We start from the raw sequence: 230,686 nt of genomic DNA on the forward strand, positions 1-230,686 counted from the left end.
ATTGATCCGTTTTATCTCTTCATCTTTTGCCGTCAGCTGCTTATTGTATTCTTCCAGAAGTTCATTTTTATGCGCCAACTGCGAGGTTCGTTCCTTCACCTTGGACTCAAGCTCAAGGGTTACCTTTTCTTTAAGCGTGAAGTTAGTTTCCATTTGCCTAATCGCCCTTTTCATTGCCCGATCCCGATTATCCTTGAGAATGCGGATGCGGTCCCCAAGTGCAAAGGTCAGCAGCAGCATTTCCAACAGGAAGGCAAGGTGCAAACTATAATAGACTAATGTATAATGTGGAATCACCGAGGTGTTGGCAAGGACTTTTATCACCACCCCGAGGAAAAGCAAGCCATAGGCAATCACAAAGAATCGGGCTACCTTATAGCCTCGGGTCCAGATATAGATGCTTCCCGTAAAAATCAGAAAGAAGGGTAATACATCGTAATATTTGATTTCAAATAATTTATAATTCCCTAATAAACCTGCCGCAAATATCATTGATTTCAGGATCAGGGTGGTCAGTAAGGCGATGTGTATTTTTGGAGATCGATATTTGGTGTTAAGGAATTTTATGGAGAATAATACCGCCCATAGCACGATAAAATAACTGAATAGCCCATTCGCAATTTGATTCCAATCTGGATGGCTGGGCCATAAGTATTGGAAAGCAATGCCATCCACACACATGGCGTAAATCCCCACACTGAGTAAATAGAAGGTGTAATAGAGGTATTTGATTTCTCGGATTACCGTATAGACGAGGAGGTTGTATAAGCCGATGATGGCGATCATACCATAGAAGATGCCGTAAGCAAAGTACTCGTTCATGGCATAATTCACAAATCTATTTACTGATCGAATTGCTATTCTGATATCGGCCTTCTGGGATGATCTTACCTTGATATAATAGTTGTCAATACCCGCATTGGTATTGCCTAAGATCAATTCAAAATTTTTGTGGAGAAATTGCCTGGACCTGAAGGGAAGGGCATCCCCCATGGAGAGTTTAGTATATCTTCCCTCTTCATCCGGGATATATACCTCCAGGTAGTCAATGGTCTGATCGTAAAATTCCATCATCCATTTTTTAGCACTTTCAGGTGTTTTTTCCAGAGATATTTTTACCCAGTAAGTATGGTTAATATCAAATTTGTTCTTATTGGCTCCAGGATGGATTTTAAAATTATCCTGGAATTTTGGTGCGGCAATCTTATCAAAGCCTAGTAGGTTTGTACTATCTTCATAAAACTCGAGCTGAGAGATGCCAAAAATTCGCTCATCCAAATTATCGTCAATCTTTAGGGTGGAGGTTCCTGAGATCCTTTGCGCAAAACCCTGAGGGCTGTGCCAGAGCGCCAGCGAAAAGATTAGAAATAGATAAATGCGGATTTTCATTGATTGCTTTCAGGTTATTATATAGGCTCTTCCATGCATTGCTATTGCTATGAGCAAACAAGGTCATGAGGGTTGAAATCCTATTTTCTTAATAAATTCAAAATAGCCAATTGCCAGCTAAATTAACCGATCCAGGCCAATTATGTTCCTTTTTGTTCCATATAAAATAATGAGAGCCATAAGCATCTCAGGACTTGGAGGTGGCTTTTGGTTGGTGGGATCGCCAAACGGTGTTTTGCTACTGATTCAAAGTGCAGGTATCCATCCGATTTATGTGTCATTCGGATGGGTTAATTCTTTGTTTTTCTGAGGGATTTGGAACTTATAGTGCTTGTCTCATATCCATGTGGGGACTATCAGAAGAGATCCGCAGATGGGTTCTGTGAGGAATAGTGTAATTCAGCCTAATGGCCTGTACTTAATAGATCGGCTGGTCCGAAGGTGCTGTTTGGGAATCTATCAGTTTACCCGCATCGCATTTAAGGATTCGATAAGGGTATTTGTTCAATAATTCATAATTATGTGTGGCCATCATAATGGCTGTACCTTGCTTATTAATTTGTTGAAAAAGTTTAAAAATCCCATCGGCTACTTCAGGATCCAGGTTTCCTGTAGGTTCATCGGCGAGTAGGAGTGAAGGTTCGTTGAGCAGTGCCCGGGCGATGACCACACGCTGTTGCTCTCCACCAGAGAGTTGGTGTGGCATCTTAGTGGCAGAGCCGCCCAGCCCCACTCGCATAAGCACTTCCACCATTCTGGATTTCATTTTAGACTTGTCTTTCCAGCCGGTAGCTCTAAGGACAAAATAGAGGTTCTCGGCCACTGTTCTGTCAGTGAATAGCTGAAAATCCTGGAATACTATTCCTAATTTTCTACGCAGGTAAGGGACTTCTTTGGTTTTGATGGAAGTGAGATTGTACCCGGCGATATGCCCTTCGCCCATCTGTAGGGGAAGGTCTGCATATAAGGTTTTGAGTAAGGAACTCTTTCCACTGCCTGTACGGCCAATTAAAAATACAAATTCATCCTTATCAATAGTGAAACTTACATCCTGAAGAATAGCGGTGATCCCCTGAAAGATACAGGCTTTCTCTAAACGGACAACGGGCTCTGTGGAAAATACCATAGTTATGATTACAGTTCTAAACGCTGCAATTTACCAAAGGGAAGTTCCCGAATCAACTTTTCTATTTGTAACTCTTTCCCTTCTAGCCCAAATTTTTCAATATTCTTCAATGGACGGTCAGCACGGAAATAGGCGATCAACACAAAATTCTCATCTCTGATCTGAATATAATCAGGAATTTTAGCTTTGCCTTTTACTTTTATAATATACATATTCCTTAAGGAGTGGGTGATGAAGTGCGAAATTTATTATATAAAATGCTCAAATAAAAGTTTTTACGGTTTTATTCTGTCCTTTGCTGCGTTAAAGATAAAGAACTTTTTTGTAGCTGGAAATAAGAATAAATCGAAATCTAGTGCTAATGTCCTAATAGTAATTTGTCGTTCCGAAATATTTCTAAAATATAAGGAAATATTATTATTTCATGAGCAGGGAAATGTTAATGATGAAATAAAAAAAATGATGAAAATATAGTTAAATGAACTACAGATGAGTAGCAAAAAAAAACCACCAGCCTGTGGAGGTTCTCCGAAGAAAACCAAGGCTGGTGGAAAAATAATTTGAATAGTATTCTTATTTGCCAGATGCTTTGGCGTGATCTTCTAAGAATTTAGCAAGTCCGGATTCAGTCAATGGGTGGTTTAGCAACCCAGTGATTACTTTCAATGGACAAGTAACAACGTCAGCGCCAATTTCGGCACATTTGATAAGGTGCAATGTATGTCTTACCGATGCGGCCAATACTTGAGTATCGTAGCCATAGTTATGGTAAATATGTACAATCTGCTCGATAAGGTCTAAGCCATCTAAAGCGATATCGTCCAATCTTCCAATAAAAGGAGAGAGGTAAGTAGCGCCTGCTTTGGCTGCCAGGATGGCCTGACCTGCAGAGAATACTAAGGTACAATTAGTTCTGATGCCTTCGTTTGAGAAGTATTTGATCGCTTTTACGCCGTCCTTGATCATAGGGATTTTTACTACGATCTTATCGTCGATTTTAGCAAGTTCTTTTCCTTCGCGGATCATTCCGTCAAAGTCGGTAGAGATTACCTCAGCACTTACCTTATCATCAACAATGCCACAGATAGCCTTATAGTGGGCTCTTACATTTTCGTCACCCGTGATGCCTTCTTTAGCCATCAAGGAAGGGTTAGTGGTTACTCCATCCAATACACCTAGGTCATAGGCTTCTTTGATTTCATCCAGATTGGCTGTGTCAATAAAGAATTTCATTTTGTAAAACGGTTTTTTGGTTTTCTATGAATATGGTTTGTAAAGTTAGACCTTTATTTTGAAAGTAATATAAAAATAATAAATGTATTATTGACATTTATTTTAAAGGGTAAAAAATAAGCGGCATCGCACCGCTACAACCACCTACCCTTGCTTCCTTCCGGACCTGGGGGATTTGGCGGGAGCTGGTCGTGCCGCTTGAGTACAAAGGTAAGGTAAAATTTATTCCCTGCAAAACTGTGGGTACAAATTAATATTAAGGCTCCTTAAGAGCTTAATGGTCAATAACAAAAAATAAATAGTAGGTAATATTTGTTCCTCCTCCAATAAGCCTGAGGGTCCATGGACAAACTATCCAGGTGAAATACTAGCATAAAAAGCAGCCATGGTCCCTATATAAACGTTATAGAAAAGCCTAAACTATATACTACAGTAGCGAAGGTGCCTTATTGATAGATTCACATTGGCGCAAGCCAAAGCCATGGGGTTTTCTCCATCCACTGGTAAATATACTAAAGTGATAGGTGATAAAATCCAGGGGGAAATTCTGCGGATCTTCAACGATTTGATTCAGAATAACTTTGGCAATATTCTTGCATTTCGAAGGGTGATAAACGATTATATGAATATGAAAAAACTATTAATTATTCTCTCAATGGCCATTGCAATAGGCGCGATGAGCTCATGTACTGTTTTTAACAAAACGCCTACTTATAAAGTAGGGATGGACGAAAAGGATTTTCTGAAAATGAATCCAACAGCCGTTATCAGCAACCTTGAAGGTCCACAAAAAACGTATAGAGTGGTGCGTGATGACAAATTCTATTTGCTAGCCACCTTTGAAGATGAACAACTCATTAGATTGGAAGAAAAAGAACTTCCTGCCTATTGGAACCAAAACAATTTCCAGCAGCAGGAAGAGAAAAAGGACAAACCGATATATTAACCTAGGCCCTTGAGATAGAGGTTAAACTCTAAAGGGCTACAGTTTTCAAATTCATCAACTTTAAGATCATCATAGATTTCTTCATCGAACTCCATGGTGGTCTTTTCTATTTTTCCCGAAGGGTGAATAATCAATTCAATTCCCGTAAGGTCCTCAGGATTTACCTGAACCAATACCTTATAGTCATCGAAAACTCTTTTATAGTACTTTGCTAGCTTGCTCATAGGAATGCTTTTGTCTCTGGCAAATTTAACTTTATTTTGGTATTTAACGAGATAGGCTAGCGAATATAGTGCTTTAGAGTCTTCAGAATTTTTGTCACAGGATTTTTTATAAGAATAGTAAGATTACTTTTTACTAATTATTTTATAAAAGTAAAAGTGGGGCTTCTTATGCCCAGAATCTAACCATGGAACCTTATAGGCAGGGTTATAGGGCAAAGATAGAAGGATAGCGGAAGGCGATTATGATATCGTCAAATCTTGGTAGCGCTTGTTTATTAGCCCCTTACCTATCAGCTGGGACATAGATAAGTTATCTTTTTGGTAATTTTTATATTGAAAAGTTTTTGGCAGTAAAAATGGCTTTATATATTTGTCTGATATTAAAGCTATGAAAAAAATAAATACTCAATATTGGTGGTGGCATAATCTACTTCTTTCTGGAAAGAACAGCTGATTAGTGCCTAAACCTAAGAGTAAAGTATAATATTACCTTTAGAGGCTTGCTGGAATTCCCCGGTAAGCCTTTTTTATTTTATTCGAAATTAACCATGGACACGAAACAAAACTTCAAGATCAAAACTCGCTACAAGAAACTGCTGGCGGATACCATCACTCCGGTGAGTGTCTATTTGCAAATTCGGGACAAGTTTAAAAATCCCATTTTGCTCGAAAGTTCTGATTACCACGGCCAAGACAATAGTTACTCCTATATATGCTTCAACCCGATGGCCACCTTTTCCTTTGATGGGAAGACGATCACCGAAACCTTCCCGGAGGAGCAGAAGCAGGTCATTACCTTGACGGAGCAGGATAAGTTGGTGGACAAATTAAAGCAATTCTCTGCGCGCTTCGTGGAGGAGGAAAATGACTTTAAATTCATCACCAACGGCCTCTTTGGCTATATGCAGTACGATACGGTGGGGAGCTTTGAGGATATTAATCTTGAGAATACTCAGGAGTCAGAAATTCCACAAGCGTACTATGCCGTGTACAAAAATGTGATCGTAGTGGATCACTTTAAGAACGAGCTGCACCTGTTTGATTATCATATTAATGGGGAAGATGACCGGATCAAAGAGATCGTGACGCTTCTTTATAATAGAAATATCCCCACCTATAGCTTCAAGCTGGATGGTGAGGAGACCTCCAATTACACCGATACGCAGTTTTTGGATATCCTGAGACAGGGTCGCGAGCACTGCTTCAAAGGGGACGTTTTCCAGATTGTATTATCCAGGTCTTTTACCACGGGTTTTAAAGGGGACGAATTTAATGTGTACCGAGCCCTTCGTTCGGTAAACCCATCTCCCTACTTATTCTATTATGATTATGGTTCCTATAAGGTCTTTGGCAGTTCTCCAGAGGCGCAGATAGTGGTGAAGGGGCGCAAGGCTACGATATATCCTATTGCAGGGACTTTTAAGCGAACAGGAAATGATCAGGCCGATGCGGAGCTGGCGCGAAAGTTATATGATGATCCTAAGGAAAATTCGGAGCATGTGATGTTGGTGGATCTAGCTCGCAATGACCTAAGCAGGTCCTCTGTCAAAGTGGAGGTGGAAGTGTTTAAAGAGATTCAGTTTTATTCGCATGTGATCCACCTGGTGTCCAAGGTGACGGGGGTATTGCCAGATTCGGCCAATCCATTGCAGCTGGTGGCTGATACTTTCCCGGCAGGCACCCTGTCTGGCGCACCCAAATATCGAGCTATGGAGCTGATTGATGAACTAGAGAGTACCAGCAGGAAATTCTATGGGGGAGCCATCGGGTTCCTGGGCTTCAATGGGGACTTTAATCATGCGATTCTCATTCGATCATTCGTTTCTCAAAACAATAAGCTTAGGTTCCAAGCCGGAGCAGGGGTGGTGGCCAAGTCCAGTATCGAAAGTGAGCTTCAGGAAGTCGCCAATAAGCTGGAGGCGCTGCGGGTAGCACTTAAGGCAGCCGAGCAGGTATAAATAAAGGGAAGAAAAGCTTCCCTTTAGGATAGATAATGGATTCAGAAGCACGATTGCTAAGAATCTTTTGTTAGGTGTCCTGGAAGGGGAGCCACGAATAGGCTTAGAAAGTAAGCTTTGGTATTCCGTCTGTTGGGAGATTCCTTGAAGGGAATAGCTTCGAACTGACAGGTAAACTAGAAGGGTTTCTTATAGGAACTAGTCGGTTTATTAACGATCTCAAGAAATTTGAAAATGATAAAAAATTGAAAGGGTAGATTTCCATAATTTATATACTTCCGATTTTTCAATTATAAAAAAATGAAAATATTAGTACTCGATAATTACGATTCATTTACCTATAATCTGGTGTATATTGTCAGAGAGTTAGGCTATGGTGCTCAGATGGATATTTTCCGAAATGACAAAATTGCTTTGGAAGATGTAGCAAAATACGATAAGATCTTGCTGTCACCAGGGCCAGGCGTACCGGCTGATGCGGGTATTATGCCTGCTTTGATCCAGAAATATGCCCCCACCAAGGACATTCTAGGCGTGTGCCTGGGCCACCAGGCGATCGGTGAGGCCTTTGGTAGTGGACTAAATAACCTCACGGAAGTGGTCCATGGAGTGGCTTCGGTGGTGAAAGTGCTCGGAGAAGACCTTATTTTTGAAGGGATTCCCTCCTCCTTTAATATAGGCAGGTACCATAGCTGGGTGATCGATGAAGCTAGTCTGTCTGATGAGCTGCTCATCACGGCGAAGACGCCCGATGGACAGATCATGGCTGTCAAACATAAATCATATAAACTCAGAGGTGTGCAATTCCATCCGGAAAGTGTGCTTACAGAGAATGGTGCAAAGATGATCGCAAACTGGCTGGAATCCTAAGCGATCTTCTTACAGTATCCTAAAAAATAAACCACTACTCTATAAATAACCATGGGACCTAAACCCCCTATTCATCATGAAAGAAATCCTAAATCAGCTGATTGAACATAGAACTCTTGGTAAGGAGGAGGCCAGGAAAACACTGAAAAAAATCACCTCCGGGGAATATAACCAAAGTCAAATGGCGGCATTTATGACCGTCTATATGATGCGGAGTATCACTGTGGAGGAGCTGGAAGGCTTCAGGGAAGCCATGCTGGAGCAGTGTATCCCGGTAGAAATAGCCGAATACGATGCCATGGACCTTTGTGGTACTGGTGGTGATGGTAAGGACACCTTTAATATAAGCACCCTGTCCTCCTTTGTGGTGGCAGGAGCTGGTCAGAATGTGGCCAAGCATGGCAATAATGGCGTGTCTTCCATCTGCGGATCCTCCAATTTACTAGCTAATTTTGGCTATGAATTCACTAATAATGTGGATACTATCCGCAAGAACCTCGATGATGCAGGAATATGCTTTTTGCATGCCCCGCTATTCCATCCTGCAATGAAAAACGTGGGTCCTATCCGTAAAGATCTTGGCGTCAAGACCTTCTTCAATATGCTAGGTCCAATGGTGAATCCTAGCTTTCCTAAAAAGCAATTGGTAGGCGTTTTTAGCCTGGAATTGGCGAGGCTGTATGGCTATCTTTATCAGAATAGCGATGTGCAGTTTAGCATCCTTCATGCGCTGGATGGCTATGATGAGATATCTCTGACGGGGGATTTTAAGATGATCTCCAATGATGGCGAGAGGGTGATATCCCCAGCTTCCATCGGTCTTCCAAAGTTGTCCGCTGAAACCATCCAAGGGGGCAACACCATCGAAGAATCTGCCAAGATATTCATGAATATCCTGAAAGGAAAAGGCACTAAATCCCAACAGGCGGTGGTATTGGCAAATTCTGCTGCGGCATTAATCACTGCAGATCCATCCCTAAGTTTTGAGGCGGGGATTGCCAAGGCGGAGGAATCCCTGAATAGTGGCAAGGCATTGGCCACCTTTAATAAATTAGTAAATCCCAAAACGATAATAAGCTTAGCTAAATAATTCAATATGAGTAATATATTAGAAAAAATTATCGCACATAAAAAGGAAGAAGTAGCTGAACGCAAGAGCTTAGTTCCTGTGAAAATGCTGGAAAGAAGTGCTTTTTTTGAAGGAAAGGTCGTTTCTATCCGGAAGTATATCCAGGATCCAGAGAAGACGGGGATTATTGCGGAGTTTAAGCGAAAGTCTCCTTCCAAAGGAATTATAAATAATACGGCCAAGGTGGAGAAGACCAGTATTGGCTATATGCAGTCTGGCGCATCGGCCTTGTCCATCCTTACGGATAAGGAGTTTTTTGGCGGAGCCAATGAGGATTTGACTATTGCTAGAAGATTTAACTTTTGCCCGATTCTAAGAAAGGATTTTGTGATCGATGAGTATCAGATCGTCGAGGCCAAATCCATTGGGGCTGATTGTATCCTGCTTATTGCGGCGGCACTGGAGCCAAAGCGCTTGGAGGAACTCGCAAAGTTTGCTCATTCTTTGGGGCTGGAAGTCCTGATGGAGGTTCATGATCAGGAGGAGCTGGCTGCTTCGCTGAATGATCACTTGGACTTGGTAGGGGTGAATAACCGTAGCCTGAAGACCTTTGAGGTGTCATTGGATACTTCCTTTGACCTGGTGAATAGCATTCCTGATACCTTTGTGAAGATTTCTGAAAGTGGCATTTCCGATCCGAAGACCTTAGTGGAGTTGAAGCGTGCAGGTTTTGATGGGTTTTTGATTGGGGAAAACTTCATGAAGTCCATTCGTCCAAATCAGGCAGCCTTGAATTTCATGAATAAGTTTCGTGAACTGGAAGCCGCATCATTGACCAAATAATAGGGCTATGCTGATCAAAGTCTGTGGCATGCGAGAGGCAGAGAATATCTCTGCCTTGCAACAAGAAGTGAATCCCGACCTAATGGGCTTGATATTCTACCCCAAGTCATCGAGGTATGTGGAAACACCCCAGCCTATCATGTCAAAACTAACTATTCCCAAGGTGGGGGTATTTGTAAATGCCACCGAAGAGGAGCTGCTGGCTACGGCAGAGAAGTACCAACTGGCATACCTGCAGCTGCATGGGGATGAACCTGTGGAGCTGCTGCGAAGCCTGAAGGCTAGGTCCAGGGTGAAATTAATCAAAGTATTCAGGGTGTCAGGCGCAGTGGATTGGCGGGCTTTGGAGGCATATGAATCCTATGTGGATTATTTCTTGTTTGATACACAAACAAAGGCTTATGGTGGCTCAGGCCATCAATTTGATTGGTCAGTATTAGAGGATTACCCTCTCAAAAAGCCCTTTTTGCTCAGTGGGGGCATAGATACCGCAAGCATTCCTGATTTGGTGAGCTTTAGCAAAAAATCCCCAATGATGGCTGGAGTGGATATTAATTCGAAATTCGAAGATAATCCTGCGTTGAAAAACATTCCAGAGCTTAAGAGGTTTAAAGCGTCCTTGCTGGAAGCTTTAGGAGAGAGGGAATAAGCAGCAGTACCCTCCAGGAAGTAGGAGGAATATTTATACAGAAATTCACTTAACTAAATACCCTATACTTATGGGGAAGAATATGATAAAAGTTGATGAGAAGGGTTTTTATGGCAAGTTTGGCGGAGCGTATGTTCCCGAGATGCTATACCCAAATGTGGAAGAATTACGATTGAATTACGAGAAGATCACCGATTCTGAGGATTTTAAGAAGGAGTTTGATCATTTATTACGTGATTATGTTGGGCGGCCTACGCCATTATATTTAGCCGAAAGGCTATCCCAAAAATACGGAGTCAAAATATACCTAAAACGTGAGGACCTATGTCATACGGGCGCACATAAAGTAAATAATACCATTGGTCAGATCATCCTGGCCAAGAAACTAGGTAAGAAGCGCATCATCGCTGAGACCGGTGCAGGACAGCATGGAGTGGCCACGGCTACTGTATGTGCCTTGATGGGCATGGACTGTGTGGTCTATATGGGCGCGCTCGACATGGAGCGACAAAAGCCGAATGTCGAAAGAATGCGAATCCTAGGTGCTGAGGTGGTACCTGCCAATTCTGGTAGCAAAACCCTCAAGGATGCCACCAACGAGGCCATGCGACAATGGATCAATAACCCTGTGGATACTCACTATATCATAGGCTCGGTGGTGGGCCCACATCCTTATCCCGAAATGGTGGCCAGATTCCAATCGATCATCAGCAAGGAAATCAAGATCCAGTTGAAGGAAAAGGAAAACAAGGAAAATCCCGATATCGTCATTGCCTGCGTAGGTGGAGGAAGTAATGCGGCAGGAGCTTTTTATCATTATTATAATTCTCCAGAGGTAAGGCTGGTGGCCGTGGAAGCGGCAGGACTTGGCGTCACTTCCGGCAAGTCCGCAGCGACGACTGCACTGGGCTCTCCAGGTGTCCTGCATGGTAGCAAAACCCTTCTGATGCAGACTGAAGACGGTCAGGTGGTGGAGCCTCATTCTATTTCTGCAGGTTTGGATTATCCGGGCATAGGCCCCGTACATGCCCACTTGTTTGATTCGGGAAGAGGAGAATTCTACGCCGTCGAGGATGAAGATGCCATGAAAGCGGGAATTGAGCTAAGTAGGCTAGAGGGGATTATCCCTGCTATCGAGTCTGCTCATGCCCTAGCCGTGCTGAACCAACTGGAATATAAGGATACTGATGTGATCGTAATCAATCTTTCTGGTCGTGGAGACAAGGACCTTGATACGTATATCAAATGGGGAGGTTATTAATTACCCATTCAACCTGACCGAGCTGGAAGATAGGAAGTGGAGGTTAAGTAGGCGCTTGGTCGAACATGATTTAATTTTCTAGTTTTTAATTAAAGGAGATGAACCGAATAGATCAGTTATTTGAAAATAAAAAGGAGAACATCCTGTCCATTTATTTCACCGCGGGTTTTCCCTCATTGGAGGATACCTTGCCGATAATGCAGGCGATAGAAGAAGCCGGTGGGGATATTATCGAGGTGGGGATGCCTTATTCTGACCCTGTGGCAGATGGGCCGACCATTCAGGAAAGCAATAAAAAAGCCCTGGAGAATGGCATGAATATGAAAAAGCTATTTAGCCAGCTAGGGGATATGAGAGAAACCGTATCACTGCCGGTGGTATTGATGGGCTATTTGAATCCAATCATTCAATATGGTGTGGAGGAATTTTGCAGGAAATGCAAAGAGGTAGGAGTGGATGGACTGATTTTGCCAGACCTTCCGATCCAGGAATATCAAGATGAGTACAAGGAGACATTTGATAAATATGACCTGCGGAATACCTTCTTGATTTCTCCACAGACCAGCGAGCAACGTATTCGCACGATCGATGAGCAGTCAGATGGCTTTATATATATGGTAAGTTCGCATGGGGTTACCGGCGCAAAGTCGGGGATAAGCGAGGAGCAAGAGGCTTATTTCGAGAGAGTAAAAGCGATGAACTTGAAGAACCCACGGCTTATAGGCTTCGGTATTTCAGATCATAAGACATTTAGCACGGCCTCCTCTTATTGCAATGGAGCCATTATCGGAAGTGCTTTTATCAAAGTACTTCAGGATGCTGATGACCTTAGTACATCAGTTAAGAATTATATTCAGGGAGTAAAACAAGGATAAACATGATTATACAAACCAAACCTGACATTTCTCAGGCTCAGAAAGAAAGCTTGATCAAGGAAATCAATCGCTTAGGGTATAAAATTACTGAGGTGATCACTCAGGCGGGTACCTACCTGGTGGGAATCGGCAATGCTGAATTTGATATCCGGAAGTTTGGCCATCATGAAGGAATTCAGGATATCCATATTGTTTCTGACGCCTATAAGCTTGTGTCCAAGAAATGGAAGGTAAAGCCTACCTCGATAGACTTGGGAGATGATGTCTATATCAAAGAGGGAGATATGGCGATAATGGCTGGTCCTTGTTCCATCGAGAATGAGGAGCAGATCGTCAAGGTGATCGATCACCTAAAAGCCAATAATATTAAGATCATGCGCGGTGGGGTGTATAAGCCACGAAGCAGCCCGTATGCCTTCCGAGGTTTGGGGATCGAAGGACTGAAGTTATGGTATGACCTCGCCAGCAAGGCAGGTATCAAGATCGTGACTGAGGTGATGCAGGTTTCTCAGATAGAAGAAATGATGGACTATGTGGACATCTTTCAGGTGGGAGCAAGAAATACTCAGAACTTCAATTTGTTAGATGAGCTGGGGAAGGTCGATAAGCCTGTGATGATCAAGCGGGGGATTTCCGGTACCATAGAGGAGCTTCTTCAATCAGCGGAATATGTGTTCTCTGGGGGGAATGAAAAGCTCATTCTTTGTGAGCGAGGCATTCGTACGTATGAGAAAGCCACGAGAAATACCTTGGATCTAAATTCAGTGCCGGTGCTTAAGGACAAGTCGCATTTACCAGTGGTGGTGGATCCATCTCACGGAATTGGCATTCGGAAGTTTGTGCATCAGATGGCTTTGGCTGGCGTGATGGCTGGGGCTGATGGGATAATTTACGAGACACATGAGATCCCGGAAAAGGCCTATTCTGATGGTCAGCAGACCTTGGATTTTGCTCAAAGTGCGCAGCTTACAGATCAAATCCGAAAAACTTTCTCCATGAGAAAATCCTTTGATTTGTTATAAATAGTAGTGTTTATTTGTTTTTAAGGGTTTGAATTGGGGAATGTTAAAATTTAATTTCATTAATTAATTTGTGAAAAAAGATCAAAGCCCTATATTTGCCTTTGTCAAAATGAAAAATCAGATCGCACAATATCATAGCTATTATTACCATTATTTTCCTGTCAAGGATTAGGGGTAAAGCGGTGTGCCTTACGTGATAAACATATATTATCAAGCCTAATCCTTCGCGGGGTTAGGCTTTTTTTGTTTTGAACCTCTGGTAAAAATGACCGTAAATAAAACTATGCATTCAACCCAACTATAAAATGGAGATAAAAAATGCCAATTGGGTCTTTATGGACCCGAGATTAGAATCGATGTCTCAGGATTACAGTGCTTATACTGCCGAGGATTTTGAAGTGTGGAAGGTGCTCTATGAGCGTCAGATCGTAAACTTACCCAATGCAGCATCTCAAGCCTACCTTGATGGAATTAAGGAAATAGGATTTACCGCTGACCGTATCGCTAACTTTGAGGAGGCCACGGAAAATTTGGCACAATCCACCGGCTGGGCTATTCAGGTGGTGCCAGGATTGATAGACGATGACCTGTTCTTTGGCTTGCTGAAAAATAGACGCTTCCCCTCTTCCACCTGGCTGCGTAAGATGGAGCAATTAGACTACCTGGAAGAACCAGATATGTTTCATGATGCCTTCGCACATATGCCTCTTCTGACCAATCAGCCTTATGTTGATTTTCTGGAGAAATTGAGCGGTATTGCTTTAAAGCACATTGATAATCCTTGGGCGATTCATCTCTTGTCCCGAATCTATTGGTTTACGATAGAGTTTGGCCTGATCAGAGAGGATGGCAAGCTAAGGATATATGGAGCGGGTATCCTGAGCTCTGCAGGTGAGACTAAGTTTAGCCTATCCACTGAGCCCGAGCATCTGGAATATGATGTAAAGAAAATCATGAAAACGGCTTATTTCAAAAATAAATTTCAAGATAAATACTTCATCATTGAAGGGTATGAGCAGCTGTATAATTCTCTACCTGAGATCGAGTCCATACTGGAAGAAGAGCTTGCGGAAAAGGCCCGGGAGCAAGAATAAAAGAGGTGAATAAAAGCCTAGTTTCTGGCCATCTTGCCAAATAGAAGTGTGGATAGCTTCATAAATAGGGAATAATGTTTAATTTTGGACTGCTAATAAGATCCATTCCTTCGGGAAGACAGTCAGATCAAAAAAAGCATACAAACCAAAGTGATAGGCCTCAAAACTTCCTTTAGGAATTTGAGGTCTATTTGACTTTTAAGCGATGAAGATATAAATGGAAGTAGCCATTATAAAATATAATTCTGGTAATGTGCTTTCGGTGCTTTATGCACTGGAGCGTCTGGGAGTTCAGGCAAAATTGACCGATGATCCTGAGGAAATAAAAAAGGCCGATAAGGTGATCTTTCCCGGTCAGGGGGAGGCCAGCTCTGCTATGAAATACCTCCGGGAGAAAAAGCTGGATCTGCTGATCAAAGATTTGGATCAGCCGTTTTTTGGGATCTGTTTGGGTCAGCAACTGCTTTGCAGCCATAGCGAGGAGAATGATACCAGCTGCTTGGGGATTTTTCCTATTCAGGTAAAGAAATTCCCCCCTTTGGACAAGGTGCCTCATGTGGGCTGGAATAACCTTGAAAACATCAATAGTCCCTTGCTTGCTGAGGTGACCGAGGAGGATTATGTCTATTATGTCCATAGCTATTATGCAGAGCTTCACCCGGAATATACCATAGCGAGCACACATTATTTGGAGGATTTTAGCGCTTTATTGCACAAGGATAATTATTATGCGATGCAAGCGCACCCTGAAAAAAGCAGCCTAGCCGGACAGAAAATATTAACCAACTTCTTGAAACTTTAATTATGGAAATTATTCCAGCAATAGATATTATAGGTGGCAAATGCGTTCGCCTTACCCAAGGGGATTATGAGCAAAAAAAAGAGTATGCTGATAATCCACTTGAAGTAGCACAGAAATTTGAGTCCGCAGGAATCAGACGCTTGCATCTGGTGGATTTGGATGGAGCCAAAGCCAAGACTATCGTCAATAAAGCGGTGTTGGAATCCATTGCAAAAAACACCTCTCTGAAAGTAGATTTTGGTGGAGGAGTGCAGTCGGATGAGACCATTCAGATGGCTTTTGAGGCAGGGGCGGTACAGGTGACTGGCGGAAGTATAGCGGTGAAAAACCCTGATTTATTTGAGGGCTGGATCACAAAGCATGGAGCCGAGAAGATCATCCTGGGGGCTGATGCCAAAGACCGAAAAATTGCCATTAGCGGCTGGGAAGAGACCACCGAAGCCGATGTGATCGACTTTATCAAGAATTATGTGCAGAAGGGGATTTCCTATGTGATCTGTACTGATGTCGCCAAGGACGGACTCCTCCAAGGCCCTTCAGTGGACTTGTATAAGGAGATTTTGCAAGAAATCCCTGGTGTCAAGCTTATCGCTAGTGGGGGTGTATCGAAGATGGAAGACTTGGAAGACTTGCAGAAGATAGGCGTATATGGGACCATAGTAGGGAAGGCTTTTTATGAAGGTAGAATTACCTTGGAACAACTAGCTTCATTTGTGAAATAATAAAAACTATGCTGACGAAAAGAATAATACCCTGTCTGGACATCAAGGACGGTAGAACGGTAAAAGGGGTGAATTTTGTGGATCTGAGAGATGCGGGTGATCCTGTGGAACTTGCCAAGGTATATTCTGATGAAGGCGCCGATGAACTGGTTTTTTTGGATATTACGGCCACGGTCGATAAGCGAAAGACCCTTGCCGAATTGGTCACCAGAGTAGCAAAAGCCATTAATATTCCCTTTACTGTGGGCGGAGGAATCTCCACCGTGGAGGATGTGAAAGTCCTTCTCAATGCTGGCGCAGATAAGATTTCTATCAACTCTGCAGCCGTTAAAAGACCGGAAGTTATAAACGAAATGGCGGCGGAATTTGGAAGTCAATGCATTGTGGTGGCTATTGATACAAGGAATGTGGATGGGATTGATTTTGTCCATACTCATGGTGGTAGAAAAGCCACCTTGCTGAAAACCCAGGACTGGGCTAAGGAAGTAGCGGAGCGTGGAGCAGGGGAGATTTTGCTTACTAGTATGGACCACGATGGGACCAAAGCTGGTTTTGCCAATGACCTCACCAGTGAAATATCCGCCATGCTGAGCATTCCAGTGATTGCCTCCGGTGGGGCTGGGAACATGCCTCACTTTGAGGATGTCTTTACCGCTGGCAAAGCTGATGCTGCCCTTGCAGCAAGTATATTTCACTTTAAGGAAATTGGAATTCCTGAGCTGAAAAATTATCTGAATGATCACGGCGTCAATGCACGCCTCTAACTAATAAATGCGGTAACGCAAATAGATCTGAAATGGAAGAATTACAAATAGATTTTGATAAAGTAAACGGCTTAGTTCCCGCAGTAATACAGGATGCATTGAGCCAGAAAGTGCTGATGCTGGGGTATATGAATGAAGAAGCCCTAAAACAAACTCAAGAATCCGGCAAAGTAACCTTCTATAGCCGCACCAAACAGCGCCTATGGACCAAGGGAGAAACCTCAGGTAATTTCCTCTTCGTCAAAGAAATGGCCATTGATTGCGATAAAGATACTCTCCTTATCAAAGTCAGCCCAGTGGGTCCCGTTTGCCATACCGGTGCAGACACTTGTTTTGATGAGATAAACACCTCCAAAACTGGCTTCATTGATAAGCTAAGAGCCATCATTAAGGATCGTAAAAATAATCCTTCTGACCAATCCTATACCGCCTCTTTATTTGCCAAAGGCATAAATAAAGTGGCCCAAAAGGTAGGAGAGGAAGCCGTGGAGATCGTAATCGAAGCGAAGGATGATAATAAAGACTTATTTATGGGAGAAGCTGCCGACCTTATGTATCATTATTTGGTCCTTCTGGAAGCAAAAGGCTATGAATTGGATGAGGTAATGGAAGTGCTCATTGATCGCCATCAGAAGAAATAGATTTATCGATATTCTTTATAATCACTAAAGCCTGAAGATTCCTCCTCAGGCTTTTTTGTTGCTATCTCGGTTGATTTTTTGGACGTGCTATCCTTGCTTTGAAGAGCCGTATCCGAAAACCTATTGATTCTGAATAGGCTGAATTTCAGGGAATCGATTAGTCGGGTTTTGATGAGTCTAGGTTTCCGGCTTAAGTACCAGAAACAGGTGAAAGTAACATTCGAAAAACCTTTATAAGTTTAATAAACGGGGAATTCCTGCTGCAAACCGGTGAAATCATCGATCATCTCCCATTGGGGAGGACTTAGATCTTGCCGTGCATTGAAGGGGAAACTTCCTGTCCTGATATACTGAAGAGCGGCGTTTAGTCGGGGCTCCTCCGGATCTGCCCATGGAAAAGATACTCCATCTTGCGCAGCATAATCCACGGGTAAGCCTTCAAAATAATCAGCTTTTCCATTTGCATTGGCGGTGGAGAAGGTGATTGGCACGAGTTCAATTCCATTATTTTCCAGGAATTTATTGAAGCCAGATACAGGAAAAGCGCCTACAGGTTTTCCATATGTTTTTTGACCGATCAATTTTACCTCCATATAAGGACTGAGGCAGTTGATAGACAATTCACTGGCAGATGCTGAACTGCCAGATACGATGAAGAATATCCTACTGAGGTCCAGGCCGCCGGTTTTAGTAAATCGCACTTCACCATTCATCTCCTCCTTATTGCGATTATGAATATCGGTATACATGACCTGTCCCTTCGCAGAGATAGGAGCGAGATAATTCATCAGCTGCTCCGCAACGCGCACCGATCCGCCGCCATTATACCTCAGATCCACGATCATTTCATCCACCTGCTCCTTTTCGAAATAGTCAAAAGCCTCCTTTACTTCCTGGCTTTGAGTGGGGCTGAGGCCCGCGGTAGCCTTGAAACTATTATACGCCAGGTAGCCAATGCGCTTATTTTCCAGGGAAATTGTGGAGCGATTCAGGACGGAGTTGGCTTGATAGGCCGCTTTGCTAATGCTGCGATTGGTGAGCGATCCATCGGGAAGTTCAAAGGTGAAGGAATTGCTGATCCCCGCCTCTGCGGGTCCCAATTGGAAGTTATAGCCAGTGGAAGTCTTATAATCGGCAACTGGTCTCCCATTGACCTGAATGACTTTCCAGCCACGTTGCCAGCCATCTTTTCCCGCTGGCGACTCGCTATAGACAAAGGAAAGGTATAAATCTTGTTTTTGATCGATTGCCCAGCCGAAGCCATGGCCACTGTTCTGCCCAGTAAAGGCCTGATCAAAAGCCTGCGGAGTCGTCAAATAAGACCAGCGATCAAAGGGCTTATACTTAATCGCTTCCAATAAAGCCTCATAGGAATTGTACTGATCGTAATCTACTCTCTGTGGCAGCTGGTCATTCCAATAGTACCATTCCTGCATAGAGGCGGTGATGGCAGTCTTGATATAGGCATCCGCAAATCTTGGGTCTTCAGTATCCTCATTGCATGATGCAGATAGTGTCAGGATGAATAGCCAAAGGATGATTTTAGAATTTTTCATAGTGGAGAAACAGCCAGCTTTTGGCAAGGCCATGAGGATTGATACGAAGGATGATAGGCAAATGGTTTGTTTTTGATGGTTTAATGGTGGAAAGAAAGAGGAAAATGATCCCTCAGTGCTTAATTTCAAATTAGATTGTCAAAACGAAAACCATCATTGGCTTTTTGATGTTTATCATAAGGAAGCTAAGGATAGCCGAATATTTTATCTATCAATGGCTTATAACTAAGGTCTTGCCACAATTATATTCAATATTATGGAAAAAGTAGCACCAAAGAAAACCAGCAAAGTGGATAAACGAGCAAAAATCATCTCTTCCTTCAAAATGTATATTTTGGAAAATGGGAAAGCGCCTGTTTCCGTATTTAAATTTTGCAGGGATATAAAAATCAAAGAAGCAGAATTCTATGCTTACTTCCCTAATTTCAATGCCATAAAAGGGGCTGTTTGGCAGGAGATATTTTCCAATACCTTAAGCATCCTTCGGGCCGAACCTGTATATAATGAGTATTCCTCCCGGGAGAAATTACTGGCTTTTTTCTATACTTGGATCGAGGAATTGAAGCATAATCGGAGCTATTTATTGGCTATCTATGATACGGAGGGTTTACCGCCCAAGTCTCTCCCAGAAGAGCTGAGAGGTTTTAGGGAGGATTTTAAGGCTTACGCCAAGGAGGTGATTAAGGAAGGAGAGGAATCGGAAGAGATAGCGCAGCGGCCATATATCACCGACAAATACGATGAGGCAGTCTGGCTTCAGGTGATGTTCCTGTTCCGCTTTTGGATCAAGGATCAGTCTGCGGGATTTGAGAAAACCGACCAGGCCATTGAGAAATCCGTCAATTTTGCTTTTGACCTTATGGGCAAAAGTGCCTTGGATAGTTTTGTCGATTTTGCAAAATTTCTTTATCAGTCAAGATAAAATACAAGAATCGTGGAAAAGAAAGAGCAGGGAAGTATTCCGGTGGGCAAGGTTCAGCGTGCCGCCAAATTTATAAAGACTGGAGCGAAAGTAGGAGGGAACTATGTAAAGCACTATGCCCGCAAGATAGGCGACCCTTCGGTCTCCAGGGATCAGCTAGATGAGGAGAATGCCAATGATATCTATTCCTCCCTCAGTGAGCTGAAGGGCAGCGCACTTAAAGTGGCGCAGATGATGTCTATGGATAAGAATATGCTTCCCAAAGCCTATCAGGATCAATTTGCCATGGCCCAATACAGCGCTCCACCGCTTTCTTACCCTTTGGTGGTGAAGACCTTTATGAAGTATTTCGGTAAATCTCCCGATCAGATATTCGATACCTTCAGTCGCTCTGCTGTGAATGCTGCCTCCATTGGTCAGGTGCATCAGGCCACGCTGAAGGACCAAAAACTTGCTGTGAAAATCCAATATCCAGGTGTGGCTGATAGTGTTACCTCTGACTTGCGACTCGTAAGGCCCTTCGCCCTGAGGCTTCTAAATATGAGTGAGAAAGAGCTGAATCACTATATGGGAGAAGTGGAGGAGCGATTGCTCGAAGAAACTGACTACCTCCTGGAGGTAAGGCGATCGCTGGAGATTTCGCAGGAATGCGCCCACATCCCTCATCTGAGATTCCCGGATTATTATCCGGATCTGAGTAGCGAGCGCATTATCACCATGGATTGGCTGGAGGGTATGCATATTAAGGAATGGCTGCTGACTCAGCCTTCTCAGCAAGCGAGGAATCAATTTGGGCAAGCTTTATGGGATTTTTACCATCATCAGGTTCATGAGCTCAAGCAAGTGCATGCCGACCCACATCCGGGAAATTTCATCATGATGAATGACGGGAATCTGGGGATTATTGATTTCGGTTGTGTGAAGGTGATTCCGGAGGATTTTTATCAAGGCTATTTTAGCCTGATCAAAAAAGAGCTGGTGGCGGATAAAGCCGAGCTGGATAAGATATTTTATGATCTTGAATTCATTTCGGATTTGGACAGCCCTGAGGAGAAGAGGTTCTTCAAGGAGATCTTTAAGGAAATGATTTCCCTTATTGGAAGGCCTTTTCATCAGGATCGATTTGATTTTGCAGACGACTCCTATTTTGACCAGATCTATGCACTTAGTGATAGAGTGTCCAATGATAAGATGTTTAAAAAATCCCGCCAGGCTAGAGGGTCAAAGCATGGTTTATATGTAAATAGAACCTATTTTGGCTTATATAGTCTGCTTAATCAATTGAGGGCGGAGGTCATCACGACTAAGCCTCAGTGGCTGAAGTAGTCCCTCCTCATTTGCTCTATTTTGGTGGGGTTTCGCTGGAAACCCTAAGGTGCCTTAGGCTCAAAAGCGTTTAAAATACTTATAAGTATTACCATAGATAATTAATAGAAAGTAAAAGAGCTAAGTTGAATTAAATCAGCTTAGCTCTTTTTTTTGTCTCTTTGGATGATCATTTTATGGTGATCAGTAATTTGTATTTGCGCCACGGCGCAAAGTAGATAAACCCAACTGAGGGAGAAGGGTATTATTTCGAATAAGATATTCTATAAATACAATTTGCCATATCGTCAGAGACGAGTAAGCTTCCATCCGCTAATTCCTGGACATCTACCGGTCTGCCCCACACTTCCTGGCTTTCCTCATCCAGCCATCCAGAGGCAAAGGTGCTTTCTCCTTTAGTATCATTTCCATCCATCGCGATAGAAGTGACGACATACCCACTCTTTTTGCTTCTATTCCACGATCCATGTTTAGCGATGAATATGGATTTGGAGAAGCTGTCGGGGAACATACTTCCCTCATAGAACCTCATTCCCAGAGGGGCCACATGTGGTCCTAGGGTAGTTACGGGTGCGATATAGGCGGACTCGTCTTTGCCTTGGTCTCCAAATTCCGGATCTTTCACATTTCCCTGGTGCCAGTAAGGGTAGCCATAATGTAGGCCTTCTTCAGTGATGACGTTAAGCTCGCATTCGGGGGTGTCATCACCCATATTATCACGGCCATTATCCGTAAACCAAAGTTTCCCTGTGTTGGGATGCCAATCAAATCCAACGGTATTCCGTACGCCATGAGCCACGATTTCCGGACTTGGATTTTCTGCTGTCACATCTAATTTGGTGATGCTAGCGAAGATTTCCTCCTCCGATTCACAGATATTGCAGGGGGCTCCCACGGGGATATAGAGCTGTCCATCAGGACCAAAAGCTATGAATTTCCAGCCATGGTGGCCTTCTGTTGGGTATTGGTCATAGATTACCTCAAAGCTGGGGTCTGCAAGGTGATTTTTGATATCAGGGAATTTTAGGATGCGACTGACTTCTGCCACATAGAGGTCGCCATCTTTATAGGCCACGCCATTTGGCATATTGAGGTCCTCTGCGAGGGTATAGCGGTAATTTGCTTTGCCATCTCCGTCGCTATCGATCAGTGCATAGACATTTTTTTCTTGGCGATTGCCCACAAAGACGATCCCGTTGTCCGAGACGGCCATGGATCGGGCGTTTGGTACATTGGCGGCCCATACATCTATGGAAAAGTTTTCGGGAAGCTGGATAGTTTCGAGCTTTACCTCGGCAGTATCTTGGCTGATGTCCTTCCTATTGTTCCCTTCAGGGGCTTCAGGAAGACTTATAGAATCTTCTGTTTTAGAATCACATGCCCAAAGTAGCATGCCTGCTCCAATAGCACTCAAGATTGTTTTTTGATAGTTCATAAGATTTGGGGGTCTGTTTTCGGGGCTATAACAAGGATCATAGTATAGAAGTTGCCGGGTTGAGGGATTTTTTTAAAGCTGGTCAAAAATTGTTTTGTTAGGTTTCCTAGGGCTTTTGACTGGTAAAAACCTGTGAGGTTAGGCGCTGATATAAGTATAAAAATAAGGATTTCAGGTAAAAATATATGGTTAATGGCTTTATTTCCATGGGCTAGGGTATGATTTTGAGGGCGGAGGATAGTTTATTTTTGGGCCTGTAAGGCCCTAAATCAAAAGAAGGAGGCTAAGCCAATATTAAATTTGGTTTAATGAGGATAGAAACAGAACAGAATCCTTATTTTTGCAGCATGTTATCGATCAATAATTTATCATACTATATAGGGGGGCGTGCTTTGTACGAAAATGCATCCCTACATATCAAGCCAAAAGATAAGATAGGTTTGGTGGGGCTGAATGGAACAGGAAAGTCCACCTTGCTAAAAATCATCAATGGCGATTACCAGCCTTCCAATGGAGAGATCCAAAAGGCCAAGGATTGTACTATTGGCTTTTTGAACCAAGATTTACTGTCTTATCAGTCTGAGGACAGTATTTTGGATGTGGCATTGGAAGCATTTAAGGAAACACTCAATTTGCAGGAGGAGATAGAGGCCGTATTGAAGCAGATGGAGACTGATTATTCAGATGAAATCATAAACCGATTGGCCCAACTTCAAGATAGGTTTGAGGCCAACGAAGGATATACCATTAAGGCCAAAGCCGAGGAAGTGTTGGAGGGAATTGGTTTTTCTACGCCTGATCTTAAGCGTCCCTTGAAGACTTTTTCGGGAGGATGGAGAATGCGGGTGATGTTAGCCAAGCTGCTTTTGGAAAAGCCTTCCTTGCTGATGCTCGATGAACCTACCAACCACCTTGACCTTCCTTCCATCCAATGGGTGGAAAATTACCTCAAGACCTATGAAGGAGCTGTGGTCGTGGTGTCCCACGATCAGACCTTCCTGAACAACTGTATAGATACCACTGTGGAGGTAAGCAGGCAATCTCTGACTACCTATGCTGGTAATTATTCTTTCTATAAGTCTGAGAAGGCCGAAAGAGAGGAGATTCAGCAGAATGCCTTTGAGAATCAGCAGAAGATGATCAAAGATACGGAGCGTTTTATTGAGCGTTTCCGAGCTAAGGCCTCAAAGTCTAATCAGGTGCAGTCACGAGTGAAAGCTCTCGGCCGCATGGATCGGGTGGATGAAGTTATCAACGATAATATCTCTGTAAACTTCAAATTCAAGTTCTCCAAGCAATCTGGCAGAGATGTCATCACGCTAGAGGACGTCTCCAAAGCCTATGGAGACCTTACTATCCTGAAGAATACCACCGCCAGAATAGAGAGAGGAGACAAGATCGCCCTTATTGGAGCCAATGGTAAAGGTAAGTCAACGGTTCTTCGGATTATAGATGGCACTGAGCCGATTAAAGGAGAACGCAAAGAAGGCTATAACGTGATCAAGTCGTTTTTTGCGCAGCATCAGTTAGAAGCTTTGAATGTGAATAATGAGATCCTTCAGGAAATGGTCCAGGCAGGCAGTGATAAGACTGAGACGGAGTTGAGAAATGTTCTTGGCTGCTTCTTATTTACCAATGATGATGCCTTTAAGAAAATTAAGGTCTTGTCCGGAGGGGAAAAATCTAGGGTGGCTTTGGCTAAAACCCTGATCTCTGAGGCCAACTTCCTATTATTGGATGAACCTACCAATCACCTGGATATGCAGTCGGTGAATATTCTTATTCAGGCTTTGCAGCAGTATGAGGGTACCTTCCTGACCGTATCCCACGATAGGCATTTCATCAAAGGTGTGGCGAATAAAATATGGTATATCGAAAACCATGAGATCAAGGAATACCTAGGTACCTATGAGGAGTATGAAGCTTGGAGTGCGAAGCAAACTCCTCAGGCTGCCGTAAGTGCCAAAAAGGAAAAAGTGGCTAAGCCTAAAGTGCCGAAAACCGATACGGAATTCAGCCAGCTTTCCAAAGCCCTAAAGGGTAAGAAAAAGGAAGTATCCGATATGGAGCTGATCATCATGGAGCTAGAGGAGCAAAAAGGAAAAATTGAATCTCAACTGGCAGATCCTAAAGTGTTCGAAGATCAGGATAAATTGGCTTCCTTGAATGATAATTATCAAAAGCTGATCACCAAAGAAAAGAAATTCACGGCTGATTGGGAGAAGCTCTTAGAGGAAGTGGAAGAGCTAGAGATGGAGCTTTCAGAATAAACTTCTATTTAAAGCCGATTTAAAATGCCAGGATGTAAGGTTTACGTCCTGGCATTTTTATTGGTAGTCAGTTTATTATTATCTTGTTACAAATACACGATTTGATGAAGCAAGTACTATTTTTGATTATGATGATTATGCCTCTGGCTCTTCGGGCTCAGGCGGTTTTGGAGGATGAGGTGATGGAGGAAAATATCCAATCTGTCCAGATTTATTGGCAGGGAGCGACTATAAGTGCTCAGATGAATGCGCCCATTGCGCCACTTGGCAGTGCTGGATTGGTGTTGGAATTTGATGATTTGGCTTTTGAGCCGGATCGATACCGCTGTACCTTGATTCATTGCAATGCAGACTGGACCAGCTCTTCCTTGAAGTCTGCAGATTACCTGCGGCAATTTAATGAGTTCAATATCATAAATTACGATTACAGCATCAATACCCGTATTCCTTATGTTCATTATAGCTTTGATATTCCGCCAGTGGCCAAGTCCGGCAACTATATTATCAAGGTATATCGGGAAGGGGCCAAGGATGAAGTAATCCTGACGAGGCGGTTTATGGTATATGAAGAGCAACTAGGGGTAGCAGTGGATTTATTGCCACCTAATCAAAGCCAAAGTAGGAGATCTGGTCAGCAGATCGATGTTATGGTAAATTATGGTGGCCGTGAATTGAAGAATCCTTTGGAGACCGTCACTTTAGTCGTGAGGCAAAACCAACGCTGGGATAATGCTAAGGTGAGCACTAAGCCCTCATTTATCAGAGAAGGGCAAGGGCAATTGGAATATCAATTTTTTGATGGTTCCAATATCTTTGATGCTGGGAATGAGTTCAGGTTTGTGGACTTAAGGTATGTGCGGACCACCGGGCGAAATATCGCTGAGATCAGGATGGAAGAAGATGTGGTATATGCCACCGCAGCGATCAATGAGATAAGAGCGGAGGAGACTTATTTAGAATATTTGGACCTAAATGGCCAGTATATTGTGCAGAATCAGGAGCGTGGCAATCCTCATTTGGAAAGCGAGTATGTTTTGGTGACTTTTAATACCAAATGGCCCAAAGAAGCGGCGCTAAAGCCTTACCTTTTTGGGAAGATGACGAATTGGGGGAGAAGTCCGATGGCGAAGATGGAATGGTCCGAGGGACTTGGTTTGTACCAATCCACGCTTTTACTAAAGCAGGGCTGGTACGATTATCAAGTGGCTTTCCAGACGGAGCAAGGCTGGGACACGATGAGTTTTGAGGGGAGTCATTTTCAGACCGAAAATGAATATGATATTTTGGTTTACTATCGGGAGTTTGGTTCGCGCTATGACGAATTGATAGGATATAGTCGTGTAAACGCAAATAATAGGCGGTTTTAGGTCATAAAAAAAGCCCGGAATTAATTTCCGGGCTTTTTTTTTAATCTTCGCTTTCATCTTTTGAAGATTCAGACGAATTAGATTGCTGTTGTCTGGATCTGTAAGGGACGAAACCTTCGCGCTTAAACTTATAAGGTTCGGTACGTTGACTTGGGGAGTTATTGGCCAGGTCGAGCATACCAAAACCTTTATGAGTAAAGGCGCCTAAACCGCATTTGAAGACGAAGTCTTGCACTTCATGGGCTGCATATAAGGTAAATGGCAGGGTGTAGCCTCTTACTTCATACTTGACATCCATATCATATACGGAGTAGATTCTAGCAAATTTTTTCTGTTGCTCTTTGAGCTTATTTACGTAATTCATATCAGGTACCACCTGGAATTTGAAGAACGATTCCATTTGCTCCTGAGTGTACCATCCGGAGCGTTCCATTCTGGTAAGGGTAGATTCATAGAGCAGATCAGAGAATTCGTCTGTATCTGGGTTAATGAATCGTTTTCCAGAGTCGTCATCGAATGTAGGAGAAAGCAATACGAGCGGAGAGATACAAACGAACTTGTTTGAAGGTTCTAATTCCGGTTCGGATTCTTTTTCGGTGTACTCAGGGGAGATGATGAGGTTTCCTAACTCAATTTTTGGCGTTTTAAATACTTGCTCTAGCAAATAGTCAATAAAGTCTTCATTGGGTGATGAAAGCACTAGGGTAACCAAGCTGGAGTAATAATGAAGGCCACTTCGACTTACTTTGGTCTGACCTTTAAGGCCAGAGAAGTTGAAGTAATTGTAGTTGAAAAACTCTTCACGTCCACCTTTAACGATCAGACCTTTAAGGAATTGGGCCAAGATGTACTGGTGGTGAAAGGGTAAATAAGCGCCTTTGTTCTTTAACGAAAATATCAATCTAATTCTCACGGCATTAAAAATAAAATGTTAAACAATGATTAAATTTTATTATTCTCTGTTAATAGGTATAACGTTATAATAATTAAATCATTCGCAAAATTACAAGAAATTTCGAATATTTTATTATACGTTAAACCTAAAATGCATGATGTCGCCATCTTTCACGACATATTCCTTGCCTTCGATGGCGATTTTACCGTTTTCACGGCATGCACCTTCAGTTTTAAAAGCTTCATAATCGGGTAATTTGATCACTTCAGCTTTGATGAATCCCCGCTCAAAATCAGTGTGGATAACTCCTGCTGCTGCTGGAGCTTTCCAACCTTTGCGGATGGTCCATGCTCGCACTTCCTGCTTGCCGGCTGTAAAATAAGTAATAAGATCTAATAAGGAATAAGCACCGCGAATCAGTTTATAGAGGCCACTTTCCTCCAAACCGTACTCGCCCAAAAACATTTCTTTTTCCTCAGGATCATCAAATTCTGCAATTTGTGATTCGATAGCTGCGCACAGGACAATGACTTCCGCGTGCTCATCTTTCACATTTTCCCTTAATTTCTCTACAAGATCATTACCGGTAAGGATGCTCCCCTCATCGACATTGGCCACATAAAGCACCGGCTTGATGGTAAGCAAATGGATGTCGCGCACGGCCTCCAATTCCTCTTCTTCCACTTCTACCGCACGGGCATTTTTGCCTGCTTCTAAGCCCGCTTTGAATCTTTCTAGGATTTCAAGCTCTTTCCTTGCCTTGGCATCGCCAGACTTGGCTACTTTAAGCAGGCGGCTGATTTTCTTTTCTACCGACTCCAGGTCTTTCAGCTGAAGCTCGGTGTCAATAACTTCCTTATCGAAAAGTGGATCCACTGAGCCAGCAACATGGACCACATTATCATCTTCAAAACATCTGATAACGTGTACAATTGCATCCACCTCACGGATATTAGCTAGGAATTTATTACCTAAACCTTCCCCTTTGCTGGCACCTTTTACCAGTCCTGCAATATCTACAAATTCAATTACTGTAGGCATTACACGCTCTGGAACTACTAGTTTTTCCAAAATCTGAAGTCTGCTGTCAGGAACAGTCACCACTCCCACATTCGGTTCGATGGTACAAAATGGGAAGTTAGCTGCTTCAGCTTTTGCACTACTAAGTGCATTGAATAAGGTTGATTTACCGACGTTGGGAAGCCCAACTATACCACACTGTAAAGCCATTTATTTTACTGCTTATTTTATTTTAAAGATGCGGTACTCTTTATATCCTTTATAAAATTCCTGAATAGAAACTCTGAAAATCGTATAAACTGGAATGGCAAATATCATTCCGAGTACCCCGCCGACTTTGGCACCTGCAAAGATAATAACAAATATTTCAAGTGGATGGGCTTTTACTGATTTCGAGAAAATTAATGGTTGTAAAAATATATTATCAGCAAGCTGTACCACAGAGAATACCGACAATATCTTTAAAACAAATAGGGGCATTTCCTGCGCATCCATATAATCACCAGTAATCAAGCCTACCATTACTCCAAAAGTAGCACCCAATATGGGCCCAGCGTAAGGGATAAGATTGGCCACTGCCGCAAAAACCCCGATAGTGAGTGCATAATCCACTCCCACTATCGCCAAGCCAGTAGAGGCAATCGTGAAAATAGCTATCATCTGTATCAGTAAACCTACCAAATAATTGGAAAGTAGGCGTTCCACCTTATGAAAAGTGGCTACCGACAACTCAAAATATTCATTGGGTACTAAGTTAATAATGTTTCTTCGTAATAAACCATTCTCCAGCAAAAGAAAAAACGAAATAAATACCACCGCCAATACAGATATAAGTACTGTACTGGTCGCATTGATCAGGCCATTGATGAATCCTTGGAAGTTGATCTCGCTAATACTGGCCAAAATAGTACTTTTTACCTGCCCAAATAAATGGCCTGGGGAATTGCTGGTAAGATTTAACCGGATAAGGAATGCTTCAAAATGATCTACTGGCCTTTTTATTTGTTCGTATATAAATTCTATATCCACATTTTGAATGACTTCCACCTGTGCGATGATCAGAGGGATGAAAAGTAGTGTAATGGCGAAGAGCACTAAGCTGATCGTGGCGAAGGAAAACATAATGGCAAACCAACGTGGGATATTGTGACCAAAAATATGGACGCTGCTGATGCGGTTGGTCATAGGGCGTAAGGCCGCAGCAATGACTAAAGAGATAATCAGATAAAAAGCAATATTAGAAAAATACCAGCCCACCAATAATAGTACGACTAGAAATACCAATACCGAAATGATAAGTTTCTGCATGGTGTAAAAATAAAAAAAGATTGAACCCATCCCACTACTGACCAAAGTATTTTTGTGTTCAGATAGGCAGGTATTATAAAATACCTGAAAATAGGTTCAATCTCAGTAATTTTTTAAGATAAAGCAGGACTTAATCCCACTTCAGGTCGTCTCCGAAATTGTTCTCAGAGCTGGTTTCTGTTTCTGCTTCTGCTTCGTATTGAGAAAAGTCAAAATCAGCCATTAATTCATTTTTCACATGGTCAACGGTGTCCTGAAGGGCATCTACGAATTTAGCAAAATCTTCCTTATACAAGAAAATCTTATGCTTTTCATAAACGAAGTTATCATCGCGAATTTTACGTTTACTCTCAGTGATGGTCAGGTAATAGTCGTTAGACCGTGTAGCTTTTACGTCAAAAAAGTAAGTCCTTTTTCCAGCTTTCACTTTTTTAGAGAAAATTTCCTCTCTGTCGTTTCCTTTATGCTCTTCCACTTTCCAAAATTTTAAATTACTTGTTTCAAGGATTTTTTATACGAGTGACAAGTTAAACCAATTCATAATTTAAATTCAAGGTCTTGACAGGTTTTTTTTACTATACAGGTGATTTTTTTGGTCTGCCGCGCAAAAATCAATATAAATCTCTAAAAAATAGGCTAAAAAAAAAGAGTGGCTTGGCCACTCTTTCAATGTTATTCTGCATGTAAGAACTGCTTTTTCAAGAGTAGTTCCTCTTCTGATTCTGGATGGTCAGGATCATCCACACAACAATCGACCGGACAAACAGCCGCACACTGCGGTTCCTCGTGAAAACCGGTACATTCGGTACATTTTCCAGTAACTATATAATAAAACTCATCAGAAACAGCCTCTTGAGGCTCCTCAGCGTCAACTACGGTGCCGTCTTCAAGCTTAACTTCTTTAAGTTCTGTGCCTCCGCCCCAAGTCCACTCGATGCCACCTTCGTAGATCGCAGTGTTTGGACATTCAGGCTCGCATGCACCACAGTTGATGCATTCGTCAGTTATCATTATTGCCATTACAATCTCCTTTTATTATTTCCACTCCAAAATTAAGAAGCATATAACAATATACCAATATAAATGTTGATCCACTGAATAATTTATAATGAATCTATGCTGATCGCGAAATATACATAAGAGCACTTACTTACAAAACACCAGTATTAAGCCCTTAGTACGCCTATATTGTCATTGCTAATGGTGGTTGTTTCAATAATTCAATTCAGGCCAGTAATTACCAGTTAGAATGAATGAAATACCTGTCATACTAAAATACAGTACGGCCTTATGGCGGTAGTTGTTGTATTCATTTGTATCAGGATAATAAGGCTTATGATTTTCAAATTCACTTTTTCTAACTAAAATAAATATCTTTGTGTCTTCACAAAATGGGACATTATAAATGACGGCAAAACAGCGAATAGAGGCATTTATCGCTTTAGGGAATAAGATCGAGGCATGTTCTGACCAGGAGCTTGATGACCTTTTTAGACGGGCTGAAAATAATAATAGCTGGTTTACCCCCGAGCAGGTAAATATGGCGATCAAGGGAATTCGGGAATTACTATTGGAAAAACCACTTTTGCAATGGGCTAATAGGTATTCTTTACCTGATGGCTTTCGAGGTCTCAAAATCGGCGTATTGATGGCGGGAAATATACCAGGGGTAGGTTTCCATGACCTGATGATGGTGCTCCTTGCGGGATACCAAGCGCATGTGAAGCTGAGCTCCAATGACCAGGTGGTGATCAAATGGCTGGTAGCGCAGCTGCGAGAGCTCGCTCCAGAATTAGCGGACCGGGTGTTTTTTGAGGAAATGCTGAAAGCAAAAGATGCCTATATCGCCACTGGAAGTGATAATTCTGCGCGTTATTTTGAATATTATTTTGGGAAATACCCCAGCATCATTCGTAAAAACCGAACATCGGTGGCCGTGCTTAATGGTCAGGAAACCAGTGAGGATTATTTGGCGCTGGCTGGAGACGTATTCCAGTATTTTGGGCTGGGCTGCCGGAATGTCTCCAAGGTTTACCTGAAATCGGAGCAGCAGATCAAGGACTTTTATGATGCTATCGAAGCGTACCAACTCATCACTAGTCAGCATAAATACCTAAATAATTACGATTATAATAAATCAATCTATTTGGTAAATGGTGAGCCTCATCTGGATAATGGCTTCCTATTGACCAAAAATAGCAGCGATCTGGTATCGCCAGTGGCGGTGCTATATTATGAAATATATGAGGAGGCAGAGCAGCTAAAGGCCTTACTATCGGAGCAGGAATCAAAAATCCAGTGTGTGGTGAGCAAAGACGCTTGGTTTGAGGGGAGTTTAGCCTTTGGAGAAGCCCAATGTCCTGGGGTGGAGGACTATGCTGATCATGTAGATACGATGGCCTTTTTGCTGGGTTTGAAATAAAGCCTTGCTTATTCTTTTGTTTTTCAGTACTTTAAGCCTGAGGGTTTTGAGTGAAAATTTCTTAGAAGCCTAACTTTTGGAAGCATGAAGCTCACACATTCATGCTTTCTACATTGACTAAAATAAAGCCCGAGTAAGGGGGTTATTTTAAACCCGTATAAATAAGTAACATTACTTAGGTATTGCTTCCATTTTTCGCCTAAAAATGTATCTTTGCCAACGATTTAACAGAAATCAAGTTATCACTAAAAATAATTCATTTCAAATGGCATTTGATATAGAAATGATCAAGGCAGTGTATGCAAAGTACCCTGAGCGTATAGCTGCTGCCCGTAAGACAGTGGGTAAACCATTGACTTTAGCAGAAAAAATACTTTACGCTCATTTATGGGAAGGTAATGCTACTGAAACCTACGCAAGAGGGAAGTCCTATGTGGATTTTGCTCCTGATAGAGTTGCGATGCAGGATGCAACCGCGCAAATGGCGCTATTGCAATTTATGCAGGCAGGTAAGAAGAAAGTAGCTGTTCCCTCCACGGTGCATTGTGATCACCTGATCTTAGCGCAGAAAGGCGCAAAACAAGATTTGAGAGATTCACTTACTGCCAGTGGTGAGGTATTTAACTTTTTAGAATCTGTTTCTAACAAATACGGAATAGGTTTTTGGAAGCCAGGAGCTGGAATTATTCACCAAGTAGTAATTGAAAATTATGCCTTTCCAGGTGGAATGATGATCGGTACCGATTCTCACACCGTGAATGCAGGTGGACTAGGAATGGTCGCCATCGGTGTAGGTGGTGCAGATGCAGTGGATGTAATGGCCGGTATGGCTTGGGAATTGAAATTCCCTAAGTTGATCGGTGTGAAGCTTACTGGTAAAATGAACGGCTGGACTTCTGCTAAGGATGTCATCCTTAAGGTGGCAGGTATTCTTACCGTAAAAGGTGGTACAGGATGTATCGTTGAATATTTTGGCGAAGGTGCTAAGTCTCTTTCTGCTACTGGTAAAGGAACCATCTGTAATATGGGCGCAGAGATCGGCGCAACCACTTCTACTTTTGGTTATGATGACTCCATGGCCAGGTACTTGAAGTCCACCGGTAGAGAGGATGTAGCCTTGCTAGCTGATGGCATCAAGGAGCACCTGACAGGTGATGATGAAGTATATAGCAATCCTGAAAGCTATTTTGATCAAGTGATCGAAATCGACTTGAGCACTTTAGAGCCTCATATCAATGGTCCATTTACGCCAGATAGAGCTACACCAGTGTCGCAAATCAGAGCTGAAGCAGAGAAAAATGACTGGCCTACCAAAGTAGAATGGGGACTGATCGGTTCTTGTACCAACTCTTCTTATGAAGATTTGGCAAGAGCAAGCTCCATCGCGCAGCAGGCAATTGATAAAAAATTAAAAACCAAAGCAGATTTCGGGATCAACCCAGGGTCTGAGCAGGTGAGATTTACAGCAGATAGAGATGGTCTCTTGAGGATTTTTGAAAATCTTGACGCCACCATCTTTACCAATGCCTGTGGACCATGTATCGGTCAGTGGGCTAGAACTGGTGCTGATAAGCAGGAGAAAAATACCATCGTTCACTCTTTCAATAGAAACTTCTCTAAAAGAGCCGATGGTAATCCAAATACTCACGCATTTGTGACCTCTCCAGAAATGGTAGCCGCCATCGCGATTTCAGGTGATCTAGGCTTTAATCCACTTACGGATACCTTATTAAATGAAGATGGTGTAGAGGTGAAGCTTGACCCGCCAGTAGGTGATGAGCTTCCGGAAAAAGGATTTGCCGTAGAAGATAATGGTTACCAAGAGCCAGCATTGGATGGTTCCGGAGTAGAAGTTATCGTAAACGTGGATTCTAAGCGTCTTCAATTATTGGAGCCATTTGAGCCTTGGAATGGTCATAATATTACAGGAGCCAAATTGCTGATCAAAGCTTTTGGCAAGTGTACCACCGATCACATCTCCATGGCTGGCCCTTGGTTGAGGTTCCGTGGTCACCTTGATAATATCTCTGACAACTGCCTAATCGGCGCTGTGAATGCCTTCAATGAGCAAACCAATTCTGTAAAAAGCCAGCTAACTGGTGAGTATGGTCCTGTGCCAGCCACCGCCAGAGGGTATAAGGCTGCGGGCGTTCCTACGATCGTCGTTGGTGATCATAATTACGGAGAGGGTTCTTCTCGTGAGCATGCTGCCATGGAGCCTAGACACCTAGGTGTCAAAGCGGTTTTGGTGAAGTCTTTTGCACGAATTCATGAAACTAACCTTAAGAAGCAAGGTATGCTTGGTCTTACCTTCGCCAATGAGGCTGACTATGATAAAGTTAAGGAAGATGATACCATCAACTTCCTGGATTTAGATCAGTTCGCTCCTGAAAAACCACTCGCTATCGAATTCGTTCATAGCGATGGCTCTAAGGATGTAATCCTGGCTAATCATAGCTATAATGATGCTCAGATTGGTTGGTTCAAAGCAGGATCTGCATTGAACCTGATCAAGACAGAACAGAAGAAAAATGCTTAATTAAAGCATAGTTTACTTATTTTAAAGCCTGAAGGTATTCTTCAGGCTTTTTTGTTTTTATCGTAGACTATTGTTAATTAAGCGTTTCTGAATAATAGTAGGCTTAAAGATGTGATTAGACATTCTCCTGCTTTCCTCTATTTCGTTGTATTATTTGATGATAAAATCGCTGTCTAATTGAGAATAGCTGTGTTTATTGGTGAATCTTACTGAAAAATAGTATATATTCATAGAGCTAAAAAGAAGGTTGTACCTGTTGAGGAATTGATTTATATGAAAAGTAAACTACTGGTCTTGATAGGCCTAATGATTTATACACTGTCTGTGCAGGCTCAGGATACGATTCCTCAGAAGCAGGAATCAGAGATTAGTATATCTCAGGATGACTTTCCCCAAAATGCCATAACCTTGCTTCAGCATGTCTCTGAGGTTGATAAGATTAAGTTTTTCCAAAGGCAACCTTCGGATGGGGAGGAGATATATGAAGCCAAATTGAAACTCAAAGGTCATGAATACAATGCGTCTTTTGATTCGGTGGGGACGCTGCGGACCGTGGAAGTACAGATAGATTATAAGGAGATTTCTCCTGATAGTACCGCTGCTGCCGTAAAACAATATTTTGAGGATGATTTTCAAAAAATGAGGGTGCTGAGTACCACCAAAAAGTTCTTTCCCGCGGGACCAGGACTAGAGATTGACACTGTTATTGAGTCGATTCAGAAAGGAGAGGTGAATACTTTTCTTATCGTAAAATACCAGGTTCAGGTGTCTGGTCAGAGGAAATCTGCTCCTGCCACCATATATGATGTGACTTTCGATCATTTGGGAGTTTTTGAAAAAATGCAGCAAGTGGAGCTTCATAATATGGAAAATATTATTTTTTAGTAATGAAAAGATGGTTTCTATTAGTTTATATCTGTTTTCAAATAATCCATAATGGCTATGGCCAGGGAGGAAAATACCTTGGTGGAGAGCTTGAAACAGCCTATACCCAGGAACTAAAAAAGGGTTGGATGTTAAATGGGAAGTTGTACCTTAAGATGTTTTGGTTTAAGGATGAAAATGAAGTCAGTGAAGAGAGTGATGAAGTAGCTGATCTGAATAATCTCAGACTTTCATTTACCGTGGCAAGGCAGCATTCCCCGTTTTTTTCATATGGTTTTGGCTACCTTTATGGCGGTCAGCAAGCCTTTACAGGTGATTTTACACCAGAAAATAGACTTTTTCAGCAAGTAACCTTCTCGCAGTTGGTGAGAGGAAAAGCACGACTATCGGAGCAGATTAAGTTGGAAGAGCGATTTTTTGAATCCGGAAATAGAATGCGCTTGAGGGGAAAATTTGCCTATGAAATGCCCCTTCAGGGAAAAAATGTAGATCTAGGCGAATGGTATCTTTTGGGAGTATATGAGCCTCTCTTTGATCTGAGGCCTGAAGAGGAACGAAACGCGCTCTTATACGAGCATAGATTCCAAATTAACCTGGGGAAATATACTTTGAAACAAAAGAAGATAGAGTACGGCGTAGGCTATTACCTGTCCACGGTAAGCAAAGCCGGTGATAAACAGGAGTTTTGGTTGGTTAGATTAGGGATATTCTTAAATTAATTATGTATTTTGTACTATAATATGCTTTAGGCACGTTTTGTGTATCTATTTTACTGCAAATTGTATTAGTTTTTAATTTATCCTTCTGTAATAATATGGTGTTGACTTTTAGCAGTGGCTTGCAATCTATCCTAGACCATTCCTCTGACTTGATTTTTGCAGTGGAAAACCATCCGCCTTATAAGCTGGTATACGCCAACAGGGAGTTTAAGAAGGTTCTCACTGATGACGATGAGCCAAAGGAACTCAAAGATTTAGGGGTAAAGGGTGAGAATTTAGATGCTAGAGAAGAGTTTATAATTCGTTGGAACAATCATTATTATACTTTTTTAATGGAGGAATCTAAGGGCGAATCTGCGTACCTATTCCACAAGGGGAGGAAAATCTCCACAACCAATCCACAATATTTGGAGATTCAAAGAACCTCTGCTGCCAGTCCTGAATTATACTTTGAGCAATTGCTGGATCGCTTACCGGCGGCTGCATTTCAATTGTCTATGGATTCTACGGGTAAGTTGAGGTTTGAATATTTAAGTAAGAAGATAAGGGATTTATTCAACCTAGATTTTGTGGAGTCCGGCGATGCTGGGATAGAGTACCTGCTGAGCAAGGTCCACCCAATGGATGTCGGAAGGGTATTGAAATCTATCGTTCATAGCACGCGAGTGAGGGAGAATTGGGAATGTGAATTTCGGATTATGCCTTCAGATGAGGATATGGACCCTGTATGGGTTCTTGGAATGGCCTATTTGGATGATACTGAAACAGGGGTGAAGTGGTATGGTTCTGTTTTAGAAATAACTGCAATTAAAAACCGGGAACAAGAACTCTTGAAAGACAAGGAGCATGCTGAAATTTCCAGCAATGCAAAATCAGATTTTATATCCACCCTAATTCATGAAGTTAGGACCCCTCTGAATGCCATTTCTGGGTCCGTCTATTCCTTATTTGAGGAAACGCATATAGATAGCCAAAAGCCCCTATTTAATACCATAAACTTTGCGGTAGATAATCTTATTGTCATGGTAAATGACCTTCTGGAATTTCAAAAAGCCCAGGCTGGGAAGGTATTTATTGAGTCAAAACCTTTCGGCCTGAGAAGTCTCCTGGCACAGGTCGTGGATGGCTTTGCCTATCAGGCTCATGAAAGTAAGAATACGCTGAACTTAGTGGTTTCAGAGAGGCTGGATGTGGAAGTCTTAGGGGATAAAGTGAGACTGGCGCAGGCGCTAAATAACCTGATATCAAACGCCCTAAAATTCACCTCCGCTGGCAGGGTTGATGTGACCGCAACGGTCTCGCATGAATCTGCTCATGATTTGAAGGTTTATTTTGAGGTAAAGGATACGGGTAAAGGGATTTCTCCAGAGGATATTTCGAGGGTGTTTTCTGAATTTGATCAGGTAGGCTATAGTTTTGACGCCAAATATGGAGGCACCGGACTAGGAATGCCCATCACCAAGAAACTTCTTGAACTAATGGGAAGTGATATTAAGGTGGATTCAGAATTAGGAGTAGGCTCAAGTTTTCATTTTGAGCTAATATTCCCTAAAGTTGCAGAGCGCCAATCTTTGGATGCTGGGAATGATACCAGCACTAGAGAGATTTCTCCATCCACCAAGATATTGCTTGCTGAGGATAATGATGTCAATGCAATGGTGATCCTGAAAATGCTCAGACGTTGGGGATTACAATGTGACCGTGTGACTAATGGCTTGGAGGCCGTAGAAGCCTTCGCTCGTAAGCATTATGACATCGTGCTGATGGACATTCAGATGCCCAAATTGAATGGCTGCCAGGCTGCTCGTATGATCAAATCCAGCAGTGCTGTGCCTATTATTGCGCTGACTGCTTCCTCCCAAAATGAGTGCTATCTCTCTAATGACATTGGGGGAATTGACCGTTTTGTACATAAGCCAATCAATGCAAAAGAACTCAAAAATAATATGCTGGAATTGATTGGTTAGTTTATTCCATTCCTTTTAGCTCTTCCAGGTATTTCTCAGTTAAACGTAAGCTGCTGTTTTTGGCATATACCTCTTCCAGGTACTTTTTTGCTTGCGGATATTTTCCTGTCAAGAAATAGTAAATCCCCTTATTCCGTAATGCATATATATTTTTACCATCCTGCTTTAGGCTAAGATTGATATCCTCCAAACCCTGATCGTAATTGCCCATATATAAAGAGTATAAGCCTCGGTTATTGTAGAAATAAGCTTGGGTACTATTGAGCTCAAGGGCCTTGTTTACCAAGTCGTAGGCAAGGGTGTAGTCCTGATTTTCGAAAGCAATCAGTGATTGTAAATTATAAATATGAGCTTCCTTAGGGTTGATCGTAAGCGCCTTGTTTAGGTCTTCTTCGGCCTTATTATAGTCTAGCAGATAATAATAAATCGAGGCCCTATTTACATAGAGGTCAGCTATTTCTGGAGTCAGCTCCAGGGCTGTGGTAAATGATTCCAGGGCCATATCATATTTGCCCATAGCTTCATGGACTATTCCCATCACAAAATACCCGCGATAATCACTGGGCTGTACCTTCTGAAGGGTCATTGCATCTTCCTGTGCCTTATAGTTTGCCCCAAAATCAAATTGCGCTAAGGCCCTGTGGTAATATGCCTCACTGAAATCAGGATTGTGCTGTAAGGTGCTATTATAATCGGCGATGGCCTTAGGATATTCGCTGAGCTTCGCATAGGCCAAGCCTCTATTGAAATAAGCATCTGAAAATTCAGGGTCGATAGAAATAGCCTCTTCGTAATAATCAATAGCACCCTTAAAATCGTTCTCCTTCATTTTTTGGTTGCCCTTTAGCAGAAATCGACCCTTCTTATCCTCCGTAGAATCACATGCGACTAGGCTTGCGAATAGAAGTAAGGTGGCAAATAGATAAATGGAGGTAGGTTTTAGGAGTTTCATTAGAAGTGTATTAAAAGCGATGTACCTGGCTCAGGTCGCGGTCCGTTTATTGGTACGGGGATCATTTTCCTAGCCTGGGAAATGATCCTTTCGTTGCTTCCTGTCTTTGTTCCTGCAAAGGTAAATTGGAAATGTTCTATAGCCAATTATATTCCCTCTTATCGGCTATTATTTATTGGTAGGCCTGGCGGCAATGTGGACAATTCTAAAGGAGCAAGATTGTCCCTAGCGAGACTATCAGGCCTCACAATAGGTTTGTGAAGTAGATTTACCAATTATCTATTAAAGTATAGTCTATTTGCTAAAGATAGAGTGATTTTAAAAATAATTCGTAAATCGATTCTTTGTAATAAGTACTTGGACTCCTATAAAATACCAGTGTTTTAGGGGTTAGATAGGGCTTAGCCAAGGATATATTGCTATTGGCAGATTATTATTTGTTTTACTCTTGATATTTAAGCTTTGAGTACGAATTTAAGATTTTAAAATACAAGTGATATTGGCTAGTTTTGAATTGTAAAAGGTGTTTTTCACCTCTGATAAACCCATAACCTAGAATACCCAGACTGATTATTGATTTTATTTTTAAAGTTCAAACTACATTTTAACTATGGGAAAGGTAAAGATTTATCACAATCCACGATGTACCAAAAGCAGACAAACCCTTAAGCTCTTGGAAGAAAATGAAGATCAAAGCAATATTGAGGTAATTAAGTACCTGGAGACTCCACCATCAGAGGATGAGTTAAGGGATATTTTGGATAAATTGGGCCTGACTGCGGCGGAGTTGGTTAGGAAAGGAGAGCAAGTGTGGAAAGATGATTTTCGCGATCGCTCACTTTCAGAGGATGAATTGATAAAAATTATGGTAGAAAACCCTAAATTGATAGAGCGACCAGTGGTGGTGAAAGATGGGAAAGCGGTATTGGGAAGACCACCCGAGAATGTCATGTTGATATTATAATTATACAATAGCCAGAAAAAATAACCAATTGAAAAACCCAAGAAAGCACTGGATCCTTGCTTCATTCCTACTCAGTTTGGTCTTGCTGGTGATGAAGTTTTATGCCTATTACCTTACTCAGTCCACCGCCGTACTCACAGACGCCTTGGAGAGTATTGTGAATGTGGTCGCTTCTGGCTTTGCCTTTTATAGCATTTACCTTAGTAGCCTCCCTCGGGACCAAAATCATCCCTATGGGCATGGGAAGGTAGAGTTTTTTAGTGCGGGGATAGAAGGGGTTCTGATTATGCTTGCCGGTTTATTTATTATTTATAGAGCGATTGTCAGCTTTATATTTCCCGAGCCGCTGGGTGAGTTGCCATTAGGGATGGCACTTATTATCCTCTCTGCCCTAGCCAATGGCGCCTTGGGGTATATGCTTATTCGGAAAGGAAAGCAATATGAAAGCTTGACGCTGGAGGCTGATGGTAGGCATATTAGTACTGATGCTGTAAGCAGTTTTGTGCTGATTATTGGGGTGGGTATTATTTACCTGACCGATTGGGTATGGCTGGATGGTGGCTTTTCATTAGTGTTTGCGGTTTATATAATCTATAATGGTTACCGCCTCGTGCGGCGCTCTGTGGGCGGATTGATGGATGAGAGGCACCCCGCTTCGGTCACCACTGTGGTCAAAATACTGAATCGACATCGTCAGAATAACTGGATCGATATCCATAATATGCGCATCCAGCAATATGGTGCAGATAAGCATATCGACTTACACCTTACCATGCCCTATTATTTTGACCTTAAGGAAGTGCATGATGAGGTAGAAGTGGTGGAAGAAGTTTTGGAAAAGGGGATGAGTGGACATGTGGAGGTTTTTGTCCATGCGGATCCTTGTATCCCTGAGAAATGTTGCCATTACTGTCAGGTGAAAGACTGTCCGGTAAGGCTATACCCAAAGACCAAAAAAGTGCAATGGAATATGGTGAATATGTCCAAAAATCAAAAACACTATCACGATATTGTCGGAGAACTGGGAAAAGTAAAGCCACTAAAATAAAAGTGAGTTTCCTTGGTGGTGCTTATAATATATTGCTGGATAGTACGTTATAAATGGTTTCTTTCTTGCTTTTCCGGTCAAAGTTTTCTAAATTAATAGAAAATAACCTAAAAATGAAAAGCGAAAGCAATTTTAAAATGTTTCTGGCCGGGTCAGCAATCGCATGGCTGACGGTAGTGATGATGATAATCGTCATGTAGCCAGTGGTTGATATTATGTTCTGTTTGCCATACAGCAGTTTTAGTGATTTTTGAAAATGGTAACATTTTTCACCTGTGATTTAATTCTAAATAATGTCCATTATTTGATGGTGCAGGTTTTTTGAAAAGGCGGACCCGAGACAGGTTCCGCCTTTTTTTATGTCTAACAGCCTTCTCTTAATTTATTCTAGCCTATTCACTTCTACCTAATGGTGATTGATTTCCACTTTCCAGATCATATTCAATCCTTGAATTATTATTTTTTCTAAAAATCAATAAAATGATCAGGGATAAAGACAACTAAAGTGTCTTAATAAGGAACGGAAGTAAAAATGGCTTAAAAAGCCTTGGGCGACCACTAAAGCAGTACTTAGAATTTATTTATAAAACTCATTCGGGATGGAAACATGGTTTAGACTAAAAAGAATTTGTAATTTTGAACAGAAATTATGGAAAGGTTTTTCCTTTACCCATTACCTGTTCCAAGTAAGTCACAAGGAATCTTCTGGTATCGAGCGGTCGTTCACCCTAAAGGAAAATGTGATTGGTAGTGCATCAATTTCAAACTGTTAGTTTTTAAACATCTTTGTATTTAATGGGTTATAAATTTTTGAAGAAAATTCACCATAATGAAAAAGACAATTAAAATGATCCGATGCTGTCGGGTTATTCCTAAAATTTTGCTGATAGCTCTGTGTATATGCCTTAGTGCATCGGCTTTTGGGCAAGGCAAATTTACCATAAAAGGAACCGTTTCTGATGCCGGAACCGGTGAGACCCTGATTGGGGCCACGGTCTATATTCAGGAACTTAGCAATGGCGCCACGACGAATGTGTATGGCTTCTATTCCCTTACCGTGCCTTCTGGCGATTATATGCTGACCTTTAGCTATGTCGGATATGAATCCCAAAGCACCAAGGTCACTCTCGATCAGGCAAGAACTATCGATATAGAATTGGTGCCAGAGTCCACCGAACTTCAGGAGGTGGTCGTCAGTGCTGATCCTGAGGACGAAAACGTCCGTTCCACTCAAATGAGTGTCAATAAACTCGATATGCGTGAGGTGGAGGCTATTCCTGTGGTTTTTGGAGAGAAGGATATCATCAAGACCATCCAGTTATTGCCCGGTATCAAAGGGGATGAAGGAGGCGGAGGATTTTTCGTTCGCGGGGGAAGCGCCGACCAAAACCTGATTCTGCTGGATGAAGCACCAGTATATAATGCCTCCCACCTTTTGGGCTTTTTCTCGGTGTTTAATTCTGATGCGATTAAGGATCTTACGATCTATAAAGGGCATATTCCTGCTGAGTATGGCGGGCGGGCCTCTTCTGTCCTGGATATCAAGATGAAAGAGGGGAATACCAAGAAGTTTGCTGCCCAGGGAGGGATTGGCCTGATTTCCAGCCGGGCCACTGTCGAGGCACCTATTGTCAAGGACAAGGGTTCCTTTGTGCTGTCTGGAAGGCGAACTTATGTGGATTTGTTCCTTGGTCTTTCCAATAATAAAGATCTGAACAGTTCGACCCTTTATTTTTATGATCTGAATGCTAAGGCAAATTATAGGTTGGGTGACAAGGATAGAGTTTTTGTTTCCGGGTACTTTGGAAGGGATAATTTTGGATTTGCAGATGTCTTTGGATTTGATTGGGGCAATGCTACGGGTACCGTCCGATGGAATCACCTGTTTAATGACCGCCTTTTCCTGAATACCACTGCAGTATTTAGTGATTATAATTATGATGTAAATATCTATGGTGATGAAGATGATTCCGAAAATAATGGGTTTAAGGTCACCTCTGCCATCCGTGACTGGAGCATTAAGGAGGACTTTGAATATTATATAAATCCTCAAAACACCTTAAGGTTTGGGCTGAGCGTCATTCGTCATAATTTTGTTCCGGGCGAAATCATTCCCGTGGACGGCTCTTATATCAATGAGCAAAAGCTACAACGGAAATATGCATGGGAGACCGCAGCCTATATTTCTGAGGATATTGAATTTTCACCAAAACTAAACCTTAATGCAGGTTTAAGGTATTCCTGGTTTGCTCAAGTAGGACCTGGGGAAGTTTTTACCTATGATGAAGATGGTGACATCATTGATACTCAGGATTACAAAAGTGGGGAGATAGTCAAGGCTTACGGTGGACTAGAGCCTAGACTAGGACTGACCTATGTGATGAATGATGAAAGCTCGGTGAAGGCTTCCTATGGAAGAAATCGTCAGTACTTACATTTAGTGTCTAATTCCAATTCGGGGACTCCTATAGATTTGTGGATTCCATCGAGTAATAATGTAAGGCCGCAGATAGCCGATCAAATTGCCTTGGGCTACTTCCGGAACCTAGAGGACAATACCTATGAGGGATCCGTGGAGGTGTATTATAAGAATATGCAAAATCAGGTCGATTATCGGACAGGTGCGGAACTGGTGTTTAACGAAAACGTGGAGTCGCAATTGCTGTTTGGCAAAGGTTGGTCGTATGGAGCTGAATTTATCCTTCGGAAAAATACCGGAGATCTTACCGGCTGGGTGAGTTATACCTATTCCAAGACGGAGCGTAAATTTGACGGAGTGGATTATGGCCAGGTGTATCCTGCAAGTTGGGATCGACCACATGACCTGTCTGTGGTGGGGATATATAAATTAAACCCTAAATGGACCTTGTCAGCGTCTTTTGTGTACTATACGGGGAATGCCATTACTTTCCCGGTAGGGAAATATCAGATTGAGGATGAGGTGATCAATAGGTATGGAAAGCGAAATAATAATAGGCTGCCAGACTATAACCGCTTAGATCTGGGAGCTACACTCAAGCTAAGGAGTACGGCGAAGTTTGAGTCAGACCTTAACTTCTCCGTGTACAATGCCTATGCACGTAAGAATGCGTTCATTGTAAACTTTAGAGAGAATCCCAATGACGCCACCAAAACGGAGGCGGTTAAAGTATCGCTATTCAGCATCTTGCCTTCTGTGACTTATAATTTTAGATTTAAATAACCATGAGAACCTACTGGATATTAACAATCGTCAGTGCCTTATTGCTTTTTTCTTGTGAAGAAGTGATCGAATTGGATTTGGATAATGCAGATCCCGAAATTGTGATCGAAGGAACATTAACCGATCAGGCAGGGCCTTATACCGTAAAACTATCGGAGTCCGTTGGTTTTTATGATGATAATGTGTTTCCTGCAGTGTCAGGGGCTGTGGTGAGAATCTCTGATGATAATGGATATGCGAATCTGCTGGAAGAAGTGGAGCCGGGAATCTATCAGACAAGCGACCTTCAAGGCCAAAGAGGAAGTACTTACCGTCTGGAGGTCGAAGCAAATGGTGCGTTTTACACCGCTGTGAGTGAAATGCCAGAGCTAGCCGTTCCCATTGATAGCATTTCTTTCAGATATGAGGAAGAGTCGCTATTTTATAAAGAAGGCTATTATTTCAGGGCCTATTTTACCGATCCTGAGGGATTGGGTGATTATTACCGATTCACGGTTTTAGTCAATGGAGAAGTGTATGTTTTTGACTTTGATGGAGACCTGATCGAAGATGATAACTTATGGCTCGCAGATGATAAATACACCGATGGCAACTCCCAGGATTATGATTTTCCTCATACCTTGAAGCCGGGCGATGTAGTTTCTTTGCAGCTACATCATCTAAATGAAGATACCTTTGATTATTACCGAACCTTGGTGGATGTGATTGATGGAGGTGGCGTAGCCCCTTCTAATCCTCTTTCGAATTTCGGTGATACAGCTTTAGGATATTTCGGGGCTTTTTCGGTTACAGAAATGGAGAGGACCGTTGTTCCAACCAACTAGGCCTTTTGACTAATGACCCTTGTACTCTCAAATTATGGGGGAGTGATAATGGAATAGTATAATCAATAAAGGAGCCCCATAGGATAGGGCTCCTTCATTTTTATGGTATAAGATACTCAATTTGATTTTTTAGCTTTTTCCAAAGGAGTGTTTTAGCTACTGGAACTGGGGACAAGGCCGTTTTTTGGGGTTCAGAAGCGCTTGCTTCCTATTAGAAGTGCGTTGTGATGAATATCTAGTAAAATTGGATCTCAATAGATAAGAAAAGCAGTATTTTTCTCTCTAATTCTGCTCTTTTTAGAATGGAACATACCTATTCGGAAATCACTCAGCAAGCTAGGATAGCGTAAGCATTATTGTTCTTTTTTGATTGCTATGGCTTTGTCATATTCTATTTCTACCTGAACCGAAAAGCCTATAAGTTGCTTGGCAGTGTCAAGGTCAAACTTGCTCTCATCAATTTCAATTTCCCGCTTTCCGGCCCCTTTTTCCATTAAATCTAAGCGTGAAGGGTTCTCGTTTATTTTTGTCAAAAATCCTGATTTAGTCTCTTTCATAGTACGGTTTGATTAGCTATCGAAAGTGGAATTTAGGGATTTTATTTGGAAAATTACGGAGGGATTGGAAAGGAATAGGAGAGGGATTCTTTATAAGTGGGATTAATACCAGACAAAGGTTTATGGAGGAGAGTTAGCGGGGACCGATAAATTTTTTACAAAAAAAAAGCTATGAAACAAGATCTCATAGCTTTAGTCAATTAACAATAAACCCAAAATAACCTAGCTGTAAGGGGAGGACTCGAACCTCCAAGGGGTAGTTAGGCAAAACACGAGCTCCATGTTAGCTTTATCCACGACTCCCCACCCTCGAGACCGGAGGGCATGTTTGCCAAAATTCCATCACCTCACATTGTGTAACAAGACCTTTTGTCTTTGTTGATGATTCAAAATTACTATATGAACGTTCATTTTCAAAATATTTTAACAAAAAACATTAAAAATTACATTATTGGTAATTGGAATACGTTTTCTATGTTGAATTCGGAAATTTAAACCCTCGTTTAACTGTGATTTCTTGCCAAATTTTCAATGGGTATTTAAGACTTGACTGGGGGAATATTGGGTAATGGATGAAGGTGCTAAGTCGATGATAGCAAATTGAGCCTTCACTATCATCGACTGTAGATCCTTTTATTTTATTAAGCCCGCCCTTTTCAGTAGCGCATCAGGCTTAGGTTCTCTGCCACGGAATCTTTTATAAAGAATGGAAGGGTGCACCTTACCTCCTGCTGACAGAATATTATTTTTGAAGGACTCGGCAGTCTGGCTGTCAAAAATCCCTTTTTCCTGAAACAATTCAAAGGCATCTGCATCAAGGACTTCCGCCCACTTATAGCTGTAATAACCTGCTGAATATCCTCCCTGGAAAATATGGCTAAATGAAGTGGACATCAGGGTGCCTTCCACCTCCGGTAATAGGCTCGTAGGGGCCATTGCTTGTTTTTCAAAAGCAGGAATGGTGTCGATCGATGCAGGGTCGCTGGAGTAATAGGTCATGTCTAACAGCCCAAAGCTTACCTGCCTCATCGTTTGATAGCCCTGATGGAAATTGCTCGCCTTTTTGATCTTTTCAATCAATTCTTCAGGAATTTTTTCTCCTGTCTTATAGTGCTTGGCAAATAAATCCAGACACTCTTTTTCATAACACCAGTTTTCGAATATCTGGGAAGGCAATTCCACAAAGTCCCAATACACACTGGTGCCGGAAAGAGAGCTGTAAGTTCCATTGGCCAGCATGCCGTGTAAGGCATGGCCGAATTCGTGGAAAAGGGTCGTCACCTCATTAAAAGTAAGTAAGGAGGGGCTGCTCTTGGTGGGCTTAGTAAAGTTACACACGATAGAAATATGTGGTCGTTTCTCCTGGCCATCGATATTCGACTGGCTTTGATATACGGTCATCCAAGCTCCATTCCTCTTGCCCGCCCGCGGGAAAAAGTCAGCATAGAATACCGCAATATGCTTTCCTGTATTCTTGTCATTTACCTCGTAAGCGGTCACCTCCGGATGATAAACAGGGATTTCTGGGTTTTTGACAAACTCTAAATTATAAAGTTTTTCGGCTGTTTTGAAGACTCCGGTGATGGTATTCTCCAATTCAAAATAAGGCTTGGTCAATTCATCATCGACCTCGAATTTAGCTTTTTTAAGTTTTTCGGAATAGAAACCAAAATCCCATTTTTGGAGGGTCTCAGGACCGCCGATTTGCTTGGAGAAAGCAGTGAGTTCTTCTAATTCCTCCTTTGCTCGCGGACGTGCTTTTTCTAATAAGTCCTCCAGGAAAGATACCACCTGATCGGGGTTTTGAGCCATTCTTTCCTCTAGCACAAAATGGGCATAACTGGAATAGCCCAATAGTTTTGCACGGCGATTTTTAAGCTGTAATATTTCACGAATAATCTCCTGATTATCCAGCTCATCTCCTTTACAAGACTTCGTATTATAGGCCATAAATAGCTCCTTGCGAAGTTCACGATCCTCGGCATAGGTCATGAAAGGAATATAACTCGGGAAAGCCAGGGTAAAGACCCATTTTCCTTCCAAGCCTTTTTCTTCCGCTGTATGGGCTGCAGCTTCCACAATGCTATCAGGTAAGCCCGCCAGCTGCGATTTTTGATCTATTACTAGCTGGTATTTATTGGTTTCGGCAAGTACATTTTCTCCAAAGGCTAAGCTCTTCTGAGATAATTCAGCGTCTATTTCGCGCAACTCAATCTTCTGCTCTTCACTAAGGTTTGCTCCATTGCGAACAAACGACTTATATGTTTTTTCCAGAAGGGTAGCCTGCTCTTCATCAAGCTGCAAGGAATCTTTCTGATCGTGGATGGCTTTTACTCTGGCATATAACTCCGTATCCAGAAGTATATCGTTTGAGTGAGCGGTCAAAAGTGGCGATATTTCTCGTGCCAACTTTTGGATATCGTCGTTCGTTTCCGCAGCATTGAGGTTAAAGAATATGCCCGAAATGATGTTTAATCGCTCTCCAGCTTGGTCTAGCGCCACAATTATCGATTGGAAGTTAGGCTCAAGGCTGGTTTTGATGCTTTCTATTTCCTTTTTTGCCTCAGCGATAGCCTCTGTGATGGCCGGAAGAAAGTGCTCGGTTTTTATTTGGTCAAATGGAGCAGTATTAAATGGCGTTTTAAATTCTTCCAATAATGGATTCATATCGAATGGTTTATTTTGTCGTCCTAAAATCACTTACAAAAAGGGAGGATTCATTTCTCAATCCCCAATAAAGTAGTAAATAGCCGAAGGTCAGAGTCGCCCTCTAGAGGATGCTCTGACCTTCGTTCCCTTTGCAGATAATAACGTATCAACGTGCTGGGTTTGCTAAAGTTAATATTTTTTGATGGGATGACTAAATCAAGTCTGCAAAATCAACGTCTTTTACCGTGCTGGCGCAGGGAAGACAGGTAGGCTTTCGGTCATTCCTTCTCCCACAGCCTGCACCGCAAAAAAGTAGTTGTCCTTCGAATAAGGAAGCGTGTACGTGGTCTCGGTGGTATAGAATTTCTTTTCCCACATGGCCGCACTCGTTTCCCGCATCAGTATATAATATCCCTTTGCCTGACCATTTTTAGGGGCTTTCCATTGGAGTTTGCTGCTGTTGCTGAGCTCGCTAACGTCTATACCCACTTCCTGTGGTACGGATGGAGACATGGCGAGGCTGGCCAGGGTAGCCAGGTTGGCGGCGGTGTTTTTTCTTAAATATTCGTAATCGATATGCTCAGGCGTATCTCCATATATTACGCCCTCTTCGGTTCTGAGATCCTGATGTTGCTGATGGTAGTTTTCATTGAATTCACACATCCTGATAGCGGTAAATCCCTCTCTCGAAAAGGGAGTATGGTCTCCACCTCGCAGGAACCGGTCGTTTCTGTAAATCAATTTTATTTCTAGCTGGTCCACATACCGCTCTCCGACTTCCTTAATATATCGAGCCAATTGTCTCGATTTACTGTCATTTTCGCCATTGGTATATTGCCTGAGTTTTTTCATTTCCTCGGTTTCATTTAGAGGAACACCCTCGCTGAAAACCCGTACCCTAGTATTGTCGCGCAGGAGAGTTCCGCTGGAGGCACTATTTCCGATCATATCATTATTAAGCATGGCGATAAGGTTCCAGTTTTCTTCTTTCGCCCTTTGAGCGAGGTGAGCGGCGCCTTTGAGGCCTTGTTCCTCACCGGATACCGCAACGAATATCACTGTGGCAGATAGTGGGTTTTTGCTCATGATCCGTGCCATTTCTATTAAGGCTACCACGCCAGAGCCGTCATCATTGGCGCCGGGGGCGTCTTGCTCGGCATCCATTATTTCAGATACCCTGCTGTCCAGATGTCCACTGACTATGATGACACGGTTATCTTCTGGATCTGTTCCCTTTAGCGTAGCCATGACATTTCCCATGGTGACATCTTCGGGGATACGCCGGCCATCAGCCTCTATGGTGAAGTAATCGATTTTGGCGCTTAGCCTTCCTTCGGAGGCGGGGATGAAGGACTGGAATTGCTCCAATACATAGTGTCTGGCGGCTTCTATGCCTCTGCTTTCCTGGTCTTCGCTGAGCGAATGGCGGGTACCAAAACTTACTAATCCGTGAATGTTCTTCTCTAAATTATCTGTAGATATCTCCTGAACCATTTTCTCAATGGTCGGGTTACGATGTATGATTTGGGCTGAACTGTATTCTGTGAAGGCCAGTAAAAGGCTGAGGGTGATTAAAATTTTCTTCATTATGGCTTTTTTATGATATTGATTGGGCTAAATTTATAATCAAAATTGGGAAAGAAAAATACTTTTATATGAATGAGCGATTAGTGCCTAGCGAAGGTGAATATGGGGAGTTTTACGAAACCTATATCAGCAAAGTAAGAGGGAGAGATCTGGATGCGCTTATGCTATCCCAGGTGGAGGACCTTCGTCAGTATTTCGAGGGAATGAAGGAGGAGCAAGCTGCTCAAAGCTATGAGGAAGGAAAATGGAGCCTAAAGGAGCTTATAGGTCATATCAATGATACCGAAAAAGTCATGCTTTACCGAGCATTGTGCATCGCCAGAGGGGAGAAGCAATCCCTGCCAAGTATGGACCAGGAGGAATATGTGGCAAAGGGTAATTTCAATGACCAGCCACTGGCACTTTTGTTGGAGGACTTTGAGCTTACGAGATTTGTAATTCGCAATTTCTTCCGAAGCCTGTCCCCGGACGCCCTGACATACACGGGCTCGGCAAATGGCTATACTACTAGTGTAAGAGCACTCATGAATATCATTCCTGGGCACTTTTTACACCATATGCAGATCCTCAAAGAGCGGTATTAAATGAAGTGTTTTATATAAAAAAATATTTTTACCATGTTTGAATATAACCCTGAAAAACATTATTCCAAGGAGACTGAAAGTAGGTCATTGATTCGATTTCAAGATTGTGACCCCTTGCGCCATTTGAATAATGCCAAGTATTTTGACTATTATTTCAATGCCCGGGAAGACCAGGTGCCGAAGCTGTATGGAGTGGAGATGTTTGAGATGATCAAAAAATATCAAGCCGCTTGGGTAGTTTATAATCATAATATCTCCTATGTAAAACCCGCCATGGTTGGGGAGTGGGTTCGTATCCGCAGCCGTATATTATGGTATAATGACAATACCCTCATGGTGGAATATTATATGCTGGATGATTCTTTGGAAGAGCTCAAGAATGTAATGTGGACCACCCTGAAGTATGTTGGCCTAAACGATGGCAAGCTCCGTGAGCATAAAGGGGAAATCCTCGATTTTCTGAAAGCTACTTCCGTCAATGTGGACGTGACTGGCCAGTCGATTGTTGAGCGTATAAAACAACTAAAAATCAGACTGAAGGAAGATCAGGAATAGGACAACGCTATTGGTGCTGTTTTGCGCCTGGCCTATTATCCATGCGCCTTTAGTATTTATTATTATTTGCTGCGAGCAGCAAAAGTAATAGCTGATTTGACATACAATTAGCTTTAACAAAAAAGAGCCCCGATAGATCTATCGAGGCTCTTTTTATGAGTGGTAATTATGGGAGTTCCCAGTCCACCAATGGTACATACTATACTGAGGCCAGCTTAATCGACCTTATACATTTTGTTGGCCGAATTGATATATTCCAGCGGGTTGAAGGCTGTATCAAAGGCACTTTTTAGATTGTTTAGCTTGTTCTCAAGGTCATTCATCCGTAAGCCAACATGCTTAGCATTTTTGTATTTGGCGATTAGCCCATTGTATTTGCTGATATTCTCACTGATGCGGAAGGTGATGCCCCCAAAGCGGATTTTAAGAGATTGAATTTCCGCCATTTCATTATAGAAGGTGTTTTTCCAATTCTTAGGATTGGTCTCACGCTCTGTTTTTACCCTTCCAGCGATAAGGCTGGTAAGTTCATTGAGGTATTCGTAGCGCTTATTCGCATCATTTTCGTTGCTATATTTTCCTTCAAACTCTTTCTTGTCAATACCCAATATTTTTAAGTTTTTGTCAAGATTTTGGGCGTAAAGTTCTTTGAGTTCTTCTAGCTCAGTATCAATGGATTCCCATTCGGTTTCGATCAGGTTTTTATCATTGGTATATTGTCCCAGTTCGGCCACCAATTCAAACATTTCCTGACTTTGGTCTCTGAGTTTTCGGTCTTTTTTGCTGCTGCCAATATTTTCGATATAGTTGGACATGCCCATAAATAGCGCTTGGGAGAAGGTGCCGAAGATAGGCGTCCCCGCAGAGAGATCACCGGTTAGGCTTACCAGATTAGAAACCACAGAGAGCGTGGGACTTTCACTTTTATTTTCTTCTACATAAGTCTGAAACCCCTTGTACCAGTTAGTGAAACCCTGATATTGGGTGGGATTGCCTATGGAGTTGAGGGTCATAAAGAAGTCTCTGGCGGCATCAAAAAGGATCAGGGGCCTCAATTCTCTTTCCATGGACACCAGGTTGATGACTGCTGACTGGTAATTACCCTGGTATATATTGAGTTCGGCATCCTTTTCGGCCTGCTGGAAATCCTCGATCAATTTTACCCGTTCAATAAGCTTGTCGATTTTCTGGGCTTCACTACTATTTATATTTAGGGACTGATCCAGCATTTGGATACGTTGGTCTAGGTCCTGAAGACGAGTCCCCAACTGATCATCCAGGGAGTCCGTTTTGAGCTGAATGCTTTTTAGCAAATCCTGCTTTAGTGCCTGCTCTAGCGAAACTTTCATCGAGTCAGTTTGCGCAAGCACCATAGTGATAGGAGCTAGGAGGCAGAGGGTCAGTAAGTATAGTTTTGTTTTCATTGAGGATCGGTTTTCCAATTTAGCTAAAGGAGCTAACGAATTTTGTGCCATAAATGTACTCGCAATTATTCATTGATAAAATTCTTTGTTCTCCAAAAATACTCTTTATCATATATTTTTATACGAATATTATTGGGTAAAAATATTATTATGAAGGATTACCTCAATATAACTTCTTTGGAATAATTTTAGTATTGTTGTTATAACGATTGGTAGGGAGGATTGGAAGTGATAAATTTATAACTTGGTTTTGCAAAAGACCGTTTACTGATTACAAAATCTTTTTTTACAGTGAGATTTAATTTATATTATTATTGAAAGTGCAGGAATCATCTCTTTTACTATTTAGAATTGGAGACGAAAAGAACCTTTGCAAATGCGACCCTACTTCTATTGATTGCGGTGATCACCAAAGGGTGATCCATTTAAACCGCCAAACCCGAAATAAATAAATGATGAAAGACTTTCCATGGTTTAAACATTATCCCAAGTCAGTTCCTAAGGAAGTGGATGTGGAAGCTTACCCCAGTGTTGTGGGACTTTTTGAAGAGTGTGTCAGGAAATATGGAAATGCTATTGCTTATGAATGCATGGGCAAGACGCTTTCCTTTGTGGAGGTGGATGAATTGTCACGTGATTTTGCCGCTTACCTGCAGCAAAGCCTCAAACTCAAGCCTGGAGAGCGGATAGCCATTCAGATGCCAAACCTGCTGCAATATCCCGTGGTGATGTTTGGAGCCTTGCGTGCAGGCCTTATCGTGGTGAATACTAATCCTCTCTATACTTCCCCCGAGATGGAGCATCAGTTTAAGGATGCGGATATTTCTGCTTTGGTGATTGTTTCTAATTTTGCCCATAATCTGGAGAGCATTCTTCCCAAGCTCAAAGTAAAAAATATCATCATCACCGAAATTGGGGATATGTTAGGTGGACTGAAGGGGACCATTGTGAACCTGGTCGTAAAGCATATCAAAAAAATGGTGCCTAGCTATAGCATTCCCACCGCCATCAAGCTAAATGCAGCCTTAAAAACCGGGCGTTCGCTTACCTTAGATCCTGTGGAATCAAAACTCTCCGATACTGCCTTCCTGCAATATACCGGAGGTACCACTGGCGTGTCTAAGGGTGCGGAGTTGACCCATGGAAATATCATTGCCAATATGCAGCAGATCTCCGCTTGGATGCGGCCCAAATTGGTCGAAGGGCAGGAGATGGTCGTGACGGCCTTGCCTCTATATCATATTTTTGCCCTTACGGTAAACTGCCTTGCCATGTTGAAAATTGGCGCTCATAATCTTCTCATCACCAACCCTCGGGATATGAAGGCCTTCTGTAAGGACCTGAAAACGCATAAATTTAGCGTGATTACTGGTGTGAATACCCTATTTAACGGCCTGCTGAATCAGGAAAGCTTCAGAAGCCTTGACTTCAGCTCTCTCAAAGTGGCAGTAGGCGGAGGAATGGCGGTGCAGAAGTATGTGGCAGAGAAATGGAAAGAAGTTACCGGTGTACCCATTGCGGAGGGGTATGGACTTACCGAGACCTCCCCCGTGGCCTGTTGCAATCCAATAGATGACACCGAGCGATTAGGGACTATAGGTATGCCGCTGCCAAATACTGAGCTGATGGTGATCGATGATGATGGAAAAGAATTGCCTGTCGGCGAAAGAGGAGAAATCTGCATCCGGGGACCACAGGTAATGAAGGGATACTGGAGAAGACCAAAAGAAACGGCCGAGGTGATGCATGGCGATTGGCTGAAAACTGGCGATATTGGTGTGACCGATAAGGATGGCTATTCCAAGATTGTGGATCGTAAAAAGGAAATGATCCTGGTTTCTGGATTTAATGTATATCCCAATGAGGTGGAAGATGCTATCGCTGCCAATGAGAAAGTGCTGGAGGTAGGTGTCATCGGAATGCCTGATGAGCGCTCCACCGAAAGGGTCATCGCCTATGTGGTGCCTTCTGATAAATCCCTCACCGCCGAAGAAATCATCGGACAATGCCGGGAATGCCTCACCAATTATAAGGTGCCAAAAGAAGTGTATTTCGTAGATGAGCTTCCTAAGTCAAATGTCGGCAAAATCCTACGAAGAGTGATTAAGGAAAATCATATTAAGAAAATGGGCAAAAAAGCCTAAGGATGAATTTAGGTAAATCGCTAATTGACCACTAAGTAGAATGTGTTAAGGCGCATTGTTTATACCAAATAAAAAGGGTAAGGCTATCTATTTTAGCCTTACCCTTTTTGATTTTATATGCGCTATGAGCTTTAGTCCTTTCCTTACTATAGCAAAAGAATCCTCGTTAATTAACGAAATTTCCCTCTACGATACTTTACTCACTTTTGGTCAGGATCAGAATTCTTTAGATTCTAAATTTAGAAAAATAGCTCCTATATAGAAGGTTAAGATTTGTCTGATTTTTGACCAGAACTAATATCCTTATATAGCTCCATCCACTTCTGAGTGAAGGACAGCTCTCTAATCCACGTATATGCAGAGAGAGCGCTTATGCTTCGATTTCCTGACCCTTGAAGGCCTTGCGAGGTTTGAGGTTCAGGGTTTGGAATAGCTGCTTATCCATATCCACCTCGGGATTTGGGGTGGTGAGCAGCTTATCTCCGGCGAAGATGGAGTTTGCTCCAGCCATAAAACACAGGGCTTGCTCTTCGGTATTCATTCGTACTCTACCGGCAGAAAGTCTCACCATGGCTTTGGGCATAATGATCCTTGCGGTAGCGATCATCCTCACCATTTCCCAAACAGACACTCTTTCCTGGTCTTCCAGTGGCGTGCCTTCCACAGGCACAAGGGCGTTGACAGGAACGGACTCTGGATGGGAGGGTAGGGTGGCCAGGGTATGTAGCATGCCCACCCGATCATCAAGATTCTCACCAAGTCCGATAATGCCTCCTGAGCATACTGAAATATCAGCCTTGCGGACATTGTCCAGCGTGCCCAGTCGATCATCGTAATTTCGAGTGGTTATGATTTCGTTATAGTGTTCTTCGCTGGTGTCCAGGTTATGATTGTAGGCATATAGACCTGCATCCTTTAGTTTTTGGGCTTGTTCTTCACTAAGCATCCCGAGGGTACAGCACACTTCCATTCCCATATTATTGACGCCTTTTACCATGTCGAGCACCTTGTCGAAGTCCTTATTGTCTCTGACTTCTCTCCAGGCTGCTCCCATGCAGAATCGGGTGCTCCCTGCGGATTTCGCCTCGGCAGCTTTCTGGATTACTTCCTGTACAGGTAGTAACTTATGTACTTTTACCTCGGTATGATAGCGAGCTGCCTGCGGGCAATAAGCGCAGTCCTCAGGACAGCCCCCTGTTTTTACAGACAATAAAGTGCAGACCTGCACCTCAGTAGGGTCATTGTATTCTCTATGAACGGTCGCCGCCTTGTACATGAGCTCCATGATGGGCATATCAAAGATGGCCTTGATTTCTTCTCTGGTCCAGTTATTTCTAATCTCTGTCATCAAAAGTAGATTTGAGTGAAAGCTAAATGAGGGTTAAAATTATAATAAAATGTTAAGGATGTGTTATTTTTTTTGGTATTTATCCTGAGTCCAAATCCTTTGCCTCTTTGAGCCCAGGGGTTTAGGCTTATTCAACTAATTTGCTCCTTAGGGCCATGGCTTGCTGGAAATGCCTTTGCTCATGTTTCTCAAGAATGTGGAGGGCCGTTTGGAGCGGGTAAGCGATCAGCCTATTGGCGGGACTGTGGATCACCTGACCTCTATTTAGTGCTGGCAAGAGTAAGTCAGCCCAGTCGATGAGTAGAGCCTGCTGGGCAAGGAAATCCTCCCACAACTGCTCCTTGGTGAGGGAAGTGGTGGTTTTGGAAGGATCCCAGAGGGATACTGTCTTCACCTTTTTTGGATTGTCTGGCTGGACAGACTTCAAAATCGTATTGCCAAGGGCCTTAGTTAGAAAACTAATTTTGCCTATAAAGGGTTTATGATATTGTCCATCCAGAATTTCCTGAAAAATAGGAAAATAGCTTTTATTGATAAGGCTTATATGCTGGATGATCTCACCAATGCTCCATTGGTTAGGGGTTGTTTGCTGAAATAAGGCTTCTTCCTCCAAATCCATAAAGGCATCAGTAAAGTTTTTGGTGTTTTGTCGTATGGCTGACTGCCAGGCTTGAAGGTCTTGCATGGGGAGTATTGATTAATGAGGTAATCCTACTTTGACATGTCAACTAGTAATTTCTGTGACATTTATAGTCAAAATTCGTTATTATGATTGACAATTCATTAAAATTGAACTGTAAAATTAAAAGAGGGGAAAGTAAATGATATTTGCAATAGTCGATATAGAGACGACTGGGGGTTTTGGTCAGCGGCATAGAATCACCGAAGTGGCGGCGATAGCCCATGATGGGGAGCGAATTCTAGATAGCTATACCACGCTCATCAATCCCAATTGCCCTATTCCGGGTTTTATCACGGGACTTACTGGCATCGATCAGAATATGGTGGCAGATGCACCTTATTTTGAGGATATTGCGGCAGAATTTTATGAATTCTTAGAGGATAAGGTCTTTGTAGCGCATAATGTCAATTTTGATTACCAATTTATAAAGGCAGAATTTGCTCGGGTAGGAGTGGAATTTGATCGACCTAAATTATGTACGGTAAGGCTCAGCAGGAAGATATTTCCCGGCATGGGCTCATACAGTTTGGGGAGATTATGCGAGCAGCGAGGGATAGGAATCGAGGCGAGACACCGCGCTTATGGGGATGCGGCTGCCACGGCAGAGCTCTTCTCCCAGCTGATCCAATATGATGAGGAGAAGGTGATCTCGCAGATGATGAAGCGTAATTCCGGAGAAGCTTTTCTTCCTCCCAATATCAGCAAGGAGCAGTTTTTGGCTTTGCCTGAGGAACCAGGCGTGTATTTTTTTCATGATGAAAAGGGCAAGGTAATTTATGTGGGAAAAGCCACTAATATCCGAAGCCGCTTCAAAGGGCACTTTACGGGAGCGAGTAAAGGTAAGCAAGGCCTAAAAACCGCCATTTATGATATTAGTTATGAGCTCACCGGTAGTGAGTTTTTAGCGCTGTTGGTGGAGGCGCTGGAGATCAAAAAACACTGGCCAAAATATAACCGAGCCCAAAAAGTAAAAGAATCCACCTGGGGTATCTATAGGTATCAGGATGGTGCAGGCTTGGAGCGCTTTCAGGTGGGTAAAATCACGAGAAATGCCAGGCCAGAATTGAAGTTCCGTTCTCATCATGAAGCTTGGTCATTTCTGCTGGAGAAAATCGAGAAATATAGCCTTTGTCCTAAGCTATGTGGCGTTCAGAAAACCGCCGGAGCCTGCTATGACCATAAGGTGGGCAAGTGCCAGGGGGCCTGCTGCGGAGAAGAAGCCGCCGATACTTATAATGCGCGGGTTCAAAGTTGCTTTGAGGAAGCCGATAAGGATAGGTCCAAACTCCTGATTCGGGAGATGGGGAGAAAGCATGGAGAGCATGCCGCCATCTATTTTGAGGAAGGCGTGCTTTGCGCTTATGGATTTGTGGACGAATCAGAGGAAATTCACTCTGTCGAGACGGTGATCTCACTTATTCAGCCTGTAAAACCCGTGTCTGATACTGCACCCATTTTGGCACATTACCTGAAGACAAACCTGCACCAAAAAGTGCTTCATTTGGGAGAAGATACTACCAGTTCTCGTTTTCTATAAAGTGGACCTTTTATAAGCTATAGATTACTTTAAAGAGGTGATTCTATGCTATAAATCAACGGTTTGTATATTTTTTAAGGGGTTTTGTTTAGGTACCCTTAATAAAAGTGACTAAAAATTGCTATTTCAGAATATTTTTGGTGATTATTGATGGTTTTTGCAATTTTATCCAATTTTATTTTTTTCTTTTTTAATTATACAGAATAAATTATTATATTGATAGAGTTCCAAGAGTCGAAAACAATAAACCCAAAACACCCAGGATATGAAAAAGTTATTTTCCTTAATTTTAATTTTTATGAGTATCCATGGCCTCAGTCAAGCCCGTCAAATGGGGGATACTTACATGGTTATTGAATTTGTAAAGGTATCATCAAGTCAGATGGTGGATTATTCAGAGAACAGGGATTTTTTAGAGAAGATTTATCATGAGGCGGTGAAGGAAGGTGATATTGTGGGTTGGGATTTGTGGTCTTTACAGTCTGGGGATAATGAGGGGGATTTTCAGTACATCACGGTTACTTATTATAAGGATCCGGTGAAGATGATGAACGGGATGACTGACACTAATTTCCTTAATTATGCAAAGAAGGCTTACGGTGAGTCATTAACAGAATTGGAGATCGCTAATGTTGTTGATGGAATAATGTCCAATAGGGATCTAGCCCGAAGGGCATATATGGTTCAAGTCGCTTCTACCGATGATAGTTTTAAAATGCAGCCCGGTGTATTAGCCTCATTTGATTTGATGAGAGCTGCAGAGGGTAGATTTAGTGAATATGAGCATGTGGAGGAAGATTTATATCTTCCTTATCATCAGAAGAAAATTCAAGCTAATATGATGGGCAGATGGATGTTTTTGCGAACCGCATTGCCCATGGGTAGCGAAGCAGAATATACCCATATGACCTTGAATTTCTATAAAGATTATCTGCAGTTTTTTACCTCCATGGAATATACCGATATGGAGGCTAGTGAGGAGCAGCAAAAGGCAATGGAAGAGGGGTTAAGCTCTCGAGACCAGAAGTGGGTTTATATGGCCACCTTGGTGAGAGCAATTCGTTAAATTTTTTTATTTGGTTTTCTTTTAATTTTCCTGAAAAACCTGGTCGGTAATTCCCGACCGGGTTTTTTTATGCCTTTAAATTTTCAAGTATCCCGCCCTCTTTTCTTTATTGCTCTCAAGCATTGATTATATTTCATTGTGGATAGAGGATATCGGTCGTCCTGTCTGTGAAATCTCATAGGAGAAGTTATTGATGCCCATTTCCTCCTGAAGATAATTTAGGCTGTCTTAAAACCTTCTTCAATTGAAATTATAGGCTTTTTAGGGGCTTGGAATGGCCCGAATATTTCTCTGCGGGTTTTCTATTAAAGAAGGGCAGGTTCATAGAAAACTTAATAAAAACACAATCTGACAGAAGAGATTTATCAATAGCAATAGTAGTAGATTCAACCAAAATTTTAGATATGAAAAATTTAAATAAGCCTGGAAGACGTTCATTTTTGAAAAAGTCAGGATTGGCGAGCATAGGATTTATGGGATTGTATCATTTTGTGCAGCCAGCGTATGGGCTTGGAGCGGCGGATATAGAGGCAGGATATGGCCCTCTGATGCCCGACCCGGAGGGAATATTGAATTTGCCAAAAGGATTTAATTATAAGGTAATCAGCCGGCAAGGTGACTTGATGACGGATGGCTTGCTTACGCCGGGAAGCCCCGATGGGATGGGAACTTTTGCCGGCAAAGACGGAAGGGTGATCATTGTCCGAAACCATGAAATCAGCCCTGATGATATGGAAAAAGGAGCCTTTGGCAGGTCCAATGAGAAGCTTGCCTCCGGAGTGAAGGCCAAGCTATACGAAAATGATAAGTTGCCAGGCCTGGGTGGGACGACCACACTGGTGTATAATCCGGCCAGTCAGGAAGTGGAAAAAGACTTCCTTAGCTTAGGGGGGACGGTTAGAAACTGTGCTGGAGGAGTTAGTCCTTGGGGATCATGGTTGACCTGTGAGGAATCCACGGTGATGCCCGGAGACTACGATGGAAGGCTCGCGAAGCGCCATGGCTATGTATTCGAGGTGATGGCAGAGGACCAATCAAACTTGCAGCAGGCTAAACCTATTAAGGAAATGGGTAGGTTTAACCACGAAGCTGTGGCGGTGGACCCGAAGACAAGCATAGTGTACCTTACCGAGGATAGAGGCGATGGTTTGTTTTATAGATTCATCCCGAATGTTCCCGGCAAACTCGACCAGGGTGGGAAGCTTCAAGCCTTGGCAATAAAAGGGGAAAAGGGAAGAGATACACGTAACTGGAAAGATGGCGAAGGCCCAAAGTTCCCGATCAACCAAGGACTGAAGGTGGAGTGGGTAGATATGGATGAGGTTGATTCTCCCGAAGATGACCTTAGATATAGGGGTTTTGAGCAAGGAGCAGCGGTTTTTGCTCGAGGCGAGGGGATATGGTTTGGCGATGCTGAGCTTTATTTTGCGTGTACCAATGGTGGAGAGATCTCTGCCGGCCAGATATTCAAATATACTCCAGGAGGCAAGGAGGGTGAGCCCCAGGAAGAGGGTGGGCTTCTCGAGCTTTTTGCTGAGCCCAATGATAAGGAAATCCTGAAGAGCTGTGATAATGTGGCGATTGCTCCATGGGGCGATCTGATCTTATGCGAAGATGATAAGCATCCTTTTGTGGTGGGGATTACCCCGGAAGGTAAATACTATAAATTGGCCGAAAATACGGGCTATAAAACCGAGTTTGCTGGGGGTGTTTTTGCGCCTGATGGTAAAACTTATTTTGTAAATATTCAAGGTGCAGGTTTGACACTGGCCATCACAGGACCGTGGAATCGTTCCTGATCATATAAAAACTAATGGCTGTCCCAAACTGATCTTTCCTATTGATCCGTTTGGGACAGCCATTTTTTTTGAGCGTCAGCGCTTATCTTAAGCCTGAGCTATTTGATTATCTTAGTAGGCTTTTTGTGTTCGTCGATCGCCACAAGGGTAAATGTACCGCTAATGGCTTTTTCTCGTCCTTCAGCATACATCTGCTCAATATAAATATCCACCTGCACCTTCATACTTGTGGTGCCCAGATGTACAATATGAGCGACCAGCTCGACGATGGTACCCGCAGGAATTGGTACAGTGAAATCTATCTTGTCACTACTTACGGTCACCATGCGCTGCCGGCTAAATCGGGTGGCGGCAATAAAGGCTACCTCATCCATCATATGCATGGCTGTGCCACCAAATAAGGTGTCGTAATGATTTACTGTATTCGGAAATACAGCCTTAAATACTCTTGTTTCTGCTTTTTTGATCTTATCTTCTATCGTGGTCATAGTTCTTTTTCCAATGCTAAATGATGCGAGATTTCCCCGGATTGGTTTCTTAATGGGAATACTTCAATCTCACAAATATACGTAGATTGGTTTTTACGATAGTTTAATATCTTGGTAGTAAAGGGCATTTCTTTTTTTAGTAAAGCACTGAATCGCTTAAGTGCCTGAGGCGAGGTAAGTTGGCCTTGCAATATTTTCGGAGATCTGCCGATTACATTATGCGGAGTATATCCCGTCATTTTTTTGAAGCCTGCATTTACCCAGATGATCTTATTGTGCTGGTCGGTGAGGATAAGGGCCTCATATGTATGCTGACGCAAGGCGGGGAATCCTTGCCATTTGTGCTTGGCTCCCAAGTACCTCAGGATTCTCTCATCCCGGGATACCGGACAGTTCGGAGCGGTGGGAAGAAGGGTCTGCGCGTAAACATCCCAGCACCTCAAAGGGGCAATGTATTTTACTTCAGGGAGTTTCTTGATACTCATATGAAAACTTATAATTATAAATGGGGCCGCTTTTGGTGGATCATATTTCTAACTATACTCATGATTTGCTTTAGTTTTTGCCAGCCGTCCCCAAATTGGGTTTTAACCAAATGAAGAACGCTATGCCCGTACCAAACCAGTTGAAAGTTGACCCTAAAAGCCTTACTGTCATTCCTTTTGCAGCGTTTTATTGATGGCGCTGCACTAGTCGACTTCCCCAATTGACTATTTTCGGAAGAGTTGTCCTGCACCGTTTTAGGGGAAAGACTATCTTTTTGTGATCAAAATCAGCTAGGAAAAACCTAATCCGACCAGTAATGAAACTGGCCGGAAGGTAAAATGTTTAAAATTTTAGCAACTCAATAGAGTCACTTTTAGTATTTAGGTAACCTAGTTGCTCAGAGCAGCAGGGACCTTTTCTCTCAAACTTTTGGCAGCATTTACCATTTTGACTAGGGCTGCATTGGTTTCTTCCCATGCGCGAGTTTTTAACCCACAATCTGGATTGACCCATAATTGTTTTTCAGGAATTACCTTGCTGGCCTTATCCATCAAGGCCACCATTTCCTCTGTGGTCGGTACTCTAGGCGAGTGGATATCATAGACTCCGGGACCGATATCGTTAGGATAATTGAAATTGCCGAAGGCCTCTAATAGCTCCATCTGCGATCTCGAGCACTCGATGGTGATCACATCTGCATCCATGGCGGCGATATGTTTTATGATATCATTAAATTCTGAATAGCACATATGAGTGTGGATTTGAGTGCTGTCACTTACCCCGGAAGCGGAGATTCTGAAGGCTTCCACTGCCCAGTCAAGGTACTCCTTCCAGTTGGCAGTATGGAGCGGCAGGCCTTCCCTAAGAGCAGGTTCATCGATTTGGATGATCTTGATCCCTGCTTCCTCCAGCTCATTTACCTCTTCTCTGATGGCTAGTGCAATCTGCTGACAGGTGGTCTTTCGGGACTGGTCATTTCTCACAAATGACCATTGAAGGATGGTCACTGGGCCAGTAAGCATTCCTTTTACGGGCAGGCTGGTAAGCGACTGAGCGTATTTGGTCCAAAATAAGGTCATGGGAGCGGGTCTGGAGACATCGCCATAGATGATTGGAGGTTTTACACAGCGAGAACCGTAGCTTTGCACCCAGCCATTCTGAGTGAAGGCAAAGCCAGCGAGCTTCTCTCCAAAATATTCCACCATATCGTTTCTTTCAAATTCACCGTGTACCAAGACATCCAGGCCTATTTCTTCTTGCCACCGGATAGCCTCGCTCGATGCTTTTTCGATGTTTAGGTGGTATTGATTTTCAGTCATTCCCCCTTTTTTTAGCAACGAACGCCACTGTCGTACTTCCTTTGTCTGTGGAAATGATCCTATCGTCGTGGTCGGGAAATTGGGCAATCGTAATTCCTCCTGCTGCTTTTTCTTTCTGATTTCAAATGCCTGCTTTCTCTGGCTGTCTTCCGGCTGGAGTGCGGACACAGCCGCTTTCACCTTGGGATCATGGATGGAAGGAGCGCTCTTTTTACTCTGGATCGCTGCTTCATTTGCCTCCAGTATTGCCTTATTCCCTGCCTCGGTAGGTGCAGCGCAGAGGAGGGAGAGCTCATGGATCTCATTTATTTTTTGCTTCGCAAATGCAAGCCAATTTTTGACCTCCGCCCCAAGGATGTCTTCCTTCGTTTCGGAGTCTAGGTCGCAAGGGCTATGAAGTAATGAGCAAGAAGGAGCAATCATCAGACGGTCCTCGGTCTTAGCTTGCCTGGCAGTATGGATCAGTTCCAAAGACTGCTGATAGTCATTCTTCCAGATATTTCTTCCGTCCACCAGACCTAATGATAGCGTAAGATTGGCAGGGATAGCGTCCAACACCTTGGACAGCTGCTGTGGAGCTCTTACCAGATCAATGTGGAGTCCACATATTGGCAGATTGGAGAGGATGTCCAGATTCTGCTCAATGGTTTCAAAATACGTCGCCACCAAGGTCTTTAAGCTTGGACAGGCTTTTTTGATTTCCTTATAGGCTAATTCATAGGCTTTTTTTGCCTTCTCATCTAAATCCAAAGCTAGGAAAGGCTCATCTATTTGCACCCATCCAGCACCTAAGGCTTCCAGTTTTTTTAATAGGTCGATATAAACAGGAATTAATTGCTGAATCAGGTCTATTCGGTGGAAGCCACTTTCCTTTTCCTTGCCCAATAACAGGTAGGAAATTGGTCCCAGGATCACGGGCTTGGTGATGATCCCAAGGCGTTTTGCCTCTTTAAATTCATCCAGAATTTTGGTGCTGAAAAGTTTAAACTGCTGATTTTTATTAAACTCAGGAACGATATAATGATAATTGGTGTCAAACCATTTGGTCATCTCCATGGCGATGATGTCCAGCCCATTTTTTTGGTAGCCTCTGGCCATCGCAAAATAAAGATCCAACTCTGGCTTTTTTAACTCGGTAACGATCTGATGGTAGCGATCAGGAATAGCCCCAAGGGTCAGAGACATATCCAATACCTGATCATAATAGGAGAAATCATTGGAAGGGATGAGGTCTAGGTCTGCTTGTGCCTGCAGCTCCCAGTTTGCCTTCCTGATTTCGGCTCCCGTTTGGAGCAACTCATTGAGGGAGATTTTATCTGCCCAATACGCTTCACTAGCTTTTTTTAATTGTCTTTGGTTACCAATTCGCGGATAACCTAAATTGTGCGTTAGCATAGTTTTTCAACTTTTAACATGAATAATAATTGTTAAAAGCTCTTGGCTAAACATGAAAATGACTTAAGAATCGGGGATGAATATAGGCTGAAAAATAAACATACGGATCCCTTGGGCATAGCTGTCCCAGGAGAAGAAGGATCGTGTGAATACTTGACAGGGGCTTCAAACCGCGAAAGCATTGTCATTCTTGTCCGACACTTCGGACAAGTCCCTATAGGCAGGTCTCCTGGCTTGTGTCATTTTTGCCGTCCTTCCCATCCATAGATTTATGGACAGTGGACCTCGATGGGCAAAAACCTCAGCGACACTTACAGTTGCGCGACAGCCCGTGATTTTCACACGGTTCCCTATTATCCCTGACCTTCGTCAGAGACCTATACTGGTAATGGATAAATGATTTTAAAGAACTTTGGCTGCAAATATAGGGATTTGAACCGTAATGATGTTATAAATATTTCCTTTGACTTGTTTATTATAGGATTATATGCAGAAGGGAGCTGGGAAAATTCATTAAGGAAACAGTCTGTCTTAGAAATAAATTTTCAGCTTACAGTCTCATTTATAGAGTTTTGGCCAAAGTGATCCTGCTCGATAAGGAACCTGTTAATTAAAAGGAAACCTAAAATTTCTCACCTAAATAAAAAGACCATAAAGCCTCTGTTTTTCACCTTCCATTTTTTATAAGTATTGGGAAAAAATAAAGCTATCCTCAATAAACGATATTCGCTGAGGCCAGTAGAGCTATGTATATGAATCCAATATGGCTCTATTTAATTGGAGGATAAAAGGGGATAGCCGCTGAAATTTAGTAAATTAATAGCTGATCAAAGTCTTATAGAGGAAAGAACTCTTTAAGTAGCCTTGCAGATAATTTAATTTCAAAAAATGATTTATGGCAAGGGAGAAGGCCAAATAGATTAGGCCTTCATTAGACTGTTAATTTTTATACCCAGAGGGGATTTCCTGCATTAGAAAACAATAATAATTCAATATGAACCGGATAAAGTTATCAATTGAGAATAGTCAAGGAAGGGCCTTGCAAGCGTATTTGGAGCTTCCTCCCAACCAAAAAGCGAAGCGATTTGCCATTTTTGCGCATTGTTTTACCTGTAGCAGTGACCTGTCGGCTGTGAGGAATATCAGTAGGGCACTGACGGAATATGGCTTCGGCGTCTTACGATTTGATTTCACAGGCTTAGGGCGCAGCGAGGGTGAGTTTGCAGAGAGTCATTTTTCTGGTAATGTGGCCGACCTGATAGCGGTAAATGACTATTTGGCCAGCCATTATAAGGCTGCTGAACTGCTTGTGGGCCATTCTCTTGGCGGAGCGGCAGTTTTGGTGGCAGGCTCCAAGCTTCCTGAGGTGAAGGCTATCGCGACCTTGGGAGCCCCGGCCGCAGTCAGCCATGTAAAGCATCTTTTCTCCCATTCAATAGACGAAATACCTGAGCAGGGAGAAATCCAAGTGGATATTGGAGGAAGACCTTTTGTGATTAATAAGGACTTTGTGGAGGATTTTGATAAAACTAATTTGCCTGATTTGGTGAATAAACTGAGAAAACCACTGCTGATTATGCATTCCCCGGGAGACAAGACGGTGGGGATTGAGAATGCTCAGGAATTATATAAAAGTGCTTTTCATCCCAAGAGTTTTATTACCCTGGACGGAGCAGATCATTTGCTGAGCAATAAGGAAGATAGCCAATACGCCGGACAGATGATCGGAGCTTGGTCAAAGCGTTATTTTAAAGAGCAAGATGCCGCTATTTTGGATGTGGCGGGTGAGCAATTGGTGGCCCATTTGGACGTGGAAAATGATAATTTCACCACCCGAATTCAGACGGCGAAGCATTCGTTTATTGCAGATGAACCTGGTGGCGTGGGAGGAGATGATTTTGGCCCTAGCCCCTATGATTTCCTATCTTCCGCCCTAGCAGCCTGCACCGTCATGACCCTCAAGCTGTATGCAGAACGTAAAGGATGGCCATTGCAGGAAGTTTATGCCTATATTACCTATTCCAAAAAACACAGTGATGACCTTATGGTGGATGTAGAGAAACCGGGTAATTTGGATGTTTTGAGTAAGCGTCTGAAGCTTGTGGGGGATTTGGATGAAGAGCAGCGAAGAAGACTCAAAGAAATTGCTTCTAAATGCCCCGTTCACAAAACCCTTCTCAGTCAGACGGTTATTGAAACGGAGCTTATCGAGGAATAGAGGAGTCTAATAATCAGAACTATACATTATGATAAAATCAGTTATTGGTCTTGGTCTGGCCGCCTTGGGCAGACCGGAATATATAAATGTGGCCACGGAAGAGAATAGGGATAAATCGCCTGAGGCCTTTCGGGAAAATGCTTTCAGGATGCTAGATGCGGCCTATCAACGTGGGGTTCGGTATTTTGATACCGCACCTTCTTATGGGATGGGTGAGCAGTTTTTGATTGACTGGCATCAGCAGCGTAAGTATTCAGGGCTGAAGTTCGGGACCAAATGGGGGTATACCTATATGGCCAATTGGGAGCTAGGGTATGAGGGTAAGCATGAGGTGAAGGAGCATTCCTTGACCAAACTAAAGGAGCAGTGGGAGGTTTCTAAGCAGCTTCTTCCTGACTTATCATTTTATCAAATCCATTCCGCCACCTTTGATTCGGGAGTATTGGAAAATAAAGAGGTATTAGAGCATCTTCATTTTCTGAAAAATGAGCATAATATCCAGATGGGTTTGACGACTAGTGGGCCTCAGCAACCGGAATTATTACGCTTGGCTCAGACGATTGAATTTGACGGAGAGCCATTGTTTACAGTCTTTCAGGTGACCTTCAATGTGTATGAGCAGTCCGCCCTGGGTGAATTAAAGCAGCTGCACCTTCAGGGGAAAACCATTATAATTAAGGAAGCTATGGCTAATGGAAGGCTATTTCAGGCGGTTGATTCAGAGGGTGATAATTCTGTAAATGCAAGTTTACAGCGAATAGCGACTCGGTGTAATATAGGAATAGATGCGCTTGCTTTAAGGTATTGCATGCAGGCTGTGGAACCCGATTTTGTACTTAGTGGGGCTACGAATATTGCACATCTTGAAGGAAACCTTCAAGCCCAATCGATTGAGCTAAGCGAGGATGATATGGCTTTGATGGCTGCGATGGCCATTTCCTCTGATACGTACTGGGAGGAGAGGTCTCAGCTTTCTTGGCAATAGATTTTTGGAAGAATTTTTTTTGAAAACGAAAAAGAAATTCTTTTATTTGCGTCAACCAAATCGAGAAGCTCTCCGGAGCGTTGAGATAGGGTGTATTCGGAGTGTAGCGCAGCCCGGTAGCGTACTTGCATGGGGTGCAAGGGGTCGCTGGTTCGAGTCCAGTCACTCCGACATCTACAAAACCTTCCGGTTTTGGTATCCTGTAAATCATTAGGTTTACAGGATTTTTTTGTTTTGGAGAGTGGATATGGAAACATCTTAACTTAGTATTTCTATAGGGATAGTTTTTTTAGATATAGAATAGATTATTAAAAAGGCAGGAAACATATTAATAATGTCTTTAGATTTTTAGGAGCCTTAGCGGCCAATCCGGAGGTAGGCTGAAGGATATGGGTGACTTATATAGATTTTCTATGGAACAGGTTTTCTGAGATAGGTGTTAATTCAAATGTGTAGGTTAATTTTCATTAGCCTATGAAATTTTATATATTGTAAATGCTATGAGTAAGGAAAAACTTGAATATATCAGTACCCGTATGGTGAAGAGGAGATCAACTAAAGCCTTTAAAGATGGGGCTAAAAAGGCGATGGAAATCAATGGCTACGTAGTGATAGCCCAGGATGGATGGGTAGTTAAGAAATATAAGGATGGGCGGATTGAACAAATTAAAAAAATCCAACATGGTAGTAAAAATCAGGATTTGATTTTGGATTGATGACCAAGCGTATGCGGATATTTGCTGGGCCTAATGGTTCGGGGAAAAGCTCAGTAATCAAAGCCATAAGAGATACTGAAGTTGGTAAAGGTAAGAAATTGGACTTCGGTATTTATATTAATGCTGACGATTTAGCTGAAGAGCTTTATTCTAATGCAGTAGATTTTAGCAACTACAATGTTCTTTTTAACCAAAATGAGTTTGAGATTATTATTGGAGAATCAGGTTTAATTGGTAATCAATTTCCTATCACCAGATTGCTAAAGTGTATTGAAGTTTGCGACAACAGATTGAAAATATTAAAAATTATTGCTCAGGAAAAAGATGATGAGCCTTATGAAAGGATTGCACAAATCCTAGCAGATTATTTAAGAAAGAAACTACTGGAGGGAGGAGCGAAATTTTCTTTCGAAACAGTTTTTTCTCATTCTAGTAAATTAGAAATAATAAGGAAAGCTAAGGAGGAGGGGTATAAGGTATATCTATACTTCATTTCTACTGAGGATCCTGAAATAAATATTCACAGAGTGAAAAAGGTAAGGGTAATACAAAATGGTCATGACGTACCTAAAGAGAAAATTATTAGTAGGTATTATCGCTCCATGGATCTCATGTATGAAGCTGCACAGCTGTGTTACCAGGCCTATTTTTTCGATAACTCTCAGGAAGGAATCATACATAACTTATTTGGCCATTTTAAACTTAATGCTAGGGATCAAAAAGTGTGGAATATGAGTGAAGAGGCGGTCCCAGAATGGTTCAAGCATTATTATTCAGGGAAAATAGCTTGATTTTTCATTATGCCTATATTCTTTCCTTTTAGCATTTTGAGCAGGAAAATATTATAAGACCACTTAACTTAAAAAGTCAATTAATTAACCCCAATTTAATGCCAGTAGACTGTTTAAGTGCTAACTAACCTGCTCAAATCTCCATTCAGGCATAGTGATTTTTAGAAGTTGCTATGGAGGGATCTTATATCTTTCTGCCATGGAGTCATTTTTCGTGCTACTTCCCAGATTTACCATTTTTAGGGCGGGATTTACCTTTATTGCCTATCTTCCTTTACCTACTTTTGTACATGATTGGCGTGGCTAATACGGAGTTATGATTATTATTCTATTGGATTTCAAATCATCAAACCTTAGATAAGCAGAACCTGTAGTAGGAACTACGTCATGTTTCCAGGTATCATTTAAACCTCAAAAACTATGAGTGAAGTAGCAACTTGCCCCAAATGTGGAAGTAAATCTCGCATCAAAGAGATGGAAGGCGAAATTGTCTATCAGGCAGTTCAGGATGAAGAAGCCTTCAAAAAGATCAGTCAGATGAAAAAGGCATTAGAGAAATTTAAGGCGAAGGCGGAGCAACTGGAGAAAGAATTGGAGCAGCTCAGGTCCACCTGAGATACTCAATACTAGCCTTAGCTATTCGCCTAATTTATATTTCAATTAATAGAATTCATGCAGAACCTACAGCCATTGTCTGATCCTTCAGGTTTGGGAGTTGGAGGTTGTCTTAATCCGAATTCGAGCATAGTTCTATTGCATAAACAAATAATGAAAATGAAGAATTTAATATATATTATCACATTGGTTATAATGAACTTTTCGGTCCATGCCTATGGGCAGGAAACGAGAGCGACAGCTATTCTTAAGGAAAGAAATAGCGAATTTACCCCTGAGATCATCAAATTAAATGAGCAGGTATATGTAGCTGTTGGATATGATGGCTCCAATACCTCCATGGTAATAGGTCAGGATGGAGTAGTGATCATCGACGCACTCAGAGCCCTAGGGGCAGCCGAAAAGGTGGCTGAGAAGTTTAGGGAAATTTCTGATAAACCTGTCAAAGCCATTATATATACCCATGGTCATATGGATCATACTGGAGGTACTTCGGCTTTTGTGGGAGACCAGAAGGACGTGAAGATTATTGCTCGGGAAGGGTTTAAGGATGAGCTGCAAGAAAATTCACCCGTTGAGCCTATCCTTAAAGAAAGAAATGCTCGGCAGTTTGGACGAAATCTACCCCCATCGGATATCATAAACAGGGGAGTGGCTGCAGGAAGCACTTCCACAGATAGGCCGGGTGAAGGGTACCTCAAACCTAATCTGATTTTTCAAGATTCTTTAACCATCCAACTTGCTGGAATCGATTTTCAGCTTTATGCTGCCGATGGGGAAACTAATGATCAGCTTTTCGTGTGGTGTCCAGATTTAGAGACCTTATGGACAGGGGATAATTACTATAAATCATTTCCTAACCTCTATGCGATCCGAGGATCGCAATACAGAGATGTCAAATCATGGGGCGAATCCATCCGGAAGATGAGTGCTTTTCCAGCCACGCAGCTTGTACCGGGTCATACGCGGCCTGTCTCTGGAAAATCATCTGTTCACGAAAATTTGATAAACTATGCCACCGCAATACAGAGCGTATATCAGCAAACTATTGACGCTATGAATAAGGGATATACTCTTCAGCAAACCGTAGATGTGGTGAAGTTGGCAGATTCCTTAAAGAATCAACCTAACCTCCAGGAATTCTATGGCTCGGTATCCTGGGGTGTGCGTTCCATATTTCTACATTATGTAGGATGGTTTGACGGAAATCCTACAAATCTCAATCCCTTGCCGGAAGTAGAGGAGGCAAGAAATATGATACAACTCGCAGGAGGAGAAGAAAAGATGTTTGCACAGTTGTCCAAAGCATTGGAAAATGGCAGCTATCAGTGGGGTTTGCAGCTGTCAGATTACTTATTGCAGACTTCTGATCAGAGATTAAAGGTAATGGATCTTAAAGTCAAGCTTCTGCGCGCTTTGGCAGAGCAGCAGATAAATGCTCCAGCTAGAAATTATTATCTTTCCTATGCATATATTTTGGAAAACAGTAAATAGCAAAATGATTATTGATTTATAACCCTTTATAGGGTTTGACAGCGGTAATTATTAGAACTGGAGTATAAGGAAATGGAGGTTTTATCCTTCTTTTTGATCATAATGGTAATAGTCTGGTTGTTTAAAACCGATTTAATTATCGCATTCTAGCTCTCCATACCATCCATTTAAATTTTAAATTGACATTATATGAAAATCGCAGTGACATCAGCAAGTGGGCAACTGGGAGCAGCCATTGTCCTTCAACTCATCAAAGATATAGGGAAAGATCAGGTGATCGGGATTGCTCGAACTCCTGCCAAGGCCTCTGCACTGGGGGTGGAAATCCGCCCTGGGGACTATAATAATCGCCCACAACTGGACGAAGCCTTGAAAGGTGTGGATGCCGTGCTGCTGGTTTCTGGAATGGACGATCCTCAGAAGAGAATCCAACAGCATAGGAATGTCATAGACGCGGCAAAGCTAAATGGAGTGCAGAAAATTGTTTATACAAGCATCATAGGGGATGAAAATAAGACGGCTTTCAGCCCGGTGATTAAGAGTAATCGGAATACGGAAAAGGATATCCGAGATTCAGGAATGGCCTGGAGCATTGGGAGAAATGGTATTTATATCGAGCCCGATTTAGAGTATTTGGATAACTATATAGAGGCGGGAGAAATAACAAATTGTGCCGGTACCGGCAAATGCGCCTATACAAGTAGGGAGGAACTAGCTCGTGCCTATGCACAGATGCTGATAAATGATGTGCATAATAGTCAAACCTATAATCTTGTAGGAGAGCCTATCAGTCAGGATCAGTTGGCGGAGGTCATCAATGAAGTCTATCAGACGGAATTGACTTATCATCCCATTTCCGTGGAGGAGTATGAGGCGGAAAGAAAGCAGGAACTGGGAGATTTTTTGGGAACTATCATCGCTGGTATCTATGAGGGAATTAGAAACGGTGCTAATGAGGTGCCCTCTGACTTCTCGAAGGCCGCCGGGACTCCTCATCAGTCCCCAAAGGCTATGGTGGAATCTTTCAAAAAACAGCAAAATAAATAAAGACAAATTTGATTTGTCTAGGTGATAGAAAGTAAAATGGGGGCAAGATATACCATCTTAGCCCCCTTCCTTTTTGGCGCTTTGAGAGGAAGAACTATTTAATTCTTGAATTTGAATAATAACTGCTATGAATGCCATGAAATCGCCTTAGATAACAGGTGAATCAGCCAAAAAAGCAAACAGCCTACACTAAATACGGATGTAAAACCGCTTTTTATATGAATGGAGGGGCGAAATTATTTTATTTTGCCATCTTTAAGAATTGGCAATTATACTTTCTTGAAATTCATATGATGAGAAATTTTTCTAAATATTTTAAAGCTTGTATTCTGGTTTCTGCATTCCTGCTCAGCTTTCAGGGTTTTGGTCAGGCTACTGACTATATTACACCTCGCTATAAGGTCACCCTTCCAGAGGCGCATATTGGGGATTTGGATATTGACACCAGGCTGATGGATAGTTATGAGCCTGTTTCAGATAATATCAGGCAGTTTTATCTTGACTCAAGAGCTTTTTTTTCAGAGAATAGTGAGGCTGATTTCACTTCTGTAGAGATACTTCAAGCAGCACAAAAATATAATATTGGGCTAATGGCTGGCCCAATGTTGGGGGATTTGAGAGCGGATGGGCTCAGTCTGTGGCTGCGTCCGTCGGTACCAACTCCCTTGCTGATCAAGGTTATTCATCCGACAACTTCCGAAGAGAAGACCTTCCATAGCGGGACCATCGTGCCGGGTCAGGAGCAGCGGATCACTATAGATGGATTAAATTCCAATACCCAATATCAATATGAGGTATATGCTAAACAGAATAAGATAGCGGCAGGGAGTTTTACCACTTGTTCAGAAGGGGATGAGGAAGGGATAATAAGATTGGCATTCGGCTCTGGATTCCATAAGATAGGCTTACATAATCCCAATTTAATTGGTCAAATAGTACAAAGGAACCCACATGCCATGCTGTTGATGGGAGATATTGCGGTGGATGATAGAGACAACAAAATCAATATGCACCGCTCTGATTACCTTCTGCGTGATCTCTCAAAGCCTTGGCAGTACCTTGCCGCCAATGTCCCCATTTATGCTTCCTGGGATGATCATGATTATATGAATAACGACCTTAGCGGCATTCCGGAGGGTTTTTCTATAGCAGACCAGGAGGCTCTCAGAGAAATGTGGCACCAAAACTGGAATAACCCAGAAAACACAGAAGAGGGCATCTATTTCAATAGCCGTATTGGGTCGGTGGAAGTGATCATGTTGGATACCCGGTCATTCCGAAATAACGCCGCAAGGGGAGAATATGGTGCTTATCTAGGCACTGATCAGCTGGCATGGCTGAAGGAAACTTTGGAGAATTCTACCGCTACATTTAAAGTGATTTCAAGTGGAACCATGTGGAGTGATTATATCTCCAATGGGAAAGATTCATGGGGGACTTGGGACACGCTCGCCCGGGAGGAGATCTATCGATTTATCGAAAAAAAAGAGATACCAGGAGTAGTTTTGATCAGCGGGGATCGGCATGGTGCGCGAGCATTTTCCATCCCTCGGAAAGAGGGATTCAGCTTTTATGAGTTTGGTCCGGCATCGCTAGGAGGAGTGCCGGGACCTGAAGCTATTGCCAAAGATTCCAGCCATCAGCTATTTGGATACCTAGGCAAGGATTTTATCGCTTATGGAGAATTTACCTTTGACAGCACTGGAGAGGAGCCTAGTGTCGTCTTTCGCCTAATAGATGAAAAGGGTGATATTCTTGAAGAACATAAATTAAAGTATAGCCAGCTGACTCCATAAGTGGGTTTTTAATAAGGAATCCAGTGAATGGTATTGTCTCATTGACCTTTATTTACCCACAATACTGGCAGAAGAGGACTGTGTGCCATGGGGGAATTTTGGGATAAAAAAAATAAGTTTCAGGCTTTAGAAGTCTGAAACTTATTTCATCTTTTCGCATAATTCCCTATTAATGGATTGCGAAGCCCGGAAAGTTCGAATTTTTATCCCCATGAATGGATTAAAACTTCTTATTGGCTCCATTCAGATTTTCTTCATGAGCGATGGAGTCTGTTTCCAGGCTATCCCTAACCGATTCCGGCATTTCATGTCGATCTCTGAAGGTGCTGGATTCTTCACCATATTCTTTTTCGGTACCAATATTATTACGTCCATCCCCCGAGCCATTTCCACAGCTCCAAAGCATTCCTACCATGAGGATTCCAAATGTTATTTTTAGTGCTTTCATAGTTTTATAATTGTTGGTTTGGTAATTGAATAATCCAATATCATGCCCAAACTATATATTAAATGATAATTTTTTTGATTTTTATATAGTCCCTTCATTTTTGACGTGAGCATTCGACTCAATTCACAGCTAAATTAGTGGGTTTTTATAGAGCTTATAGTAAAGTGGTGTATTATAGGTTTTTACGCTTACTTTGTTCTTTCTTAGCAGCTGATCCGTATTTGGATTCTTAATCTAAGTAGTTCCTCGCAGTCATATTATCTCGCATTATGCATTAGAATAATTGAATGGAGGGCTTATGTTTTGAATTTGGGCAAATATTCCATCCATCCACGGCCTCTTTTTAGCAGGTAATGAGATTTTCAATACCTGCTTATTTGCATGATTTACCCTCCATGCTCTGAATGCAAAGCAATAGGATTTCAGTGTTTTTAAGGTGGCCCAATTATGATGATTCAGCGCAAAATAACGGAATAAACTCATTAGGTTATAAGCTACCATGATGAATCTGAACGAGGCTTCTGTTGTCGGCAGTGTAGCCGGGCCTTAGCCAGGCATTGGCTACCATTCGGGTCTGTCCCACAAAAAGCCATTAGTGGATGATGGGAAGTCCTACCCCGTGTATTGGGATTGTATCCTATGGCACTTCCTTCCTGTTTCCCGAAGCCGGTAATCACATTACTGTCAACATCAACAGTAAGATTGTCTACGCCAATCTGGTCAAAAAACCAGTTCTGAAGGACAGGGAAAACTTCGGTGTTTCTTTTTTGGGAAACTTACTGAAAAATCGGCTTTAGGTGCTCTGCGAAGACATCTGATCCAATCCGAAAATAGACTGCAATACCGTATCATAACGCAGCCAGTCACAATGAATATAACGGTTAGCCCCAGTCCAAATGCTTCGCCAAAATGAGGTCACAATACTGCCGGATCATAGCTTCTGTTAGATCCCGGCTGAGGTAAATCAAGGAAGCTGAGATACTCCTTGATTTCAGGCTGCTCCACAAAACGCTTCATCAGACTCATTCCACCATAGGGTGTGAATGGTTTGCCAGAATACTCAATTGGCAGATTAACCATTTTGGTGAGATTTAGTTCTATTAAAAATCGTGAATTTCTATTCCCTTTCGAAGATTTTGGACTATTCCTATTGTTCAATTGGGGATTATCCTAGAAAGGCTTGAAGCAATAGAATATCCTTTATCTAGTATGATACAGGGTAGTTTCCCTATTTATTTTCATTAACATTAAGTCTCCTGAGGTGTGGGAGGAAGAATGAAGAATGAAAAGATGAAACAGTTTTTAGTTATTATAGCAATTTTAGCCGCAGGCATTATAGCCTCACCTGCTAGGGGAATGTCATTAGAAGGAGCAGTGAAGATCCAGCATGCTGATTCATTGATTTTGGGATTTCAGACTCCCCCGGCTCAGGCGAAGGCCCGTACCTGGTGGCATTGGATCAATGGAAATGTAAGTAGAGAAGGAATCACCGCTGACCTAGAGGCGATGAAGGAAGTAGGGATTCAAGAAGCACAGCTGTTCAATGTCGGTCATAACTTTCCCGATGGCCCTATTAGCTATTTGTCTGAGGAATGGTTAGAGCTTTTTCATTTTGCTGCCCAGGAAGCTCAGCGACTTGGCTTGGAATTGGCCTTTCACAATAGTGCGGGATGGTCTTCTAGCGGTGGACCTTGGATGAAGCCTGAGCATGCGATGCAGACGATCGTCTATACGGAGGTAGATCATATTGGAGGTACGACTTATGATGGGCGACTGCCACAGCCCAAAATTGTGCTGAACTATTATCAGGATATTGCGGTATTGGCCTTTCCTAAGCCTACTGAGGAGGTGCGCGTGCCGGACTTGGATTATAAGAGCCTTTCGGGACGGGTGAGAAATCACCTTACTCCAGACACCACTGCCATTTCTGCGGCAGGCATCATTCGTCAGGAGGACATTATTGATTTAAGTAACCTGCTTTCGGCTGACGGTTCTCTGGAATGGGATGCACCGGAAGGAGAATGGGTGATCCTGAGGTTGGGGCATACTCCCACGGGTACAGAAAATCACCCGGCAGTACGGGGAGGGCAAGGTTTAGAATGCGATAAGATGAGTAAGGAAGCTGTGGATATATTCTGGCAAGGTGGACTCGCTCCCATTATAGATAAGCTAGACACTTTGATCGGGACGGTGGTGAATAATTGCCTTATTGACAGCTATGAGGTGGGTACCGCCAATTGGACTCCAGCCTTTGCCGGCGAGTTTGAGCAGTTACGGGGTTATGATATGAAGATATATATGCCTGCCTTGGCCGGATATTATATAGATAGTGGCGAGGTGACTGAGCGATTTTTGTGGGATTTTAGAAGGACCATTGGAGACCTAATGGCCAAAAACTACTATTCCCATTTCAGCAAACTATGCCATGAAAATGGCTTAAAATTCTCAGTTGAACCTTATTGGGGCCCCTTCGATAATATGCAAGTGGGAGCCACGGGAGATATCGTGATGTGTGAATTTTGGAGTGGAGGTTATCCATTTTTTGACTCCCCAAAATTTGTTTCCTCCATCGCTAATCTAAATGGAAATACCATTGTTGGCGCCGAGGCATTTACTGGCTTTGGCGGTTGGTTACAGCATCCTGCTATGCTGAAGTCCATTGGTGACCAGGCCTGGGCTCAGGGGATCAATAGATTTATATTCCATACCTATGTGCATCAGCCATGGAATATCGGGCCAGGTCTAACCCTCGGAGTTTGGGGAATTGACTTTAACCGACTCAACACCTGGTGGCAGCAAGGCAAAGCCTTCCTGGAGTATATCAGTCGATCGCAGTTTTTGCTTCAGCAGGGCAGAACGGTGGCTGATGTATTGGTATTTACTGGCGATTCCTCACCAAATAACGCCTTGCTAATGCCAGAACTAAAGGCTCTAGGGTATGACTATGACCTCATAGGAGCCAATAAATTGCCTGATCTGTCCGTAAAGGAGGGTGACATAATCACCAGCGTCGGAGGGCAATACAAGGTCCTATACCTGCCCAATACTTCCTGGATAAGACCAGAAACGCTAAAGATATTAGAGCAACTTGCCAAAAGCGGAGCTAAAATTATAGGGTCAAAACCTCTGAAATCCCCCAGTCTTACCAATTATCCCCATGCTGACGGGCAGATTCAGCACATGGCGGAAGGTTTATGGGGCACAGGGCTAATTACTGAGGAGTCGGTGGAGGAGTATATTAGTACAGCCCTTAGCCCGGATATTAGAGTGGAGCAAGGAAATGAGGAAGACCTTAGTTTTCTACATAAAAGAACAAAAGATACAGATATCTATTTTATTGCCAATGCTCAGAAAAACAGCCGACGGGAAAAATTCCGATTTAGGATGCATGGTAAGCAGCCTGAGCTGTGGAATGCAGAGAGTGGAAAGATAGAAAATATAGCCGAGTGGAGAGAGAATGAGGATGGAACCCTTAGTATTCCCATTCATTTGGAGTCCGAGGAGGCCGTATTTGTGGTTTTTCGAAAGGCTATAGAAGCAGCCTATATTAGCGAGAGCTCCAGTGAGCTAAAAGCTCCTCAGACCAGGCCTTCGGCAAATATGCAAATTGTGAAAGCAGAATATGGTTCATTTTTACAGGAAGGATTAGTGGATGTCACGAGTGTGTTGAAGCAAAAAGTCCAAGGAGGCAAAATAGAAATAAATGCCAATAGGTTGCTCTGCGATTGCGATCCTGCCCAAGGCTATAAGAAGGAGCTTCGGGTAAAGTATAAAATTGGGGATGAGTTGAAGGAGGTCTATCTCATGGAGAAAGAGACCATCATTATAGAAGCAGCCGAGGGGGATTTGGAAATTGTAAAAGGCGTATTTGGGAAATTTAAGCCAGAGACCAGGGGCATTCCTGAGGATTTTCCTACCATAGATATCTCCCATAAGGTACAGGAAATGATTGCTGCGGGTAAAATGGAAATCCATGTTTCTGATAAGTTGATTCCTGGCAAAATTGCTCTTGGGTCTTCAAAAACTCTAAATATCCACTATAAGGTAGATGGGGAAGAGCGTTTTATGTCTGTTCCCGACGGACAAGTGCTCAGTTTATCTCCTTATCGTCCTAATGATAGGCTTAAAGTTCAGCAGAAAAAGATATTCTGGGAAACTCCCTATCCCGGGGCCCTAAGCTTTACCAATTCTTCCGGAATTACCAAGACTGCAAAGGTAAAGTCTGTACCCCAGCCCATAGGGCTGGAGGGAGAATGGCAGGTTCGTTTTTCTGATGGGGCATCAGAGGGGAAATCAATAGCATTTGATTCCTTATATTCCTGGTCCAAATCCTCCGATGAATCGATCCGATATTTCTCCGGAACAGCTATTTATCATAAGCAATTTGAGTTGGAAGGGGACGATATAGACTCCGCCTCCTCCATGGAGTTGGATCTGGGAAATGTACTTGTGATTGCTGAGGTGAGCATAAATGGCCACAATTTAGGGCTGTTATGGAGAGCTCCCTATAAGGTCAATATAGAAGAATATGTTCTGGAGGGTACTAATACGATGGAGGTAAAAGTGACTAATCTTTGGCCCAATAAATTGGTGGGAGAGGAGCGATACGCCAAGGATATCGACCGCAAAGGGGCAGGCGTAAAAACACTGCCTGATTGGCTCGATGGAAAAACGGAGCGCAATAGCAAAAGATCCACCTTTGCAGCCTATAAGCACTGGCATGAGGATTCCGAATTACAGGTGTCAGGCTTGCTTGGCCCTGTCCTTATTCGCTCTTTCAAAGAAGTGGAAGTGATGGATTTGCAGGATTGATGATACGTGAAGTTTGGTTTCTGAAGATCTGAAGTAAAGGAATTCGGGAGATGAGTTGCTAGAGGAGGCATAGGAGACTTTATTATCTAAAATCTCCAAGGGCTGTTTTGGGAGGGCATACTACTGGTGTAAGTATCCCTGGCTGATAGTATAAATCGATTAATTAATCTTAATAATTAAATAGAATGAAACATGCCTTATTTGTTTTTATAGGAATTGTACTTTGCATGTCTTGCTCAGTAAGGGCCTTTGCGCAACCTTCTAAGCCTAATATTGTGTATATCCTTACCGATCAATGGCGGGCCTCTGCCTTAGGCTATGCAGGTGATCCGAATGTGATTACTCCCAATTTGGACCAGTTTGCTGAGGAATCTGTGAATTTTGCCAATGCGGTATCCGTGCTTCCTGTATGCACTCCCCATCGAGCTGCATTGATGACCGGGAGGTATCCCACCAGTACAGGGATGTTTTTGAATGACCTGTACCTGCCTGAAGAGGAGCTCTGTATGGCGGAAATATTCAAAGAAGAGGGTTATAATACGGCTTACTATGGAAAGTGGCATCTGGATGGTCATGGCCGTGAGAATAATGTAGAGGTCGCTAGAAGACAAGGTTTCGATTATTGGAAGGCTTTGGAATGCTCGCATGATTACAACCATATGCCTTATTATGAAAACGATGACCCTAGGAAGAAATACTGGGAGGAATACTCCCCCTTTGCCATTGCCAATGATGCAGGACACTATATAGACCATCAATCCCGGGAGGAAGAGCCCTTTTTACTGGTGTTATCCATAGCCACGCCACATTTCCCCCACCATAGCGCCCCTGAGGAATTTAAAAACATGTACCCTAGAGAGGAGATAATCCTTGCTCCGAATGTGCCTGAGGAGTTTAGGGAAAAAGCCTTGGATGAGCTACAAGGTTATTATGCACATTGTACGGCTACCGATAGAGCCATCGGGCAGGTGCTCGATAAGCTTAAAGCGGTGGGATTAATGGAAAATACAATAGTAGTCTTTTCGGCAGATCATGGAGAGCTGATGGGCGCACATGGCATTAGGCCATTTACAAAACAACTTGCCTGGGATGAATCCATCAATGTGCCCTTTTTAATTCACTATCCCTCTATCGGTCAGGCCAAAGGGGCAGTAGTTAATGCACCCATTAATACTCCGGATATTTTACCCTCCTTGCTCGGTCTTGCTGGCATACCCATACCAGAAAGTATAGAAGGTGAGGACATGTCTCAACTGATGAAATCACCTGATCCTGAGGTGGAAGGTGCCGCCTTGGTGATGAATTTATGCCCATTTACCAGGGAATATAAATTCCCTGAATACCGGGCTGTACGCACCAATCGCTATACTTATGTGAAGACTTTAGAGGGGCCGGCCATGCTTTTTGACAATGAAAATGATCCTTACCAAATGGATAATCTAGTGGATAAGGCCCATATAGCAGAGCTCCAAAAGGACCTTGATCAGGAGCTACATAGGTTATTGACCAAAATTAATGATGATTTTCATCCAAGAGAGTACTACCTGAAACGGTGGAACCTGGAACTGGATCCCTCTAAGTATGCGATCAACTATTGGCAGTTTGATAGCGGCGAAGGACGGGTTCAATCTCCTAAATTCCAATAATTTATCATTAACTTATGTCCCTTATGCAGTTTTCAGGTAGCAAGTAGAATAGTGTGGGCAATAGAGTTGATAATGGGAGTGGATAGAGGATTGTATTGGAAGTTAGAATTAATTAATGGTCGCTAAACAACGAGAATTAACCTAATAAATACAATAAACCAAAATTAACGATGAAGCTTAGAATTTATGTAGTGATGATTGCGGCCATGCTGATGTCCTGTACCAAGGCCCCAGAGATCAGCGGGGAACTAAAAGTGTGGCATAAGGTTACGCTGACCTTTACGGGGCCCGAATCGAGTGAAACAGCCAGTCCTAATCCCTTTGCAGATTACCGGCTGGACGTCACCTTCAGCCAAGGGGAAAAATCCTTCAAAGTACCCGGATACTTCGCTGCGGATGGCAATGCCGCCATTACCTCCGCCAGCGAGGGAGATAAATGGAGAGTGCATTTCTCCCCCGATGCCCCTGGAAACTGGGAATATCAGGTGTCATTTAAGAAAGGTAAAGACATCGCCGTAGTGGATGGCGAAGGTGAAAGCGCCGGGTTCATGGATGGGGAGAAGGGCTCTTTTGAAGTGGCAGAATCCGACAAGTCCGGGGCAGATCTTCGTGCCCACGGCCGACTAAAATATGTGGGAGAGCATTACCTGCAATTCAGTCAGTCAGGAAATTATTTTGTGAAATTCGGGGTGGATGCGCCGGAGAATTTGTTGGCTTATTATGAGCTAGATAATACTCCAAATGTAGGGGAAAGGCTTAAGAAATGGGAGGATCACGCTCAGGATTATCATGAAGATGCTAAGCCGTACCTATGGGGCGCTGACCAACAGAAGGGCAAAAATATCCTTGGAGCGATCAATTACCTGCATACCAAAGGCCTAAATGCTTTTTCATTTTTGACTTTCAACGTGGATGGGGATGACCGTAATGTTTTTCCTCATTTGCTGAAGGTTGATTTGGCCGAATATGAAAATTTTGCCAAGGAGAAAAAGAACCCTAAAGTGTGGGAAAACCAGGTCATCCATGATCGCTTTGATGTGTCTAAGATGGACCAGTGGGAGCAGATATTCTCTTACGGGGACATGAAAGGCATGTTTTTACATTTCAAAACTCAGGAAAACGAAAACGACCAAAAGATGGACGGTGGGTCCCTGGGCCGGGAGCGCAAATTATATTACCGTGAGCTGATAGCGCGGTATTCTCATCACTTAGCCCTCAACTGGAATTTGGGTGAGGAGGATACGAATACCTTGCAGGAGGTGAGGGATTTTGCGAGTTATTTTGCAGATAATGACCCCTATAAAAATATCGCTGTGGTACATACCTTCCCAAATGATCATGATAAATATTACCAGCCGCTGGTGGATCAAAAGACGGATGTGCTGGGGTTTTCGGTGCAAACCAATAAACCAGACTTTAGCCGGGTGCATGAAGTGACCAACAAATGGGTAAAAGCTTCCTCCGCTTCTGGCCGCAAATTAGTGGTGGCCGTCGATGAGCCTGGCGATGCAGTCCATTCATTGGTGCCTGATACAGATAATCCTGACCATGATAATGCTCGGATAAATGCACTGTGGGGCACTCTTATGGCTGGAGGCTATGGCGTAGAATGGTATTTTGGCTATAAACATGCCCATTCCGATCTTACCTGCGAGTCATGGAGGAGCAGAGAGCTGTTCTGGGATCAAGGTAAAGTGGCCATGGATTTCTTTAATAATAATGACCTTCCTCTGATTTACATGGAAAATATGGACGAGATGACCGCTGCTGAAAATGATTATGTTTTTGGCAAAACAGGTGAAATTTATCTGGTTTACCTGAAGGAAAAGGGAACTGTTCAGATCGATCTTCCCGATGTAGGCTATAGAAGTTTATGGCTCAATCCTAAAACGGGAGATCAAATCAATGGAGAGGGTGAAACAAGCATCGAGGAACTAGAAATGGATAGCCCCTTTGAGCAAGACGCATTATTGTATTTGTATAAATGATTTCTGTAGGGAAACCCCAATGCCCTATAAGCTTGCTCTTCTTCCAAGCAAGAAGAGCAAGCTTAAACCCTGTCTGGGAGAGGGCTTATTTGTCAACTAGTTCGGGGGAAAAACAAGTAAAATTTATTTAACCTTAGTCTGAAAAATCCTCGTTTACCACTCACGGACAAACTAAACCCAAGCCGCTATTTCAGCATCTTGGGTTTTTTATTTTTGGTTAAAAAATAGTAGCCATATCGCCCGATTTTTTTATAAAACCTAGTAAGATACAGGATGCTGATTATAATGTAAATGGGTAATATTGGTAGATGATCATTTGAAAAACAATAGTGTAGATATTGGAGAGGAAAGAGTATTCGCTCCTGTTTCTTCAAAATGGTAATGTCCTTGACCCTGATTTTCGGCAGGATATTTAATCGGTAATAAAGAAAAATAAAGCTACCTCCTGCGCGCCTTCGCAGATTATTTCTGCTGGGTTCCTGCGATCCATATTCTTGTGGGTTTCACATAGCTCCATTCCCTCTTTTTATTCTTTCGCTTGACAAATTGCCAGCTGATTTGAAAAGACTCCTTTCTCAAAATTGAGCTGGGAGAAGTCTGCACCATTGCTATTTGCAATTGCAAAAAGAGCTGGGCTCAAAAGCATAAGAGAGGAGGAGCTGGAAGTAAATGCCAATTGAAATAGGACTTGGAGGCCACAGCCTAGCCTAGATGAGTTTCACACAGTATTGACCAAAATGATGCAATCGCTGTTTTAGGGAACCCAGAGGGCAATGTTCGCCCACTGGGAGGGTTCCGGATAATAATAATAAACCTAATTAACCAAAATTAAAAATCATGAAATCAACATTGAATTTAAGTGCCTTAGTGTTTTCCACTTTACTTTTTAGTGCGACATGTGCCTGCGTACAGGAAGAAGTACCGATAGAGCAGGAGGGCGAAGTTAAATTATTGACGATGACAAGCCAGCAAAATGCCTCCTTTAAAGGATGGAATCCCACCTGGGCCAACCTGATCGGTAATGAGCCGAGAGCGATTACCAATGCTGAGCAAGCAGCCTTGAGAAATAAAGTGGCCAATGGGACGATCGATACCGATGGGACCTTGGTGGATGTGCCAAATTCTACGATTGAAACTACCGGTACGGGCAGTCGATCGGTAATGCCAGATAGCCAAATGAGATGGCATAATCCTCTCAACTCCCAGGTGACGGATCCTAATGAAAATAGCCGATGGTACCAAAAGGATGGCAATACCCAAGTATTTAGAGTATTCCCCGGAGATGAAAACTGGCAAAATTCACGGGTTGGTGCAGCGAGAAGTGAAGCATATGCCCCTGATCTTGGAATCCGAAGGGATGATGATCAGGTGATGACTTTCTCCGCTCGCTACCATATCGCTGCCAATAATGGCTCCAAAGATGTCAAAATCTTTCAGTCCAAAGCTACGGCCGCTGGCGGATTTGACCCCGCTTGGGGAGTGGCGCTGCATGTCACCGCAGCTGGAAGTATAGATATAATCAAACGTGGGCTCACCTGGAGCGAAAATGAACGAATAGTCACAGGCAAAACCGCTGGCCAGAGCTTCAACCTGCGGGTGACTGATGATGGATTTAATTATAAAGTATTTATTGACAATGTGGAAAAAGCCGCTGGCTCCTGGGATCGGGGAAACCTCAAATCCGTATGCCGCTGGGGCGCTTATGTCCAGGGAGGCAGTAGTGGCGTGCTCACCGGAAGTGTAAGCGATCCGCAGATCGTCTATATCAGTGGCGCCCAGGTGACCGTCACCCACTAACTAGTCCTTAAACCCTCACATTTTCCGGAAATTCCTTCGAACAATTTTAAACAAAAAACCATCCCCTTCTTGGGCGATGGTTTTTTAGTTTTAGCTCAAATTAAATTCTAACAGCCTCTTATTTACTTCTTATAATGGCAGAAATAATTGATCGAGTGAAAATCACATGGCCATTACCAATTTTTGTTTTAAACCTACAAGTGACTGAATACCCATCATCTTCTCATTAAATGATTTTATTGAACCAAAAAATAAATTTCAATTCAGGGTAGAAACCTGCTCAAAGGGAACTATTGGATCCTTAAAGGCCAATTATTCGGCACTTATTTGCCATAATTTATTGCCATTATCATCATTTACCAGCAATGAACCATCCGGCATCACTGTCACATCCACTGGACGTCCATATACCTCGGATTGGTCTTCGTCAGATATGAAACCTGAAAGAAAGTCCTGAGGCTGCCCGGATGGTTTTCCATTTTTGAAGGGAACAAATAATACCTTATAGCCACTCAGATCAGCCCGATTCCAGGAACCATGCTGGCCTACGAAGGCTCCTCCTTGATATTCCTCAGGAAAGGCTTCGTGGGTATAAAATGTCAAGCCGAGGGAGGCGGTATGACTTCCTACTGGCACATCTGGAACGATAGCTTTTTTTACCATTTCGGGCGCTTGATCAGCCATTCTTGGGTCAGGAATAGACCCGAAATAGGAATATGGCCACCCATAAAAACCACCCTTTTTCACGCTGGTGATATAATCCGGGACCAGGTCATTCCCGATTTTATCCCGCTCATTGATGGCGGCCCAGAGCTCGCCGGTAGCGGGGTTAAAGGACATGCCCACGGGGTTCCTAAGACCAGCAGCATATATGATCTCCTCTGTTCCGTCGGGGTTCACCTGCAAGATACAGGCTCGTCTTTCTTCTTCCTCCATGCCATGCTCGCCCACATTGCTGGCAGATCCTACCGAAATATAAATTTTGGTGCCATCTTCACTGGCGATCAGGTTTCTAGTCCAGTGATTATTATAGCCTCCAGCCGGCAGCTCCACGATTTTCTCGCCTTTTTCGGTCATCTTGGAAGCCCCTGCATTATAAGGATAGCGGTAGAGTCCATCCGTATTGGCCACATAGAAGTACTCATCCAGCACTAGTATGCCAAAAGGTTGGTTAAGGTCTTCCAGATAGATTCCTTGAAATTCATATTTCCCATCCTGATCTTTGTCCTGAAAGATGCTGATCTGATCCACACTATTTTTGGTGGCGCTTTCAGCAACAAAAATATCGCCATTTGGGGCTATATAGGTGTTCCGGGGATGCTTCAGATTATCCGCAAATACACTGACCTTAAAGCCTTCCGGCGCAGTAGGCATCTTCCCCTCAGGCCAGTCCACCATCTTACTTTCATTACTGACAGACTCGCTGGAGTAAGGCGGAGGCAATATTAATTCCCCAATTGCAGTCTGTACCGTGTCTGGCTGATCCTGAGCTAGCTCTTCTTTTTCTGCTTTGGAAACCTTGTCATTGCAGGACAGGCAGCATGCAATGCTTAGTGTTAGTATTCCTGTGCTTACTTTTAGCATAATACGTTGGTTTTAAAATGAATAATGGTTAAAAGGTTGTTTTGTGGTTTCGTATTGACTTGCTTAGGTATTTGGTTTTATTCTTAATCAGGGAATTTTTCCAGAGCCGATTCTATATCAATTCCCTTCCCTAATACTCCTTTAAATAGGTCTTTATGTTTTTTTATCCGATCATTTATAGTGTAGATCGTAAAGTCATTCTTATCCAGTTTGCTATTGATTTCTTTCCATAGCAGGGGAGTGGATACGGGGGCTCCTGGCTGAGGCCTTACACAGTAGGCGGCGGCGATGGTCTGTCCTGGTCTATTTTGGAGGTAATCGAGATAAATTCGGTCTCCCCGGGACTTGATTCGCCGCTCTAGTGTCGTCAGGCTAGGGAGATTTTGTTGCACCATGGTGCAGATCAATTTACAGAAATCTCTGGCTTCCTCATAGGTGTATTGTGCGTCCAGTGGCAGGTAAATATGAAGACCGCTGGAGCCGGATGTTTTACAATAACCCTCGATGCCAATGCTCTTTAGAAATTCATGAAAGCTCTGGGCTACTTCCACCACCTCCCCAAAGCTGTTTTTTGGCGATGGATCAATATCGATCACCATATAATCTGGACGGTCTAAGTTCCCCATTTTGGAATGCCAGGGGTTGATTTCTATACATCCTAGATTGGCCATATAGATTAGCGTTGCTTCATCCTGGCATAGCATATAGTCGATCTGCTTATCGCTGGATTCTGAATAAATCGCCGTGGTTTTTATCCATTTTGGGAAACTGTCTGGCGTGTCTTTTTGGTAAAACCCTTCCTTCTCAATTCCCTCTGGATGGCGATGCAGATTTTGTGGCCGGCCCTTAAGATAAGGAAGTAGGATATCCGCAATGGAAAGGTAATATTCGATCAGGTCATATTTCTGAATCCCTTCCTTCGGCCAATAGATTTTTTCAAGATTGCTGATCGGCACATTGATTCCGTCGAGCTGCAAGCTATTTTCCTCCCCGGGCGCACTGCCAGGCTGCTTATCAGATCTGTCAGAACTTTCGGACTGCGTATCAGAATGGATATGAAGCTCAAATGGGGTCTTGTCCTGCCTTAGAGCCTTGAATACAGGTTGTCTCAATCGGCCGCTATCCGTCCACTCCGCATAATGTACCTCGGCCATCAGTACAGGATTCATCCATATAGGCTGCTTACCCGCCAGATTTATCTTCCCCAAAAAAGGTGAGGAATCTATTCGTAATGCTTGGAATCGCTCCAGCAATTCCTTTTGTCTCTTATGAGAAAACCCTGTTCCACAATTTCCAATATATGTAAGAACGCCCTCATTTTGGAGGCCAAGAATCAGGGAGCCAAAGGGTCTGCTCTCGGATGCTGTATAGCCGCAGATTAGAGCTTCAAGACTCTCACGAGGCTTAAACTTCAGCCAGCTTTCTGTGCGGATGCCAGGATGATAGGCAGCATCTGCCTTTTTTGCAATCACCCCTTCTCCACCCTCTGCGAGCACCTCTTGGTACAGTCCCTTACCATTGGTAAAATGCTCACTGTACCGGATATGAGGCAGGTCCTCCACCAGCGAGCGCAGCAGTTCCTTGCGCTCCGTCAGAGGCATATGCGTCAGACTGTGACCATCTAAGTATAATAAATCAAACACCATATATACTAAATCCCCCTTGGGCTCCTCCCTATAGTGCTGCAACCACTGGAATTGTGGTAGGCCATTTTTGTTGAGGCTGACCACCTCTCCATCTATGATGGCACTGAAAGAAAGCTGGGAGAGCGAGTCGGTGATGGGAGTGAATAAATCGGTATAGGATATTCCATTTCTGGAATACAGGGAGGTGTTGCTGTCTTCATGATTACAGAGAATGCGATAGCCATCCCATTTAAATTCAAATAGCCAGCCTTTCTTTAGCGTACCGATATCAATCGCCTTATCGCGGCTCGCAAGCATGGGGGAAACCTGTCTTTTTGGAGATACCTCTAGTGGCGACTTTTTACCTGCTGAGGGAGCATTTTCGCCCAAATGAAGGTTGGCATCATAGTCCAGATCAATGGAATAATCATCCTCCTTTTTTATAAGGAGCCATTGGTTTTGCTTGTTTTGGTAGTGAGTTTTTACCAAGGCAAAATCTCCTCGAAGTTTAGTGCCATAAAAAGTAAGCTTAAGATCTCCCTTTTTATACAGATCCTGTATGCTTTTCTGCTGTCCTTGAGATAGGCTATAGCTGCCAGTATCCCAGATGGTCATCTCCCCGGCACCATAATTTCCCTTAGGGATGGTTCCTTGGAAGTGAAGGTACTTAAGTGGATGGTCCTCGGTATGCACTGCTAGGCGCTTATCACTGGGATTTAAAGAGGGGCCTTTGGGCACAGCCCAGCTTTTGAGCACACCATCCATCTCCAGTCGCAGGTCAAAGTGCAGCTTGCGGGCATCATGACGCTGCACCACGAATCGCCATTCGCCTGCATCGGGGGCCTCCTCCCCATAGGGCTCAGTGGTTTTGGAAAAATCCCGCTTTTTATTGTATTCCTGAAGGGCCATTAAGAGGCTTTTTTGCGTTTTTCTAAACTGGCTTTAAGCTTAGCCATGAGGTCCTTGGCAGGCGTATTCTCTGGCTCAAATTTCTTCACCGTGGCTTTCTTTCCTTTGGATTTTGATTGGATGATTTTCATCAACTGATCATTATAGACGTCTTTGTATTTCTTGAGGTCAAACTTCTCACTATAATTTTCAATAAGGGATTGGGCCATCTCCGCTTCTTTTTTGGTGACCTTCGAACTCGATATCTTCAGGTCCTTAGGATCCCGGATTTCATCCGAAAAGCGAATCACATGGAGCACTAAAACATCCTTATACACCCCCACCAAACTCAAATTCTCCTTCTGCCGCATCACAAACGTTGCAATACCCAATTTCTTAGATTTCTTGAGGGCATCTCTGAGCAGATTATAAGCCTTGCCACCGTCCTTCTGAGGCTCTAGAAAATAGGGCTTCTTGAATAATAAGTCCGCTACATCTGTTTCATTAACGAAAGCATCGATTTCTATGATTTTACTCTTTTTGGCATTTGCCTGCTCAAAATCATCATCTTCCAGGACGATATACTTATCATCCATTTTATAGCCCTTAACGATATCTTTCCATTCCACCTCTTTTCCCGTCTTCTCATTGATCCGCTGATAGCGTATCCGTGAGTGGTCATCACTATCCAGCATGTCCAGCTCTATTCGCCGATCTTCCGAGGCGGAGTACATCTTGATTGGAATATTTACTAATCCAAATCCTATGGTTCCATTCCAAATTGATCTCATAATTTTTTAAGTTCTAACGGTGAAAAATAGACGGAGGCTTATCCGGTAAATCGCTATTTAATAAAACGGAATTAGGACGGTAGCCCGTTGATTCCTTGTGCATTAGCGGCCGATTCTATACTAGTAGTAGTCAGAATACAATTAGCAATCATAATGCCGTATGTGCTCTATTACCCACTTGAATCAGCATTTTTATATGAATGGACGATTTACTTGAAAAGCCCCTTTATCTTGTCGGCGAGTTTTCCTAGCTGGTCCTCATCATCACTGTCTTGCGTATCTTCTTTTCCCAAGAAATAGCCAAGAGGACGTAATTCAGGAATCTGGTCCGCCACTATTTTGAGAATACCGAAAAACGGAATGGAGATTACCATTCCCACCACTCCCCAGAGGGAGCCACCGAGGATGACCACGATGATCGTTACCATTGGGTTTAGGTCCACCTTATCTCCGACGATAAATGGCTCAAGGATATAGGTTTCTATAAATTGCGCCAGTCCATACGTGATGGATACGCCAATAAACATGCTGGTCTGCCCCCCTGAAACAAGCGCCATCAGCATGGCTATAAAATAGCCGATGACCGTCCCCACATAAGGGATTAGAGAAAGAAGGGCGGCAATAAGACTAATAATTATCGGGCTGTCAATACCCGATACCGCCATACCCACACTGTAAATGATCCATAGGAAAAATATCAGTATAAGTCGTCCCACAAGGTAGTTCTGAGCAATGGCCAGGGAGCCTTTCAGGACTTTATTGGTTTTAATATTATCATGATTTGAAAAAATCTTAAGGATAGAAAGTCTGATTTTCTTTCGATAAAATAAAAAGAAGAAAATGTAGATAAAGGTGAGGATGGAATAAGTGAGGAAACTCAGAAATTCGGTAATGGCCGTTTTTACGTCAGGCCCTCCAGCTCCCTTACTGCTCTCGGATTCTTCCGCTTCAGTGGTACTTGTGCCATCATCTGTTTTCTCCGCACTAGCCTCGGATTGGTCATCACTGGGCAGTACAGATGGCGGAATATTCAAAATTTCCATTTGCTTCTCAGGACTTAGTCCAGCTATATTTTCTACGGATTGCTGCAGACTCTCTACTGTCGTCGCCAGATGCTCCATTATTTTGTCCTTGTTTTCATAAATGCTATTGGCCTGGAGCGAAAGAATAACAAATATGGAGAAGTATAAAATTAAGGCGATTAGAGAACTGAGAAGTGTGGATATGGATCGTTTTAAGCCTTTCCGTTCTAAAAAACGGGCGATGGGCAATAAAATCATCGTCAATAATGCCGCAATACTTATGGGCGCCAAAAAAGTATAAGCCTTCATTAATCCCAAAATGAGAAAATACAAAGCTATAATGTATAAGGGAAACAGTATGTACTTGGAGGATTTTTCCTGATGTGTATCCATATTCTAGTCTTAGTAGTGGTTTTTTCCCCTGCTCACCGCTTGATTTCTGCTGGGAAGTGAAAAATTAGTTTTAATTGGCATTGAGGGTCAAACAAAAGGCATACCATTTACTTGTAATAAATCCATGTATTATGCGATTTGAATAGGGTAAATAGGAATAATGACCTGTTTGCAAATTATTACTTACTAAAAAGCTTCCGGATATGCACTGTTTGAGAATTGAAAATAGGCCTTTAGACTTTGCCGAAAAATAGTGCTACTCTTAGATAAAAGTGATTACTCATTAGTTCTAAACAGGTCAAGGCTATAAAAGCACCTCAGACTTAGATCAAACCAATTTTTGTTAATCAGAAATACAATAGGGGATATACTGAAAAAAGGCAGAGTAAAACCCTGCCTTTTTTTAAGAGCCAAATAATCTGAAAATTAGATTAGTGGCTTTTCTGTTTCGAATCCATAATAGGTATGTACCTGATTGATGAATTCATACTGCGGGCCTGATGGCCAGTTGTCTTTGTCGAAGCCTGGAGAATTCTCCAGTTTATCCTTATCCACATCAAGGATGATCACCTCATCCTGATGGTTGTCCAGTGAAAGGGCCTGCCATGGAATTGCAAAGTACTTGCTGCCAAGGTTAAGGAATCCTGTATCTACCTCGAGCACTGCATAAGCAATCTTGCCTGTGCTGGTCTCGATCATTGTATCTTTGATATTACCGATTTTCTCATCTCTCGGTGTCTTTACTACCGTTCCATTGATTGAACTTCCTGATAGGATCAATTCATTTTTGCGATTTCTCATTGTTGTAATTGGTTTAGTGGAAAATTCATTGTTATAAGTTGAAAGATGCAATCCGTATGCCAAAATGATTATTTTGAATTATAAAAAGTAATTATTTATATATATAATAGGATGAGTAGAAGGTTGCATTATTATTTTATACCTATTTAAGGTTTCATTTTATTCTGTATAAAAGAGGGAATAGCGGAATTGCCCGATTACCTTAGTATAGGCATCGAGCTAAATCCACTATATTGTCCTTAGTCTTATATACTATTCCATCCCAGTCTCCGAAAGCTATCACTGGGATGGGAACGGTCTCTGCCGGCTCAATGAGTGCTGGAAGGTACATTACCTTCCAAATAGTCCTTGCAGGAAGCTGCGCAGGCTCTGCAAGCTTTGGCGCAAAGATCACAGTGAGAGTGTCCAGCGTGTCTTTCACATTCTTCAGCACATTTTTCACACAGCTCGATGCAATACGCAACTAAGGGCTTGATGTCGGAATATGAGGTGCTGAGGATTTTGGAAAGTGTTGAACATATTTCCCCGCACACCCGGCAGTTGCGGATGCAGTCAGCCATATGGCTGGAATTGGGTTCGTCTAAGCAGGCATCGGCGCAGTGAAAACAGGTCGATGAACATTCGTTGAGAATTCTGAAAGTTTGTCTATTGATCATGATAAAGTGGTTTAGGTAAATGTATGGTTGATTTATAATATGAACTTAAACTATGCGCTTGGGATCAAGGAAAAAGAAAGGATGGTAACCATTCCAAAGACGATATGAGATAGGATTAATGCCATTTGATAGTGAGGAAGTGAGAGCAATGGCGGGCGTTTATGAAGGTAAATATATGTCTTCCACACTATGATAGCCAATATACCACTGATAAGGCCAGTCCAGAATGAATCAGACCATTCCCTATCCAGCCAATCCCAATCTAACATCAGGTAATAGGAAAAAGAAAATAACATTCCCACCCCAATATGGGCAATACTTCCCGTGACCAAGCTTTTCGTGTCAGTGGAAATCTCAGGGCTCGAGGCAGTAAGCATATTTCCTAAAATATGCACCACCTTGGTGTTGATTCCAGTAATCATGCTATAAGCATACATCACAAGAGTCATGGCGGCGGTCCCTAATAGCCCTGAGATAATGATCCTATAAAAGTCCTGTAGGTCAATCATTTGTTTGCTGCTAATGGTTAAAAATCTATAAAATCTATCAACAAATTTTTTGCCGAAAATTTATTTTTCACCATAAACCAATATGAAAATCATCTAAAATTTCTATCCGATTTAGAGAGGTATTGGCCTTTATATAGGAGGAGGCCCTTATTTTAGAGTATGAATTTTTGGAGGGAAAAAAATTGAAGAAAAAACATCTCTTAGGATAAAAGTAGTATTAAATATAATATTTCTAATTGTTTTTTGTAAGGCTGAGGAGGGGTTTGCAGTACTTTGGAACATTTGTTGATGAATGCTTTATACCGATTTTGTAGAATATTCTCTACAATTATGTTCAAATAGTTCTGTAACTAAAAACGATAACTGATGGAAGATATTTTTTTTAAGAGTTGGGAGACTGTGCTTCAGATCGCCATTAAGACCAGTATGGCCTACTGTTTTATGATTATTATCTTGCGAGTGACGGGAAAGAGGACGCTTACCAAGATGAATGCCTTTGATGCGATAGTGACCTTTGCCTTAGGGTCGATCTTGGCGGCCATAGCTCTAAATCCACAGGTGCCCATTGTAGATGGATTAATTGCGATGTCCTTATTGGTCTTATTTCAATACCTGGTGACTTGGGCCAGTGTGAGGGTCAAGAAAGTAAGGAAATTAATTACCAGCAGTCCCCAACTATTAGTTTTTAGAGGGGAATATATGGAAAAGGCCTTATTGAATGAGCGCATCACCAAGGAAGAGCTAAATGTGGCCATGCGAAAAGAAGGCTTGGCCTCCGTATCAGAAGTAGAGGCTGCCATCATGGAGTCCAATGGAAATATCACGGTCTTTCCTCTCAGCTCCAAAGCCAAAATCCATACCCTGTCAGATGTGGAGGGCTAATATTTTACGGGAGGGCGGCATCCTATTTCCAAAGACAAAAAGAGGTCAATCCGTGAATTTTTCTTAATAAAAGGTTCAATCTGAGTTAACATAAGTATGCTCAAAAGTTTGTTGCTTGCGATGCATTCTTATGGATCAGCTACTTGTAAAAAATATCAGCAAAGGTTGCTTAAAAAGCTACAAAGTAATATTTGAGAAATATTATACGATGTTGTACGCCTATTCCAACCGCCTGATTCACGACCCTGAAAGCGCCAAAGAAATAGTCAATGATACTTTTTTGAAATTATGGGAACATCGCAAAACGCTAAATAGAGAAGTTGACAGCATCAAACCTTATCTATTCCAAATAGCCCATAATCAGTGTATTAATCATCTCAAACAAGCGAGTAATAAACTGAAATTGGAATACCTCGATGGCAATGTGGCAGCGGGCTATGAAATTACTGAACTTGAATACGAAGAATTACAAAATGCCATTAACCAGGCGATTGAGGCCCTACCGACCCAGCGTAAACAGATATTTCTTATGAGTAGAAATGAAGGCTTGAAGTATTCTGAAATCGCTCAACAATTGGGGATTTCCCCTCGAACTGTTGAAACACAAATCAGACGCTCCCTAAATTATCTGCGGGAGAAAATTAATAGGTTTACCTGATCGTTTTTTTCCATAATGGAGTAAATAATACTTAGCATTCTATATTTTTCGAACGGAGTTTATATCGCAAAATGGGCAGTCATCACTATTCTTTTTAAGACTTTGACTCATAATCTTCTTCTATCCAAATGCTAATTACCTATAAGACAGCAGAGTCCTTCGTCTGAAATTCATGAAGTAAAAAATGCTTGCAGCTTCGTGCAGATTGGATTGGCTGAAGTGTTTTGACAAGTCAGATAGGACGTGGCATTTAGCCTTAGGCGCATCTTTTTATCAAAAAGAATACTGAGGGGAGGGACTAATATGGACAAAACCTATTTTCTGGTTTGTGCGATGATTTTCCTAAATCAAAGTTAAGGATCAATAGATATTTAAGTGATGGAAAAAAAATAGTCTTAAATGGATAAAAAAAAATCAAGCAGCTGTCAGGGTAAGACTTCAAAATCTTGTATAGCTAAATAGAATGAGAAACGATATTGATGTGTATGCAAAATTATTGGCCTTTATCCAGAAAAAAACGGATGAAGAGGAGAATACTTTAATTCAACGTTGGTTGGAAGAAAGTGAGGAGAACGTCAATCTATTTCTTAGGCTCAAAAAAATATATGAGGAGGAAGATGAGAGCGCCTATATTCCTGAAAGTGAGCTGCAGGCTGAATGGCAAAGGGTAGAAGCGGAAATTCATCCAAAAGGCAGGAAATTAAATATAAAAACTTATAGGGGTATAGCTGCCACAGCGCTGTTTCTCTTGGGGATATGGGGTATTTGGGGCGTTTTTAAACATTCTACTCCTACTGATTCCAGCTTGGAGAAGATGTACCATACGAATGCGGGAGAGCGAAAATCTTTTACCCTTCCTGATGGGACTCTGGTATGGCTGAATGCCTCCAGCAGCCTATGGATCTCGGGCAATTATAATCAGGCAGATCGGAAAGTACGCTTAGCAGGGGAGGCTTGGTTTGACGTGGCTAAGAATCGTGAAAAACCTTTTTCCGTAAATGCCGAAGAGATCCTCATTACCGTATTGGGGACGCAGTTTAACCTTAGTGCTTACGAATGGGATCAGGGCATCGTTGCTAGCCTTGATGAAGGAGTGATCACTTATTCTGATGGGCAGGGGGCAGATTTGATTCTTCGTCCTGGGGATCAGGTGGAATATCTTAAAAAAGATAAAAGCTCCACACTTCAGCGATTTCCAGATAATAGGCATAATGCATGGAAGCATAATAAATTGATCCTAAAAGATTGCCCTTTATCCCTAAGCATTAAGAGAATTGAGGATTTTTATGGGATAGAGCTGAGTGCCAATAAGCCAATAGATGGGCAGGACCTCATCAGCATGACCATAGATGGGGATTCGCCGCAGGAAGTAATTGAATTACTAAACACTATAACCGATAATCATTTTACCATGAAAAACAATTCCCCATAAAGGGCCAGGCATGAAAAAAGGAAGTGCGGACACACTTCCTCTTAGTTATTTCTAAATCACCTTCAGATCATTTAAAAACATTCAAAACTATGAATAATAATGGTATTTTACAAAATACTATCAAGGGATTCCTATGGGGAATTTCTTTTAGAAAGAGCCTGTTGATGGCTGTGCTCTGCTTGGGCTTTCTCCCGGAAGTCCAGGCTCAACAGATCGAAGTGGACCAGGGGACTTATACCCTGCGCTCACTGATAGAGCAGTTAGAGTCGCAAATTGATCAGCGGTTTGTATATAATGCCTCATCGATTCCTTTGGAACAAAAGCTTACTGTGGACATTCACGAGGAGACCTTGGACCATGCGCTGGAAATGATTTTTTTGAATTCAGGAATTTCCTATAAACTCCAATCCGACCATATTGTATTAACCAAGCATGATACTGCTAAAGCGGAGGTCTCTGGTCAGGTAAAAGACGGAGAAACCGGCGAAAGCTTGATCGGTGTGACTATCCGACTCAAGGGAGGATCCGGAGGTACCACCACTAATGAGGAAGGGAGGTATAGGTTGAAAGTAGATGCTTCATCCACCTTGGTATTTACTTATATAGGCTACCAATCTCAGGAGATAGTGGTGGGAGGTAAGCAGTCTATTGATGTCCAAATGCAAATGGAAACCACTGGCCTCAATGAGTTTGTGGTGGTGGGCTATGGGAAGCAATTAAAGGAGCAGGTGACAGGCGCCATCTCCAAAATCGATGCAGAGGAGCTGGAGAGACGGCCGGTGGTTTCCACCACGGCAGCACTCCAAGGCCTCGCTCCTGGAGTAACGGTTACTCAGCAAACGGGCTCCCCCGGAGCAGATGGAGGACAGATACGGATCCGGGGAATCAACTCCTTTGGGGGGTCTGACAGTTCTCCCCTGATTCTAATAGACGGTGTAGCGGGAAACTTAGACATGATAGATGTCAATCAAATCGAATCGATATCCGTCCTAAAAGATGCCGCCTCAGCAGCAATATATGGTTCTCGCGCCGCCAATGGTGTAGTATTAGTTACCACCAAGCGGGCATCAGCGGACAGCTTTTCTCTTAATTATAAGGGTTATATAGGGAAGAGTGAGGCTATTTTTATTCCCGAGGTTACCGATGGCCTGACCTTCATGAAGGTTTTCAATGAAGCCAATAATAATGATTATGGCTATGACCTATATAGCGAGGCAGATATTTCAGCTTTCCAGGATCAATATGCGATCAACCCAGGTAATTATGATTGGCAAAACGCCATCCTAAATGGCTCTGGCTTGACTCAAAATCACTTTATATCCCTAATGGCCAATTCTGATAAGATCTATGTCATGCCATCGATCAGCTATGCAGACCAGCAGGGGATCATCGAAAATACGGGATTCAAAAGAATCATTATTCGCAATAATATGGACATCAAGCCCAATGATAAATTGGCAATAAAATTTGATATGTCCCTAAGCAATAGTGATAGGACACAGATCCCTCATGAGGGAGATGTCTGGAATTATCTGGGGCGTATGCCTACCAATATTCCTGTCAGGAGGAATGGTCTATGGTCAGAAGGTTGGGTAAATGTAAATCCCGTGGCACAAATAGCAGAAGGGGGGAATGACAAGACCAATACCATTGAGCTAATGGGGAACCTGGTGGTAGATGTGATGCCCACTGACTGGCTGACGCTGACAGGCAAAGTCGCTCCACGATACCGAACAAGAAACACCCATGAGTTTTCCAAAAGCATAATGACTTATAATGATGACGGTACTGAATCGGGGGCAGCTTATACCTTTACGGATTTGACCGAAACGGCCTATCGTTATTATTATGAAAATTACCAGTTCCTGACTCAGATCGATCAATCACGGGGGGAGCACAATTTCAAAATGCTATTAGGGACTTCCCGTGAGACCTATGATCAGAAATACCTTATGGGTTATAGAAGGAATTATACCTATGATACGTATGAGGTCCTAGCGGCTGGAGCGGATGATGCGACCAAAGACAATAATGGAAGCCATGCCCAGTGGCTTTTGGTATCGGCATTTGGAAGGTTAAACTATGATTTTAAAAGCCGCTACCTGTTTGAAGCAAATTTCAGGTACGATGGATCTTCGAGATTTAGTCCTGAGAATCGCTGGGCGGCATTTCCATCTTTTTCTGCGGGATGGATTCTCTCTGACGAGCCTTTCCTGCAAGGGGCCAGTGGCTTCCTGGATTTATTAAAACTTCGGGCTTCTTGGGGGAAGTTAGGCAATCAAAATATCGGAGATACGTATTATCCCTATATGGAGACTCTGGCGGTAGGAAGTATATCCATGGCTGAAAATATCCATCAGCTGGTGACCTTGAATACCATGTCTAATCCTGACCTTCGATGGGAGGAAACCATGGTGGCAGATATTGGAGTGGATATAAGTCTTTTTGAAAATCAGCTATCCCTAACCGCAGATTGGTATAAGAAGGTGACGGATGGCATACTGCTGACCTTATACACTTCTCAGCTTACGGGGCTGAATGCTCCCTATCAAAATGCTGCCAAAGTGACCAATACAGGTTGGGAATTAGGGGCTAATTATGAGAATACCATTGGTGATTTTGACTTGAATATAGGATTTAATGTTTCCGATGTAAGGAATGTGATCACAGATATGAAAGACCAAACCTCAGGAACATTATTGAGGCAGGAAAAAGGCCATTCTATCAATTCTATCTATGGCTATGTGGCCGATGGACTCTACCAATCCCAAGAGGAAATCGATGCTGGGCCTACTCAATTTGGAACCTTGCAGCCTGGAGATATTCGGTATAAGGATATTGCTGGGGCATTTGATGATAACAACCGTCCCATCCCGGATGGGAAAATCAATGATGATGACAAGATGATTATTGGTAATACCATCCCTCGATATACTTATGCTATGAATTTCAATCTTGGCTGGAAGGGGATTCAGCTATTTGCTTTCCTTCAAGGTGTGGGAAAAGTGGATGGTTACCTGAACTCTCACTATGTGATTCCGGCGATTAACTCTAGCGCAGTAAAAACGTGGCAGCTTGATTATTGGACGGAGGACAATCGGGATGCTGCCTTCCCTCGACTTTCCACAACCTCCACAAACAACACTCAAAATTCCACTTACTGGATGAAGAGTGCCTCTTATTTGCGCTTAAAAAACCTACAGATAGGCTATAATTTACCCCAAAAATGGATAGAAAAAGTCGGAGTAAAGAAGGTGTTTGTATATGCAAATGGCCAAAACCTATTCACAAAAACAGATTTCTGGGAAGGCTATGATCCTGAGATAAACTATAACGCCAGTTCTGCTTCGGGAGTATCCCTTGGAAGTGGAGGCTATTATCCTCAGGTGAAGATGTACTCTTTAGGTCTGGAAATTAAATTTTAATACTCATGAAAAAATCATCACTACTAATATTTGTACTCGCACTAAGCGTCTTTGCGAGTTGCGACTTGGACCGACTTCCGCTAAATGGCCCCACCACAGGCACCTTCCCTGCCACGGAAGAGGAGGCTACCATGGGTTTATTGGCCGCGTATAAGGGACTCACCCTTCTGGACGCCGCCAATACGCCTTTCTTGCATGTCGTGGATAATATTACCGATATCGGCTATGCCCGCCCCAGCAATAATTATACGTCATCAATCACCAGCTCCCTGACCACCGACAATGCCCTGGCCATAAAGCCCTGGGAATTGTACTATAAAAGTATCGCTCGCTGCCATACCGTCTTGGATAATTTGGAAAATATAAAAGCTAATATCCCCTTGGAACAATATAATCAGATCGATGCTGAGCTGAGAGTGATAAGGGCTTACTCTTATTCTAAATTGATAGAATTCTATGGGGATGTTCCCCTGGTACTTCATTCCCTGGGCCTAGATAATGCTGCTGTTGCAAGAACTCCCAAGGAAGAAATCCAGCAGTGGATAATTGATGAGATGAGCGCGGTGGCGGACTACCTTCCTGTGTCCCAGTCCACTTTTGGGAATGTGCGCGTGGGAAGTGTTGCAGCCTATATGCTTATGGCAAGAGTCGCCTTATATAGTGAGCAGTTTGAGCTTGCTGGTGAGGCTGCCGTAAAGGCAATCGAACTCTCGAATGGCGTTTATGAATTGACCCCTTTTGACCATTCCATGGATTATTCTAACCAGGGGCATGAAGCTGGAGAACCTGAATGTTCCAATATCTTTGGATATGAAGGGTATAGGAATAGCAAGGAGTGGATTTGGGTATTTGAATTCAATCAAAATATTGCAGGAAATACGCATAACCAAGGCTATTATATGGCTTCCCGCCTAGGGAAAGGCAGTAGTTATTGGGGCCCTACCCAAAATCTCATTGATTCCTTCCAATGTCTGGATGGCCTTCCTATTCATCAATCTCCCTTATACAATGATGAAAACCCTTTCCAGAATCGCGATCCTCGCCTGGATTTATATTGTGCGAGGCCTCACTCACGACTTATGGGATTCCAGTTTGAGACCAATACCGCCTTCGATCAGGTCAATAACTATTGGCCGATAATAAATGGTCTAAGCGCCGACCCTTCCATGGTTTCGAATAATGATGCTAAAAATGCCTATCGAACTTTTAGCGGTTATCTATGGCGAAAACATACCGATAATGCCGATTATCAAACCAATTCTTCCCGCGGGGTTTCGGATTTGAATATAGGGGTATTTCGATATGCTGAGCTATTGCTCATCTATGCTGAAGCCAGGATAGAAGCCAATAATATCGATGCATCAGTCTATGAGGCGATTGATCAAATTAGGTCTAGGGCGGGCATGCCAGCTTTGCCTCAGGGTCTTTCACAGGCTGAACTGAGGTCTGCTTTGCGCTATGAGCGCAAAATCGAATTGAGTAATGATGGCCTCCGTTGGTATGATATCAGAAGATGGGGCATCGCTCAGGAGCTGATGAATGGTGCTTTATACTTAAATAGGGAAGGGAATACCTGGACCAAAAAAGTGCTGATTGATATTGATGAAAACTACTCTCCTATATATGATCAAGGAGAAGCGAGCAAGTATTTCACCACCCAGGAGGTAATGTATCAGGCAATGAAAGATGAAGTATGGCCAATTCCACAGCAGGAAATAGATATAAACAGCAATCTCTCTCAAAACCCTGGTTATTAACGATATAAATATGAAAAATTTCCCAATAAATAAGACGAATAAACGAACGAATTTCATTTGTTCAGCCCCGTTTATGATAGGGTTCTTCTTGCTGGTGCTGCTTCAGAGTCGGGCAGGAATGGCTCAGCAGGACACCCTGTCCATACTCCACATCACCGATTTGCATGTGATTTTTAATCAAAATGCCTATATCCGGGAAATGATGGATTACCGTCAAAAGAAGGATTATCATCTGGGAGAGGCCAGGTTTCGTGAATTTCTGGAAACGGTGCCCCAGCAAACCCAAAGTGATATGATAGTGGCCACAGGTGATTTGATAGATTTCTTTGAATCCGAGGTGGAGGACGGATCTATGTTGGATATCCAGACTCGTCAATTTTCAAAACTGATAGATGAATATGAATTACCGCTACTGTTGACGATGGGTAATCATGAAACGTTTACTTTTGAGTGGAATGATACCTTGGAATATAAGCTTTTGCATAATCAGTTTTATACCGAGCGAGCGCGGGCATTGTGGATTAGGAATTTGGATTGTTTTAAGAATGGAACGTACTTTAGTCGGTCTGTGCAGGTAGGGAATACTGCCTATAAGCTTATTTTTCTGGACGATAGCTTTTATGAGTTTGATCCGGAGGATGATACCAGCATTCCTTATATCAGCAAGCCACAGGAGTATTGGCTGGCAAATGAACTGGAGGAATCAGATGAGGACATAGAAATTCTGTTTATGCATATTCCCTTCTCCACGGAGGTGGCAGAAAATAATTCCTTCTATAAGATTTTAGAGAAGTTCCCTTCGTGTAAGCTGGTGGTGGCGGGACACCATCATAAAAGCATCATTAAGAATTATCCGCAGGCTTCGGGCAATAACCTGGTCCAGGTACAGACAGCTGCCTTGGTAAACTCTACTAATCACTGGCGGATGATCCAGTTAACCGAGGATAATATAATAGTCAGCGAAACAGGTCAACTAAGTCCCGAATTAGTGATTGAGGCTAAATAACTTCGGATATGGCCCTATACTATTGGAGCCAGAGTAATAGAAAAAGAGGGGAGTCGTCAGTCGGCTTCCCTCTTTATTTTTGGGGATAAGATAGAAGGAGCTTTTTATGAAGTTAATTATGTAGAAGGAAGCGGCCATTTAGATCCTCGGTATGGGATAGAGGATAGGCCAGGATTCGAGGCCTCAGAGGCGGAAATAGGCAGGTAAATCTATAGGACTGGTTTGACGGTATGAAAAACTTTGGCGAAATTGAACGCTGAGCCCATTTTGGAGGGAGCAGGAAAATGACCGTTTTCGATAGAACCTTATGGTTCAAGGTATTGGTGAATATCCCTGCAAATGGAGCTTATAGAATGGGGAGGAAGCAGGATGCTTTTCTCAAAAATTTCACCTAATTGCATCTCTGGAGGATCGATTTATAACTATTGCGCCAGCTAAAAATAAAAAGTATATGGAAAATAAGAGTTTTATCAGGATTGCGCCTAATTCCCGCATTCCAAAATATAGGCAAATTGTTAATTCCATAACTGAGGATGTGAACCACGGGAAATTAGATATTGGTTTCCGGATCCCATCCATCAATGAGCTGAGCGAGCATTATTATGTATCGAGAGATACTGTGGAGAAGGCTTATAATATTCTCAAGAAAGAAGGCGTCATAGAGTCCAAAAAAGGCCGTGGCTATTTCATCGCTAACACCCTGAAAGTGGGCTATAAACGGATTCTTTTTCTTCTCAACAAGTTCAGCGATTATAAACTTAAGATCTATAAGGCCTTTTTGGGGGAATTTGGTCCCGAAGTGAAGGTGGATTTTTATGTCTATCATTGCGATCAGCAGCTCTTTATCAATAAGGTAAATGAGTCCCTGGGCCAATATGATTACTTCATCGTGATGCCGCACTTCAAGGATGATGAAAATTACCATCAAAACTGCAGTGACCGGGTATTGGAGACCATAAGGAAAATCCCTCTTAATAAACTGATTATTATGGACAATAAACTCGACCAATTGGGAGAGGACGTCGCCACCGTTTATCAGGATTTTAAAATGGATATCTACCATGCTTTGACAGAAGCGAAAGAAGGCTTGGTGAAGTACGAGAAACTGATTTTGATATTTCCTGATAACTCTCTGTATCCTCATCCCCAGGAAATTAAGTTTGGCTTCAGGAAATTTTGTGGGGAGTATAAGTTTGATTTTGAGATCATTGACAGCTCGGAGGAGGAATTTGAGATGCAGGCTGGAGATGCTTTTATTGTGGTCAAAGAAAATGACCTTGTGAATATCATCAGCCAGGTCAAGGCCAATGGGCTGAACTTAGGTGTTGATCTTGGGGTGATCTCCTATAATGATACCCCCCTGAAAAAATTCCTTGGTATCACCGTCATCACCACGGATTTTGAGGAAATGGGTAAGATCGCCCAAAAATTTATTTCCTCTAATAAAAGAGACCAAATCAAAAATAATTTTACACTTATCAATAGAGGTTCGATCTGATCGTAGGCCTTTAGACAAAAGAGAGGGTACGCTTTATTCCCTTATTAAATCCGCCTAAAAGGTCTATGAATTGCTTTTATAGCCCTTTTTATAAGGAGGCTACCTTCCTCGAAAATTGATTTTTTTGTCACAGCCTTCTAAATTTTGTGTGCTTGGATCTCCTTGCTTTTTGTAGGGCTTTGGATTATTTAATAGATTTAATTTGGCACACCTAGTAGGATACAGGTTACTTTCAGCCAAAACCTTTTTTATATTTACTTTATACCCAAGTAACAATAACCACAAGATGAATTTCATTTGTGTAGATATTCAGGAGGTATTCTGTATATCTATGGAGGAGGAAGATCGATCTATCAGGAAAGTGGGGAGAAATAATCGTTTAGGAAACCCTGTTTTTGGACTGTCAGGTAGAGGAGGTGAGAAGGCTACTTTGGGGACTGCTTAGTGCGGATTATTATAATTACCCAAAACCCTTATAGTCATGACGACTGAAACGCAATTATTCAAAAGTTATATAAATGAGCATTCTCGGGTACCAAAATACCGCCAGCTGGCCACCATATTTATAGAGGCAGTAGAGAGGGGAGATATTCAGGTGGGGGAGAAGCTGCCGTCTATCAGTGAGTTGCGTGAGGGGACTGGCTTGGCGAGGGATACCATTGTCAGGGCTTTCAACTATCTTCAGGAGAAGAAAATCGTCACTTCTGTGATGAGCAAGGGGTTTTATGTGACTCGAAATGTAAATCTGGCCAAGACTAAAGTACTGATAGTCCTAAATAAACTAAGCAGTTATAAGCTGAAATTATATCACTTATTTGTCGATGCTTTGGGTGCAAATTACCAAGTGGACCTTAGGGTTCATCATTGTAATGCGGCCTATCTGCAGGTCATTCTGGACGAGAATGTATTGGCCTATGAGCATATTGTGGTGATGCCACATTTCAGCGGTTTACCAGACAAGGTTCGGGAAGTCATCCAATATTTTAAACGGATGCCTTCAGAAAAATTACTATTAATGGACAAGTACCTGCCCGAGCTGGAGGACAGCGTGCCCTGCATATACCAGGATTTTGAAAGCGATATTTATTTCGCCCTTCAAGACGGCATCCACAAGCTCAAAAAGTACGAGAAGGTCACTTTGGTATTTCCTGAGAATCCAGTGTATCCCTACCCACAGGAGATCAAAAATGGATTTATCAGATTTTGCGAAGCGATCAATTGCCAGTATGAGGTCATCGATAGGATCTATGAGGATATGGAGTTTCGCCCTCAGGATGCCTATATCATTATTGATGAGGAGGACCTGATTAGCTTCCTGCAGCAGGCCAGGGATGGAGCGATAGATTTGGGGAATGGTCTGGGAGTGATCTCCTATAATGACACCCCTTTGAAGGAGGTCTTGGGAATATCCGTGATGACTACAGATTTTGAGGTGATGGCGGATTCTGCAGCTTATATGATCAAAAAGAAAAAATGTGAAGCGGTACAAAACTTCTTTAGCTTCATCGACAGAGGAAGCATTTAGGCGGTTTACCAGCTGTTATTGAGGGTTTTATTTTGCCCCTGGGGCAATGATAACTCTTCTTTATAATCAAAAAAAAATATAAGACATTTCATTTAATATAGGGGTTTATTGTTTACCAACGCAACCTTGATGTTTTGCACCAAGGTTGCTTCTTTTTTTACCCTTTTGGCTAGAGCCAATTGCTATACCCTCGGCAATACTCTTCAGAATAGGGAAAAGAAGGGCTTTGGAAGCCTTAAACCATAATTAAATTATTTATTTTAGGGATATAAACTCCCTTCCGCACGCTTTAGCTTATTATGAGGGAAGACTTACCAATTGGAGGAGAGACTGGTGAGGCACTATATTCATTTGCTGGTGTGATGATGCTATGATGGTTTGTTTTAGGATTAACTATTATACCCATTCAGCCCTAAATCTTTGCTCTTTTCCAAACCCATAAGGATACAGGATAGACCTTTTAATAATTTAGCGTAGTTTAGTATTTGCCCGTGAGCATGGTTTTTAAGACTCTGTGACAGCAATTGTGGAGTGGGGCATATCTGTTTAAGAATTAAAAAATAAAAATACCCAAAAGTTAATGCAAAAATTTATTGTATTATTCACCCTACTAGTAGCCCTCGGCGGCCAGAATGTAGTATTTTCCCAGCAAAATAATAACGGCACAGAGCGGCCTAATATTATCTTTATTTTGACGGATGACCAGCGCTATGATGCTTTGGGATATGCGGGGAATAAATATGTGAACACCCCCGAAATGGATAATCTGGCCAAATCAGGCAGCTATTTCGAAACCGCCGTGGTGACCACCCCGATTTGTGCGGCCAGTAGGGCCAGTATCCTTACCGGACTTCATGAAAGGGCTCATAATTATAATTTTCAAACCGGAAATATCCGGGAGGAATATATGAATGATGCCTACCCGACGCTGCTAAAAGACAATGGCTATTATACAGGTTTTTATGGTAAATTCGGGGTCCGCTATGACGATCTCGAAAAGCAATTTGATGTCTATGAATCCTATGATCGTAATAATCAATATAAGGATAAAAGAGGCTATTACTATAAAACAATAGATGGAGACACGGTCCACCTGACTCGCTATACAGGCCAGCAGGCGATTGACTTTATTGAGGAGGCTCCCCAGAATGAGCCTTTCTGCCTGTCGCTCAGCTTCAGCGCACCTCATGCCCATGATGGTGCGCCAGATCAGTATTTTTGGCAGTCCACCACCGACCAGCTCCTACAAAACACCAGCATCCCAGCCCCAGCGCTTGGAGATGACAAATACTTCGAAGCACAACCTCAGTTCGTCAGAGAAGGCTTCAACCGCCTACGGTGGACCTGGAGATATGATACGGAGGAAAAGTACCAGCACAGCCTTAAGGGATATTACCGTATGATCGCAGGTATTGACCTGGAGATAGCCAAGATCCGTGAGAAGCTGAAAGAAAAAGGCCTGGATAAAAATACAGTCATCATCGTGATGGGCGATAATGGCTACTTCCTAGGCGAACGTCAGCTTGCTGGAAAGTGGTTGATGTATGATAATTCCATCCGAGTGCCCCTCATTATTTATGATCCACGAGTGGACAAGCACCAGGATATCAAAGATATGGTGCTTAATATAGATGTGACCTCTACCATCGCCGATCTGGCGGGAGTGGCTCGTCCAGAGGCTTGGCAAGGTAAGAGCCTGATGCCCCTCGTCAATAAGCAGGAAAAGCATATCGACAGAGATACCATTCTTATTGAGCATATATGGGAATTCAGTGAGATCCCGCCTAGTGAAGGGGTGCGTACAGAAGAGTGGAAATATTTCCGCTATGTGAATGATAAATCAGCAGAAGAACTATATAATATCAAAAAGGATCCCCAGGAAATCAACAACCTGATCCATGATCCCCAATACCAGGAGGTGGCCCGGTCTTTACGTGCCAAATGCGATGAGCTTATCCGGAAAAACAGCAATGCTTTCCGGGCGGCACCTTCCGACCTGACCGTGGAGCTGATCCGTGAGCCCAGCAGAGGCGTGAAGGTCCTGGATATGAAGCCAGAGTTTGGCTGGCAGGTCCCGCAAGCAGCCAATTACCAGTCGGCTTATCAGATTCTCCTGGCTTCCAGCAAGGAATCTATCGATGCCAATAAGGGGGACGTGTGGAACAGTACTCAGGTGCGCTCCGATGCCTCCTCGAATGTGGAGTATCCCGGCGATCCGCTGAAAGCTGGACAGACCTATTATTGGAAAGTTCGCATTTGGGATGATGGTAATCGCCTGCTCGATTATTCCGAGCCACAGGAGTTTACCATAGGTGAAAGTAAGGACTATATGATCTCCACAGCCAATATCCAGGAGGCTAGCAGGATTAAAGCTCAGGTATTTGAGAAGCGTGGGGAGGTATATTTCATGGATTTTGGTAAGGATGCCTTTGCCACGATGGAATTTAATTATGAAACCACCAAGGCCGACACCTTGGTCTTTAGGGTCGGTGAGATGGTGGATGGCCAGTATGTAAACCGTACTCCACCTGCCAAAAGCAATATCCGCTATCAGGAAATCAAGGTGGCTGTGAGTCCGGATAAGACCAAATACCAGCTGCCAGTACACAAAAATATCAAGAATACTTTACCCAATAAAGCCCTTCCATTACCAGAAGGAACACCCGTATTGGTGCCTTTTAGGTATGCAGAAGTGGAGGGAGCCCAAGGCCCCATGAAGGCAGAGGATTTTACTCAGCTGGCTTACCATACTTATTTTGATGATCAGGCCAGTTCTTTTATGAGTTCGGATGATATCCTGAATCAAGTGTGGGAATTGTGTAAATACTCCATCAAAGCCACCACTTTCAATGGCTTATATGTGGATGGTGACCGGGAGCGTATCCCCTACGAAGCCGATGCTTACCTCAACCAGTTGAGCCATTATACCACGGATGCAGAATATGCGATGGCCAGAAGGACCATTGAGTATTTTATGGAGCATCCCACCTGGCCTACCGAGTGGCAGCAGCATGTGGCCTTGATGCTATATGCAGATTATATGTACACCGGCAATACCGAGCTGATCAAAAAATACTATGAGCCATTGAAGTATAAGACCTTATATGAGCTGGCCAATGAAGATGGACTGATCACTTCTACCAAGGTGGATCATGAATATATGCTGAAATTGGGCTTTAAGGAAGGCTATAGTAAGAAGCTATCCGATATCGTCGATTGGCCTCCTGCAGGTTTCAACGGAGACACTACCATGCTCGGGGAGCAAGATGGATTTGTCTTCAAACCTTATAATACCATGATCAATGCATTCTATTTTGAGAATATGAAGATCATGGCCGAGTTTGCTAAGATCATGGGCAGGACGCAGGAATCTATGGATTTTGAGCTGCGAGCAGCCAAGGTGAAGAAAGCGGTAAATGAGCAGATGTTTGATAAAGAACGAGGGGTATATATCGATGGCATAGGGACTGACCATGCTTCCTTGCATGCGAATATGACTCCATTGGCCTTTGGTTTGGTACCTGATGAGTATAAGGATTCCGTGTTGGAATTTGTAAAATCCCGAGGAATGGCTTGCAGCGTGTATGGTTCTCAATATTTGATGGATGCTTTATATGAAGCTGGGGAAGCCGATTATGCCTTGGAATTACTTACTGATACCGGCGAGAGAAGTTGGTATAATATGATACGCATTGGCTCCACCATTACCCTGGAAGCTTGGGACAATAAATTCAAAAGTAACTTGGACTGGAACCATGCCTGGGGCGCAGTACCTGCCAATATCATCCCAAGAGGACTATGGGGAATCAAACCAAAGACTCCGGGATTTGGCATCGCCACCATCCACCCGCAGATGAGCAGCCTGAAAAACAGTACAGTGGAAGTACCCACCGTCCGCGGCACCATCAAGGGAACCTATACCTACCAGGGGGCGAGGCTGCAAACTTATGAAATAGAAATCCCTGCCAATATGTTGGCTGAATTTTCACTCAGCGATATGCAAGGCAAGGATATCATCCATAATGGTGAAAAAGTGCCTTCTGCATTCAATATGGTCAGACTGAAACCAGGTAAGCATACCATTCAGTTGGTTATTAACTCCTTTTGATGGGGAGAGCATTATATTCCAAACTATAACTAAAACATAATGCGTAGCTTGGTTTTGGCCTTAGCCTGTATGATTTTGCTTGCTGAGGGTCAGGAGTCCATCGCTCAGGGTTCTGACAGACCCCTGATATGGGTGAATCAGTCTGATAAAGCGGAGATTCTACAGAAAATAGAAAATCAGCCCTGGGCAAAAGATTTTTATGAAGCCTATAAAAATCGCTTGGATAAGGAGCTGAACCAGTACATGGACTCTCCCAGCCAGTTTCTAAGACAGATGCCTTGGGACTGGTCAAAGCAGGTAAATGGAAATATTCCGCCGCTAAAAACTTTTCTGGATTTCAGCCAGGAAAATAGCGGGGCGAGGTCCATTCTCAATCAGTATCTGCAGATGGGAATAGACGCTGGCATTCTTTATTACCTTACCGGGGAGGAGGATTATGCACAGTTTGCCTTGGATATCCTACATACTTATGTGGAGGGAATCCACCAGCTGCAGCCCAGCTCAGCTACCGGAAATGGCGGCTGGGTATATCCTGATGATCACCTGCGTGAAGCGCGGGTGATAGGGGCACAGCTTCCTATCATCTATGATTTTATTGCTGGTTTTTTGGCGCAAAATCCTAAAGCCTACGACCTCGGGCAGGATCGAATGGTGGATTTTTCGATTGAAAAAGCACAAGCGCTCTTCCTGACTTATGCCCGACTAGCAGTAGAACATGGCCATACCGGATCCAATTGGTCGGTACTGGAGTCCTTTAGCCTCGTGCACAATGCACTAGCGTTGGAGGATTTGTCCTTGAGAAAGAAATACCTGGATTTTTATATCAAAGAAGGCACAAGCAAGCAGGATGCCCTTCCGGATATTGCCGCATCCTACCAGAATGAAGGCGATGTATATCCCGAAACTTCCCAATATTCCAATGGAGTAGCCGAATATTCCAGCCGCATGATATTACTCCTTGATCATTATGATTTTAGGCTTAAGCTTGGCAGAGAATACTATAAGATCCCCTTGTCCATAGACCGCTGGAACAGCCTGAGGTATCCCAATGGTGATATAGCCCGATTCGGTGATGGCCATCGGTATTTTGAGGAGCCTTATGAGGGCTATGATATGGCCTATCTTCTCGGACAGAAAGAAGACATTCCTAAACTCACCAGGAAATTTGGGCCTCTGCTTACCGAAGCCATCCGGAAAGGGAAATACGACAGAGCCAAACTTGGCCCGCGTACAAGTCCTGTGTCGGTGTACCTGCAGCCCACAAGATTGCTATGGATTGAGGAGACGAAAGACTTTCCCTTCGAGGAGTTAAGCCTTCCCAGGACGGACGACTTTCCGCATGCAGGACTGTATTTACAAAGAAATTTGAGTAGTACCGGCAATCCTCACTTTGGACTGATGTCCTTTGTGGGTGGAGCACAAATGGTGCATGGCCATGCCAGTGGGATGGATATGGAGCTCTATGGGCTAGGGGAAGTACTAGGTGTGGACCAAGGGAGAGGTGCTTACCGAACCGATCTGCACGAAAATTACTCCCGGCTATTTGCCGCCCATAATACCGTGGTGGTCAATGGCGCCAGCCAGGGGGAGGGCGATTGGGTAAATCTAGGGATCAATACCACCGAACTCATCGCTATGGAGCCCATGCCTAAGGAAAATGCTCGGTCCCCTTATCACTCTTTTAGCCGAACGGGCTTTGTGGATGATAGGGGAGATAAGGCCGAAGCGCAGCAGGAAAGGACCATGGCCCTGATCCGCACCTCGCCCACCACAGGCTATTATATGGATATCTTCCGATCAAAATCCTCCCTTGAGGAGGAATACCATGATTATCTGTACCATAATATTGGGGACCGCTTGGAGTTTCTGAATCAGGAACTCACCTTAAGGGCCGAGCCTAAGCGCTATAAAGAAAATGAGGAGGCTGATTATAAACCCAACCAGCACTACCGAAATCCAGGTTGGCATTTTTTTGAGGAGGTGATGAGCACTGGGATTTATGAGTCGGAGCTGACCGCAAGATTTGAGATCAATCAGCTGACTGGATACGATCGGTATATGAAGGTTTATATCCCTGGCAATGTGGACCGGGAATATACCAAAGTCATGGCACCGAGGACCTTCGAATCTCCCAAGCCCTATGACGAGCTGCCGACGCCTACCTTAGTCATACGCCAGCAGGGCGAGGCCTGGACCCAACCTTTTGCACTGATCTTTGAGCCTACCGAAAAAAATGGCCTGAGCTCAGGCATACAGTCTGTCGAAAAACTTGAAGCGGGGGGAGTGTTTAAGGGCTTTAAGGTGGTGAGCAAAATTGATAATAAGATACTTACCCAATATATCATTAGTCAGGGGAAGGAGGAGGAGTACGTGCATACGGGGATGAATTTCCGGTTTGAGGGGGCTTTTGCGGTTATCACCTATGGAGAGCGGAGGAGGCTGCAGCATGTTTATATCGGAGAAGGTAGGCTATTTGACTGTAAAGAGCTGAAGCTTAGTTCCTCGGATATGCAGCCGATGAGTGTTTTTGTAGAGTGGTCGGATACTGCCCTTCAGGTGAATGCCAGCAATAATGTCGTGATAGGCAAAAAGAGGAATGACTAATTCATAGAATACGCCATCTATTCAGGATGGATTTTGGATAGAAATAGGAAATCAAATTAATAATACAAGCTCAATTAAGTAACCCATAATAAGTAGAAAATGACAAAACCTTCTTACCTCAAAAAAAATATCGCCATGATGGCGATTTTCGGGATGACTCTCGGAGGAAATGCCTTTGCCCAAGGCAACTTGGATAAAGCAGAGATCAAAGCGGATATGGTAGCAGCCTTAGAATGGCAGGAAGCCCATCCGATTTTCGCTGCAGCCCCCACCGACTGGACCAATGGCGCCTACTATACCGGTGTGGCCCGTGCGCATCGTGCCACCAATGATATGATGTATATGGCGGCCCTGAAAACCGCTGGATATAATAATGACTGGAATACCTATGATAGGATATATCATGCCGATGATATCGCGATTTCTTATAGCTATCTGTACGTGGATATGACAGAAAAGCGCAAGGGTATGGTGGATCTTGCACCCACTACCAAGTTCATCAATGAGCACCTGTATGTCCCCAATCAATGGAGCAATCCAGCCAAAAAAGGCGGGGTGCAGGACATCCTTTGGTGGTGGTGTGATGCCTTATTTATGGCTCCTCCCGTGATCACCTTATATGCTAAGCATACCGGGGATAATAGCTACCTAGAGGCCATGCACAAATTCTATATGGAGTCGTACGATAAGCTTTACGATAAGGAAGAGCACCTTTTTGCTAGAGATGCCCGCTATGTATGGACCGGATCTGATAAGGATGAGAAGGAAGCCAATGGCAAAAAAATCTTCTGGTCCAGAGGAAATGGTTGGGTGCTAGCTGGTCTCGCCCTGATGCTGGAAGACCTGCCTTCTGATTACGAGCACCGCGATTTCTATGAAAAACTATACCAGGACATGGCCGCCCGCATCCTAGAATTACAGGATAAAGATGGTCTGTGGCGCACCAGTCTGTTGAGCCCCGAGTCTTTCGACCATGGTGAAGTGAGTGGCAGCGGATTCTATACCTTCGCTTTTGCTTGGGGAATCAACAATGGCCTATTGGAGCAATCCACCTACCTGCCTTCAGTAAAAAAAGCATGGACCGCTCTTGCCGAATGTCAGCATGAAGATGGAAGAGTCGGCTGGGTGCAGAATATCGGGGCCTCCCCGGAACCAGCCTCTCAGGATAGCTGGCAAAACTTCGGAACAGGAGCGTTTTTGATGGCTGGAAGTGAAGTGATCCAATTATTGGATAAATAATCATTATTGCAAGAAAGGACCCCCAAGCTGCCCATTACGGCTTGGTCTCCGTACCACTTGGATATTTAGGAGATAGCTCAGTCCTTGCTGCCTCCTTGCTGCATCGCATGGTTATGATTCCCTGAGCTTCACTGCTCAGCCCCATAGCCATGCCTTGTTTCCGTCTTTTTTGTTGGGAGGGTCGATGTTCCCTACCATATTATCATTGATAGCAGTCGATCATTACTAGTGTTTTGGGCAGCACCATAGTTCCTGCGGTTCCTTCAGGATTAGCTTAGGTCGCTTCGCTCAAAATAAATTATTCCAAGAGGGAAATGGCATTCTACCATACTGATTTCCTCTGATTTAATTGACGATCACAGCCCCGATTTACTTAATAGTACACCCAATGACCCTAATCAAATATGAAGTCCTATTTTTATTTATTTCTACTTATCGCAGCCACCCATTCTCTAGTAGGCTGCAAATCCCCCGAAAACATTCAGGCTACCACCTCCTCTGCGGCAGCGGATTCGGAAGGATTCGCAGCATTGAGCAGGGGCTTTTTGGCACCTGATAGATCTTATCATCCCGAAACCTGGTTTCATCTCAATGGAAACAATATTACCAAAGAGGGATTGACCCTAGATCTGGAAGCGATTAAAGCAGCCGGGCTTCAGGGGATACATCTATTTAATAAAAATGGCAGGCCTTATCCGGATGTGCCTCCTGTGGAGATCTTGTCTGATGAGTGGGAGGATATGATCAGGCATGCTGCCGATGAGTGTCAGCGTCTTGGACTGAAGTTTACCATGCAGAACTGCCCCGGCTGGTCGATGACCGGCGGGCCATGGGTGCCCGTGGAGGAGGCTCAGCGGGAACTGGTGGAGACCGTTTACCAGCTTGAGGGTGGGCAGCATTATGATGAGGTGTTGGCTTTGGATGAGCGCTATCCTACGGAGGATTTTGATTATCAAGAGGTCCGTGTATTGGCTTTCCCCAGGCCACAAGGCGATGAAAATGAGTATTATATTGCCAAAACTATTAGTAGTAATAATCCTGTGGTTCCCTGGGAAATGATTTTTGATCCCAGAAAAACCTTAGATTTTAATGCAAAAGATCTACCTGATTCTCTAAAAGCTTTTGCAGCAAAGGGGATCAGTGATATTGATGGGGAACACAGCTGGGTGAAGGTTGGGTTTGAGGAAGAAGTTAGCCTTAGATCCATCAAATTGTCCCCTATTCGTACCATGATTATGGATCGGCAATATCCAGTGGTGGAAAAAGAAGTCAAGGTGCAGGCCTTCATCGATGGAGAACTTCAGGAAGTCGCCACCCTAGCCATTCCCACAGCCAATTGGACCGATAGCCAGTATGATCTTACCCTTGCCGTTCCAGAGACCCGCGCTCGGGAATTTATATTGACTTTCCAAGGGCAGCATCCGATTTTGCCGAGCTCCATCCAGCTGACTGGCCAGTCACGAACCCATAATCATCAGGCTAAGGCTGCTAAAGCCCTGCGTGGGTTGGAGAAGGAAAGTAAAAACCATTATACTCAGGAGGCATATATTGACCCAAAAACCATTCTTGACCTCAGCGATAAGCTAGACGACTCTGGGCGCCTGACGTGGGAGGTTCCTGCTGGCAGCTGGACCCTTATCCGCTTTGGTCATATCAATATGCGACGGACCAATAAACCGGCCGTTCCGGAGGCCACAGGCTGGGAAGCGAGCAAAATGGACAAGACCGCCATTGAGAATCACCTCAGGAATGGGATGATCGGTGATCTGATCAAAGATGGAGGCCCTATCAGTGAGGGGAAACTTTATGGATTATTGATCGACAGCTGGGAAAGTTTTATTCCCACATGGACCATAGATGACGAAGGCATGCTGGAGGAGTTTAAGACAAGAAGAGGCTACGATATGAGCCCCTATTTGCCCGCCACCATGGGCTATATCATAGAAAGCCCAGAAGTTACCAGCAAGTTTTTACGTGACTTGAGGCAGACCACAGATGATGTTATTGTAGAGAATTTCTTTGAGCATTTTGCTACGATAGCGCATGAGATGGGCGCATTAGTTTATACAGAGGGAGCAGGCGGCGAGGTATTGCCGGTGGACCCAATGCGGTATTACGGAGTTAGCGATATACCCATGACCGAGTTTTGGTATCCCAAGGCACCATCCAATCAGAATGAATTTGCGAAACCTATTCTCTCCGCCGCCTCAGCCATGCACTTATATGATAAGCCTTTGTTGGCTGCGGAGGCCTGCACCCAGCTGGATGTTCAGTGGAATGAGCATCCTTTTGATGTCAAATACCTCATCGATTATAATTTCACCAAAGGCGTAAATCATTTGGTGTTTCACACCTTTTCGCATACTCCGCAGAAGGAAGTCTATCCAGGTTCTAGTTTTGGTGGGAATATTGGTTTTCCACTGGTCAGACAGCAGACCTGGTGGAAGTATATGGCGGATTGGGTGGACTACCTTAGCAGAAATCAATATGTATTGCAGCAAGGAGAATACGTGGCCGATGTATTATGGTACCTGGGAGACCATCTGGAGAGACCTCCTTTTGATCTGAATGACTTCCCGGAAGGCTACCGATATGATTACCTGAATGCTGAGATCCTGCAAAGCCGCCTATCGGTGGAGCAGGGGGCAATAAGCGTAAAGGGCGCAGGGAAATACCGAATAATTATGCTGAGAGATTCTGAAGAAATGACTCTTAAGACTCTCCAAAAGCTTCAGGAATTGGTGCTGGATGGGGCGGTGATCCTTGGAGATAAGCCGATGAGCTCTCCAAGTCTGATGGATGGCGAGGCGGATATAATGCTCCTTCAGGAAATCTCTGACCAGCTATGGGGGAAGACCAAGCGAGGCAGCCAAAACGTCGGCAAAGGAAAAGTGTATTGGGGCATGTCTGTGGATCAGGTGCTGCAAGCCGAGCAGGTTGAGCAGGACCTCATAGTGCCAGAAGGGCTGGATATCGACTGGATTCACCGTCAGACGGATGAGGCAGATATTTATTTTGTTTCCTCCAAAAGCCCAAATGCAATAGACGTCTCCCTGAGCTTCAGGACCCAAAAGGGCTATCCTCAGCTGTGGGATGCCTATACCGGCGCACAACATGACGCCTTGGTTTGGACTAAGGAGGGTAGCAGAACCCAGGTGGCCCTTTCTCTGGATGCCAGTGGAAGTCAGATTATCGTGTTTCCAAAAGGAGATAAGAAGCCATTCGCCACTAAAATCACCTCCGGCCAGCAGACGATCTTAAGCGCGGAAAGTGGCTGGTCTCAGCAGCATCCTGAAGGAGAAACTTCCACGCTTCGCCTCAAGGATGACGGGATTTATTTCACCAAAGCAGGGGAATACCAGGTTCAGTCCAGCACCGGAACGCGGAAGATTCAGGTGAGTGTGAAAGAGAGGTCATTACAGGAAAACTGGTCGGCTGCCTTTGAAGGAGATTGGGATACTGCTAGGGAGCTTCAAATGGATGAACTTATGAGTTTGACCGACCTAGAGGATGAGGCTATCCGCCACTATTCGGGTACGGTAACTTATACCAAAGAACTGTCCGTGGATAACCTGGGGGAAATGATGCAGCTGGACCTGGGAGCGGTGGCGAATATTGCCGAAGTATGGTGCAATGGCCAAAAAGTGGCCGTCCGCTGGGCTCCTCCCTATATCTTTGACCTCAGTCAACACCTGAAATCCGGAACTAATGATTTGACGATCAAGGTGACCAACACCTGGAGAAACCAATTGATCTATGACCATACCCGCAGCGCGGATAATAAAAAAACATGGACCACTAATCCACCCGCAGCGAGTGAAAAAACTTTGGACAAAGCAGGATTAATCGGGCCTGTTCGCTTATTAACTATCAATTGAGATGCCCATAAAAAGATGTTTATTCCCGAACCCTGTCGTCCATTGAATTGGGGAATAAGTAGTAATGGGCTACCGAAGCAAATAGCCTTAAGAAAAGAGAGGCTTTGTTTGGCTAAAACTTAGGGGCTTGGGAATGATATACCTTAAAATAAAATAAAAATGGCAAGGATTATAAAGCTGATAATGGTGATGCTAAGCGTTGGGGCGGGGTTTTCTAATCCACTTCAAGCACAGGAAACCGGCGGTGCTGCACCAATGCGGATAGATACACATATCCATTTGTATGACACAGAGCGGCCAGGAAGTAGCGTTTTTTTGGACCCTGTAAAGCATAAGAAGATCTATTACCCACATTTGGAGAAGGATTTCCTGGATATCGCCTCGCCCGCAGGGCTGGACTTTGCGGTGGTGGTGGAAGCGAGCAAGCGGCGTGAAGATAATTTCTGGCTTATGGATATTGTCAATCAGTCCAGCAGCTTATTGGCCTTCATCGCCAACCTGGATCCGAGAGACGAGCATTATATAGGGGATTTGGATCGGCTGTCCGCCAATAAGAAGTTTCGGGGAATACGGATTCGTCCCGACCAGCCGATTGATCTTGGGGATGATCTGGTACTGGAGAAGCTTGGGGAATTGGCAAAGAGAGGCTTAGTCCTGGAGTTACGAGAGAATGCAGGGCCCTTGGCGGCGATAGAAAATATCGCAAAGCACTATCCGGATATGCCCATTATCATCGATCATATGGGAGGCGGAAAAATCAGCCAAGGAAAAATTGTTCCCTCTACCTGGAATAATCGGCTGCAGAAACTCGCGGCAATACCCAATGTTTATATTAAGATATCCATGCTTTACACCCTCTCAGGCCAAAATCCGGCACCTACTCAGCCGAGTTTTTATAGGGAATTTATAGATCAGGTGGTCAAGGCCTTTGGTCCAAAACGAGTGCTCTATGGAAGTAATTGGACGCTTTCGGAAATGAGAGGCTCCTATGCAGATCTTGTTCATATCTATGATCGCTATCTTGAGGAGCAATCGGTATTGACTGCCTATGATTTATATTATGGCAACGCCATCCAAGCCTATGGACTTAGGGTAGAGTAGTGATTGGTTTCGAGGTTCAGGCTCTTTTGCTTGTAATGATATAGGATAAAAAGAAGTATTAAATAATAAGAAAATCAATTATGAAAGAACGTATTAAATTGACTCGGCAGATCCCGAGCTTACGATGGATCAATGCCCTGATGCTTCTGACCTTGCTGAGCAGCTGCGGTCAGGGGAAAGAAAGCACCGTAGTGGACACCGCCACCGCTGAAAGCCAGGAAATGGACCGACCAAATATCCTTTGGTTGGTGACGGAGGATATGGGGCCCTATATTGCGGCCTTTGGGGACTCCACGATCCAGACTCCTAACCTGAGCAGATTGGCGGCAGAAGGGGTGATCTACCCCAACTTATATTCCACTTCCGGGGTATGTGCTCCCAGCAGGGCGGCCATCGCCACAGGCATGTACCCTTCCAGCATTGGTGCAAATCATATGCGGGTCAGTTCCTATACCGATGTGACCGGACTGGATGCTTATGAAGCGGTGCCCGGGCCAGAGGTGAAGATGATCAGCGAGTGGCTGAGAATGGATGGCTATTATTGCACGAATAATTATAAAGAGGATTACCAATTTAAAGCCCCCGAAACTGCCTGGGATGAGAGCAGTACCTATGCCCATTGGCGAAATCGCGGCGCCGATCAGCCGTTTTTTGCCGTGTTTAACTTTACCAATACTCATGAATCCGGGCTCTTTGAGCCTTATGGATTTAGGAATATAGAAACTCGCCATTACCATAGCGGCGATAGGGATTACGTCTGGCCCAAAAAAGGTAATATGACCGAGGAGGAGACCCCCGTGCATCTCCCGAAGGATACCGAATTCCCCATCCCTCCCTACCTTCCCAATACCGAGGTGGTGCGCAGAGATATGTGGAAGATGTATAATAATATCGCAGAAATGGACAAGCAGGTGGGAGCAATATTGGACCAGCTGGAGGAAGATGGATTATTGGAAAATACCATCATTTTCTTTTATGGAGACCATGGCGGGCCCATGCCAAGACAGAAGCGTCTAATCTATGATTCGGGGCTGAATACCCCCTTGATCATTCGTTTTCCTAATGGACAGCATGCCGGTACGGAGGATGATCAACTGATTAGTTTTATCGATTTTGCCCCTACCTTATTATCCCTGGCAGATGAAGCGCCAAAGGATTATATGCAGGGAAAGGCCTTCTTGGGAGAATATAAAGCCAGCAAAGAAAGAAAATACATTCATGCCGCTGCGGATCGATTTGATGGATTTACGGATGTGATCCGTGCCGTTCGTGATAAGAAATTTAAGTACATACGGAATTATAGACCCGAACAGGGCTATTATTTGCCAATAGTTTATAGAGAAAAAATCCCTACGATGGAGGAAATGCTGCGGCTAAGAGATGCCGGCAAACTCAATAGCACGCAAGAGCATTGGTTTCTGCAAAATAAACCTGCTGAGGAGTTGTTTGATTGCTCCACGGATCCTCATGAGCTTCATAACCTCGCAGAGGATCCTGCGTACTCAGAGAAGCTGGATGAGTTGCGTGCAGAGATGGATCGATGGCTCCAGGAAATCGGAGATGATCCTACGGTGCCAGAGGAGGACCTGATCACCAAGCTGTGGAATGGCAAGGATACGCAGCCAAAAACTGCCAAGCCAGACGTTCAGGTGGAGGATCATAAGGTAAGCATCAGCAGCGCTACTCCCGGAGCTTCGATAGGCTATCGGATGGTGCAGGCCGAGGAGAAGATGCCTCAGCCCTGGACAGTGTACCAAGGGCCCTTTGACTTGCCGGAAGGGAAGGAGATAATGGTGGTGGCCCACCGAATAGGGTACAAATCCAGTCAAGTCGTAAAAGTAAAATAATCAGAAATCAGGGCAGTCCATTGACTGCCCTTTTTTTATGCCCTCTGTAAGCTTAGCTGTTTTTAAGGGCAAAAGTGGAATGAATAAATGCGAGGTCAATAAGGATTTTTTTTAACCGACAACTCTTTGACCCTATCCTGAACAGGAAATGTCACCTTAGAAATTATTATAGTAATTCTCTTTTATAGATTTATTATTTCCAAATAATCAAATGTGATTAGGCCAGAAATCCATATATAAAGTGATTTTGAAGCCTTAAAGGCAGTGAAATAGTAAGATACAGGATGGTATTTGCTTTAAAAGTTTTTAAACTTAATAATTGAAACTAGGGACTTCCTTCTAGGACGATATCCTCAGTGAAGTCATTTGATCTATACGGAGAGGCTGGGCCAGGAAGGCCAAGGCAAACAAATATCATCGATTGGCTAGCCGTACTCGGTGGGATTGCTATTTAAATTAGGTATTAATAGAAGATAATTATGAGTGAAATTGATTGGGTACTGAAATTATTAGGTCGCTTCCATCCCATGGTGGTTCATTTTCCGATTGGCTTATTGGTAATCGCTTTGTTTTTGGAGTTGTTTATCGTGCTACGCAAAAACCAAGGTCTGCGGCAGGGCGTAAACTGGATGGTGTATTGTGGTGGTTTTTTTGCGCTTTTATCCGCCGTCTTAGGGTATCTTTTACGGGTGAAGGACGAGTATTCCGGGGATTTGGTGATGGATCATCAGTACCTGGGTATTTCCACCGCCTTGCTTGCCGGTATTACTATTGTTCTTCTGAGGTATTCTCTCAGAGGGAAATTTAAGAACCTGCTGTACTACCGCATTTCTCTATTGCTGACCGTTGCCTTGGTTGGCTTTACGGGTCACCTGGGAGGGGCGCTGACGCATGGTGAGGATTATCTGACTAGTGTTTTGCCCGGAGGGCAAGAAAATAACCAGCAACGAAACAGCGGGGATTTACTGGCGGCATTAAGCCAAACGGATTCCCTGTCACTCCACCAAAAGGAGCAGCTAAGCGTGGAAGTTCGAGCGATATTTGCTAAAAACTGCTATCAATGCCATAGTGCTAATAAGAATAAAGGCGAACTTATCCTTAGCACCAAAGAGGGCTTTTTGGCGGGTGGTGAATCTGGAGAGGTGGTGACCAAGGGGCATCCAGCCAAAAGTGAGCTTTATAGAAGAGTGACATTGTCCCCAAATGATGAGGGGGTGATGCCCAAAAAAGGTAAGGTGCTTAAGAAAGAGGAGATAGCCTTGATCGAATTATGGATAGAGCAGGGCGCCCATTGGTCGGATCAGGAGGTGAAGCTGTTTCCTGAGGCTCCACTGGCGCTATCTAAGCCCGTCCTGCCTACTTCGTCGGATCAGCAGCACCCGATAGACCAGCTGATAGATGTTTATTTTGATAGAGAAGGGCTGGAATGGCCTGATGTGGTGGATGATAGGACTTTTATGAAACGGGCTTATATGGATGCGATCGGCTTATTGCCGGAACCTGCCGCCATTGAGCAGTTTGTCGCGGACACTAATCCCGAAAAGCGGAGCCTGCTAGTCGATGCCCTGCTGAGTGATACGCATAATTATACTCAAAACTGGCTAAGTTTCTGGAATGACCTACTACGGAATGACTATAGCGGAACGGGCTTTATCACCGGAGGGAGAAGGCAGATTACAGATTGGCTATATTCTTCCCTGCTCAGCAATAAACCATATGACCAAATGGTAAAGGAATTGGTCAATCCCACGAAGGATTCGGAGGGATTCATCAAGGGAATCGAGTGGCGCGGAGTGGTAAATTCCAGCCAGCGAACCGAGATGCAAGCCGCACAGAATATCGGTCAGTCACTGCTGGGGATTAATGTGAAATGTGCTTCCTGCCATGATAGTTTTGTAAGCAATCTGACCCTAGACCAAACCTATGGTTTTGCCTCCATCTTTGCTGACTCGGTGATGGAACTTAATCGCTGCGATAAACCCATAGGGAAGATGGCCAAGGTGAATTTTATCTACCCCGAACTTGGGGAGGTGGAAGCCGAAAGCCTAAAAGAACGACTGTCTAAATTGTCCACTGTCATGGTGAAAAAGGAAAATGGACGGTTATATAGGACCATTTCCAACAGGTTTTGGGACCGGCTGATGGGCCGCGGAATTGTGGTGCCGCTAGATGAGATGGATAATGCTCCCTGGGACGCGGACCTGCTGGACTGGTTGGCGGCGGACTTCATCGATTCTGGCTCGGACCTGAAGCATCTCATGCGCCAGGTCATGACCTCCAAAACCTACCAGCTGAAGAGTGTCTCGTATGCAAAACCAGAGCAGGTGAAAGATAATTATGTGTTTGAGGGGCCGCTGGTTCGGCGCCTTAGCGCGGAGCAATTTTCTGATGCCATCAGTCAAGTCGTCTCGCCGGTATTTCACGCGGTGGAATATAACCCAAGTGGGGAGCGGGTGATCGCTAAGCGAATATGGCATCAGGAAATAGAGTTTGACCGCACGGTACTTCCCAAGCCAGGCAAGCGGTATTTCCGAAGGACCTTTGAGCTTCCTCAGGGGGAGATAGCAGAGGCATTGGCGATGATCTCCGTCGATCATAGCTATATCCTCTACCTCAATGGTCAGCCGCTCATGAAAGGTCAGGACTGGAAGCAGGTGGATAAGATAGACCTTAAGAAGCACCTGCAGGCAGGGAAGAATATAATAGCCATCGAAGGAGAAAACGAAGGCAGTATCGCCAATCCCGCCGGGGTATTATTCTCCATGAAAATCCACTATGAATCAGGAGATCCGGTGGAAATTAATTCGGATACCTCATGGAAAACCACCGATAAGGTGGAAGGTGATACATGGCTCGCTACAGACTATGACGAAGAAGGCTGGAGGCCCGCGAAGGACTATGGAAATGCCAACTGGAGTACTTTGGTACGTTTTACCTTTGCGGATCAGGAAAACCAATTTGCACGCGCCAGTCTGGTGAAGCAGCATCCCTTCCTCAGCACCCTGGGGCGGCCGAGCCGGGAGATTGTCACCACTTCCCGTGAGGATCAGGCCACTTTATTGCAGGCTCTGGAACTTACAAACGGCCAGTTTTTCAATGGTGTACTGGAAGAGGGAGCCCAGGAATGGCTGGAGCGATATGGTGCAGATAGCGAGCGTATGGTGGATGACCTTTTCCTGAAATCCCTTGGTAGATCCCCTAGCAAGAAGGAAAAGGGCGTGTTGCTGGAGGCCCTTGGCAGCCATCCCGAGAAGGAGCAGCTGCAGGATGTATTCTGGACGATGATGATCTTGCCAGAATTCCAGTTCATCAATTAAGCCTCATTTGATTAAAAATACGATTCAAGATAACTGACAATAAGCAATACTATGGAACCAATAAATTCACGCAGGGACTTTATCAAAAAGATGACCGCTGCCAGCTTAGCGGCTTCAGCGACCAGTCTTCCATTAGCAAGTTTTCTGAGCTCCTGCACCGGACCCACAAGCGAGATTTCGTCCACTGCGGATACGGTGATCCTTTTATGGATGGCGGGAGGAATGGCACATACAGAGACCTTCGACCCAAAGGCGTATGTGCCTTATGAAAAGGGAGTGGAGAGCAAAAGGATTCTCAGCACCTTCCCCAAAATCCCCACAGCGGTGGATGGCCTGGAGTTTTCCGAAGGCTTGGAGTCCATTGGAAGTGTGATGGACAAGGGGGCGATTATCCGCTCGTATAAGGCGGCCGATTTGGGACATATCCTTCATACGCGTCATCAGTATCACTGGCATACCTGCTATGAGCCACCTCAGTCTGTGCAAGCACCGCATCTGGGGGCATGGATCGCCAAGGAGCTGGGACCTGCAAATCCCGTGATTCCACCATTTATTTCCATGGGGCAGCGATTTACAATGGGAGAAGCAGAGGAGTTAAAGGCCTTTCATACTGCGGGCTTCTTAGGTTCTGAGTTTGGTCCATTCCTCATTCCGGACCCTTCCACAGGGCTGGACAGTGTGAAACCTCCGCAGGGAATGTCCCTTAAGAGATTTGAAGCGAGGTATAAATTGTATAAGGAGCTGGTGGACAAGGGCGGCCATATGGAGCAGGGAAGTGACTACCAAAGAGAGTCGCTGATGCGCTCCATGGAGCAGTCGTATCGCTTATTGAACTCTCCCGAATCGAAGGTTTTTGACTTGTCGGAGGAGCCAAAAGAGGTATATGATACGTATAATACGGGTCGTTTTGGCCTAGGATGCCTGTTAGCAAAAAGGCTGGCTATGAATGGCGGAAGATTTATCAGTGTTTCTACTGAGTACGAGCCTTTTTTGGGCTGGGATACGCATGAAAATGGCCACCTCCGCGCCAGAAAAATGAAGGAGCTGATCGATCGGCCCATCGCTCAATTGATCAGAGATCTGGACGAAAGTGGCCACCTGGACAGGACATTGATCATCCTAGCCAGCGAGTTTAGCCGGGATGCCATCATGGAAGGCCGACCCGGTGAGCAGGTCAAAGATCAGGTGGATCAACCTGATGTGATTGAGGATGAGAAATTCTATGGAATGCACCGGCACTTTACCGATGGCAGCTCTATCCTAATGTGGGGTGGAGGCGTGGAAAAGGGCTTGGTATATGGCAAAACCGCCGATGAAAGACCTTGCTCTTCTATAGAGAATCCAGTGGTAATCGACCAGGTGCATCAGTCCATCTATCATGCCCTGGGCATAGCTCCTGAGACCCATTATACGATAGAAGGAAGGCCATTTTATACCACTCCCGACGGAAGCGGCCTGCCGATTCTGGACCTTTTTGGAAAACCCATTTCCAGCAAAACTTAATGCTTATTCGCATTTTGGTTATTGGTGAACTCAGGTATTATCTATGGCTCTCGCAGCAGCCCAGCCCTCCCGTGGTGCTTTGAGCCGGGATTTGCCCTGTGGATCACCAGGCTTTCCTACTTTCTTTTCTCTTCCCATTGGATATGACTCAGGAGTCAGCGATACCTCTTATCTCGGATTTTTTTAATGGTCGATTTTAGGATTATAGAATCTTAAGAAACTAAGCCATATGCGTCATAGTATGATACAGGATGCCATTTTGCAGGAACAGAGTTAATATTGTTTATGCCCTTTGAGGTGATGGAGGCTATATTCTGGAATAGCATAGGAGACTATCTTCCTCCGCCATCTGGTATGGCTTAAGGTCATTGGGCGTATCACAGTAATTGGATCTACGCCCCGGACCAAGGTATGCCCAAAAGGGCTAAGGAAGGCGTGGTGGGGACGTTGGAGAAGAGGATAAGGCCCATGATTGTGGAAGGGAACTCTCAATATTGCCGCAGGCAAAATAAGGAAGTAGATCCTCCAATAATAATGGAGGAGCATAGCGGATTTGGGTGTTGAGCGTCCTTCAGTCAACTGTTGGGCGCTTATTTTAAGTGATTACCTATTCGCCCATCGGAGGATTCATAGTGTCTTCCATCGCAAAAAATAAAATTAGAAGGTTTCAATTTATTTGATCCTAAAACACAACTATAATCTCTGCTAAACCAAGCCCAAGACAACCATGAAGCATATTAGTATTTTACTGATTTTATTTTTATTTGCCCTTCACCAACCGCTAATCGGTCAGTCGCTCGACTTTAAGGAGCTGAGCTGTAATTCCATGATCAATCCATTAGGGATAGAGACGGCCAATCCGCTTTTGTCCTGGCAGCTAACTGCCGATGGCTACAATCGGGAGCAGTCTGCGTACCATGTTTTGGTGGCTTCCAGCCCTGAAAAACTAAGTGCCGAAAAGGCAGATTTATGGGATTCCCAGCTCATTCATTCTTCCCAATCGGTCAATATAAATTACCGGGGAGCGCCTTTACAGGCAAAGAAAAGGTACTATTGGAAGGTAATGATCGTGGACGAAAAGGGCCAATCCAGCGACTGGTCCCCGGTACAGCACTTCGAAATGGCGCTGATGGAGCAGCGAAACTGGGGGGATTCTCAGTGGATCAGTCTCAGAGAAGATAGCCGAACTTCTGAGCATCGCTACAGGGACTATCAAACCTCCCAGATGCAGCAGCCGACTAAGGTGACCAGCCAGGCGGCGGGATACTTCAGAAAGCTGATCGATACCCCGACAGATGTCCAAAGTGCCCGCGCATATATCTGCGGACTGGGCTATTATGAATTGTATATCAATGGTCAGAAAACCGGGGATCATGTTCTCGATCCCGCCCCGTCCAATTATGATAAAGAAGCTTATTATGTGGCCTATGATGTGACAGATCAGTTGCAGGCAGGCAAAAATGCCCTAGGGATAATTTTAGGAAATGGTTTTTATGGACAGAATATTTCCTGGAAAAATGATCCGGAATCCGATAGAGATCTTTCTTATGGCATGCCTGCGGTAAAGCTGCTGCTAGAACTGACTTATGAGGATGGGACAGAGGAGGTGTTTTTTACCGATAGCAGTTGGAAGGAATCCACAGGACCGATCGTTTTTGACAATATCTATGGGGGAGATACCTATGATGCCCGCTATGAAATCAATGGCTGGAATGAAAGTGCTTATGATGATTCTCAGTGGAATAAGGTGAAAGTGGTATCTCCAGAAGTAAGAAATATCAGTGCGCAGCAGATCCCACCGATTCGAAAATTGCAGGAGTTGAGTGCAAAAAGAGTGTTCAAATCGACTTCGGGGAAGTGGATCGTGGATTTTGGGCAAAATATAGCTGGGTGGGTAAAGCTACAGGTGCAGGAAAAAGAGGGTGCTCTCATCCAGATCATCACCACAGAAGCCTTGACTCAGGATGGAAAAGACATCTTTCCCGGGGCCACCGGTGGTGGAGCCAATGGGATGAAGCAGCTCTATGAATACGTCTGCAAAGGCAGTGGCATGGAGACATGGGAACCGAAATTCAGTTATCATGGATTTCGCTATGCAGAGATTACCGGCATTTCCTCCAAGCCAGATGTGGAAACGCTGAAGGCTGTCTTGGTGGCGACAGCCATAGATGATAAGGGCCATTTTAGTAGCAATGATCCTCTGCTTAATAAGATGAATACGGTCAGTAAATGGACCATCGTGGACAATATCCATGGAATACCAGAGGACTGCCCCCACCGTGAAAAGTGCGGATGGCTCGGAGATTCCCATGCTTTTTGCGAGTATGCATTGTATAATTATGAAATGAATAATTTCTATAAAAAGTACATGGAAGACATCCGCACCCAGATGAGACCTGCTCCAGGGATAAATCAGCCTGAGCGAATCTTTCAGGTGCCCACCATGATCGCCCCTGGCAAAAGAACCTCCTCACTTGCTAAGCTGGACTGGGGAGTGGCCACTATGTATCTGCCTTGGTACAACTATCTTTATTATGGTGATACGGCCATCGTGAGGGAGTTTTACCCGGAGATGAAGGGGCTTACCGAATATTATTTGACTTTCAAGGATGACCAAGGAATAATCCAGGACGGGATGGGCGACTGGTGTCCGCCACGCTGGGACAGGAGGCTAAATCCTGAGGCCATGGAATGTGACCCGGTGATTTCTGCCAATGCATACTTTTATGATATCCTGCAAGCAATGGAAACCATGGCCAGGATAAACGAGGATCATTCCTATGCCCAATCGCTAGCGCAGGAAAAAGACGCCCTCTTCGAGGCTTTTAATAAAACGTACCTAATCGATATTCCTGCCACGGAATATAAATGGTATGGCAGTCAGACCGCCACCGTGATGGCCCTGCAGTTTGGAATGGTGCCCGAGGATCAATTCGACGCCGTGCTGGAGGGATTGGTATATGATATTAAGGTAGTCAAAGGCGGCCATCACTCCACCGGCATTCATGGCAATCGATATATCTATACCGTATTGAGCAAGTATGGAAAGGAAAATCTAGCTTATGAAATCCTTACCACACCCACTTTCCCCAGTCAGGCTTTTGTGCTCAACTATGGCTTTACGACCTGGCCTGAGCGGCAATTTGAATGGGATAAGGTAGAAAATCTTACCAACTCACTAAACCATCCCATGCACAGTGGCTTTGCTGCTTACTTCTTTGAATCCCTAGGTGGAATAAAAACCACTCAGGAAAAGCCTGGTTTTAAGGAGTTTACGGTACAGCCAATATTCCCTGATCAGATCACCCAAACTGAAGTGCTGGTACCCACCAGATATGGCAATATCCAGAACAGCTGGAAGCTGGAAGGCAGCGACTTTTCCATGCAGCTAACCGTCCCTTTCAATACCAAAGCTCGGGTGATACTGACTGATGTGCAATGGGCAGCACTGATGGTAAATGGGGAGAAATTCCCTAAGGCAACCAGGAAAGAACTGCCTGGGGGATCCGCTTTGATCTTAGGCTCTGGCGTTTATACTTTGAGTTATCCTCATATCAGGTAGTAAGATTCAGCTTATAAAATAGGTGATTGATAATACCAGAATCCTGTATCCTTACCTTAGCCCCGGCGATCAGGCAGAAGGATACAGGATACCTTTTTGAATAAATAATCCTAAAATTGATAGAGATCGGTAGGCTTATAGTGTGTTTACGCTTAGGATTGCAGAGAGAGGATTTCATTCAAAGGGGGGAAAGATAGACCAGAGATAGGATAATATGCTTTCCAATCTATAGATAATGGTCCAGTGGAGAAAGGTTCTAATTAGTGAAACCCAAACGAATGTAAAAATTCAGAATAACCGATAATTTATGAAAAGGAGAGAGTTTATAGAGCGGTCTGCCCTGACGGGAATAGGTTTATCGTTTTTGCCCAGCCTGCCAGAAGCATTTGGATTACCCACGATTCGTCAGTCGGAAGAGTTCAGGAGGCTGTGCTATGACCTTTTGAAGGATTGGGTGGAGGGCATGATGAAGATCCAGGTAAATGCTCCTGGTGACCCTCATGTGCATGGGATGCTGAAATGTCCTGCCTGCGATGAGGTGCATGCCCGGATGATGGATGCCGTATATCCATTTCTATATATGGCCAAGGCCACAGGAGATAGTAAGTACCTGAATGCAGGCATCACATTATTTGATTGGGGGGAGAATGTAAACCGCCCAGATGGCAGCTGGACCAATGCTCTTAGCCCTTATTCATGGAATGGCACCACCGTCTTTGGGGCTATATCTCTGGCGGAGGCCCTTCATTATCATGGTGACTTGCTGGATGAATCCCGCCGAAAGCAGTGGACGGATCGTCTGGCCGCCGCTATGGAATTTAACTACGAAAAATTTGATGCCATAGATTCTACTAATGTGAACTATGGCATAACCAATATCTATGCGCTTAACCTGACGGGGAGAGTGCTGAAAAAAGAAGAATACCTCGAGCGGAGCAGGAAACTTGCGGGGGATGTAAAGGCTTATTTTACCCAGCCGAATACCCTGCTTTTTGGGGAGATCAAGCCTTCCGCCCATAAGGTAAGCGTCAAAGGACTGATGGGGGTCGATCTGGGATATAATGTCGAAGAATCACTCAATAGCCTTGTGATGTATGCGCTGCATGAGGGAGATGAAGAGCTGATCGACTTGCTGACGAGCACGCTAAACAGCCACTTGGAATTTATGCTTCCTGACGGCGGCTGGGACAATGGTTGGGGTACTCGGATGTATAAGTGGACCTATTGGGGTAGTAGAACCTGCGATGGATGTCAGCCAGCTTTTGGGATGATGGCCAATTATAATCCGGCCTTTGGTACGGCTGCTTTTAAGAACACTGAATTGCTACAGCGCTGCACCTCCGATGGCTTATTGCATGGAGGACCACATTATCTATCTCATGGGATAAAGCCCTGCGTGCATCATACCTTTGCACATGCTAAGCCCTTGGCGGCGATGCTGGATCACTGGGATACCTTGCCGGAAATCAATATGGATACCCCATTACCCAGGGAGACGGCTGATGGCTTGCGATACTTTAAGGAGCTGGATGTGGCGCTCTTTGCCAGAGGAGATTGGCGGGGCACCGTGAGTGCTTATGATGCAGAATACCATTATAAACTTGATTTTCGACAGGCCACTGGCGGCGCCATGTCCTTATTATATCACAATAAAGTGGGGCCATTATTTGCCGCCAGTATGGCCAAATATAAGCTCGTGGAAATCGCCAACCAACAGCCGGCACCTGGTGAGGATATAGCGCTCACCCCGAGGGTGGAGAGCTATAAGTATGGCGAATGGTTTACGAACCTCTTTGACCTCACCGCTACGTTCAATACCTCTGACCGAGCAGGGAAAATAAGCATCGATGCCAAAATGCAGTTGAAGAATGAAGTGCGCCAAGTGCTGGAGGGAAGCGCCTCGGATTTTGCCCTTTCGTATGTCTGCACCGCTGAGGGAATGGTGCTGAGTGCCAGCACCGATCAGGAAATCATGGAGGACACGATGTTCGTATTGCCGATTATCTCCGCTTCCACAGAAGAAATGATCCAGGTCAGCGATAGGGAGATCAGCATCAAAAAGGAAAAAGGAATGGTGAGAATCAAATCAGATGGTCTCCTGAAAGTAAAGAATATGCCCAAAAGCAGAACCTTCAATATGGTCCCTGGAATGGAGGCTATTCCCCTAATGGCGATGATCGATAAAGAAAAAAAACAAGTAAAAATCACCATTGAGGTGGTGTGATTAAGTTTCCATAAATTGTCAATGCATGAAAAGTAAAGCAATGAAAAATAGGAATTCAATGTCGGGAAAAAAGTATTACTTTTTAGGACTTATCCTCCTTTTGGTAAGCTCCTTTGCCTTAAAATCTAAGGAGGGAAAGTACGAAGAAGGAGAAAAGAAAAAGCCAAATGTATTGGTGATTTTGACCGATCAGTGGCGTGCTCAGTCCACCGGATATGCGGGAGACCCCAATATAAGGACGCCAAACCTGGATAGCCTTGAGGAGCGCAGTGTGAATTTCACGAATGCTGTTTCAGGCATGCCTGTATGCTCACCTTTCAGAGCCTCCCTGCTTACGGGCCAGCGGCCTTTGACCCATGGGGTCTTTATGAATGATGTCCAGCTAGACACCAATGCCGTCACCATGGGCAAGGTATTTACGGAGGCTGGCTATAAAACCGCCTATATAGGAAAGTGGCACCTGGATGGTCATGGGCGATTGCAGAATGTAAAGCCTGGGGAGAGAAGACAGGGCTTCCAATATTGGAAAGCGAATGAATGTACCCATAACTATAACCATTCGGTGTATTACGATAATGATGATCCCGAAAGGAAGATTTGGGAGGGATATGACGCCTTTGAGCAGACCTATGCCGCCATGGATTATATCGGGCATAGGTCCGAGGAGCAGGACCCCTTCTTGATGGTATTGTCTTATGGGACTCCCCATGCGCCATATCACACGGCTCCTGAGGCCTATCGAAATCAATTCGATCCAGAGAAAATTGTCCTAAGAGAAAATGTGCCTGCAGAGATGGCTGAACAAGCCAAGACAGACCTGGCGGGATATTATGCTCATATCGCAGCTCTGGATGAGATGATCGGAAGACTGATCCGTCACCTGAAAGAAACTGGCGAATATGATAATACCATCATCCTGTTCACCTCCGATCATGGCGACCTGCTGGGCTCTCATGGAGCCTATAAGAAGCAGCAGCCTTATGAGGAATCGGTAAAAGTACCCATGCTCATGTCCATCCCCTCAGCGATGGGCATCCTCACTGGAGAACGAGATGCGATGATTAATTCGGAGGACCTTATGCCTACGCTTTTGGGCCTTTGTGATATCGGTATTCCCTCCAGCGTCGAAGGGATTGATTTTACCCCCTATATGGAAGGGAAGGCTCAGCTAGGGCAGGAGACATTGATTACCTGTGTGCAGCCTTTTGGGCAGTGGAACCGGGTGAATCGTGGCGGTAAGGAATACCGTGGAATCGTCACTCCCCGCTATACTTATACCCGCGATCTAAATGGCCCATGGTTGCTCTTTGATAATAGTATCGACCCATTGCAGCTCAATAACCTTGTGGGTAATCCGGCTTATAAAGCCCTCCAGGCTCGACTTGATCAGCGGCTATCCGAGAGGCTTGAAGAAACCGGAGATGAGTTTTTGCCAGGTATAGAATATGTTAATAAATGGGGCTATCCCCTGGATGATACCGAAACGGTCCCTTATACCAACTAAGGACCTCATAGAGCGGGTCTCTATCGGCCATTTCTAATCGCTGAAAATGAAGCAATACTGCCCTATATGAGGTTCAGTGCTTTATTTTCAGCATTTTTTTTGGCCTTTTTTCTTGGATAGAAGTAGGTTGAGTTAGCTTATTTGAGGGAAATATCATTAGGCTTGAATCTGTTTGTTGTTAGAATGAATGAAACTTTATCGGGCGATTTTCCCACCTCCTTCGATACCTTTATACCTATCTTTTGAGCCTACTTTAGTGTGGAGGCTATTCCCTTTTATGCGGCTTTTTCCATGTTTTTTCACCACTTTTGGCTGGTTCTTTTACCCCTTAATTTGCATTAATACTAAGCCTTTTTTCTTTTATGGGTGGATAATATAACTGCATTAATTATAATAACTGCCAATAGCTACTTTCATTGTTTGTCTATCACCCTGGTGATTGGGGATCTTCTATCAGAAAAAACCCCTAATATCGACTTTTGCAAAAATTCCTTTCCCTTTGTGAAAATGACACTTATTACCTGATGCATAATGCTTGTTTTCATCCTGTGTTCAGTGAGTTGATATGAGTAAATAATACTTAAATCAAGTAGTGTAAAGTTTATTAATTCATTTTGTTTTAATTTTTAGGATAGTGTTTTTATTGTTTAAATAAGTTAAATTGAATAGTCCTGGTTATAGTAGTTTTTCCATAGTTTTTTCAGGACTGCTTAGTTCATCCATTTCTCCCAATCTTAGTGAATAAGGTTGGGAGATTTTGGTTTATTGTTTAAAAATATTGCCGAATCGTTTTAGTTTGAAATATAATTTCGGTAAATGTCATGGTGTGGGAATAGGGTATGGTACAATACAGGATACCTTATTGTAAGATCTAAGTTAAATTTCGAAGTAATATCAGTAGGCCGAAGGCTGTCTGGTGTTTATTAATTAAAATTTCAATAACCCGGTAACTAGTTAACTAATGAAAAATAACCTATTGTGGATTTTGAAGAAGTCCATTTTTGTCTTCTTTATGTTTTTGGTGAGCGTGGTGCGTGCGCAGGATACGAAAGTTACCGGCGCAGTCATGGACGCAGATAGTGGAGAGCCCATTCCTCTGGTCAATATTCTGGTCAAAGGAACAAGCGTGGGGACCGTTACGGATTTTGACGGCAAATTTAATATTAGCGTTCCTGACCCGAATGGCACGCTGGTGTTTTCGTATATAGGTTTTAGCACTCAGGAGATTCCCCTGAATGGAAAAAACAGCTTAAGTGTAAAATTAAAAGCGGATGATACCTCACTTGAAGAAGTCGTGGTGGTGGGCTATGGTACACAGATCAAGCGTGAAGTGACGGGCTCTGTACAGACAGTGGAGGCCTCCGATCTCGCTGACCTACCAGTTTCTCAGGTCACCCAAAAGCTCCAGGGCCAAGTGGCTGGGGTTCAGATCAATCAGACCACGGGTAAGCCTGGTCAGGGGATGTCAGTGAGGATCCGTGGTCAGCTCTCCGTATCGGGAGGTAGTGAGCCGCTGTATGTCGTGGATGGATTCCCTATCTCTGGCGATATAGGCTCCCTCAATCCTGACGAAATAGAAGAAATTACCGTTTTGAAAGATGCCGCTTCCACTTCCTTATATGGGTCCAGAGCAGCCAATGGGGTGATTCTCATTACCACCAGACAAGGAAAAGCCGGCCAGACTACTATTAGCTTCAACGTCTCCACCAGCCTGCAAAAAGTCCCTCAGCGTGGGAGAATAGAGATGATGGATGCTGTGGAATTTGCGCAATTCAAAAAAGAATACTACGAAGATCAGGGCTCCCCGGTGCCGGAGATATTCCAGGACCCTTCCCAGTATATAGGCAAAACCAATGACTGGTACGATGCCATGCTGCAGACTGCTCCAATGCAAAACTACAGCCTGGCCATTACCTCAAGCAAGGAAAAACTACGCACCTCAGTGGTGGCAGGGTATTTTAATCAGGAAGGGGTAGTGCTAAATTCGGATTACAAACGCTATTCCCTCCGGGCCAATCTGGACTATGGACTATCCGACAAGGTCCGCATGGGCTTCAATGTAGCCCCGAGCTATGTGGTGGATAATGTCCCAAAGACGGACGGTACCAGGGGGCAGGGGATCCTCTTCAACGCCCTTCATACCTGGCCTATCATGCCTATCTATAATGAGGATGGGTCCAGGACGACCTTTAACCGCTTTCCAGCTAATACAGGGAATATTTTCGCCTTTCCCAATTGGCTGACTTCTGCCGAGCAGATCAAAAATGAAACACGCGATATCAATATCCTCGCCAATACCTTCATCGAGTACCAACCTATCGAGGGGCTTACGCTGAAGACCAGCTTGAATGCCGAGATTTATAATCGTCAATTCGAATATTTCAGCCCAACCACCGCCACTTACCAGATCAATCAGCCCATCCCTACCAGCAATGAGGCGATCTGGGACAATAGATTGGACTTCTCCTGGCTGAATGAAAATATAGCTACCTATACCAAAAGTGTAGGGGAGCATGATTTTGCCTTATTAGGTGGATTTACCTATCAGCGATACAGACGAGATCGCAGCAGAGTGGAGGCCACAGATTTTGCGGATGATCGCCTGCCAAATATCCAGGGAGCAGTGAATATTAATAGAAATGGTACCTATGACCAAGTGCAGGAGTGGAGCCTCGTATCCTTCCTTTCCCGACTTACCTATAGCTATAAAGGCCGGTATTTATTGACCGCTGCGGTGCGGACGGATGGATCCTCCCGATTTGGAGAAAACAACAGGTGGGGTACCTTCCCCTCCTTATCCGCAGGATGGATCGCCTCTGATGAGACCTTTTTTAGCGATCAGCAACTCTTTTCGCTCTTGAAAGTTCGCGCTAGCTTTGGGGTGACAGGTAATAATAATATTGGTAATTACACTCAATATGCCCTGATTGATGACCGGGTAAACGCCGTTTTTGGAAATGATTTTGCCTCTGGTGCGGCCGTGAAATCACTGTCCAATACCAATTTGGGCTGGGAAACCACCAGGCAATTTGATGTGGGCTTGGACGTAGGATTTCTGAATGACCGTATATCATTTACCTATGACTTTTATACCAAAAATACCACCAACCTGCTCTATAATGTGCAGGTCCCTCAGGAATCTGGCTTTACCAATTTTAGTGATAATATCGGGGAAATTCGCTTCTGGGGTCATGAATTTGCCATCAACTCAGTGAATACCACCGGCAAGGTGAAGTGGAGCACCAACGCCAATATTTCCTTCAACAGAAATATCGTGGAATCCCTCGCTGAGGGTATCGACCGGGTATATGGACCAGGTGGGATGCACATCACGCAAGTAGGGAAGCCCTTCGGGCAATTTTATGGCTTCAAATCAGATGGAGTATATATGAACCAAGAGGACCTCGACAATTCCCCAAAAGTCCCTGGAAGATCCACCGTGGGAAGTATAAAGCTGATCGACACCAATGGTGATGGCATCATCACCAATGGAGGCGATTTTGACGATAGAGTCATCACCGGAAATCCTTTCCCGGATTTCACCTATGGCATCACCAATAAAGTCAACTATGGCAACTGGGATTTCTCGGTATTTGCCAATGGCTCTCAAGGCAACGAACTGTTCGTAAGACACCTTTATAGTACCGCCAATTTGGATGGAGTGTTCAACTTGCTGAAGGATGTAAAATACCGGTTTAGATCCGAAGAAAATCCCGGAAAAGGCTTCTTCGGAACCACCGTGGGCGGGGGGAATGTCACAGGAATCGAAAGAGACTGGCTCAATGATCGTTATGTCGCAGACGCTTCCTTCTTCAATATCCGAAATGTCACTTTAGGATATACCCTGCATGGTAAGGACAGCTTCTTTAAGTCCATGAGGTTCTATGGCTCGGTGCAGAATGTGTACATCTTTACCAAATACTGGGGAGGGCCAAATCCTGAAATCAGTGTACAGGATGATGGCGAAGGAGATGGTGGAAACCTTGCTTCCGGGGTAGATATCTCCGGATATCCAGTGCCGAGGATATTTACTCTTGGGGTAAATATGAATTTCTAAGTTCCAAATACTTCAGGCTCTAACCGTACAAGAAAACACGAAACACAATGAAAAATTCATATAAAATAATAGCATTATTTCTCGGTCTGCTTGTCAGTGGCTGTGATGATGCCCTGACCATATTTCCGGAGGACTCCCTGAGTACTCCCACCTTTTTCAAGACCGAATCAGATTTTGTTCAAGCTGTAAATGGGGCCTATGTGCCCTTGCGGACGATCAATAATCAGGCAAAGCACTATCTGACCGAAATGCATTCGGACAATACCTATTATGCTAGAAACACGGCCTTTGGGGCTACGGAGCAGCAGGAGGACCTGGCCGATCACTCGGTGCCCAGTGATGGCGGTATTACCGCAAACCGCTGGGTGACGGAGACCTATGTGGAGTATTATAAAATCATCGCAAGGACCAATCAGATTTTGGCGACTGTGGATGAGGCTAATTTTGCCGAGGACTCCAAAGCGAATATCAAAGGACAGGCCTTATTTCTAAGAGCCTATTCATACTTCGACTTGGTCCAACTGTTTGGAAGCCTGCCCATGCACCTGGTCCCAGTATTGTCTCGAGAGGATGCGGCCTTGCCGCTGTCCACCGTGGAGGAACTATATGCTCAGATCATTCTGGACAGCAGACAGGCGGTGGAGCTCCTGCCTGTCAAGTCGCAGCAGCAAGCTGGCAGGGCCACCTCCGGTGCAGCACGCACCTTGCTCGCCAATGTGCATATCGTAAGGGAGGAATGGGCCGCAGCCGAAACACTGCTCAAAGAAGTGGTAAATAGCCAGGAATATAGGCTGATGGCAGACTATGGCGATGCTTTCTCTGGAAACTCCGAGAATAAAAATAATATGGAGTCGATCTTTGAAGTGCAATATAAGGAGGGTGCCGAAGGACTGCAGGGAAACTTTCTATATAACTTCCTTCCTCGGCCTATAAGCGCTCAGGAAGTAGGAGCCTTGACCTCCACCAGCAACCCTCAGCCTCTAAATGGGGAGGGAAATAATATCCCTACGCCAGATATTATAGAGGCTTATGAAGATGGTGATCTCAGAAAAGACCATTCCATTCAATACATCGGCCTAAGCGAAAGTTTTTGGAATAATGGCGTATATCCTATTATCAAAAAATATGTAGAACCCCATGCGCTGCACCAGAATCATGGTATGAACTGGCCTATCTATCGATATGCAGAGGTGCTTCTCTTTCTCGCGGAATCGCTAAATGAGCAAGGCAAAAATGTGGAAGCGACCACTTACCTGACCCAGGTACGTGCCCGGGCAGGACTTGGGGCTGCCACCGGAGACCTGGAAATGGCCATCTTCAATGAAAGAAGGGTGGAGCTGGCTTTTGAAAACAAACGGTGGTTTGACCTGGTGAGAACGGGAAGGGCCATAGAGGTCATCAGCCAGCATGGTCAGAGGATCGTCGCTAATCCCAATGCCTATTATTACCCTGTAGGAGCTGCCCCAAGAGGCAATGCCTTTTCCAATATTACGGAACACTATGCACTACCGGCCTCAGAATCTTCTCTTAACCCTAATTTCTAATGGCTCAGATGGGCTGACTTAGTCCACAGCTCAGGGCAAATTGAAAGTTAATTGGCACTTTTGATTTGCCCTGATTTACCTTAGATCCTCCATTCGTTAAATGGCATTTTAGAAAAAAATTAGGTAGTTTATACCTTATTCAGACCCAGGCCTCAGTGCTTAAGGATGCTGAGGTAGAATTGGAGCGTAGCGAGAAATAAGCTTTATGGCTTCTCAGCAGATTTGCTGTCTTTTAATCACCGATTAGCGCTCAAAAAGAGGGTTCTTTTCGCTAGCGGTTTATCTCTGGATGAAGAAGACTAATCGCCGATTAGCTCCGCCTATACGAGTCGGCAACCTAGACCAATACAGGATACAGGTGAGGGGAAATAAATTTATATTTGATTTCAGGGATTTTGCGATTCTCCATGGCCTGATGCTAGTCTCGATTACCAAGGAAAAAAGAGGGAGAAATTTACAGATCCTAGTTAGACCAAAGCCATGAGGCCGCACTAAAGATAAAAAGGGCAGAAAAGGAAGTGATTTTCGAAATGTCCCTATTGAAAAGCTACTAATTGATCAGGGGCTTTATGCACTGCTTATCACTAGAAGTGAGGAGTCAGGCGGTTGGATTCCTGATTGAGGAGATATTTTGTTGAAGAATAATCGACTGCCGGCCAATCATTTATTTAGCCTAAGCGAAGTTGGCTTTCTGGCATCAACAGGTCAAAATACTATTAAATCAATACCCAAAAACAATAACCAAGCTCATCCTCATGAATAAGCACTACCTGATAATAGTACTGATGGGATTTTTGTCCTTTCTGATTCTTCTCTCATGCGGGGATAGGTTGGAGCGTGCGCCGGAGTCATTGGTGCTGTCTGAGGGCTTCAAAAACCCACTGGGTTTTTATGATGCTGCCCCCACATTTTCATGGAAATTACCTCAAACCAACACCCTGAAAAGCCAGTCCGCCTATCAGATTGTGATGGCCAGTTCGCCTGAGCTATTACCGGAAGAGGCCGATATCTGGGATTCAGAAAAGCAGGCAACGGATCAATCCACTTGGGTGAACTATGGCGGCGGGAAACTAAGCTCGCGGCAGAAAGTATATTGGCAGGTACGCTATTGGAGTCAGGAGGGGAAGGAATCTCAGTGGTCTGAGATAAATAACTTTGAGCTGGGGCTCTTATCCAATAAAGACTGGCAGGCCAGGTGGGTAGGACTTCCCACGGCTAAGGACAGTATAAAGGGCGTGGGAAATTTCCTGATGCACAGGCCTCAGTACCTGAGGAATCAATTTGACCTTCCTTCTAATGTGAGATCCGCACGGCTATATATTACCGCCAAGGGAATATTTGACGTGCATCTGAATGGAGAAGACGTCAGCGATGATGTGATGCCGCCAGGATGGACCCCTTACAATAAGCGCATAGAAACCCTCACCTATGATGTGACCGACCAGCTATCTTCTGGCAAAAACACCCTGGCGGTGGAGCTAGCTTCAGGCTGGCACTCTGGAAGGATCAGCAGGGGGACCGCTATCTATGATAATTTTGCCTCTCCAAAATTACTATGCCAACTGGAAATCACCTTGGAGGACGGCAGCCAAAAAGTGATCCTCTCTGATCAAAATTGGAAAGGCAGCACCGCTGGTCCCATCCGTCTGGCGGGGATATATGACGGGGAGGTATATGATGCCAATTATGAAATCCCTAACTGGATGGCCAATGATTTTGATGATGCTTCCTGGGCTCGGGTGGAGGTAGAAGAACTGGATGATGAGGTACTGCTAGAGCCCAAAAGGCATACGGCGGTAAAGCAGAAACTGGAGGTTCCAGTGGCAGAAATAGTCGCTGAAAATGATACGGCAGCCATCTTTGACTTTGGACAAAATATGGTGGGTGTGCCTTTGATCGATGTGCCCATGAGAAAGGGAGATACGCTCAGAATTAGGTTTTCTGAGATGCTCGCCCCCGATGGCTCATTTTATACGGACAATTACCGGTCGGCACTATCCACTGACCTATATATCGCCGCAGAGGACAAGAATGTGCAGTGGTCCCCAAAATTCACCTTCCATGGCTATAGATATATTGAGCTTACTGGCTTCGATCCCTCCCGAAAACCTCGTAAAAATTGGTTGACCGGGCTGGTGCAATACTCTGATATTGAGCAGCAGGGGACTTTTACCTCATCCAATGAGAAGTTAAACCAGCTGCAGAGCAATATAATCTGGGGTTTACGAAGCAATTTCTTTGACATTCCCACGGATTGTCCGCAGCGTGATGAGCGATTGGGATGGACGGGCGATGCGCAGGTGATTGCTCCGACTTCTATTTTTAATTTTGATATGCATGCATTTTGGGCAGCCTGGCTACAGAGCCTGAGGGAGACGCAGTCTGAGCATGAGAATGGATTGATTCCTTTTATTATTCCCGATGTATTGCAGAATAATAATGCCAGTTCTGGATGGGGAGATGCTGGCGTCATCATCCCTTGGGATATCTATATGCGAACAGGAGATAAGGCGATCTTAGCAGAAAACTATGATATGATGAAAAAATGGATCGCTTATCATGAGTCCGTTTCAGAAAATTATATTTCCACCATGTTTTCTTTTGCAGACTGGCTGCAGCCATTTCCAGCCAATGAAAATAAAAAAGGGGATACCCCCGCCCGCCTGATCAACACCGCCTATTTTGCTCATGCAGCCCATCTCACCTCTAGAATCGCCGGCATCCTGGAGAAGACAGAAGATCAGCAAAAGTACGAAGACTTATATAAAACCGTTTCAAATGCTTTTGAGCAGGAGTTTTTTGAGGAAGATGGATCGATTAAAGAGGGGCAGGGCACCCAGACAGGCTATTTGTTGGCCATAGAATTTGATTTGCTTTCTGAGGAGAAAAAACCTAAGGCCATCACTCATTTATTAGCCAAAATACACGAGGCAGATGATCACCTTCGCACGGGCTTCCTGGGGACTCCATTACTCTTTAAGGTATTGGATGAGCTTGGGGAGATCGATTTGATGTACAGAATATTATTCCAGGAAAGTTATCCTTCATGGTTTTACTCCATCAATCAAGGCGCCACGACCATGTGGGAGCGCTGGAATAGCTATAGCAAAACGGAGGGCTATAACAGTGAAAGTATGAATAGCCTCAATCACTATGCTTATGGGGCCATAGGCGAGTGGATGTATGAGCGGATAGCGGGGATCCAATTGGCAGCGCCGGGCTATAAGTCCATCAGGATAGCTCCTATGCCTCATGAAAAACTCAGTGCTGCCGCCGCCACTTTGGATACGCCTTACGGCAAAGTAGCCTCCTCATGGGAACATAAAGGATCGGCATTCCATCTGGAAATCACCGTGCCGCCGAATACCAGCGCCATGGTCATCCTCCCGGCAAATACCGGGAAACCACTCACTGTGGACGGCAGAGCGCTGGAAGAAAACCCAGAAGTGAAGCTGGTAAATACCGAGAAGCAGGCTTTTACCTTAAGGGTGCCCGCTGGAACTTATAGATTTCAATCAAGTTTAAATTAAACCCATAAATGAACGTATTAAAACATTATTTCCCACTCAGCCTTCTCCTAATTGCAGCCCTTTGTCTAGGCTGTGCGAAGGAAAGCCAGGTCGACAAACCCTTCGATTTGGAAGTGTCAGAAGGTTTTAAGAATCCTATTGGATTTTATGATGCTAAGCCTACCTTTTCGTGGAAACTTCCGGTAGAAGATGAGGTGAAGCGCCAATCCGCCTATCAAATTGTGGCGGCCTCCAGCCCGGACTTATTGCCGGAAGAGGCTGATTTGTGGAATTCTGATAAGCAATCCGGCAGCCAATCTGCATGGGTAGATTATAATGGATCAGCCTTGAGCTCTCGGCAGAAGGTCTATTGGCAGGTTCGCTATTGGGATCAGGCAGAGAGCGCCTCGGCATGGAGTGAGGTCAATAGCTTCGAACTAGGACTCCTCGAAAACGCCGACTGGAACGCGAAGTGGGTGGGCCTTCCTACAGCTGAGGAAAAGTTGATGGGAAGTAAAAACACCCTGATTCACCGCCCGCAGTACCTCAGGAAGTCCTTTGAGACGGATACGGATATCGCCTCGGCACGCTTATACATCACCGCAAAGGGGGTTTTCGATGTATGGATTAATGGTAAAAATGTAAGCGATGACGTGATGCCTCCAGGATGGACTCCTTATGATACACGAATTGAGACCATTACCTATGAGGTGACAGAACTGATTTCCCAAGGTCAAAATACCATCGGCGTGGAATTGGCGGAAGGCTGGCACTCTGGTAGAATAGGTTATTCCAGACCCCAGTGGTCCGATAAAGTATCTCCAAAAATCTTATGCCAATTAGAAATTACCCATAAAGACGGAACCAAAGAAACGATCGTGTCGGATCAAAGCTGGAAAGGTACCACCAATGGGCCTATTCGTATTTCCGAAATTTATGATGGAGAGACTTATGATGCTAATTTTGAACTTCCTAACTGGACAAAGAACGATTTTGATGATCAGCAGTGGCAGGCTGTAAATACCGAGGACCTGGATCCTAAGGTAAAGCTGGAGCCCAAAAGGCATTATACTGTCAAATCCCATCAAACTTTAGCCACCAAGGGAATTATGCCCTCGGAGACGGGGACGATTTTCGATTTGGCGCAGAATATGGTAGGGGTGCCATTGATTAAAGCCCCTGTAAAGAAGGGGGACACCCTGACCATTCGTTTTTCGGAGATGCTCTCGCCAGATGGTGGTTTTTATACTGATAATTACCGCTCCGCTCTTTCCACCGACTATTATATCGCTAGCGAGGAGGGGCTGATTGACTGGTCTCCGAAGTTTACATTCCATGGCTTCCGCTATGTGGAGCTATCGGGTTATGATGCCAGTAAGGAGCCGGATGCTGATTGGGTTTCTGGACTGGTACAGTACTCAGGTTTTGAAGGAAATGGAACCTTCAGCTCTTCCCACGACAAGCTAAACCAGCTACAGAGTAATATTGTATGGGGACTTAGAGGCAATTTCTTTGACGTACCCACCGACTGCCCGCAGCGTGATGAGCGCTTAGGCTGGACAGGAGATGCGCAGGTTTTTGGCCCCACCTCCTTATTCAATGCTGATGTCTATTCCTTCTGGGCAAACTGGCTTCAAAGTGTTAGAGAGGAGCAGTTTGACAATGGCGGGATACCATTTGTGGTGCCTGATATCGTGAACAATCAGATGGTAAGCTCCGGCTGGGGAGATGCCTGTACTATTATTCCGTGGAAGCTGTACTTTTATACGGGAGACAAGCGGATTTTGGAGGAGAACTATGAGATGATGAAAAAGTGGCTGGTCTATCATGAGTCCACTTCGGAGGGTTATATTTCTCATATGAATTCCTTTGCAGATTGGCTGCAGCCATTCCCAAAAAATGGAGAAACTAAAGGGGACACTTCCCATGATCTGATCGGGACCGCCTTTTTTGCTTATTCTGCCAAACTTACGGCACAAGCGGCGGAGGTGCTAGGCAAGACTGAAGACCATAAGAAGTATCAGGAATTGTATAAAAAGGTGTCGCAAGCTTTTGATAGCAAGTTTTTTGATGAAAATGGCCAATTGAAAGAAGTCGCTTCTACGCAGACTTCCTATCTCTTAGCCTTGGCCTTTGACTTATTGCCAGCATCCAAGAAGCAGAAGTCTGAGCAGTTTTTGATCCAGGAGATCGAAGCAGCCGATAATCACCTGGGCACTGGCTTTTTGGGCACGCCACTCTTGTCCGAGGTACTGGGAAATATTGGCATGGAAGACCTTATGTATCAGCTGCTATTTAATGAGACCTACCCCTCCTGGTTTTACTCCATCAATCAGGGAGCGACCACCATTTGGGAAAGATGGAATAGCTATAGCAAAGAAGAGGGCTTCAATCCTCAGCAGATGAACAGCCTAAACCACTATGCCTATGGGGCCGTGGGCCAATGGATGTATGAGCGTATCGCCGGCATCTCACCAATGGAAGCTGGATATAAGAAGATCAAAATTGCCCCTTATCCCCAGGCACCGCTTAGCTCAGCAGAGGCCTCCCTGGATACGCCTTATGGGAAAGTGACAAGCTCGTGGGAGATCAACGGAAATGAGTTTCATCTGACTACAACCATTCCGCCCAATACCAGTGCTGAGGTTCATATCCCTGCCCAGTACACGACGGAGGTCCTTGAACATGGTAAAAGCCTGAATGATAATGCCAATATAAGCATGGTGAAATCCGGGCAAGGATTCCTTTTGCTCGTGCAGCCAGGAACCTATACCTTCAGCGGAAAAGCTAAATAAAAGGCTCAAACTCCTACAATTGGAACCATAATAGTAGATCCTTCAGCTCGGCCTTACGGATGACTAAGCCGGGGTGAAGGATTTTAATTATTCCTGCGCAATAGAAATTATAGGATGCTCAACATCCATAGGAAATCGGCCATTTTATTCCTTAAGAAAACTCTTTAGGAGTGAAGGGCAGGGCCTTTTTGTGCAGTGATAATCAAATGTCCCGATTTCATATTTGCCTTGGCAAGCTTGGAGGGCTGATAAGTAGCAATAGATTATTAAATAATAAACTAAAGTAAGAATGATCAGAAAGGCTTTTAAAATGAAAATTCATGATGGGAAATTAGCAGAATATACCCAGCGGCATAATCCTATTTGGGATGAGCTCCAGTCCGTCCTGATAGAACATGGGGTCCACAATTATAGTATCTTTCATGATGAGGAAACCAATTATTTATTTGCCTATGCAGAGATCGAGTCGGAGGCTAAATGGAGTGCAATTGCTTCTACTGAGGTATGCCAAAAATGGTGGAGCCATATGGGAGAGCTGATGGCTACTAATGCTGATAACAGTCCTGTATCCACCGATCTAAATGAAGTCTTTCATCTAGCGTAAAAAGTTGGGCTGCCATTTCATATGCCTCCTAGACACTTCTTTGCACTGTAATGAACGTGGGTGATTATTGCTATTCACTATAAGCTCCTTTTTAGAGGCAGATGAAGTTTATTTGTTTTTGGGACAGGACATTTTTTTGACCGGTTCAGGTACCAGAATTTGTCTTTGGTAGGTTTTGAAGGAAGGTTATTTTTAGGTCAATAATAAACTTTGATTTATTGAGGAAATGGCTTTGTCCTGACTTATTGAATCAAGTGAGGAAGAATTTTTTTTATTAAATAACCCTTCGGCAAAGCCGTGCTATGCTGTCATTATAGAAGTATAATGTCGTGGCTGAGTATCCTTTTATAGCTCCATCTTAGACGCTGAGGTTGATATATGGCTAGGCTAAGAGGCTGAGGAAGGTAAATTCAGATCTTTGGGCTCAGGATGCTTTTCCATGCCTTGAGGAGACCAGTCTTGATTTTAGCTATTCTATTATTTTGAACGTATTTGTTTTTTTACTCCATTAAGATTTAATCCTAAGGTTTTCATTTTTAGATAGTTAATTAGGGTGGGGTGAAGGTGTAATAGGAATATCTATTGATCCGAAAAAAAAACAGACCTTTTTTAGGGAGTGATTAAAGAAATAATATTTGTACCAGTGGGATAGCCCAAAAACAGCCTATAAAACCTTTAAAGGCATTTTTTTCCCTAGCGAACCCTATGAATATGTTATTGATGGGGATTGAATTTTCCTAAAAATCACTTTTAGACCCCTAACGAAACAGGATACATTTGTATCGTGTTCATGATAAATTTGGTCAAGTTATTTAATCTGAAACCATAAAACATCAATTATAATGAATACAGCAGAACGCACATTTAAGCATGTCAATTATCTATGGGATGAGCAGAAAGCCCAGGAGTTAGCAGGGGATGAAGTTGCCCTTTTGATCTACAGGTCCAATATTCTGGGATCTGACTTAAGGATCACCAATTATGGTGGTGGAAACACCAGCTGCAAGACCACAGAAGTGGATCCACTGACCAAGCAGGAAACTGAGGTGATGTGGGTAAAGGGTTCTGGTGGAGACATAGGAACCTTGAAGAAAAGTGGGCTTGCCGGCTTATATCTGGAGAAGCTTCATGCGTTAAAGAACGTGTATAGAGGACTTGAGTTTGAGGATGAGATGGTGGGACTTTTTAATCACTGCATCTATGATCTTGACTCCAAGGCCCCTTCTATAGATACACCATTGCATGCTTTCCTTCCGTTTAAGCATATCGATCATCTTCACCCTGATGCGGCGATTGCGATAGCAGCAGCAAAGGACGGTGAGCAGATCACTCAGGAGCTTTTTGAGGGACAGATCGCTTGGGTGCCATGGCAAAAGCCAGGTTTTGACCTTGCCTTGCAATTGGAAAAAGCCCTTGCCGATAATCCTGGAATCCGTGGCATCATGCTCGGTGGTCATGGACTATTTACCTGGGGAGATACTGCTTTCGAATGCTATGTCAATAGCCTGGAGGTAATCGATAGGGCTTCTCAATATCTGGAAGATAATTATGGCCAATCCCGCCCGGTTTTTGGCGGTCAGAAATTGGAGCCTTTAGCTCCGGCAGACAGAAAAGATCAGGCAGCACTTCTTGCTCCTGTGCTTAGAGGCCTGGCTTCGTCATCCAATAGAATGGTCGGTCACTTCACCGATGATGAGCGCGTACTACAGTTTGCCAATAGCCATGATTTGGAGAAACTTGCTCCTCTAGGGACTAGCTGTCCAGATCACTTCCTGAGAACGAAGATTAGACCTTTGGTACTTGATTTCCCTGCGGACATCGACCTTAGCAATAAAGAAGAGATAAAAGCGAAGCTAGAAAAGGACTTCGAGGCTTATAGAGCCTATTACACTGACTATTACAATGACCATAAGCGGGACAATAGCCCTGCCATGCGTGATTCCAATCCAGTGATCATCCTATGGCCAGGTGTGGGGATGTTTAGCTATGCCAAAAACAAGCAAACGGCCCGAGTAGCGAGTGAATTTTATATCAATGCTATCAATGTAATGCGTGGTGCTGAAGCGGTATCAGAGTATGTAGCTCTGCCACTTCAGGAGGCTTTTGATATTGAATATTGGTTATTAGAAGAAGCGAAGCTTCAAAGAATGCCAAAAGAGCAACCCTTGTCCAGAAAAATCGCCTTGGTAACTGGTGGTGCTGGCGGGATCGGCAAGGCCATCGCTGACAAGCTGGCGAGTGAGGGAGCCTGTGTGTTCATCACAGACATTAATCAGGACCGATTGGATGAGGCCGTTGCGACTTATTCCGGCGATGTAGGAGGAGGAGTATTGATGGATGTCACCAAAGGTGATGATATCATCAGTGCTTATAAAGCTGCTGTACTGAAGTTTGGTGGAGTGGATATCCTTATCAACTGCGCTGGGCTAGCGATCTCTAAACCTATCGAGCAGACTTCAGCTGCCGATTGGGACTTGCTTCAGGATATCCTAGTCAAAGGCCAGTTTGCCATGTCCAAAGCAGGAGTGGAGATCCTTCGTGAGCAGGGACTTGGTGGAGATATAATCAATATAGCAAGCAAAAACGCTCTGGTTTCTGGACCAAATAATATCGGATATGGTACAGCCAAGGCCGCTCAGGTGCATATGAGTAGATTACTCGCTGCTGAGCTCGGTAAGGACAAGATCCGTGTAAACGTGGTAAACCCTGATGCCGTGATCGAAGGAAGCAAAATCTGGGAAGGCGAATGGGCCAAAGGACGTGCCAAAGCTTATGGTATCGCCGTGGAAGAGCTTCCTGCATTCTATGCTAAGCGAACAATCCTGAATGAAATCATCGGAACCAAGGATATTGCAAACGGGGTATTTGCCTTTGTAGGCGGTGACTTGAGCAAGAGTACCGGAAATATACTTAATGTGGATGGCGGCGTTGCGGCGGCTTTTGTGAGATAATTATGCGAATAGATAAACAACAATTAATACAAATAAATGATCAGGCTCTCCCGGACCATCGGGAGAGTTTTGGTCACTTGTCGAAGGTTCTTGCAAAAAAAGGACTGGATGCCAATGAAGTGATCAAGAAGCTTCAGGCCTTCCAGGTGGCGATTCCTAGCTGGGCCCTTGGGACTGGTGGCACTCGATTTGGGAGATTTTCCACAGGTGGTGAGCCGGGGACGCTGGAGGATAAGATTGGCGATGTAGGTTTGCTCCATCAGCTGAGTCAGTCGGCAGGTGCCATCTCCTTGCATATTCCATGGGATATCCCTGGAGATGTACAAGCCGTAAAAGCATTGGCAGATTCCTATGGGCTTGCTTTTGACGCAGTCAATTCTAATACTTTTCAGGATCAGGCTGATCAGGAGCACTCGTATAAGTTTGGCTCATTATGTCATGTGGACAAGGCCGTGCGGCAGCAGGCCATTGATCATAATCTCGAGGTAATCAAATATGGTGATGCCTTAGGCTCCAAGTCGCTTACTGTATGGCTGGCAGATGGATCTTCCTTTCCTGGCCAGCTGAACTTCAAAAGGGCCTTTCAAAGGACCTTGTCCTCCCTTCAGGAGATTTATGCAGGACTACCTGCTGACTGGAAGCTATTTGTGGAATACAAACCTTATGAACCTAATTTCTACTCCACGGTGATCCAGGATTGGGGATCTTCCCATATGTTGGCGGATAAGCTGGGGGATAAAGCCTACAGCCTGGTGGACCTGGGACACCATCTTCCCAATACGAATATCGAGCAGATCGTGGCGACCTTGATGATGGTGGGCAAGCTGGGAGGATTTCACTTCAACGATTCCAAATATGGAGATGATGACCTCACGGTGGGTGCTTTGAAGCCCTACCAATTGTTTCTGATTTTCAATGAGCTAGTCGATGGAATGGAAGACCCTACTTCTACCAATCCCTATCCGGCTTGGATGATCGATGCCAGCCATAACCTTAAAGATCCTATGGAGGATTTGCTGCAGTCATTGGAAGCCATAAAACTGGCCTATGCCCAGGCGCTTCTGGTGGATCGTGCGGCCCTGGAAGAGGCGCGGGAGAATAACGACCCCTCTCTGGCTCAGGAGATTCTTCAGAATGCCTACCGAACGGATGTGAGACCACTTTTGGCAGAGGCTAGACTCCAGTCCAATGGGGCGCTGGATCCGGTCGGAGCCTATAGAAGATTGAATATTAGAAAAGAACTGATCAGCCTTCGTGGAGCCAAAACCATCTCCACAGGCCTTTAGTGCATAGTAAGTTTATCTTTATTTAATACAAAATATCTGGCAATCAGTTTCTTTGTGCCTTCGGTATAATGATTTTATTGAACATGATGAAAAGCGGGCTGATTCGCCAGATATTTGTTAACCCAGTACCATGATGCCATTACCGGTAATTGCCATATTTGATATAGGAAAGACCAATAAGAAATTCTTCCTCTTCGACGAACAGCTGAAGGAGCTAAAGCAGGAATATACCACCATTCCGCTGAGCGTTGATGAAGATGGATTCGAATGCGATGACCTTTCCTTATTGACGCAGTGGATCCAGTCCACCGTCGATCAGATCTGCCAATCACCGGAATATGAGCTCAAAGGAGTGAATTTCTCCACCTACGGAGCTTCTTTTGTACATATCGACAAGGAGGGAAAGCCCCTTACCCCATTATATAATTACCTCAAGGTGATCCCTCAGGAGATCATAGATGAATTTTATTCATCCTATCCTGAGGCCATCAATAATCAGGAAACTGCTTCTCCGTCCTTAGGAATGCTCAATTCGGGAATGCAATTGTATTGGTTGAAAAAAACCAAGCCGGAAGTATTTGCAAAAATCCATCGATCCCTGCACTTTCCACAGTATTTGACCTATCTCTTTACAGGCAAGGCCGTCAGTGAGCCCACCTCCATCGGGTGTCATACCCGATTGTGGGATTTTGAGAAGCAGGATTACCACGAGTGGGTGCATCAGGAAGGGATAGCCCATGTATTACCAAGGATAGTCTCGACCAGCAGTGTGCTGCAAAGTGAGCTCTGCGGTCAAGCTGTGAATATCGGCGTGGGAATTCACGACAGTTCCTCTGCCCTCGCCTCCTACCTCCTGCGAATCAAAGAGCCTTTTCTGCTGATATCTACCGGCACCTGGAGCATCTCTCTGAACCCCTTCACCAAGGACAGCCTGAGCCAGGAAGAATTGGAGAACGACAGCCTGAATTTTCTCAGCATAGATGGCCACACCGTGAAGGCCTCTCGCTTCTTTATGGGCTATGAATTCAACTACCAGATCGACCGTATCAACCAGCATTTTGGAAAGGCGGACAAGTATTATAAAACCATTCCTGCAAATACCAGCATTCTAAACCGTATCAAGTCCGGCAAAGTGAGTTCCACCTTCTTTCCCAGACATATCGCCGCCACACCGATGGTTAAAGCGCTTTTTGGAAATAATGAGTGGAAACCAGAGGAATTTGAAACCTATGATGAGGCTTATCATCATCTGATTTGGGGTCTGACCTTATTACAAGTAAGCTCGCTTAAGGCAGCCCAAGGCAGCTCAGATATCCGCAAGGTCTTCGTAGATGGAGGATTTGTGCACAACGAGGTATTCATGGACCTGCTGGGACATTATTTGGAAGACTATGAATTAGAATTTTCCGATTTCCCCCTCGGCTCGGCCTATGGAGCTGCATTGATGCTATAGGACAGATCAGACCAATAACCAGTAGATACTATAATTATAGATTGCTTCTTTACATTGACGGAGGTATTCCCATGTATTTTTTGAAAAGGCTTAGGATTAAATAAATCCTGTGGCTTTGCTCTCTTGGGATAGCAAAAGGCGATCGTATTGAATTCTAAAAAATAAACCAATTTCCCCCCTCATTTTACTCCTCCAGATCACCTAAGTTGTTTTCGAAGAGGATGCCGGATTTGTACATTCCTTTAAGGGTGGGGTGGATGGTTTTGCCTAGTTCGGTGAGACTATAGATGACTTTTGGGGGGACTTCGGGAAACACTTCGCGGCTGATCAATCCGTCTGCTTCCAGCTCCTTGAGCTGGTGACTTAGCATGCGGTCGCTGATGTCTGGAAGGAGTTTTTGGAATTCGCTGTAGCGCTTCTCACCCTGAAATAAATGGAGGATAATCGTGCCTTTCCGCTTACCCTTGATGGCATTGATAAATGTGTCTATGGGGCAGTAACTTTTTTTCATTTTTTTTTCATTCTGTAGGACGAAATAGGCCAATTTGGAAAGAAATGTGCGTAAGGGGAGTATTTGTAAGCTATTGTGTCCCCAAACAATTATAAGGATATTGGGTTAAATATAAAGAAAAAACCAACGATTATGGAAACCAATAATTCAACTTTTAAGGCTTTTAGAGTAGAGGAAATAAGCGGCAAATTTGCTAGTTCTATCCAAACTATGCCCATGGAATCCCTTGCTGGCGAGGGCTTATTAATCAGGGTTCATTATAGTTCTCTCAATTATAAGGATGCACTTTCTGCCTCCGGCAATAAAGGCGTCACCCGAAAGTATCCCCATACGCCTGGCATCGACGCCGTGGGGACGGTGGTGGAATCTCCGAGTGCAGAATTTGCAGTGGGAGATTCAGTGATCGTTACCAGTTATGATCTGGGAATGAATACCAATGGTGGCTTTGGGGAGTATATTCGCGTGCCAGCAGACTGGGCCCTCAAGCTTCCCAAAAACATGTCTATGCAGGAGGCCATGATCTATGGCACCGCGGGATTGACCGCCGGAATGTCCGTGTGGCAGCTCAGCAAATTGCTGAAACCAGAGGATGGCAAAGTTATCGTGTCTGGGGCTACCGGCGGAGTCGGATCGCTGAGTGTTTCCATTTTGAGTAAGCTGGGATATGAAGTGCTGGCCATCACCGGCAAAGCCTCGGAGGAAGATTACCTCAAGCGGCTTGGAGCCCGGGAGATAATCCTTAGGCAGGATTTTGAAAATCTGGACGCTAAGCCTTTGCTAAAGCCTTCCTATGCAGGTGGAATCGATACCGTGGGGGGACTGATCCTTCAGAATATCATCAAAAGCACCCAGCCAATGGGAGCGATTACCTGCTGCGGAAATGTCGCCTCCCCGAAGTTAGACCTTACCGTATTTCCATTTATACTCAGAGGGATTTCCTTGATAGGGATAGATTCCCAAAACTTCCCGATGAAATTAAGAAAGATCGTCTGGGAAAAGCTGGCTAATGAATGGAAACCAGATACTTTGATGGACACCTTCGACCAAATTAATCTGGATCAGTTGCAAGGAAAAATAGACCTCATGCTGAAGGGCGAACTTAGAAAGCGGACCTTGGTGGAAATGATTAGTGAGGGGTAATCCCCTCCTTTTTTTGGGTGAAGCTAGCACTACCTGCAAAATCTCAAATCAGATAGTCTAGTATTTTAGGCAAACAAATGCTCTTGTAGCGGGTGCTTTGGAAGATTCTTTTCAGCTATTAATTTAACCTTATTTTTTAGTTTCACTTCCTTCACCCCTATATCACGAATCGCCCCAGTTAAGTGCTCATATAACTCTATCTATTATTCTTTGCTCCTACGGAGAATAATAAGGCCTCATCCATCATATGGATGAGGTTTTTATACGATAACACCTGCTTTTTGGACGGATGGAAATAGGATAAATGGCTTCTTTGTGACAGATGAATAAGATTTTACAGCTAGGTAAAAAGTAGCTAGCTGGAAGGATTTTATTCTTTTTCTAAATCCCAAAATAAATAAGAAGTTATGAAAACATGGATTATTGCTGCAGTGATTTTATTGTTAAACCTGCAGGCTTATGCTCAGCTAAACAGTGAATTTAGAGATGAAGAGGGCAGGCAGGTTATTCCTCGAGGCTTTGTGGTCAATACCAATGACGCTTTGGGAGAACTGTTTTATACTTCTTCGGACTATTTGCGGATGGTGCGTATGGGGGCCAATTACCAAGTGATTCGGCTTGAACTGGGAAAGCTCAGTACCTTTCCAGGCAGTAAGCTGGATCCTGATTATTTATTGAAATTGGACAGCCTGGTAAAAATGGGCAAGGAGCAGGGCATGAAAACGGTGTTTAAGATGACCGTATATGGCGTGACAAAGTTCGAATGGGAAGATTTCTATAAAAATGAGAAGGGTGAGCAGGATATTTATATGGCGGCATGGAAGCCCATCTGGGAAAGGTACAAAAATCACCAGGAAGTGGAAGGCTATGACCTGATCAATGAGCCGCGAAAAAAAGATATGGATATCTCCTATCAGGACCTAACGAACGATTATTTGGTGCCAATATATCGAAAAATAATTGATGAGTCCCAAAAGATAAACCCGGATAAGACCTTATATACTCAGTCGATATTTATGAATAAGGGGGATGCTATCAATCATAATCAATATGCAGAAATTACCGCTGCGATAGGGCGAAAGAACGTGGTATTTACCCCGCATATATACCAAAATGACAAGAAATGGATAAGACCGACCATGCTGCGATTTACCAAAGAAGCTGCCCTGCAAGATGGCCCCATCATGGTGGGCGAATGGGGATTTCCTACCTTCCAAACCACCGATTCCTCCGCGGCTGAGCAGCGTGATTTTATGGATTTCTATATCCATACCGTCCACCTATTCGATAGCTTAGGGGTGGGTTCGATAAAAGCGTGGTTTTCCGGCAACCGTAAGATGCAAAACTTCCTGCCTGGGGGCCCTTCCACCTGGGCCATCTTCAGCGACCCCAATGGAATAGGGACGGTGGAGCGCAAATACATCACTGACATCATTGCTAGACCATTTCCGCAGGCTATCGCCGGCGATTTGCAATCCTTTAAATTTGATTTTGCCACCCGAACCCTTACCGTAAACCTCCATTCTGATAATAAAAAAGGGGTTTCCAGGTTGTTTGTAGGCGCCAATAGGCATTATCCGGATGGCTTTTCGGTGCATATCGGTGAGGAAATTATCCTGGTGTATAATCCCATCCATAATGCAGGCTTGGAGGTGCAAAAAAATGAATCCAGCAGCGATGCATCTGACTATATCTGGGACGAGGTACGTCAACAGTTGCTGATTCTCCAATGGCCTAAGGACAATACCGATCTTCAGCTGAGGATTGAGCCGGGTGTCAGCCGCTAAGCTTGACGAGGAAATAATGCCAGATAAAAAGCCTAGTACGCCAGGTGCCTGACTTGCTCCTCGACCCAAAAGAGCATTCATGGCTCCAAAGATAAAGGGGCCAAACCTAAATATATCCATGGCCATTCTCCTCTATAAAAGGAGGATGACCATGGATTTGTTGTTTCAGCTTATATGATTCCTCCATGAACCCATGTTCCGCCAATGATCCTGGCTAAGAGGAATGGAAGTCGATGATCCTAAGGTAGAGGTAAATAAAGCAAAAAATCCACCTGTCTTGAAGAATAAGAAGACTTCAGTCGCAGGTGAATTATTATTTTTGGAATGGGTAGGTGTTTTTGTAAGGTTTTATTGAGGGCTTAGCTCAAGGAGTTTTACGCTATGGGCATTTAGGTGTAACTGTAGCTGTAGGGCGCCGGATTCTACCTTCAGAGATTCATTACTCCTAGTCTGGGGCATGGCTGCCAGTTCGCTATATTTATCTTTATTTGCCGTGAATACGGCTTCCCAGCCCTCTTCGAAATAGTCATCGGGACGGGTTCCATAGATACGTCCATCTGCCTTGATGCCCACGCCCGCACTGATGCAGTCTTCATATAATTCGTGCAAAAACTCCCCATGCTGCTGATCGAGGGTCCACTCATTGAGGGTCCAGTTTTTACTGTTCCTGATCATATTCCCAGTGATGCGAGGGCTAAGGTTTTTGGTGGCGTTACTTGTCCGTTCAGGTTCGTGGTTATAGACCAGCAGGTAGATTTTACCCTCTTTACGAACGGAAATTAATCCCGAGAAGCCCTCAGGTGTGCCCTGTACGGATAGGCGGCTGCCGTTTTCCATTTTGCGGAGCATGCTTACCACATGGCTACGCGGGCTAGGAAGGCCATTTTGGACGTCTAGTCCCCACTCATAGATTTCGGAGATGCCCTGACGATAGACGATATCACTGATCGTCGCATACCAACTGGCTCCGTATTCTGAGCCATCATTGAGGCTAAGGCCGTCATTATTATTTTCATCCTTTAGGATACCAAACTCCTGGATGTCCAGGGGGATATTAGCAAATTTGGGGTGCTTATCTAAGCGCGCGTTGATCTCGGTCATGAAGCCTTCCAGCTTTACCGTATTCTGCTTTAGAAATTCGTAATAGGAGACGCAGAAGAAATCCATACGGGTTCCCACCTCTCCCGTGACATAGTTGGTGCCACTGGCGCAGTGGTCAATGATATCCATGCCCCAGTTGCTATCTGATTGATTTAGGATGATATTGCCAGGGCCTATTTCGATCTCAGGGATGATCGAGGTCACCGCATGCACCGTTTCATCATAGTGCCGGAGGTATTGTTCCTTAGTGCCATTCCAGTGATGAGGAAAGTAATTGGGCTCGGTGCCCACCCTCATCCGCCAGGTTTTTACTTCATCATAGCCAAATTCATCGATAAGTGCTCGGAGGAATGCTTGAATATACTGTCTCCAAAGATTGTAGTTGGCAGGAGGATTCGTATTCCCATAGCGATTATTTTCCTGCTCCTCACTCATATCCCAGGGGACATTATCCAGCACCAGGCGTGGCTTGAAGCCTGTAAGCATAAAATTTCTCATGCTGGTGATCATCCCGCTAAAATCAGTAATGACCTTACCCGATTCATCCACTCCTTTATAGTATTGGTTAAACTTATCGGTACGCCCTCCCAACATCCTCACGAGATTGAAGTGCGTGGTATAGGGCTTGATATCTTCGAGGCTATTTCGGAAGGTGGCAGAATTAAATCGGTTTTGATTAATCATTGGCTTGGTATTCCAAAAAGGGTATAACTCACCAATTATATTTTCGGTATTGACGATCATTATATTTATTGTCGTGTCGGAATCCGCAGAGTCAGATAGACTGCCTTCCCCAAATATCAGTGGGTCTTCCGAGTTTGAACAGGAATATAAAAAGGTAATTCCTAAGAATAATAAAATAATATATTTTGATGAATGTTTCATTTTATATATTGGGGTTTTACGATGGTGAAAAGACTGGGTAGTGATAAATTATGAAGGGGCTCAGGCAGGCTTGAAGTCCCCTAATTCCAATGCCCTAAAATTAAAGTATTCTATTCCTGCAGAATGGAAGAATAATCCTGAAATCTGGTAAACTAGTGCATATCTGCATCCAAATCATGGTTATGACTGATTAGAAGCATATTTTTCCATTACCATTCTGATCCACTAAGCCTCTTGAGCCTAGCCCAAAGGAATCGGATCTGCACAGGAAGTAAGGGCACTTTTGCCTCCCAATAGGAAACCCCATATAAGTCTTAGTGGACTTCTCGGGAGTTGGACTCAGAATGAAATAATAGAGAAGTATTTAATTTTTCCACATTTAATTATTATGATCAAAAAAACAATTTTACCCATTTTAATCTCAGTTCTTGGCATAAGTCAGGAGCTTCATGCCCAGCAGTATCGACCTGAGGCCCCGATAGTAAAGGAGAGCCTCCTCTTTGAGGAGAAAGAGGGCATTCTGGCAGTGGAGGCGGAGCACTTTTTTCAGCAAAGCCTTACGGATATCCGAAAGTGGTATATCTATTCTCAGGAGCAACAGCCAAAACTGGAGCCTGATATAGATGGATTTCATGGCAATCAGGCCAGCAGAAATGGCTATATCGAGCTTCTGCCGGACAGCCGTGAAAATCATGATGATAAGTTGGTGCAGGAGGAAAATTTCACGAATAGCCCTGGTGCGATGGCGGTATTACATTATAAGGTAAAGATCAATACTCCGGGCCGATACTATGTATGGGTACGGGCATTCTCCACTGGCACAGAGGATAATGGCTTGCATGTGGGCTTTGATACTACCTGGCCGGAGCATGGCCAGAGGATGCAATGGTGTGAGGGTAAGAACAATTGGACCTGGGGAAGTCGCCAGCGAACGAAAGAGGAGCATTGCGGCATTGCCAAGGAGATATATCTCGATATTGATGAGGCGGGTGTGCATGATATTCAGTTTAGCATGCGGGAAGATGGTTTTGAGTTTGACAAATTTATATTGACGCAGGACATAGATTATATTCCTCATGGGGTGGGGCCGGAGACACAGGTGGCGGCGGGGACGCTTCCGCCGGCATTTCCGGTGGTAGGTCCACAGATCGCTGCCCCTGCCGGGCGTATTGCGGTGGTGGCGGATGGCAATTCCCCCGATCCGGATGATTTGGGTGGTACAGCCGTGTCCATCGCCCTCTTGCGTGCAGCGGGACTTGAGGATAGACTGGTGCATTATTCGCACAGCTGTGACCTGGAAAGAGGAGACCGGATCTCTGCCCGCGCGGAGAAGGAGCGACATACCCTGATGCAGGTGGCCTGTGATATTACGGCCAGGCGTTGGGGAGGATTTGATGCATTGACTTTTTTTGATGCGCTGTGGCAGGAGGAAGAGACGATAAGCGACCTGGCAGAGGCCATAAATCAGTCCAGTGCGGAGGACCCCTTATGGATCATCGAAGCGGGTGAGCCAGACATTATCGGTAAGGCATTGGAGGCTTCTCAGCCAGATAAGCGCCCCTATGTGAGGGTCATCACGCATCATCCCGCCAATGATGATGCGGGAGACTTTTATTCCTGGCAGCAGATTCTGGATTTTGGGGTCAGCGAAATCAGGATTCCCGACCAAAACACCCTGCTCAAGGTGGACCTTCCTCTCTGGGACTGGGCTAGGGACCATCCGGATCCTAGAATCCAGTGGGTATGGCTGATGGGCAAGGCCGCAGAAATAGATGATGTGGTGAAATTTCAAAAAGGAAAATGGGACTGCTCGGATGCAGGAATGATCTTGTATTGGATCACAGGAGCCACCGATGGCGGCCTGAGCATGGGCACGGTGGAGGATGTGAAATACCTACTGACACAGTATGTGCAGGCCCATCCTGAGGGTGAAAAATGATCTGCTGCGCAATAGGAATTAGCACTTGAAAATAGTCATTGTCTTTCCCGGAACCTTGCTTGCGGGGTTATTTGGCCATATTATGGACGGAATCACCCGTTTTCTAGATTATTTTTTTTTACATAAATCCCTTATTTGTATTCATTAATAATGAATTCAGATTAATTAATATTTATAAGGAAAATGAAGGGAAAATATTTGTTTAAAGGCTTCTCAGGTTTGATTCTATCCACGGCATTATTGCTGTCTTGTCAGGAAAAAAACACGGAGAATGATCGAGATTCGGAAATTGATCGTAAGGTAAGCGCACTATTAAAGGAGATGACGCTGGAAGAAAAGGTGGCTGAACTCACGCAAGATGCCCCACCCAATGACCGTTTGGGCATCCCTATGATGCGTTACAGTGAATGTCTTCATGGCTTATGGCTGCCCGGAGCCACGGTTTATCCGCAGGCGATAGCCCTTGGATCCACCTGGGATCCGGAGTCGATCCGTCAGATGACCACCGCCATCGCCAAGGAAGCCAGAGCGGCCAACCTCACCCACTGCTACTCTCCGAACCTGGATGTGATCTCAGGTGATGCACGATATGGACGAGTGGAGGAATCTTACGGGGAGGATCCGTATTTGGTATCCAGGATGGGTGTCGCATTTATAGAAGGCCTGCAAGGTGTGGGAGAAGAGCAATTTGACGAAAATCACATCTTGGCGACCGCCAAACACTTCGTGGCCTATCCCGAAAATAGAAGAGGCATCAATGGTGGATTCAGTGATATCTCCGAGCGTCGTTTATACGAGATTTTCTTGCCGCCCTTCGAGGCTGCCGTTAAGGAAGCTGGCGTGGGAAGTATCATGCCAGGCCATCAAGACCTCAATGGCGTGCCGTGTCATATGAATGGCTGGCTGCTCCAGGACCTGCTTAGGGATGACTGGGGATTCGATGGATTTATCGTCTCGGATAATAACGATGTGTCTCGCCTGAATCTCATGCATTTTATCGCCAAAAATAGAACTGAAGCCGCCGTAATGGGCTTACAGTCTGGCGTGGATATGGACCTAGTGATCGGTAAGGACCCGGCAAATTCCGCCTATATCATGGATGTTCTGAAAGATACCCTGACCAGTAACCCGGACTTAGTGAGACATGTGGATGAGAGTGTGTCTAGGATTCTGAAGATGAAATATAAGCTTGGGCTTTTCGATCAGGAAAACTCCGATGAGCTCCGGGAAGTGGTAAGCAGCCCGGAAAGTCAGGAACTTGCCCTTGATATTGCCAAGAAAGCAGTGGTCTTATTGAAGAATGAAGATGACCTTTTGCCATTGGATGTACAGAAAATCAAATCTATAGCCGTCATCGGTCCCAATGCGCATGAGGAGGTTCCTGAGGGCTCCCGCTATTCGCTAATGGGTGGATACTCGGGTATCCCGCCATACTATACCTCCGTGCTGGAGGGAATTCAGGCCAAAGTAGGAGATAAGGTAAAGATCAATTATGCTGAGGGTGCTTCCCTAAAAAGTGACTCCAAAGCAGGGTTTCCGGAAGCCATAGCCGCCGCCAAGAAGTCGGATGTGGTGGTATTGGTGATCGGTGGGTCCACCGCCACCTGTGGTGAAGGACTCGACAGGTCTGAGCTGGACCTCTATGGGGTGCAGAATGAACTCGTGGAAGCAATTCACAAAACCGGCAAACCGGTGGTGGCCGTGCTGATCAATGGCAGACCGCTGACCATAAATTATGTCGCCGAAAATATCCCCTCCATCATCGAAAGCTGGTACCTAGGGATGCGTAGCGGCGATGCTCTGGCGGAGGTGCTTTTTGGGGACTATAACCCCGGAGGCAAGCTGACAGTGACATTCCCGAGGTCAGTGGGTCACCTTCCCAGTACCTATCTTGAGCGACCGGATTTTGTGGGCTCGGGCAAAGGACTGTATAGGTTTACCGATAAGTCTCCTCTATTCCCCTTTGGTTTTGGTCTTAGCTATACCACCTTCAACTATAGCAATCTGAGAATTGTGAAAAATAATATCAATGCCGATGAGTCCACCACCGTGGAAGTGGACGTGACCAATACGGGCGCCCGAGCTGGTGATGAGGTGGTGCAGATGTATATCCGCGATGACTTCGCCTCCGTGGGAAGGTACAATAAAATGCTGAAAGGCTTCGAAAGGGTTCCTCTGGAGCCAGGCGAAACCAAAACTGTGAGATTCGAACTCAATGCCGAAAACCTTTCCTTGTATAATCAGAAAATGGAAAAGGTAGTGGAGCCAGGAGATTTCACCATCTCAGTGGGTGGGTCGAGTCTGACGGATGATCTTAATGAGGTGAAATTGACCGTATTATAATCCTGGGCTTACCGCCTGGTGATTCATTTTACCGGATAGTTTTATTATAAATTAATTACTTGATTGGGTCTATTAAAGGGCGGTCCATATGGTCCGACCCTTTTTTCGATTTTGGCGAAGCCCCTATCACTATTCTCTAATCCAAAATAAAAGGGAATACTTAAGCTGCTTTCCCGCAGCAATGGATCCTTACCAAGCCCATCTAGCTCTGATCCAAATGCGAGAACTAGGTTGGCGGGAAGCTTTTGTTATATTTGCTTATTACCTGCTGTAAAGGCTGTTTTTTTAGGAAAAAACACTTATTATACGCAGGAATGAAAGGGTCATCCTGAGCCTGTCCTTGAGAGACTTCTTTATTGCATAGATTAAAATTCTCCATTATTAATATGGTTATCAGACAATTAATAACGCATAAGCCCAAGATTACCCTAGTGTTGATTTTATTGACCTTTAGTTTGGTGAATGGCTTCTGCTATGCGCAAGAGTTGATCAATAATAATTTCCGTCATATCTCCACCTCAGATGGTTATTCTCTAAATTCTGTCAACTCCATTGATCAGGATGAAATGGGAATGATATGGTTTGGGACGCGGAATGGTCTGATGCGGTATGATGGCAAGGAGCTGAAAGTGATGCGCCGAGTGAAGGGGGATATTGAGCAGCTTAGAGCCAATGATATTTTTTCGATCTATTTCGACAGCCTTAAGGGCATCTGGATCGGCAGTAAGGACGGGCTGGGCCTTTATAATCCTCTCATGGATACCACCAAGAATTTTGACTGGAAGGAGTCCACCTTAGAGTCCACCTCCTCGAATCTGATCAATGACATCCTCCGTGTGGACCAGTATGAGGTATGGATGGCCACCAAGAATGGGATAAATGCCTATAATGAGAGTGAAAAGGTCATGTCTTACTATTTGCATGATGCTGATGATCCCAATACTCTAAATAATAACTTCATCACCAGTCTCCTAAAAACTTCCTCAGGGACCATTTGGGTGGGCACACAGTTTGGATTAAATAAGCTGATAACACGAGAAAAAGGGAATATTAAGTTCAAGCGATTTTCTTTCGAAAACTCATCCCCCGCCACTTCCAGCCATCGTTGGGTGTCCTCGATCAAGGAAGATGCCAAGGGAAACCTGTGGGTAGGCACACATAGGGGATTATTTTATTTCGATGTGATCACCGAGAAATTCGAGCAGTTTGGAGTGAAGGATGATCAGCAATTGACCAATGAACTTGTGCAGGACATTACTCTAGATGAGCACCAGCGGATCTGGGTGGCCACATATGACGGCTTGAATGTGCTGGATAGCAGCCATAAGTTGCTTCATAAATTCAAACATGACCCCAAGAAAACTAATGGTTTGGCGGGTAATAATATTCGAGCATTATTTACTGATAAAGAGGGAGGAATATGGATATCCACCTATTTTGGAGGGGTAAATTATTGGGATGACAATGAGCTGAACTTTGAGAAGATAGAGGAAAGAAGTGGCACTCAGCTGGGGTATAATGTGGTCAGCTCCATGATAGAAACTGAGGATGGCCAGGTGTACTTTGGTACGGAGGGCGCTGGTCTTAATATTATGGAGAATGAATCAGGTCGATTCAAGAAAATCAATCAGCTATCACGAGGCAATTTTATTGGCTCGGTCAAAGCGCTGGTGTATGAAGGTAATGACAAACTATGGATAGGCACTTTCACCCGCGGATTGATCTATCTGGACCTCAATAGTCGGGAATTTAAGGAGTACAGGATGAAGCCTACCAATAGGGAGAAATACAATTCAGGGATGTCTTCAGACCAGATCATCTCCCTCAGCAGGTCCAGAGATGGAAGGATCTGGATAGGAACCCTTAATAGGGGCCTTGATCTATTCGATCCTAAGACCAACGAATTTATCAATTTTAACACAAATCCTGAGACCCCATTTATCCCTAATAATAATGTACGTGCCATTCTGCAGAGCAGGGAGGGGGATATGTTTGTGGGGACAGGTGAGGGCCTGTGTGTGATGATGACGGGATCCTACCAAAAGTCAGAATACAAATTTCAGTTTTTCGAGATGGCCAATGGGGACGAAAATAATCTCTATATCCATGATATCCTGGAGGATAAAAACGGGAAGATATGGCTGGGAGCTCAGAATTTCGGCTTGTTCTATGTGGACGGGAGCAAGATCTATTCGGCCAATATACCGGGCGTATCGAGTATATTTTCGATGGTGGAGGATCATGAGGGGCGATTATGGATGAGCACAGAGGAGGGGATCCTATCCTATGATCCGAGTACGGGCAAGCATAAGGTGTTTAACCATAATGATGGTGTGCAGGCCAATGAATTTAACCGGGGTGCAAAATTATATACTTCTAAGGGAAGGGTGTTTTTTGGAGGGGCTTCAGGCGTAAGCACCTTTGTTCCCCAAAACCTAAAGAAATCCAATGGCTATGCTCCACCGGTGGTGATCACCGGCCTGCGAGTATCGGACCACACGGTCTCCGCTCAGGATAGTACGGGGATTTTGAGGCAGTCGATCGAATATACCAAGGAAGTGACGCTGGATTACGATCAGAATATATTCACGATTCACTTTGCTATGCCCAATTATGTGAATTCTGAAAAAAACACCTACCAATATCGCCTCAGGGGCCTGGATGATCACTGGGTAAGCACGACCAATTCCTTCGTCTCCTATACCATCCAGCGGGGTGGCGACTATGTCTTTGAGGTGAAAGGAGTCAATAGCGATGGTAAGGAATCTGCGGTGGTGACGCCGCTAAAGGTAAAGGTGAAAAGTGCACCTTGGCTCACCGGCTGGGCCTATACGCTATATGGATTATTGATTTTGGCCGCCTTGATCGTGTTTATTTATTTCTTTAAGTCACGAATAAGACTGCAGCATAAGCTGGAAATGGAAACTCAGGAATTTCTAAATCAGCAAACGCTAAACCAGCAGAAACTACAGTTTTTTACTAATATCTCTCATGAATTCCGCACACCTCTCACTCTGATCTCGGGCCCCTTGGAAAAGTTGATTTCCAACTATAAAGGCCCCAGCTCAGTATTCCGACAGCTGCAGGTAATCAAGAGAAATACCGATCAGCTCTTTAAGCTGATCAATGAGCTGATGGATTTTAGGAAACTGGAGAGCAAGCAGATGAAGCTCCAAGCTGCGGAGGGTAATATAGTGAAGTTTGCCCATGAGATATTCCTGTCCTTCGTGCAGCAAGCCAAGATCAATAAGCTGGAATATACTTTCCTCCCGCAGCAGGAGGAGATAGCGGTGTATTTTGATAGGGATAAATTAGAAAAAGTACTTTATAATCTGATCTCCAACGCCTTCAAATATACTCCCAAAAAGGGCAAAATCGAGGTCATCATTAGTCAGTCAGAGGGCAAGGTACATATCAATGTAAAAGACAGTGGAATCGGGATGGGGCCTGATCACCTGGAGAAGATCTTCGACAGATTCTATGAAATACCGCATCAAAAAAGTCAGGCCAAGGTAAGCTATGGTTCAGGGATAGGGCTGGCGATAGCGAAGAATGTGATGGACCTGCATAAGGGCGAGCTGCGTGTGGAAAGTGAAGAGGGCCGGGGAAGTGATTTTGTCATGACCCTGCGCATGGGAAGGGAGCACCTTACGGAGGAGGAAATAATCCCTTCCTTCAGAGGCAGTGAAGATATCAGCCAATACAAGGCTTCCGAAGCACTTATGGAAATAGGAGATCACGACCTGTCCAGTGAGGAGGCCGATAGGGAAGCGGAGAAAAACGGCAGCATCCTTATCGTGGAGGATAATCCTGAAATCGGTCAGTTTATCCAAAGCATTCTTGCTGATGAATATAAGGTGACCCTAGTAGAAAATGGAGCTATTGGTTGCCAAAAAGCCCTATCTATTCAGCCAAACCTCATCATAAGTGATGTGATGATGCCAGTGATGGATGGAATAGAATTCTGCGCAAAGATAAAATCAGATATTCGCACCAGCCATATTCCTTTTATCCTGCTGACGGCCCGGACTTCTCTGGTGTACAAATATAATGGGCTGGAATCAGGAGCGGATGAGTACCTGAGCAAGCCCTTTGAGGTGAAAGAGCTGCTGCTGAAGTGCAGGAATATCATGACTACTCACAAAAAACTCAAGGAGAAAATCGCCGACACGGGGGAATTTGCCCCTTCCGAGGTAAATGTAAATTCCCGGGATGAGGAGATGATGAAAAACGCCATCCAGACCATCAAAGATAATATTGATAATGAATTTTTTGATATCCAGTTTCTCTGTGAAGAGCTGGCGATAAGCCGGTCGTTATTATTCACAAAGTTCAAAGCATGGACCAATCAGACCCCTAATGATTTCATTCTCCTGACGCGGATGAAGAAGGCCGCCAATTTATTTGAACAAGGCAATAATAATATCTCCGAAGTCGGCTATCAAGTAGGATTTAAGAATCCGAATTATTTTTCCAAGACTTTCAAAAAACATTACGGCCTCAGTCCAAAAGCCTATATAAAAAGGTTTAAAGACAATCTGGGCGTTGAATAGTGCAATTTCTGGCTGGTTTTGAACTATATCACCTGTTTTCTGGATAATCCTTAAGTTAAAATTTGCCTCCTTTAGCCTAGAGAAATTTCTCTAATTGTTAGATGTGAGGTCTTATCAGCTTGAGGTGTTAGTTTACAGTGAAGACCAATAAATAGCTATACATTACCATTTTCAATCCTGGTGTCACACATCTAATATTTAAGACAATAACCTAACTTAAATAACCTAGATGATGAGAAAAAATTACCAATTAGTCAGATTCTGCATTACCCTTGTAGCGGTCATGGCTTTTGTGACGGGCTACGCCCAAGGGCAGACCATAAGGGGTCGGGTCATTTCGGAAGACGTTCCAGAGGGATTACCCGGTGTCACAGTTCTGGTCAAAGGAACATCAAATGGAACGGCCACCGATATAGATGGAAATTTTCAGATAGAAGCATCGCCCACAGATGTTTTAATTTTTAGTTTCATTGGGTACGAATCCCAGGAAATCCCAGTCAATAATAGATCCGTAATTGATATTTCTCTGGCCTTTGCCGAAACCAGCCTCGATGAGGTGGTGGTCGTGGGCTATGGAGCGCAGAAAAAGGAAAGTGTAGTAGGAGCGATCTCCCAGGTGCAGGGTGAAGACCTCGTCCGCACAGGACAGCAAAATATTTCTAATGCCCTGACAGGTCAGGTGCCAGGCGTGGTGACGGTGCAGCAATCAGGCATGCCAGGATCCACCGATGCCAAAATATACATCCGTGGGGTTTCCAGCTTTAGTGGAGATAATCAGCCCTTGGTATTGGTGGATGGGGTAGAGCGAAGCCTCAATAATATTGACCCTTCAGAAGTGGCTAGCATTTCTGTACTGAAGGATGCCTCCGCCACCGCCGTATATGGTGTCAAAGGTGCCAATGGAGTGATCCTCGTCACCACCAAAAGAGGCCAGGAAGGTCGTATGGAAATCACGGCAAGTGCCGAGGTGTCCCTGTCGTCTCCATCTATAAAACGGACCATCGAAAATTCATATAACACCCTTGACGCCAGGAATACAGTATATCGTAATCGGCAGGAGTGGGGCAGAATCATCAATGATGAAACGCTGGAGCATTACCGAACGCAGGATATGCCTTATGTATATCCGGATTCCGATCCTTTGGATCTGATGCTAAGCGACTTTGGTGTGGATAAGAAATTTAATGTGTCCGCTCGTGGTGGCACCAAGACCGTAAAGTACTTTGTGTCTTTGGGTGGCCTGAGCCAAGGAGGATTATTCAAGGATTCCCAGCCCCTATACGATCCAGGGTACCAAAATGAGCGGTATAACTTTAGGATGAACCTGGATTTTGACATCACCAAGACCACAAAGGTGTCCATCTCTTCCGGTGGGGTACTGCAGACCACGGATGTGCCGGGATCTACCTATAATTATCTGGTGAACTTCATTCTCTATGATGCCCCTTACAATACCCCATTTTTATATCCAGACTCATTCTTACAGCAGTATCCGGATGACAAATGGCCTTATCCCGGTGATCGTATGGCAGGAAGCCTGATCATCCCGGGGGAGACCACCCCTTATTACCTTTATAATGCCTCAGGGACATTCAGAAACTCTAATAATAGGGTGGGAACTGACTTTGGGATTAAGCAGGACCTGGGATTTATCACTGAAGGACTGACCATGGAAGCTTTGCTTTCTTATAATTTTGAGACCTTCTATAATGCTGGAAATGTAAACTACCAAGGAGATTATTTTCAGTTTAATATGATAGGCGAAGATGACTATGAATGGACTCGGTATATCAACAAAACGGTGGATAACGAAACCATTATCACTCCGCCGTATTATGATGGCACCCGAAGAAATGGTAGCCCTAGGAAAAGTCTCGTTTATAATGCCCGATTAGGCTATACCAAGTCCATCGATAACAGCCATAATATTTCTGGCCTGGCACTATTTCAGCGAAGAGAAAGCCAGAATGGAGCTTCTTTTCCTCATTACGAAGAAAACTGGGTAGGTCGTGCAACTTATGATTTTAAAGGGAAATACCTGGCGGAATTTAATGTAGGCTATACTGGATCAGAGCAGTTTGCGCCAAGCAACCGATTTGGACTTTTTCCGGCCTTTGCCGTGGGCTGGAATGCCGCCAAGGAAACCTTTATGAAGCAGGCGATTCCATCAATGAATAAGTTGAAATTCCGCTATTCCTACGGTGAAACAGGAAATGACAATACCGGCTCCAACTGGCTGTACATCTCTGAATATACCAATTCTAAGAATTATGAAACCGGGGATATCAGCAGTAGTGAAGACGTAAGGACCATAAAGGAAGGTAATGTCCCCAACCTGGTGGCCCGTTGGGAAAGGTCGGTTAAGAAAAACCTGGGGCTAGAGATTGGGTTTCTCAATGATACCTATACGCTTTCCGTCGATTTATTTGATGAGCAGAGAGATGGTATTTTGATGGAGCGAAGGGCTATTGCTGACTGGTTTGGGCAGAACACCCAGCCACAGAATATTGGAGGTACCAAAGTCCATGGTTTTGAAATAGAAGCAGGCTTCAATAAGCAGGTGAACACCATTTACTACTGGGCCAAGGGTAATTTCAACTTCAACGAAAACCGTGTGGTGGCCCGTGATGACCCGAAGTTAACCCCTGATTATCAGAAGCTGGAAGGCAAGCCTATCGGTCAGCCGAATAATATCTATAATGTGGGCTACTATCAGAATATGGATGAGATGCTCAATTACTCTCTAGGGAATAATAACCTTCAAGTACCGGGCACCGATAAGCTATACGACTTCAATGGTGACGGGCTGATCAATGGAAATGATGCGGTGCCAATGGGCTTCCCCACACGTCCATTATATACTTTTGGCCTGTCTTCTGGTATGTCGGTGAGCAATTTTGACTTCAGCTTTTTGATCCAGGGGAGCACAGGGGTGACGCGGAACCTAGGGAATTTTAATGATCCTATGAGAGACCTGGACAAGCAGGCCATTCTCTTTCAGGGAAGAGCCGATGGGGTGTGGACTCCTGATAATCGACAGGGCCCCTATGCCGCCTGGGGTGCCTGGAATGCGCAGCAGAAAAACAGGGTGGATGCGAGCTATGCCAGGCTGAAATCCATATCGCTAGGATACAATTTTGAAGGTGAAATTTTAGCACGAATTGGTTTGTCTTCTGCAAGGATATACCTGCAAGGGATAAATCTGCTGACCTATGCCCCGCATATCAGTGACAGAGATCCGGAGGCAGAGCCTTCCACAGGAAATAATAATTATCCTGTCTCCAAGCGATTCAATTTAGGACTAAAAGTAAGCTTCTAAAATCTTAATACGACAATCATGAAATACAGAATTATATATATAGCCACGCTACTTTTGATACTAGGAAATACCTCCTGTGTAGATTATCTGGACAAGTCTCCCGATGCTACCGCTTTTTCTGAGGAGGAGGTATTTAGTAGCTATGAAAAAAGCCAGCAGTTTATCGATCAGCTGCTAATCCCGAGTTATTGGGATGCTGATCCATGGGATGATTTGGCCTGGGGCAATGAGAAGATCAATGGACTGCCACTTCAGATGAACGGTTCCCGCGACAGGATTACCGATGACTGCACTGTGAATACAGGCTCCATGGGCGAGAGGATGTGGAGAATGCGTAAAGGTGACTTTTATGCCGGCCAGAATGATCAGGATTTCCGCTGGGAGCCGAATCACCGTATGCGATTTATCGTGAAGTGGAGGGCTATCCGTATTGCCAATATGTCCATAGCCTATATCGATCAGCTGACCAATGCCACCGAGGAGCAGCGGGCTAATATTTTGGGATTAGCCTATTTTATGAGGGCACATTTTTACTTTCAGCTGGTCCAAAACTGGGGCGGGATGCCATGGGTGGATGCTCCACTGGATCCTACCTCTGATATGGATTTACCTAGAGATGACTATGCGACTTCCATGCAGAAGATCGCCGAATCATTTGATATGGCCGCTGAATATCTGCCAGAAGTCGTGCCCTCTTCCGAGTGGGGAAGACCTTCCAGGCTCGCGGCAATGGCTTATAAAGCTAAAGCTCTTCTGTGGGCAGCCAGCCCTTTTGCTAATCCGGACAATAATCAGCAGCTGTGGGTGGATGCTGCAGTGGCAGCTGGCGAAGCCCTGGCGGAAGCAGATCAGTCAGGATACTATTACCTCGTGCCGCTGGAAAAGTGGAGAAACCTCTTTCACGGTGTGGGTGAAGATACCTTCCATGAGGTGTTATTTGGCATCCTGCATAAAAATAAGCAGTGGAAAAAAGGTCAGCCTGACTGGAGATACTCCGGTATCAAATCAAAGGCTTTTGGTAGTGGATCAGGGGGGGAGCCCGTGATGGAAAACCTCGCTCAGTGCTTCACCTGGAGTAATGGTGACCCGATTGACTATTCTACCGAGGAATTTAAGAAGACGCCTTTTACGGGTGATGGGGTAAATCATACTGGTCGTGACCCAAGATTCGACTTGACCCTACTCTATAATGGCCAGGATAATCCAATGACCGCCAGAGAAGGTCGTAAGGTAGAAATCTGGAATGAAGCCTATGATAATTCCGTAGCCGAGGAGTTGAAGATCGATGGCCAGGGCTCGCCAGTTGCCGGATATACCATCACTGGCTATTATAATTGGAAGCTAAAAGCTGATGCTAACTATAGAAATAACGCACGTACCTCCCACTTATTTAACTTTATCCGTCTGGCCGACTTATACCTGTTTTATGCAGAAGCGGCCAACAGAGCCTGGGGACCAAACTCCCCCGCGCAAGGGGTAAATGGCTTCTCCAAATCCTCCGTGCAGGTGCTCAATGAACTTCGCGCCCGAGCCAATATGCCGGCATTTGATAATTCCACCCCGAGCCTCAGCATAGGCAGTGTGGAGGAATTTGAGCAGAAGATCCGTAACGAGGTGCGCATCGAGACCGCCTTTGAGGGCAAGCGATTCTATCACCTCAGAAGATGGTACCTCATGACAGACCCTGGTGTCATGGAGCAGCGAGGATTGTACATCAAGAAAACTGGTCCGGACGAATTTGAGTATTCTGTGGTCCGCGTTGATGAGACTCACCAGATCCAGTGGGAGGAGAAACACTACCTATTCCCAATCGAAAATTCTAATATTTTCTTGGGACCTAATTTTAAGCAAAATCCTGGCTGGTAAGGACTTAGTGCTATCGTTAATTTCAAAAAGACCTAAAATGATATTTTATAATTATAAATTAAAATCACTACTGATTGTCAGCATAGCATGTTTGTCTTATTTCCCCTCCTTTGCCCAGGGGGAAGCGGCCGATCAGGACAGCCTTAAAGTGACTCCTAAGGAGCAAGTTAGCATCATGTATGGCGAGCGTAGCTATGAGCGATTTGTAGGAAACCAAAACAGCGTCTCAGGGAAAGAACTGATCAACTACCCCGCACTGGACGTTCAGGAAGCCCTGGAAGGAAAGCTTCCCGGATTATTTATGCTTCAGGAAAATGGAAATATTGGAGTGGACAATACGGTGTCAGGGGGCAATTTTGAGTCCTATATCCGAGGAAATACCACCGGATTTATCGTCTTGATAGATGGTTTTGAGCGACCCCTCGCTAATCTAAACCTTGATCAGATCGATCACATCCAGGTCTTGAAAGATCCGGTGTCCAAGTCCATGTATGGGGGGAGAATATCCAATGGCATCCTATTAATCACCACCAAGAGAGGGAAGGTATCGGACAATGAATTTCACGCCAAAGTACAAAGAGGGGTGAAGATCCCCAGCCGTCTGCCTCAATACCTCAATGCGTCGGAGTTTGCAAGTGCTTATAATCAGGCTCTAAGAAATGACAATGGAGGGCAGATCCCTGATGGACTCGGATATAGCGATGAGGCGATAGCCGCCTATGCCGACCAATCCAGACCTATGCAGTATCCCGATGTCGATTATTATGGCCAGTTTCTGAATAATTCCATGAATATAGCTCGCTATGACGTAGAATATACCGGCGGTACCGATAAGACACGCTATTATTTCCAGACAGGCATTCAGAACGAAGGTGGCTTGGAGAAATATGGAAATAATGCTACAGGCATGGATATGTACCACGTGCGTGGCAATCTGGATGCTCACTTCAATGATAATATAAAAGTGATCGCTGACTTCTCTGGATACCTGGGGGAAAAGCAATATCCCCGTTTATTTAATATCAACACCCTTTCTTCCCGCTATCCAAATGCCTACCCTATTTTGGTGGCTCCTGACAGTGTGGGCGGCACCGCCTCCTTCAAGGACAATCCCTATGGTGGACAGGTGCAAAGTGGCTTCATCAAGGAGACTTATTTCCAGATGCAGACCAACCTGGGATTTGAGTTTAACCTCGATAATGTGCTGAAGGGCCTTAGCCTTAAGCCGACTTTTGCGCTGGACTTATATAACCAGCAAAATATGAATAAAGGCAATACCGTGGGGATCTATGAGGTCACCTCTTTCGATGAAGAAGGAAACCCCTTGGAAATCGAGGAGCGACAAAAGGAAAACCTAGCCACCTCCCAAAATCTGGGAGATGATGAATATGTGAGACGCTGGGCCTTCAATATGCTGACTTCCTGGCATAGAAAATATGATGATCATGCGATTTCTGCGGACCTGCTTTTTCTCATTTTAGATGAAAATGAAGCCTATAGGTTTGATAATTATAAAAGACAAAATATCACCGCAAGGACCAATTATTCCTATCAGGGAAAATATACCGTCGAAGGTTCCTTAAACTATGCCGGCTCAAGCAGCTATGCCAAAGAAAATCGCTTTAAGCTCTTCCCAGCAATAGGGGCTGGCTGGGTACTCTCTAAGGAGGAGTTTCTGAAGGATAATTTGTCTCTGGACTTCTTACGCCTCAATGCCACTTGGGGTGTGATGGGAGATGGCAATATCCCCAACCGCCTCTGGATAGACACCTGGGATCTCAAGGTGGAGGACTACAGAATCAATAGCTCCAACCCGCTGTCCACCTCGAAGTTTTCCAGAATTGCCAATCCTCTTATCGACTGGCCTACCATCCGTGAAATGGATATTAATATAGAAGCCCGTCTTTTTAATCGGCTTGGGATGAAGGTGAGTTATTTTAATTATCTGACCAAAGGAACCTTGAGCAAAGGCGATAACCTTACGCCTGCCATCCTTGGTGGAGATGATTTCCTGCCTCAGCAGAATTTTGGGGAGACGAAGATGGAGGGAGCAGAGGTAGAAGTAAATTACCATGCGAAGGCCAACAACTGGACCTTTGATATTGCTACGCATATGACGATCTCCAAAAGTGAGAAACTCAAGATCAACGAGCTGGCAGATCCTAATTATAGCAGCGTGGGCGATGCCACAGATGATGTGCGTGGGTATAATGCGATAGGCTATTATACTCAGCAGGACATCAATGATGCTATTGCAGGCCTGGGACCGAGTCCTTCTTTCCTTGATCCGGCGGATTTGAGAGTAGGAAATATCAAGTATGAAGATGTCAATGGAGATAATATCATCGATAAATATGATAAGAATGTCATCGGAAATCGCTCCCCACGCTTGATGTATGGAGCCAATATTAATATAGGATTTAAGAGCTTTGAGTTATATGCCTCTTTTCTAGGCTATGGCAAGTTTGATAGGCTCCTGAATAATAGCACTTATTATAGTATATATGATAATAGGAAATATTCTACCGTGGTAAATGATGGCTTGCCCAATGGGAATTCTCATCCACAGCTGACCACAGGCACCCCGACCAATGATATCCAGACTTCCTCTTATTGGGTGGCGGATGGATCTTTCTTGAAGCTTAGAAATGTGGCCTTGTCCTATACCCTGCCATCGAGAATCTCGGACCTGCTTCACCTGAAGCAGGTGAAACTGTACGCCTATGGCACCAATTTATTTTCTATCTCGAAAATAGAAAAGCTGGATCCGGAGTCTTTGAGTGCCGGGGTGTCGGATTACCCCTTGTTTAGCACCTATGCCGGTGGCCTGTCCATTTCATTCTAATCCTATTATAAGTCACTTAAAGAGAATATTATGAGATTATTTAAATCTATCATTTATACTTCCATTACCCTTGCGACCTTCACGGCTTGCAGTGAGTTTTTGGATACCAGACCGAATAGCTCGGTGCCCAATGAAACGGCCCTCCAATCAAGAGAGTATTTTCTTGGATTCCTCTATCAATCCTATAAAGCCCTCCCTTCCAGAGCGGAATTTGACTATGAGGCAGCCACAGATAATGCCCTGGTCAATAGGGAGGTGTTTGCTCCATCCAGAGCCGCTCGAGGTGGGGTATCGGCAAGTAGTAACCCTCTCGGGGATAGCTGGGAGGCTAATTATGCTAGCATAAACTCCCTCAATTGGTTTCTGGAAAGAATGGTGCTGGACCCTAGCCAGCCCATCCCTACTCCCGTGAGGTTTGACCTGAACCCCGAGGTAAACCTTCAGATATTCGAATTGTCTAAAGGGGAAGCTTATTTCCTTCGGGCCTGGTTTCAATTTGACCTACTAAAAAAATATGGAGGCTTAGCCGCGGATGGGCAGGTATATGGATTTCCGATCAGCACCTCCTATTTGGAATATACCGATGAGCTGGATCTTCCGCGTAATACCTATGAGGAATGTGTGCAGCAGATTATTGCGGACTGTGATAAGGCTTTTGAGTTTTTGCCTTTGGAATATTCTCAGGGATCGGGAAGTATCCCCGATGGCTTGACTTCCGATTCGGGAAGACCTACAGGCCTAAGTGCCTTGGCGCTGAAGGCGAGGACTCTGCTTTACAGAGCTAGCCCCGCCTATAATCTCACCAATGATCAGAGCTTATGGGAAGAGGCCGCTGCTGCCGCTGCCGCCGCCATTCAGGCTAGTGGAAATGATGATTTGATGCCTTTCTCGGCATATTATAATAAGAACAATCTGAATGATGGGGACTTCTCAAACCCTGATTTGTTCTTCAGAGGCCCCATCGTTCTGGATGACCAAAACCTTGAGAAGGAGAATTTCCCCCCTCGGGCTTTTGGTGGCAATGGGAAGTTTAACCCTTCCCAAAACCTGGTGGACGCCTTCCCGATGAGCGATGGATATCCCATTGATCAATCTCCTGATTACGATGGGGACCAGATGTTTGTTAATCGTGATCCTCGCCTGGATCGATTTATAGTGAGGGATGAGGAGTCCTGGGCAGGATTGACGATGGACACCCAGCAGGGAGGAGCAGATGCTTATGGCACTGACCAAAACTCCACCAGGTCGGGATATTACCTGCAGAAGCTGTTGGATCCGCAGGTAAGACTAGAACCTGGCAAGCTCGTACGTACCAAAAGAGCCGTTTACCTGCTCACAAGGCCTGAGTTATATTTGAACTTTGCGGAGGCGGCGATCCAGGCCACCGGCAATCCCGATGATGCTCGATTTGGCTATTCTGCCAGAGAGATCCTGGCCAAAGTAAGAAACCGCGCGCTTGGAGAAGGAAAAGACCAATACCTTCCCACCGTCCTGTCCCAAGCCGATTTTGTCGATTTGCTGCGCAATGAAAGGCGAATTGAAACCTGCTTTGAGGACTTTAGATTTTGGGACCTGAGGAGATGGAGCCAGGGTGCCAGCGATCAATCCCTCATCAACAGCCCTGTATATGGGATTTACTCCCCGGATATCCTTGAGGCCAGACAATTTGCCTCTCCTTATATGCCATTGCCTTTCTCAGAAATGGTGAAAACTGAGAACCTCGTCAATAATATGGGCTGGTAATTTTCTAATTTATTAAGACAAACAAGATGAAAAAAATAGCAATAGTAGTACTACTCGCATTGGGAATCACGGGCTGTTATGATGATGATTTCCTGAATCCAAAATTAGACAAAACCCTAGCTTACTTTGCTTCCTTCGAAAACCACACCCGCACGGTGGTGGTGGGTGAAGGCCTAAGGTTCAAGATTGGTGCAGCAATGGCTGGGGTGCTAAATAATAATGAAGATCGCACGATTGATTTTCAGCTTTACCAAACAGATGTAACCTTTACGGATATTGATGATACTAGAGAGCTGCTCCCTATAGACTATTACGGAACCAGTGAAATGAACAATGGACTCCTTCAAGCCACTATTCCGAGTGGGGAGTATTTGGGGTATTTCTCCGTAGAAATGGATTCTATCAATTTTCTGAATGATCCCAAGGCCTTAGAGGAAATTTATACCCTCCCAGTGAAAATAGTGGGCACCTCCCTGGATTCGATTGGGATAGACTCGGTGAATGTGACGGTAAAATATATGAGTGCTGTGGATGGATATTATTTATACCAATCAGAAATCCGTAAAGAGATCGATGGCGAAATCCTGGACGACAAAACCGTGGTGGAGAAATACAATTCTGAAGGCGATGAGAATGCCTGGCGACTGACCACGATCGGACCCTTCGAGGTGCAGGCGACCTCCGCCACCACCGCCTTTACCAATGGCCTCATGTTTAATATGACTGTTCAGGGAGGCGAGATCGCGGTGGATCCCATCGATGGACAGCCTGTGGTGATGCTGGAAGATACCAATACTTATGATTCCAGTACACGGGATTTCAACCTGAATTTCCACTATCAGCTGGACGATAATGACACGGTGTACCATGTGTCCACCGATCTGATATTCAGAAATAGGGTAAGAGATGGAGTGAATGAAACCCGCGATTATTTAAGTTATTTCAATCAATAAACCCCTATACTATTTTACTTTTGACCATACCTCCGGAAGATTTTCGGGGGTATGATTTTTTATGGCCTTATGGCCAATTTTATTATCTCTAATAAAAGGATTTTAGGAGAAAGGATTTTTTTACCTATAAAGGCCTTCGTCAGTGCTAAATACGTGCATGGTGAGCTGAAATCAGGGTTTTGACTGAGATAGGAACCTGATATAGAAGTATACCATCCAAATATTTGAACTATTTCACTCGTTTTATGGACTATAATTTTTGTTTCTTTTCAGTCTTTTGGCTTAAGAATTTTCTTTGACTGTTGGGACAAATGATTCTTTTCGATGAGGGTTTTTAAGGAATGTGACTGCTTAGTACGGCCGCGGTAGTTCAAGATTAAAACTCCATTAATCAGGTAAGCATTTTTCAACTTTCAAGTCAATTACCTAAACTTAAATAGCCTAAATAATGAAGAAAAATTACAAGCTCATCAGACTGTGCATTTTTGTGATGGCAGTGCTGTGTGTCCTGAGCGCCCATGCTCAAGGGCAGACCATTACAGGGAGGGTGCTTGCGGAGGATGCCCCCGACGGACTTCCAGGCGTCACCATCCTGATCAAAGGAACCACCAAAGGTACCACCACGGATATCGAAGGTCGGTTTAAGATTGCTGCCGGGCCAGCGGATGTGCTGACCTTTAGTTTTGTTGGCTATAAGCCCGCAGAGGTCACGGTGGGCAATAGCAGTACCCTAAATATCACCATGGATTTTGACCAGCAAGCCCTGCAAGAGGTCGTGGTGGTGGGCTATGGCGAGCAGAATCGCCGTGATGTCACTGGCTCCGTGGTCTCCATCAAAGAAGAACAACTCGAGCAAACTACCCCCGTGAATGTGCTGGACGGCATGCAAGGTAGGATGTCGGGAGTATCGATCACCACCAATGGTGGACCTGGCGAAACCTCCGACATCGTCATCCGTGGTACTTCCACCCTCAATGGTGGCACTGGCCCCTTATATGTGGTGGATGGCCAGCAAATGGAAGATATTAGTAACCTCAATCCTAGCGACGTGGCCTCCATCGAGGTGCTCAAGGACGGAGCATCAGCAGCTATCTATGGCTCCAAATCCGCCAATGGCGTGGTGATCATCACCACCAAAACCGGTAAGGCTGGCAAGACCAAAGTAGATGTCAGCTATATACGTAGTTATAATAAACTCTATACTAAAATCCCGGTGGCCAATACCCGCCAGCAGAGAATCAATGAGCTCTATCATAGAAACCAGGCTTCCGGAGCCAATGCCTCCCCGGCGGATTCACTTTCTTTCAAATACAATATGGATATTGATATCCAGGATATTCTAACCCGTGTAGGGGTGAAGGACCAGCTAAATCTCGCCCTCAGCGGAGGCAGTGACAATGCCAAATTTTACTGGAATACGGGGTATATCACGCAGCAGGGCGTGGTGCTCGGATCGGACTACGAGAGGATAAATTCTACCCTGAATGTCAACTTCAATCTGGGTAAAAAATTCACTGCGGGCACCCGTCTGATGACTTCTTATGATAAGCGTGAAGGACTGAGCGAAGGTGGCGTATTCCGTCATATGGCCGAGCGCATGCCTTGGATGCCGCTCATCGATTGGGATGGTACCTATTACCCGGAGCTTTTTGGAAGGAAAAACTCCCTTGCCATCGCTGAGTTTGCCGAGATTACCACACGCAGGTATATTGGTCAGACCTTCAATTTTCTGGAATATAAAATCTTGCCCTCCCTGTCTTTTAAGACCACGCTGGGAGCAAATTTCGACTTGGAAACCTATAATGAGTTCAACCCCACCATCGTCCAAAGGGCGGGACTGGCGGCCTCCGGCGCCGAGCGGAATACCGTGTCCTTTGACTACCAGTTTGAAAATTACTTCTCTTGGAAGAAAAGCTTCAATAATCATAATCTGAATGCTTTATTGGGCATGCAAATCCAGGAATGGAACGTCAGACATAACCGTTTTCAGTCCAATGACTTCAATAATGACTTGGTCAAAACCTTTGACAATGTCAATGAACTGAATATCTCCAATACTTATACCAATGGATATGGCCACTCGCTCTCCTCACAATATATGCGGGCGACCTATAATTTCAAAAGTAAATACCTCTTTGCCACCACCCTGAGAAGGGACGGCTCCTCCAGATTCGGAACCGATAATCAATACGGGCTCTTCCCTTCTGCCTCTGCCGGATGGAGGGTAAGTGATGAGGGATTTATGCAGCCGCTGGCCAATGTGCTGACCGACCTCAAATTTCGTGTAGGGGTGGCGGTGACAGGGAATGAGCGGATAGGCAACTATGAAAGTAGGGCCTTATATGCCCCTGGCAATATGTATAATGGGGTCAATGGGATCGCACCTTCACAGCTGGCAAACCCTGACCTGCTTTGGGAGAGTACCCGCCAGATCAACTATGGGATGGACCTGGCCCTCTTTGGGGGGAAGATATCTGCCACCCTTGACTTTTACGAAAAACTAACTTCTGACTTACTCTATAACAGAGACCTGCCGCAGGAAACAGGATTCTCCAATGTAAGAAGCAATATCGGATCCATCCAAAACCGCGGATTGGAGGTGTTTATCAGCGCCAGCCCCATGAAAATAGGAGCGCTAGAGTGGTTTACTAGTTTCAATATCTCCACCAATAGCAATAAAATCATCGATTTGGCAGAGGAAGATGGTAGATTCCTGTCCAGTGACGAGCTCTATTTATATGAAGAAGGGGCGGCCATTGGCAATTTCTATGGTTTCGTAAGTGAAGGCATTTTTGCCTATGATGAGTCCAATGCCTTTGACGATCAGGGCCAGCACCTGACGCCTGTGTTTAACGGGGAAGGGGCATTCCTCAATTATATCTTAAATGGCCAGACCTATGGCGGCCCGGTAAATCAGCTGAGCTATCAGGGAACCACGCTGAAAGGTGGCGATGTATTCTGGAGAGACCTAAATGGTGATTTCAAAATCGATGAAGCCAATGACAGAACGGTAATTGGAAATGGAGTACCGAAGTTTTTTGGGGGTTTATTCAACGAGTTTAAGGTGAAAGACTTCCGTTTTTCCTTCTTGTTTGACTTTAATTTTGGCAATGACATCTACCAAAATTATGAATATACCCGAAACAACCGAACCACCTGGACCGTGACCCCTGGACCTGAGCGGATAGAAGAGGCCTGGTATAAGCCCGGAGATGTGGCCCGCTATCCACGCATAGGGAGCTATGCCCAAAATAACCTGAGCGCCAACTCCTTCTATGTCAGTGATGCCGACTTCATTAAGCTCCGAAACGTCAGATTGGACTATTCCCTTCCTGAAAGCCTACTGACCAAAACTAACTTTATTAGAAATGCCTCAGTGTATTTTTCGGCCAATAACCTGCTGACCTGGACCAACTATACGGGCTATAACCCTGAGCTGGGATCCCGGGGAAATGCCCTGACTCCAGGTCTCGATAACCTTAGGTATCCTAATTACCAGGAGTTTATTCTTGGACTGAGCATGGGCTTTTAAGCCAAAATTATAGTAACCATTAAAGAGAAGAATATGAAACGATTGATATATATCCGACAATTATGGCTGGCCATTCCTTTGCTATCCTTTGGGTTTGGCTGCAGCAGCATACTGGAGCAGCCACCCGTAAGCCAGATCGAGGAGAGCCAGTTTTGGACCTCCAGTTCTGATGCAGAAGCTGGTGTAGCCGCCGTATATGATGCGATGCAAAATGCGTATAAGAGCAAGTATTTCTTTTGGGGAGAGCTGAGATCAGACAATTTCTCCGGTACGGAGCAGGCCTCCGGTGAGGCCCTGCAAATAGTAACCAATAACCTGCTGCCCACCAATGAGGGGGTGACCAGCTGGGGCGCGCTTTATCAGATGATCATGCGTGCCAATCTGGCTATTGAGAACATCCCGACCATAGAGAGCTATGATGCCGGGCTGCTTGGTGAAGCCCATGCCTTGAGGGCCTTCGCTTATTTTGATGCCATAAGGGTCTGGGGCGCTGTGCCTCTCTATACCGAAAATATAAGAGGCCTGGATGATAACCTCTTTCGTGAAAAATCCACAGGTGATCAAATCATGGCAGATGTAATCCTGCCAGACCTCATGATGGCGGAGGAACTACTGGAAAACCCCGCTGAGCGATTCCACTTTTCCCTGGCTAGCCTATATTGCCTTCAGGCCGAGGTATATATGCACCTTAGGGAGTATGAGAATGCCAAGATTGCCTTGGACAAACTGGTAGGGCTCAACGAATTTAGCCTGGTGAGGACCCGGGAAGCCTGGCAGGCCCTATTCCGCAACGAACCAGAATCTGCCGGTCTATCCAGCAGCCAGCAGGAGACTGGCCCTGAGCTGATATTTTCCATCTTCAATGAGCTTGAAGAGGATGGAAATAGAGCTTCTGGCGTCTATGGTGTGTTTTTCAGTGGTGTTCCTCCCTATAAAATCTCCAGGTTGCTGGAAGAAAAGTGGATCAGCCAATACCCTATTGATTCTATCGCCTGGCATGCAAAATATCCTGATTTTAAGCCTTCGGCCAAGGATGTTGATGGGGCCACAATCTATGGCGACTTCCGCTATTTTGAGTCCCGCGAGGAGTCCAAGGATATAGGAGATGCACGGTGCGCCAAGTACAATAAGACCAACTATAATGCCGCCGAGGATGATACCGATATCGTGATCTACAGGTATGCGGGCATGCTATTGCTAAAGGCCGAAGCGGAGGTGCAGCTCGGTAACCTTCAGGAAGCAGTAAATCTGCTAAACCAAATCAGGCAAGCACGTGACCTGCCAACCGTGGCCTTGGCGGATTTTCAATCCAGCGAGCAGCTATACGATATGATCCTAGACGAGCGACAGTTTGAGCTGCTGGCAGAAGGTAAGAGATGGTGGGATCTGATAAGAACAGACAAGGCAGTAGAGGTGATGAACCCTATTAATGGCCTAACCAGCGATAAGCTGTTGTTTCCTATTTATTTCAAACATCTTATTGACAATGCAAATCTGACTCAAACTCCCGGTTATTAATTTTAGATAGGTAGAAAAAATGAAAAATATAACTAATAAGATAAAAACTCTCGCTCTATTTGCCGGTCTGGCTTGGATGGCTTTGGCCTGTGATATGAACCTTCAGCCCCAGTTTGACTATAATGCTGAGATTGTTGATGCCCCGCCCTTTGATATGACGGTCCTGGAATGGATGCGCTCCGTCAATCAGGATCCCGCCTTGGAGGTAAATGGGCTACCGGAATTTAGCTATCTCCTGGAAGCTATTGATCGGACGGGCCTTGAGGAACTGTATAATAAGCCCGAGGACAATAGAACCTTCTTCCTGTTGAAAAATCAAGCCTGGAAAAGCAGCGGTCAGCTGCTCGCTCATGTAGCAGGCAGCGCCAACTTCCCCTTGGATTCTATCAGTACCGAAAAGCTGGAGCATATCCTGAAGTATCATATTGTGGATGCTTATGTGGATCAGGGACCAGGCTTGCCTTCCCTGGATAAGAATTTTAAATTCCAAACCTTGGTGCCTGGTGATACGGGCGTGGTCTATATCAAAAGGGGATGGACCTTTGATTTGTCCGTAAACCGAGGCGCAGAGGCACTTCCCTCCAATGCCAAAGGCATAGCTGTAGAACTGCATAATTATAAATTCACTAATGGCATAGCTCATCAGGTGACGGGTTATTTTAGGTACAGACCCTTCTGAAGGTGAAGTGGAATAAAATAAACAATTAACCCCGGAGGACAGGTGCTTAGGCATCTGTCCTTTTTTGAGAGCCTTGTATAAGGTGGGAAAGAATTAGGTGGAGAAGATACAGTGATTATTTCCAAAGGTATTAGCCAACATAGGAGTGCCGTGGACAAGGTGGTCGGAACTTTGATGGAGCTGAGGGAATGTGTGTAATGTAGGTCCAGGATGGAGGTATATTAATCACTTTATTAAAATCGTATTCATTTTTCCACAGAAAATCTCTCAAATCAGTTCGTAGGGCTGGTTTCTGTATCATATTACCAGTAATTAGGACTTTTTTTTTATTCCTAATGTATAATATTGAATAATGCCAGCGGCTATTCAGGGAATTATAATTTCTGATGAATTCAAGTGAGTTTCTTTGAGAAATAAGAAAGTGGAGGCAGCCGAATTCCGCGTATTACCCCCGCTGGTTTTTATATTAATAACACTATACCTAAAATAACCATGATTATTGAAAACCTAATTATCAAAAAGTCAATAAATCAGCAGTCCCACGTGCCGAAATATCGTCAGCTAGCCAACTATATTATTCAGGCTATCGAGAATGGGGAGATTCAAATAGGTGAAAAATTACCCTCTATAAGTGAGCTGCAGGCAGAGACTGGCCTTGCAAGGGACACGATCGTGAAGTCATTTACCTTCCTGCGGGAAAAGAAGATCGTCACTTCCGTGATGAGCAAAGGATTCTATGTCGCCAGAAATGTAAATCAGGCCAAGAGCAAGCTGCTGATCATCATGAATAAACTCAGTAGTTATAAACTAAAAATATACCATTCTTTTGTGGATGCCTTAGGTGGGAATTACCAGGTGGATCTGAGAGTTCATCATTGCAATGGCGCATATCTTCGGGATATTTTGGAAGAGCAGCTTCATGTGTATGACTATTTTGTGGTTATGCCACATTTTAGTGGGTCCACTGAGGACAACGAAGCCATTATAGATTATTTGCGAAATATGCCCTCAGAAAAGCTGCTGCTCATGGACAAGCTGCTGCCGGATATGCCCGATGCCATGCCCTGCATTTATCAGGATTTTGGTCGGGACATATATTCGGCTTTGAAAGAGGGCAGACAAAAGCTGAAGGAATATGATAATATCACTTTAGTATTTCCAGAAAACCCTATTTATCCTTATCCAGAGGAGATCAAACATGGTTTTATCGAGTTTTGTGAGCAGTTTGGCTGTCAGTACGAGATCATAGATAAGATTTATGATCATATGGAATTCCGGGCAAATGATGCCTATATTATCATCGATGAGGAAGACCTGATCAGATTCTTGCAGCAGGCCAAGGACCTCAAGCTTAAGCTGGGCAGGGATATAGGGGTGATTTCCTATAATGACACCTCGCTAAAAGAGGTCTTGGGCATCTCCGTTATGACGACGGATTTTGAGGTGATGGCCGACTCTGCCGCCTATATGATCAAGAAGAAGAAGACGGAAACCGTTCAAAATTATTTCAGCTTCATCGATAGAGGAAGTATCTGATCCAAGCTCACTGAGCCAAAATAGCCAATAATAGTATGAGAAATAGCCTATTCCTAGTTTTTGGATGGATGGTGATCACTCTGGGCTCTTGCAGCAATAAGCCGCAAAAAGCAGCCATAGTGGAGCCAGTCAAGCCTCCTAATGTGCTTTTTATCGCCGTAGATGACCTCAATAACTGGTTGGGAAGCATGAATAATTATTCCAATACCAAAACTCCCAATTTGGATAAATTAGCCGCACAAGGGGTATTATTCACCAACGCTCATTGTCAAGCGCCCCTATGCGGTCCTTCCAGGGCTTCCATCATGACGGGCTTGCGGCCTTCCAGCACTGGCATATATGGGATGATCGAGGATGACAAGATCCGCTCTGATAATCCCACAACGCAGGAATTAACCTTCCTGCCCGAATACTTTAAGGAGCAGGGGTATTATACCATGGGGGTAGGGAAATTATTTCATTCCCATGCGCCAGAGGGAGTTTTTGATGAGTCTGGTGGCAGGGTAAAGGGCTTTGGTCCACTGCCTGATAAGCGATTTGTATGGGATGGGTTTGGAGATTCTGATCGGGAGAATTATGGGCGGACCAGCACGGACTGGGGGGCTTTTCCGGAAGCCGATTCCCTGATGCCCGATCACCAGTCTGTGGATTGGGTGATAGAGCGCTTGCAGCGAAATTACGACCAACCTTTTTTTATGGGCATGGGCTTCTTACGTCCACATGTGCCTTTGTACGTTCCTCAAAAGTGGTTTGACCTTCATCCCCTGGATAGTATTCAGGTGCCTCCCTATCTCGCCAATGACCTCGATGATGTGCCGCCGGTGGCATTACAGATCAATGATCTGCCCATGATGCCTTCCACTGAATGGGCGAAGGATTCCGGCGAATGGAAAAAAATTATACAGGCTTATCTCGCCTGTGTGAGCTATGTAGATTACGAAATCGGGCGACTGATGCAGGCCTTGAAGACTAGCGAATACGCCGATAATACGGTGATTGTATTATGGTCTGACCATGGGTATAGGCTAGGGGAAAAGGGGACTTTTGCCAAGCATGCCTTATGGGATCCTGCTACCAAGGCTCCACTGATGTTTTCGGGGGGCACAGTCCCCAAAGGCAAGGTAATCGACACGCCAGTAGAGATGCTTTCTATCTATCCTACTCTTCTCGAGCTCTGTGGGCTTCCAGCCAATAAGAATAACGAAGGCCGAAGCCTGATCCCCTTAATACAGGGTAGGAAAGAAATAGAGGAGCCTGTGGCCATCACCACTTATGGGATGAATAACCATGCCGTAAGGGCTCAGGATTATCGATATATCCACTATGAGGACGGTACAGAGGAATTATATGATTTGGCTAAAGACCCCAATGAATGGGATAATCAAGCGGATAATCCTCAGTATTCTGAAGTCAAAAGCCGTCTGAAAAGTCACCTTCCCAGCCTAAATGCACAGTGGGACAAAAATTCTTCCTATACTTTTCAGCCTTATTTCGTGGAGCAAAAAGCCCGCACGAGCCAAGAATAGTCCTGAGGGAATGAAGCTTTGAAAGCTTCGGATTCCTGATACCAATTATTTGCATTCTGCCATTATAATTACACCATTTATTGATATGATTTTCAAAATTCTACCACTATTCATAGGTTTAACTTGCATGACGGTATATAGTCAGGCGCAGCAGCCCAAAAGTACCACCGCAGACCTGGCGATAGACCAACAGGTAAAGGAACTATTGCAGCAGATGACCTTAGAGGAAAAGGTAGCCCAGATGAGGATGTTTCATGCGCAGATAGGAGTAGAGCTTAGTGAGGAGGATGAGCTGGTTCTTTCTGATGTGGTGACTGAGAAATTAAAATTAGGCATTGGAGGCATCAAGAACCCTGGGGAGCACCTTTCTCCTGAGCGGGCGGCCCTGCTGAACAATAAGCTTCAAAGACGAATCATCGAAAGCAACCGCCTTGGAATTCCGGGTTTTTTCGTCACCGAATCCTACAACGGGGTGGATGCTGAGGGCTGCACCAGTTTTGGTCGGCCGATCAATATGGCGGCGACTTTTAACCGGGATCTTGTCAAAAGAGTGTATGATGCGGTAGGCCGGGAGGCGAGGCTTCGAGGGCTGCACCTGACCCATTCGCCGGAGGCGGATATTGTGAGAGATCCGAGATTTGGACGCATGAGTGAGGCTTTTAGCGAAGATACTTACCTCACCACCGAGATGATCATCAGTGCCATTACGGGCTTGCAAGGGGATTATATAGGTTTGAAATCCACGCATATCGGTGCAGTGGCTAAGCATTTTGCGGGCTATGCGCAGGTGTCTGGAGGAACCAACTTTGCCGCTATTGAGATATCTCCCCGGACGCTGATAGATGAGATATTCCCACCCTTCAAAGCTGCCGTGCAGCAGGCAAATACCCTCGGTGTGATGGCCTCCCATGGGGATCTGAATGGCATCGCCAGCCATGCCAACCCCTGGTTACTGACTGAGGTCCTCCGAAATCAATGGGGATTCCAGGGCTATGTCGTTTCTGATGCAAATGATATTGGAAGATTATATTATTTTATGAAAGTAGCCGAATCTCCCGAAGACGCGGCCATTTTAGGCCTCAAAGCTGGCGTGGATGTGGATTTGTATGCTGAAGATGCTTACTCCCTTCTGCCGAAGCTGGCCAGGGAGGATCCCTCATTGATGGAGTATATCGATCAGTCGGCAGGGAGAGTGCTTCGCACGAAATTTATTTTGGGATTATTTGATGATCCCTATATCGATATAGAGGCGGTCAGTGATCAGGTACGCACAGAGGAATACCTGGACTTGGCTAAACAAGCAGATATGGAGTCCATTGTCTTATTGAAAAATTCAGAAGTCCTTCCCCTTTCTACGGCTAAGGCCACTAAAATAGCCTTGGTGGGACCCTTATTAGGGGAGAAGGATGAGGAAGAATTCTCCTCTATTGCAGGCAATAAAATAAGCTTTATCACCGAAAAGGGCTTTGAGCTTACCAATGGCGAGGGGGGAGTACCCGAATTACTTTCGGAGGCAGAGCAAAGAGAAGGAATTGAGCGTATCCTTGCTGCAGCGCAGCAGGCGGAGGTCATAATGGCTTTTGTGGGAGGTGATGAGTTCACCGCCAAGGAGGGCTTTTTTAATAATGCACTCGGCGATCGGGAGAATATCGATCCAGTGGGCTTACAGGATGAGCTGATCCTCGAACTTAAGAAATTAGGGAAGCCTCTAATCATTGTGCTGAAGCATCGCCGGACGCTTTCTATAAATACAATTGCCGAAAATGCAGATGCGATCCTGGACTGCTGGGACCTGAGTGAGATGGGGAATTATGCCTTGGCAGAAGTGGTTTTTGGGATGGATAATCCCTCAGGTAAGCTTCCTGTGACAGTTCCACGCTCCATTGGCCAGCTGCCATATCATTATAGCCAAAAAGAAATAAACGCTAAGAAAGGCTATCTTTTTGCAGAAAACTCACCTTTATATCCCTTTGGTTTTGGCTTAAGTTATACGGTGTTTGACTATTCGCAAATTACCTTATCGGATACCCTGATGTCGGTGGATAAGCCGATCACCGCCACCATCACCCTGACCAATTCGGGAAGTGTAAAGGGCAAAGAAACTGTCCAGCTATACCTCAAAGACCTATATGGAACGGTGGTGAGGCCGATGCAAGAGCTAAAGGGATTTGAAAAAGTGGAGCTAGAGCCTGGTCAATCCAAGCAGCTGAGCTTTACCATCCTGCCGGAATTGCTGGAATATACCGGCTTGGATATGAAAACCAATTCCGGCAAAGGTGAGGTGGAGATCAGAATCGGCAGCTCCAGCGCAAGCTTCAGCAGTAGCCGTTTCCGCTTTCAATAAGATATTGGATAAAGAGGAATCTGCTTCTTGTTCTATTATAATTAATGATAATAATTATCAATGAATACATGGGTTATTAGCACGGTAAAAATGGTAGAGTTCACGCAAAAAAACATTGTATTATTTATTGTCGCCTGCTTTTTTAGCCTGGCGATACAGGCTCAGAAAATAGTTTTCCTCTCTGGGGAGGACGCCAGTACTGCCGTGGATTGGGAGTTTATGATTAGCGAGGGTCGCAATAGTGGTTTTTGGACCAGCATCCCTGTTCCATCCAACTGGGAGGCTGAGGGCTTTGGGTATTACCTCTATGGAATGGATCAAATGGATAATCGCGCCTTACCAATAGGCTATTATAAACATTCCTTTGACTGGGTAAAACAAGATAGGCATCGGTATTTTATTGTTTTCCAGGCCGTGATGACCGATACCAAACTTAGCCTTAATGGCAAGGAGATTGGTTTTCATCAAGGAGGGTTTACAGAATTTAAATTCGAGATTACAGATTATATACAGTCAGGGAAAAACCTTCTGGAGGTGGAGGTAAATAGTTCTTCCACCAATGCATCTCTGGTAGAGGCCGAGCGCTATGCCGATTATTGGATGTTTAGCGGGATTTTTCGCCCCGTATATATTCAGGAGGTTCCTAGGGAGTATATAGAGCAGGTGGCGATAGATGCCAGGATGACGGGAGACCTAAAGATGTGGGTATATAGCAATGGCAATGATCATCGCGAAGCCAGCAGCCTATATGCTCAGGTATATGATGCAGCTGGAAAAAGGGTGGGTGATCCATTTTCGCAAGAGATCAGTGGCGAAAAAACCTTACTATCTGCCCATATTCCCGAAGTGGAGTTGTGGTCTCATGAATTTCCACATCTCTATACGATGGAGGTGCAGCTACGGAAGGAGGATAAGGTTCTTCATACCTATCAGCAAAAGTTTGGGTTTAGAACCTTTGAAGTGCGAGATCATGATGGGTTTTATCTGAATGGCAAACGCATACTACTGAAAGGTGCAAGTCTGAATAGTTTTCGTCCAGAGACAGGACGAGCACTTTCTAAGGCCGATATGGAGGAGAATTTACACTTGATGAAAGAACTAAATTTCAATTGTGTGAGGGCTTCCCATTATCCGGCGGATGCCTATTTTTTGGAGTTATGTGATTCTCTGGGGATGATGGCAATGGTGGAGACCACTGGCTGGTATCGCCCGCTGGAGACAAACATAGGTAGTCAGCTGGTGGAAGAAATGGTGCGCCGGGATGTCAATCACCCCTCGGTGGTACTATGGAGTAATGGCAATCATATGGCTCATAACCCGGCCCTTGACCCAGTATTTTTCAAATGGGATATTCAAGAACGAAGACCTTTAAAAAATGAGGCTAAAAGCAACGATATTTTCGCGAATTATCAGCCGGATTGGGATATTATCAACACCACTTATTACCCGAATTTCGCTACCATTAAGAAAAACCTCTTCGAGGAAAATCATATTTATCTACCTAATGAAACCCTTCATGCCTTATACGATGGGGGTGGGGGAGCAAATCTTAAGACCTATTGGGACTTATTCGAACAATCTAAAGTAGGTGGCGGACTGATGATCTGGGCACTATTTGATGAAGGCCTGATGCGGACAGATATGGCTTATACCGCCGACAATCAACAAAACAAAGCGGCAGATGGAATCCTGGGTCCTCACGGGGAAAAAGAGGGAAGCTACTATGCTGTGCGAGAAATTTGGTCCCCAGTCCAGATAGCCCTTGAGCGGTTGGGAGAGGACTTCGAAGGAGAAGTCAGCGTAGAAAATAAATTCACCTTCACCGACCTTAATCAGTGTACTCTGATATGGAAACTAATCAATTTTGCTAATCCTGACGGAAGTCTTAATGGTCACAGAGCTGTGGCTGAGGGGATGATAGAAGCTTCCTTACCCGCAGGAGAGACCGGGAAGTTATCAATCAATCTTCCCTCATCTTTTATTCATCAGGATGCCTTGGCCATAGAGGTGTATGATCCGCATGGACTGCTGGTATATGAAAAGAGATTACCAATCAGCAGTTCCAACCGGCCACGGTTTAGAGCATCGGTAATGGAACCGTTTACCCAGGATCCGGGCAATAATTTTTCCTTCCATCGGGGAGATTTGGAGCTTACTTTTGACTCAGCTTCGGGACTATTGGAATCCGTAAGCACTCATGGGAAGACCTCAGGCATAAATAATTTTCCCTACCTCGCTTTTGAGGCGGCAGACAGCACATTAGTCAATGATATATCCACTTCTAACGCTGCCAAAATCAGTCAGGATGGAGATAAGTGGATTATAGAATCCACCCATTCCCGTGGATTTGATTACCTAAGGTGGGAGCTGAATGCAGGTGGCGAAATCACCCTTGATTATGCCTATACACTCAATGAAGGCGCATATCATTATGCGGGTATTGGTATGGAGGTGCCAGCAAAGGAGGTGCTTCGCAAGCGATGGCTGGGTGAAGGACCTGCTAGAATTTGGAAAAACCGTAGTCAGGGTGGATTATGGGATGTCTATGCCTTGGAAAAGCAGGTGAATGTGCCTGGGCTTATTTATAATTCAATAGAATTTGAAGGCTTTTTTGCGCCTTGGAACTGGGCAGTATTTTATTTAGAAAATAATGTGAATTTAGGCTTTTTAAATAATTCGGACCTTACCCTTGGTGTTCTCAACCCTGTCAATGGTCCCAATCATAAGTTTGCCAATGGGTATTATCCGAAAAGGGAGGGGTTTTTCTTTTTCGATTTTATCTCCCCTGTGGGGTCCAAGTGGAAAGCTGCCTCGGAATTTGGACCAGACGCTCAGCCTAGCTGGATCAAAGGGCAAATAAAAGGATCTGTTTCCTTATTTATCAATTGGAATAGAGCCTCGGAAAAGGCCAAAAGAGTGGATGTAGAAATTGAATAGAGTTTTTTTACGATTTTTTATAATACTAAAAGTCATATCTCTGGGATAAAAGAGTAATAGTCGTGTTTATACTCTTTTTGGAGGAATAAATTGGACGATAAGACCATTTTTTGGGACATTTTTTTTGTGTGAAACCTCCAATTTAGTGAGACCGACTGAAGCCCTTCATGGGCATTTATAAGGTATAAATCATCCTATACTCATTAACCAATAGCCAATGTACCAGTCTGCATTAATCTAAAGTCCCTTGCCCTGGCAATTACTGGGAAGGGCTTCATTTAAGCAAAATCAATTAAAATCAAAAACACCCAAAATATGAAAAGTAAACGATTACTTAAAATTTTATATTTGACAAAATTCGCTTTGGCGGTTTTGTTGATGCAGGTTTTTCCTGCCCCTTCGGCCATGGCCGCAGTGGACACTGTCGTTTCAGGACAGGTGACCGCCGTGCAAGATGGCAGCACCTTACCCGGGGTGACGGTTTTAGAAAAGGGAACGTCCAATGGAACTATCACCGATTTGGATGGCAACTATACCATTAAGGTATCCGAGGGCGCCACTTTAGTGGTATCCTTTGTGGGTTACCTTACCAAGGAAATTGCCGTAGGCAACCAATCCAAAATCAATTTTTCCCTTGAAACCGATGTGAAGCAGCTCGATGAGGTGGTGGTGATCGGCTACGGCACTTCTAGGAAATCTGACCTGACCGGCTCCGTATCCACGGTGGATACCAAGGTATTCGAAAACAATCCCAATTCGCGGGTGGATCAAGTCCTCCAGGGCCGGGCCTCGGGCGTACAAGTGACCCAGACGAGTGGAGCACCTGGTGCAGGCACCGTGATCAGGGTGCGAGGAGGTAATTCCATTCAAGGTAGCAATGAACCCCTATGGGTGATCGACGGAATTATCGTGGGACAGGATTTTAACCTCAATAACCTTAATTCCAGCGATATCAAATCCATAGAAATCCTCAAAGATGCCTCCTCCATTGCTATATATGGTTCCCGTGGAGCCAATGGAGTGGTACTGGTGACGACCAAAAGTGGTAACAGTTACGGCGGAAAACCTCAGGTAACAGTGGGTTTTTATACCGGCGCTCAGCTGGTGCCACAGAAGCCTGCTTACCTTTCTCAGCCAGATCAGATCGCCTTTACCAATGAGGATGCGGAATTCAGATCGGCAGGAGTTCCCTTCCCTAATGATCCATCCTCCTATGAAGACAATGACTGGTTTAATATCCTGATGGATCCCGCGACCATTTATAATGGTGATGTATCGATAGCAGGGTCCTCTGAAAATGGAAAAATCAACTTTTATAATTCATTGAACTTCTTTGATCAAAATGGACTGATCAAAAACTCGGGTATTGAGAAGTATATCTTTCGTTCTAATCTTGATATTGACCTAAGTGATAAGGTAAAAGCTGGCTTTAGAGTAAACTACTCTCGTATCCACCAGGACAATGGCACCGTGCCTTATAGCCAGCTGCTCACTATCCTTCCCACCCAACCCATCTATAATGCAGATGGATCCTATGATGGCTATGATGATGTGATAGGCGCACCATTCTCCAATCCCGTGGCCAATGCCGCCCTGAATACAAATGAGACCTATACCAATAACTTCCTGAGCACGGTTTATTTGGAGGTGAAGCCTCATGAGAAATGGACCATTCGCTCGACCTTCAGTCCGGAGATCAATAATGTCAAAACAAATATATTTAATTCCAGCCAACGGCCAGATTACTTAGAGATAGGCGAGGATGGGAATGCCAGGGTAGCCACCCTCTCCAGTCTAGGTTGGAATAATGAAAATACCGTTCAGTTTCTATCTGACTTCGGTACAGACCATAGTTTGTCAGTTTTGGGAGGCGCTTCTTTTCAGAAATTCACCTCTGAGAGCCTGTTTGCCGAAGCCTATGGGATCACCAGCGATGCCACAGGATTCAATAACCTGGGCTTAGGTTCTGATCCTATCAGGAATGTCGTGGGCAGTGGATATGATGAGTTCCAAATAGCGTCTTTCTTTGGCCGGATCAATTACTCCTATAAAGATAAATATCTCCTGACCTTGGTGGGGAGGACAGATGGCTCTTCAAGATTTGCACCCGGCAACAAATACCAGTTTTATCCATCCATCGCAGGAGCTTGGAAGCTATCTGAGGAGGCGTTTATGGATGGAGCAGACTTTGTAAATGACCTGAAATTAAGAGCTAGTTTCGGTAAGTCAGGTAGTCAGGGCATCGATTCTTACCGGACTTTTGCTGTGATGACCGAGGCTAGCACCACTTATAATGGCGTGCAATCTCCCGGGGTGACACTAGGAAGGCCTGCCAATCCCAACCTTCAATGGGAAACCACCAGCCAGTTTGATGTCGCGGTGGAGGCCTCTTTTTTCAATAATAGGATCTTTACTGAGTTGAATTACTATTATAAGCAAACAGAAGATTTACTTCTTGAGGTGGTGATCCCCAAGCAAACGGGCTTCTCCAATCAATTGCAAAATATAGGCGCTCTGGAAAATAAAGGATGGGAGCTGATGGTGAAATCCACCAATATCAGCAATAAGGATTTTGACTGGGGCACGACTCTGACCCTGTCTTCCAACAAAAATAAAGTGCTGGACCTAGGTGGCGAGGAGTTTATCGATGTGGTGGTAGATGAAATCCTGGGAGCAGGGAATACCCGGATAATCGTGGGACAACCTACGCCGGTATTTACCGGAGTAAGGTACCTGGGTACCTGGAAGAGTCAGGAGGAGATCGATGCTTCCGGCTTAGGATCTCAGGTGGTCGGCGGGCCGAAGTTTGAAGATTTGAATGGCGATGGGATCATCTCCACCGAGGACAATGTGGTCATGGGAAGCCCTCAGGCAGATTTGATTTTCGGAATGGAAAACTCGATGTCTTATAAGAATTTTGAATTTTCCTTCTTCTTCCAAGGCACCCTGGGCAATGATGTGTATAATCTGAGAACTCGGAATAGCTATTTCACCCGTGGCGAGGTCACCAAATATGCCGAGTTAGCTGACCGTTGGACTCCGGAGAACCCCACTTCCGATATCCCTAGGGCAGGTTCTGATGCGGTGACTTCCATCCCCAGCAATACCAAATATGTGGAAGATGGCTCTCATATCCGACTAAAAACGGTGAGATTGATCTATAACCTGCCTGTGGCAAAATTTGGCTGGGAGAAGGTAAACAGAATGTCAGTTTATTTCTCCGGATCCAACCTCTTTCTGGCTTCCGGGTTTAGACTGATCGACCCAGAGACCAGCCGATATGGGAATTCAGGTGTGGGCAATATCGCTCAGGGATTCTCCAATGGGGAATATCCTAATACGAAGGTCCTAACCTTCGGCGTTAATGTTACTTTTTAATATAGGTACTACCAAAAAAATAAAGCCATGAAAATTAATTATATAACCATATACTTATTACTCCTTCTCAGCACGATAGGCTGTGAGGGGTTTTTGGAAGAAAAGCCAAAAGATATCATATCCCCAGAAAACTTCTTTGCCTCTGAGGCGGATGCTAGACAGGCGGTGACAGGCCTGTATTCCATCCTTAAGAATAATTCCATCTACGGACAAGTGGGCTTGGACCATTTTTATGATAATGGAGCGGACATCATTGAGCCCAATAGGGCGGCAGATATTCTGGAGCCCATCGGAAATTATTCGATAAATGAGGCGCTGGCAGATGTGTCCATTCAGAAGATGAGCGTGGCAGATACCTGGAAGGACCTGTACAGGATCGTGCTCAATGCCAATATTATCATAGATAAGGTAGCTGGGAATGCGGCGATTCCTGATGCGGTGGAAACTGATATTATATCGGAAACCATCTTCCTGCGCTCGCTGGCCTACTGGCATATCACCAATCTCTGGGGAGATGCACCTTATTATACGGAGGCACTTAGCATCGAGGAAATCAAGAAAATCGGCAGGATGGATCAGGATCTTATCATCAGCGGAATTTTGGAAGACCTGCAATTTGCGCAGGATAATATGCCACGAAGGGATGAGATCCCAGAGGCCAACCGAGGGAGAGCTTCCAAATGGACGGCGGCGATCGTGATGGCAAAAATCTATATGCAGCAGCAAAACTGGCAGCAAGGCCTGGACAAGTGCTTGGAAATTATCAATGAGTCTTCCCATCAGCTGATGCCCACATATGATGATGTCTTTGACCCGAGGCAGGAGTACAATGACGAGATCATCTGGTCGCTGGATTTTGCTAAGGATATCGTAGGGCAGTTTGAAGTGGGGGTTCCACAGCTTCCTGGAAATGGCTATTGGCGCCCGAGTATGTTTAACCCTCGACTGAGAGATGAACCTGCCAATTCGAGCCAGAGAGCCGCTTTGGTGGAGGTGTTAGCTGCCAATGGTGCGGCCTTTAATGGGACTGGCTTGCAGGTGGCCGCAAAGGATTTTGAAGAGAAATTCCCCCAAAATGACCTGAGAAGAGCTCTTAATATCACCGATACCTACCAAGGCTTCCCTCTGGTGTTTCCATATATGGGGAAATTCATGAACCTCGATCAGGAGTCCTCTCCAAGGTTTAACCATGATGATAATCGAATGGTATTCCGTCTTGCAGACGTCTATCTGATGGCTGCGGAGTGCGAAAATGAGCTGAATGGCCCTGCAAATGCCTACCACTACATCAATAAGGTGAGGGAAAGAGCCTATGAAAATCAGGCAGATTGGGAGCTTAGCGGACTCAGCCAGCAGCAATTCAGAGAGGCTATGTATGATGAGCGGAAGTGGGAGCTGGCAGGCGAGGTAAACAGACGCTATGACCTGATCCGCTGGGGAATACTGCTGGAGGTGGTTCAGAATCTCGAATACCGATTCTGGAAGCCTAATGAGAATATCAGACCTTGGCACGTTTTGCTTCCTATACCTTTGCAGGAATTGCAAACTAACCCCAACCTACTGGCCTCCGATCCCACGAATAACGGATATCGCTAGAAATCATATACCCCACAGGTCCTAGGGAGTACTCCCGGCGGTTCTAATTAACCTTTTGATCAAAATCCCCTTATAGTTTATGTATAAGGGGATTTTTGTTTTACCCCATCTCTCGATCCTTCCTCGGATCGTAAGCGATTTTATGATGAGTGGAGGCTGTATATCTATTGTGGGGAGTCTAATTAAATTTTGCCTCAGGGCAATGTTGTTTTGTTATTAATTTATGGATTTCTTAACTTTCAAACTAAAATATTTCAAAAGCGAGGAATTCTGAATGTTATTGGGGACTACCAAATGGTTACTATTCCCGTTTTTGCTGCTGGCCACGATACTGAATGCCCGTCAGTTGCCAAAAAGCAGCAATACGGTCAAATTTAAAAATATTTCGCTGGAGGAGGGACTATCGCAGACCTCGGTATTGTGTATTCTGCAGGATGCGGATGGATTTTTATGGTTTGGCACACGGGATGGCTTGAATAAATATGACGGCAACCAATTTAAAGTGTACCGATACGGCCATGAGGAATCCAATAGCCTGAGCAGCAGCACCGTAAAATCCCTCTTCCAGGATGAGCAGGGAACCCTTTGGGTGGGAAGCCAAAACGGCCTTAATTATTATATTCCCGCTCAGGATGCCTTCCAGCGCATCAAACCCCATGTTCCTGAAAAATTAGAAACCAACTATAATGTGGCCGCCATTACCTCCGGTGGGGAGGGAAGCTTATGGATGGGGACCAATTATGGTTTGGTGAAATATAATACCCTGCTGCATCAATATGAGGAAGTGTCCGGGAATAAGGAGGTTCGAGAACTGCTGTCCCAGGCAATGATCCGATCGATCTTCAAAACCCCCTCAGCCTCGCTGTGGATCAAAACCCTACGGAATATTTATTATTTTGACCCTAAAAAAGACCAGCTTACCGAATATGAATATCCTCAAGGGCTGGCCAAGGAGCAAAATGACAACCAGCTCAGTACCATCTATGTGGATCATGCAGGAGAGGTATGGCTGGGAATCAAAAGTGGTCTGGCCAAGCTGGATAGTTCCAGCCAGACGTTCCGGACAGTGGAGATCGATGGCCATCAGATCACCAGCGAGGTGAGGAGCATCAAGGAAGACCAGCAGGGGGACCTTTGGGTGGGCACCTACAGGGGCCTCTATCGCATCAATAAGGAAAAGGACAAACTTTCCTTCTATACCCACGATGACAAAATCCCCAATAGCCTCAGCCAAAATTCGGTGTACTGCATAGATGAAGATGATAAGGGAGATATATGGATCGGCACGTATGCTGGAGGAATCAATCACTACGACCGCAGCTATGACCTCTTCAGGCATATCTCGGCCGGTACCAATAGCACACAGCTCAACTATAAGGTGGTCAGCTCCATCATCCAGGATCAAAGAGGAGACCTGTGGATCGGCACAGAAGGAGGAGGGATCAATCATTATGATGCCCTCTCGGGGGAATTTCGATACTATACCCACCAAAGCGAAAATCCTAATAGCCTAATAAATAATAATGTAAAGGCCATGCTTAGGGATCATAAGGGCGGATTCTGGGTTGGGACGCATGAGGGTGGTTTGGATTACTTTCATCCCAAGCAGGAGCCCATCCAGTTTCAACATTACCAGTATGAGCCCGGTCAGACTGAGGGGCTTAGTGACAATCGCGTCATCTCACTTCTGGAGGATAAGCAGCATCAGATATGGATCGGCACCAGCGGTGGAGGGCTCAATGTCCTGGATCCGGCTAGCGGGAAGATCTCGCGCATAGAGAGCCAGGATACACCACTCAATAGAATCGTATTCTCCATCATCCAATCCTCCCATCCGGACACTCTGCTCCTTGGCGGAGACAATGGCGTGATGAAGATCAATATTCATACTAAGCAAACTGTGCCCGTAAACTATGCGCAGACGCGAGAAGGGCAGGAGAATAAATGGGTACTTTCCTTATATGAAGATCCTGATAATATGCTGTGGGTAGGCACCGAAGGGGATGGCGTCTATAGCTACGATCCGGAATTGAAGAAGAGCCAGCAGCTGGGCACTCGCGATGGACTTCCCAATGCCATCATCTATGGGATAGTACCGGATGAGGCTGGAAACCTATGGTTTAGCACCAATTCGGGTCTGTCACGAATGGATCGGCTCACCAAGCAGGTGAAGAACTTCGATGAGTCGGATGGCTTACAGAGTAATGAGTTCAACTATGGCGCTGCGCTAAAAAATGAGCAAGGAGAATTGCTCTTCGGTGGAGCCAATGGACTGAATATTTTTGACCCGCGGATGATCAAGGAGAACACCTTCCTGCCGCCCATCGTCATCACCTCACTAAGCGTTCATAATAAGCATTTTCTGCATATCACGGACTCCATTCAGCAGATCTATCTCGATCACGATCAGAATGTTATCAATATTGATTTTGTGGCCTTAAGCTATTCCCAGCCCGAAAAAAATCAGTATGCGTATAGGCTAGAGGGCTTCGATAAAGAATGGAATAGTATAGGCAATAATCACTCTGCCACCTATACGAACCTGGATGCCGGGGAATATATCTTTAGGGTAAAAGCCTCCAATAATGATGGTCTCTGGAATGACGAAGGAGCGGCATTGCCGATTACCATTCGCTCGGCACCTTGGCGGACTTGGTGGGCATATACCTTATATACTTTAATTATAATTTTCATGGTCGCTCAAGCCAGGCGCTATTGGGGTATCAGGAACCGTGAGAAAAATGAATTGAGGGAGGAGCGGCTGGCAAAGGAGCGCATAGAGGAGGTGAATCGCCTAAAACTTCAGTTGTTTACTAATATTTCCCATGACTTCCGCACTCCCCTGACCCTGATCATCGGGCCACTGCAGCGGATGATGCATAAGGCCATGGGCGATACTTTCGTCCAGCAGCAGCATGAGGTGATGTACAGAAATGCCAGTGTGCTCATGCAGCTGATCAATGAGCTGCTGGATTTCCGAAAGAATGAGGCTGGGCAGCTGAAGCTGCGTGCCGGGAAGTATGACCTGGTGGAATTCACCAGAGAGGTGTTATTAGCCTTTGAGGAAATCGCTCGGATGAAAAATATTACCATGGATTTTTCACTTTATGGGGATCCTGAGGCACTGTGGTTTGATAAGGTGAAGCTCCAAAAGGTCCTTTATAACCTGCTATCCAATGCGTTTAAATTCACCCCAGAGCGGGGTTTTATCACGGTATCCATCCGTTTCCCTGATGCTTCCACTAAGCGCAAGCATCAGGGCAAGGTGATCATTAGCCTGAAAAATACAGGAAAGGGCATCAGTAAAGAAAGCCTGCCGTATGTCTTTGATAGGTTTTATCAGCAGGGAGATCGCATGGGCTCGGGTATAGGCCTGGCATTGAGCAAGAGCATAATAGAGCTGCATCAGGGGAAGATCCAAGCCAAGAGCAAGGTGGATGAGGAGACGGTTTTTCAGATTCAGCTTCCTCTAGGTCGCGAGCACCTCAGCTCGGACCAGCTCGTGGTGGAGCAGGAAGAAGAGGATTTAATGAGTTTTGACCAGCCAGTGATCCTTGAGACAGAGCTCCTGGAGGAGGAGGAAACCCTCGAGGACCTGGAGCTGGAAAGTGGTAAGCCCAGTATTCTGGTCACAGAAGATAATAGAGAGCTCCGTCAGCATATCTGCGCGGTGCTGAGGGAAAAGTACAATGTCTATGAAGCAGGAAACGGGGAAGCAGGGTTGGTCGCCGCCATGAGCCATTCGGTGGACCTGATCATCAGCGACATTATGATGCCAAAGATGGACGGAATAGAATTTTGCCAGGCCCTGAAGTCTAATATCAGAACTTCTCATATTCCAGTCATTCTTCTTACCGCAAAAACCTCCGAGAATTACCAGAAATCAGGCTTCAAAACAGGGGCAGATGCCTATATCACCAAGCCCTTTGATATGGAAATCCTAGGCTTGAGGATAGCCAACCTGATAGATTCCCGAAGAAGGCTTATTGAGAAATTCAAACAAGAGCTGATTTTGCAGCCTAAGGAAGTGACGGCCAGCTCGGCGGATGAGGAATTCCTCGCCAGGGCCATAGAGGTGATGGAAGAGCATATGAGGAATGCCGACTTTAATGCGGCAGGTTTTGTGACGGAGATGGGAATGAGCAGATCGGTCGTCTATAGAAAACTGAAGGACCTTACAGACCAGTCTATTTCGGAATTTATCCGTACCATCCGGCTAAAGCGGGCCGCTCAGCTGCTGCAGCAAACCGATATGACCATTTCTGAAATCGCCTTTGAGCTAGGTTTCAATGATCTCAAATATTTCCGGGAATCCTTCAAGTCAGTATATAATTGCCCACCCTCCAGCTACCGCAATCAAGCCCCAGGTTCCTAAGCATTCCGCAAAAAAAAACAAGCTTACCTGGCCCCTACTATAAGGTGCGGTCTGCTAGCTTTATTTACCTTACCTCTTTTCTCGAAAGGGCGAGGGCTAGTCTGTACTGCTTTAGATAAGGAGCTTTGGCTTACTTTGATTAGCGAGTATGCTGAGAAGTTCCACCCTTAGCACCAGCCTTTACTTTTGTGGATTATAATTGATTTTTTCTTCACAGAAAATCCCAGACTAGGGGCCTGTCAAAATCTTCCACTTCCCCAACTTACTTTTTTAAAAATGACCGTTTTTTAGGGTGTAAATGCTATTTGAAGCGTTTATGGATGATTTGCCCCCCTAAAATGAACGCATACACCCCCTCAGTTTTGCTTACAAATTCCAAGATTTGTTCATCGTACTTAATTCAACCAAACTTCATATGTCAGTAATTTTAAAAATATTCAATGGACGCCGGCCCTGGAGTTATATCCGTTTGGGAATGGCGATGAGTCTATCCTTGGCGGGTGGAATAGATGCCTCTGCTAGGGCTCCGGAATCTATAATCACCACGGCTCCTTCTAATAAGCTAGTCAAAGCAGCCAGCGGAACAGTGGTGGATGAGACCGGAGAGCCTCTTGTAGGTGTGGCGGTATTGGTCAAGGGGACGAGTATAGGAGTGGTGACCGACCTTGATGGGAAATTCTCCATCACCAATGCGCCAGAGGAGGCCAGCACCTTAATCTTTTCCTTCATTGGGATGAAGACCCAGGAACTGGCCTTTCAGGCGGGGCAAGAGATGAAGGTGGTGATGCAGGAAGACATTTTCTCCATCGAAGAGCAGGTGGTGATCGGATATGGTACCACCCGGAAGAGCGACCTTACCGGGGCTGTGTCCAGCGTATCATCCAAGGATTTTGAGAAGCAGCCGGTGACTCGGGTGGAGGATGCCTTGCAGGGCAGAGCCGCTGGGGTGCAGGTGATCAAGAGCTCGGGTGTGCCCGGGGCAGATGTCCAGATCAGAATCCGTGGCGCCAACTCTATCAATGGCAGTAATCAGCCTTTGGTGGTGATCGATGGGGTCATCGGAGCAGATATGAGATCCATCAATACCAATGATGTGGAGTCTATGGAGGTTCTGAAGGATGCCTCAGCGACGGCCATTTATGGTTCTCGTGGTGCCAATGGTGTGATCCTCGTGACCACCAAAAGGGGGAGTGGCAAAACCAATGTGAGCCTAAGTGCTTTCACCTCGGTGTCCACGGTTTCCAATAAGATCGATGTGCTATCTCCTCAGGAGTTTGGGACCATCTTTGACCTTCCCGTGATCGATGGCGGTACCGATTATCAAGAGGAATATTTTCAGAATGGCTATGCCAATAATGTTCAGCTGTCTATAAGCGGTAAAAACGATGGCGTGGGGTATTTTATTTCTGGAAATATCCTCGACCAGTCGGGCGTTGCGCTGAACTCAGATTATAAAAGGTATTCCCTACGGGCCAATATCGATACTGAGCTGAACGACAAACTATCACTTCAGCTGAATATGTACGGAAGTAGCGAAAGCACGCTGAACTTGGTGAATGGAGGAAGTTCTTCGTCCCCTGATGAGAGGGCGGGGATTGTGGCCGTACTGGGCTGGGATCCGACCCTGCCACTGCGAGACGAAAATGGTAATTACAACTTATTGTCTTCCAATGGTTCTGGCCTGATCAACCCAATAGCCGAGCGTATGGAATCCGACCTCAATGCTTCCATTGGTAATATTAATTCAAATATAAACCTAGGCTACCAGATTACAGAACACCTGAAATTGTCCGTGATCGGTGGCTTGATTCATCGTACGCAGTTGATAGAATCCTATCGGGGAGTGCCTGCGGGTACGGTGCTCAGCGCACCAACCGCCTCAGGATCCACCAGCCAGGCCACCACCCTCCAAAACAGTAATGTGCTGACCTGGGACAAGTCCTTTGACAAGCATAATGTGAAGGTGACGGGCTTATTCGAAATCCAGCAGTTCATCAATAAGGGATTCTCTGCCGGCTCGGGACAATATACCATTCCTGCAAATTTCTATTCCATGGATCTGGGGATCACTCCATCCGTAAATGCCTCCCTCGCCAAAAGCCAAATAGTATCCTATATGGGACGTGGGGAGTATAATTTTGATAGAAAATTATTCCTTACCGCCACCCTAAGAACTGATAGAAGCTCCAGATTCCGCCCGGAGAATCAGGTGGGGGTATTCCCTTCCGCTTCCGCAGCTTATCAGTTTGACAATGTCCTCGGAGAAGCGATCGAAACCCTGAAATTAAGAGCTGGGTATGGAGAGACAGGAAACCAAGCGATTTCTCCTTATTCCACCTATAATACTTTCCAGACGGGGCAGGATTATCCTATCAATGGTACCACTGAGTCGAGGGGCTTGATTTTGGGAGATATTGCCAACCCTGACTTGACTTGGGAGACCACCAAGCAGACCAATATCGGCGCAGATATCACCTTCCTCTACGGCAAGTTTAATATGAGCATCAATAAGTACTGGAAAAACACCGTGGACTTATTGCTGAATGTTCCCCTGCCTTATTATGCAGGTGGAGGCACCGTCACTCGAAATGTGGGAGAGGTCTTCAATGGGGGCTGGGAGCTGAACCTCCAAACTCATATCCTCAATCGTAAGGATTTCCAATGGGATGTCAATGTAAATTATTTCTATAATAATAATGAAGTCAAGTCACTGTCGGATGATCAAGAGGAGATCTTGTTTAGCCCAGTGGGAAATGTTGCCAATACCAGTGGCGCCTATGTATTGCTGAGAGAGGGTATGCCCATGGGGCAATTTTATGGAGCGACCTTCTTGGGTACCTACAAAAGCGGCGATACCGATGGGACTCCTGGATCTGCCAAATACCTAAAGGATGAAGAGGGTAATGTGGTGATGGGTGTCATAGGAAATGGGTCTCCAAGACATAATTGGGCGATCAATAACACCATGAATTATGGCAAGTTTGACCTGAACTTTTTGATACGGGGAGTGCATGGCTTTGATGTGATGAACTTCACCCGCGCCAGTATTTCCATGTCCGGAGGGGTGCAGTCTCTGCCTACTTACGGGGAATATCGAAACCGCTGGACGGCCGAAAATCAAACCGACGTCCCTGTGTCCGGAGACTTGATCGTAAACTCTACCCGATTTATCGAAAAGGGAGATTTTGTGCGCCTGAGCAATTTGGCCTTGGGATATACCCTGGGCGAAAATAACCTCTTCAGCAATTTCAGGATCTATGCCAGTGTCCAAAACCTCTTCACGCTGACCTCCTATGAGGGTTACGATCCAGAGGCTAGCTCCCTGGGAGCAGGCAATGGAGCCGCCTCTTTCATCGATTACGGGGCAAACCCCAACTCGAGAACCTATACGTTTGGAGTAAATATTGGATTTTAATTTAAAGCATCGCAACATGAAAAATATAAAGATAAAACTTTCGACGCTGATCATGCTCCTGGCCTATACCTTGGTCATCCCGGCATGTACCCTGGAGGAAGACCCTTCAGAAGCCCGATTGGATCCGTCCTCCCTGAATTCGGAAGAAGCACTGGAATCAGCTGTGGTGGGGATGTATAGGAAGTTTACCGCAAGTATGCAGTGGGCCCACTCCTGGATGAGGTCCTATGGCGGGGATGATATCACCACGCATAGTGGTAAAAATAAGCAGGGATTCAGAGATGCTGATACCATGGAGATGACTTCCCTGACGAGTGGAGTGGACTTGGGATATAATACACCCTACGCCACCATCAAAGAGGCCAATAATATCATTGCCAATAGAGAAAATATAAGCTCTGGCGATCAAAGTAGCATCGATGCGTTGATCGGTGAGGCCTACTTCCTGCGAGCATTTTCCTACTTCCATTTGGTACGGACTTTTGGGGAGATTCCCTTGATCATAAGCACCGATATCACGGGAAGTGTAGATATGGAGAAGTCCGATCTTTTGACGATTTATCAGCAGATAGAGAGTGATTTTTTGGCTGCGGAGACGCTATTGCCTACGATCTATCCTGAGGTACCAGCCGCCATCCGTCCCAATAAGGGTTCGGCTCGCGCCTTCCTGGCCAAACTATATATGCACTGGGCAGGCTGGCCAATCAAGGATGAGTCTAAATACGCTCTAGCAGCAAGCAGTGCCAAATCGGTGATCGATAATGCGGCTGCCCATGGCTTTGCGCTCGTACCAGATATGGGTACTTTATGGTCCATCAAAGACGAAAATCGCTTCAATTCCGAAATTGTTTTTGGCTTGGGTCATGCTGCCAATATCAATGTAGGACCTTATTCTAATCGCCACACCGGCAGACCGGGATATCCTGGAGATGTGCAGGGATGGGCAGAAATCTTCGCAGAAATCGCCTTTTTTAATGATTTTCCCGAAGGGCCAAGAAAAGAAAAAACCTATAGAACAGAGGTGGTTTTTCAAGGAAAAACCATCCAATGGGAAGATTTTACTGATGAGAAACACCCGATGTTTTTGAAAGTGACGGGCTATCAGGATGAGGTGGCCACCACCAATTCGGTCACGATGATGACCACCTACTGCATGCGCTATGCAGACCTTCTCCTCCTTTACGCTGAGGCCGAAGGAAGAGCTGGTGGTAGCAGCCCCGAGGCCTGGGAAGCCCTCAATAGGGTCCGCCGCCGTGCCAATGACCTGCCGGTGAATGAGGCCAATTCCTCCGTGGACCTAAGTACCGGGGACCTTGCCGAATTGGCTTATACCGAACGGAAATGGGAGCTTGCCGGGGAATTTAAGCGATGGGATGACCTTACCCGTATGGAGAGAGTCGCCGAGGCACTGGCCAATAGATCCTCCGAGGAGCTGGTGGGGCCAGTCACAGGTGATACCAGCCCGGCAAATTACTTTGCCAAAATCCCTCAATCAGAAATTACCGTGGCTCCACAATTAGGGCAATAAATAATCCCTTGGAGGTTCTGGGAATTTAGCTCTCTGATCCGGTAAGAAAAGAATTTTCCTGATGCTGAGGGCTTAGGGAGAAGACCTGAAAGTAGAATTGACTTATACTACTAAGGCAAATGTGGGAGGAGAATGAGCATTTTCTTCCCACAACTGCCTGGGTAATAGTATTTCTTTTGAACCCCAAAACATGGGCAATATAAATCATACAAAGCAGCATAAAGTATAGCTTATCCACAGACTGAACCGAATAGGTCATATAGTATAGTTTCTATAATAAAGCCAGCAATACCGCTAGTACATTGAACCTGTAATGAAACAATGGCTTATCGGGGCTGATAGCCCCTGTCTTCTCCAACAATGCTGGAGGAGATGGGGGAGCTATGCCCAAAAGTGATAGTGAAATCGGGAGTGGCATTTTATAGTCGGCTTCTAATTAGAGGAGGAAAAACGTAAACGTAAGTTGAAATTTGTAACAGAAATAATGATAGATCAATCAAGAATATTTGGGAGGCTGATGCCAGCGATTATGGCATCTATATTCTTTTTGGCGCTAGGCTGCGAGTCGGCTTCCACGGAAGAAAAAGAGGATGAAAAAGTAGTGGAGGTACAAGAAGATTTTGACTTGGAAGCGGCGGTAGAAGCCTGCGAAGGTCAGCTGGAAATAATGGTCAGTAAGCTCACGGATCTGAGCAAGCATCCGAGGCTCATCGAGACCGATGAGCGGGAGTGGAAGGAAGTCACAAATAATGAGCTGATATGGACCTCGGGTTTTTATCCTGGCATACTCTGGTATATGTATGATATCACAGGGGAGACCCGCTGGAAAGAGGAGGCGATTAAGCGCACGGAGGTTTTTGAGGATTTCCAATATATTACCAAGCATCATGATATAGGGTTTATGATGTTTCCCGCTTATGGAAATGGATATATTATTGGGGATCAGAAGCAGTATAAGGATATTTTATTGACTTCGGCAGCCTCTCTGGCCTCGCGCTACAATCCCAATGTGGGCGCGATAAAATCCTGGTCCAACAAAATGCACCCTCGCTGGAAGCAGCATATTACGATTATTGATAATATGCTGAATCTCGAATTGTTGTTTTGGGCGGCTAAAAATGGTGGGGACCACCGATTTTATGATATTGCCGTAAGGCATGCAGAGACCACGATGAAAAACCACTTTAGGGAGGACTATACCTCCTGGCATGTGCTAGAATACGACTCGCTCAGTGGTGAGGTCATGCATCATCATACCAAGCAAGGGTATAGCGATGATAGCCGATGGTCCAGGGGGCAGGCCTGGGGAATCTATGGCTATAGCATGGTTTATCGTGAAACTGGCGATAAGAAATTTCTGGATTTTGCGATTAAAATCACTGATAAATACCTGACTTTATTACCAGAGGATAGGGTGCCGCCATGGGATTTTGACGCACCAAACCTAGAGGAGCAAGAGCGGGATGCTTCTGCGGCGGCTATCGTGGCCTCGGGGATGCTGGAGCTCTCCACCCAAGTGGAGGATAAGGCCCTGAGCGAGCGCTATTATAAGGCAGCGATCCAGATGCTGGAATCTTTAAGTTCGGATGCTTATTCGGGTGTGGGCAAGGCGGATTCTTTCCTACTGCACTCCACTGGGGCCAAGTCACTGGGACATGAGATCGATGTGGCGCTGATTTACGCAGATTACTATTATATTGAAGCCCTGGATCGTCTCCGGAAAATGAAATAAGATGCTGATGCCGAGATACTGTTTATGCTTTCGGATTATTATAGCTATAGTCCTATGTACGCCCTTGTTTTTTGCCTGTGGCAAAGCTGAAAAACAGGTGGCAAAGCCCATGGAGAAAGCGCCTAATTTATTGTTTATTTTTCCCGATCAATTCCGCAATGCGGCGGTAGGGATCAATGATCAGGACCCTGTGCACACGCCTCATATGGATAAGATCGCCCGAGAAGGCTTGGTGGTGAATAATGCGATTAGCAATTATCCACTTTGCAGCCCCTACCGAGCGATGCTGATGACCGGTAAGTTACCCTATAATAATACGGTATTGAGCAACTGTAACTCTAATCGATACGCATTCAATAATTCCTGGCAAAAGGAAGATGTGAGCTTCTCAGATGTGCTGGTGGCCAATGGCTATAATGCAGGCTATGTGGGAAAGCTCCATCTGACTTCACCGGCCCCCATTCCTGGGCTTGATTCGGTGATTTGGGATGCTTATACGCCTATGGAAGAGCGGCATGGCTTTGGTTTTTGGTACAGCTATGGGACTTTCGATCAACATCATAAGCCACACTATTGGGTGAATGAGGCTCCTGAGGAGCAGCTTCACTATGTCGAAGAATGGTCACCAATCCACGAGGCGGATGTCATCATCGATTATATCAATAATAGGGGCCAGGGCATTCGTGATCCTGACAAGCCCTTTGCGATGTTTTGGTCAGTGAATCCTCCGCATCCCCCCTATCCGCTGGTGCCTGAGGAATACCTAAGCCGCTATGCAGACCAGCCAATTGAGGAGCTGCTGCTGCGTGGAAATATTGGCAGCAGCAGTGAAAAGCAGCAGCTGGATTTTCATCCGGGTGCCACAGGCGATGGTGTTGAGGCTGCGGAGAAGCATGTCCGAGAGTATTTTGCGATGGTGACCGGCGTGGATGAGCAGATCGGTAGGGTGATGGAAGCTTTGGAGGCCAATGGCTTAGCTGATAATACCATCGTCGTCATTACCTCCGACCATGGCGAGATGATGGGAAGTCATGGACTTATGTCCAAGAATATATGGTTTGATGAGTCGATCAATATCCCCTTTATCATCCGCTGGCCTGACAAGATCAAGGGTAATCAACGAAGCGATATATTTATCAGCGCTACCGATGTCATGCCCACTATGCTTCATCTGCTGGGCGCCAAAACTGGCTTACCGGATAACCTGGATGGCAGGGATCTTTCTGAATACCTGCTTCGCAATTCGGAGGATGGACCCGATTCTGCTATTTACTATTATATCGAGCAAGGTGATGCCGCCTCCGGACACCGAGGGATCAAAACTTCCCAAAATACCTTTGTGATTGCGGTGGGCATGGATGGGCAGATCAGGGAGTTTATGTATGATAATATTAATGATCCATTCCAACAGACCAACCTTCTGGAGGAAGATGGGCCGCGAAGGGAAAAACTCCGAGAGCGACTGCTGCGGCAGTTGGAGGAGAAGGAGGACCCATGGCTGCAACGGTATCTCGCTCTTAGCAAAGCCTAAGACTGTCAAGATAGCATTTTGTCGATGATTGAGGAAGAGGAATTTGAGCTTGACAGGGAAGGTATTTAGAATTAGTTTTCGGTCCTGACCGGAAAAAAGTAAGTGAATCTAATCGAATAAGTAAAGGAATTAATGAGAGTATTGCTGAGCCATAAGATGCCTAAAACCTGCATAAAGCAGGCCTGTTTCATGCTGTTTTTTTTAGGGTTTAGCTTTGCCCAACTGTATGCTCAGGGGAAATATGCGCCTTATTTAGAGTCTTTTGAGGGGGAGCGTGTTCTGGAGTATTATCATGGCGAAGGTAGCTCGGAGCTGCAGATCAGTGAGCAACATAGCCAGTTTGGCCAATCTGCCTTGCAGTGGGACTGGAGCAGAAAAGGAGCGTATTTTGAAAGCTCCAACTTTAGTTTTCTAGAAAATAATGCGGAGGATCTGGTGTACAATGCCTTATTTCCCAGCAGTCCGGCATTTATATTCTCCGTCTATCAAGAAAAGCCGCAGCAGGGAGAGGTGAAAATCACTTTCCTGAAAGGGGGAAACGAAAAGATGTGGTTTACGATCAATTTAGATTTTTATGGATGGCGCAGCCTGAGGGTTCCTTTTTATGAGATGGAAGGGGATATTCCTGAGAAAACCCTGCCCGTGGATTATGATGCATTGCAGATCAGTAGTTTGGTGGACGCTGGAAGGCTGTATTTTGATGATATGATTTTCTCCCAATATCAGGATGACCGATTTCCATATCCGGACCTTACGGTGCCTTTCATCAAGGCAGATCAGGACCACAGCATAGATCATTGGATGCCCCTGATCAGTAATCTGGAACTTCTGGATAGGCTGGATCCCAACGCTCTCACGGACAGCGCCAGCCAGGATATCGCCCTGATCCAAAGCCGTATCAATGAGGAACTATACCCCAGAGACGTGCAGGAGGGCTATGATCAGGTGAAGGAGGATTTTGAGCAGCTGGGCTTATATGAAAAAGCAGGAACGGTGGCTGGCCCGCCGCTGACCTATAATGTGGAGGAGGTATATTATGACAGCCTGCAGCAGGGACCAAGAATCCATACCAATATCCATGCATTTGGGAAGGAGATCAGGAAGTTAGCGGAGGCTTATATTTTGGATAGTGCTAGGGAAGGAAATCATGCTCAGGAATATAAGGCTATGTTTGTGATGGCCTCGCGATACTATCTCGACCAAGGCTGGCAGAAGGGCAGCTCTGGTGGCACCCGCCATCATGTGGGCTATGCCACACGGGAGCTTACCGAGGCATTTTATATGATGCGCGAACCGCTGAGAGAGGCCGGATTATTAGAAGAAATCGGCGAAAGCCTGCAATGGCTCACCAATCTGGGGATGATATTGGAGGAAGAGGACCAGTTTAATGTCAATATTGACTACCTCAATACCCAGTCCTATAATCATCTATTGCAGCTATTCCTGACGGCCAATCCAGAAACTACGGCGGCCTTATTGCACTCATTTTCTAGGTATTTAACTGTCATTCTTGCGCAGCAAGATAAAGAATGGGGCTTCAAGGCTGACGGAACAGCATGGCATCATAATGGCCACTATCCGGCCTATGCCGTCGGGGCCTTTCAGCAGGTGCCAAGGCTGCTTTACCATCTTTCAGGCACTCAGTATCGGCTGGGCGCTGAGGGGCATGCGAATTTCAAAAAGGCTTTTTTGAGCACCGCTGAATACAGTCATCTGTATGATTGGGGATTTGGGAACGCCGGAAGGCATCCATTTGAAGGAAATACGATCACCAAAATTCATACAGGTTACCAGCTAATGGTGAAGGCGGGAAATCCTGCGGGCGATCGAGCCATAGATGAAGAGGTCGCTGAGATGTATGTATATCTCTGGGGCGAAGCAAAAGATGCTTTTGCCGAAGGCCTAAAAGAACAAGGTATAAAAGCCGCCAGCCTGCCTGCTTATAAGTCCTTTCCCTATGGAGCCACGGCCGTGCAGAGATATCAGGACTGGGCAGCGATCATCAAGGGCTATAGCAAATACGTCTGGTCCTCAGAAATCTATGCCCGCAGCAATCGATATGGGAAATATCCAGCCAATGGAACCATAGAGCTGCTCAATCGAGGCGGGGAAGAAGGAAGTGGCTATGTGCAGGAAGGATGGGACTGGAACAGGTATCCGGGGGCCACCATCATCTATACGCCATTGGAAGAGTTGGAGCCTGAAGAAGCTTTATTGATGTTCTTATCAGAGGAGACCTTTGCCGGAGCCAGCTATCTGGAGGGTAATGGGGTGTTCGGAATGGTGCTTGATGAAAGTCATGGGAAGAATGCCGATGGGCTGGTCGCAGAAAATGAAATCTCCTTTCCAGGGAAATTGACCGCCCAAAAATCTATTTTCTCCTTTGGAAACAAAATCCTCTGCATCGGCACCGGAATAACAAGCGTGGATGCCGTCCACCCTGTACAGACCAATTTATTCCAAACACTGCTGGGGTCAGGGCATAGCCTCATCCGCTGGGAGCAAGGGGAGAAGGAACCGCAATTTCCGCTGGAGGGAACCACGACTAGCTGGATTATCGATCCCTATGGAAGCGCCTATCAGGTGTTGGACGGAGGAGAAATTCATTTCCAGAAGAAGACGCAAAATTCTTATCATAATAAATATTCGGTACGATCAGGAGAGGTAAATCCATCCCTGAAGGCAAAAGGAGTCAAGGAAACTAAGGGGGATTTTGCTAGCGCCTGGCTGCATCATGGCCACCGCCCAAAGTCTGCATCCTACCAGTACGTAATCTACCCCTTCCTGTCGCCGCCGCAGCAGGAAGAGTGGAAGGATAATATTAGTGGTGAGCGGGATTTTGAGGTGCTGCAGGCTGATACGCTCGCACATATTGCCCGAGATCTAACCGAAAATAGCACCGCTTACGTAGTTTTTGAGGCGGACCAATGGCAGGGAATGGGACTTTTGGAAGGAGTGTCTGCCCCTTCACTGCTTATGATAAAGGAGCATTCTCCCAACAGGATTAGCCTAAGCGCAGTAAATCCAGATCTGAATTTTCCGGTGAATAGTAAAAAGAAAAACGGCTTTGATAATTATAGTCGGCCAAGCCTTCTGACCATTAGGCTGGCGGGGAATTGGAGCTTGGATGAAGGTGGCGAGGTGCTTTCGATAGCCCATCGGGAGGGGCAAACTCTTGTGGAACTCAGCTGCGTGGATGGACTTCCGACTCAGCTGTCCCTTCACAAAGTCCCTTGAACCTAAATCCGACCTTTGTGGAAGACCTTAGCGCCTTAAAGCTCGGTAGATAAAACTTGATATATCCATAAACAGCCTCCATAAGAATTATAGAGGCTGTTTATGTTTGTTTTGAGGTTGAAAAATGCGGAGATTAGATAGTGATGAATTTGGCGGAGAGGCTTTCATAGGAAGGTTTTAGGCATGGATATGCAGGATAATAAGAAAAAATAGAGCAAAACAAGGGGTTTTAGGCGCATAAATACAGTAGGGAATTGACGGAATTGCAGGAATATATAGGTAATTATTTCGGGATTACGAGGGAGGATATGAACCAGGTTTCGGCCTTATTCATTGAGGAGCACCTTCCAAAGGGGGATTTCTATATACAATCCGGGCAGCATTGTGACAAATTGAGCTTTGTGAAGGAGGGATTTATCCGGGTTTTTGCGCATACGGAGCAGAAGGAGGTGACCCAATGGATCTCCACCAAGGGCTATTTTATTACCGATCTCAATAGCTTTATTTTTCAGCAAAAGGCGCGTTGGGAGATGCAGGCGATCAGTGACTGCACCTTATATACCATCCATAAGGAGAACTATAAATTGCTGAATAATCTGGTGCCAAACTGGGCAGAGATGGAAAAGCGATTTATTGCGGCTTGTTTCGTGACTTTGGAAGATCGAGTATTTAAGCACCTTTCGCTCAATGCTGAGGACCGCTATCAGCAGCTTTTTGAGCAAAACAAAGAGCTTTTTAATCAGGTGCCTTTGCAGTACCTAGCCTCTATGCTGGGGATGTCGCCAGAGACTTTCAGTAGGATAAGGAGCAAAAAGAGTTCTTGATATATATCAAGAGTTTCTACTGATTTTTCATCGACCTTTGGGGCCTACTTATTATGATATGAAAAAACAAATCAGTACCTCTATCCGCATTGAAACTAGCCCGAAAGTGATCTGGGACATCCTGATAGACTTCAACGCCTATCCCGAATGGAACCCTTTTATCCGCAGCATCTCTGGAAAACTGACCCTGGGCGCCAAGCTGAAAGTTGCCCTTATGGGCATGAACTTTAAGCCTCAAATTATGGAGCTGATCCCAAACAAATCTTTTATATGGCTAGGACATTTGGGAATGAAGGGCTTGTTTGATGGTGAACATAAATTCCACGTAATAGATAACGGTGATGGCAGCAGCACCTTTGAGCAATCGGAGAGGTTTTCGGGGATATTGGTACGTCTATTTTCTAGTAGCCTGGACAAAAACACGAAGAATGGCTTTATAGAAATGAATGAAAAACTTAAGCTAAGAGCTGAGCATCGGTCGCTCAGTAATGACAAATAAGGTCGCTGAAAAAAAGATGATTTTGATACCTATGACCGAGAAAACTGGAGGCGGATAGAATGCCGGTTTCATTCATTTTTTTTCTTAGTCATGGAAGCTCGGTGCTGATTTTTTAGGGTATTAACTCTCATGAATCCATAGTCCACTATTGATGCCTTGGCTAAGTTTCTTAATCCTTTCAGGAAGTCTATTGATGAAAAAGTAGGCAGATGGGCATGAGAAGGAATAGAAAAACGGCTTTAAAATGGGTTTTAGGGGGGTTAGTACGAAATTACCATTTCTACGGATTTTTTTTCTATTGGGGCTTGATAGATTTATTGATAATAAAATTTAGTCGAAGGGACGAATATTTTTCTTTGCCTAAGTTTTTTATTAACAATCTAACCCAACATAAGATGACCAAAAAATTTTACAAATTATTGGGGCTTTTCATGTCCTTATTTTTGGGGAGCACCTTCTGCTCCCTGGCTCAAGACCTGACCCTCAAGGGAAAGGTGGTGGAGGAAGATAGCCAAAGTGAACTGCCCGGAGTGGCGGTGATTCTACAGGGCACCGGCAGTGGCACCGTGACCGGGATCAATGGGGAATTTGAATTGTCCATTCCTTCGGGAGAAAATGTATTAACCTTCAGTTTACTGGGGTATATCAAGCAAGAGGTAAGCGTCAATTCTAATGGTTTTCTGGAGATCGTAATGGAGCCCGACATCAAGTCCATGGAAGAGGTGGTCGTCGTGGGTTTTGGTACGCAGAAGAAGGTGAACCTTACGGGAGCGGTGGATGTGGTAAACAGTGAGCGTCTCGAAAATCGACCTATTGCCAATGTCGGTGAAGGTCTGCAAGGGGTGATTCCAAACCTAAATGTGACGGTGACAAATGGTGATCCCACGCAGAGCCCCCAGTTTAATATCCGGGGTTTCGAATCGATCAATGGGGGCTCGCCGCTTATACTGGTGGACAATGTACCTATGGATATTAATCGGATCAACCCAGATGATATCAAAAGTGTCACCGTGCTCAAGGATGGTGCAGCTTCGGCGATATATGGAGCTAGAGCGGCTTTTGGGGTGATTTTGATAGAGACCAAGAGAGGGAAAAAGGGAATAGATGTACGGATAGGCACGCAGCTGAGCTGGAATCAGCCTATTTTCAAGGTGGATCCCATCGATAATGGTTACGAATATGCTGAATTGAGAAACCAATTAAGCGCAAAGGATGGCCAATCGCCATATTATAACCTGGAATACATGGATAGGCTTAAGGTATATTGGGATGATCCCGATAATAATTCACCTTATGCTGTGGTGGATGGGCAATTTGAGAATTATGGCTATAACGATATGGCGAATAGCTTGATGGCATCCACCTCTCCGCGCCAAAAATATGACCTGAGCATTTCTGGAGCCAGCGACAAGGCCAACTATTATACCTCCGTGGGTATATTCAATAATGATGGGTATATCAACCATGCCGGGAATGATAATTTTAAGAGATATAATGTATTGCTCAAAGGGGACTTTAAGGTGCTCGACTGGCTGACCATTGACCAGCAGGTGACTACTAATATGCAAAAGTCAGACAAGTCCTCCGCTGCCAATATCAATGATGTCATCCGGACGGAGCCCATCAGGCCTTTTGAGGTGCCATTTATCGAGGGATATGAGCAATATGAAGGTATGTACTGGGACAATCCCTTCCTGATCCTGCCTCAATTGGAAAATGGCGGAAGACGCAAGGAATCCAATTCGGATGTTTGGCTAAAAACTGGCCTGACCATCAATCCATCTAAAAGATGGACACTGACTAGTAGCTTTTCATATAATTTCTTCAATAGAACCATAGAGAATGCCCGACCTCACTATGAAACTCTAAGCTTAGACCTGTCCCAAAACAATCCGGTGCTAATAGAAGGGGAGGATAAAATCACCACCGAAAGTGCTTATAATCAGTATTATGTGTGGAATTCATTTGTAGAATATCTCTATGACGAGGGTACCGATCATTATTTTAAAGGGATGATGGGATATAATCAGGAGTGGGATTATAATATGAGTCTCATTGGCAGATCATCCACCTTCATCTCTCCAAGTATCATTGATATCAGTGCCACAAGTGGATTACAGGAAGTGGGAGGAGGAAAAACTCAAGCCGCTTTAAGAGGAGCTTTTTACCGTCTTAATTATATCTATAAGGAAAAATACCTCTTTGAGACCAATGGCAGATATGATGGAACCTCTCGTTTTCCGGAAGAAGACCGCTATGGATTTTTCCCTTCCTTCTCTGTGGGATGGAGGCTGATCAATGAGCCATGGATGAATTTTGCTCAGGAGGTGATGGACAATTTTAAAGTGCGCGCCTCCTATGGATCTTTAGGAAATCAAATGCTGGGGAATAATTTTTACCCTTATATCCCATCGATGAATAGTGGTTTTACCCGCTATGTGATGAGCTCTGGCCCTACGCCATTCATCAATATGCCGGGCATCGTAAGTCCTTCCCTTACTTGGGAGAAGGTGGTCACCAAGAACTTTGGAGTGGATTTAGGTTTTTTTAGTGGGAAACTAACCTCCTCATTTGACATCTATACTCGGGAAACCAAGGAGATGCTGATGAGAAAGGAATATCCGGATATCCTGGGGACCAGCGCTCCTCAGGAGAACGCCGCGGATCTCAAGACGACCGGCTGGGAAGTAAGGGTACAGTGGAGAGACCATCTTCCGAGTGGATTTAGCTATAATATAGATTTTAATTTGTCTGACTGGACGAGTGAAATCACCAAATATGAAAACCCCACCGGTGCTCTTAATGAATACTATATAGGGCAGCAGATTGGTGAGATCTGGGGCTATGAGACCGTAGGCATCATTCAGGACGAGGAGCAGCTTACCAATCTTCCCGACCAAACCCGTCTTGGGGACAACTGGCAAGTGGGGGATATCGAATTTAGGGATGTGAATGGGGATGGCATTATCTCCCAAGGAAATAACACCTTGGAAGATTCTGGAGATAGAAGCATCATCGGAAATAATACCCCTCGCTATTCTTTTGGTTTGAATACGGGGCTTAACTATAAGAATTTCTCTCTTTCCCTGTTCTTTCAGGGTGTGGGCAAGCGGGATTATTATCCTTCCACAGGCAATTGGACCTGGTTTTTCCCGTGGAGGTCCTATAACGGTGATAAGTCATGGATAGAGGATTCATGGACGGAGGGGAATAGGGATGCCTATTTTCCGGAGATGCAGTTTAGCAATAAGAACTTCACTCCTCAGACGCGTTTCCTTCAGAATGCCAGCTATGTCAGGCTGAAAAACATAAATATCAGCTATTCCTTACCGATGACCCTGCTGAGTAGAGTAGGGCTAAAGGGAGCGAGTATCTATGTGGGTGCTCAAAATATCTGGGAATATTCCACTATCAGAAAACCGCTCGACCCGGAATATATCTTCGATAATTCCATTGATTATCCACTCTTCAGAAGTTATACCGTAGGGCTAAATATTAATCTTTAATCCAACTAGTCATGAAATTTAATATCAAAATATACTTAATTATCCTTTTGACCTGCGTCATGCAATGGGGCTGTCAGGATGAGTTTTTGGAAAGATATCCTTTGGATGAAATCAGCAGTGAGACCTACTGGAAATCTGAGAATGATCTGAAAAACTATAATAATGGCTTTTATGATAAGGTGATGACGGATGAGAATTACCCGATCTTGCGTGGCTTGAGTATTTCCGGGGTACGCTATAGCGGTGGAATATGGTGGGATGATGAATTTAGTGATAATCTCGCCCCGACGGTGGAAAGAACAATAGATTTCGTGAAGGTGAGAACGGGCTATCATGTGGTAGAGAACAATCCACGACTCCAAGGATATAAGGGCTGGGATCTGGTGCGATCGGTGAATTTCGGTTTGGAAAATTATGATCGAGCAGAAATCCAGGAAGAGATCAAAAATCGATATAAGGGCGAGGCCCGCTTGTTTAGAGGATGGTTTTATGCCGATAAGGTGTCCAGGTTTGGGGATGTGCAGTGGATCGATAAGGTGCTTAATATTGACTCTGAGGAGCTTTATGGCGAACGAGACGACCGGGAGTTTGTGATGGATAAGGTGCTGGAAGACCTTGATTATGCCATAGCGACCCTTCCTGAAGATTGGGGGACGGGTGAGAATCCTGGAAGGCTGGATAAGTGGGGAGCGCTGGCTGTAAAATCCCGAATATGCCTCTTTGAAGGGACTTGGAGAAAATACCATGGAGGCTCAGACGCCGAGTTCTGGTTGTCCGAATCCGTAAAAGCCTCCCAGGAACTAATGGAGAAGGGTGGATTTTCTCTTTATTCTACTGGCGACCCCTTAAATGATTACAGGTATTCGCTGTCATCCACCACACAGGAAGGAAATCCCGAGGCGATCTATTGGAGGAAGTATGAGGCTCCCTTTAATGGTCATTTTGCTTCCAGGTTATTCTTTAATTATAACGGCGGCGCCACTAAGAGTTTTGTAGATGATGTATTATGCGAGGATGGCCTGCCCATCTCCCTATCACCACTGTACCAAGGAGATGAGACGATAGAGACCACCTTTGTGAATAGAGACCCGCGTCTGGGACAGTGTGTGCTGAATCCTGCCGACGCAAAACGACTAAATTATGCCAATGACACCATAAATACCTACCCCCGCATCACTGGTCAAAATGGTGGTAGAAATAAATCCAACACTGGATTTCATGTGGTGAAGTACTGGAATGCCGAGGATGAGCAGCGCCCCAGAAATCAGCATATCGCCTCTCCGGCTTGCCTTCGACTGGGGGAGGTATTATTGAATTTTGCGGAAGCTAAAGCAGAGCTAGGGACGATCTCCCAAGGGGATCTGGATATTAGCATAAACCTGCTCAGAGACAGGGTGGCCATGCCTCATTTAGGGATGAACCCGCCCATCGACCCGCGCTATGCAGAGGATGGGATCTCACCTCTTCTGGTGGAGATCAGACGGGAGCGTAGAGTGGAGCTATTCATCGAGGGACACCGTTACCATGATTTGAGAAGATGGAAGCAGGGCAAGAAGCTGGAAGCTCCTGATCTGGGTATCCGCTGGGATGCCGCCGCCCAGGTAAGATATCCCGTACCAGGAGGCCTCGTGCAGGTGACCGAGGTCAATGGCATCCCTTATATCGACGTGCGGAAAGGTACTCCTTTTTATCCTTCTATTTTTGATGAAAGCAAGCACTACCTATGGCCTCTGCCGATCAGTGCTACTTCCGAAAATCCCAATTTGGGACAAAATCCCAATTGGTAATCACCAGGGAAATACAGTGGAAGCTCAGGCTTCCACTGTATTTTATTATATCAAATCGATCCTAGCCTAAGTCCCAGAATTTCTTCCTAAAAACGAAATCATTTAAGGGTGTCCGCCTCAAGGTGGAGCTCCTGTCGAAGATTAGAGTGGTAGATGAAGCCTATGATGGTGGGAGGAATCATGTTTAACGAATGAAAATAAGTAGATGATTATTGACAATAGTAAAGTAATCCTTTTCCTGAGCATCCTGCTTTTGGGCTGGAAAGCAGAAGCACAAACGCGCCTTATAGACGAATCCAAAGTTTCTGATGAGGGGCTTTTCTTCGATGGAGAAAAAGGCATTGATTACCAATTTGGCCAGCGGATAAGTCCACATGGATCGTGTATGGACGTGGTGGGAGATTATATTTATTTGACCTGGTACCAGGGGGGAATGGACCAAAGAAGGATGATGCTCTCCCGGAGAAAAATCTCTGGTGGCTCATGGAAGACCATTGCTTTTCCGGATGTACATATTGGGTACCGCGGGGATTCCACGAAGGGAGACTCTCATAATACCATTGCGGTGGGGATCAGCCCTATTGATCATACGGTGCACCTCGTATATGATATGCATGCCTACTCCAAAAAGGACTTTCCCACGCATTATTTCAACTATAAGGTGTCTCAAAAAGGCGGGGCAATCGTTCCCGATGAAAAGTGGGATATAGCCATTTTCTCAGAGAAGTTGCATCAGTTGAATGAGGAGGAAAATTATGAGCGCTTTACCTACCCGAATTTATTTCGAGGACCCGATGGGCTACTTTTTTTGAATTGGAGAGTGGGAGGTTCAGGAAATGGCAATCATTGCCTTGCCTATTATGACGGGGAGGCATGGAGCAGAAGGGTGATTTTTAACGAGGGTAATCAAGGCAGTCCTTCGGATAATTATAGTATCTATGGAGGGTTTAAGTTCCTCTCAGGACAGCTTCAGGCTGGTTTTTCTATCCGTTACAGTGATTATACGACCAGCGACCGCTATGTCTATAATACGGGATTGTATTATGCCTACTCCAAGCTGGTGGATGGAAAGCTCCACTGGTACAGTGCAAAAGGGGAGGAGATAGCAATGCCTCTGCAGAATCCCAATAGTATTAAAATCGGTGAGCCGCTGGATCTGGGTTTAGGCAAAACCATAAGCACCTCACCTTCCTGGACGGTCACTGACAGCAAGGCAGCTCATTTCATCAATAGGGTGGATGATACCTATGTGCATTATTATAAAGCGGCAAATGGGCAGGACTTTGAGCATGAAATAATAGATTTCGATGGAGGGAGCTTATTTAGCTTTGGGGAACAGGTCATTAATCTGGGGCTGGAAGAGGGGCGACCAGTCATCAGAAGCACCCCAGCAGGTAGCAATGATTGGAAAGAAGAATATCACTATCAAGGCGATAAAAAATTCAAATTTGGCACTGCCGTAAGGAAAGATGACCAACTGTTCTACTATCTTATGGAAGACCAATCCGGCGATGCACAGCCACTCTATGTATTGATTTTTAAGATAGAGGAATAAGTCCTTCTCCTAACCCTGAAATAGAGCAGACGACTGGACTCATTTTGGGAGTAACATATTCCATATATCCCCTCTCACTCAGCCAATAATTTTATTATCAGTCTGCCTGGGATGGGCTAGAGTGTTTTTAAATTGAATTAAGCGTAAAATTATGAAAGAAATAATACTGGCCATAATAGTTTTTAGCACGGTGAGCATCGCTCAGGCGCAGAATCCCATTGTACCCAATATGGGGCTAAACGACCCTCATATTAGGATATTTAATGATACGGCCTATCTGTATGCGTCCCATGATAAATCCATGGATAATAAGGGCTTCCTAATGGAGGATTGGTGGATATGGTCCTCCCCGGATTTGGTGAACTGGACGCAGCGGTCGGTTCTCGATCCCTCAGAAACCTATATAGGTGCTGGTTTTTCGAAATGCTGGGCCACAGATATAGGAACAAAAGACGGGAAGTACTTTTGGTATTTTTCACAGGGAAATGACCAGACTGGCCTGGTCGTAGGGGATAGCCCTACAGGGCCTTGGAAGGATGTATTGGGCAAGCCACTCTTGACTGAAGAGATGACCCCCACCCATGAATATGACATTAGTATTTTTGAGGAAGAGGGGGAGCATTATATCATCTTTGGGGTTTGGGATTATTATATCGCCAAGCTGGGAGAGGATATGATGAGCCTGGCAGAAAAGCCAAGAAAGATACCCATCAATAATCCGCGAGGCCCCTATAATCCTGACGGTAAAAATAAGGAAAAACCCACCGATGATAAGCCGTTTATGCATCAGTATAATGGTAAATATTACCTCTCGTGGGGATGCTTTTATGCTATGTCGGATCAGCTGTATGGGCCTTATGAATATGCAGGGAAAGTAATCAACGAGGAGAGCTTTGTCCAGGGGCATGAATCCCCCACTTGGCCCAATGGTTTTCTTCAAGGGCGTCACGGCTCTTTTTTCGAATGGCATAACCAATGGTACTATGCGTACTGTGATATGAGCCAAACTGGGAATCGCTGGTTTCGAGACACCTTTATCAGCTATGTGCATTACCTGGAAAATGGGGAGATGGCCCCGATTAGAATCGACAGTGTGGGGGTGGGCAGATATAGGGCAGACCTAGGCCTGCTCCAAGCAGAAGACTACTTTCGCGCCGAGGGAATTATAAAGAAATCCCTGCCAAATGCTGACTTTGCAATTGGAGCGGTGGAAGAAGGAGATTATCTGATCTATCCCTCTATCGAAGGCTTAGAAAAGAACCAACAACTGCATTTGAAACTGAAAGTAAATAAAAGCTCTTCCATCGAGATTCGGAGAGGAGGTCCGGAAGGAAAAGTTTTGGCAAGGAAGACCTTAAACCCCAATTCCTCCCGGTGGCAGGACTATTCTCTGGGCCTTGAGGGGCTTTCTGAGCACGAATCGCTATGCTTTGTATTCAAAGGCTCAGGTGAAAATCTGGTCGAGATGGATTCCTTTAGGTTTGAATGAGCCAGTTCCACCTCCTGTGTAGAGTGATATTTACCAATCCCCAGGTTAAAAATTTGATAAATGACCTATTTTCTGTAGAATTGAAACTATTTTACTATAAGAATTTCATTACTAGAAAGGGTTTTCATTTCAATCATAAGGTTTTGACCGTGAATTGAAGGGTGGATTGTGGAGGATGTCTGGGCTCGTCCATGGTTATACTCCAAGCCTTGCAAAAGCGAATAAAACGCCAAGGCTCAGCGCTAAGGATTATGAAGACTGAAAAATAGAGGTTAATGAATAAACACCCAAAATATACTCTCAAATATGCCCTTAAAATTGGGCTGGTATATTGCTGCTTTTTAGTTTTTCACTTATGTTTTATTTCGCCAGCATCCGCCAATGACGGACTCAATAACTTCAAGCATATCTCCACCTCTATTTATTTTTCTTTAAATCCCGTGACTGATATCGCTCAGGATAGCAAGGGGCGGATGTGGTTTGGAACTAGAAATGGCTTGGTAAGGTATGATGGAGATAAGCTAGCATATATCAAAAACGACTCCTTTCCAAAGACCAATCTAAATGAAATTCGGGATTTAATTTTCGACGCTAAGGGCAAATTGTATTTTGTGAGTCCTAAGCACCTGAGTACCTATAATCCCGAAACCAACCAGTTTGAGGTTTTAACACTTCCGGTAGCCTTTGATATGGATAGTGATTTCTTCTTTAACTCACTTACAGTAGGGATTGAAGGGGAAATATGGCTAAATACCACTAAGGGGATATTGGTATATAATGAGGTCGAACAGACCATACGTAAGGTCACCGTGGATGCTATTGGCCTCAGGAAAGAAAATTCTTTCCAAAAAAATGTGATCTACAGTTCTCCGGGCGGGGACCTCTGGATAGGCTCCCGAGATGGTCTAGGACATTATAATGGAAAAGAATCCGGTAATATTGATATTATCAGTTATCCCTTTCAAGGCCGCCTGAAGGACCGGAATGTGGACATTAATGTGCTCATGGCAGATCCTTATGACCGGATTTGGGTCGGTTTAGAGGATGGTCTATATTATTTGGATAAGCGCACGGGTAAGGTTCACAATATGACTTATTTGCTCCGCAGAGAGCAGGTGAATACCCATGTACGAGCGCTTACCTTGGACGATCAAAACCGCCTATGGGTGGGGACTTTTGATGGGATAGCAGTGATCGATCTGTCTTTTGAGGTGACGGTGATCAAGCACAATTCCCATATAAATAGCCTTAGTGATAATAAGATCAGGTCCTTATTCAGCGATAATGCGGGCTCCATCTGGGTGGGGACCTACTATGGTGGAGTCAACTATCGCAATCGCCAGCAACTCAACTTCTCCAAAATAGACGATTCTGGTGGCAGCCAGCTCAGCTATAAGGTGGTCAGCAGCATGGTGCAGACAGAGTCGGGGAGGATATACTTCGGCACAGATGGCAAGGGGCTGACGTATATTGATAAAGAGGAGGAGCAATACCATTATATCCATACCATAAATGACAGCGTCCAAATCAAGTCTGTTAAATCCCTGCTTGTGGACCCACAAAATAGACTTTGGGTGGGAACTTTCAATGAGGGATTATTCTGCATCTCCAAGGAAGGAGATATCCGGCAGGTTGCTCTTAGTCCTTCCCGCCCCTTCTCGCCCCTGGCCAATAGGATCATCAGTCTGGAAAATGGACCTAATGGCAAAATCTGGCTCGGAACCCTGACCAGAGGAGTAAGCCTCCTCGATCCACAGACTAATACGGTGAGAGAAATACAGCTGATCTCCCTAAAAAACTCCAACCTTAGCAATGTCATAAGGATCCTGCATATGAAGGATAATGGGGAGCTACTGGTGGGGACTTCCACTGGGATAGGCATCCTGACTCTGCCGCCTTCCTCAAGTGAGCAGGCGCATGTGCTACCGATATATGTAAGGGATAATGAGCAAATGGATGTGGATATACAGGATATCTATCAGGATTATCAGGGGGAGATCTGGGTCGGCACCATCGATCACGGCTTGTTTAAGGTGGAAGGAAATCATCTGGTGTCCCAAGGACTCGAGTCCATCACGACCGTATATGCCATTCAGCAGGATGTAAATAAGACCTTTTGGCTCAGCTCCAATGAGGGGATCGCTCGGTACAATCCTGAAAATAAGGTCTTGCAAATCTATGGGGATAAGCAGGGAGGGATGGATAATGAGTTTAATAAATCCTCCAAATTACTGTCCCGGGAAGGTAAGATTTATTTTGGTGGGGCCTCGGGCGTGACTACCTTCTATCCCAATGAGCTGGTCTCCAAACATCGGGAAAACCCCAAAGTACTAATCACTGGCCTTCAGGTGGAGGGCAGGGCCATTCTGCCGCGGGACAGTTCCGGGATTCTCGATCGGTCCATAGAATTTGTAGATCATATCAGACTGAGCCATCAGCAAGGTTCTTTTACCTTGAATTTTGCGATTCCCAATTATATCGATGCCACCAGAAACAAATTTATGTACCGCTTGAAGGGACTGGATGAAAGCTGGCAGACCAGCAGCCTGCCCTTCGTAAGCTATACCATTCAAAATGGCGGCGATTATACCTTTCAGATCAAGAGTGTATCCGGTGAAGGCTTTGCTACAGGGGAGATTACTGAATTATCAATAGAGGTGCAGACCCCACTGTGGAAGAGGTGGTGGATGATTTTGATCTATATTTCTTTGGTAGCCATGATGATCGCCGCAGCCGCCTATATTTATTTGTCACGACTGCAATTCAGGCATAAGCTGGAAATACAAACCCGGGATGCCATGAATGAGCAGATTGAGCATAAGAATAAAATCCAATTCTTCACCAATGTTTCACATGAGTTCAGGACCCCGCTCACCCTTATTTCCGGACCGCTGGAGAGGATCCTGGAAGAATATAAAGGCCCTCATAAATTGTATATGTCTCTGTTGAATATCAAGAAAAATTCGGATCAGCTGTATAAGTTGGTGGATGAATTATTGGATTTCACCAAGTTTGAGCATAGCAGGATGAAGCTGGAAGCCTCGCAGCAGGACATAGTGCCCTTCGTCAGAGGCTTGTACGAGACCTTTGTTCCTTTAGCCAAATGCAATAAGATCGATTATACTTTTCAGAGTTCTGACAAATCCATCGTCATTCCTTTTGATATGGCCAAGCTCGAAAAGGTGATTTATAATTTGATTTCGAATGCCTTTAAGTACACCCCCAATAAGGGTAGGGTTTCTGTAAGCATCACACCCTCAGGAGAATATATAGCCCTTGCCATTCAGGATTCCGGCATCGGCATGGAGGAGATTGAGCTCGACCATATTTTTGAGAGATACTATGAGGTGCCTGATGGAAAAATCAATGGTCGATATAAGTCGGCTTCCGGGATCGGTTTGGCCATCGTGAGAGATATCATGGAGCTTCACCAGGGCAAAGTTTCCGTCACCAGCACTAAGGATTCTGGCAGTGTCTTTACCGTTTTTCTCCCCCTCCTTCATGAGGATTTTCTGGATCTGCCTGCCACCAAAGACAAGCAGCCCAAGGAGCAAAAAAGGCTAAGGACAATTGATAAGCCGACTTTAGCTGGTTCTTTGGTGGATCAAAATCCCGTGGTGGAAGACCAAAAGGAATATACACTGCTTTTGGTGGAGGATAATCCGGAGATGGCCAGGTTTATCACCGACGTATTGAAGCCTTACTATACCGTAATTTGGGCACAAAATGGCTTGGAAGGCTATAAAATCGCCTCGCTAGAGCAGCCAGATCTAGTGGTCAGTGATGTGGTCATGCCTAAGCTTGGAGGAATTAAATTAGGAGAAAAACTTAAAGGCAATCCTAAAACCTCGCATATTCCCTTGATTCTGTTGACAGGAAATAAGCTTGATTATACCAAAATCCAAGGTTTAGAATCCGGAGCGGTCGAATTGCTATTCAAGCCTTTTGACATCAAGGAATTACTAATGAAATGCCAGAATATATTGGCAAATCAGCATCATCTGAAAGAGAAAATATCAGAGAAATCCCCAGCGATGGAGAAGGAGGTGCTTTCCGAGGATGATAAATTGAAGGTCAAAGCCTTTGGAATTATTGACTGTAATCTGTCCAATGAGCAGTTTACCGTGGACCAGTTCGGCGAGGATCTGGGAGTCAGTCGAACCATCCTCTATACGAAATTCAAGGCCTGGACCAACCAAACGCCCAAAGAATGGATCCTTCAGCGCAGAATGAAAAAGGCGGCCATGCTCATAGAAAGCAATAAATGTAAGATCTCTGAGGTGGGCTACCAGGTGGGGTTTAAGGATCCTAGTTATTTCACCAAGTCGTTTAAGAAGTTTTTTGGCCTGGGGCCAAAGGAATACGCTGAAAAATTTAAGGATCAGTTTATCTATGATAATTTCCGTTCTGATAACTAGGGCTCTTTTCTAAACCTAATATAATAAGGTAGCGATAGGGTAGATACGAAGTCGAAGAACACCGTGACTTTCTTTGTCACCGATCTGTAAGGATTGAAATTTATAAATCCTTAATTTAATAGTTGCTTTTGGGTTAATAGTACCCCTTGAAAATACGGCCTTTATTCAGAGGAATAAAGCGTTCCTTTTTACCCGAAATTTCTCAGGAATAATAATAGTTTTTGGATGGGTTTTTTTGGGGATTAATGAAAATTGTTTTTGCCATTACAATTTTATATGTCCTAGATAATATAGCCTGTGCAAAATAGTAGCAGTGCTCAAAGTTAGGCCAATTGCCATTAATATGCCTATAGTACCAATTAGCTGCTTTTAGCCAAAGGCTATCACAAATCACCTTTTAATTGTGCTTGGAAACCGAGTCAGAATTTACGGAATCGATTCCGCTAATAGGGGGCGGTAATATTGAAAAGCTGGATTTTTTATTGTTAATTGAATGGTTTGGAGTCGCAGTATTTTAATAAAATGAAGATGAGTTTAGGCTTACTGAAGTTTTGTTTAAGTATAGTAAGTAGAGATTCTATATTGTAAAAAAAGATATATTCCCAATAAGATATTACCCACTAATGAAGCTTAGTCCCAAGGTAGAATTACCTCATTCTCGAAGAAAATTCATTCAAAAAAGTAGCCTGGCTCTGGCCTCAGGCCTTCTTATTCCAAATATTAATTTTGGTTATTCGAAAGATAGCGATACAGTTGGCCATGGTGACTTCACCTATAAGGTGCATAAAGGCTGGGGGACTCAGGATCCCACGATCTATCCAGTAAAAGACTGCCATGAGATGGTGCAGGATGCTCAGGGCCGCTTAATATTATTGACCAATGAAACCAGGAATAATATCTTATTCTATGATCGATCTGGAAAGGTAGAGAAGTCCTGGGGACATGATTTTCCTGGGGCTCATGGCCTGAGTTTGCATGATGAAAATGGAGAGGAATTTCTCTATATCACCGATCATGATCGCCATCAGGTATTCAAGACCAGCCTGGATGGTCAAATACTCTTGACCTTGGACTACCCGAAGGAAACGGGCCAATACGAATCTCCGGAGCAATACCGGCCTACCGAAACGGCAATTGGGCCAAATGGGGACATCTATGTGGTGGACGGATATGGCAAAAGTTTCGTGATTCAATATTCCCCGGAGGGGGAATATATCCGTCACTTTGGGGGCACTGGTGAGGGAGATAACCAACTGAAACAGGCTCATGGTATTTGCCTTGACAGCCGTGGGGAGGCTGCCGAACTGATTATCACTTCCCGATTGGCGCATGAGTATAAGAGGTTTTCCCTCGATGGTGAGCATCTTAATACCATCTCTGCCGCCAATTGCTGGATCAACAGACCTGTGATCAAAGGTGATAACCTATATTTCTCAGTTCTCAGAACCGAGAGCCGTAAGGATTATGATGGTCTGGTGGTGGTGTTTGACGGAAAGGATCAGATGGTTTCGGCTCCAGGAGGATCTGCTCCTGAGTATCAAGACGGGGTCCTACAGTCGATCAAATACGATGGGCAGACCTTTATGAATCCACATGATGTTTGCATTGATGAGGATGAAAACATCTATATTCCTCAATGGAATTCCGAAAAGACCTATCCAGTAAAGCTTGAGCGAATTTAAATTACCCAAAACACAATACCTATATTATGCTACCGATCAATAAATGGACTAGGAAATTATGGCTTCCTTTCTCAGCTTTGATGCTGACAATGGGGCTGATGATATCCTGTGAAAAAGCGGGTGGGGAAAGTGACAAGGTGGATTTCAATGCAGAAGTAAGGCCGATCATAAACACTAAATGCATTACCTGCCACGGTGGCGTGAAGCAATCGGGCAAATTCAGTTTACTTTTTGAAGAGGAGGCCCTGGAGCCAAATAAGTCGGGTAAGCCGGCGATCATTCCCGGTCATGCCAGTGACAGTGAGATGATCAAACGGATCTTACACAGCGACCCAGAGCAGCGTATGCCGCCGGAAGGGCCGCCACTGTCCAAAGCGGAAGTGGAAATCCTGAAGAAATGGATAGATCAAGGCGCTAAATGGGAAGACCATTGGGCTTTTGTGCCGCCAGAATCTCCTGAGCTGCCGGAGACGGATCATGAGGAATGGATAACTAATCCCATCGACCAGTTTGCCCTGGCCAGGATGGGGGAGCATGGACTGGAGCCCTCTCCGGAGGCAGCACCAGAGGTATTGATCAGACGGCTGAGTCTGGATCTGGTGGGACTTCCTCCCAGGGCGGATCATATTCAGCGCTATCGCGCAAAACCAACGAAAGAAACGTACAATGATATCGTGGACGAGCTATTGGATTCTCCGCATTACGGCGAAAGATGGGCCGCTATGTGGATGGATCTCGCTCGCTATGCAGATACTAAGGGCTACCAAAAAGACCGCCATCGCCCCATGTGGAAATACAGGGATTGGGTGATCAAGGCTTTTAATGCAGATATGCCTTTTGACCAATTTACGGTCGAGCAGCTGGCGGGGGATTTACTCCCTTCTCCCAGTCAGGACCAGTTGATCGCCACGGGATTTCATCGCAATACCATGACCAATGATGAGAGTGGTACAGACGATGAGGAATTTCGGGTGTCGGCAGTTCTGGATCGAGTCAATACCACCTGGGAGGTTTGGCAGGGCATCACCATGGCCTGTGTACAGTGCCATAGCCATCCCTATGATCCGATCAAGCATGATGAATTTTATGAATTCTATGCGTTTATGAATAATACCCAGGACGCTGATACCTGGACGGATACGCCTACCATGCCCGTGTTTACCGAGGTGCAGGAGGACAATCGCGAGGCCATTATTCACTGGCTGGACAGCGTAAAGGCGGGGGGACAAGAAAAGACCTTAGCTTCCCTGGTGGCGGCAAAGGAAAAAGAATTGCATTCCTTCCGAGGGGAGCCCTTGCCCATTATGAAGGAGCTTCCTGCGGAAGAACAACGGACGACCTTCGTTTTTGAGCGAGGCAACTGGATGTCACATGGCAAGGAAGTTCAGCCTGGCGTGCCGGGGTCTATGCCTGCCATGCCTGATGGAGCACCGCAGAACAGATTGGGAATGGCCAGGTGGCTGGTAAGCGATGATAATCCCCTCACTGCCCGCGTGACGGTCAATAGGATTTGGGGCCAGCTATTTGGCCGTGGTATCGTGGAAACACAGGAAGATTTTGGCTCCCAAGGCATTCCACCTACCCATCCGGAGCTTTTGGACTGGCTGGCAGTAAGTTTTAGAGAAGATCATCAGTGGCATATAAAGTCATTTGTCAGGCAAATCGTGAGTTCGTCCACCTATAAGCAAAGTTCAAAGATGAGCCCAGCGCTCAGAGATAAGGATCCGGCCAATTACTGGCTGGCCCGTGGCCCGAGGGTACGGCTTACCGCAGAGCAGGTTCGAGATCAGGCTTTGGCGGTAAGTGGACTGCTCAGCCCGCAGCTGCTTGGACATTCGGTGATGCCTCCGCAGCCGGATGGAATCTGGCAGGTCATCAATAACCCCGAAAGATGGGTGACCAGTGAGGGTGATAACAGGTACCGAAGGGGGCTATACACCTATTGGAGGAGGACCAGCCCTTATCCTTCCATGGTGGCCTTTGACAGCCCCAGCAGAGAGTTTTGCATCAATCGGCGGATCTCGACCAATACGCCTTTACAGGCATTGGTGACCCTGAATGATCCCGTGTATATCGAAGCCGCTCAGGCGCTGGCTAGGAGAATGGTGGAGCAGGACTCAGACCTGGCGGATCAGCTGGAAGCTGGATACCTGCTGACCCTCTATCAGGAGCCTTCTGAAGAAATATTAGCTTCCCTGGAGAATCTCTACCAAAAGGCCAAAGGCCACTTTGAGAGCTCTGGCGAGCGTATGGAGGCTGATGGCCAAATAGTGGAGGATGTGCATATGAATGCCATGACCATGGTGGCCAATGCCTTGCTCAATACCGATAGTTTTGTGACCAAAGAATAGTTGTTCCGCTTAAAAATCAATTACTGATATGAATATTTTTGAAGAAGCTCAGATACGAAATGCCGAACTCAATACGCGCAGGCACTTTCTCAAAAAATGTATTTCAGGAATGGGCGGATTAGCCTTAGGCTCACTCATGGGCAGCGGTCTGGTAGGATGTAGTTCTGAGACCAATTCCGCAGGCTTGGGCAGGGATTTAGCCAATCCCATGAAAGCCTTGCCTTCACATTATTTCCCTAAAGCCAAACGGGTAATTTACCTGCATATGGCTGGAGCACCTTCACAGCTGGAATTGTTTGATTATAAGCCTCTGCTCCAGGAGCTGGATGGCAAGGACTGCCCACCATCTTTGTTGGAGGGGAAGCGATTTGCTTTTATCCAGGGGACTCCGCAGATGTTGGGACCGCAATTTGACTTTCAGCAATATGGTCAGTCTGGTGCCTGGGTTTCGGATCGATTGCCACATTTTAAGGAATGTGTGGATGATGTAGCTTTCCTGAAAGCCATGCACACAGATGAGTTTAACCATGCCCCTGCACAGCTCCTTATGCAGACGGGAAGTGCTCGCCTCGGTAAGCCTAGCATGGGTTCCTGGGTGACTTATGGCCTCGGATCGGAAAACCAAAACCTTCCTGGTTTTGTGGTTTTGGTGTCGGGAGGGATTACTCCCAGTGCAGGTAAAAGTATCTGGGGAAGTGGATTTCTTCCCACCGTCTATCAGGGCGTGCAATGTCGCTCACAAGGAGACCCCGTATTATACCTATCTGACCCCAAAGGGGTGAGCAGAGACCTGCGTGAGCAAACCATCAGCACTATCAATGAGATCAATCAACAGCAATATTCTGATATTGGTGATCCGGAAATTATGACCCGTATTTCCCAATATGAAATGGCTTATAAGATGCAGATGTCTGTGCCGGAGACCATGGATATCAAGGATGAGCCCGAATATATCCATGAGATGTATGGCACCGAGCCCGGCAAAGCGTCTTTTGCCAACAATTGCCTGCTGGCACGAAGGCTGGCGGAGAAAGGTGTGAGGTATATTCAGCTCTATCACTGGGGATGGGACTCCCATGGCTCCAATAAGATGGAAGACCTTCACCTCGGATTCAACGACCGCTGCCAGGAGGTGGATAAGCCAATGGCGGCCCTGATCAAAGATCTGAAACAAAGGGGACTTCTCGATGATACCCTTGTGGTCTGGGGTGGGGAGTTTGGACGAACTCCTATGCGGGAAAATCGTGGTGGAAAAGAAATGAGTTTTATAGGTAGGGATCATCACCTCGAGGCCTTCACGATGTGGATGGCTGGCGGAGGTATCAAGCCGGGAATCAGCTATGGCGAAACCGACGAGATCGGCTACTATGGCACCAAGGACCGTGTCCATGTCCACGATCTGCAAGCGACTATCCTTAATCAGCTGGGATTAGACCACAAAAAACTAACTTATCATTTTCAAGGTCGCGACTTCCGATTAACGGATGTTCACGGAAATGTGATCGAAAAAATCATTGCCTAGCCTATTTTATTGATTTTTCCTGAATTAATACACATAGAAAAGGGTGTAGGAAGGGTGATATTTTGTAAATTAAACCCTACCCAAAATAACCTCTACTATGAATAATTACTTTGTGATCAATCCGCCTTTTTGTCGGACCAATCATTCTAATGAGCGCTTTGTTTTTATTAATAAGCTCCTAAAAAAAATCGGACTTCGGCTTACTGGCTCCTTCGATACGGCGGCAGATATGAACAGCCTGGAGCAGCGCATTAATTTCTTCCACCTTTTACGTTCTGTATTGGATAATGACATCCCAGGTGAGCTGGTGGAGCTAGGGACCTTTACTGGCCAGTCTGCTTTATTATTTCAGAAGACCCTCTCGATACAGCCGAGCAGTAAATCCCTTCATCTTTATGATAGTTTCAACGTGCAGTTTAAGGAATCTGGGGATGTGCTGGAGGTGCTGAAGGCTAACTTCATTAAGGCTAAGCTTCCCATTCCCCATATTCACAAAGGGCTCTTTGAGGATACTATTCCTGAGCAACTTCCCGAACAGATCACCTTTGCTCATATCGACTGCGGCTGGGGAGGGGATCCCAAAG

General features: G+C 44.6%; 142 protein-coding genes, 1 tRNA gene, 1 other RNA gene and 1 riboswitch (2 of these 145 cut by a window edge). Of the genes, 110 read left to right on the top strand and 34 right to left on the bottom strand.

What is annotated here, in order from left to right; translation table 11 throughout:
- The 5 genes from B050_RS0107415 to ffs form a co-directional block, all read right to left on the bottom strand.
- Nucleotides 1–1,389, bottom strand: the 5' portion of a protein-coding gene (locus B050_RS0107415; protein ID WP_018473272.1) for a 7TM diverse intracellular signaling domain-containing protein. Its footprint begins 504 nt before the window's first position; the window shows 1,389 of its 1,893 coding nt (coding positions 1–1,389); the start codon lies at nucleotides 1,387–1,389; the stop codon falls past the left edge of the window.
- A gap of 418 nt (nucleotides 1,390–1,807) precedes the next feature.
- Nucleotides 1,808–2,515, bottom strand: coding sequence for a cell division ATP-binding protein FtsE (locus tag B050_RS0107420; protein WP_018473273.1), 708 nt, complete (start codon nucleotides 2,513–2,515; stop codon nucleotides 1,808–1,810).
- Nucleotides 2,516–2,523: 8 nt separating this feature from the next.
- Complete coding sequence (locus B050_RS0107425; RefSeq protein WP_018473274.1) at nucleotides 2,524–2,727, bottom strand: hypothetical protein; 204 nt, start codon at nucleotides 2,725–2,727, stop codon at nucleotides 2,524–2,526.
- A 361-nt stretch (nucleotides 2,728–3,088) separates the two neighbouring features.
- Complete coding sequence (gene fsa, locus B050_RS0107435) at nucleotides 3,089–3,748, bottom strand: fructose-6-phosphate aldolase (protein WP_018473276.1); 660 nt, start codon at nucleotides 3,746–3,748, stop codon at nucleotides 3,089–3,091.
- A gap of 112 nt (nucleotides 3,749–3,860) precedes the next feature.
- An RNA gene (gene ffs / locus B050_RS23060) (signal recognition particle sRNA small type) lies at nucleotides 3,861–3,951 on the bottom strand.
- A gap of 425 nt (nucleotides 3,952–4,376) precedes the next feature.
- On the opposite strand from ffs, the gene B050_RS22100 reads away from it, so the two are divergent.
- Nucleotides 4,377–4,694, top strand: coding sequence for a hypothetical protein (locus B050_RS22100; RefSeq protein WP_044202070.1), 318 nt, complete (start codon nucleotides 4,377–4,379; stop codon nucleotides 4,692–4,694).
- Here B050_RS22100 and B050_RS0107445 read toward each other — a convergent pair.
- Nucleotides 4,691–4,918: a hypothetical protein gene (locus tag B050_RS0107445; protein WP_018473278.1), complete on the bottom strand. Its 228-nt coding sequence runs from the start codon at nucleotides 4,916–4,918 to the stop codon at nucleotides 4,691–4,693. The two genes, B050_RS22100 and B050_RS0107445, sit on opposite strands and share 4 nt — an antisense overlap.
- A gap of 548 nt (nucleotides 4,919–5,466) precedes the next feature.
- Between B050_RS0107445 and B050_RS0107450 the strand changes: the two genes are divergently transcribed.
- From B050_RS0107450 to hisIE, 13 genes are all read left to right on the top strand, one after another.
- A complete protein-coding gene (locus B050_RS0107450; protein WP_026235720.1) occupies nucleotides 5,467–6,876 on the top strand; it encodes an anthranilate synthase component I family protein in 1,410 nt (469 codons plus the stop codon).
- 300 nt (nucleotides 6,877–7,176) lie between these two features.
- Nucleotides 7,177–7,746 carry an anthranilate synthase component II gene (locus B050_RS0107455; RefSeq protein WP_018473280.1) on the top strand — a complete coding sequence of 190 codons (570 nt, stop codon included), beginning with the start codon at nucleotides 7,177–7,179 and terminating at the stop codon, nucleotides 7,744–7,746.
- A gap of 76 nt (nucleotides 7,747–7,822) precedes the next feature.
- Nucleotides 7,823–8,836 carry an anthranilate phosphoribosyltransferase gene (gene trpD / locus B050_RS0107460; protein WP_018473281.1) on the top strand — a complete coding sequence of 338 codons (1,014 nt, stop codon included), beginning with the start codon at nucleotides 7,823–7,825 and terminating at the stop codon, nucleotides 8,834–8,836.
- Nucleotides 8,837–8,842: 6 nt separating this feature from the next.
- A complete protein-coding gene (trpC, locus tag B050_RS0107465) occupies nucleotides 8,843–9,658 on the top strand; it encodes an indole-3-glycerol phosphate synthase TrpC (protein WP_018473282.1) in 816 nt (271 codons plus the stop codon).
- Nucleotides 9,659–9,665: 7 nt separating this feature from the next.
- Nucleotides 9,666–10,307, top strand: coding sequence for a phosphoribosylanthranilate isomerase (locus B050_RS0107470; protein ID WP_018473283.1), 642 nt, complete (start codon nucleotides 9,666–9,668; stop codon nucleotides 10,305–10,307).
- Nucleotides 10,308–10,389: 82 nt separating this feature from the next.
- On the top strand, nucleotides 10,390–11,568 hold the full coding sequence (trpB, locus tag B050_RS0107475) for a tryptophan synthase subunit beta (RefSeq protein WP_026235721.1): 1,179 nt from the start codon (nucleotides 10,390–10,392) through the stop codon (nucleotides 11,566–11,568).
- A gap of 98 nt (nucleotides 11,569–11,666) precedes the next feature.
- Nucleotides 11,667–12,443 (top strand): tryptophan synthase subunit alpha, encoded by a 777-nt coding sequence (gene trpA / locus B050_RS0107480; protein WP_018473285.1) that lies wholly within the window; start codon nucleotides 11,667–11,669, stop codon nucleotides 12,441–12,443.
- A gap of 2 nt (nucleotides 12,444–12,445) precedes the next feature.
- Nucleotides 12,446–13,465: a 3-deoxy-7-phosphoheptulonate synthase gene (gene aroF, locus B050_RS0107485; RefSeq protein ID WP_018473286.1), complete on the top strand. Its 1,020-nt coding sequence runs from the start codon at nucleotides 12,446–12,448 to the stop codon at nucleotides 13,463–13,465.
- A gap of 305 nt (nucleotides 13,466–13,770) precedes the next feature.
- The gene (locus B050_RS0107495; RefSeq protein ID WP_018473288.1) at nucleotides 13,771–14,559 is read left to right on the top strand and encodes a phenylalanine 4-monooxygenase; all 789 of its coding nucleotides are present in this window, start codon (nucleotides 13,771–13,773) and stop codon (nucleotides 14,557–14,559) included.
- A gap of 217 nt (nucleotides 14,560–14,776) precedes the next feature.
- Entirely contained in the window at nucleotides 14,777–15,361 is a 585-nt protein-coding gene (gene hisH / locus B050_RS0107500; protein WP_018473289.1) for an imidazole glycerol phosphate synthase subunit HisH, read from the top strand.
- 2 nt (nucleotides 15,362–15,363) lie between these two features.
- Nucleotides 15,364–16,083 (top strand): 1-(5-phosphoribosyl)-5-[(5-phosphoribosylamino)methylideneamino]imidazole-4-carboxamide isomerase, encoded by a 720-nt coding sequence (hisA, locus tag B050_RS0107505; protein WP_018473290.1) that lies wholly within the window; start codon nucleotides 15,364–15,366, stop codon nucleotides 16,081–16,083.
- 8 nt (nucleotides 16,084–16,091) lie between these two features.
- The gene (gene hisF, locus B050_RS0107510) at nucleotides 16,092–16,847 is read left to right on the top strand and encodes an imidazole glycerol phosphate synthase subunit HisF (protein ID WP_018473291.1); all 756 of its coding nucleotides are present in this window, start codon (nucleotides 16,092–16,094) and stop codon (nucleotides 16,845–16,847) included.
- Between the two features lie 32 nt (nucleotides 16,848–16,879).
- Entirely contained in the window at nucleotides 16,880–17,488 is a 609-nt protein-coding gene (gene hisIE, locus B050_RS0107515) for a bifunctional phosphoribosyl-AMP cyclohydrolase/phosphoribosyl-ATP diphosphatase HisIE (RefSeq protein WP_018473292.1), read from the top strand.
- Nucleotides 17,489–17,727: 239 nt separating this feature from the next.
- Here hisIE and B050_RS0107520 read toward each other — a convergent pair whose 3' ends face one another.
- Nucleotides 17,728–19,044, bottom strand: a complete 1,317-nt coding sequence (locus B050_RS0107520; protein ID WP_026235722.1) for a S41 family peptidase — start codon at nucleotides 19,042–19,044, stop codon at nucleotides 17,728–17,730.
- A 256-nt stretch (nucleotides 19,045–19,300) separates the two neighbouring features.
- Between B050_RS0107520 and B050_RS0107525 the strand changes: the two genes are divergently transcribed.
- Together B050_RS0107525 and B050_RS0107530 are read left to right on the top strand one after the other, a co-directional pair.
- Nucleotides 19,301–19,966: a TetR/AcrR family transcriptional regulator gene (locus B050_RS0107525; RefSeq protein ID WP_018473294.1), complete on the top strand. Its 666-nt coding sequence runs from the start codon at nucleotides 19,301–19,303 to the stop codon at nucleotides 19,964–19,966.
- Nucleotides 19,967–19,978: 12 nt separating this feature from the next.
- Nucleotides 19,979–21,292, top strand: coding sequence for an ABC1 kinase family protein (locus tag B050_RS0107530; RefSeq protein ID WP_018473295.1), 1,314 nt, complete (start codon nucleotides 19,979–19,981; stop codon nucleotides 21,290–21,292).
- Between the two features lie 244 nt (nucleotides 21,293–21,536).
- On the opposite strand, the gene B050_RS0107535 is transcribed toward B050_RS0107530, so the two are convergent.
- Nucleotides 21,537–22,727, bottom strand: a complete 1,191-nt coding sequence (locus tag B050_RS0107535) for a PQQ-dependent sugar dehydrogenase (protein WP_018473296.1) — start codon at nucleotides 22,725–22,727, stop codon at nucleotides 21,537–21,539.
- Nucleotides 22,728–23,074: 347 nt separating this feature from the next.
- Here B050_RS0107535 and B050_RS0107540 point away from each other — a divergent pair, with 347 nt between their 5' ends.
- Nucleotides 23,075–24,997 (top strand): ABC-F family ATP-binding cassette domain-containing protein, encoded by a 1,923-nt coding sequence (locus B050_RS0107540; protein WP_018473297.1) that lies wholly within the window; start codon nucleotides 23,075–23,077, stop codon nucleotides 24,995–24,997.
- Nucleotides 24,998–25,101: 104 nt separating this feature from the next.
- On the top strand, nucleotides 25,102–26,364 hold the full coding sequence (locus B050_RS0107545; protein ID WP_018473298.1) for a type IX secretion system plug protein: 1,263 nt from the start codon (nucleotides 25,102–25,104) through the stop codon (nucleotides 26,362–26,364).
- A gap of 40 nt (nucleotides 26,365–26,404) precedes the next feature.
- Here B050_RS0107545 and cas6 read toward each other — a convergent pair whose 3' ends face one another.
- The 5 genes from cas6 to B050_RS0107570 all read right to left on the bottom strand — a co-directional run bounded on the left by cas6 (nucleotide 26,405) and on the right by B050_RS0107570 (nucleotide 30,607).
- Nucleotides 26,405–27,277, bottom strand: coding sequence for a CRISPR-associated endoribonuclease Cas6 (gene cas6 / locus B050_RS0107550; RefSeq protein WP_026235723.1), 873 nt, complete (start codon nucleotides 27,275–27,277; stop codon nucleotides 26,405–26,407).
- A gap of 114 nt (nucleotides 27,278–27,391) precedes the next feature.
- A complete protein-coding gene (ychF, locus tag B050_RS0107555; RefSeq protein ID WP_018473300.1) occupies nucleotides 27,392–28,489 on the bottom strand; it encodes a redox-regulated ATPase YchF in 1,098 nt (365 codons plus the stop codon).
- A 12-nt stretch (nucleotides 28,490–28,501) separates the two neighbouring features.
- On the bottom strand, nucleotides 28,502–29,587 hold the full coding sequence (locus tag B050_RS0107560; RefSeq protein ID WP_018473301.1) for an AI-2E family transporter: 1,086 nt from the start codon (nucleotides 29,585–29,587) through the stop codon (nucleotides 28,502–28,504).
- Nucleotides 29,588–29,717: 130 nt separating this feature from the next.
- The gene (locus B050_RS0107565; RefSeq protein WP_018473302.1) at nucleotides 29,718–30,062 is read right to left on the bottom strand and encodes a DUF3276 family protein; all 345 of its coding nucleotides are present in this window, start codon (nucleotides 30,060–30,062) and stop codon (nucleotides 29,718–29,720) included.
- A gap of 197 nt (nucleotides 30,063–30,259) precedes the next feature.
- The gene (locus B050_RS0107570; RefSeq protein ID WP_018473303.1) at nucleotides 30,260–30,607 is read right to left on the bottom strand and encodes a 4Fe-4S dicluster domain-containing protein; all 348 of its coding nucleotides are present in this window, start codon (nucleotides 30,605–30,607) and stop codon (nucleotides 30,260–30,262) included.
- A 385-nt stretch (nucleotides 30,608–30,992) separates the two neighbouring features.
- Between B050_RS0107570 and B050_RS0107575 the strand changes: the two genes are divergently transcribed.
- From B050_RS0107575 to B050_RS0107595, 5 genes are all read left to right on the top strand, one after another.
- Nucleotides 30,993–32,009, top strand: coding sequence for an acyl-CoA reductase (locus B050_RS0107575; RefSeq protein ID WP_018473304.1), 1,017 nt, complete (start codon nucleotides 30,993–30,995; stop codon nucleotides 32,007–32,009).
- Between the two features lie 265 nt (nucleotides 32,010–32,274).
- Nucleotides 32,275–34,548: an aconitate hydratase gene (locus tag B050_RS0107580; RefSeq protein WP_018473305.1), complete on the top strand. Its 2,274-nt coding sequence runs from the start codon at nucleotides 32,275–32,277 to the stop codon at nucleotides 34,546–34,548.
- 273 nt (nucleotides 34,549–34,821) lie between these two features.
- On the top strand, nucleotides 34,822–35,433 hold the full coding sequence (locus B050_RS0107585) for a hypothetical protein (RefSeq protein ID WP_018473306.1): 612 nt from the start codon (nucleotides 34,822–34,824) through the stop codon (nucleotides 35,431–35,433).
- Nucleotides 35,434–35,435: 2 nt separating this feature from the next.
- Nucleotides 35,436–36,152 (top strand): DUF2490 domain-containing protein, encoded by a 717-nt coding sequence (locus B050_RS0107590; RefSeq protein WP_018473307.1) that lies wholly within the window; start codon nucleotides 35,436–35,438, stop codon nucleotides 36,150–36,152.
- 95 nt (nucleotides 36,153–36,247) lie between these two features.
- Nucleotides 36,248–38,119, top strand: a complete 1,872-nt coding sequence (locus B050_RS0107595) for a hybrid sensor histidine kinase/response regulator (protein ID WP_018473308.1) — start codon at nucleotides 36,248–36,250, stop codon at nucleotides 38,117–38,119.
- 1 nt (nucleotide 38,120) lies between these two features.
- On the opposite strand, the gene B050_RS0107600 is transcribed toward B050_RS0107595, so the two are convergent.
- Nucleotides 38,121–39,071 (bottom strand): tetratricopeptide repeat protein, encoded by a 951-nt coding sequence (locus B050_RS0107600; RefSeq protein WP_018473309.1) that lies wholly within the window; start codon nucleotides 39,069–39,071, stop codon nucleotides 38,121–38,123.
- A 610-nt stretch (nucleotides 39,072–39,681) separates the two neighbouring features.
- Between B050_RS0107600 and arsC the strand changes: the two genes are divergently transcribed.
- From arsC to B050_RS0107625, 4 genes are all read left to right on the top strand, one after another.
- Nucleotides 39,682–40,035, top strand: a complete 354-nt coding sequence (gene arsC, locus B050_RS0107605) for an arsenate reductase (glutaredoxin) (protein ID WP_018473310.1) — start codon at nucleotides 39,682–39,684, stop codon at nucleotides 40,033–40,035.
- A gap of 28 nt (nucleotides 40,036–40,063) precedes the next feature.
- Nucleotides 40,064–41,083, top strand: a complete 1,020-nt coding sequence (locus tag B050_RS0107610) for a cation diffusion facilitator family transporter (RefSeq protein ID WP_018473311.1) — start codon at nucleotides 40,064–40,066, stop codon at nucleotides 41,081–41,083.
- A gap of 829 nt (nucleotides 41,084–41,912) precedes the next feature.
- A complete protein-coding gene (locus B050_RS0107620; RefSeq protein WP_083923245.1) occupies nucleotides 41,913–44,285 on the top strand; it encodes a TonB-dependent receptor in 2,373 nt (790 codons plus the stop codon).
- A 2-nt stretch (nucleotides 44,286–44,287) separates the two neighbouring features.
- Nucleotides 44,288–45,109, top strand: coding sequence for a DUF4249 domain-containing protein (locus B050_RS0107625; protein ID WP_018473314.1), 822 nt, complete (start codon nucleotides 44,288–44,290; stop codon nucleotides 45,107–45,109).
- Nucleotides 45,110–45,462: 353 nt separating this feature from the next.
- Here B050_RS0107625 and B050_RS0107630 read toward each other — a convergent pair whose 3' ends face one another.
- The 3 genes from B050_RS0107630 to B050_RS0107640 all read right to left on the bottom strand — a co-directional run bounded on the left by B050_RS0107630 (nucleotide 45,463) and on the right by B050_RS0107640 (nucleotide 49,902).
- Entirely contained in the window at nucleotides 45,463–45,666 is a 204-nt protein-coding gene (locus B050_RS0107630) for a hypothetical protein (RefSeq protein WP_018473315.1), read from the bottom strand.
- Between the two features lie 633 nt (nucleotides 45,667–46,299).
- Complete coding sequence (locus B050_RS0107635) at nucleotides 46,300–48,333, bottom strand: M3 family metallopeptidase (RefSeq protein WP_018473316.1); 2,034 nt, start codon at nucleotides 48,331–48,333, stop codon at nucleotides 46,300–46,302.
- Between the two features lie 222 nt (nucleotides 48,334–48,555).
- Nucleotides 48,556–49,902 carry a M20/M25/M40 family metallo-hydrolase gene (locus tag B050_RS0107640; protein ID WP_018473317.1) on the bottom strand — a complete coding sequence of 449 codons (1,347 nt, stop codon included), beginning with the start codon at nucleotides 49,900–49,902 and terminating at the stop codon, nucleotides 48,556–48,558.
- Nucleotides 49,903–49,970: 68 nt separating this feature from the next.
- Here B050_RS0107640 and B050_RS0107645 point away from each other — a divergent pair, with 68 nt between their 5' ends.
- Complete coding sequence (locus tag B050_RS0107645) at nucleotides 49,971–50,486, top strand: DinB family protein (RefSeq protein WP_018473318.1); 516 nt, start codon at nucleotides 49,971–49,973, stop codon at nucleotides 50,484–50,486.
- 33 nt (nucleotides 50,487–50,519) lie between these two features.
- Nucleotides 50,520–51,041: an acyl-CoA thioesterase gene (locus B050_RS0107650; protein ID WP_018473319.1), complete on the top strand. Its 522-nt coding sequence runs from the start codon at nucleotides 50,520–50,522 to the stop codon at nucleotides 51,039–51,041.
- Nucleotides 51,042–51,256: 215 nt separating this feature from the next.
- Here the strand turns inward: B050_RS0107650 and B050_RS0107655 are convergent, their stop codons facing one another.
- On the bottom strand, nucleotides 51,257–52,465 hold the full coding sequence (locus B050_RS0107655; RefSeq protein WP_018473320.1) for a hypothetical protein: 1,209 nt from the start codon (nucleotides 52,463–52,465) through the stop codon (nucleotides 51,257–51,259).
- A 455-nt stretch (nucleotides 52,466–52,920) separates the two neighbouring features.
- On the opposite strand from B050_RS0107655, the gene B050_RS0107660 reads away from it, so the two are divergent.
- A complete protein-coding gene (locus B050_RS0107660; protein WP_026235726.1) occupies nucleotides 52,921–54,609 on the top strand; it encodes an AMP-binding protein in 1,689 nt (562 codons plus the stop codon).
- A gap of 370 nt (nucleotides 54,610–54,979) precedes the next feature.
- Here the strand turns inward: B050_RS0107660 and bioB are convergent, their stop codons facing one another.
- Both bioB and B050_RS0107670 read right to left on the bottom strand, forming a co-directional pair.
- On the bottom strand, nucleotides 54,980–55,957 hold the full coding sequence (bioB, locus tag B050_RS0107665; RefSeq protein WP_018473322.1) for a biotin synthase BioB: 978 nt from the start codon (nucleotides 55,955–55,957) through the stop codon (nucleotides 54,980–54,982).
- 127 nt (nucleotides 55,958–56,084) lie between these two features.
- A complete protein-coding gene (locus tag B050_RS0107670; RefSeq protein WP_018473323.1) occupies nucleotides 56,085–56,642 on the bottom strand; it encodes a DinB family protein in 558 nt (185 codons plus the stop codon).
- A 136-nt stretch (nucleotides 56,643–56,778) separates the two neighbouring features.
- Between B050_RS0107670 and B050_RS0107675 the strand changes: the two genes are divergently transcribed.
- The 3 genes from B050_RS0107675 to B050_RS0107685 all read left to right on the top strand — a co-directional run bounded on the left by B050_RS0107675 (nucleotide 56,779) and on the right by B050_RS0107685 (nucleotide 61,041).
- Nucleotides 56,779–58,176 (top strand): exonuclease domain-containing protein, encoded by a 1,398-nt coding sequence (locus B050_RS0107675; protein ID WP_018473324.1) that lies wholly within the window; start codon nucleotides 56,779–56,781, stop codon nucleotides 58,174–58,176.
- Nucleotides 58,177–58,441: 265 nt separating this feature from the next.
- Nucleotides 58,442–59,242 (top strand): hypothetical protein, encoded by an 801-nt coding sequence (locus tag B050_RS0107680; RefSeq protein ID WP_026235727.1) that lies wholly within the window; start codon nucleotides 58,442–58,444, stop codon nucleotides 59,240–59,242.
- A 404-nt stretch (nucleotides 59,243–59,646) separates the two neighbouring features.
- Nucleotides 59,647–61,041: an alkaline phosphatase PhoX gene (locus B050_RS0107685; RefSeq protein WP_018473326.1), complete on the top strand. Its 1,395-nt coding sequence runs from the start codon at nucleotides 59,647–59,649 to the stop codon at nucleotides 61,039–61,041.
- A gap of 98 nt (nucleotides 61,042–61,139) precedes the next feature.
- Here B050_RS0107685 and B050_RS0107690 read toward each other — a convergent pair whose 3' ends face one another.
- The 3 genes from B050_RS0107690 to metE all read right to left on the bottom strand — a co-directional run bounded on the left by B050_RS0107690 (nucleotide 61,140) and on the right by metE (nucleotide 64,729).
- Complete coding sequence (locus B050_RS0107690) at nucleotides 61,140–61,529, bottom strand: acyl-CoA thioesterase (protein WP_018473327.1); 390 nt, start codon at nucleotides 61,527–61,529, stop codon at nucleotides 61,140–61,142.
- Nucleotides 61,526–62,014 carry a PAS domain-containing protein gene (locus tag B050_RS22105; protein WP_018473328.1) on the bottom strand — a complete coding sequence of 163 codons (489 nt, stop codon included), beginning with the start codon at nucleotides 62,012–62,014 and terminating at the stop codon, nucleotides 61,526–61,528. Before B050_RS22105 ends, B050_RS0107690 begins: the two co-directional genes overlap by 4 nt.
- A 390-nt stretch (nucleotides 62,015–62,404) precedes the next feature.
- Nucleotides 62,405–64,729: a 5-methyltetrahydropteroyltriglutamate--homocysteine S-methyltransferase gene (gene metE / locus B050_RS0107700; protein ID WP_018473329.1), complete on the bottom strand. Its 2,325-nt coding sequence runs from the start codon at nucleotides 64,727–64,729 to the stop codon at nucleotides 62,405–62,407.
- A 202-nt stretch (nucleotides 64,730–64,931) separates the two neighbouring features.
- A riboswitch (cobalamin riboswitch) is annotated at nucleotides 64,932–65,125 on the bottom strand.
- A gap of 598 nt (nucleotides 65,126–65,723) precedes the next feature.
- Here metE and B050_RS0107705 point away from each other — a divergent pair.
- The 9 genes from B050_RS0107705 to B050_RS0107745 all read left to right on the top strand — a co-directional run bounded on the left by B050_RS0107705 (nucleotide 65,724) and on the right by B050_RS0107745 (nucleotide 74,391).
- The gene (locus B050_RS0107705) at nucleotides 65,724–66,947 is read left to right on the top strand and encodes a bifunctional alpha/beta hydrolase/OsmC family protein (RefSeq protein ID WP_018473330.1); all 1,224 of its coding nucleotides are present in this window, start codon (nucleotides 65,724–65,726) and stop codon (nucleotides 66,945–66,947) included.
- A gap of 28 nt (nucleotides 66,948–66,975) precedes the next feature.
- A complete protein-coding gene (locus tag B050_RS0107710) occupies nucleotides 66,976–67,932 on the top strand; it encodes an aldo/keto reductase (protein WP_018473331.1) in 957 nt (318 codons plus the stop codon).
- 97 nt (nucleotides 67,933–68,029) lie between these two features.
- Nucleotides 68,030–68,103: transfer RNA gene (locus B050_RS0107715), tRNA-Pro, on the top strand.
- Between the two features lie 329 nt (nucleotides 68,104–68,432).
- Entirely contained in the window at nucleotides 68,433–68,648 is a 216-nt protein-coding gene (locus B050_RS0107720) for a hypothetical protein (RefSeq protein ID WP_018473332.1), read from the top strand.
- Nucleotides 68,648–69,439, top strand: coding sequence for a zeta toxin family protein (locus B050_RS22110; protein WP_018473333.1), 792 nt, complete (start codon nucleotides 68,648–68,650; stop codon nucleotides 69,437–69,439). Before B050_RS0107720 ends, B050_RS22110 begins: the two co-directional genes overlap by 1 nt.
- Nucleotides 69,440–69,859: 420 nt before the next feature.
- Entirely contained in the window at nucleotides 69,860–70,054 is a 195-nt protein-coding gene (locus B050_RS0107730) for a hypothetical protein (RefSeq protein ID WP_018473334.1), read from the top strand.
- A gap of 159 nt (nucleotides 70,055–70,213) precedes the next feature.
- Nucleotides 70,214–71,548 (top strand): alkyl/aryl-sulfatase, encoded by a 1,335-nt coding sequence (locus B050_RS0107735; protein WP_169336246.1) that lies wholly within the window; start codon nucleotides 70,214–70,216, stop codon nucleotides 71,546–71,548.
- Nucleotides 71,549–71,737: 189 nt separating this feature from the next.
- Nucleotides 71,738–72,595 (top strand): SDR family oxidoreductase, encoded by an 858-nt coding sequence (locus B050_RS0107740; RefSeq protein WP_018473336.1) that lies wholly within the window; start codon nucleotides 71,738–71,740, stop codon nucleotides 72,593–72,595.
- 290 nt (nucleotides 72,596–72,885) lie between these two features.
- Complete coding sequence (locus B050_RS0107745; protein WP_205744969.1) at nucleotides 72,886–74,391, top strand: alkaline phosphatase D family protein; 1,506 nt, start codon at nucleotides 72,886–72,888, stop codon at nucleotides 74,389–74,391.
- Nucleotides 74,392–74,611: 220 nt separating this feature from the next.
- Here the strand turns inward: B050_RS0107745 and B050_RS0107750 are convergent, their stop codons facing one another.
- Together B050_RS0107750 and B050_RS23385 are read right to left on the bottom strand one after the other, a co-directional pair.
- The gene (locus B050_RS0107750; RefSeq protein ID WP_018473338.1) at nucleotides 74,612–74,839 is read right to left on the bottom strand and encodes a hypothetical protein; all 228 of its coding nucleotides are present in this window, start codon (nucleotides 74,837–74,839) and stop codon (nucleotides 74,612–74,614) included.
- Nucleotides 74,840–75,754: 915 nt separating this feature from the next.
- The gene (locus B050_RS23385; RefSeq protein ID WP_018473342.1) at nucleotides 75,755–75,919 is read right to left on the bottom strand and encodes a hypothetical protein; all 165 of its coding nucleotides are present in this window, start codon (nucleotides 75,917–75,919) and stop codon (nucleotides 75,755–75,757) included.
- 210 nt (nucleotides 75,920–76,129) lie between these two features.
- Here B050_RS23385 and B050_RS0107775 point away from each other — a divergent pair, with 210 nt between their 5' ends.
- From B050_RS0107775 to B050_RS0107795, 4 genes are all read left to right on the top strand, one after another.
- Nucleotides 76,130–79,651, top strand: coding sequence for a glycosyl hydrolase (locus B050_RS0107775; RefSeq protein WP_169336247.1), 3,522 nt, complete (start codon nucleotides 76,130–76,132; stop codon nucleotides 79,649–79,651).
- A gap of 185 nt (nucleotides 79,652–79,836) precedes the next feature.
- Nucleotides 79,837–81,297 carry a sulfatase family protein gene (locus B050_RS22115; protein ID WP_044201966.1) on the top strand — a complete coding sequence of 487 codons (1,461 nt, stop codon included), beginning with the start codon at nucleotides 79,837–79,839 and terminating at the stop codon, nucleotides 81,295–81,297.
- A gap of 170 nt (nucleotides 81,298–81,467) precedes the next feature.
- Nucleotides 81,468–83,285: a DUF5060 domain-containing protein gene (locus B050_RS0107785; RefSeq protein WP_018473345.1), complete on the top strand. Its 1,818-nt coding sequence runs from the start codon at nucleotides 81,468–81,470 to the stop codon at nucleotides 83,283–83,285.
- A gap of 837 nt (nucleotides 83,286–84,122) precedes the next feature.
- The gene (locus tag B050_RS0107795; RefSeq protein ID WP_018473347.1) at nucleotides 84,123–85,082 is read left to right on the top strand and encodes a hypothetical protein; all 960 of its coding nucleotides are present in this window, start codon (nucleotides 84,123–84,125) and stop codon (nucleotides 85,080–85,082) included.
- A gap of 312 nt (nucleotides 85,083–85,394) precedes the next feature.
- Here B050_RS0107795 and B050_RS0107800 read toward each other — a convergent pair whose 3' ends face one another.
- The 7 genes from B050_RS0107800 to B050_RS0107830 form a co-directional block, all read right to left on the bottom strand.
- Nucleotides 85,395–86,666, bottom strand: coding sequence for a PQQ-dependent sugar dehydrogenase (locus B050_RS0107800; protein WP_018473348.1), 1,272 nt, complete (start codon nucleotides 86,664–86,666; stop codon nucleotides 85,395–85,397).
- Nucleotides 86,667–86,749: 83 nt separating this feature from the next.
- Complete coding sequence (gene ligD / locus B050_RS0107805; RefSeq protein WP_018473349.1) at nucleotides 86,750–89,200, bottom strand: DNA ligase D; 2,451 nt, start codon at nucleotides 89,198–89,200, stop codon at nucleotides 86,750–86,752.
- On the bottom strand, nucleotides 89,200–89,970 hold the full coding sequence (gene ku / locus B050_RS0107810) for a non-homologous end joining protein Ku (protein WP_018473350.1): 771 nt from the start codon (nucleotides 89,968–89,970) through the stop codon (nucleotides 89,200–89,202). The genes ligD and ku overlap by 1 nt, the downstream gene beginning before the upstream one ends.
- Nucleotides 89,971–90,179: 209 nt before the next feature.
- Nucleotides 90,180–91,385: an AI-2E family transporter gene (locus tag B050_RS0107815; RefSeq protein ID WP_026235729.1), complete on the bottom strand. Its 1,206-nt coding sequence runs from the start codon at nucleotides 91,383–91,385 to the stop codon at nucleotides 90,180–90,182.
- Between the two features lie 426 nt (nucleotides 91,386–91,811).
- On the bottom strand, nucleotides 91,812–92,186 hold the full coding sequence (locus tag B050_RS0107820; protein ID WP_018473353.1) for a PRC-barrel domain-containing protein: 375 nt from the start codon (nucleotides 92,184–92,186) through the stop codon (nucleotides 91,812–91,814).
- Between the two features lie 202 nt (nucleotides 92,187–92,388).
- Nucleotides 92,389–92,628 (bottom strand): hypothetical protein, encoded by a 240-nt coding sequence (locus tag B050_RS23390; protein WP_018473354.1) that lies wholly within the window; start codon nucleotides 92,626–92,628, stop codon nucleotides 92,389–92,391.
- Nucleotides 92,629–92,892: 264 nt separating this feature from the next.
- Nucleotides 92,893–93,351, bottom strand: a complete 459-nt coding sequence (locus B050_RS0107830; protein WP_018473355.1) for a DUF6789 family protein — start codon at nucleotides 93,349–93,351, stop codon at nucleotides 92,893–92,895.
- A gap of 366 nt (nucleotides 93,352–93,717) precedes the next feature.
- On the opposite strand from B050_RS0107830, the gene B050_RS0107835 reads away from it, so the two are divergent.
- From B050_RS0107835 to B050_RS0107995, 28 genes are all read left to right on the top strand, one after another.
- Nucleotides 93,718–94,233, top strand: coding sequence for a DUF421 domain-containing protein (locus B050_RS0107835; protein ID WP_018473356.1), 516 nt, complete (start codon nucleotides 93,718–93,720; stop codon nucleotides 94,231–94,233).
- Nucleotides 94,234–94,363: 130 nt separating this feature from the next.
- Nucleotides 94,364–94,891 carry an RNA polymerase sigma-70 factor gene (locus B050_RS0107840; protein WP_018473357.1) on the top strand — a complete coding sequence of 176 codons (528 nt, stop codon included), beginning with the start codon at nucleotides 94,364–94,366 and terminating at the stop codon, nucleotides 94,889–94,891.
- A gap of 463 nt (nucleotides 94,892–95,354) precedes the next feature.
- On the top strand, nucleotides 95,355–96,323 hold the full coding sequence (locus B050_RS0107845) for a FecR family protein (protein ID WP_018473358.1): 969 nt from the start codon (nucleotides 95,355–95,357) through the stop codon (nucleotides 96,321–96,323).
- An 89-nt stretch (nucleotides 96,324–96,412) separates the two neighbouring features.
- Nucleotides 96,413–99,748 carry a TonB-dependent receptor gene (locus B050_RS0107850; protein WP_018473359.1) on the top strand — a complete coding sequence of 1,112 codons (3,336 nt, stop codon included), beginning with the start codon at nucleotides 96,413–96,415 and terminating at the stop codon, nucleotides 99,746–99,748.
- Nucleotides 99,749–99,753: 5 nt separating this feature from the next.
- Complete coding sequence (locus B050_RS0107855; RefSeq protein ID WP_026235731.1) at nucleotides 99,754–101,505, top strand: RagB/SusD family nutrient uptake outer membrane protein; 1,752 nt, start codon at nucleotides 99,754–99,756, stop codon at nucleotides 101,503–101,505.
- A gap of 10 nt (nucleotides 101,506–101,515) precedes the next feature.
- Nucleotides 101,516–102,511, top strand: a complete 996-nt coding sequence (locus B050_RS0107860; protein ID WP_083923247.1) for a metallophosphoesterase family protein — start codon at nucleotides 101,516–101,518, stop codon at nucleotides 102,509–102,511.
- 451 nt (nucleotides 102,512–102,962) lie between these two features.
- Nucleotides 102,963–104,009: a GntR family transcriptional regulator gene (locus B050_RS0107870; RefSeq protein WP_018473363.1), complete on the top strand. Its 1,047-nt coding sequence runs from the start codon at nucleotides 102,963–102,965 to the stop codon at nucleotides 104,007–104,009.
- A 286-nt stretch (nucleotides 104,010–104,295) separates the two neighbouring features.
- Nucleotides 104,296–104,454 carry a hypothetical protein gene (locus tag B050_RS23395; RefSeq protein WP_018473365.1) on the top strand — a complete coding sequence of 53 codons (159 nt, stop codon included), beginning with the start codon at nucleotides 104,296–104,298 and terminating at the stop codon, nucleotides 104,452–104,454.
- Between the two features lie 36 nt (nucleotides 104,455–104,490).
- Nucleotides 104,491–105,534 (top strand): GntR family transcriptional regulator, encoded by a 1,044-nt coding sequence (locus B050_RS0107885; protein ID WP_018473366.1) that lies wholly within the window; start codon nucleotides 104,491–104,493, stop codon nucleotides 105,532–105,534.
- 580 nt (nucleotides 105,535–106,114) lie between these two features.
- Nucleotides 106,115–109,642, top strand: coding sequence for a sulfatase-like hydrolase/transferase (locus B050_RS0107895; RefSeq protein WP_018473368.1), 3,528 nt, complete (start codon nucleotides 106,115–106,117; stop codon nucleotides 109,640–109,642).
- Nucleotides 109,643–109,681: 39 nt separating this feature from the next.
- Entirely contained in the window at nucleotides 109,682–112,246 is a 2,565-nt protein-coding gene (locus B050_RS22120; RefSeq protein WP_052308738.1) for a heparinase II/III domain-containing protein, read from the top strand.
- A 99-nt stretch (nucleotides 112,247–112,345) separates the two neighbouring features.
- On the top strand, nucleotides 112,346–113,485 hold the full coding sequence (locus B050_RS0107905; protein ID WP_018473370.1) for a glycoside hydrolase family 88/105 protein: 1,140 nt from the start codon (nucleotides 112,346–112,348) through the stop codon (nucleotides 113,483–113,485).
- A gap of 404 nt (nucleotides 113,486–113,889) precedes the next feature.
- On the top strand, nucleotides 113,890–117,363 hold the full coding sequence (locus B050_RS0107910; RefSeq protein ID WP_018473371.1) for a glycosyl hydrolase: 3,474 nt from the start codon (nucleotides 113,890–113,892) through the stop codon (nucleotides 117,361–117,363).
- Nucleotides 117,364–117,522: 159 nt separating this feature from the next.
- The gene (locus B050_RS0107915) at nucleotides 117,523–118,464 is read left to right on the top strand and encodes an amidohydrolase family protein (protein WP_018473372.1); all 942 of its coding nucleotides are present in this window, start codon (nucleotides 117,523–117,525) and stop codon (nucleotides 118,462–118,464) included.
- Between the two features lie 80 nt (nucleotides 118,465–118,544).
- Complete coding sequence (locus tag B050_RS0107920; protein WP_018473373.1) at nucleotides 118,545–120,311, top strand: sulfatase family protein; 1,767 nt, start codon at nucleotides 118,545–118,547, stop codon at nucleotides 120,309–120,311.
- A gap of 479 nt (nucleotides 120,312–120,790) precedes the next feature.
- A complete protein-coding gene (locus B050_RS22125) occupies nucleotides 120,791–123,628 on the top strand; it encodes a DUF1549 domain-containing protein (protein WP_018473374.1) in 2,838 nt (945 codons plus the stop codon).
- Between the two features lie 51 nt (nucleotides 123,629–123,679).
- Nucleotides 123,680–125,131 (top strand): DUF1501 domain-containing protein, encoded by a 1,452-nt coding sequence (locus B050_RS0107930; protein ID WP_018473375.1) that lies wholly within the window; start codon nucleotides 123,680–123,682, stop codon nucleotides 125,129–125,131.
- A gap of 727 nt (nucleotides 125,132–125,858) precedes the next feature.
- Entirely contained in the window at nucleotides 125,859–128,693 is a 2,835-nt protein-coding gene (locus B050_RS0107940) for a family 78 glycoside hydrolase catalytic domain (protein ID WP_018473377.1), read from the top strand.
- 307 nt (nucleotides 128,694–129,000) lie between these two features.
- Entirely contained in the window at nucleotides 129,001–130,917 is a 1,917-nt protein-coding gene (locus tag B050_RS0107945; RefSeq protein ID WP_018473378.1) for a hypothetical protein, read from the top strand.
- A gap of 58 nt (nucleotides 130,918–130,975) precedes the next feature.
- Entirely contained in the window at nucleotides 130,976–132,421 is a 1,446-nt protein-coding gene (locus tag B050_RS0107950; RefSeq protein ID WP_018473379.1) for a sulfatase family protein, read from the top strand.
- 961 nt (nucleotides 132,422–133,382) lie between these two features.
- A complete protein-coding gene (locus B050_RS0107955) occupies nucleotides 133,383–136,478 on the top strand; it encodes a SusC/RagA family TonB-linked outer membrane protein (RefSeq protein WP_018473380.1) in 3,096 nt (1,031 codons plus the stop codon).
- Nucleotides 136,479–136,525: 47 nt separating this feature from the next.
- Nucleotides 136,526–138,022 (top strand): RagB/SusD family nutrient uptake outer membrane protein, encoded by a 1,497-nt coding sequence (locus tag B050_RS0107960; RefSeq protein WP_018473381.1) that lies wholly within the window; start codon nucleotides 136,526–136,528, stop codon nucleotides 138,020–138,022.
- 755 nt (nucleotides 138,023–138,777) lie between these two features.
- Complete coding sequence (locus tag B050_RS0107970; protein WP_044202093.1) at nucleotides 138,778–141,552, top strand: alpha-L-rhamnosidase; 2,775 nt, start codon at nucleotides 138,778–138,780, stop codon at nucleotides 141,550–141,552.
- Between the two features lie 8 nt (nucleotides 141,553–141,560).
- Nucleotides 141,561–144,326 carry a family 78 glycoside hydrolase catalytic domain gene (locus B050_RS0107975; RefSeq protein ID WP_018473384.1) on the top strand — a complete coding sequence of 922 codons (2,766 nt, stop codon included), beginning with the start codon at nucleotides 141,561–141,563 and terminating at the stop codon, nucleotides 144,324–144,326.
- A 289-nt stretch (nucleotides 144,327–144,615) separates the two neighbouring features.
- Nucleotides 144,616–144,930, top strand: coding sequence for an L-rhamnose mutarotase (rhaM, locus tag B050_RS0107980; protein ID WP_018473385.1), 315 nt, complete (start codon nucleotides 144,616–144,618; stop codon nucleotides 144,928–144,930).
- Between the two features lie 842 nt (nucleotides 144,931–145,772).
- A complete protein-coding gene (locus B050_RS0107985) occupies nucleotides 145,773–147,881 on the top strand; it encodes a bifunctional rhamnulose-1-phosphate aldolase/short-chain dehydrogenase (protein WP_018473386.1) in 2,109 nt (702 codons plus the stop codon).
- Nucleotides 147,882–147,883: 2 nt separating this feature from the next.
- Complete coding sequence (locus B050_RS0107990; RefSeq protein WP_026235733.1) at nucleotides 147,884–149,167, top strand: TIM barrel protein; 1,284 nt, start codon at nucleotides 147,884–147,886, stop codon at nucleotides 149,165–149,167.
- A gap of 130 nt (nucleotides 149,168–149,297) precedes the next feature.
- On the top strand, nucleotides 149,298–150,620 hold the full coding sequence (locus B050_RS0107995) for an FGGY-family carbohydrate kinase (RefSeq protein WP_018473388.1): 1,323 nt from the start codon (nucleotides 149,298–149,300) through the stop codon (nucleotides 150,618–150,620).
- Nucleotides 150,621–150,804: 184 nt separating this feature from the next.
- Here B050_RS0107995 and B050_RS0108000 read toward each other — a convergent pair whose 3' ends face one another.
- Complete coding sequence (locus B050_RS0108000; RefSeq protein ID WP_026235734.1) at nucleotides 150,805–151,131, bottom strand: winged helix-turn-helix transcriptional regulator; 327 nt, start codon at nucleotides 151,129–151,131, stop codon at nucleotides 150,805–150,807.
- A 132-nt stretch (nucleotides 151,132–151,263) separates the two neighbouring features.
- Here B050_RS0108000 and B050_RS0108005 point away from each other — a divergent pair, with 132 nt between their 5' ends.
- Both B050_RS0108005 and B050_RS0108010 read left to right on the top strand, forming a co-directional pair.
- Complete coding sequence (locus tag B050_RS0108005) at nucleotides 151,264–152,271, top strand: YhdH/YhfP family quinone oxidoreductase (RefSeq protein WP_018473390.1); 1,008 nt, start codon at nucleotides 151,264–151,266, stop codon at nucleotides 152,269–152,271.
- Between the two features lie 407 nt (nucleotides 152,272–152,678).
- Nucleotides 152,679–154,058 (top strand): cellulase family glycosylhydrolase, encoded by a 1,380-nt coding sequence (locus B050_RS0108010; protein ID WP_018473391.1) that lies wholly within the window; start codon nucleotides 152,679–152,681, stop codon nucleotides 154,056–154,058.
- A gap of 348 nt (nucleotides 154,059–154,406) precedes the next feature.
- On the opposite strand, the gene B050_RS0108025 is transcribed toward B050_RS0108010, so the two are convergent.
- Nucleotides 154,407–156,044: a GH39 family glycosyl hydrolase gene (locus B050_RS0108025; protein ID WP_018473393.1), complete on the bottom strand. Its 1,638-nt coding sequence runs from the start codon at nucleotides 156,042–156,044 to the stop codon at nucleotides 154,407–154,409.
- 388 nt (nucleotides 156,045–156,432) lie between these two features.
- Here B050_RS0108025 and B050_RS23610 point away from each other — a divergent pair, with 388 nt between their 5' ends.
- From B050_RS23610 to B050_RS0108230, 34 genes are all read left to right on the top strand, one after another.
- Nucleotides 156,433–157,983, top strand: coding sequence for a hypothetical protein (locus B050_RS23610; protein WP_018473395.1), 1,551 nt, complete (start codon nucleotides 156,433–156,435; stop codon nucleotides 157,981–157,983).
- 183 nt (nucleotides 157,984–158,166) lie between these two features.
- The gene (locus B050_RS0108045; protein WP_018473396.1) at nucleotides 158,167–160,326 is read left to right on the top strand and encodes a beta-xylosidase; all 2,160 of its coding nucleotides are present in this window, start codon (nucleotides 158,167–158,169) and stop codon (nucleotides 160,324–160,326) included.
- Between the two features lie 386 nt (nucleotides 160,327–160,712).
- On the top strand, nucleotides 160,713–164,879 hold the full coding sequence (locus B050_RS22140) for a hybrid sensor histidine kinase/response regulator transcription factor (RefSeq protein ID WP_018473398.1): 4,167 nt from the start codon (nucleotides 160,713–160,715) through the stop codon (nucleotides 164,877–164,879).
- 229 nt (nucleotides 164,880–165,108) lie between these two features.
- On the top strand, nucleotides 165,109–168,198 hold the full coding sequence (locus B050_RS0108060) for a SusC/RagA family TonB-linked outer membrane protein (protein ID WP_018473399.1): 3,090 nt from the start codon (nucleotides 165,109–165,111) through the stop codon (nucleotides 168,196–168,198).
- 18 nt (nucleotides 168,199–168,216) lie between these two features.
- Nucleotides 168,217–170,064, top strand: coding sequence for a RagB/SusD family nutrient uptake outer membrane protein (locus B050_RS0108065; protein WP_018473400.1), 1,848 nt, complete (start codon nucleotides 168,217–168,219; stop codon nucleotides 170,062–170,064).
- Between the two features lie 37 nt (nucleotides 170,065–170,101).
- Nucleotides 170,102–172,909 carry a SusC/RagA family TonB-linked outer membrane protein gene (locus tag B050_RS0108070; RefSeq protein WP_018473401.1) on the top strand — a complete coding sequence of 936 codons (2,808 nt, stop codon included), beginning with the start codon at nucleotides 170,102–170,104 and terminating at the stop codon, nucleotides 172,907–172,909.
- A gap of 30 nt (nucleotides 172,910–172,939) precedes the next feature.
- Nucleotides 172,940–174,652, top strand: a complete 1,713-nt coding sequence (locus tag B050_RS0108075; RefSeq protein WP_018473402.1) for a RagB/SusD family nutrient uptake outer membrane protein — start codon at nucleotides 172,940–172,942, stop codon at nucleotides 174,650–174,652.
- Between the two features lie 26 nt (nucleotides 174,653–174,678).
- Nucleotides 174,679–175,605 (top strand): DUF1735 domain-containing protein, encoded by a 927-nt coding sequence (locus tag B050_RS0108080; protein WP_026235736.1) that lies wholly within the window; start codon nucleotides 174,679–174,681, stop codon nucleotides 175,603–175,605.
- A gap of 448 nt (nucleotides 175,606–176,053) precedes the next feature.
- Nucleotides 176,054–179,137 (top strand): SusC/RagA family TonB-linked outer membrane protein, encoded by a 3,084-nt coding sequence (locus B050_RS0108090; protein WP_018473405.1) that lies wholly within the window; start codon nucleotides 176,054–176,056, stop codon nucleotides 179,135–179,137.
- 33 nt (nucleotides 179,138–179,170) lie between these two features.
- Nucleotides 179,171–180,655, top strand: coding sequence for a RagB/SusD family nutrient uptake outer membrane protein (locus B050_RS0108095; RefSeq protein ID WP_018473406.1), 1,485 nt, complete (start codon nucleotides 179,171–179,173; stop codon nucleotides 180,653–180,655).
- A gap of 19 nt (nucleotides 180,656–180,674) precedes the next feature.
- Entirely contained in the window at nucleotides 180,675–181,334 is a 660-nt protein-coding gene (locus B050_RS0108100; protein WP_018473407.1) for a fasciclin domain-containing protein, read from the top strand.
- Nucleotides 181,335–181,826: 492 nt separating this feature from the next.
- Nucleotides 181,827–182,870, top strand: a complete 1,044-nt coding sequence (locus B050_RS0108105; RefSeq protein ID WP_018473408.1) for a GntR family transcriptional regulator — start codon at nucleotides 181,827–181,829, stop codon at nucleotides 182,868–182,870.
- 35 nt (nucleotides 182,871–182,905) lie between these two features.
- The gene (locus tag B050_RS0108110; protein WP_018473409.1) at nucleotides 182,906–184,396 is read left to right on the top strand and encodes a sulfatase; all 1,491 of its coding nucleotides are present in this window, start codon (nucleotides 182,906–182,908) and stop codon (nucleotides 184,394–184,396) included.
- 127 nt (nucleotides 184,397–184,523) lie between these two features.
- A complete protein-coding gene (locus B050_RS0108115; RefSeq protein WP_018473410.1) occupies nucleotides 184,524–186,740 on the top strand; it encodes a glycoside hydrolase family 3 N-terminal domain-containing protein in 2,217 nt (738 codons plus the stop codon).
- Nucleotides 186,741–186,830: 90 nt separating this feature from the next.
- The gene (locus B050_RS0108120; RefSeq protein WP_018473411.1) at nucleotides 186,831–189,677 is read left to right on the top strand and encodes a glycoside hydrolase family 2 protein; all 2,847 of its coding nucleotides are present in this window, start codon (nucleotides 186,831–186,833) and stop codon (nucleotides 189,675–189,677) included.
- Nucleotides 189,678–189,992: 315 nt separating this feature from the next.
- Complete coding sequence (locus B050_RS0108125; RefSeq protein ID WP_229802438.1) at nucleotides 189,993–193,055, top strand: SusC/RagA family TonB-linked outer membrane protein; 3,063 nt, start codon at nucleotides 189,993–189,995, stop codon at nucleotides 193,053–193,055.
- Nucleotides 193,056–193,082: 27 nt separating this feature from the next.
- A complete protein-coding gene (locus B050_RS0108130; RefSeq protein WP_018473413.1) occupies nucleotides 193,083–194,651 on the top strand; it encodes a RagB/SusD family nutrient uptake outer membrane protein in 1,569 nt (522 codons plus the stop codon).
- Nucleotides 194,652–194,925: 274 nt separating this feature from the next.
- On the top strand, nucleotides 194,926–199,026 hold the full coding sequence (locus tag B050_RS0108135) for a two-component regulator propeller domain-containing protein (RefSeq protein WP_018473414.1): 4,101 nt from the start codon (nucleotides 194,926–194,928) through the stop codon (nucleotides 199,024–199,026).
- Between the two features lie 415 nt (nucleotides 199,027–199,441).
- The gene (locus tag B050_RS0108140) at nucleotides 199,442–202,441 is read left to right on the top strand and encodes a SusC/RagA family TonB-linked outer membrane protein (RefSeq protein ID WP_157492608.1); all 3,000 of its coding nucleotides are present in this window, start codon (nucleotides 199,442–199,444) and stop codon (nucleotides 202,439–202,441) included.
- A 16-nt stretch (nucleotides 202,442–202,457) separates the two neighbouring features.
- On the top strand, nucleotides 202,458–203,969 hold the full coding sequence (locus B050_RS0108145) for a RagB/SusD family nutrient uptake outer membrane protein (RefSeq protein ID WP_018473416.1): 1,512 nt from the start codon (nucleotides 202,458–202,460) through the stop codon (nucleotides 203,967–203,969).
- A gap of 463 nt (nucleotides 203,970–204,432) precedes the next feature.
- Entirely contained in the window at nucleotides 204,433–205,701 is a 1,269-nt protein-coding gene (locus B050_RS0108155) for a glycoside hydrolase family protein (protein WP_205744970.1), read from the top strand.
- 109 nt (nucleotides 205,702–205,810) lie between these two features.
- Nucleotides 205,811–207,232: a sulfatase family protein gene (locus B050_RS22145; RefSeq protein WP_157492610.1), complete on the top strand. Its 1,422-nt coding sequence runs from the start codon at nucleotides 205,811–205,813 to the stop codon at nucleotides 207,230–207,232.
- Nucleotides 207,233–207,421: 189 nt separating this feature from the next.
- On the top strand, nucleotides 207,422–210,469 hold the full coding sequence (locus B050_RS0108165; protein WP_169336248.1) for a chondroitinase family polysaccharide lyase: 3,048 nt from the start codon (nucleotides 207,422–207,424) through the stop codon (nucleotides 210,467–210,469).
- A gap of 308 nt (nucleotides 210,470–210,777) precedes the next feature.
- The gene (locus B050_RS0108170) at nucleotides 210,778–211,293 is read left to right on the top strand and encodes a Crp/Fnr family transcriptional regulator (RefSeq protein WP_157492612.1); all 516 of its coding nucleotides are present in this window, start codon (nucleotides 210,778–210,780) and stop codon (nucleotides 211,291–211,293) included.
- A gap of 58 nt (nucleotides 211,294–211,351) precedes the next feature.
- Nucleotides 211,352–211,792: an SRPBCC domain-containing protein gene (locus B050_RS0108175; RefSeq protein ID WP_018473422.1), complete on the top strand. Its 441-nt coding sequence runs from the start codon at nucleotides 211,352–211,354 to the stop codon at nucleotides 211,790–211,792.
- Nucleotides 211,793–212,187: 395 nt separating this feature from the next.
- On the top strand, nucleotides 212,188–215,298 hold the full coding sequence (locus B050_RS0108180; protein ID WP_018473423.1) for a SusC/RagA family TonB-linked outer membrane protein: 3,111 nt from the start codon (nucleotides 212,188–212,190) through the stop codon (nucleotides 215,296–215,298).
- A gap of 11 nt (nucleotides 215,299–215,309) precedes the next feature.
- Entirely contained in the window at nucleotides 215,310–217,085 is a 1,776-nt protein-coding gene (locus B050_RS0108185) for a RagB/SusD family nutrient uptake outer membrane protein (protein WP_018473424.1), read from the top strand.
- Nucleotides 217,086–217,290: 205 nt separating this feature from the next.
- Nucleotides 217,291–218,640: a BNR-4 repeat-containing protein gene (locus tag B050_RS0108195; RefSeq protein WP_044201980.1), complete on the top strand. Its 1,350-nt coding sequence runs from the start codon at nucleotides 217,291–217,293 to the stop codon at nucleotides 218,638–218,640.
- Between the two features lie 151 nt (nucleotides 218,641–218,791).
- Complete coding sequence (locus B050_RS0108200) at nucleotides 218,792–220,129, top strand: family 43 glycosylhydrolase (protein WP_018473427.1); 1,338 nt, start codon at nucleotides 218,792–218,794, stop codon at nucleotides 220,127–220,129.
- A 275-nt stretch (nucleotides 220,130–220,404) separates the two neighbouring features.
- Nucleotides 220,405–224,547 (top strand): hybrid sensor histidine kinase/response regulator transcription factor, encoded by a 4,143-nt coding sequence (locus B050_RS0108210; protein ID WP_018473429.1) that lies wholly within the window; start codon nucleotides 220,405–220,407, stop codon nucleotides 224,545–224,547.
- A gap of 623 nt (nucleotides 224,548–225,170) precedes the next feature.
- The gene (locus B050_RS0108215; RefSeq protein ID WP_018473430.1) at nucleotides 225,171–226,229 is read left to right on the top strand and encodes an NHL repeat-containing protein; all 1,059 of its coding nucleotides are present in this window, start codon (nucleotides 225,171–225,173) and stop codon (nucleotides 226,227–226,229) included.
- A gap of 26 nt (nucleotides 226,230–226,255) precedes the next feature.
- A complete protein-coding gene (locus tag B050_RS0108220) occupies nucleotides 226,256–228,580 on the top strand; it encodes a PSD1 and planctomycete cytochrome C domain-containing protein (protein ID WP_018473431.1) in 2,325 nt (774 codons plus the stop codon).
- Nucleotides 228,581–228,608: 28 nt separating this feature from the next.
- The gene (locus tag B050_RS0108225) at nucleotides 228,609–230,102 is read left to right on the top strand and encodes a DUF1501 domain-containing protein (protein WP_018473432.1); all 1,494 of its coding nucleotides are present in this window, start codon (nucleotides 228,609–228,611) and stop codon (nucleotides 230,100–230,102) included.
- A 97-nt stretch (nucleotides 230,103–230,199) separates the two neighbouring features.
- Nucleotides 230,200–230,686, top strand: the 5' portion of a protein-coding gene (locus tag B050_RS0108230; RefSeq protein WP_018473433.1) for a TylF/MycF/NovP-related O-methyltransferase. The gene runs 245 nt beyond the window's last position; 487 of the gene's 732 nt are visible here — the first part of the coding sequence; it begins with the start codon at nucleotides 230,200–230,202; its stop codon lies beyond the right edge, outside the window.

Source organism: Echinicola pacifica DSM 19836, from assembly GCF_000373245.1.
Taxonomy (GTDB): Bacteria; Bacteroidota; Bacteroidia; order Cytophagales; family Cyclobacteriaceae; genus Echinicola; species Echinicola pacifica.

What these genes read in the sequence shown, in the direction of transcription:
- B050_RS0107525 (WP_018473294.1), top strand. Translation starts at nt 19,301, where the DNA reads ATGGAAAAAGTAGCACCAAAGAAAACCAGCAAAGTGGATAAACGAGCA.
- B050_RS0107860 (WP_083923247.1), top strand. Translation starts at nt 101,516, where the DNA reads ATGAAAAATTTCCCAATAAATAAGACGAATAAACGAACGAATTTCATT.
- B050_RS22140 (WP_018473398.1), top strand. Translation starts at nt 160,713, where the DNA reads ATGGTTATCAGACAATTAATAACGCATAAGCCCAAGATTACCCTAGTG.
- hisIE (WP_018473292.1), top strand. Translation starts at nt 16,880, where the DNA reads ATGGAAGAATTACAAATAGATTTTGATAAAGTAAACGGCTTAGTTCCC.
- B050_RS0108225 (WP_018473432.1), top strand. Translation starts at nt 228,609, where the DNA reads ATGAATATTTTTGAAGAAGCTCAGATACGAAATGCCGAACTCAATACG.
- B050_RS0107630 (WP_018473315.1), bottom strand. Translation starts at nt 45,666, where the DNA reads ATGAAAGAGACTAAATCAGGATTTTTGACAAAAATAAACGAGAACCCT.
- B050_RS0108165 (WP_169336248.1), top strand. Translation starts at nt 207,422, where the DNA reads ATGCTGTTTTTTTTAGGGTTTAGCTTTGCCCAACTGTATGCTCAGGGG.
- fsa (WP_018473276.1), bottom strand. Translation starts at nt 3,748, where the DNA reads ATGAAATTCTTTATTGACACAGCCAATCTGGATGAAATCAAAGAAGCC.
- B050_RS0108045 (WP_018473396.1), top strand. Translation starts at nt 158,167, where the DNA reads ATGAAGGGAAAATATTTGTTTAAAGGCTTCTCAGGTTTGATTCTATCC.
- B050_RS0107960 (WP_018473381.1), top strand. Translation starts at nt 136,526, where the DNA reads ATGAAAAATTCATATAAAATAATAGCATTATTTCTCGGTCTGCTTGTC.
- B050_RS23385 (WP_018473342.1), bottom strand. Translation starts at nt 75,919, where the DNA reads ATGGTTAATCTGCCAATTGAGTATTCTGGCAAACCATTCACACCCTAT.
- B050_RS0107915 (WP_018473372.1), top strand. Translation starts at nt 117,523, where the DNA reads ATGGCAAGGATTATAAAGCTGATAATGGTGATGCTAAGCGTTGGGGCG.
- B050_RS0108110 (WP_018473409.1), top strand. Translation starts at nt 182,906, where the DNA reads ATGAGAAATAGCCTATTCCTAGTTTTTGGATGGATGGTGATCACTCTG.
- B050_RS0107670 (WP_018473323.1), bottom strand. Translation starts at nt 56,642, where the DNA reads ATGCAAGACCTTCAAGCCTGGCAGTCAGCCATACGACAAAACACCAAA.
- trpB (WP_026235721.1), top strand. Translation starts at nt 10,390, where the DNA reads ATGATAAAAGTTGATGAGAAGGGTTTTTATGGCAAGTTTGGCGGAGCG.
- B050_RS0108090 (WP_018473405.1), top strand. Translation starts at nt 176,054, where the DNA reads ATGAAGAAAAATTACAAGCTCATCAGACTGTGCATTTTTGTGATGGCA.
- B050_RS0108140 (WP_157492608.1), top strand. Translation starts at nt 199,442, where the DNA reads ATGTCAGTAATTTTAAAAATATTCAATGGACGCCGGCCCTGGAGTTAT.
- B050_RS0108005 (WP_018473390.1), top strand. Translation starts at nt 151,264, where the DNA reads ATGGAAACCAATAATTCAACTTTTAAGGCTTTTAGAGTAGAGGAAATA.
- B050_RS0108135 (WP_018473414.1), top strand. Translation starts at nt 194,926, where the DNA reads ATGTTATTGGGGACTACCAAATGGTTACTATTCCCGTTTTTGCTGCTG.
- B050_RS0107685 (WP_018473326.1), top strand. Translation starts at nt 59,647, where the DNA reads ATGAAAAATTTAAATAAGCCTGGAAGACGTTCATTTTTGAAAAAGTCA.
- B050_RS0107990 (WP_026235733.1), top strand. Translation starts at nt 147,884, where the DNA reads ATGCGAATAGATAAACAACAATTAATACAAATAAATGATCAGGCTCTC.
- trpD (WP_018473281.1), top strand. Translation starts at nt 7,823, where the DNA reads ATGAAAGAAATCCTAAATCAGCTGATTGAACATAGAACTCTTGGTAAG.
- B050_RS0108180 (WP_018473423.1), top strand. Translation starts at nt 212,188, where the DNA reads ATGACCAAAAAATTTTACAAATTATTGGGGCTTTTCATGTCCTTATTT.
- B050_RS0108130 (WP_018473413.1), top strand. Translation starts at nt 193,083, where the DNA reads ATGAAAATTAATTATATAACCATATACTTATTACTCCTTCTCAGCACG.
- B050_RS0108210 (WP_018473429.1), top strand. Translation starts at nt 220,405, where the DNA reads ATGAATAAACACCCAAAATATACTCTCAAATATGCCCTTAAAATTGGG.
- B050_RS0107520 (WP_026235722.1), bottom strand. Translation starts at nt 19,044, where the DNA reads ATGAAAAATTCTAAAATCATCCTTTGGCTATTCATCCTGACACTATCT.
- B050_RS0107720 (WP_018473332.1), top strand. Translation starts at nt 68,433, where the DNA reads ATGAGTAAGGAAAAACTTGAATATATCAGTACCCGTATGGTGAAGAGG.
- B050_RS0107640 (WP_018473317.1), bottom strand. Translation starts at nt 49,902, where the DNA reads ATGAAGAAAATTTTAATCACCCTCAGCCTTTTACTGGCCTTCACAGAA.
- B050_RS0107445 (WP_018473278.1), bottom strand. Translation starts at nt 4,918, where the DNA reads ATGAGCAAGCTAGCAAAGTACTATAAAAGAGTTTTCGATGACTATAAG.
- ku (WP_018473350.1), bottom strand. Translation starts at nt 89,970, where the DNA reads ATGAGATCAATTTGGAATGGAACCATAGGATTTGGATTAGTAAATATT.
- B050_RS0107675 (WP_018473324.1), top strand. Translation starts at nt 56,779, where the DNA reads ATGATATTTGCAATAGTCGATATAGAGACGACTGGGGGTTTTGGTCAG.
- B050_RS0107845 (WP_018473358.1), top strand. Translation starts at nt 95,355, where the DNA reads ATGAGAAACGATATTGATGTGTATGCAAAATTATTGGCCTTTATCCAG.
- B050_RS0108170 (WP_157492612.1), top strand. Translation starts at nt 210,778, where the DNA reads ATGAACCAGGTTTCGGCCTTATTCATTGAGGAGCACCTTCCAAAGGGG.
- B050_RS0108070 (WP_018473401.1), top strand. Translation starts at nt 170,102, where the DNA reads ATGATATTTTATAATTATAAATTAAAATCACTACTGATTGTCAGCATA.
- B050_RS0107885 (WP_018473366.1), top strand. Translation starts at nt 104,491, where the DNA reads ATGACGACTGAAACGCAATTATTCAAAAGTTATATAAATGAGCATTCT.
- B050_RS0107775 (WP_169336247.1), top strand. Translation starts at nt 76,130, where the DNA reads ATGAAACAGTTTTTAGTTATTATAGCAATTTTAGCCGCAGGCATTATA.
- B050_RS0107910 (WP_018473371.1), top strand. Translation starts at nt 113,890, where the DNA reads ATGAAGTCCTATTTTTATTTATTTCTACTTATCGCAGCCACCCATTCT.
- B050_RS0107840 (WP_018473357.1), top strand. Translation starts at nt 94,364, where the DNA reads ATGGATCAGCTACTTGTAAAAAATATCAGCAAAGGTTGCTTAAAAAGC.
- B050_RS22110 (WP_018473333.1), top strand. Translation starts at nt 68,648, where the DNA reads ATGACCAAGCGTATGCGGATATTTGCTGGGCCTAATGGTTCGGGGAAA.
- B050_RS0107600 (WP_018473309.1), bottom strand. Translation starts at nt 39,071, where the DNA reads ATGAAACTCCTAAAACCTACCTCCATTTATCTATTTGCCACCTTACTT.
- arsC (WP_018473310.1), top strand. Translation starts at nt 39,682, where the DNA reads ATGGGAAAGGTAAAGATTTATCACAATCCACGATGTACCAAAAGCAGA.
- ligD (WP_018473349.1), bottom strand. Translation starts at nt 89,200, where the DNA reads ATGGCCCTTCAGGAATACAATAAAAAGCGGGATTTTTCCAAAACCACT.
- B050_RS0107815 (WP_026235729.1), bottom strand. Translation starts at nt 91,385, where the DNA reads ATGGATACACATCAGGAAAAATCCTCCAAGTACATACTGTTTCCCTTA.
- B050_RS0107950 (WP_018473379.1), top strand. Translation starts at nt 130,976, where the DNA reads ATGTCGGGAAAAAAGTATTACTTTTTAGGACTTATCCTCCTTTTGGTA.
- B050_RS0107660 (WP_026235726.1), top strand. Translation starts at nt 52,921, where the DNA reads ATGAAAGACTTTCCATGGTTTAAACATTATCCCAAGTCAGTTCCTAAG.
- B050_RS0107710 (WP_018473331.1), top strand. Translation starts at nt 66,976, where the DNA reads ATGATAAAATCAGTTATTGGTCTTGGTCTGGCCGCCTTGGGCAGACCG.
- B050_RS0107905 (WP_018473370.1), top strand. Translation starts at nt 112,346, where the DNA reads ATGACAAAACCTTCTTACCTCAAAAAAAATATCGCCATGATGGCGATT.
- trpC (WP_018473282.1), top strand. Translation starts at nt 8,843, where the DNA reads ATGAGTAATATATTAGAAAAAATTATCGCACATAAAAAGGAAGAAGTA.
- B050_RS22145 (WP_157492610.1), top strand. Translation starts at nt 205,811, where the DNA reads ATGGAGAAAGCGCCTAATTTATTGTTTATTTTTCCCGATCAATTCCGC.
- B050_RS0107995 (WP_018473388.1), top strand. Translation starts at nt 149,298, where the DNA reads ATGATGCCATTACCGGTAATTGCCATATTTGATATAGGAAAGACCAAT.
- B050_RS0107545 (WP_018473298.1), top strand. Translation starts at nt 25,102, where the DNA reads ATGAAGCAAGTACTATTTTTGATTATGATGATTATGCCTCTGGCTCTT.
- B050_RS0108095 (WP_018473406.1), top strand. Translation starts at nt 179,171, where the DNA reads ATGAAACGATTGATATATATCCGACAATTATGGCTGGCCATTCCTTTG.
- B050_RS0108010 (WP_018473391.1), top strand. Translation starts at nt 152,679, where the DNA reads ATGAAAACATGGATTATTGCTGCAGTGATTTTATTGTTAAACCTGCAG.
- B050_RS0108000 (WP_026235734.1), bottom strand. Translation starts at nt 151,131, where the DNA reads ATGAAAAAAAGTTACTGCCCCATAGACACATTTATCAATGCCATCAAG.
- B050_RS0107635 (WP_018473316.1), bottom strand. Translation starts at nt 48,333, where the DNA reads ATGAATCCATTATTGGAAGAATTTAAAACGCCATTTAATACTGCTCCA.
- B050_RS0107425 (WP_018473274.1), bottom strand. Translation starts at nt 2,727, where the DNA reads ATGTATATTATAAAAGTAAAAGGCAAAGCTAAAATTCCTGATTATATT.
- B050_RS0107930 (WP_018473375.1), top strand. Translation starts at nt 123,680, where the DNA reads ATGGAACCAATAAATTCACGCAGGGACTTTATCAAAAAGATGACCGCT.
- B050_RS0107855 (WP_026235731.1), top strand. Translation starts at nt 99,754, where the DNA reads ATGAAAAAATCATCACTACTAATATTTGTACTCGCACTAAGCGTCTTT.
- B050_RS0107870 (WP_018473363.1), top strand. Translation starts at nt 102,963, where the DNA reads ATGGAAAATAAGAGTTTTATCAGGATTGCGCCTAATTCCCGCATTCCA.
- B050_RS0108120 (WP_018473411.1), top strand. Translation starts at nt 186,831, where the DNA reads ATGGTAGAGTTCACGCAAAAAAACATTGTATTATTTATTGTCGCCTGC.
- B050_RS0107835 (WP_018473356.1), top strand. Translation starts at nt 93,718, where the DNA reads ATGGAAGATATTTTTTTTAAGAGTTGGGAGACTGTGCTTCAGATCGCC.
- B050_RS0107455 (WP_018473280.1), top strand. Translation starts at nt 7,177, where the DNA reads ATGAAAATATTAGTACTCGATAATTACGATTCATTTACCTATAATCTG.
- bioB (WP_018473322.1), bottom strand. Translation starts at nt 55,957, where the DNA reads ATGACAGAGATTAGAAATAACTGGACCAGAGAAGAAATCAAGGCCATC.
- B050_RS0108075 (WP_018473402.1), top strand. Translation starts at nt 172,940, where the DNA reads ATGAGATTATTTAAATCTATCATTTATACTTCCATTACCCTTGCGACC.
- B050_RS0107740 (WP_018473336.1), top strand. Translation starts at nt 71,738, where the DNA reads ATGAAAATCGCAGTGACATCAGCAAGTGGGCAACTGGGAGCAGCCATT.
- B050_RS0107975 (WP_018473384.1), top strand. Translation starts at nt 141,561, where the DNA reads ATGAACGTATTAAAACATTATTTCCCACTCAGCCTTCTCCTAATTGCA.
- B050_RS0108145 (WP_018473416.1), top strand. Translation starts at nt 202,458, where the DNA reads ATGAAAAATATAAAGATAAAACTTTCGACGCTGATCATGCTCCTGGCC.
- B050_RS22100 (WP_044202070.1), top strand. Translation starts at nt 4,377, where the DNA reads ATGAAAAAACTATTAATTATTCTCTCAATGGCCATTGCAATAGGCGCG.
- B050_RS0107945 (WP_018473378.1), top strand. Translation starts at nt 129,001, where the DNA reads ATGAAAAGGAGAGAGTTTATAGAGCGGTCTGCCCTGACGGGAATAGGT.
- B050_RS0108065 (WP_018473400.1), top strand. Translation starts at nt 168,217, where the DNA reads ATGAAATACAGAATTATATATATAGCCACGCTACTTTTGATACTAGGA.
- B050_RS0107655 (WP_018473320.1), bottom strand. Translation starts at nt 52,465, where the DNA reads ATGAAAACAAAACTATACTTACTGACCCTCTGCCTCCTAGCTCCTATC.
- hisA (WP_018473290.1), top strand. Translation starts at nt 15,364, where the DNA reads ATGGAAATTATTCCAGCAATAGATATTATAGGTGGCAAATGCGTTCGC.
- B050_RS0107650 (WP_018473319.1), top strand. Translation starts at nt 50,520, where the DNA reads ATGTTTGAATATAACCCTGAAAAACATTATTCCAAGGAGACTGAAAGT.
- B050_RS0107850 (WP_018473359.1), top strand. Translation starts at nt 96,413, where the DNA reads ATGAATAATAATGGTATTTTACAAAATACTATCAAGGGATTCCTATGG.
- B050_RS0107730 (WP_018473334.1), top strand. Translation starts at nt 69,860, where the DNA reads ATGAGTGAAGTAGCAACTTGCCCCAAATGTGGAAGTAAATCTCGCATC.
- B050_RS0107680 (WP_026235727.1), top strand. Translation starts at nt 58,442, where the DNA reads ATGAAAAAGTTATTTTCCTTAATTTTAATTTTTATGAGTATCCATGGC.
- B050_RS0107920 (WP_018473373.1), top strand. Translation starts at nt 118,545, where the DNA reads ATGAAAGAACGTATTAAATTGACTCGGCAGATCCCGAGCTTACGATGG.
- B050_RS0107575 (WP_018473304.1), top strand. Translation starts at nt 30,993, where the DNA reads ATGACGGCAAAACAGCGAATAGAGGCATTTATCGCTTTAGGGAATAAG.
- B050_RS0108060 (WP_018473399.1), top strand. Translation starts at nt 165,109, where the DNA reads ATGATGAGAAAAAATTACCAATTAGTCAGATTCTGCATTACCCTTGTA.
- B050_RS0108200 (WP_018473427.1), top strand. Translation starts at nt 218,792, where the DNA reads ATGAAAGAAATAATACTGGCCATAATAGTTTTTAGCACGGTGAGCATC.
- B050_RS0108080 (WP_026235736.1), top strand. Translation starts at nt 174,679, where the DNA reads ATGAAAAAAATAGCAATAGTAGTACTACTCGCATTGGGAATCACGGGC.
- B050_RS0108105 (WP_018473408.1), top strand. Translation starts at nt 181,827, where the DNA reads ATGATTATTGAAAACCTAATTATCAAAAAGTCAATAAATCAGCAGTCC.
- metE (WP_018473329.1), bottom strand. Translation starts at nt 64,729, where the DNA reads ATGCTAACGCACAATTTAGGTTATCCGCGAATTGGTAACCAAAGACAA.
- B050_RS0107735 (WP_169336246.1), top strand. Translation starts at nt 70,214, where the DNA reads ATGAAGAATTTAATATATATTATCACATTGGTTATAATGAACTTTTCG.
- B050_RS0107820 (WP_018473353.1), bottom strand. Translation starts at nt 92,186, where the DNA reads ATGAGAAATCGCAAAAATGAATTGATCCTATCAGGAAGTTCAATCAAT.
- B050_RS0107745 (WP_205744969.1), top strand. Translation starts at nt 72,886, where the DNA reads ATGATGAGAAATTTTTCTAAATATTTTAAAGCTTGTATTCTGGTTTCT.
- ychF (WP_018473300.1), bottom strand. Translation starts at nt 28,489, where the DNA reads ATGGCTTTACAGTGTGGTATAGTTGGGCTTCCCAACGTCGGTAAATCA.
- B050_RS0107620 (WP_083923245.1), top strand. Translation starts at nt 41,913, where the DNA reads ATGAAAAAGACAATTAAAATGATCCGATGCTGTCGGGTTATTCCTAAA.
- B050_RS22120 (WP_052308738.1), top strand. Translation starts at nt 109,682, where the DNA reads ATGCGTAGCTTGGTTTTGGCCTTAGCCTGTATGATTTTGCTTGCTGAG.
- B050_RS0107795 (WP_018473347.1), top strand. Translation starts at nt 84,123, where the DNA reads ATGAAATCAACATTGAATTTAAGTGCCTTAGTGTTTTCCACTTTACTT.
- rhaM (WP_018473385.1), top strand. Translation starts at nt 144,616, where the DNA reads ATGATCAGAAAGGCTTTTAAAATGAAAATTCATGATGGGAAATTAGCA.
- B050_RS0108185 (WP_018473424.1), top strand. Translation starts at nt 215,310, where the DNA reads ATGAAATTTAATATCAAAATATACTTAATTATCCTTTTGACCTGCGTC.
- B050_RS0107580 (WP_018473305.1), top strand. Translation starts at nt 32,275, where the DNA reads ATGGCATTTGATATAGAAATGATCAAGGCAGTGTATGCAAAGTACCCT.
- aroF (WP_018473286.1), top strand. Translation starts at nt 12,446, where the DNA reads ATGATTATACAAACCAAACCTGACATTTCTCAGGCTCAGAAAGAAAGC.
- B050_RS0107955 (WP_018473380.1), top strand. Translation starts at nt 133,383, where the DNA reads ATGAAAAATAACCTATTGTGGATTTTGAAGAAGTCCATTTTTGTCTTC.
- B050_RS0107540 (WP_018473297.1), top strand. Translation starts at nt 23,075, where the DNA reads ATGTTATCGATCAATAATTTATCATACTATATAGGGGGGCGTGCTTTG.
- B050_RS0107830 (WP_018473355.1), bottom strand. Translation starts at nt 93,351, where the DNA reads ATGATTGACCTACAGGACTTTTATAGGATCATTATCTCAGGGCTATTA.
- B050_RS0107560 (WP_018473301.1), bottom strand. Translation starts at nt 29,587, where the DNA reads ATGCAGAAACTTATCATTTCGGTATTGGTATTTCTAGTCGTACTATTA.
- B050_RS0107985 (WP_018473386.1), top strand. Translation starts at nt 145,773, where the DNA reads ATGAATACAGCAGAACGCACATTTAAGCATGTCAATTATCTATGGGAT.
- B050_RS0107585 (WP_018473306.1), top strand. Translation starts at nt 34,822, where the DNA reads ATGAAAAGTAAACTACTGGTCTTGATAGGCCTAATGATTTATACACTG.
- B050_RS0107625 (WP_018473314.1), top strand. Translation starts at nt 44,288, where the DNA reads ATGAGAACCTACTGGATATTAACAATCGTCAGTGCCTTATTGCTTTTT.
- hisF (WP_018473291.1), top strand. Translation starts at nt 16,092, where the DNA reads ATGCTGACGAAAAGAATAATACCCTGTCTGGACATCAAGGACGGTAGA.
- B050_RS0107470 (WP_018473283.1), top strand. Translation starts at nt 9,666, where the DNA reads ATGCTGATCAAAGTCTGTGGCATGCGAGAGGCAGAGAATATCTCTGCC.
- B050_RS0107785 (WP_018473345.1), top strand. Translation starts at nt 81,468, where the DNA reads ATGAAGCTTAGAATTTATGTAGTGATGATTGCGGCCATGCTGATGTCC.
- B050_RS22125 (WP_018473374.1), top strand. Translation starts at nt 120,791, where the DNA reads ATGAGTGAAATTGATTGGGTACTGAAATTATTAGGTCGCTTCCATCCC.
- B050_RS0108220 (WP_018473431.1), top strand. Translation starts at nt 226,256, where the DNA reads ATGCTACCGATCAATAAATGGACTAGGAAATTATGGCTTCCTTTCTCA.
- B050_RS0107570 (WP_018473303.1), bottom strand. Translation starts at nt 30,607, where the DNA reads ATGGCAATAATGATAACTGACGAATGCATCAACTGTGGTGCATGCGAG.
- B050_RS23610 (WP_018473395.1), top strand. Translation starts at nt 156,433, where the DNA reads ATGATCAAAAAAACAATTTTACCCATTTTAATCTCAGTTCTTGGCATA.
- B050_RS0108025 (WP_018473393.1), bottom strand. Translation starts at nt 156,044, where the DNA reads ATGAAACATTCATCAAAATATATTATTTTATTATTCTTAGGAATTACC.
- B050_RS0107970 (WP_044202093.1), top strand. Translation starts at nt 138,778, where the DNA reads ATGAATAAGCACTACCTGATAATAGTACTGATGGGATTTTTGTCCTTT.
- B050_RS0107940 (WP_018473377.1), top strand. Translation starts at nt 125,859, where the DNA reads ATGAAGCATATTAGTATTTTACTGATTTTATTTTTATTTGCCCTTCAC.
- B050_RS23395 (WP_018473365.1), top strand. Translation starts at nt 104,296, where the DNA reads ATGAATTTCATTTGTGTAGATATTCAGGAGGTATTCTGTATATCTATG.
- B050_RS0108125 (WP_229802438.1), top strand. Translation starts at nt 189,993, where the DNA reads ATGAAAAGTAAACGATTACTTAAAATTTTATATTTGACAAAATTCGCT.
- B050_RS22115 (WP_044201966.1), top strand. Translation starts at nt 79,837, where the DNA reads ATGAAACATGCCTTATTTGTTTTTATAGGAATTGTACTTTGCATGTCT.
- B050_RS0107420 (WP_018473273.1), bottom strand. Translation starts at nt 2,515, where the DNA reads ATGGTATTTTCCACAGAGCCCGTTGTCCGTTTAGAGAAAGCCTGTATC.
- B050_RS0107495 (WP_018473288.1), top strand. Translation starts at nt 13,771, where the DNA reads ATGGAGATAAAAAATGCCAATTGGGTCTTTATGGACCCGAGATTAGAA.
- B050_RS0107645 (WP_018473318.1), top strand. Translation starts at nt 49,971, where the DNA reads ATGAATGAGCGATTAGTGCCTAGCGAAGGTGAATATGGGGAGTTTTAC.
- hisH (WP_018473289.1), top strand. Translation starts at nt 14,777, where the DNA reads ATGGAAGTAGCCATTATAAAATATAATTCTGGTAATGTGCTTTCGGTG.
- B050_RS0107750 (WP_018473338.1), bottom strand. Translation starts at nt 74,839, where the DNA reads ATGAAAGCACTAAAAATAACATTTGGAATCCTCATGGTAGGAATGCTT.
- B050_RS0107595 (WP_018473308.1), top strand. Translation starts at nt 36,248, where the DNA reads ATGGTGTTGACTTTTAGCAGTGGCTTGCAATCTATCCTAGACCATTCC.
- B050_RS0108100 (WP_018473407.1), top strand. Translation starts at nt 180,675, where the DNA reads ATGAAAAATATAACTAATAAGATAAAAACTCTCGCTCTATTTGCCGGT.
- B050_RS0107690 (WP_018473327.1), bottom strand. Translation starts at nt 61,529, where the DNA reads ATGACCACGATAGAAGATAAGATCAAAAAAGCAGAAACAAGAGTATTT.
- B050_RS0107450 (WP_026235720.1), top strand. Translation starts at nt 5,467, where the DNA reads ATGGACACGAAACAAAACTTCAAGATCAAAACTCGCTACAAGAAACTG.
- B050_RS0107590 (WP_018473307.1), top strand. Translation starts at nt 35,436, where the DNA reads ATGAAAAGATGGTTTCTATTAGTTTATATCTGTTTTCAAATAATCCAT.
- B050_RS0108195 (WP_044201980.1), top strand. Translation starts at nt 217,291, where the DNA reads ATGATTATTGACAATAGTAAAGTAATCCTTTTCCTGAGCATCCTGCTT.
- B050_RS0107895 (WP_018473368.1), top strand. Translation starts at nt 106,115, where the DNA reads ATGCAAAAATTTATTGTATTATTCACCCTACTAGTAGCCCTCGGCGGC.
- B050_RS0107800 (WP_018473348.1), bottom strand. Translation starts at nt 86,666, where the DNA reads ATGCTAAAAGTAAGCACAGGAATACTAACACTAAGCATTGCATGCTGC.
- B050_RS0108215 (WP_018473430.1), top strand. Translation starts at nt 225,171, where the DNA reads ATGAAGCTTAGTCCCAAGGTAGAATTACCTCATTCTCGAAGAAAATTC.
- B050_RS22105 (WP_018473328.1), bottom strand. Translation starts at nt 62,014, where the DNA reads ATGAGTATCAAGAAACTCCCTGAAGTAAAATACATTGCCCCTTTGAGG.
- B050_RS0108115 (WP_018473410.1), top strand. Translation starts at nt 184,524, where the DNA reads ATGACGGTATATAGTCAGGCGCAGCAGCCCAAAAGTACCACCGCAGAC.
- B050_RS0107535 (WP_018473296.1), bottom strand. Translation starts at nt 22,727, where the DNA reads ATGAACTATCAAAAAACAATCTTGAGTGCTATTGGAGCAGGCATGCTA.
- trpA (WP_018473285.1), top strand. Translation starts at nt 11,667, where the DNA reads ATGAACCGAATAGATCAGTTATTTGAAAATAAAAAGGAGAACATCCTG.
- B050_RS0108175 (WP_018473422.1), top strand. Translation starts at nt 211,352, where the DNA reads ATGAAAAAACAAATCAGTACCTCTATCCGCATTGAAACTAGCCCGAAA.
- B050_RS0107705 (WP_018473330.1), top strand. Translation starts at nt 65,724, where the DNA reads ATGAACCGGATAAAGTTATCAATTGAGAATAGTCAAGGAAGGGCCTTG.